General features: G+C 37.0%; 202 protein-coding genes and 2 tRNA genes (1 of these 204 only partly in view). 97 read left to right on the plus strand and 107 right to left on the minus strand.

Going from position 1 to position 230686, the window contains the following annotated elements; translation table 11 throughout:
* From ACFQO1_RS00820 to ACFQO1_RS00860, 9 genes are all read right to left on the minus strand, one after another.
* A protein-coding gene (locus tag ACFQO1_RS00820; RefSeq protein ID WP_380215738.1) for a prolyl oligopeptidase family serine peptidase crosses the window boundary here: on the minus strand, positions 1–161 show its beginning. It extends 2011 nt beyond the left edge of the window; the window shows 161 of its 2172 coding nt (coding positions 1–161); it begins with the start codon at positions 159–161; the stop codon falls past the left edge of the window.
* An 80-nt stretch (positions 162–241) separates the two neighbouring features.
* Positions 242–616 (minus strand): DoxX family membrane protein, encoded by a 375-nt coding sequence (locus tag ACFQO1_RS00825; RefSeq protein WP_380215740.1) that lies wholly within the window; start codon positions 614–616, stop codon positions 242–244.
* Positions 617–713: 97 nt separating this feature from the next.
* Positions 714–2360, minus strand: coding sequence for an FG-GAP-like repeat-containing protein (locus tag ACFQO1_RS00830; RefSeq protein WP_380215742.1), 1647 nt, complete (start codon positions 2358–2360; stop codon positions 714–716).
* A 12-nt stretch (positions 2361–2372) separates the two neighbouring features.
* Positions 2373–3755 (minus strand): Ig-like domain-containing protein, encoded by a 1383-nt coding sequence (locus ACFQO1_RS00835; protein WP_380215744.1) that lies wholly within the window; start codon positions 3753–3755, stop codon positions 2373–2375.
* Between the two features lie 57 nt (positions 3756–3812).
* Positions 3813–4217, minus strand: a complete 405-nt coding sequence (locus tag ACFQO1_RS00840) for a DoxX family membrane protein (protein WP_380215746.1) — start codon at positions 4215–4217, stop codon at positions 3813–3815.
* A gap of 68 nt (positions 4218–4285) precedes the next feature.
* Positions 4286–5275: an aspartate-semialdehyde dehydrogenase gene (locus ACFQO1_RS00845; protein WP_380215748.1), complete on the minus strand. Its 990-nt coding sequence runs from the start codon at positions 5273–5275 to the stop codon at positions 4286–4288.
* A 132-nt stretch (positions 5276–5407) separates the two neighbouring features.
* The gene (gene mscL, locus ACFQO1_RS00850; protein ID WP_380215750.1) at positions 5408–5818 is read right to left on the minus strand and encodes a large conductance mechanosensitive channel protein MscL; all 411 of its coding nucleotides are present in this window, start codon (positions 5816–5818) and stop codon (positions 5408–5410) included.
* A gap of 81 nt (positions 5819–5899) precedes the next feature.
* On the minus strand, positions 5900–7009 hold the full coding sequence (gene alr / locus ACFQO1_RS00855; protein ID WP_380215752.1) for an alanine racemase: 1110 nt from the start codon (positions 7007–7009) through the stop codon (positions 5900–5902).
* A complete protein-coding gene (locus ACFQO1_RS00860; protein WP_380215754.1) occupies positions 7009–7647 on the minus strand; it encodes a thymidine kinase in 639 nt (212 codons plus the stop codon). The genes alr and ACFQO1_RS00860 overlap by 1 nt, the downstream gene beginning before the upstream one ends.
* 100 nt (positions 7648–7747) lie before the next feature.
* On the opposite strand from ACFQO1_RS00860, the gene ACFQO1_RS00865 reads away from it, so the two are divergent.
* The 4 genes from ACFQO1_RS00865 (at position 7748) to ACFQO1_RS00880 (ending at position 10246) form a co-directional block, all read left to right on the plus strand.
* Positions 7748–8545, plus strand: a complete 798-nt coding sequence (locus tag ACFQO1_RS00865; RefSeq protein WP_380215756.1) for a hypothetical protein — start codon at positions 7748–7750, stop codon at positions 8543–8545.
* Entirely contained in the window at positions 8546–8905 is a 360-nt protein-coding gene (locus ACFQO1_RS00870) for a DoxX family protein (RefSeq protein ID WP_380215758.1), read from the plus strand. It begins immediately after the preceding gene.
* A 94-nt stretch (positions 8906–8999) separates the two neighbouring features.
* The gene (gene rsmI / locus ACFQO1_RS00875) at positions 9000–9671 is read left to right on the plus strand and encodes a 16S rRNA (cytidine(1402)-2'-O)-methyltransferase (RefSeq protein ID WP_380215760.1); all 672 of its coding nucleotides are present in this window, start codon (positions 9000–9002) and stop codon (positions 9669–9671) included.
* Complete coding sequence (locus tag ACFQO1_RS00880) at positions 9671–10246, plus strand: uracil-DNA glycosylase family protein (RefSeq protein WP_380215762.1); 576 nt, start codon at positions 9671–9673, stop codon at positions 10244–10246. The genes rsmI and ACFQO1_RS00880 overlap by 1 nt, the downstream gene beginning before the upstream one ends.
* Before the next feature lie 349 nt (positions 10247–10595).
* On the opposite strand, the gene ACFQO1_RS00885 is transcribed toward ACFQO1_RS00880, so the two are convergent.
* A complete protein-coding gene (locus ACFQO1_RS00885) occupies positions 10596–11186 on the minus strand; it encodes a carboxymuconolactone decarboxylase family protein (protein ID WP_380215764.1) in 591 nt (196 codons plus the stop codon).
* Between the two features lie 126 nt (positions 11187–11312).
* On the opposite strand from ACFQO1_RS00885, the gene recJ reads away from it, so the two are divergent.
* Positions 11313–13004, plus strand: coding sequence for a single-stranded-DNA-specific exonuclease RecJ (recJ, locus tag ACFQO1_RS00890; RefSeq protein ID WP_380215766.1), 1692 nt, complete (start codon positions 11313–11315; stop codon positions 13002–13004).
* On the opposite strand, the gene ACFQO1_RS00895 is transcribed toward recJ, so the two are convergent.
* The 4 genes from ACFQO1_RS00895 to ACFQO1_RS00910 form a co-directional block, all read right to left on the minus strand.
* Positions 12994–13752 carry a UDP-2,3-diacylglucosamine diphosphatase gene (locus ACFQO1_RS00895; RefSeq protein WP_380215768.1) on the minus strand — a complete coding sequence of 253 codons (759 nt, stop codon included), beginning with the start codon at positions 13750–13752 and terminating at the stop codon, positions 12994–12996. The two genes, recJ and ACFQO1_RS00895, sit on opposite strands and share 11 nt — an antisense overlap.
* A 76-nt stretch (positions 13753–13828) precedes the next feature.
* Positions 13829–14281 (minus strand): 6-pyruvoyl trahydropterin synthase family protein, encoded by a 453-nt coding sequence (locus ACFQO1_RS00900; RefSeq protein WP_380215770.1) that lies wholly within the window; start codon positions 14279–14281, stop codon positions 13829–13831.
* Between the two features lie 274 nt (positions 14282–14555).
* The gene (locus ACFQO1_RS00905; RefSeq protein WP_380215772.1) at positions 14556–15887 is read right to left on the minus strand and encodes an MATE family efflux transporter; all 1332 of its coding nucleotides are present in this window, start codon (positions 15885–15887) and stop codon (positions 14556–14558) included.
* 34 nt (positions 15888–15921) lie between these two features.
* Positions 15922–16431: a GNAT family N-acetyltransferase gene (locus ACFQO1_RS00910; protein WP_380215774.1), complete on the minus strand. Its 510-nt coding sequence runs from the start codon at positions 16429–16431 to the stop codon at positions 15922–15924.
* A 43-nt stretch (positions 16432–16474) separates the two neighbouring features.
* On the opposite strand from ACFQO1_RS00910, the gene ACFQO1_RS00915 reads away from it, so the two are divergent.
* On the plus strand, positions 16475–17269 hold the full coding sequence (locus ACFQO1_RS00915) for a universal stress protein (RefSeq protein WP_380215776.1): 795 nt from the start codon (positions 16475–16477) through the stop codon (positions 17267–17269).
* A gap of 38 nt (positions 17270–17307) precedes the next feature.
* On the opposite strand, the gene ACFQO1_RS00920 is transcribed toward ACFQO1_RS00915, so the two are convergent.
* The 6 genes from ACFQO1_RS00920 to ACFQO1_RS00945 form a co-directional block, all read right to left on the minus strand.
* A tRNA-Ala gene (locus tag ACFQO1_RS00920) sits at positions 17308–17381 on the minus strand.
* Between the two features lie 25 nt (positions 17382–17406).
* The gene (locus ACFQO1_RS00925; protein WP_380215778.1) at positions 17407–18249 is read right to left on the minus strand and encodes an alpha/beta hydrolase family protein; all 843 of its coding nucleotides are present in this window, start codon (positions 18247–18249) and stop codon (positions 17407–17409) included.
* A 2-nt stretch (positions 18250–18251) separates the two neighbouring features.
* Complete coding sequence (locus ACFQO1_RS00930) at positions 18252–20981, minus strand: PD-(D/E)XK nuclease family protein (RefSeq protein WP_380215780.1); 2730 nt, start codon at positions 20979–20981, stop codon at positions 18252–18254.
* Positions 20982–21044: 63 nt separating this feature from the next.
* Positions 21045–22451, minus strand: a complete 1407-nt coding sequence (locus tag ACFQO1_RS00935; protein WP_380215782.1) for an OmpA family protein — start codon at positions 22449–22451, stop codon at positions 21045–21047.
* A gap of 126 nt (positions 22452–22577) precedes the next feature.
* A complete protein-coding gene (kbl, locus tag ACFQO1_RS00940; protein ID WP_380215784.1) occupies positions 22578–23771 on the minus strand; it encodes a glycine C-acetyltransferase in 1194 nt (397 codons plus the stop codon).
* Between the two features lie 24 nt (positions 23772–23795).
* Positions 23796–26951 carry a UvrD-helicase domain-containing protein gene (locus ACFQO1_RS00945; protein WP_380215786.1) on the minus strand — a complete coding sequence of 1052 codons (3156 nt, stop codon included), beginning with the start codon at positions 26949–26951 and terminating at the stop codon, positions 23796–23798.
* A 167-nt stretch (positions 26952–27118) separates the two neighbouring features.
* Here ACFQO1_RS00945 and ACFQO1_RS00950 point away from each other — a divergent pair, with 167 nt between their 5' ends.
* Positions 27119–27724, plus strand: a complete 606-nt coding sequence (locus ACFQO1_RS00950) for a superoxide dismutase (RefSeq protein WP_380215788.1) — start codon at positions 27119–27121, stop codon at positions 27722–27724.
* A gap of 932 nt (positions 27725–28656) precedes the next feature.
* Here ACFQO1_RS00950 and ACFQO1_RS00955 read toward each other — a convergent pair.
* From ACFQO1_RS00955 to purN, 5 genes are all read right to left on the minus strand, one after another.
* Positions 28657–30555 carry an amidophosphoribosyltransferase gene (locus ACFQO1_RS00955; protein WP_380215790.1) on the minus strand — a complete coding sequence of 633 codons (1899 nt, stop codon included), beginning with the start codon at positions 30553–30555 and terminating at the stop codon, positions 28657–28659.
* 115 nt (positions 30556–30670) lie between these two features.
* Positions 30671–31594, minus strand: a complete 924-nt coding sequence (locus tag ACFQO1_RS00960) for a PfkB family carbohydrate kinase (RefSeq protein WP_380215792.1) — start codon at positions 31592–31594, stop codon at positions 30671–30673.
* A gap of 145 nt (positions 31595–31739) precedes the next feature.
* Positions 31740–32378 (minus strand): ribonuclease H1 domain-containing protein, encoded by a 639-nt coding sequence (locus ACFQO1_RS00965; RefSeq protein WP_380215794.1) that lies wholly within the window; start codon positions 32376–32378, stop codon positions 31740–31742.
* An 84-nt stretch (positions 32379–32462) separates the two neighbouring features.
* On the minus strand, positions 32463–32828 hold the full coding sequence (locus ACFQO1_RS00970; RefSeq protein ID WP_380215796.1) for a DUF2200 domain-containing protein: 366 nt from the start codon (positions 32826–32828) through the stop codon (positions 32463–32465).
* A gap of 14 nt (positions 32829–32842) precedes the next feature.
* Positions 32843–33430: a phosphoribosylglycinamide formyltransferase gene (gene purN, locus ACFQO1_RS00975; protein WP_380215798.1), complete on the minus strand. Its 588-nt coding sequence runs from the start codon at positions 33428–33430 to the stop codon at positions 32843–32845.
* Between the two features lie 184 nt (positions 33431–33614).
* Here purN and ACFQO1_RS00980 point away from each other — a divergent pair, with 184 nt between their 5' ends.
* From ACFQO1_RS00980 to pyk, 5 genes are all read left to right on the plus strand, one after another.
* Entirely contained in the window at positions 33615–33848 is a 234-nt protein-coding gene (locus ACFQO1_RS00980; RefSeq protein WP_068590783.1) for an acyl carrier protein, read from the plus strand.
* A gap of 12 nt (positions 33849–33860) precedes the next feature.
* Entirely contained in the window at positions 33861–35114 is a 1254-nt protein-coding gene (fabF, locus tag ACFQO1_RS00985) for a beta-ketoacyl-ACP synthase II (protein ID WP_380215800.1), read from the plus strand.
* Positions 35115–35128: 14 nt separating this feature from the next.
* The gene (gene rnc, locus ACFQO1_RS00990; protein WP_380215802.1) at positions 35129–35881 is read left to right on the plus strand and encodes a ribonuclease III; all 753 of its coding nucleotides are present in this window, start codon (positions 35129–35131) and stop codon (positions 35879–35881) included.
* An 86-nt stretch (positions 35882–35967) separates the two neighbouring features.
* Positions 35968–36459: an IPExxxVDY family protein gene (locus tag ACFQO1_RS00995; RefSeq protein WP_380215804.1), complete on the plus strand. Its 492-nt coding sequence runs from the start codon at positions 35968–35970 to the stop codon at positions 36457–36459.
* On the plus strand, positions 36460–37890 hold the full coding sequence (pyk, locus tag ACFQO1_RS01000; RefSeq protein WP_380215806.1) for a pyruvate kinase: 1431 nt from the start codon (positions 36460–36462) through the stop codon (positions 37888–37890). It begins immediately after the preceding gene.
* A gap of 61 nt (positions 37891–37951) precedes the next feature.
* Here pyk and ACFQO1_RS01005 read toward each other — a convergent pair whose 3' ends face one another.
* Positions 37952–38719: an SH3 domain-containing protein gene (locus ACFQO1_RS01005; protein ID WP_380215808.1), complete on the minus strand. Its 768-nt coding sequence runs from the start codon at positions 38717–38719 to the stop codon at positions 37952–37954.
* 50 nt (positions 38720–38769) lie between these two features.
* Positions 38770–39876: a DNA polymerase IV gene (gene dinB, locus ACFQO1_RS01010; RefSeq protein WP_380215810.1), complete on the minus strand. Its 1107-nt coding sequence runs from the start codon at positions 39874–39876 to the stop codon at positions 38770–38772.
* A 30-nt stretch (positions 39877–39906) separates the two neighbouring features.
* Here dinB and ACFQO1_RS01015 point away from each other — a divergent pair, with 30 nt between their 5' ends.
* The 3 genes from ACFQO1_RS01015 to ACFQO1_RS01025 all read left to right on the plus strand — a co-directional run bounded on the left by ACFQO1_RS01015 (position 39907) and on the right by ACFQO1_RS01025 (position 41605).
* Complete coding sequence (locus ACFQO1_RS01015) at positions 39907–40557, plus strand: NAD(P)H-binding protein (RefSeq protein WP_380215812.1); 651 nt, start codon at positions 39907–39909, stop codon at positions 40555–40557.
* Positions 40558–40586: 29 nt separating this feature from the next.
* Positions 40587–41054, plus strand: coding sequence for a CYTH domain-containing protein (locus ACFQO1_RS01020; protein WP_380215814.1), 468 nt, complete (start codon positions 40587–40589; stop codon positions 41052–41054).
* Between the two features lie 62 nt (positions 41055–41116).
* A complete protein-coding gene (locus ACFQO1_RS01025) occupies positions 41117–41605 on the plus strand; it encodes a YciI family protein (RefSeq protein WP_380215816.1) in 489 nt (162 codons plus the stop codon).
* A 4-nt stretch (positions 41606–41609) separates the two neighbouring features.
* Here ACFQO1_RS01025 and pbpC read toward each other — a convergent pair whose 3' ends face one another.
* Positions 41610–43982 (minus strand): penicillin-binding protein 1C, encoded by a 2373-nt coding sequence (gene pbpC / locus ACFQO1_RS01030; protein WP_380215818.1) that lies wholly within the window; start codon positions 43980–43982, stop codon positions 41610–41612.
* A gap of 10 nt (positions 43983–43992) precedes the next feature.
* Positions 43993–49605, minus strand: coding sequence for an alpha-2-macroglobulin family protein (locus tag ACFQO1_RS01035; RefSeq protein ID WP_380215820.1), 5613 nt, complete (start codon positions 49603–49605; stop codon positions 43993–43995).
* A gap of 326 nt (positions 49606–49931) precedes the next feature.
* On the opposite strand from ACFQO1_RS01035, the gene ACFQO1_RS01040 reads away from it, so the two are divergent.
* The 3 genes from ACFQO1_RS01040 to ACFQO1_RS01050 are packed head-to-tail and all read left to right on the plus strand — an operon-like array spanning position 49932 to position 52446.
* Positions 49932–50156 (plus strand): FeoA family protein, encoded by a 225-nt coding sequence (locus tag ACFQO1_RS01040; RefSeq protein WP_380215822.1) that lies wholly within the window; start codon positions 49932–49934, stop codon positions 50154–50156.
* A 21-nt stretch (positions 50157–50177) separates the two neighbouring features.
* Positions 50178–52277 carry a ferrous iron transport protein B gene (feoB, locus tag ACFQO1_RS01045; RefSeq protein ID WP_380215824.1) on the plus strand — a complete coding sequence of 700 codons (2100 nt, stop codon included), beginning with the start codon at positions 50178–50180 and terminating at the stop codon, positions 52275–52277.
* Positions 52278–52287: 10 nt separating this feature from the next.
* On the plus strand, positions 52288–52446 hold the full coding sequence (locus ACFQO1_RS01050) for a hypothetical protein (RefSeq protein ID WP_380215826.1): 159 nt from the start codon (positions 52288–52290) through the stop codon (positions 52444–52446).
* 54 nt (positions 52447–52500) lie between these two features.
* On the opposite strand, the gene ACFQO1_RS01055 is transcribed toward ACFQO1_RS01050, so the two are convergent.
* The 10 genes from ACFQO1_RS01055 to ACFQO1_RS01100 all read right to left on the minus strand — a co-directional run bounded on the left by ACFQO1_RS01055 (position 52501) and on the right by ACFQO1_RS01100 (position 62546).
* Positions 52501–54984 (minus strand): zinc-dependent metalloprotease, encoded by a 2484-nt coding sequence (locus tag ACFQO1_RS01055; RefSeq protein ID WP_380215828.1) that lies wholly within the window; start codon positions 54982–54984, stop codon positions 52501–52503.
* Positions 54985–55112: 128 nt separating this feature from the next.
* Entirely contained in the window at positions 55113–55538 is a 426-nt protein-coding gene (locus ACFQO1_RS01060; RefSeq protein WP_380215830.1) for a hypothetical protein, read from the minus strand.
* Positions 55539–55619: 81 nt separating this feature from the next.
* Entirely contained in the window at positions 55620–56780 is a 1161-nt protein-coding gene (locus ACFQO1_RS01065) for a metal ABC transporter permease (RefSeq protein WP_380215832.1), read from the minus strand.
* A complete protein-coding gene (locus tag ACFQO1_RS01070; RefSeq protein WP_380215834.1) occupies positions 56773–57897 on the minus strand; it encodes a metal ABC transporter permease in 1125 nt (374 codons plus the stop codon). Before ACFQO1_RS01070 ends, ACFQO1_RS01065 begins: the two co-directional genes overlap by 8 nt.
* The gene (locus ACFQO1_RS01075) at positions 57894–58631 is read right to left on the minus strand and encodes a metal ABC transporter ATP-binding protein (RefSeq protein ID WP_380215836.1); all 738 of its coding nucleotides are present in this window, start codon (positions 58629–58631) and stop codon (positions 57894–57896) included. The genes ACFQO1_RS01070 and ACFQO1_RS01075 overlap by 4 nt, the downstream gene beginning before the upstream one ends.
* 2 nt (positions 58632–58633) lie before the next feature.
* Entirely contained in the window at positions 58634–59539 is a 906-nt protein-coding gene (locus ACFQO1_RS01080) for a metal ABC transporter solute-binding protein, Zn/Mn family (protein WP_380215838.1), read from the minus strand.
* Positions 59540–59546: 7 nt separating this feature from the next.
* The gene (locus ACFQO1_RS01085; protein ID WP_380215840.1) at positions 59547–60332 is read right to left on the minus strand and encodes a transporter; all 786 of its coding nucleotides are present in this window, start codon (positions 60330–60332) and stop codon (positions 59547–59549) included.
* 1 nt (position 60333) lies between these two features.
* Positions 60334–60990, minus strand: a complete 657-nt coding sequence (locus tag ACFQO1_RS01090; RefSeq protein ID WP_380215842.1) for a metal-dependent transcriptional regulator — start codon at positions 60988–60990, stop codon at positions 60334–60336.
* A gap of 134 nt (positions 60991–61124) precedes the next feature.
* Positions 61125–61736: a hypothetical protein gene (locus tag ACFQO1_RS01095; RefSeq protein WP_380215844.1), complete on the minus strand. Its 612-nt coding sequence runs from the start codon at positions 61734–61736 to the stop codon at positions 61125–61127.
* 72 nt (positions 61737–61808) lie between these two features.
* Positions 61809–62546 (minus strand): TerB family tellurite resistance protein, encoded by a 738-nt coding sequence (locus ACFQO1_RS01100; protein WP_380215846.1) that lies wholly within the window; start codon positions 62544–62546, stop codon positions 61809–61811.
* 130 nt (positions 62547–62676) lie between these two features.
* Here ACFQO1_RS01100 and ACFQO1_RS01105 point away from each other — a divergent pair, with 130 nt between their 5' ends.
* The 3 genes from ACFQO1_RS01105 (at position 62677) to ACFQO1_RS01115 (ending at position 64563) form a co-directional block, all read left to right on the plus strand.
* Positions 62677–63087 (plus strand): BrxA/BrxB family bacilliredoxin, encoded by a 411-nt coding sequence (locus tag ACFQO1_RS01105; protein WP_380215848.1) that lies wholly within the window; start codon positions 62677–62679, stop codon positions 63085–63087.
* Between the two features lie 73 nt (positions 63088–63160).
* The gene (locus ACFQO1_RS01110; RefSeq protein ID WP_380215850.1) at positions 63161–63907 is read left to right on the plus strand and encodes a lysophospholipid acyltransferase family protein; all 747 of its coding nucleotides are present in this window, start codon (positions 63161–63163) and stop codon (positions 63905–63907) included.
* Positions 63904–64563 (plus strand): HD domain-containing protein, encoded by a 660-nt coding sequence (locus tag ACFQO1_RS01115; RefSeq protein ID WP_380215852.1) that lies wholly within the window; start codon positions 63904–63906, stop codon positions 64561–64563. Before ACFQO1_RS01110 ends, ACFQO1_RS01115 begins: the two co-directional genes overlap by 4 nt.
* On the opposite strand, the gene ACFQO1_RS01120 is transcribed toward ACFQO1_RS01115, so the two are convergent.
* The 9 genes from ACFQO1_RS01120 to ACFQO1_RS01160 form a co-directional block, all read right to left on the minus strand.
* Entirely contained in the window at positions 64564–65643 is a 1080-nt protein-coding gene (locus tag ACFQO1_RS01120; RefSeq protein ID WP_380215854.1) for a PA0069 family radical SAM protein, read from the minus strand.
* A gap of 76 nt (positions 65644–65719) precedes the next feature.
* Positions 65720–66502, minus strand: coding sequence for an enoyl-CoA hydratase/isomerase family protein (locus ACFQO1_RS01125; RefSeq protein WP_380215856.1), 783 nt, complete (start codon positions 66500–66502; stop codon positions 65720–65722).
* Between the two features lie 42 nt (positions 66503–66544).
* Positions 66545–67960, minus strand: a complete 1416-nt coding sequence (locus ACFQO1_RS01130) for a sensor histidine kinase (protein WP_380215858.1) — start codon at positions 67958–67960, stop codon at positions 66545–66547.
* 117 nt (positions 67961–68077) lie between these two features.
* Positions 68078–68614 carry a CopD family protein gene (locus tag ACFQO1_RS01135; RefSeq protein WP_380215860.1) on the minus strand — a complete coding sequence of 179 codons (537 nt, stop codon included), beginning with the start codon at positions 68612–68614 and terminating at the stop codon, positions 68078–68080.
* A 53-nt stretch (positions 68615–68667) separates the two neighbouring features.
* A complete protein-coding gene (locus ACFQO1_RS01140; RefSeq protein WP_380215862.1) occupies positions 68668–71787 on the minus strand; it encodes a VPS10 domain-containing protein in 3120 nt (1039 codons plus the stop codon).
* Positions 71788–71863: 76 nt separating this feature from the next.
* A complete protein-coding gene (locus tag ACFQO1_RS01145) occupies positions 71864–72937 on the minus strand; it encodes a T9SS type A sorting domain-containing protein (protein ID WP_380215864.1) in 1074 nt (357 codons plus the stop codon).
* Between the two features lie 20 nt (positions 72938–72957).
* The gene (locus tag ACFQO1_RS01150) at positions 72958–74331 is read right to left on the minus strand and encodes an MATE family efflux transporter (RefSeq protein ID WP_380215866.1); all 1374 of its coding nucleotides are present in this window, start codon (positions 74329–74331) and stop codon (positions 72958–72960) included.
* Between the two features lie 23 nt (positions 74332–74354).
* The gene (hemH, locus tag ACFQO1_RS01155; protein WP_380215868.1) at positions 74355–75401 is read right to left on the minus strand and encodes a ferrochelatase; all 1047 of its coding nucleotides are present in this window, start codon (positions 75399–75401) and stop codon (positions 74355–74357) included.
* A gap of 106 nt (positions 75402–75507) precedes the next feature.
* On the minus strand, positions 75508–76413 hold the full coding sequence (locus ACFQO1_RS01160; RefSeq protein ID WP_380215870.1) for an AraC family transcriptional regulator: 906 nt from the start codon (positions 76411–76413) through the stop codon (positions 75508–75510).
* 196 nt (positions 76414–76609) lie between these two features.
* Between ACFQO1_RS01160 and hemA the strand changes: the two genes are divergently transcribed.
* From hemA to hemB, 8 genes are all read left to right on the plus strand, one after another.
* On the plus strand, positions 76610–77884 hold the full coding sequence (hemA, locus tag ACFQO1_RS01165; protein ID WP_380215872.1) for a glutamyl-tRNA reductase: 1275 nt from the start codon (positions 76610–76612) through the stop codon (positions 77882–77884).
* A 4-nt stretch (positions 77885–77888) separates the two neighbouring features.
* On the plus strand, positions 77889–78800 hold the full coding sequence (gene hemC, locus ACFQO1_RS01170) for a hydroxymethylbilane synthase (RefSeq protein WP_380215874.1): 912 nt from the start codon (positions 77889–77891) through the stop codon (positions 78798–78800).
* Entirely contained in the window at positions 78797–79459 is a 663-nt protein-coding gene (locus tag ACFQO1_RS01175) for a uroporphyrinogen-III synthase (protein ID WP_380215876.1), read from the plus strand. The genes hemC and ACFQO1_RS01175 overlap by 4 nt, the downstream gene beginning before the upstream one ends.
* A gap of 83 nt (positions 79460–79542) precedes the next feature.
* Positions 79543–80574 (plus strand): uroporphyrinogen decarboxylase, encoded by a 1032-nt coding sequence (gene hemE, locus ACFQO1_RS01180; RefSeq protein WP_380216797.1) that lies wholly within the window; start codon positions 79543–79545, stop codon positions 80572–80574.
* Positions 80571–81059, plus strand: coding sequence for a DUF6973 domain-containing protein (locus tag ACFQO1_RS01185; RefSeq protein WP_380215878.1), 489 nt, complete (start codon positions 80571–80573; stop codon positions 81057–81059). The genes hemE and ACFQO1_RS01185 overlap by 4 nt, the downstream gene beginning before the upstream one ends.
* A gap of 2 nt (positions 81060–81061) precedes the next feature.
* Positions 81062–81829, plus strand: a complete 768-nt coding sequence (locus ACFQO1_RS01190) for an EI24 domain-containing protein (protein ID WP_380215880.1) — start codon at positions 81062–81064, stop codon at positions 81827–81829.
* Between the two features lie 59 nt (positions 81830–81888).
* Positions 81889–82791 (plus strand): oxygen-dependent coproporphyrinogen oxidase, encoded by a 903-nt coding sequence (hemF, locus tag ACFQO1_RS01195; protein ID WP_380215882.1) that lies wholly within the window; start codon positions 81889–81891, stop codon positions 82789–82791.
* A 79-nt stretch (positions 82792–82870) separates the two neighbouring features.
* A complete protein-coding gene (gene hemB / locus ACFQO1_RS01200; protein WP_380215884.1) occupies positions 82871–83854 on the plus strand; it encodes a porphobilinogen synthase in 984 nt (327 codons plus the stop codon).
* Here the strand turns inward: hemB and ACFQO1_RS01205 are convergent.
* A complete protein-coding gene (locus tag ACFQO1_RS01205; protein WP_380215886.1) occupies positions 83851–84513 on the minus strand; it encodes an SCO family protein in 663 nt (220 codons plus the stop codon). The two genes, hemB and ACFQO1_RS01205, sit on opposite strands and share 4 nt — an antisense overlap.
* Before the next feature lie 149 nt (positions 84514–84662).
* Here ACFQO1_RS01205 and rseP point away from each other — a divergent pair, with 149 nt between their 5' ends.
* The 4 genes from rseP to ACFQO1_RS01225 all read left to right on the plus strand — a co-directional run bounded on the left by rseP (position 84663) and on the right by ACFQO1_RS01225 (position 90786).
* On the plus strand, positions 84663–85979 hold the full coding sequence (gene rseP, locus ACFQO1_RS01210; RefSeq protein ID WP_380215887.1) for an RIP metalloprotease RseP: 1317 nt from the start codon (positions 84663–84665) through the stop codon (positions 85977–85979).
* 118 nt (positions 85980–86097) lie between these two features.
* Entirely contained in the window at positions 86098–87735 is a 1638-nt protein-coding gene (locus ACFQO1_RS01215) for a S8 family serine peptidase (protein WP_380215889.1), read from the plus strand.
* Positions 87736–87916: 181 nt separating this feature from the next.
* Positions 87917–87990: transfer RNA gene (locus ACFQO1_RS01220), tRNA-Asn, on the plus strand.
* A gap of 126 nt (positions 87991–88116) precedes the next feature.
* Positions 88117–90786, plus strand: a complete 2670-nt coding sequence (locus ACFQO1_RS01225; protein ID WP_380215891.1) for a zinc-dependent metalloprotease — start codon at positions 88117–88119, stop codon at positions 90784–90786.
* 79 nt (positions 90787–90865) lie between these two features.
* Here the strand turns inward: ACFQO1_RS01225 and ACFQO1_RS01230 are convergent, their stop codons facing one another.
* The gene (locus ACFQO1_RS01230) at positions 90866–91807 is read right to left on the minus strand and encodes an NAD-dependent epimerase/dehydratase family protein (RefSeq protein WP_380215893.1); all 942 of its coding nucleotides are present in this window, start codon (positions 91805–91807) and stop codon (positions 90866–90868) included.
* A 96-nt stretch (positions 91808–91903) separates the two neighbouring features.
* On the opposite strand from ACFQO1_RS01230, the gene ACFQO1_RS01235 reads away from it, so the two are divergent.
* Positions 91904–92482: a hypothetical protein gene (locus ACFQO1_RS01235; protein ID WP_380215895.1), complete on the plus strand. Its 579-nt coding sequence runs from the start codon at positions 91904–91906 to the stop codon at positions 92480–92482.
* Here the strand turns inward: ACFQO1_RS01235 and ACFQO1_RS01240 are convergent, their stop codons facing one another.
* Together ACFQO1_RS01240 and ACFQO1_RS01245 are read right to left on the minus strand one after the other, a co-directional pair.
* Positions 92483–93292: a Rossmann-fold NAD(P)-binding domain-containing protein gene (locus ACFQO1_RS01240; RefSeq protein ID WP_380215897.1), complete on the minus strand. Its 810-nt coding sequence runs from the start codon at positions 93290–93292 to the stop codon at positions 92483–92485.
* A gap of 26 nt (positions 93293–93318) precedes the next feature.
* Entirely contained in the window at positions 93319–95721 is a 2403-nt protein-coding gene (locus tag ACFQO1_RS01245; RefSeq protein ID WP_380215899.1) for a M20/M25/M40 family metallo-hydrolase, read from the minus strand.
* A gap of 114 nt (positions 95722–95835) precedes the next feature.
* Between ACFQO1_RS01245 and ACFQO1_RS01250 the strand changes: the two genes are divergently transcribed.
* Entirely contained in the window at positions 95836–96300 is a 465-nt protein-coding gene (locus ACFQO1_RS01250) for a CBS domain-containing protein (protein WP_380215901.1), read from the plus strand.
* Between the two features lie 65 nt (positions 96301–96365).
* Here ACFQO1_RS01250 and ACFQO1_RS01255 read toward each other — a convergent pair whose 3' ends face one another.
* Positions 96366–96731, minus strand: coding sequence for a hypothetical protein (locus ACFQO1_RS01255; protein WP_380215903.1), 366 nt, complete (start codon positions 96729–96731; stop codon positions 96366–96368).
* 18 nt (positions 96732–96749) lie between these two features.
* On the minus strand, positions 96750–97670 hold the full coding sequence (locus ACFQO1_RS01260) for a DUF6268 family outer membrane beta-barrel protein (RefSeq protein ID WP_380215905.1): 921 nt from the start codon (positions 97668–97670) through the stop codon (positions 96750–96752).
* A 158-nt stretch (positions 97671–97828) separates the two neighbouring features.
* Between ACFQO1_RS01260 and ileS the strand changes: the two genes are divergently transcribed.
* The 4 genes from ileS to ACFQO1_RS01280 all read left to right on the plus strand — a co-directional run bounded on the left by ileS (position 97829) and on the right by ACFQO1_RS01280 (position 103026).
* On the plus strand, positions 97829–101239 hold the full coding sequence (ileS, locus tag ACFQO1_RS01265; protein ID WP_380215907.1) for an isoleucine--tRNA ligase: 3411 nt from the start codon (positions 97829–97831) through the stop codon (positions 101237–101239).
* Between the two features lie 22 nt (positions 101240–101261).
* Entirely contained in the window at positions 101262–101642 is a 381-nt protein-coding gene (locus tag ACFQO1_RS01270; RefSeq protein ID WP_380215909.1) for a TraR/DksA family transcriptional regulator, read from the plus strand.
* Positions 101643–101699: 57 nt separating this feature from the next.
* Positions 101700–102332: a hypothetical protein gene (locus ACFQO1_RS01275; protein ID WP_380215911.1), complete on the plus strand. Its 633-nt coding sequence runs from the start codon at positions 101700–101702 to the stop codon at positions 102330–102332.
* 73 nt (positions 102333–102405) lie between these two features.
* Positions 102406–103026 (plus strand): lipoprotein signal peptidase, encoded by a 621-nt coding sequence (locus ACFQO1_RS01280; RefSeq protein ID WP_380215913.1) that lies wholly within the window; start codon positions 102406–102408, stop codon positions 103024–103026.
* Here the strand turns inward: ACFQO1_RS01280 and ACFQO1_RS01285 are convergent.
* The 11 genes from ACFQO1_RS01285 to ACFQO1_RS01335 form a co-directional block, all read right to left on the minus strand.
* Positions 103013–104149: a PAS domain-containing protein gene (locus ACFQO1_RS01285; protein WP_380215915.1), complete on the minus strand. Its 1137-nt coding sequence runs from the start codon at positions 104147–104149 to the stop codon at positions 103013–103015. The genes ACFQO1_RS01280 and ACFQO1_RS01285 overlap by 14 nt on opposite strands.
* Positions 104150–104218: 69 nt before the next feature.
* Positions 104219–104518, minus strand: a complete 300-nt coding sequence (locus tag ACFQO1_RS01290; protein ID WP_380215917.1) for a DUF2752 domain-containing protein — start codon at positions 104516–104518, stop codon at positions 104219–104221.
* A gap of 106 nt (positions 104519–104624) precedes the next feature.
* The gene (locus ACFQO1_RS01295; RefSeq protein WP_380215919.1) at positions 104625–104903 is read right to left on the minus strand and encodes a CD225/dispanin family protein; all 279 of its coding nucleotides are present in this window, start codon (positions 104901–104903) and stop codon (positions 104625–104627) included.
* Between the two features lie 71 nt (positions 104904–104974).
* A complete protein-coding gene (locus ACFQO1_RS01300) occupies positions 104975–105253 on the minus strand; it encodes a CD225/dispanin family protein (protein ID WP_380215921.1) in 279 nt (92 codons plus the stop codon).
* A gap of 45 nt (positions 105254–105298) precedes the next feature.
* Positions 105299–105859, minus strand: coding sequence for a 5-formyltetrahydrofolate cyclo-ligase (locus ACFQO1_RS01305; protein ID WP_380216798.1), 561 nt, complete (start codon positions 105857–105859; stop codon positions 105299–105301).
* On the minus strand, positions 105859–106851 hold the full coding sequence (locus ACFQO1_RS01310; RefSeq protein WP_380215923.1) for a succinylglutamate desuccinylase/aspartoacylase family protein: 993 nt from the start codon (positions 106849–106851) through the stop codon (positions 105859–105861). The genes ACFQO1_RS01305 and ACFQO1_RS01310 overlap by 1 nt, the downstream gene beginning before the upstream one ends.
* Positions 106851–107726, minus strand: coding sequence for a 30S ribosomal protein S6--L-glutamate ligase (gene rimK / locus ACFQO1_RS01315; RefSeq protein WP_380215925.1), 876 nt, complete (start codon positions 107724–107726; stop codon positions 106851–106853). Before rimK ends, ACFQO1_RS01310 begins: the two co-directional genes overlap by 1 nt.
* A complete protein-coding gene (locus ACFQO1_RS01320; protein WP_380215927.1) occupies positions 107723–108211 on the minus strand; it encodes an ATP-dependent zinc protease family protein in 489 nt (162 codons plus the stop codon). Before ACFQO1_RS01320 ends, rimK begins: the two co-directional genes overlap by 4 nt.
* An 83-nt stretch (positions 108212–108294) precedes the next feature.
* A complete protein-coding gene (locus ACFQO1_RS01325; protein ID WP_380215929.1) occupies positions 108295–109170 on the minus strand; it encodes a RimK family alpha-L-glutamate ligase in 876 nt (291 codons plus the stop codon).
* Positions 109171–109227: 57 nt separating this feature from the next.
* On the minus strand, positions 109228–111450 hold the full coding sequence (locus ACFQO1_RS01330; RefSeq protein WP_380215931.1) for a TonB-dependent receptor: 2223 nt from the start codon (positions 111448–111450) through the stop codon (positions 109228–109230).
* Between the two features lie 66 nt (positions 111451–111516).
* Positions 111517–111963: a hypothetical protein gene (locus tag ACFQO1_RS01335; RefSeq protein WP_380215933.1), complete on the minus strand. Its 447-nt coding sequence runs from the start codon at positions 111961–111963 to the stop codon at positions 111517–111519.
* A gap of 146 nt (positions 111964–112109) precedes the next feature.
* On the opposite strand from ACFQO1_RS01335, the gene uvrC reads away from it, so the two are divergent.
* From uvrC to ACFQO1_RS01385, 10 genes are all read left to right on the plus strand, one after another.
* Positions 112110–113900 carry an excinuclease ABC subunit UvrC gene (uvrC, locus tag ACFQO1_RS01340; protein ID WP_380215935.1) on the plus strand — a complete coding sequence of 597 codons (1791 nt, stop codon included), beginning with the start codon at positions 112110–112112 and terminating at the stop codon, positions 113898–113900.
* A gap of 26 nt (positions 113901–113926) precedes the next feature.
* Positions 113927–116164: a patatin-like phospholipase family protein gene (locus ACFQO1_RS01345; RefSeq protein ID WP_380215937.1), complete on the plus strand. Its 2238-nt coding sequence runs from the start codon at positions 113927–113929 to the stop codon at positions 116162–116164.
* A gap of 59 nt (positions 116165–116223) precedes the next feature.
* Complete coding sequence (locus ACFQO1_RS01350) at positions 116224–117393, plus strand: homogentisate 1,2-dioxygenase (RefSeq protein ID WP_380215939.1); 1170 nt, start codon at positions 116224–116226, stop codon at positions 117391–117393.
* Between the two features lie 3 nt (positions 117394–117396).
* Positions 117397–117900 carry a hypothetical protein gene (locus ACFQO1_RS01355; protein ID WP_380215941.1) on the plus strand — a complete coding sequence of 168 codons (504 nt, stop codon included), beginning with the start codon at positions 117397–117399 and terminating at the stop codon, positions 117898–117900.
* A gap of 140 nt (positions 117901–118040) precedes the next feature.
* Entirely contained in the window at positions 118041–119204 is a 1164-nt protein-coding gene (gene hppD, locus ACFQO1_RS01360) for a 4-hydroxyphenylpyruvate dioxygenase (RefSeq protein ID WP_380215943.1), read from the plus strand.
* Positions 119205–119313: 109 nt separating this feature from the next.
* Complete coding sequence (locus tag ACFQO1_RS01365; protein WP_380215945.1) at positions 119314–120087, plus strand: DUF3108 domain-containing protein; 774 nt, start codon at positions 119314–119316, stop codon at positions 120085–120087.
* A gap of 27 nt (positions 120088–120114) precedes the next feature.
* On the plus strand, positions 120115–121068 hold the full coding sequence (locus ACFQO1_RS01370) for a tryptophan 2,3-dioxygenase family protein (protein ID WP_380215947.1): 954 nt from the start codon (positions 120115–120117) through the stop codon (positions 121066–121068).
* A gap of 14 nt (positions 121069–121082) precedes the next feature.
* Positions 121083–122309 carry a peptidoglycan DD-metalloendopeptidase family protein gene (locus ACFQO1_RS01375; protein WP_380215949.1) on the plus strand — a complete coding sequence of 409 codons (1227 nt, stop codon included), beginning with the start codon at positions 121083–121085 and terminating at the stop codon, positions 122307–122309.
* Positions 122310–122496: 187 nt separating this feature from the next.
* Positions 122497–125730, plus strand: a complete 3234-nt coding sequence (locus ACFQO1_RS01380; RefSeq protein WP_380215951.1) for a TonB-dependent receptor — start codon at positions 122497–122499, stop codon at positions 125728–125730.
* Between the two features lie 93 nt (positions 125731–125823).
* The gene (locus tag ACFQO1_RS01385) at positions 125824–126267 is read left to right on the plus strand and encodes a hypothetical protein (RefSeq protein WP_380215953.1); all 444 of its coding nucleotides are present in this window, start codon (positions 125824–125826) and stop codon (positions 126265–126267) included.
* 64 nt (positions 126268–126331) lie between these two features.
* On the opposite strand, the gene ACFQO1_RS01390 is transcribed toward ACFQO1_RS01385, so the two are convergent.
* Positions 126332–127390 carry an endonuclease/exonuclease/phosphatase family protein gene (locus tag ACFQO1_RS01390; RefSeq protein ID WP_380215955.1) on the minus strand — a complete coding sequence of 353 codons (1059 nt, stop codon included), beginning with the start codon at positions 127388–127390 and terminating at the stop codon, positions 126332–126334.
* Between the two features lie 133 nt (positions 127391–127523).
* Between ACFQO1_RS01390 and ACFQO1_RS01395 the strand changes: the two genes are divergently transcribed.
* Entirely contained in the window at positions 127524–130322 is a 2799-nt protein-coding gene (locus ACFQO1_RS01395) for a carboxypeptidase-like regulatory domain-containing protein (RefSeq protein WP_380215957.1), read from the plus strand.
* A 29-nt stretch (positions 130323–130351) separates the two neighbouring features.
* On the plus strand, positions 130352–131782 hold the full coding sequence (locus ACFQO1_RS01400; protein ID WP_380215959.1) for a DUF5689 domain-containing protein: 1431 nt from the start codon (positions 130352–130354) through the stop codon (positions 131780–131782).
* A gap of 271 nt (positions 131783–132053) precedes the next feature.
* On the opposite strand, the gene ACFQO1_RS01405 is transcribed toward ACFQO1_RS01400, so the two are convergent.
* Genes ACFQO1_RS01405 through ACFQO1_RS01415 form a run of 3 tightly spaced genes read right to left on the minus strand, consistent with a single transcriptional unit; the run spans position 132054 to position 137368 of the window.
* Entirely contained in the window at positions 132054–133943 is a 1890-nt protein-coding gene (locus ACFQO1_RS01405; RefSeq protein WP_380215961.1) for an OmpA family protein, read from the minus strand.
* Between the two features lie 26 nt (positions 133944–133969).
* Positions 133970–134884 (minus strand): PorP/SprF family type IX secretion system membrane protein, encoded by a 915-nt coding sequence (locus ACFQO1_RS01410; protein ID WP_380215963.1) that lies wholly within the window; start codon positions 134882–134884, stop codon positions 133970–133972.
* A gap of 39 nt (positions 134885–134923) precedes the next feature.
* On the minus strand, positions 134924–137368 hold the full coding sequence (locus ACFQO1_RS01415; protein ID WP_380215965.1) for a gliding motility-associated C-terminal domain-containing protein: 2445 nt from the start codon (positions 137366–137368) through the stop codon (positions 134924–134926).
* A gap of 332 nt (positions 137369–137700) precedes the next feature.
* On the opposite strand from ACFQO1_RS01415, the gene hflX reads away from it, so the two are divergent.
* Positions 137701–138909, plus strand: coding sequence for a GTPase HflX (gene hflX / locus ACFQO1_RS01420; RefSeq protein WP_380215967.1), 1209 nt, complete (start codon positions 137701–137703; stop codon positions 138907–138909).
* Positions 138910–139048: 139 nt separating this feature from the next.
* Here hflX and ACFQO1_RS01425 read toward each other — a convergent pair whose 3' ends face one another.
* The 16 genes from ACFQO1_RS01425 to ACFQO1_RS01500 all read right to left on the minus strand — a co-directional run bounded on the left by ACFQO1_RS01425 (position 139049) and on the right by ACFQO1_RS01500 (position 154250).
* Positions 139049–139936: a DUF3078 domain-containing protein gene (locus ACFQO1_RS01425; protein ID WP_380215969.1), complete on the minus strand. Its 888-nt coding sequence runs from the start codon at positions 139934–139936 to the stop codon at positions 139049–139051.
* A gap of 107 nt (positions 139937–140043) precedes the next feature.
* Positions 140044–140556, minus strand: coding sequence for a DUF2480 family protein (locus ACFQO1_RS01430; protein ID WP_380215971.1), 513 nt, complete (start codon positions 140554–140556; stop codon positions 140044–140046).
* Positions 140557–140641: 85 nt separating this feature from the next.
* Positions 140642–140965, minus strand: coding sequence for an SUF system Fe-S cluster assembly protein (locus ACFQO1_RS01435; RefSeq protein WP_380215972.1), 324 nt, complete (start codon positions 140963–140965; stop codon positions 140642–140644).
* A 5-nt stretch (positions 140966–140970) separates the two neighbouring features.
* Positions 140971–141393 (minus strand): SufE family protein, encoded by a 423-nt coding sequence (locus ACFQO1_RS01440; protein ID WP_380215974.1) that lies wholly within the window; start codon positions 141391–141393, stop codon positions 140971–140973.
* A gap of 3 nt (positions 141394–141396) precedes the next feature.
* A complete protein-coding gene (locus ACFQO1_RS01445) occupies positions 141397–141843 on the minus strand; it encodes an META domain-containing protein (protein WP_380215976.1) in 447 nt (148 codons plus the stop codon).
* 11 nt (positions 141844–141854) lie between these two features.
* The gene (locus ACFQO1_RS01450; RefSeq protein ID WP_380215978.1) at positions 141855–143072 is read right to left on the minus strand and encodes an aminotransferase class V-fold PLP-dependent enzyme; all 1218 of its coding nucleotides are present in this window, start codon (positions 143070–143072) and stop codon (positions 141855–141857) included.
* Positions 143073–143090: 18 nt separating this feature from the next.
* Complete coding sequence (gene sufD, locus ACFQO1_RS01455) at positions 143091–144407, minus strand: Fe-S cluster assembly protein SufD (RefSeq protein WP_380215980.1); 1317 nt, start codon at positions 144405–144407, stop codon at positions 143091–143093.
* Positions 144408–144499: 92 nt separating this feature from the next.
* Complete coding sequence (sufC, locus tag ACFQO1_RS01460) at positions 144500–145252, minus strand: Fe-S cluster assembly ATPase SufC (protein ID WP_380215982.1); 753 nt, start codon at positions 145250–145252, stop codon at positions 144500–144502.
* Between the two features lie 3 nt (positions 145253–145255).
* Entirely contained in the window at positions 145256–145663 is a 408-nt protein-coding gene (locus ACFQO1_RS01465; RefSeq protein ID WP_380215984.1) for a component of SufBCD complex, read from the minus strand.
* 46 nt (positions 145664–145709) lie between these two features.
* Entirely contained in the window at positions 145710–147158 is a 1449-nt protein-coding gene (gene sufB / locus ACFQO1_RS01470; RefSeq protein WP_380215986.1) for a Fe-S cluster assembly protein SufB, read from the minus strand.
* A 19-nt stretch (positions 147159–147177) separates the two neighbouring features.
* On the minus strand, positions 147178–147507 hold the full coding sequence (locus tag ACFQO1_RS01475; RefSeq protein WP_380215988.1) for a HesB/IscA family protein: 330 nt from the start codon (positions 147505–147507) through the stop codon (positions 147178–147180).
* A 119-nt stretch (positions 147508–147626) separates the two neighbouring features.
* Positions 147627–148700: a cytochrome-c peroxidase gene (locus ACFQO1_RS01480; protein WP_380215990.1), complete on the minus strand. Its 1074-nt coding sequence runs from the start codon at positions 148698–148700 to the stop codon at positions 147627–147629.
* An 8-nt stretch (positions 148701–148708) separates the two neighbouring features.
* Positions 148709–149506 carry an MbnP family protein gene (locus ACFQO1_RS01485; RefSeq protein WP_380215992.1) on the minus strand — a complete coding sequence of 266 codons (798 nt, stop codon included), beginning with the start codon at positions 149504–149506 and terminating at the stop codon, positions 148709–148711.
* Between the two features lie 23 nt (positions 149507–149529).
* Positions 149530–150894 (minus strand): hypothetical protein, encoded by a 1365-nt coding sequence (locus ACFQO1_RS01490; RefSeq protein ID WP_380215994.1) that lies wholly within the window; start codon positions 150892–150894, stop codon positions 149530–149532.
* Positions 150895–151049: 155 nt separating this feature from the next.
* Positions 151050–152972, minus strand: coding sequence for a choice-of-anchor B family protein (locus ACFQO1_RS01495; RefSeq protein WP_380215996.1), 1923 nt, complete (start codon positions 152970–152972; stop codon positions 151050–151052).
* Positions 152973–153002: 30 nt separating this feature from the next.
* On the minus strand, positions 153003–154250 hold the full coding sequence (locus ACFQO1_RS01500) for a choice-of-anchor B family protein (protein WP_380215998.1): 1248 nt from the start codon (positions 154248–154250) through the stop codon (positions 153003–153005).
* A 175-nt stretch (positions 154251–154425) separates the two neighbouring features.
* Here ACFQO1_RS01500 and thiL point away from each other — a divergent pair, with 175 nt between their 5' ends.
* A complete protein-coding gene (thiL, locus tag ACFQO1_RS01505) occupies positions 154426–155484 on the plus strand; it encodes a thiamine-phosphate kinase (protein WP_380216000.1) in 1059 nt (352 codons plus the stop codon).
* Here thiL and ACFQO1_RS01510 read toward each other — a convergent pair.
* Genes ACFQO1_RS01510 through ACFQO1_RS01520 form a run of 3 tightly spaced genes read right to left on the minus strand, consistent with a single transcriptional unit; the run spans position 155476 to position 156772 of the window.
* A complete protein-coding gene (locus ACFQO1_RS01510) occupies positions 155476–155682 on the minus strand; it encodes a hypothetical protein (protein ID WP_380216002.1) in 207 nt (68 codons plus the stop codon). The genes thiL and ACFQO1_RS01510 overlap by 9 nt on opposite strands.
* Positions 155683–155692: 10 nt before the next feature.
* The gene (locus ACFQO1_RS01515; RefSeq protein WP_380216004.1) at positions 155693–155938 is read right to left on the minus strand and encodes a hypothetical protein; all 246 of its coding nucleotides are present in this window, start codon (positions 155936–155938) and stop codon (positions 155693–155695) included.
* Between the two features lie 60 nt (positions 155939–155998).
* Positions 155999–156772, minus strand: coding sequence for an alpha/beta fold hydrolase (locus tag ACFQO1_RS01520; RefSeq protein ID WP_380216006.1), 774 nt, complete (start codon positions 156770–156772; stop codon positions 155999–156001).
* A gap of 96 nt (positions 156773–156868) precedes the next feature.
* Between ACFQO1_RS01520 and brnQ the strand changes: the two genes are divergently transcribed.
* Positions 156869–158134 (plus strand): branched-chain amino acid transport system II carrier protein, encoded by a 1266-nt coding sequence (gene brnQ / locus ACFQO1_RS01525; RefSeq protein ID WP_380216008.1) that lies wholly within the window; start codon positions 156869–156871, stop codon positions 158132–158134.
* Positions 158135–158136: 2 nt separating this feature from the next.
* Here the strand turns inward: brnQ and ACFQO1_RS01530 are convergent, their stop codons facing one another.
* The gene (locus ACFQO1_RS01530) at positions 158137–159429 is read right to left on the minus strand and encodes an aminopeptidase P family protein (protein ID WP_380216010.1); all 1293 of its coding nucleotides are present in this window, start codon (positions 159427–159429) and stop codon (positions 158137–158139) included.
* A 166-nt stretch (positions 159430–159595) separates the two neighbouring features.
* On the opposite strand from ACFQO1_RS01530, the gene ACFQO1_RS01535 reads away from it, so the two are divergent.
* Positions 159596–162442, plus strand: coding sequence for a WD40/YVTN/BNR-like repeat-containing protein (locus tag ACFQO1_RS01535; protein WP_380216012.1), 2847 nt, complete (start codon positions 159596–159598; stop codon positions 162440–162442).
* Between the two features lie 69 nt (positions 162443–162511).
* Here ACFQO1_RS01535 and ACFQO1_RS01540 read toward each other — a convergent pair whose 3' ends face one another.
* A complete protein-coding gene (locus ACFQO1_RS01540) occupies positions 162512–163543 on the minus strand; it encodes a T9SS type A sorting domain-containing protein (protein ID WP_380216014.1) in 1032 nt (343 codons plus the stop codon).
* Positions 163544–163709: 166 nt separating this feature from the next.
* On the opposite strand from ACFQO1_RS01540, the gene ACFQO1_RS01545 reads away from it, so the two are divergent.
* The 7 genes from ACFQO1_RS01545 (at position 163710) to ACFQO1_RS01575 (ending at position 172050) form a co-directional block, all read left to right on the plus strand.
* The gene (locus ACFQO1_RS01545) at positions 163710–164375 is read left to right on the plus strand and encodes a succinate dehydrogenase cytochrome b subunit (RefSeq protein ID WP_380216016.1); all 666 of its coding nucleotides are present in this window, start codon (positions 163710–163712) and stop codon (positions 164373–164375) included.
* A 12-nt stretch (positions 164376–164387) separates the two neighbouring features.
* Complete coding sequence (locus ACFQO1_RS01550) at positions 164388–166403, plus strand: fumarate reductase/succinate dehydrogenase flavoprotein subunit (protein ID WP_380216018.1); 2016 nt, start codon at positions 164388–164390, stop codon at positions 166401–166403.
* A gap of 6 nt (positions 166404–166409) precedes the next feature.
* Positions 166410–167156: a succinate dehydrogenase/fumarate reductase iron-sulfur subunit gene (locus ACFQO1_RS01555; protein ID WP_380216020.1), complete on the plus strand. Its 747-nt coding sequence runs from the start codon at positions 166410–166412 to the stop codon at positions 167154–167156.
* A gap of 71 nt (positions 167157–167227) precedes the next feature.
* Positions 167228–168370: a methionine aminotransferase gene (locus ACFQO1_RS01560; protein WP_380216022.1), complete on the plus strand. Its 1143-nt coding sequence runs from the start codon at positions 167228–167230 to the stop codon at positions 168368–168370.
* A gap of 110 nt (positions 168371–168480) precedes the next feature.
* Positions 168481–170694, plus strand: coding sequence for a catalase/peroxidase HPI (katG, locus tag ACFQO1_RS01565; RefSeq protein WP_380216024.1), 2214 nt, complete (start codon positions 168481–168483; stop codon positions 170692–170694).
* Between the two features lie 103 nt (positions 170695–170797).
* A complete protein-coding gene (locus tag ACFQO1_RS01570; protein ID WP_380216025.1) occupies positions 170798–171274 on the plus strand; it encodes an ankyrin repeat domain-containing protein in 477 nt (158 codons plus the stop codon).
* Entirely contained in the window at positions 171271–172050 is a 780-nt protein-coding gene (locus tag ACFQO1_RS01575; protein WP_380216027.1) for an amidohydrolase, read from the plus strand. The genes ACFQO1_RS01570 and ACFQO1_RS01575 overlap by 4 nt, the downstream gene beginning before the upstream one ends.
* On the opposite strand, the gene ACFQO1_RS01580 is transcribed toward ACFQO1_RS01575, so the two are convergent.
* Positions 171992–173644 carry an Ig-like domain-containing protein gene (locus ACFQO1_RS01580; RefSeq protein WP_380216029.1) on the minus strand — a complete coding sequence of 551 codons (1653 nt, stop codon included), beginning with the start codon at positions 173642–173644 and terminating at the stop codon, positions 171992–171994. The genes ACFQO1_RS01575 and ACFQO1_RS01580 overlap by 59 nt on opposite strands.
* A 43-nt stretch (positions 173645–173687) precedes the next feature.
* Entirely contained in the window at positions 173688–174218 is a 531-nt protein-coding gene (locus ACFQO1_RS01585; RefSeq protein ID WP_380216030.1) for a ComF family protein, read from the minus strand.
* A gap of 221 nt (positions 174219–174439) precedes the next feature.
* Between ACFQO1_RS01585 and ACFQO1_RS01590 the strand changes: the two genes are divergently transcribed.
* Both ACFQO1_RS01590 and ACFQO1_RS01595 read left to right on the plus strand, forming a co-directional pair.
* Positions 174440–175321, plus strand: coding sequence for a hypothetical protein (locus ACFQO1_RS01590; protein WP_380216032.1), 882 nt, complete (start codon positions 174440–174442; stop codon positions 175319–175321).
* A 63-nt stretch (positions 175322–175384) separates the two neighbouring features.
* Complete coding sequence (locus ACFQO1_RS01595) at positions 175385–176908, plus strand: glycine--tRNA ligase (RefSeq protein WP_380216034.1); 1524 nt, start codon at positions 175385–175387, stop codon at positions 176906–176908.
* 13 nt (positions 176909–176921) lie between these two features.
* Here the strand turns inward: ACFQO1_RS01595 and ACFQO1_RS01600 are convergent, their stop codons facing one another.
* Complete coding sequence (locus ACFQO1_RS01600) at positions 176922–177281, minus strand: hypothetical protein (RefSeq protein WP_380216035.1); 360 nt, start codon at positions 177279–177281, stop codon at positions 176922–176924.
* A gap of 250 nt (positions 177282–177531) precedes the next feature.
* Here ACFQO1_RS01600 and ACFQO1_RS01605 point away from each other — a divergent pair, with 250 nt between their 5' ends.
* The gene (locus ACFQO1_RS01605; protein WP_380216037.1) at positions 177532–180447 is read left to right on the plus strand and encodes a proprotein convertase P-domain-containing protein; all 2916 of its coding nucleotides are present in this window, start codon (positions 177532–177534) and stop codon (positions 180445–180447) included.
* A gap of 56 nt (positions 180448–180503) precedes the next feature.
* Here ACFQO1_RS01605 and ACFQO1_RS01610 read toward each other — a convergent pair whose 3' ends face one another.
* The gene (locus ACFQO1_RS01610; RefSeq protein ID WP_380216039.1) at positions 180504–183920 is read right to left on the minus strand and encodes a hypothetical protein; all 3417 of its coding nucleotides are present in this window, start codon (positions 183918–183920) and stop codon (positions 180504–180506) included.
* Between the two features lie 128 nt (positions 183921–184048).
* On the opposite strand from ACFQO1_RS01610, the gene ACFQO1_RS01615 reads away from it, so the two are divergent.
* The 3 genes from ACFQO1_RS01615 to ACFQO1_RS01625 are packed head-to-tail and all read left to right on the plus strand — an operon-like array spanning position 184049 to position 186888.
* Positions 184049–184813, plus strand: a complete 765-nt coding sequence (locus tag ACFQO1_RS01615) for an exodeoxyribonuclease III (RefSeq protein ID WP_380216041.1) — start codon at positions 184049–184051, stop codon at positions 184811–184813.
* Positions 184814–184845: 32 nt separating this feature from the next.
* On the plus strand, positions 184846–185805 hold the full coding sequence (locus ACFQO1_RS01620; protein ID WP_380216043.1) for an OmpA/MotB family protein: 960 nt from the start codon (positions 184846–184848) through the stop codon (positions 185803–185805).
* A gap of 42 nt (positions 185806–185847) precedes the next feature.
* Positions 185848–186888 carry an NADP(H)-dependent aldo-keto reductase gene (locus ACFQO1_RS01625; protein WP_380216045.1) on the plus strand — a complete coding sequence of 347 codons (1041 nt, stop codon included), beginning with the start codon at positions 185848–185850 and terminating at the stop codon, positions 186886–186888.
* Here the strand turns inward: ACFQO1_RS01625 and ACFQO1_RS01630 are convergent.
* From ACFQO1_RS01630 to ACFQO1_RS01645, 4 genes are all read right to left on the minus strand, one after another.
* On the minus strand, positions 186885–188249 hold the full coding sequence (locus ACFQO1_RS01630; protein ID WP_380216047.1) for an acyl-CoA dehydrogenase family protein: 1365 nt from the start codon (positions 188247–188249) through the stop codon (positions 186885–186887). The genes ACFQO1_RS01625 and ACFQO1_RS01630 overlap by 4 nt on opposite strands.
* A gap of 81 nt (positions 188250–188330) precedes the next feature.
* Positions 188331–189467, minus strand: a complete 1137-nt coding sequence (locus ACFQO1_RS01635) for a peptidoglycan DD-metalloendopeptidase family protein (protein WP_380216049.1) — start codon at positions 189465–189467, stop codon at positions 188331–188333.
* Positions 189468–189477: 10 nt separating this feature from the next.
* Positions 189478–190842 carry a DNA repair protein RadA gene (gene radA / locus ACFQO1_RS01640; protein WP_380216051.1) on the minus strand — a complete coding sequence of 455 codons (1365 nt, stop codon included), beginning with the start codon at positions 190840–190842 and terminating at the stop codon, positions 189478–189480.
* Between the two features lie 73 nt (positions 190843–190915).
* A complete protein-coding gene (locus ACFQO1_RS01645) occupies positions 190916–192064 on the minus strand; it encodes an alpha/beta hydrolase (protein ID WP_380216053.1) in 1149 nt (382 codons plus the stop codon).
* 147 nt (positions 192065–192211) lie between these two features.
* Between ACFQO1_RS01645 and ACFQO1_RS01650 the strand changes: the two genes are divergently transcribed.
* From ACFQO1_RS01650 to ACFQO1_RS01660, 3 genes are all read left to right on the plus strand, one after another.
* Positions 192212–194176 carry a tetratricopeptide repeat-containing sensor histidine kinase gene (locus ACFQO1_RS01650; RefSeq protein WP_380216055.1) on the plus strand — a complete coding sequence of 655 codons (1965 nt, stop codon included), beginning with the start codon at positions 192212–192214 and terminating at the stop codon, positions 194174–194176.
* Positions 194173–194883 carry a LytR/AlgR family response regulator transcription factor gene (locus tag ACFQO1_RS01655; protein ID WP_380216057.1) on the plus strand — a complete coding sequence of 237 codons (711 nt, stop codon included), beginning with the start codon at positions 194173–194175 and terminating at the stop codon, positions 194881–194883. The genes ACFQO1_RS01650 and ACFQO1_RS01655 overlap by 4 nt, the downstream gene beginning before the upstream one ends.
* Positions 194884–194978: 95 nt before the next feature.
* Positions 194979–195632 carry a LuxR C-terminal-related transcriptional regulator gene (locus tag ACFQO1_RS01660; RefSeq protein WP_380216059.1) on the plus strand — a complete coding sequence of 218 codons (654 nt, stop codon included), beginning with the start codon at positions 194979–194981 and terminating at the stop codon, positions 195630–195632.
* 54 nt (positions 195633–195686) lie between these two features.
* On the opposite strand, the gene ACFQO1_RS01665 is transcribed toward ACFQO1_RS01660, so the two are convergent.
* Genes ACFQO1_RS01665 through panC form a run of 3 tightly spaced genes read right to left on the minus strand, consistent with a single transcriptional unit; the run spans position 195687 to position 197928 of the window.
* A complete protein-coding gene (locus ACFQO1_RS01665; protein ID WP_380216061.1) occupies positions 195687–196685 on the minus strand; it encodes a lysylphosphatidylglycerol synthase transmembrane domain-containing protein in 999 nt (332 codons plus the stop codon).
* A gap of 1 nt (position 196686) precedes the next feature.
* Entirely contained in the window at positions 196687–197034 is a 348-nt protein-coding gene (panD, locus tag ACFQO1_RS01670) for an aspartate 1-decarboxylase (protein ID WP_380216063.1), read from the minus strand.
* Between the two features lie 48 nt (positions 197035–197082).
* On the minus strand, positions 197083–197928 hold the full coding sequence (gene panC / locus ACFQO1_RS01675; protein ID WP_380216065.1) for a pantoate--beta-alanine ligase: 846 nt from the start codon (positions 197926–197928) through the stop codon (positions 197083–197085).
* A 91-nt stretch (positions 197929–198019) separates the two neighbouring features.
* Between panC and ACFQO1_RS01680 the strand changes: the two genes are divergently transcribed.
* The 9 genes from ACFQO1_RS01680 (at position 198020) to ACFQO1_RS01720 (ending at position 208706) form a co-directional block, all read left to right on the plus strand.
* The gene (locus tag ACFQO1_RS01680; protein WP_380216067.1) at positions 198020–198838 is read left to right on the plus strand and encodes a glycogen/starch synthase; all 819 of its coding nucleotides are present in this window, start codon (positions 198020–198022) and stop codon (positions 198836–198838) included.
* An 87-nt stretch (positions 198839–198925) separates the two neighbouring features.
* Positions 198926–200467, plus strand: coding sequence for a DUF4270 domain-containing protein (locus tag ACFQO1_RS01685; protein ID WP_380216069.1), 1542 nt, complete (start codon positions 198926–198928; stop codon positions 200465–200467).
* An 11-nt stretch (positions 200468–200478) separates the two neighbouring features.
* Positions 200479–202326 carry a glutamine--fructose-6-phosphate transaminase (isomerizing) gene (gene glmS / locus ACFQO1_RS01690; protein WP_380216071.1) on the plus strand — a complete coding sequence of 616 codons (1848 nt, stop codon included), beginning with the start codon at positions 200479–200481 and terminating at the stop codon, positions 202324–202326.
* Between the two features lie 47 nt (positions 202327–202373).
* Positions 202374–203096 carry a sulfotransferase-like domain-containing protein gene (locus tag ACFQO1_RS01695; RefSeq protein WP_380216073.1) on the plus strand — a complete coding sequence of 241 codons (723 nt, stop codon included), beginning with the start codon at positions 202374–202376 and terminating at the stop codon, positions 203094–203096.
* A complete protein-coding gene (locus ACFQO1_RS01700; protein WP_380216075.1) occupies positions 203097–203990 on the plus strand; it encodes an aminotransferase class IV in 894 nt (297 codons plus the stop codon).
* 16 nt (positions 203991–204006) lie between these two features.
* Positions 204007–205452 (plus strand): choice-of-anchor B family protein, encoded by a 1446-nt coding sequence (locus ACFQO1_RS01705; RefSeq protein ID WP_380216077.1) that lies wholly within the window; start codon positions 204007–204009, stop codon positions 205450–205452.
* 252 nt (positions 205453–205704) lie between these two features.
* A complete protein-coding gene (gene atpD, locus ACFQO1_RS01710; protein ID WP_380216079.1) occupies positions 205705–207210 on the plus strand; it encodes a F0F1 ATP synthase subunit beta in 1506 nt (501 codons plus the stop codon).
* Between the two features lie 72 nt (positions 207211–207282).
* Complete coding sequence (locus tag ACFQO1_RS01715) at positions 207283–207558, plus strand: F0F1 ATP synthase subunit delta/epsilon (protein ID WP_380216081.1); 276 nt, start codon at positions 207283–207285, stop codon at positions 207556–207558.
* Positions 207559–207677: 119 nt separating this feature from the next.
* Entirely contained in the window at positions 207678–208706 is a 1029-nt protein-coding gene (locus ACFQO1_RS01720; protein ID WP_380216083.1) for a hypothetical protein, read from the plus strand.
* An 8-nt stretch (positions 208707–208714) separates the two neighbouring features.
* Here the strand turns inward: ACFQO1_RS01720 and ACFQO1_RS01725 are convergent, their stop codons facing one another.
* Positions 208715–209305: a GNAT family N-acetyltransferase gene (locus ACFQO1_RS01725; RefSeq protein ID WP_380216085.1), complete on the minus strand. Its 591-nt coding sequence runs from the start codon at positions 209303–209305 to the stop codon at positions 208715–208717.
* A 74-nt stretch (positions 209306–209379) separates the two neighbouring features.
* Here ACFQO1_RS01725 and ACFQO1_RS01730 point away from each other — a divergent pair, with 74 nt between their 5' ends.
* The 8 genes from ACFQO1_RS01730 to ACFQO1_RS01765 all read left to right on the plus strand — a co-directional run bounded on the left by ACFQO1_RS01730 (position 209380) and on the right by ACFQO1_RS01765 (position 216510).
* Complete coding sequence (locus ACFQO1_RS01730; RefSeq protein ID WP_380216087.1) at positions 209380–210525, plus strand: aminotransferase class I/II-fold pyridoxal phosphate-dependent enzyme; 1146 nt, start codon at positions 209380–209382, stop codon at positions 210523–210525.
* 9 nt (positions 210526–210534) lie between these two features.
* Positions 210535–210951: a putative signal transducing protein gene (locus tag ACFQO1_RS01735; RefSeq protein ID WP_380216089.1), complete on the plus strand. Its 417-nt coding sequence runs from the start codon at positions 210535–210537 to the stop codon at positions 210949–210951.
* Positions 210948–211571 (plus strand): dethiobiotin synthase, encoded by a 624-nt coding sequence (gene bioD, locus ACFQO1_RS01740; RefSeq protein WP_380216091.1) that lies wholly within the window; start codon positions 210948–210950, stop codon positions 211569–211571. Before ACFQO1_RS01735 ends, bioD begins: the two co-directional genes overlap by 4 nt.
* Before the next feature lie 22 nt (positions 211572–211593).
* The gene (locus ACFQO1_RS01745; protein ID WP_380216093.1) at positions 211594–211878 is read left to right on the plus strand and encodes a GIY-YIG nuclease family protein; all 285 of its coding nucleotides are present in this window, start codon (positions 211594–211596) and stop codon (positions 211876–211878) included.
* Positions 211879–211946: 68 nt separating this feature from the next.
* Positions 211947–213212, plus strand: coding sequence for an adenosylmethionine--8-amino-7-oxononanoate transaminase (gene bioA, locus ACFQO1_RS01750; RefSeq protein ID WP_380216095.1), 1266 nt, complete (start codon positions 211947–211949; stop codon positions 213210–213212).
* Entirely contained in the window at positions 213187–214383 is a 1197-nt protein-coding gene (locus ACFQO1_RS01755) for a beta-ketoacyl synthase N-terminal-like domain-containing protein (RefSeq protein WP_380216097.1), read from the plus strand. Before bioA ends, ACFQO1_RS01755 begins: the two co-directional genes overlap by 26 nt.
* Before the next feature lie 130 nt (positions 214384–214513).
* Complete coding sequence (gene bioB, locus ACFQO1_RS01760) at positions 214514–215605, plus strand: biotin synthase BioB (protein WP_380216099.1); 1092 nt, start codon at positions 214514–214516, stop codon at positions 215603–215605.
* Positions 215606–215646: 41 nt separating this feature from the next.
* Complete coding sequence (locus tag ACFQO1_RS01765) at positions 215647–216510, plus strand: cupin-like domain-containing protein (protein ID WP_380216101.1); 864 nt, start codon at positions 215647–215649, stop codon at positions 216508–216510.
* 75 nt (positions 216511–216585) lie between these two features.
* Here ACFQO1_RS01765 and ACFQO1_RS01770 read toward each other — a convergent pair whose 3' ends face one another.
* The 3 genes from ACFQO1_RS01770 to ACFQO1_RS01780 form a co-directional block, all read right to left on the minus strand.
* Entirely contained in the window at positions 216586–217065 is a 480-nt protein-coding gene (locus tag ACFQO1_RS01770) for a regulatory protein RecX (protein WP_380216103.1), read from the minus strand.
* 353 nt (positions 217066–217418) lie between these two features.
* Positions 217419–218960: an Rne/Rng family ribonuclease gene (locus tag ACFQO1_RS01775; RefSeq protein ID WP_380216105.1), complete on the minus strand. Its 1542-nt coding sequence runs from the start codon at positions 218958–218960 to the stop codon at positions 217419–217421.
* A 353-nt stretch (positions 218961–219313) separates the two neighbouring features.
* A complete protein-coding gene (locus ACFQO1_RS01780; RefSeq protein ID WP_380216107.1) occupies positions 219314–219604 on the minus strand; it encodes an HU family DNA-binding protein in 291 nt (96 codons plus the stop codon).
* Between the two features lie 126 nt (positions 219605–219730).
* Between ACFQO1_RS01780 and mutY the strand changes: the two genes are divergently transcribed.
* The 6 genes from mutY to ACFQO1_RS01810 all read left to right on the plus strand — a co-directional run bounded on the left by mutY (position 219731) and on the right by ACFQO1_RS01810 (position 225356).
* Entirely contained in the window at positions 219731–220792 is a 1062-nt protein-coding gene (gene mutY, locus ACFQO1_RS01785; RefSeq protein WP_380216109.1) for an A/G-specific adenine glycosylase, read from the plus strand.
* 67 nt (positions 220793–220859) lie between these two features.
* Positions 220860–221306 (plus strand): single-stranded DNA-binding protein, encoded by a 447-nt coding sequence (locus ACFQO1_RS01790; protein WP_380216111.1) that lies wholly within the window; start codon positions 220860–220862, stop codon positions 221304–221306.
* Positions 221307–221326: 20 nt separating this feature from the next.
* Positions 221327–222634 carry a gliding motility-associated protein GldE gene (locus tag ACFQO1_RS01795; protein WP_380216113.1) on the plus strand — a complete coding sequence of 436 codons (1308 nt, stop codon included), beginning with the start codon at positions 221327–221329 and terminating at the stop codon, positions 222632–222634.
* Between the two features lies 1 nt (position 222635).
* Complete coding sequence (gldD, locus tag ACFQO1_RS01800; RefSeq protein WP_380216115.1) at positions 222636–223196, plus strand: gliding motility lipoprotein GldD; 561 nt, start codon at positions 222636–222638, stop codon at positions 223194–223196.
* A 1-nt stretch (position 223197) separates the two neighbouring features.
* Complete coding sequence (locus ACFQO1_RS01805) at positions 223198–224418, plus strand: carboxypeptidase-like regulatory domain-containing protein (protein ID WP_380216117.1); 1221 nt, start codon at positions 223198–223200, stop codon at positions 224416–224418.
* 44 nt (positions 224419–224462) lie between these two features.
* Positions 224463–225356, plus strand: a complete 894-nt coding sequence (locus ACFQO1_RS01810) for a DMT family transporter (protein WP_380216119.1) — start codon at positions 224463–224465, stop codon at positions 225354–225356.
* Between the two features lie 34 nt (positions 225357–225390).
* Here ACFQO1_RS01810 and ACFQO1_RS01815 read toward each other — a convergent pair whose 3' ends face one another.
* Together ACFQO1_RS01815 and ACFQO1_RS01820 are read right to left on the minus strand one after the other, a co-directional pair.
* Positions 225391–227454 (minus strand): M16 family metallopeptidase, encoded by a 2064-nt coding sequence (locus ACFQO1_RS01815; RefSeq protein WP_380216121.1) that lies wholly within the window; start codon positions 227452–227454, stop codon positions 225391–225393.
* Positions 227455–227474: 20 nt separating this feature from the next.
* A complete protein-coding gene (locus ACFQO1_RS01820) occupies positions 227475–228806 on the minus strand; it encodes a M16 family metallopeptidase (RefSeq protein WP_380216123.1) in 1332 nt (443 codons plus the stop codon).
* A gap of 210 nt (positions 228807–229016) precedes the next feature.
* Between ACFQO1_RS01820 and ACFQO1_RS01825 the strand changes: the two genes are divergently transcribed.
* The 3 genes from ACFQO1_RS01825 to rpmA all read left to right on the plus strand — a co-directional run bounded on the left by ACFQO1_RS01825 (position 229017) and on the right by rpmA (position 230648).
* Positions 229017–229472, plus strand: a complete 456-nt coding sequence (locus ACFQO1_RS01825; protein ID WP_380216125.1) for a DUF4199 domain-containing protein — start codon at positions 229017–229019, stop codon at positions 229470–229472.
* A gap of 106 nt (positions 229473–229578) precedes the next feature.
* Complete coding sequence (gene rplU / locus ACFQO1_RS01830) at positions 229579–230325, plus strand: 50S ribosomal protein L21 (protein ID WP_380216127.1); 747 nt, start codon at positions 229579–229581, stop codon at positions 230323–230325.
* Between the two features lie 59 nt (positions 230326–230384).
* Entirely contained in the window at positions 230385–230648 is a 264-nt protein-coding gene (gene rpmA / locus ACFQO1_RS01835; RefSeq protein ID WP_380216129.1) for a 50S ribosomal protein L27, read from the plus strand.
* Positions 230649–230686 lie beyond the last annotated feature (38 nt).

Raw genomic sequence — 230686 nt, forward strand, 5'->3', positions numbered from 1 at the left:
TATGGATCTTTAATTTCTTCTCCAAAATACGTATCAACTGTATCTACTTTTTTCGTTTGAGGGTATTCCACTGTGATAACTTCTCTATTTGTTTCTTTTGTTTCTTCTTTACAGGCTATAATTGTGAGAAGCCCAAGAACAGGTAGGATTAATTTTTTCATTTTATTTCTGAATTGATAATGGTAAAAATACTAAATCCTTTGGCATGCAACCGAATAAAATGGTAGAAATGCAGATGATATTAGTGGAAGAGCTGTCTGTACGATTGCCAGTACTTATAAATAAGAATGGCATTTAGTGCTACAATAACGATGGCTACCCAAATGCTGGACACATCTAAAAATAAATGAAATAATAGGATATTTATTGAGATGGGAGCTAATACTAATAACGCAAAAGGCACCCATTTTCTGAAAAGGAGTAAAAGTCCTATGCATATTTCTAACACAGCCACAACGTATAATACATATCCAGTAGATTGAAGCGACTCCATAAAATTAGCAGCAGCGGGTGGCATACTAAAAATAGGTAAAAAGGGGTATATTTTATTGGCTCCGAAGACCAGTAGTAATAATGCCAATATCATGCGAAGCAGTTTTGTAAAAGTAGAATTCATAGTGAGGATGGTTAAAGTTTATACTTTTAAAGATAGTAAAAAATAAAAAAGCCAGCTTAAAAAAAGCTGGCTTTCAATTAAATAAAAAAAGGTTATTTTATTTTTTTATAAATTTTTGAGTCATTATGTTTCGTCCATCTACAATCCTTAGAATATAATTCCCAGCTGTTATTGGAGATACATCTACTGTTGTAGTGTTTAATTTTCCATTAAGAACTCTTTTTCCACTTACATCAAACACAGTATAAATAGGGTTTTCTAAATTCAAAGTTGTACTAAGGTTTAAAATTTCTGTAGTGGGATTTGGATACACAATTAAATTAGAAACAAGCGTGTCTTCTAAGCCCAGTGTTTGTCCTTCAACAACACTAAGAGTACTGTTAATCGTAGGATTTTCAATGATGTCTATATTTCCTGAAGGCCAGTATATAGTAATGCTTTCTATTGCATCATCTGTGCCTAAGCCAAAATGAGTATTCAAACTACTCATATATCTAAATCCTTCTCCGCTTCGAACATCTCTAATTTGATTTCTAGATTCTGTCACTATTTCAATTCTAGCACCAATTCCATTTATATTACTATCAGTACCTATCGTATTTATTTTTATCCAATTGTTGTCATTACCATTATTACGATAAATACGACCTATGTTTCCGCTTCCGTTATCTTCTACTGCAAAGGCATCAATGTCACCATCATTATCTAAATCGCCAAAACCACCATTATTAAATGATAGTACATTTAAATCGATAGTTGTAAAGGTATTGTCTCCATTACCATATAAAATATTTCCATTTGAAGCAATGTCTAAATTTCCATCGTTATTGAAATCTATAGGTGTATTTTCTATCCCTGTTTGTGCAAGTGCACTAACTCCAGAGTCTAAAGTAATATCTAAAAATGTTCCATCTCCATTGTTCTCCATCATTTTGTGTGATCCAGAGCTAGCTCCTACAAACACGTCCATATCCCCATCATTATCAAAATCACCCCATGCACTAGACCAAGTCTGAATTTCATCTCTTAAGCCAATAAGTTCACCAACTTCTGTAAAATTACCATCTGCATCTCTTCGATGCATAACATTAGCAGGTCTATCGCCAGAACCTCCACATTTTGCGATAAACATATCTACATCTCGATCATTATCATAATCAATCCATACAGATCCATAATGACCACCAGAAGGGAAGTCTCCTAAATTAAAATTAGAGCCGTTTACCTGATTAAATTGTAGATTCCCGCTTCCATCGTTGATATAATAAACATTAGGTGCAACATCATGACAAACAAAGGCATCTAAATTTCCATCGTTATCAATATCTATAAAGTTAGAACGTTGTGAAAAAACATCTTCAGGACCAGATACTTCAATAAAGCCATTTCCCGTTCCATTTGACCTCATAAAAGTTACTCCATTTCCATCTCCGTATAATAAATCAGTAAAACCATCTCTGTTATAGTCTGCTGCAGCCATACTCCAGAATGGGAAAAAATCTGCAGCTGTGGTTGCTATGTTTGCTTCTGTAAAAGAGCCATCATTATTTTGATAAAAAATATTGACATTGGTAGTTGATATACTAACTACATCATCAAGAAAATCTCCATTCATGTCTACGACACCTCTAAAGGTTCCCGATTCGTCAATGGTTGTAGCATCTTGTGTAAAGATTACTGTTTGAGCTTCAAATACTCCAGTAAAAGCAAGGAGAGGTAATAAAAGTAAAGTAATTTTTTTCATAATAGATTGGGTTTAATCACAATTATTTGACAGCGATTCTATCCACTGTTCTACAAGTTCTAAGTGTTCTTCATGCTGTAAGGTTCTACCTAACAGCGGCATTCTGTACTGAGGCAGTGTTGTTTGTAGGCGGAAATATACTAAAGAATTATCAATATTCCCAGGTTCTACTAACTTTGTATAAGGAGGGATGGCAGTATCTGGATCAACACACACTCCCATATTCACATCATCTTCTGTTAAATCAAACTGAAAACGAAGGGGTCTATAGTTACAATACCTTTCAGCACTATGACAATGAGCACAATTAATATCTACATAAGATCGCATTCTTATATCTAAAGGCTCTGAAGTATCTTCCCAGTCGACAACAGTGGTAATATTTGAAGGCAATGTATTTTCTAAATAGCCATTTCGAACAAATTCTTCCAGCTGATTCTGCGTACCACTCTCATAAGGGTAATTACTATTAATATTCTGCGGCTTTAGTCCTATTGGAATTGGAACATCTGCCGTATTATGGCATGTAAAGCAAGAAGATTCTGCCGGAATTCGGTAAGATACATTTCTAGTTTGACCATTTAAATTCCAGGTAATTTCTTTCGTTTCGCCACTAAGGTCAAAAAATGCTTCAGACTGTTCGTCATTCCAAATATAGGTAGCGAAAATCCATCCCGTTTCTTTTCTAATCATCAAACGGGTTTCTATATTTCGCCTTTCATTTTGAGGCAAAACGTCGTTGTAATAAAATGCTTTTATCAAAATAGATCCCACAGGAAAACCAAGCGGCTCATGATCTCCTTCATAGGTAGCAATTACATTATTTGGCATCCACACAAAACGTTTCTTTTCTGCATAATCTGAAAATAATGAACTAATAGGCTTATAGGGAATCACCCCAAAATTGGGGCTTTGATCTGCCAGATCTCCCTCAAAAAAATTATAGTCAGATAGCTTTGGGTAAGGCATTTCAGATAGATTGAAGGCTACGGTAGAAGAACTGGAAACACTAATTAGCACATTTGCTGTTCCGCAATCGGTACCCTCCTCATTGCAAATAGTGTATGTAAATGAATCTTCCCCAGTATAATTTGGATTTGCTTCGTAGCGTATAAGGTCATCACTAGGGTTTCCTGGAGTATTATTAGGGTCTATTACCATAGCAACACCTTGGGAGGCTTCAGAAGTTGTTAGTATGCCTTCCGAAGGAATATTTAAATCATTTACAAAAACATTGATATCTACAAACCTATTTTGAGATAGCTGTGCAAAATCTTCAGCAACTATGATATTTAAAGAGATGTAGGCATCATCATCTTCTTTACAGGAATAAAGAAAAAGAAAGAGTACTAAATAAAGGACAAGGTATTTTATTTGGGACACCTGTAACTGCATATTCTTTGTTTGCAGAGCAAATGTAATTAAATATATAATATACTGGTTGTTAAAATTTTATCTAAAAAGTGTCTTGTAAGCATCCCAATTTTGGTAAATTAAGCAGGCATTAACTATTGCAACAACCAAAGCTGGTCCTATGTTTGGAAAATTTACCATTAGGTGAAAAGCTACAATATTTATTGAAATAGGGACCAGCATTACCAAGGCAAAAGGCACCCATTTTTTTAAAACGAGAAGTAACCCCACAATTACTTCGGTGGCTCCAACCATATTCATAATGTATCCATATCCTGCACCAACATCTCCATGTCCAGAAAATCGTAATGCTTTAAAGAGATGGTCTGCTTCGGGATACCCTGTAAAATCGAAATCTGGCATGAACCAGAAAAATTTATTTAAACCAAACGCCAAAAGCAATAGTCCTAGTCCAATTCGTAGGACAAGATGAAAAATTTTCATGAGTAGTGTTTTTTAGTTGATACCATCAATAAGACGCACCCAATATAAAACACTTACAAAATAGTACCCTAAATCAATTTGTTTTCAACCAGATACTCTGCAATTTGTATCGCATTGGTTGCAGCACCTTTTCGTAAATTATCGCTCACAATCCACATATTTAATGTGTTGGGCTGTGTTTCGTCTCTTCGAAGTCTACCTACAAAAACATCATCCTTACCATTGGCATACATTGGCATTGGATAGGTATTGGTATCTGGGTTGTCCTGTAGCGTAATTCCGGGAGTGTCATTAAGCATTTTTCTCACTTCGGTCAGCTCAAAATCAGCATGAAACTCAACATTAACCGATTCGCTATGTCCTCCAGCTGTGGGGATACGAACCGCTGTAGCAGAAACTGAAAAAGTTCGATCATTCAAAATTTTTTGTGGCTCTCTCGCAAGTTTCATTTCTTCCTTTGTATAGCCGTTAGCCTCAAAAACATCACAGTGGGGGATCGCATTTTTATGAATCGGATACGGATATGCCATTTCTCCTTTAGTGCCTGTAATTTCATTTTCTAATTGCTGCACTGCTTTTACCCCAGTTCCAGAAACAGACTGATAGGTAGATACAATCACACGACGCATCTTATATTTTCTATGTAGTGGCGCTAATGCCATTACCATTTGTATAGTTGAACAATTGGGATTGGCAATTATTTTATCTAAAGCTGTTAATTCTTTTGCATTGATTTCTGGCACTACTAACTTTTTATCCTGATCCATTCTCCAGGCCGATGAATTGTCAACGACGGTGATTCCAGCGGCAGCAAATTTAGGAGCCCATTCTTTTGAAGTGTCACCCCCTGCAGAAAAAATAGCAATCGCTGGTTTTGCATCTATGGCATCCTGCATGCCTACAATTTTCACTGGCTTTTCTTTAAATAGGATTTCTTTTCCAACAGACTTTTCAGACGCTACTGGAAGCAGTTCTGTTACAGGAAAATTTCGTTCCTCTAAAACTTTTAACAACACGGTGCCCACCATTCCTGTCGCACCTACAACAGCTATTTTCATGGTCAATAAATTTTAGTCAAAAGTACTATTTAAGATTTAAATCTTTCCGAATTAAAAAAACAAAAAAAAGACCCTCCATAGCCTTGGCTATAGAGGGTTTAATTATACAAAAGTAATGTAGCGGTGCGCTATTTATTTTTTAAGAGCATCACGTATCTCTTTTAATAAATCAATTTCGGTTGGGCCAGGAGGTGGTGCTGGAGCTTCAGCTTCTTTCTTTTTACGAACCTTAGCGTATGCTTTTACAATCATAAACAGTACAAAGCCTACAATAATTAAGTTAATAATGGCATTTACCCATTTTCCATACATGACTGCATTTTCTGGTTTTTCAACAGTTCCGTCTGCTGCAACTACCGCTTCAGAAAGTACATATTTCATATCGGCAAAATCGATACCGCCAGCGAAATGACCTACTACTGGCATCATAATATCGCTCACAAAACCATTTACTACAAGGCCTACAGCCCCTGCAAGAATAACGGCTACCGCAAGGTCGATCACGTTGCCCGTCATAATAAAATCCCTGAATTCTTTTAACATGTTTTAGTTGATTAAGAGTTAATAGATTTCTAAAATACTAAAAACGTAAATACTTTTGTACAATCGTAAGAGGATTGGAGCCTATTTTCGACAAACAACACGTTTTACTCGTTGAGAAATAGCTGTGAGTAGTTCGTAGGGGATAGAATGAATCACTTCGGAAAGTGCTTCGGCTGTAGGAGCATTTCCAAAAACAATCACCTCATCGCCTTCTTTACATTCTATTTTCGAAATATCGACCATGATCATATCCATACAAACATTACCTACAATAGGTGCTTTTTGACCATGAATAGAAACCCATCCCTTTCCATTTCCATACCCTCTGCTTATGCCATCTGCATGTCCAATAGGCAAGGTGGCGGTTTGCATAGCTTGAGGAGCGATAAAGGCTCTGTTATATCCTACAGACTCTCCAGCAGCAATAGTATGAATTTGAGAAATCACCGTTTTTAAGGTAGCTACAGGTTTTAAATTGGCAGTTTCCTGTACGTCATTTCCAAAACCATACAATCCAATTCCAGTGCGTACCATATCGTATTGTGCTTCAGGAAAATTAATAATTCCTGAAGTATTTAAAGTGTGTTTAAGAAATGGATAAGGTAGTATTTCTGAAAGAGCTTCGGAAAGTACCGCAAATTCTTTTAATTGTTGTTTTGTAAACGCAGCCTCTGAAGCATCTTCACTCGCTGCTAAATGTGAAAATACAGAACGTACCTTAATACTTTCGGTACTAGCAAGTATGTGAGTAATATCTGAAACAGCTTTAGAAGCAAAACCCAACCTGTTGAGTCCTGTGTTAAATTTTAAATGTATAGGGTAGTTGGTTTGATTTTTATGTTCAGCAAAGGAAATAAATTCATTGAGCATCTTTTCAGAATAGATACTTGGCTCGAGACACCTGTTTACAATCACATCAAAATTTTCAGGAAGCGGGTGTAATACTAAAATAGGTGTTTCAATTCCAGCATTTCTTAAGGCCTCTCCTTCGCTGGCATAGGCTACTGCAAAATAAGAAACGTTTAATTTGATCAATTCTTTCGCAACTTCTACAGCTTCGCTTCCATATCCAAATGCTTTTACTACAGCTAAAACTTTCGTTTTGGGATTCAGCTTCGAGGTAATGTAATTATAATTGTGAGCAAGGGCGTTGAGGTCGATCTCAAGAATGGTTTCGGTAGCTTTTGCCATTACGCCTGCTTTTTGGTAGGAATTTCCTGAGGGTCCTGCACATTCATTTTCTTCACTTTTTCACGAAGCATCGCCTTATAAAAAGCGGCACGACTTAGGGGTTCGTATTCTTCAGTCTCTCCCAGTAACACCAAATCGTCACTTTGTGCTTTTCTATAACTGTAATTAGCTAGGTTTCCTGTGCGTGTGCAAACGGCATGTACTTTGGTAACATATTCGGCTGTGGCCATCAAAGCTGGCATAGGCCCAAACGGATTCCCTTTAAAATCCATATCAAGTCCGGCGACAATCACCCGAACACCTCTGTTTGCAAGATCGTTACAGACCTTTACGATCTCATCGTCAAAAAATTGAGCTTCGTCAATTCCTACTACGTCGCAGTTATCTGCCAAGATGGGGATATTGGCTGCCGCAGGAACAGGTGTTGAACGTATTTCATTACTATCGTGCGAAACGACCATGTCTTCATCATAGCGCACGTCGACATTGGGTTTAAAAATTTCAACTCGCTGTCGCGCAAATTTTGCTCGTTTTAAACGACGAATTAGTTCTTCCGTTTTACCCGAAAACATAGAGCCGCAGATCACTTCGATCCAGCCAAATTGCTCTTTCTGATTTACGGTATTTTCGAGAAACATAGTAGTGGTGTTAGAATAAAACTAAAATCTTTGACGTTTATTGAAAGGATGCGTAAATTTATAAAAACAAAAACACAAAAGCGCGGTAATTTTAAAAGTTATGAAGAAAGAAATTCAAGAGAAGATAAAAGCACTGGCAACACAGTTACTTGCAGAAAGTACGACCGAAACAACTTCGAATCTAAAAAATCGAGTGGCTGCATTGTATGAAAATTTAAGCGTGTTAGCATATCTAGAATCTCAAATTGAACCTTCTGAAACATTTTCTGAACAAACAATATCAAAGGATTCAAAAAGTTATCGAGAAGCGAATTGGTTTGTGGAGCCAGAGCCTGTGCCTCGCCCAGAGCACAAAGAGGAATTGGTAGAACCACTTATGGAAAAGATCAAAGATCTGGTCGCTCAAATGCCAGAAGAATCACAGCAAATGGATGCATTGCTAGAAGAAATTCTCCCTAAAAAGAAATATATAAAAAATGACCTAGAAGAATTCGCAGCCAATTATCAGCAAACACCCACCTTTGAAAGAAAAGCAAGTCCGTCATCACCTCCGATATTGTCAGAAAGAGAGCCGGCAAAAAGTAAGGATATGCCAAAAAAATCTGATGATCTGGTAGGAGAAACAATATCACAGCCAGACAGACCAAGATCCATCAATGATTCGGTGCAGAAAGGGTTAAAAATTGGTTTAAATGATCGATTGGCTTTTGTAAAACACTTATTTGACGGGAAGACAGAGGACTATACTCGCGTACTTTCACAAATAGATACGATGAACTCCTGGGAAGAAGCTGCCACTTTTATAAAAGGAAAAGTAAAACCAGACTATAATTACTGGATGGGCAAAGAAGAATACAGTGAACGTTTTATGAATCTTGTCGAAAAAAGTTTTTCGTAAATGAGAACCCAAAAGAGTATCTACTGGATTGCAACAGCAGCACTTTGCCTGCTTTTTTTGTATTCTGCAGGGATGTATTTTATAAACACGGAGATGGTCAAAGGCTTTTTTAAATCATTTAACTATCCTTCTTATCTCGTCATTCCGTTAGCGATTGCTAAAGTAGTAGCAGTAGGTATGATCGTATGGCGTAAAAGCAAATGGTTGACCGAATGGGCCTATGCAGGGTTATTTTTTGACTTAATTTTGGCTTTTTTAGCACACTATAAGGCAGCCGATGGCGGAACGATTTTACCACTTGTAGGTATGATTGTACTGCTGCTTAGTTATTTATTCGGAAAGGACGTGAGGTATAACTAATGTAGAAAATAGAAATTGAGGAGCGCTCGTTCGCTTTGCTCACTGAATAAATAAATTTTTATTTAAATTATTTCCAACAACCAACAATTAACCTGTGTCAAAACTTTACCTTGTACCTACTCCCATCGGAAACTTAAAAGACATGACCTTTCGTGCTGTTGAAGTACTACAGGAGGTAGATCTTATTCTTGCTGAAGACACCCGCACCAGTGGAAAACTCCTTAAACATTTTGAAATCACCACCCATATGCAGTCACACCACATGCATAATGAACACAAAACTACTGAAGGAATTGTAAAAAGAATTCAGGCAGGTGAAACGGTGGCATTAATCAGCGATGCAGGAACCCCTGCAATAAGCGACCCTGGATTTTTGTTAACCAGAGCGTGCGTAGAGGCTGGAATAGAAGTTGATTGTTTACCTGGCGCCACAGCTTTTGTGCCAGCGCTTGTCAACAGCGGATTACCAAATGATAAATTTGTATTTGAAGGATTTCTTCCCGTTAAAAAAGGGCGTCAGACTCGATTAGTAGCACTCGCCGAAGAAACTCGAACCCTAATTTTTTATGAATCTCCTCACAAACTGGTAAAGACCCTTACTCACTTTTCCGAATATTTTGGGGAAGACCGAAAAGTTTCGGTTTCGCGTGAACTATCAAAACTGCACGAAGAAACGATACGAGGCACACTTTCTGAAGTAATCGAATATTTTACAAATAAACCACCCAAGGGAGAATTGGTTATAGTGGCAGAGGGGAAGCGATAGTGAAACAGTTACTTTCAGAAATAAGAAACTGTACTGTTTGCAAAGTTCATTTACCTTTGGGACCCAGACCTATTATTGAAGCAGCCTCTAATTCAAAAATCATTTTAATAAGTCAGGCGCCCGGTCGTATTGTTCATGAAAGCGGGATAGCGTGGGCAGATCAAAGTGGTAAAAAATTGAGAGAGTGGTTGGGAGTTGACGAAGCTACTTTTTATAATACTACTAATTTTGCGATCCTCCCTATGGGTTTTTGCTATCCTGGCAAGGCAAAAACTGGCGATGCGCCACCAAGAAAAGAATGTGCTCCTCTGTGGCATGACGATGTGCTTTCAGAATTAAATAATGTAAAACTTACGTTGTTGATTGGTTCGTATGCTACAGCCTATTATTTGCCAGGAGAAAAGAATAACCTTACCCATAAGGCCAATCATTATCAGGAATATTTACCTACCTATTGGCCTTTGCCACATCCTTCGCCTGTGAATAGATTTTGGCGTGCTAAAAACCCTTGGTTTGAGAAAAATATCGTACCTGAGCTTCAGAAAAAGATTAAAGAGATATTGGCTAGAAGCTAGAAGCTAGAAGCTAGAAGCTAGAGATAACTATTTTCAATAAATGTAAAAGGAAAAGCTCTCACTTTTTTAAAATAACTACCATTATCAATGGGCTCTCAATGGTTATTATAATAACATTATTTTCATACTCGTCGCTCAAACATCAAAATTCTATACATGTTTTCCTTTTTCCCACCCATGCTTACCAAGGTATTGTTCGCCACTTTCAACAGCGCCTTCCTAATTACTATAAACGGAAAGTTCTTGAAAATTAAAACAGGAAAAAGTTCTTAATTTTCAAGAACAACCACCATTATCAATGGATTTTATTTTTTCCAACGTAACAAACTAAATCCATCAATTAACTATTTTATTGATGTTTTCCTTTTTCCCAGCCGTGTTTACCTAAATACTGTTCACCACTTTCTACAGCACCTTCTTCTATAGAAGTGCCCATTGAATCATTCCAACGGTTGAGGTAGCCAAATAAAGAAATTACGCCCAGCATTTCGACAATTTCGCCTTCGTCCCAATGTTTATAAAGGCGTTCTTTTATTTCTTCGTCAACAGCATTCGGCACTTGAGAAGCAGCTAGCGAAAAATCCAGCGCAGCTCTTTCAGCTTCTGAAAAAGAAGGGTGGGTGCGGTACTCCCAAATATTATCCAATTGCTCCTGTTCTGCTCCGTAGCGCTCTGCAGCGCGTATGGCGTGTGCCTGGCAATATCGACAGCCCGTAGCATTACTGCTCACCCAAGCGATCATACGCTTTAAAGCCGAAGTGACCTTTCCTTCGTTTGCCATGACTGCCTTATTGAGGTTGATAAACGCCTTACTTATCGCAGGACGACGCTGCATGGTAAGTACACTGTTTGGACAGAAGCCTAGTGTTTCATTAAAAAATTCGGCTAAAAACTGTGTTTCTGTATCGTGATCTGGATCTAAAGGAGTAACTAAAGGCATGGGTTTGTTTTTTTGTTTCGGTTTCCGAAATTACGCAATTCAAATTTGAGAAAGAAGAAACATCTTTATAATTTCTATGGATCATTTTGTACATTTACTTTCTGCTCCCCATAATTCATACCATACATGCGCTGGACGCTACAACCTAAACAAGACCCCAAGCTTATACAAGAATTAAGTACATCTCTGGGAGTTGACCCTTTGATCTCACAGCTTTTAATTCAGCGTGGAATTACGACATTTCAAGAAGCCAAACAGTTTTTTAGACCGAGCCTTGATGAGTTGCACGACCCATTTCTAATGAAAGATATGGAGCTTGCCGTAAAACGGATCGAAAATGCTATCGCAAATGAGGAAAACATTTTAATTTATGGGGATTATGATGTAGACGGTACAACGAGTGTTGCCTTGGTGTCTTCTTACCTTAAATCCTATTACCCCAATGTGGCAACTTATATTCCGGATCGGTATGATGAAGGCTACGGAATATCGTATAAAGGAATTGATTTTGCTTCAGACAATGACTTTAGTCTTATCATTGCATTGGACTGCGGCATTAAAGCCGTTGATAAAGTGGCCTATGCTTCAGAAAAAGGAATTGATTTTATTATTTGCGATCACCATCGTCCTGGAACAGAAATACCTAAAGCTACCGCAGTTTTAGATCCTAAGCGGGAGGATTGTGACTATCCGTACAAGGAATTATGTGGCTGTGGGGTCGGATTCAAATTAATTCAGGCACTTTCAGTAAAAAGAAATCTAAAGACTGAAGATCTATTACTATATCTTGATCTTGTTGCCACTGCCATAGGAGCCGATATTGTTCCCATTACTGGTGAAAATAGAGTGCTTGCCTATTATGGTTTAAAGGTAATAAACAGTCATCCGCGTACAGGTTTTAAAGCGATCTTACAACAGATCAAAAAAGATACCCTTACCATTACAGATGTGGTTTTTATCATTGCTCCTCGCATCAATGCGGCGGGCCGTATGAAACATGGAAACCATGCTGTTACGTTATTGGTCGAAACTGATATGAATGCTGCTGCCGTATGGGCTCAAGAAATAGAAGAATTTAATACAGACCGACGTGAGGCAGATAAACGAATTACTGAAGAAGCGCTTCGGAAAATAAAGAACAATGGAGAAACAGAGCGTATTACAACAGTAGTATATGATGAAGCGTGGCACAAAGGAGTCATAGGGATTGTGGCTTCTCGGTTAACCGAAACATATTACCGCCCGACATTGGTTTTTACTAAAAGTGGTGAGAAGTTAGCCGCCTCGGCTCGCTCTGTTTCTGGATTTGATGTCTATAATGCACTGGAAGGCTGTGCTGAATATATTGAGCAATTTGGCGGCCATAAGTACGCAGCTGGGCTGACTTTATTTGAGAAAGACTATGAAAATTTTAAAGCAGCTTTTGAGAAAGTAGTACAGGAAACCATAGATCCTAAACTTTTAAAGCCAGAACTGAAGATTGATGCTGAAATCAATTTAAAGGATATTACACCAAAATTCTATAGGATTTTAAAGCAGTTTGCACCTTTTGGTCCGGGTAATATGACTCCAGTCTTTATGAGTCAGAACTTAGTAGATGTTGGCTTCGGAAAATGTGTAGGAGACGATAAAAGTCATCTGCGTGTTGTTGTAAAGCAGGAAAATTCTAATCAGTTTACGGGTATCGGTTTTGGCATGGGAGACAAACATGATATTGCATGTACAGGAAAACCTTTTAAAGCTGCGTATGTAATTGATGAGAATGAATGGAACGGAACGGTAAGTTTACAATTGCGATTAAAAGATATTAAGGCGTAAATTCTTTCAATTCAAAATTTGAACCATCAAAAACACCGTAGGTGTAATGTGTGATCCAGTCTCCTAAATTATAATAGGTTGAATTCTCACCTACTTTTATTTCCATGGAAAGGTGTCGGTGTCCAAAGACAAAATAGTCATAATGTTTTGTCTCTAATTTTCGTTTTGCGTATAATGCGAGCCACTCATTTTCTTCACCTAAAAATTTTTTATCCTCTTCGCCAGAAATAATCTTATTTTTTACGGACAGATATTGTGCCAATCGCATCCCTAACTCAGGATGAAACCAACGAAATAACCATCTAAATATAGGGTTTGTGAACACTTTTTTCATGCGCTTATACCCTTTGTCTCCAGGACCTTTTCCGTCACCATGACCTATAAAGAAAACTTTATCATTAAATGTAAATTCTTTAGGCTCTCTATAGGTTGGGATATTTAATTCCTTTTCAAAATAGTCACGCATCCATAGATCATGATTTCCTACAAAAAAATAAATTGGAATTCCGCTGTCGCTTATTTCGGCAAGTTTTCCTAACACACGTACAAAACCTCTGGGTACGACGGTTTTATACTCAAACCAGAAATCAAAAAGATCCCCTAATAAAAAAATAGCAGCAGCATCTTCTTTTACTTCGTCCAGCCATTGTACAAATTTCTTTTCACGTGGAAGGCTCTCAGCAGCAGTAGGAGCTCCTAAATGGTTGTCGCTAGAGAAGTATATTTTTTTTCCGGGTGGAATTTGCATCTTGTAAAGATAGGGATTTCAGGAAATAGTTTTAAGTAGTCAGTTATACAGTCATCGACCAACTTCAATCGGACTACTACAGATTGTCACTCGCAAACCATTCGGCATAACTGGTTGCAGTTTCCTGCAATCGTAAGGAATGTAAGGTAATATTTTTAGGCAATCGAATTTTTATTTTTTCAGCAAAATCAATGACCATCATTTCGCTAGTAGGCTGGTAATCGACTAATAGAACGCTATGACCACGGTCACTTAGCTCTTTTGCAAGTTCCACATGAGGTGTGTTTTTATTAAATACAGTGGCATGATCAAAAACATCCACAATATCTTCTTTCACGATTTTTTTTAAGTCACTAAAGTCAATGACCATCCCATATTTAACGTTAGATGTATCTGAAATAGGGGTTCCAATAACGGTTACTGAAAGTCGGTAGCTATGTCCGTGCACATTACGACATTTGCCATCATAACCATACAAGGCGTGTCCGGTTTCAAAAGAAAATTGTTTGGTAATTCTTATATTGCTCATTTCCGTTTCTTTTTTGTTGGGGCTTTAAAATCTCTCCAATCTTTATATTTCTTGTACAGTACTAAAATGACTACGATTAGAGCCAGAATAACAAATCCGCCTTTTCCAAAGATATAATCAATTGTTTCCATATAATATAACTACTATCTTCTCTTTTTAAAACGGCTGTAAATTACAACGACGATCACTAATATCGCTAAAATTAGGAACAGACCTGGACCACCAACAAACTCTAGTATCTCTTTCATGAATTTAATTTTTTTCAAAAATAATGCTAATTCACTAATGGGATATATTTTCTTTTAAATTTTATAATGAGTGCTACAGCTCGATATGCCACCCAAACAATGAGCGCAAGCCATATTCCAGTTAACCCCCAACCCATATATTTAGAAAAATATAAAACAGGTATAAAGCCAAAAATCGTTCCGCCTAATAAAACATTTCGCAAATACCCCATTTCACCTAGTCCTTTAAAAATTGAATCCAACGTAAACGCCATGGCGTTAAAAGGTAAACAAATTAATACCATAAAGAACATTCCGTAGAAAATGGTGAGTACTTGTGGATCTTTATTAAAAAGTACACCAAGCGGATAATACAATAGGAGCCCCACAATGACTAAAATTGTGGCAACCCCCAGGTTGTATAAGTTTACCTTTTTAGTGAGTTTCCATAACGTGTTGAAGTTTCGCTCTCCCAATAATTTTCCTCCCAAAATATTCCCTGCAGCACCATAGCCGTCTAAAAAGAAAGCAGTAAAGATCCAAATATTAAAAGCAATCGTGTGCGCAGCAACATATTCGTTTCCTAAGGCTGCAGCTTCTCGTGTTGCAAGAATTAAGGCTGCATTTAAAGCCACCGACCGTAAAAAAAGATTAAAACTCATGCTCACAAGCCGTTTTACTTCATAGTGCAATGGAAATTTTAATCTCAGTGAAACTTTTGTTTTTTTCAGCACAAAGAAAAGTGCCAGCAGCGCCATAATAATTTGTGAAATAAGGCTTGCCCAGGCAGCACCCACCACGCCCATTTCGGAGATATACCCTTCGATACCATAGACGAGTGCAAAGTCTAACCCAATATTAATTCCTGCGCCAATCGCTGCAATAATCATAGGCCAGAATGTGTTTTGCAGGCCTCTAAAAATTCCGAAGACAGCAAAAGTGAAGAGGGTTAAAGGAAATCCCCATACCCTTATGTTATAATAATCAATGCTGTATTGAAGTACTAAACCTTCCGCATTTAATAGCGAAAAAATCTCTTCCACAAAAAAGTAGGTTGAGAGCAAAAGAATAATACTTAGTCCAATATTAAAATAAACTGCCTGCGCAGGAAAGTTAGCCAATTGAGTAATGTTACCAGCTCCCAGATTTTGGGAAATAATTGCCGAAATAGCACTCCTTGTTTGCCCTAAGATCCAGATAAGGGCCGATAAAAATGTACCTACAATCCCAACCGCCGCTAGTGCTTCGGTGCCAAACTCTGGAATATTACCTACGACCGCTGCATCTGTACTCGACAATACAGGTTCTGCAATACCAGCAATAATAGCGGGTATCGCCAATTGCTGAATTCTTTTAAATGAAATATCTGTAACGCCCATCTGAAGGGCAAAATTAGGTATTTAATAAGTAATTTTAGGGGGATTCCAGCACCAACTCATAACAATGAAATGGATATTCGGTTTGTCTTGGAAAATAGACATCTCCTAATTTTTGATAGCCACGTGCTTCATAAAATTCCTGATTTCTTATGTTTTTACTGAAGGTGTCGAGTCTAACAGAAACTGCATTAGCTGTTTTTGCAAACGCTTCGGCAAAATCCATTAATTGTTTCGCATTGCCTTGATGCTGAAAGTCGGGATGTACTGCAAGTCGATGAATGTAGTATTGTTTTGCATCTTTGGTTAACCAATCAATATCGTTGTATTCTTTGTCCTTTTCCGAAGAAATAGTAATACAACCTATCACTTTACCTTCAGAAAGTAATACAAACAATTCCCCTCGTTTTAGGTCTCTGCTGAAAGCTTTTTTTGAAGGATACGCTTCATTCCACTGATAAATATTTTCAGAAACCATTTTAGCTGCACAAGCTTTTGTGATTGTTATAATTTTGTCAATTTCTGAAGGTTTCGCTTTCCGAATCATATTTTAAAAGTAATTTTGCAGTGAATTAAAGATACATTTTCTTATGAAAAATATACTGGTTCCTGTAGGCTCTTCAATTAATGCGGTGAGTAATTTGCAATATGCAATTGATCTGGCCGATGAAATGGATGCATTTGTATATGTGATTTCAGTTTTCAAAGAATTTTCAAAAGTGGGTGGACTTACTAAGGTCAATGAAATTATAAAGGAAGATTCGACCAATAGATTGGATGAAGTTTTAGCCCAAGTAGATAAAAAAGGTGTTACCGTCATTGCGCATACCTTAAAAGGAAATATGATAGAGGGTGTGGAGCGTTTTAATAAACACATTCCTGTGGATTTGATGGTGCTTTCTCCAAGAAGTAACTCAATACGAGAAGAAGTTTACTTAGGGAACACCTCGGGGAAACTATTAAAAGGAACCAATATTCCTATTCTTGTGGTGCCAGAAGGTGCTACTTTTTCACCTCCTAAAAGCATTTTGATGGCTTTTAAAAATGGTACTTTCAGTCAAAAGAAAATGCTGCAGCCATTGCGACAATTTGTAAAGCATTTTGATACGGAAATTAACCTGTTACATGTTGAAACTCCCGACTCTACAAAAGAGATGAAACATGTAAGTGGGAAGCTTAAAGAATTAAAGAATAAGTATACAAAGACTGAAAATGCAACTACTTTTCAGGCAGTATTAGAACATTTTCAAAGTAATAATCCGGATATGTTATGTGTGGTGCGTCGCAAAAGAGGGTTCTTTAAAAAACTTTGGGAAAAGAACGTTGTGCTTAAAAAAGAGTTTCACACGAGTAAACCATTACTTGTCCTACGGGTTCAAGATTAAAAAAATCCCACACTTAGGTGTGGGATTTTTGCTTTATGTGGAGAATATCGGAGTCGAACCGATGACCTTTTGGCTGCCAGCCAAACGCTCTAGCCAGCTGAGCTAATCCCCCGAAACTGGATTACGAATGTACTATATTATTTCAAAAAATCGCTACTAAGTTGAACTACTTTTTTTAGATGTTTTGGAAGGGTTTTTTTCCCCCAAGGATGTTTAGCACCAAATACATGATCTGCCTCTTTGATAATCTCCAGAGTGCTTTTTGGGTTCCAACGATGCAACGCTTTACCTTCAGAAACATTAACGCTTGTGTCTGAATCTCCATGAATAATAAGCCATGGTTTGTCGAGATTAGTAGCTGCTCTTTGAATCGTTAATCGTTCTTCATTTGCAATAAAATCCTCATAAAATTGCCAATCATGCGGCATTTGCTGTTTGGTTCGTCCATTTTCTACAAACATTCTACCGGTTTCTTTAAACTTTTTAAAAGCTTCAGTTCCTTCTTTAAAACGTACTTTATAATCACTTACACCTGCCCATGTGATCACTCTTTTTACGGCATTATTTTCTTCTGCTTTGATAAGTACAATTCCGCCTCCACGACTATGCCCAATGAGTGATATATTTGTGACATCTGCATCATCCGCATATTTTTGGGCAGTTTGTACATGCTTAATTATACGTTCTAGGTTCTCTAGCTCTTTGCTATAATTGTTTTGCGCAAAGGCTTCCAGATCTGGAAAATCTATAGGTTGGTCTACAGTGCCCCCGTTGTGTGAAAAATTGAATTTTAAAAAGAAAAATTCTTTTTTAGCAAATTCCTCTGCCACCAAATTCCAGGCTCCCCAGTCTTTGAATCCTTTGTATCCATGACAAAAAATAACAATAGGTTTGGGCGTATGGCCCCCATTGTGATATACATCATATACAATAGGTTTTTTACCTTCAGTTTCTAGGACGAGATTCGTTTCTATATGCATTGTTAGGTTATTTCTTTTTCGGTAAAGGGAATGTTAAGATCACAGATTTCTATGATTAATTCTACGAGGTGATTTTTAAATATGTCAATAGTTTCCGAAGTAATTTTTTGATTTTTAGTTTGTGCTCGTGGTGCTTCCTTAGTTCCAAATTTCAAAAATCCGCTACTTAAATTTTTAAATGAGATCACGCCTGCTTCACAATAGGAATCTTTAAAAGTATGCTCCATCATCGTTGCATACGCAAGTACTTGAAATGCTTTGCTATACTTGTAGTCTGCTGTCAAATCTTGCCAATCGACCAGCTCAAGCTCGCCTTGATTGACAAGTCCCGTTTTGTAGTCAATGATGCGAAGAACACCGTTACATTCGTCTACGCGGTCTACGTTTCCTCCTAAATTAACCTGAAAGCCTACTGACGGAATGTCAATTGGAACCACCATCTCTTTTTCTAACTGAAGAATTTTGATTTGATCTCCATTTTGTACGCAATGTATTTCAAAGCGTAAAAAATTATACACATATCGCTTAGCTACTTCAAATATGAGTAGATTTTTACCCTTTATCGCCCCGTTGCTATTGAAATGTTTTCTGTATTGCTCGAGAACAATGGTGTCGATTTGCGCCATTCGTTCTTTAAGTTCTTTTTCAAATATAAATTTCCCCAGAAACGGAGTATATAGTGTCTCTAAACTTTCGTGTACTATAGTACCTAGCGTATTGGCAGCAACTGTTTCTTCTACCAAATCTGCTTCTTGAACTCCTAAAATCTTTTGAAAGTAGAAGTCCATAGGGTTTCGAATATAGCTTGTAAGTGCAGAAGGAGAGAATTTTTTACTGGCAATCTCCTGTAGTCTTTTGCCAACAGCTTCGGTTTTAGCAATTGTTTTTAAAGTAGTAGGAGCAATGGATATTTTTGGGGTTATTATTGTCTTTTGCAAGCTATGATTTGGATGTTTTTCAAGGTCAAGTTGCAGTAAAAATCTACTTTTCTCTCCCGTGTGCAATCCTTCAGAATGACTATTATATACTAGTGCAATCTCTTTCGTTCGATGGAGCAATCTGTAAAAATGATAGGTATAAATGGCGTCCTTTTCTGTATATAAAGGCAGTTTAAAAGTTTGTTTTAAGTCATAGGTAATGAATGAAGCGTTTGATTTTCCCGTGGGCAATACACCTTCATTTACAGAGGTCATAATAATGTTCTTAAAGTCTAAGACCCGGGTTTCTAAAATCCCCATAATTTGAAGCCCTTCATATGCATCTCCTTTAAAATCTAAAGTTGCTGAGGCAATCAACTCTGAAAAAAGGCCTTGAATAGTTTTAATCGATTTTAAGTGAGAATAGGTTTTGTTCAATGCAGAAATTCTTTCAAAAATTTCTAATAATTGATATAGGGCTGCTTTTTCTACTGTAGTAATAGTGAGACTTTCTTTCAGAAGTTCAATTATATGTAGGCACTTTTCTAGTGCGATCTCACTCCTATCTTTCCAATCTCCAAACAAGAGGCGAATAATCTCTAGATCATCAATATTTGTGATTTCGTACATATGCGCTTCTGAAAGATGTGTAGAATTTGTTTTATTAATTTCTGAAATTATTTTTTTACGATCAGAAACCAATAAAGAAGCCGTAGGGTGGTAAAGCAAAGCGAATATATCTTTATAATAAATTAGATCGTTACTTCTTGTGTGCTGTGTGAGCAATAATTCGAAGAATGTTGTGATGGGAAATGTTTTTAAAGAGACACCCATCGTGATATTTACCGATGTTACATTAGGAGGTAGCGAATGTAAAATTGGCATGAGTAACTTCTCATCTGCTAATACGACGGCTGTATTTGCTAATTTCTCTGCATCATATTCTGAAAGAATTTCTCCTACGTATTTTGCTTGTCCTATATTCTTTTGAACCTCTATAACTTTAAAGCTCTTTTCCTGACTATAATTTGATGCGATAAACTGAGGCTTGTTCTTCTGAAAATACGTCCATTCCTTGAGATAGCGTCTTAAAAAAAGAGAAGCGCTATGCTTAGTGTCTTCATGAAAGTGAGAATCAGCATCCCAAAAAATTGAAGAAATGTGATCTTCCAATATTTTTTGAATGATATGCTGTTCGGCATTGTTAAGCGCATTAAATCCTATAAACACATGTGGTGTTCCTTGCTGCTGCTTGATATAGGTTTCTATTTTTTCTGAAGCCTTTCTGTAAACAAGCCCTTGATGCCCTATTTCTTCTTTTTCTAGAGCTTTAATTAAAGTGTTATAAAAGTCAAGTAAGCTGTCCCAAAAAGATAAATAATTTTTGATAAGCTCGGTTTGTTCACCTTTTACATTCCATTTTTCGAGTGTTTTAATACTTCCCAAATAGCTAAAAAATTGTTTAGGGTCCAGGAGGTACCTGTCCACTTCATTAAAATCATTTAGTAAAGTACTTGCCCAAGACGTGTAGGATTCGAAGTCTTCTTTTTCTGAAAAACTAGTAGTTTGTAAATAGGCTTCATAGCTTTTAAATATAAGCTCTGTCGAATCGATGATAGCGAGTTGAGAAATCTCTTGAATAAACTCCTCAATACTCAAAATGGTGGGAACGAAAGTAGTAATCTTCGATTCTTTTCTAAGGTAATTTTTTAAAAATCCACCAGCTCGTTTACTAGGAACAATAATTTTAAGTGAAGAAATATCTTCATATTGATAGGTAAGCTTTTGAATAGTCTCTTCAAGAAATGTTAGCATACCTTAAAAATAAGAAACGCCTCCTAAAAGGAGGCGTTTCAAACTATTTATTTAGTGTGTTTTTTATTTCTTTAAAGAAATTTCTACACGTCTGTTCTCTTGTCTTCCTGCAGCTGTATTGTTAGTAGCTACTGGACGGCTTTCACCATATCCTTCAGAAGTTAATCTTCCAGCTGGGATACCTTTTGTTGTAAGGTATGTCATTACCGATGCAGCTCTTCTCTTAGAAAGATCTAAGTTATATGAGTCACTACCTCTACTATCTGTGTGTCCTTCAACGTGGAAGTTAGCAGATGGGTATTCTTTCATGATATCTGCGATGCTCTGTAATGCAGAGTATGATTCTTGACGAATAGTCGCTTTATCATAATCGAATAAGATAGTCTTAGAGTACTGGTTTAATTGTTGCATGATTTCAACAGTAACCTCTGGGCAACCATTGTTTGCAACTGTACCAGGAACATCTGGACACTCATCATCTTTATCTAATACACCGTCACCGTCTCTATCTTCGTAAGGACAACCATTGTTAGCCTTAGGACCAGCTTCATTAGGACACTCATCTTCAGCATCAGTGATACCATCACCATCTGCATCTGGACATCCGTTCATAGAAGCTAAACCAGCAACTGTAGGACATGCATCTTGAGGATCTGGGATTCCGTCACCATCAGTATCAGGACATCCGTTAAATTCTGCTAAACCTGGAGTTTCTGGACATGCATCTTTTCTATCTTCGATTCCGTCACCATCAGTATCAGGACATCCGTTAAATTCAGGTAAACCTGGAGTTTCTGGACATTCGTCATCTTTATCGTAAATTCCGTCACCGTCAGTATCTTTTCCTCCAAATTTCATAACTACACCACCAGAGTGCTGGAAGTGCTGAATTCCGTAAGAATCTTCAAATGCATATTTATAAGTTGATTGTAGGCTAAATGCAAAGTTTTCAGTAAACCAGAATTTAATACCAGCGATACCGTTTGCAGTACCAAATCCAATTTCATCAACCCAAGTGTAACCACCACCAACACCAATTGTTGGATCAAACCATCCACCAGGACCATTAATCAAATCTCTAAAGCTATATTCAATCTCACCATCTAAAGCGTAATAAGTAAGATCTTCAGATCTTGCATCACCAAGCTTATCAATTTCGTTTAAAGTACCTGCAGCAGTAAAAACAAATCCACTACCAATGTATCTGCTTACTGCAACTTTTGATACAGAAGGAAGTATATTCCAGTGATCGTTAATGTTAAAATATTCATCAAAGATTTCTCCTTTAATCCTATCACCGTTTGCGGATACTGAAGGAAGTCTTCCTTTGTCGTCAATTCCTACAGGGTAAACGTCTACTGCGTTTACACCTATTTCAAAAGCCCAAGGGTTATTCGCGTCTTGAGCGTTTGCTACGCCTACACCAATTACTAAGAGGGCAGCAACTAAAATACTGTTAAGATGTTTCATATTTGATTGTTTAATTTTTAAGTGTTAATGAGACAAAAGTAAGTTCTTAATTGTTATTAACAAAAGCAAATCTATTAAATTTTTCATAAATAACAATGGGAGCAGCAGCATTTATGGTCGCTACAACTACAATACGTTTAATTGTCTTCCTACTTTTATAAAGGCTTCTATTGCTTTATCGAGATGTTCTTTAGTGTGCGCTGCTGATAATTGTACACGGATTCTAGCTTTTCCTTTTGGGACGACAGGGAAAAAGAACCCTATGACATAAATTCCTTCTTCCAGCAGCATGTCTGCCATAGTTTGTGAAAGCTTTGCGTCATACAACATAACAGGAACTATGGCAGAGTCTCCATCAATTATATCAAAACCTGCTTCTTTCATTCCTTTTTTAAAATAGGCGGTGTTCTTTTCTAGCGTATCTCTTAGTGTCGTATCCGAACTCAGCATTTCAAATACCTTAATAGAGGCACCTACAATAGCAGGCGCTAAAGAATTTGAAAATAAATACGGGCGAGAACGTTGGCGAAGCATTTCAATAATTTCTTTTTTACCCGTAGTATAACCTCCCATAGCACCCCCTAGCGCCTTACCAAGGGTTCCCGTAATGATATCAATTCGACCCATTACATTTTTTTCCTCCAAAGTCCCACGTCCAGTTTCTCCAATAAATCCAGTAGCATGGCATTCGTCTATCATTACTAAAGAGTCGTAGGTCTCTGCCAGATCGCAAATTTTATCAAGCGGAGCAACGAGACCATCCATAGAGAAGACACCATCGGTCACAATAATTTTAAACCTTGCACCTTTTTCATTAGCTGCGATCAGTTGCTTTTCGAGATCCTCCATATTACTGTTTTCATATCGGTATCTAGCAGCCTTACATAAACGAACGCCATCAATAATAGAAGCATGATTTAAAGAATCTGAAATTATCGCATCTTCTGGTCCAAGTAAAGGTTCAAATACACCACCATTCGCATCAAAGGCTGCAGCGTATAAAATAGTGTCTTCCGTTTGGTAATAGTCGGCAATTTTCTTTTCCAATGTTTTATGGATATCTTGAGTGCCACAAATAAAACGCACCGAAGACATTCCGAAACCATGCGTATCCATAACATCTTTTGCTGCTTGGATCACCTCCTTATTTGACGATAATCCCAAGTAATTATTTGCGCAAAAATTTATGACTTCTTCGCCAGTCGAAATTTTTATCACCGCATCCTGTGGTGAGGTTATAATTCGCTCCTTTTTAAAAAGTCCGTTATCTTTTATTTCCTGTAGTTCCTGTTCAAGGTGTTGTTTTATCTTTCCGTACATATAATACTATTTAATATGACAAATTTATACTTTATTTATTACTAACTCGCGGGAATGGGCATAGACTATTACTTTTTTAGCCACTTTAAATCCCATCGCTTCCAAAGCTATTGCATACCTATTAATTTGATCTGCATGTCGTATGTTGAGATCTCCGGTTTTATAATCAAGAATGGTCACTGTATTGTCATCATGAATATTTAATCTGTCTGGTCGTAACAACATTCCGTCTTCAGTAATAATATCTCGCTCATTGATTATTTTTTCTGAAGTTTCAAACAATGCGCGCAGTTCTGGGTGAGAAATAATTGCATGGATCGTCTCTTCCAGTTTTTCAAAACTAACTTGAGAAACTATACTTCTTTCTTTTAATGCCGAAAGTACAGTCGTAGCATCTTCTTTTGTGTAAATCATTGCCATAGTATCATGCAATAAATTTCCCTGTTCAATTGCTATTGAAGCTTCAGTATCCCATAGCGATGCTTCAGCAGTTACTATGGAGATAGTATGTTCTTCCAAGGCCGAAGATAACATTGTTGGAGTGTTTTTTTCTAGTATTTCGGAAGCGGTAACAGACTGCTTTTCGTGTTGCTTTCCGAAGGAATAAACGAGAGAATCTTCAGAATAATGACTCACCGACTGAAGATACGAAACAAACAAATCGGTAAAATTTTTAGGTGATTCTGCCGAAACTTTTGAAGGTTTTTCAGCAATAATATACAACTGTTCAACAGGACGCGTTAAGGTCACATACAGCAAATTAAATGCGTCAAGTTCTAATGTGTTTTGGCGCGCAGTAAACATAGCCTCGCCTACAGGACCATATTCGGCTACCTCTTTGTTATAATGGATGCGGGCTTCCTCAAATGCAAATGTACTTTCATCAAGAGGAAACCAGGTTCGGGCTTCAATTTCTTTATAGATATTTACATTGGCATAAGGAAAAATCACCACTGGGAATTCCAGACCCTTGGCTTTATGAATGGTCATCAATTGCACAGCATTTAACTGTTCGCTGGCTGCAATAGAAGCAGAATCTTTCTTGGCTTCCCAATGCTCTAAAAATAAAAGTTTATTTGTTTGTGGCTGCAGTTCAAAATCATACACAAAATCTAAGAAACCAAACAGAAAGGCATCTGGATTCTCGTTTAACTTACACTGCCGAATGACGTATTCACAAGCTTCATATATAGAAACAGCTGTTATTTCTTTAAAATCGAGGAGAATATTATAACCTGTAAGAAATTCTGAAAAATCTGATGCTTTTAAACCTGCATCTAAAAAGGGATGCTTTTCAACTGAAAACGTTCCGAAGTCGTATAAAAAATCAAGTACTTTAATTTTAATTTCATCATTTTCGGGGAAACAACTTAAAGTAATCATATTCATTAAAAAGCATACGGTGGCAGAAGATTGCAGTAACAAGGTTTCTTGTGAAATGACTGGGATGTTATTTTCTAATAAATACTGCCCTAAAACAACGCCGTCTTTTTTGCTACGTGTAAGAATGCAGATGTCACGATACTCAAATTTGTTTGCCCTGGCTTCCAAAACACATTGGTGTACTTTCTGGGTATATAAGTCGTCTTTATTTGCCCTGTTTTCGGTTTCCACAAACTCAATCTGAACATAGCCTGTTTCTTTTTTATTGAGGTGTTGGTTATTGCCCACCTGATATAATTCCTGATGTTCTGCGTTTCCAAAATAGGTGGCAATATGGCTAAAGAAGGTGTTGTTAAATTGAACAATTTCAGAAAAACTCCGATAGTTGGTGGGCAGGTTTTCTATACTGGGAATGGTTGCTGTAAACGGACCATTTTCATGATACAAATCAATAAATTGTTCAGGCAAACCGCCACGCCAGCGATAAATAGATTGCTTGGCATCACCTACCAAAAGGAGTGATCCCGTCTCGCCCTCCTGAGTTTGTTGTGAAAGCGCGTTGTCTATCAACGGAATTAAATTTTCCCATTGCATCTGTGAGGTATCTTGAAACTCGTCAATAAAAAAATGGCGATAGCGTTCCCCCAATCGTTCATAGATAAAAGGAGCTGGCTGATTTTTAATTTCTTTATTAATAAGGGCATTAAACTCGGCAATAGGAAGTACATTCTTTTCTTCTTTAATAACTTCTACTTCTTTTTGAACCATATTTAAGACCGAAAGCGGCACGAGATTTCGCAGTGCGTTTGTAAATAGTTTTTTTTGAAGTAAAGCTTCTTTTGTTTCCTTAACTTTCAGAATAAAATTAGGAGTTAGTGTGTCGATTATGGATGCAATCTCTGGTGTACTTTTCTGTACTTTTCCAGAATAGAGTGGTTTTTCATGAATAGAGGTAATCCATTTTGTTTTAAAGTTGATATCAGTTCTACCTTCCTTCAGTTTTATAAAATGGTCAAAAAAGTAGCCACTACTAAAATGTAATCGTTCTAACCCCTCAAATTCTATTGTAGATAAAACATCTTTTGCTTTTTCTGAAATTTCAGCATCCAATGCCTTTATTTTTTTCCGAAGGGCATTTGAAAAGGCTTTAAAGTCGGCTAATGATTTACCTTTTAATTTTTCGACATGAGGTGCTTCATTTTCATTAAACAGTATTTCTGAGGCTTTTACAATATCGCGGGCGATATCCCAGGAGCGTTCGTCGTCTGTTTTCTCCAATACAAAATCCAGAAGGACTTTAGTAATTTCAGGACTTTCACCGGCTTTGCTCAGTAATGAATCGACAGCTTCTGTTAGCAATTGTTGTGTGTCTAGTGTAACCTCAAAGTTAGTTGGCAGCTTTAGGTCCCTTGCGAAGGTACGGATGAGCTGGTGGTTAAATCGGTCAATGGTATCCACACTAAAACTTGCATAATGATGCAGTAAGTGTTTTAGGACGCGAATGGATTTCTCGTGAATCTGTGGAATATCCTGGTTGGTTTCTTCGGCAAGAGCCATTAGCATTTGTGAAGGCTCATGTAATGATTTTGTTTCTGAAAATGAAACGAGATTAGAAATGATACGTTGTTTCATTTCGGCTACAGCTTTATTAGTAAAGGTAATAGCAAGTAAGTTTTTATAGGCTCCTTCTGAAGCTGGAGTTAGTATCAGTTTTAAGTATTCTTTGACCAGTGTATAGGTCTTACCACTTCCCGCAGAGGCGTTATAAATAGTAAAAGGAACTTGAGTGTTAAGCAAAACAATTGTTTTTACTAAAATAATTAAAAATCAACGGTCTTAGTAGGAATATCAAAATTATCTATACAACTATCAAAATCTTATAAATTCTATAACACATTTTGGGAATGTTAATGATTATTTTTGAGCTACTTAAAACTGAATAAATAACTTAAAAAATAAAAATTATGTCATTTAAACTGCCACAATTACCGTATGATTATGATGCATTAGCACCACATATAGATGAGAAAACCATGAAGATTCATCATGGGAAACACCATCAAGGATATACAGACAAGCTTAACAATGCAATTGAAGGAACTGACCTGGAAGGTAAAACCATTGAAAATATTCTGATTAATCTGGATATGGAAAATAAAGCGGTTAGAAACAACGGAGGTGGGTTTTACAACCATAGTTTATTTTGGGAAATTATGTCGCCAAATGGAGGAGGAGAGCCTAGTGGAGATTTAGCCAAAGCGATCAATAGCTCATTTAACTCATTTGCAGATTTTAAAGAAAAGTTTTCTGAAACCGCAAAGGGTCAATTTGGTTCTGGATGGGCATTTTTATGCGTCAAAGAAGATGGCTCTTTAGATATTTGTGGATGTCCTAATCAAGACAATCCTTTAATGCCTGGTGTAGGTTGTGGAGGAACTCCTATTTTAGGACTTGATGTTTGGGAGCACGCATATTATCTTAATTATCAAAACAAGCGTCCAGATTATGTTGAAGCATTTTTTAATGTAATTAACTGGGAAGAAGTAGGGGCTCGCTATTCAAAAAAATAAGTAGCAAACTACATATAAAATAAAAAAGATTTTACTGCACAGTAAGGTCTTTTTTATTTTGTGATTATACGATAGTTTTAAAGTGTCTGAAGAAAAATAAAAGAATTTGAAAACGGCTTTCCTATTAGCTTTGTTGGTATCAATTAAAAAGAACGCATTCGTTACGCTACAAATTCGCCACGCCTAGATGTAATTCATAAAAAGGTTAACAAGTACAATGAATGAATAATCGTCTTGTTGCTGTTGCCACTTCGTATCGTATAAAAAGGCAAAAAGCACTTCATGAGATAAAACTGTTCGCTACGCTCACCACCCCAGACTTTGATGTAAAAGGTTAACAAGTGCAATGAATAAATAATCGTCTAGTTACGATTGCCACTTCGTATCGTTTAAAAAGGCAAAAAGCACTTAATGAGATAAAACGGTTCGCTACGCTCACCACCCCAGACTTTGGCGCATAAAAAAAGGCAGGTTAGCACCTACCTTTTTTTGCCCCAAATCTTACCATGAACTTAACCTACTTATGCTATGGTATATATCAAATATAGAAGATAAATTAATTGCTACACAAACTTTTAGACTAACGACCTGTTTATTCGTTAAAAAGTTCCTTTTGGATAGTTTTAGTCTATTTAATTAGTAGAGATTTGGACCAAAACACTATATTTTTGAATAAAACTAAATGAAATGAGTCTTACAATTCTTTAATTCTCAGCATCTTTTCGATTTAAAACAAATAAAAAAGGTAAACAAGTCGTTTACCTTTTTTGCCCCAAATCTTACCATGAACTTAACCTACTTATGCTTATGGTATGTATCAAATATAGGATATAATTCAGTATGAAATTCCGATTTTTCCTACTTTTGGATAAAGTGGTTTTTATCTTCGATTAAAGACATCTTTTCCTTAAAATAATTGGAAATTTAACATTTTAGTAGGCTCTTTCAGGGTTGCCCTCATAGAAATTGATATACGCTTGATTCACAACTCTGTTGCCTCCAGGAGTAGGATAATTACCTGTAAAATACCAATCACCAAGATTTTTAGGGCATGCCTTGTGAAGGTCATCTACAGACTGGAATATGAGTTTTACATTCGCTTTAATAGTTTCTTCAGAAATGATCTCGGCAATTTTATCTGAAATTTCTTCATCTGTAAAAGGTTCATATAATTCTTTTACATGATTAATGATCTCTGTATCTGCCGTTCCTATTTGTGCCTTGGATTTTTGATAGATCTCTTCGATAATTGAAGCCGTACCTCTGTCTTTATGTAATTCTAATGCTGCATTAAAGGCAACAAGATGTTCCAGTCGAGCCATATCAATCCCATAACAATCTGGATACCTAATTTGTGGTGCAGATGAAACAACAACGATCTGTTTCGGGTTCAATCTGTCCAGCATTTTTAAAATACTTTTCTTTAACGTTGTTCCCCGAACAATACTATCGTCAATAATTACAAGATTGTCACTTGGTTTGACAACTCCATAAGTAACGTCGTATACATGGGCAACCAAATCGTCCCGACTACTATCATCTGTGATAAAGGTGCGTAATTTTACATCTTTAATGGCTATTTTTTCGGTTCGAACTTTATGTGATTGTATTTGAAGCAATCGCTCTTCAGTCAAGTTTCCTGCTTCTTTTAAAATAGCCTCATTTTTTTGTTTATTCAATTCATTTTGAGCTGCGTCTAGCATTCCGTAGAAAGAAGTTTCAGCAGTATTTGGAATAAAAGAAAATACAGTGTTTTCGGTATCGTGATTAATCGCTTTAAGTACTTTAGGCATAATGAGGCGTCCTAATTCTTTTCGCTCTTGGTAAATTTCAGCATCACTTCCGCGAGAGAAATAAATGCGCTCAAAAGAGCACGATTTTTTTTCCAAAGGCGTTAGAATTTCTGAAATATTCATGGTGCCATCCTTACGCATTAATAAGGCATTACCTGGAGGAAGCTCTGTTACATTTTCGAAAGGAACATTAAATACAGTTTGTATTACAGGCCTTTCCGAAGCAACTACAATCACCTCATCATCTTTGTAGTAAAATGCTGGTCTAATTCCAGCAGGGTCCCGTAGAACAAAGGCGTCACCATGTCCTAACAATCCTGCCATCGCATAGCCGCCGTCCCAGTTTTTAGCCGACTTCTTTAAAATTTTTGAAAGATTCAAATTTTCTATGATATAAGGAGAAGCTTCAATTTTGCTGAGTCCTTTTTTCTTTGCCTGTTTGTATAATTTACGCACGGCATCATCAAGAAAATGTCCAATTTTTTCCATCACCGTAATCGTATCGGCTTTTTCTTTTGGGTGCATACCAAGTTTGATCAAGTTATCAAATAACTCGGTTGTATTGGTCATGTTAAAATTGCCGGCAATGATTAAATTACGATGCATCCAGTTATTGGTTCGTAAAAATGGGTGAACGGTTTCGACACTATTTCCGCCAAAGGTTCCGTAGCGAACATGCCCAAGAAACAATTCGCCTATGTAGGGGATTAATTTTTTTTGAAGTGCTACGTCATCTTTTAAACCAGGATGCGCTGTAAACTCAGCATTGATACGTTCATTAATTTGAGCAAAAATATCCTGTATGGGCTGAGATTGATTGGAACGAATTCGACTTATATATCGATCTCCTGGAGTTACATCGAGTTTAATGCTGGCAAACCCGGCACCATCTTGACCGCGGTTATGCTGTTTCTCCATCATGAGATACATTTTATTAACTCCATAAAATGCAGTTCCATACTTTTCTTTATAGAATTCTAAAGGCTTTAGCAATCGTACTAAAGCAATTCCACATTCGTGTTTTAAAGCGTCACTCATTGTACATACCCGAAGAGTCGGGAACTTTTTAACTGTTTAGATCTAGATCTATTTTAATTCTACCCAAAGGTAGCTAAGTTCAACAAAAAACGCCCCGAAAATTCAGGGCGCTGTGTTATGTTAATTCGATATCGTATTGTGTCAAGCTTTTAAATTCGTGTAAGCGCTTATTGACTTCCTCTTTCTTCAAATGTTGCATGCGTTCTGTTCCAAATTTCTCAACACAAAAAGAGGCTAAGCAGGAACCATAAATTATTGCTCTTTTCATATTTTCAAAACTATAAGTTCCGGTTTTAGCTAAATATCCAGTAAAACCACCAGCAAAAGTGTCGCCGGCCCCTGTGGGATCAAAAACCTCGGCAAGAGGTAATGCTGGTGCAAAAAACATCTTGTTTTCATGAAATAACAGAGCACCGTGCTCTCCTTTTTTTATGACTACATATGCAGGTCCCATAGTCATTATTTTCTTTGCAGCGTTTACTAAAGAATATTCTCCAGATAGCTGACGTGCCTCTTCATCATTGATTGTAATAACATCCACTTTTGAGATTACCTTTTTGAGGTCTTCTAAAGCTACATCCATCCAGAAGTTCATAGTATCCAGAACCACCATTTTCGGATTCTTCATTTGGTTGATGACACCCATCTGAACCATAGGGTGTAAATTTCCTAACATCACAACTTCGGCATTTCTATATTCAGCAGGAACTTTAGGATCAAAATTTTCTAGTACATTGAGTTCAGTTATTAGAGTGTCCCTAGAGTTCATATCATTATGATATTTACCACTCCAGAAAAAAGTTTTTCCATCTTTAATGATTTCAAGACCTTCCATATTAATCCCCTTATTTTGAAGCATTGCAATGTCTGCTTCAGGGAAATCTCCTCCAACGACAGAGACTATAGCGCTGTCTGTATTAAACTGACTTGCAGACAATCCTATATAAGTGGCTGCGCCACCTAGAATTTTATCGGTTTTCCCAAACGGAGTTTCAATGGCATCAAAGGCTACGGTTCCAACAATTACAAGTTTACTCATATATTCTGAAAATTTTGAAATGCAAATTTACAATTTTATAATCATTCAAAATATGTTTGTATTTAGGAAAGACTTTTAAAATATCATAGCTAATATGTGAGCTATGTCTTACTGTCGTGCTCACAGAATTATTACGAAGTAGGAATTATTTCCTTCCAAAATCGGCAGGAATTTCTCCCCAAGCTTTGGTTTCCCATTTAACCACTACGGTTTTGTAGGGATTATTTTTTAGCCAATGCTCGGCCCTTGCTATGAGTTCAAAAAGGGGTTTATTTTTTGCCGTTTGCTTTAACTTCGTATTGCATTTTTTCTTTTTTACCCAACCCATCGCAATGCGACTGTCGCTATAAATAATTCGGTCACTTCCTTTTTTTTTCAAAAAGGCGATACCATGTACAAGTGCCAGAAATTCTCCAACATTATTAGTCCCCTGCAAAAATGGTCCTTGGTGAAAAAGCTGTTTTTTAGTTTGTGTATCAACCCCACGGTATTCCATTTTGCCAGGATTACCACTGGAGGCTGCATCTACAGAAATACTATATAAATTAGGCTCCCCAAATTTGGCTTTTTCTAAAGGTGTTAAAGTCCGCTTCTTTTTTGAAGATCCTTTACCCTTATAGTCTCTATATTCTCTATCATAGGCAGCTTTAGCTTCCTTTAGGGTTTCAAAACTCATATACTGGGCGCCAGAAACACCTGCAATCGCCTTTTTGCATTTATTCCAGCTGTCATAGATTCCAGCTGGGTTTCCATACCAAACAACATAATATTTTTGTTTTGCCATCCGTCTTACTCTCATTTTTGCCTCATTCTACTGAGACAAATTTTGATACAGACATCTTATCCCGCATTGAATACCACTCTGTTATCAATTGTTTCTCAATATCTTCTCCATCTTCCTTCCTTTTGCTAGTTCATCTACTACTTTATCGAGATATCGTACTTGCCTTGTTATTTCGTTATCAAGTTCTTCAATGCGATATCCACAAATCACTCCTTTTATCTGCTGTGCATTAGGATGCAAAGTAGCCTTCTCAAAAAATTCTTTAAATGTTACGTTCTCTTCTATAAGTTGTTCTAATTTTTTTTCATCAAAACCTGTCAGCCATTCTATTACTTGGAGTAACTCTTCAATTGTTCTCCCTTTTTTCTCAACTTTTGTGACATAATGTGGGTACACAGAGGCAAAAGTAAGCTTTGCTACTCGCTCATGATGTTCTGGAGTTGCTTTCATAGGACTATTTTATATTATAATTTTGTAATAATGGTGCCTTCTAACACTTTTTCTATTATTTTAGGTAACCACTCATATTCTAAGGAATGCACTTTTTTAGCGACAGTACTGGGTGTTTCAGTAGTATTTAAAGCTACTTTTTTCTGAAAGATAATTGCACCCTCATCGTATTTTTCATTTACAAAGTGAATGGTTATTCCAGTTTCAGCTTCATTATTATCAACAACTGCTTTATGTACATGATGTCCGTACATGCCTTTTCCTCCATATTTTGGAAGGAGTGCAGGATGTATATTAATGACTTTATCTGGAAATTGTTTCAGAATCGATTCTGGAAATTTTAATAAAAAACCGGCGAGTACTATAAGGTCAGGTTGTGCTGCTTTTAGTAATTTAAGCACCGTGTTTTCAGAAAACAGTTGTTCTTTGGTAAACCACAATGCCTTTGTGTTAAGAGATTTTGCTCGTTCTAGTACTTTGGCATCCTTCTTGTTTGTGAGGACGAGAACAACCTCAGCAGTTTTTGATTGCTGAAAGTATTGAATCACGTTTTGAGTATTGGTACCGCTACCCGAAGCAAATATCACAATGCGCTTCTTCATATTAATCACATTTCTTTGGGAGTTTCACAGAAGTCAACTTAATTAATAATAAACAAAAGTAAGGCAAAGGGTTTTGACTTCGGCTAAAAATGTTTAAATTGGTTTCACATTTTGTGTTTAAAATGGTTTATTCAATTAAAATATTTTATTTTTGCCACTTAATTAAAATTTAAAACAAAAGATTATGTCAGACATTGCATCAAGAGTAAAAGCTATTATCGTAGATAAATTAGGTGTAGACGAAAACGAAGTTGTAAACGAAGCGAGCTTCACAAACGACTTAGGAGCAGACTCACTGGATACGGTAGAGCTTATTATGGAATTTGAAAAAGAATTTGATATTCAAATCCCAGACGATCAAGCTGAAAATATAGCTACTGTAGGTCAAGCGGTTTCATACATAGAAGAAGCAAAATAAAACTACTTCTTTATGGAATTAAAGCGAGTTGTAGTAACAGGTTTAGGAGCCCTAACCCCCATCGGTAATAACATCCAAGAATACTGGGATGGACTTAAAAATGGAAGGAGCGGTTGTGCCCCTATTACTTATTTTGATACCGAAAAGTTCAAAACTAAATTCGCTTGTGAGATCAAGAACTTTGATCCATTACAACATTTTGATCGTAAAGAAGCCCGAAAATTAGACAGGTTTGCTCAATACGCCATGGTTTCCAGTACAGAAGCCATTGATGATGCTGGTATCGACCTCGATTCAGTAGATAAATTTCGAGTTGGTGTTATCTGGGGAGCAGGTATTGGAGGTATTGAGACGTTTCAAGATGAGGTAATAAACTTTCAAGAAGGGGATGGAACACCACGTTTCAACCCCTTCTTTATCCCTAAAATGATAGCAGATATTGCACCAGGTAATATTTCTATCAAGCATGGTTTTATGGGGCCTAACTATACAACAGTTTCTGCTTGTGCTTCGTCTGCCAATGCTATGATTGATGCTTTAAATTATATACGTCTAGGAACTTGTGATATTATTGTGACTGGAGGAAGTGAAGCCGCAGTAACCAAAGCTGGTGTAGGAGGATTTAATGCAATGCATGCACTTTCGACACTTAATGAAAGTCCCGAAACAGCTTCAAGACCTTTTGATGCTACTCGTGATGGGTTTGTCTTAGGAGAAGGTGCAGGCGCATTAATACTCGAAGAATACGAACATGCAAAAGCGCGTGGCGCTAAGATATATTGTGAAGTTATTGGAGGCGGAATGTCAAGTGATGCTTATCATATGACGGCTCCCCATCCTGACGGAATTGGAGTAGAACGTGTGATGCTTAATTGTTTAAAAGATGCCGGAATTGACGCCAGCGAAGTAGATGCTATAAATACACATGGCACCTCAACACCTCTGGGCGATGTAGCAGAATTAAAAGCAATTAGTGCAATTTTTGGCAAACACGCCAACACAATTAACATCAACTCTACCAAGTCTATGACAGGCCACTTACTGGGAGCAGCAGGAGCCATTGAAGCAATTGCTTCCATTCTGGCTATGCAAAACAGTATGGTGCCCCCAACAATTAATCATACTACAGTAGATGAAAACATCGATCCGTCGTTGAACCTTACCCTAAACAAAGCGCAAGAGCGAGAAGTTAACGTTGCCATGAGTAATACATTTGGATTTGGCGGTCACAACGCTTGCGTACTATTCAAAAAAATAGATGCCTAACACTCATGTAGTATATGGCTTCAATTAAGAACATATTTAATTCCCGCCCTGCACAGGACGGGGATTTTTTTTTAGCAGTTAAAAAGATCTTAGGCTTTAAGCCTAAGGATATCTCTATCTATGTTGAGGCTTTTACCCATCGCTCTACTAATGAAAAAGACAGAGAAGGAAACTCTCAGAACTACGAACGCTTAGAATTTTTGGGAGATGCAATGCTAGGTGCTGTGATCGCTTCACATTTATTTAAAGAAGTTCCTGGAGGTAATGAAGGATACCTTACTAAGATGCGTTCTAAAGTGGTGAGCAGAGAACATCTAAATGAACTAGGAAGAGATTTAAACCTAATAAAATTGGTGAAAACATCCATACCTACAAAGCAGTTTGGAAGTAATATCCACGGGAATGTATTTGAAGCATTGGTAGGAGCTATCTACTTGGACAGAGGTTTTCCTTTTTGTGAAAAGTTTATTCATAAAAGAGTGATCAAACCCTATGTGGATATTGAAAAACTAGAAGGTAAAATAATAAGTTATAAAAGTCTTGTGATAGAGTGGTGTCAAAAGCATAAAATTAGATTTAAATTTTCTATTTACGAAGATACGGGCAATGACTCTCTAAAACATTTTGCTGTAAAGTTGCTTTTTGAAGATAAGGTTATTGCTAAGGCAAGGGCTACTTCAAAAAAGAAAGCAGAAGAACGGGCTGCGAAAAGAGCTTATTTTAAGCTACAACCAACAATCAATAAGGATATCAAGCAAGCAGAATAGAGGAGGTTATTTTCCTAAAAATTTATATTGATTTTACATTCCTTCACGTAACAATGCCTATTTTTATTGCCAGTTAAAGTTTATAAATGGCAAACCACAAGCTGATATTAGATGATGATTTGGGAGAAGAATTTTCGCTCATAGCCATCCATTGTAGTGAGGAAGCTTATAAAATGGCATACTTGCTTAATAAACAACTATCTTTACAATTGCATCGACGTAATGTGGATTTAGACTTTTCAGAAAATGGATTAGACATATCGTTTCCGCTTTTTGAATTTGAAAACCACACGAATTACACAACCTATTTTCTGGTTGCCAATAAGCACAAATCTGCGATGGCTCATACTTCTAGTAGCGGAAGTCTTTTTGGAAATGAAATTCAAGAGGAAGTTGTCACGACCTATCTGCTTCCAGAATACAAGAAAGTTGATTTTTTTCTGAAAATTATATCTGAAAGAGGAGTTGTTTCAGAAAAGAAGATTGTTGCCCAATTAAATGACATTCAGCAGATAATATCTGCATATTCTATACATAAAGAGGCTATCAAAAGTAGCCACAATTTAATTTTTGATTAAATGCCCATACAAAAGAAAACAAAAATAGTAGCCACTTTAGGCCCAGCAACCGACGATAAAAAAATTCTGAAGCAAATGATCCTCGAAGGAGTCAACGTGTTTCGGATAAACTTTTCTCATGCCGATTATGAAGGGGTGAAAAAAAAGGTTTCCATGATCCGAAAGTTAGGAGATGAATTGGGAACCTCAGTTGCAATTCTGGCAGATTTACAGGGACCCAAACTTCGCGTTGGAATCATGAAAGACGAGGTCGTGGTAAGCCCTGGAGATAAAATTTCATTTTGCACTGGAGCAGAATTTGAAGGCACCGCCAAAAAAGTGTATATGAATTATGACAATTTTCCAAAAGATGTCAAAGCTGGAGAAAGGGTTTTATTAGACGATGGAAAGCTAATGTTTGAAGTGCTTTCTACAGATGGAAAAAAAGAAGTAAAAACAAAAGTTATTCAAGGAGGACCTTTACGATCACGTAAAGGAGTAAACCTTCCCAACACCAATATTTCTTTGCCTGCCCTTACTGAAAAAGATAAGGAAGACGCCATATTTGCTGTTTCTCTTGAGGTTGATTGGATCGCACTATCCTTTGTGCGCCATGCTGAAGATTTAAAAGAATTACAAGCACTTATCGAAGCACATAGCGAATATAAAATACCCATTATTGCAAAAATTGAAAAGCCTGAAGCAGTTGCTAACATCGAAAAAATTGTAGCTTATTGCGACGGATTGATGGTCGCGCGCGGTGATCTGGGCGTAGAGGTGCCTGCTGCAGAAGTTCCGTTGATTCAAAAAGAATTGGTATTAACTGCAAAACGTGCCAGAATACCTGTAATTATTGCAACACAGATGATGGAGACGATGATCACTTCATTAACGCCCACCAGAGCCGAAGTAAATGATGTAGCAAACTCTGTTATGGATGGGGCAGATGCTGTGATGCTTTCTGGCGAAACTTCGGTAGGGAAATATCCTGTGGAGGTAATTAAAGTAATGGCAGATATTTGTAAAAATGTAGAGAATAGTGATCTAATTCACGTGCCACAGGAACCGCCACATGTGAGAACCAATAGATATATTACAAAATCTATTTGTTATCATGCAGCATTGATGGCAAACGAAATTAAAGCCACGGCAATTTGTACGTTAACGAATAGTGGGTACACGGCTTTCCAGATCTCTGCATGGCGTCCAGACGCACATATTTTAGTGTATACAAGCAATAAGAGGATATTGTCTCGTCTCAATTTATTGTGGGGCGTAAAGTCCTTTTACTATGACAAATTTGTGAGTACAGACGAAACAGTAGATGATGTAAATCGTATTGCTCACGAACAGGGATTTGTAGAAAAAGGGGATTATTTAATTAATCTTGCCGCCATGCCTATTGTAGATAAAGGGATGGTGAATACGTTACGAGTAAGCCAAGTAAATTAAAAAATCCTCTCTATGTCTAGATCAGAGAGGATTAAAATTTGGATTTATTTGATAAAATAACTTATTCAATTACATAGCTATATACAATTTTCAAAGTATTATCTTGCTTGGTAAGTGTCACGCTGCTTCCATACCCTGTTCCTGCTTGAACATATGCAATTTTATCAAGATTGTTGTCAATTCGTTCAATTTGTAAATCACTTAAAAATATAGCTTCAGGTTTATTGCTGTTTTGAATCGTCTGAGCATCGCGTCCTTTTGGATTGGGAAATGAAAATGATGAAGGAATATCGTATAGCTTTTGTGCTATGTAAAAGGCTTCATGCCAGTTTTGTGTTGGTAAAATAACAGTTTCAGAATTGGTAGGCTTACTAGCCGTTCCACCAGTACTTTCAGTATAGGATGCCTCCGGAAACTTTTTCTGAAGATCTGCTACATACATCTTCGCTTTCATATCTCTTTCTGGTGGAAAGAATTTGGAGAGAAATCCGTTAAAGGCAAAACCTGTTTTATGATTATATTCCACCTTATTCATTCCGCCGTCAATCCCGCCAACATTCATAGTGTTTTCTGTTTCAGACACAATCACTTTTAGCTTTGTGCCATAAGGCATAACGGCTAGTTTCTCACTATTTAGATTATTGTGTTCTCTCAGGGTCAATCCGCTGGGAGCCGTCACATAGAGATAGGTTTCGGTTGTTTCAACAGGGCTGTCGTTTACGGCAAGTTCTTTGGTTTCTTCTGTTGGAGTTTCGGTTTGTTCATTTTTGCAAGCCGTGAATAGGGTTAGGATTGCAAGAGCTACGATTGAAAAGGCTACTTTTTTCATAATGGAAAGGGTTTTAAGATGAATAAAAAAGTAGTTTCAAATCATAGGAATTAAAAATCAAGTTTTAGTTGTACGTCAATGCTTTTTTCCTTCGGAAACTCTTTCTTTTTAGGAGCTTCATTGTTGAGGTTTGACATGCTTATACCCAATAAACGTACCGACTCGGACATTTCGTCTTGGAATAACAAATCTTTAACATGCTCCATAATTAATTCTTTACTTGCGATATACAACGGAAGCGTTTTACTACGAGTTTGTAATGTAAAATCACGGTATTTAATTTTTAGGGTGATAGTTCGGCCAGCGACTTTGCTTTTTTTTAATCGGCGCTCTACTTCTGCAGCGATTTCCTCAAGGCGTTCCAGCATAAAAATCTCGCTGGAGATATTTTCAGAAAAAGTACGTTCGGCAGCCAGCGATTTTCGGGTACGCTCAGGCTTAACTTTACTAGTGTGGATACCACGAACAATATGATAATAATACGCGCCGCTCTTTCCGAAGTGCTCTTGAAGATACTCCATCGATTTTCCTTTTAAATCTTTCCCAGTGTAAATACCATGGCGGTACATTTTTTCTTTCATCACCTTTCCCACCCCGTAGAATTTTTTAACGTCTAGTTGTTCCAAAAAATCTAACACCTCTTCTGGCGGTATGGTTTTTTGTCCGTTGGGCTTATTGATATCACTTGCTACTTTTGCAATAAACTTATTGATACTAATTCCTGCCGAAGCATTCAAACCCGTTTTTTCTTTTATTTTATTCCGAATTTCTAATGCAATCAAACTGGCGCTCGGATTTCCTTTTTTGTTTTCGGTCACATCCAGATAGGCTTCATCCAGTGAAAGGGGCTCAACCAGATCTGTATATTCAAAAAAGATCTTTCTAATTGTATCTGAAAACTCTTTGTATCGTTCAAAATCGGTTCGTACAAAAATTAAATGTGGGCATAATTTTTTAGCCAATACACCACTCATAGCCGAGCGCACTCCAAATTTACGAGCTTCATAACTTGCCGCACTTACCACACCACGCGAACCTCCACCGCCTACCGCAATCGCCTTACCACGTAGCGTAGGGTCATCCAATTGTGCTACAGACGCATAAAAGGCATCCATGTCTACATGAATAATTTTACGAATAGGAAGCTCGTTTTCCATCCTTTAAAAATAGTATCTTTATTCTCAATTATGAATAAAACAGCCATACTATTAGGAGCAACAGGATTGACAGGAGGTATTTTGTTAGATTATCTTCTTCAGGATGAGGACTTCGGAAAAATTATCATTTTTGGAAGAAGCTCCTGTGAAAAAGAACATCCAAAAATTGAAGAACACCTGGGCGATATGTTCGAGTTAGAAGCATTTTCTGAAGCGTTTAAAGGCGATGTTGTGTTTTGCTGTATTGGAACCACAAAGGCAAAGACACCTAATAAAGAAACCTACAAAAAAATTGATTACGGGATTCCTGTAACAGCAGCAAAGATTGCCAAACAAAACGAAATTGAAATCTTTGAAGTGATCTCGGCTATGGGAGCGAATATTAACAGCAGTACTTTTTACAATAAAGTAAAAGGCGAAATGGAACGTGATGTGCTCGCTCAAGGAATTAAAAACACGTATATTTTTCAGCCTTCCTTAATCGGTGGCGATAGAGATGAAAAACGACTAGGGGAGCGGTTGGCACAAATTGCGATGGGCACTTTTGGCTTTTTAATACCGAAACAGTACAAGATGATTGAACCCGATACAATTGCCAGAGCAATGTTGCGAGTAAGTAAAGATGGTTTTTCTGAAAAGAGAATAGCTTCAGATAAAATAAAGGATTTAGGTAATAAGTAAAATGACCCATGCCTGTGCAAGGGATAAATATGATTGAAATCGAACGTAAATTTCTGGTGATTTCTGAAGCTTTTAAAATGGAAGCATTTTCAGAAAAAAGAATCGTGCAGGGGTTTTTAAATACGCATCCAGACAGAACCGTTCGGATAAGAATTAAAGGAGAGGAGGGGTTTATAACCGTAAAAGGCAGATCAAATACCGAAGGTACCACTCGTTTTGAGTGGGAACGCAAAATTTCGGTTCAAGAAGCGGAAGCCTTATTAGCAGTATGCGAAGAAGGTGTAATTGATAAGATACGGTATGAAGTAAAATCAGGAAGTCACGTGTTTGAAATTGATGTGTTTTTAGAAAAAAATAAAGGGTTGGTGATTGCAGAAATTGAACTTAGCAATGAAAATGAAAGCTTTATTAAACCATTCTGGCTTGGTGAAGAAGTAACGGGAAACATCAAATATTATAACTCACAATTGAGCAAAAAACCATTTACCGAATGGTAAATTTAGTGCACTGTGTATCTTTAAAAAAACAGTCTATTTCTAAGCAACAAAAATGACATGATATGAAGTATTTAGTAATTAGTTTGACAATTTTAGCTTTTGGATGTAAACCCGAAATTCAACGCGAATACATGATGGAACCCTGTCCTGAAGATGAAAAAATTTCTGCAGCCCAGCAAATCAAGGAGCTAAAAGATGAGGGGTATGAAATCTTTGATATGGTTAATCCCGATAACGGAGATACATTAATCATGCAACAATATTTTATGGTGTTTTTAAAAAGCGGACCTAACCGTAATCAGTCCCCCGAAGAAGCCCAACAATTACAAGCCGCTCATATGGAGCATTTAACCCGAATGTATCAAGAAGGGTATGCAGATATTTCAGGCCCTTTTGGAGATGAAGGGGATTTGCGTGGCATTACAATTTATAATGTTCCAACCTTAAAAATAGCCGATAGCCTTGCGAATCTAGATCCAATGGTGAAAGCAGGCAGGCTAGCTGTTGAAGTTAAATCATGGTGGGCCGGAAAAGGATATCCGTTACGATAAAATTTTAATGGGAAGCCATCGAAATTTCTACTTTTTGTTTGATAGTGTTTCCATTCTGGTCCGTAGCGGTTACTATATAGTTTCCGGGTTTTGGAGCAAGTGCTAGTTCGTGAAATGATTGGGTGCTGCCAATAAATGTATTATCAAGGTACCAATAGACTGTTGTTTCAGGAGTACGATGTGCTAATTTGAAAATTACTTCATTGGTGGTTTCGTCAAAGTTTTTTGACAATAAAATGGTTTCATTTTTCTTTGGAAAGATAAAATCAAGTGTCTTTTCCCCTTCCTGTATACAATCAAATTTAAAAGGTGGCAATGGTGTATATTCGGGATGCTTTTGAGCATAGTAATATTCTAATACAGGCGGTAACGAAAACCAGGATTGTTGTTTCATCTCTGCTAAAGGGTAACAGGAAGCATTAACGCGATAGGCTTCAGAAGCATCCAAAAATACTTGTTGGTGGTAAGGACAGGTTTCTGTTCTACTTCCGTTTTTTGGGATAAATTCCAAAGCAATTTGATCACAAAATACACCGGCCAAATGTCCAGTTTTCGAACAGATTTCAGTTTCAATAAGTTCATCATAGGGCGTTGCAAACCATTCAGACTTAGGTAAGACATCCAATACATCAAAGAGAATAGGAGCCGCAGCTTGCAGACCTGTTAAGCCAGGACGTCCCTCACCATCGGCATTTCCAGCCCAGATTCCAATAACATATTTAGGGGTTACTCCAACAGCCCAAGCATCTTTAAACCCAAAACTCGTTCCTGTTTTCCAAGCAATGGGTTGCGAATGGCTAAAGAAATCCCAGTTCTCTTCCCCTTGCGGTCTGTTTACCTTTTGCATCGCTGTAAAGGTCTTATAAATAGCACCTGCATCGAAAAGTTGCGGATTCGCTTGGATCTTTCCGAAGTCATTTTCCTTTTCTTCCGAAACATACACAGGCGAAACATATTCATTCGATCGATACTCGCTGGACGATTGATTGAAAAAATTTAATGTGGAAGCCATCCCAGCATAGGCTGAAGTTATATCCCACAAGGAACTTTCAGCTCCTCCCAAGATTAAGGAAAGTCCATAATAATCGGCTGGTTTGTCTATTGATTTTTGATTTAATGTTGAAAGCGTATTGTAAAAACGTTGCAAGCCGTACTCCCTAAGCATCCGTACCGCAGGTATATTCAAAGAACGCGATAAAGCTTCACTTGCAGGAACGGCACCATTAAATTCCTGATCAAAATTTTCAGGACTATACCCATTAATCACAGTTGGAATATCAGCTACTATAGTGTTTGGTAAAATTTCACCAGCATCCAGCAACGAAGCATATAAGAATGGCTTTAAAATACTGCCTGTGCTTCTGGGCTTGTCGATGATATCTACATAATTTGCATTGGCAACCGACGTTGGTGCATTTCCTACATACGCTAAGACTTCTCTGGTTTCAACATCCATTATTAACACGGAAAGGTTGTGAATTTCATTTTGAGAAAGCATATAGTGATGCTCTTTAGTAATCCGATTTATTTTTTGCTGAAGGCTAAAATCAATGGTTGTTTTTATTCGTTTTCCTCTATGTTCACTTCGAACTTTTTCGGTGAGATGTTGTGCGATTTCAGGAAGCGGAAATGGTTTTCCTGGGAGTTTTTCCAATAACGCAAGTTCGTAGGTGGTTTGATCGATAATTTCTTTCTGAAAGAGTTTCAGTAATAACCGATCTCTCTTTCTCTTTAAAACAACTTCATTCTTTCCTGGAAATATCAAAGAAGGAGCATTTGGTAATACCGCTAAAGCTGAAGCCTGTCCCCAGCTCAGTTCATTGGACGGAATTCCGAAATAACGCCATGAAGCAGTTTCCAGACCGACCACGTTTCCTCCAAAAGGGGCATAGGAAGCATAGAAATTCAGGATTTCTTGTTTAGAATATCCTGCTTCCAACCGTGTCGCCTGTACAACCTCAATTCCTTTTTCCAGATAATTTCGTTGTTTATTTTTACGAGCCAATCTAATAACTTGCTGAGTGAGTGTACTTCCACCGCGACGCTTGTCTGTCGTCAAATTTCCCCAGATCGCCTTCGACATAGATACGGGATTAAATCCCGGATGATTATAAAAATATTCGTCTTCAAAATGCAAAATGCTTTGTTCAAAACGATAGGGAACACTATCCAATTGCGGGAATCGCCACTGTCCATCCTCTGCAATTCGAGCACCCAACATATATCCCTCTCTGCTTTCAGCTACTGTAGCTGTTGGCACATCAAATAAGTTGGATGGAAGACAGAATAGCCAGAATAAAAAAACGATAAGAAAAGCCGATAGCTTAAACTTGTGTTTTTTTAGGGTTGCGATAATATGGTGTTCTTGGTTTTTCAAATTAAAAAATTTACAGCTTCACCTCAATCCACATTCCCGAATTTCTTGCGTAATAGGTATTGTCATACATTGCCTCTACCTGAGTGCCTGGCAAATAATAGGTTCCTAAATAGGAAGCATTTAATTTTACTATGAATGTTTTCGATTTTTTTGCTCCCAAATCAAAATAGAAATTCACTCTATCGTCTCTAATGTCTGTGTAGCGAGCGTTCCCTTCTGCTCCGCCACCTAATTCGGTAAAACTTGTGTTTACAATTTCCCAGCCACCAGGGAAGATTTTTGTGAGCGCTATATTCCCTACAAAATCATTGGAACTATTGGTTACCGTTACTTTTGCCAAGATTTCGGTTCCTTGCCTTAGATTTTTAACATCCAACGTTTTTCCTTCACCATCCAAATATTGGGATTGTAAAACGATATTTTTACGCTCTGCTAGTTCTTTTCCTAAAGGCAATTTCCCTTTCTGAATGAGCGTGACATACACTACATTTCCTTTGTTATTTTTTACAGAAACAGAATTAGCTCCCATTGAAATATCCAGCTCTCTTTGAGCAACTGCTTTTTCAGTCTTAACCGTAGTCGTATTTCCGTTTTTACTGAAAGTGAGTTCTAATGATTTGCCGCCATTCTTTTCTATCATTTTAGCCATCGCAAGTAAACCATAAGCAGTTTCCTGGGTGCTGTACCATCTTTCTGAAGACAATTCTTTTGCGACAGAAACCGCCATGTCACGTTGCTTCGAATCTTCAATTATAACCATCGTCTCCAACGCCATTGCCTTATTTCTGAATGGCGATCCGTACGTATAATAATCAGAATTCTGAGGGGCAAAATTGATATTGGCCGTTTGTACAATCTGTTGGGCTACATTTTTTTTACCAGCCAATCCATAGGCTGCCGCCAATCGCCATTTGGCATCATTGCTCATATTTTTACTTTCCCGTAAACGGTTCATAGCGGCCAGTTCTGGCTGCCCGGCCAAAGCTAATGTGTAAAGACGATAAGCTTGTGTTAAACTCTGATTGTATCGTGTATCGCTATTGCGCCATTGTCGCGCTTCATTTTTTTGATAGCGTAACCAGTTACTCATAAACGTCAGTGGCAATGCATATCCTTTTGACTTTGCTTCGAGCATAAAATGCCCAGCATAGGTTGTTCCCCAGACATCTGCTTCCCGTTCACCAGGCCAGTAACTGAGTCCGCCATTTGCTGTCTGAAAATTTCCAAGCCTGTTAATAGCCGCTTTGATATTTTCTTGAATCTCTTGCTTTTTCTCAAACGTAATATCAAAAACGTCTGCTAAATATAACTGCGGAAAAGCACCCGAAGTCGTCTGTTCAATACACCCATGCGGATATTGTATCAAATATTCCATTCGCCTTGCAAAATCTATTGGAGGTACGGTTGAAAATTCTAAGGTAGCACCATTGGTTCCAACAACTCCAAACGTATTGAAGTTGATGGTTTGCTCCCCATTTTCGGTTAAGGTGTATGGTGTTGTTTTTTGAGAAATCGGATTCGGATTTTCCACATCAATCTCTACTTTGTAGCTTGCTTTTTCACCACTCCCCGAAGCTGAAACTTCAATAGTTTGAAAGTTTGTCGTTGGTAACACTTCAAACTCAAAGGTTACAATTTGCTCCCCAACTTCAGAAAAAGTTACTGATTTTGATGTGCCTTTGAGAGGCTTCAGCGCATCGCCAACCTTAATTGATACTGTTGCATTTTTCACTTTTGATTCCATAGCAAAGACTGTAACAGGTAAAGTCACAGTTTCGCCAGGAGAAAGTTTCCGAGGTAAAGAGGCCAATACCATTAAAGGTTTCCGAACTGGAGTTGCTTTCTCTGTTTTTCCGTAGGCAGCTTTAGAATTATCTCCGGCAATGACCATCGTACGAACAGAACCCACATAATTAGGCATGGTTATTTTATGAGAGGCTTTTTCGCCGGCTTTTAACTCAAATGGTCCTAAAAATTTTACAACAGGCTTAAATCGGTCTGCTTTTCGGTTTTTGGCTCCTGCCGCAGCATCACCCCCACCAATCGCATAGATATTATCCACACTGCCAGAATAGGCTCCTATCACATAATCATACACATCAAATGTTTTTACTCCCAAGGCTTCGCGAGCGTAAAAAGCATCGTGAATTTCTGGCGTTTTAAAACGAGTGAGATCCAGTAAGCCTTCGTCTACCATCGCTACTGTATAGGTCATCGGATTGTTGTTTCTTTCTGAAACTTTTACCGTAAAAGTTTCTTCAGGCTTTAAGACATCGGGCATTTCGAGTTGAGGTTGCAAAATGGTATTGGGATCTTCTACGAGAATTGGAACGACACCATATAACCGAATAGGTAAATCATTCTTCGTTTGCGCATGGGGTTGTAACAACGATATGTTGACATAGATATTAGGAGCCATTTCCTTGGTTAGTTGGATGCTGGTGGTAGTTTCGCCTTTTTTGGTTTCTACCCATTTGGTGTCCAAAACCTCTGTTCCATTTTCTATGCTTATCAAGGCTCTACCTTCACTACCAGAGGGGAATGTGATTGTTGCTTCTTCTCCTACTTTGTATTTTTCTTTATCTGCTGAAAAAACCAGCATTTTAGCACTTTCGGAATCCATAGGAGCCTGCCACCAGTTACGGTAGAAATAGGTGATACGACCTGTCGCATGACCACTTTTTGTATCGATCACTCGAATGAGATACCGACCGCCTTCTCTTTCAGGAATGTTTACAGTAAAGTTTGATTTTCCGTTTCTATTGGTTGTGATTGTAAATTCTTTAACAGGTCTGTGAACCGAAGCATTTTCATATCTCGATAAATTATCTCGGCCACGATTCCACCACCATCTCCATTCTATTTTAAAAACTTTTACTTCCAATTCGCGTCCGCTCTGCGGATTTCCCTGTGCATCGACACTTGCGACATCAAACACCGTGTTTTCATCTGTAAAATAAGAACCATAGCGATGCGCTTCGGGAGACTGCAATCCTACAAAGTGAGAAAAGGGTGCTAGATCTTTGCTAAACACATCGATAGAAAAATCGCCACCCCCTTCAAAAATCTTGGTAAGAAATGTTGCTTTTAGCATGCCCGGAGCATTTTTGTTTACTTCAAATTTTTCAGAAAAAGAAACTGTCCCATCTGCAGCCAGTGTTTTTTTCAACACAGGAATTTCAAGTTCATCAAATTGTCTTACAGGATCTGTAAAACTATAGCTTGGAAATTTCGTAAAACTTGTGGCACTTACTCTTAAAGTGGCATCCATTTCTACTTTTAAATTTCTGGCAGGCGCGCCGTGCAGCCAGCTTCCTGTGATCTTTCCGTCGACAGATTTACTAGCGTCGAGAATTTCATCTTCAAAATCGAGCTTAATTTTAAGTCGGTTGGGCTTTACCGTTGCCACTTTTAAAGTTTTAGAAAAAGAAACACCTCCAACAGTAATAGTAGCATTCCAATTACCCGTAGGAGCCCCAGCATCTGTAATGATAGGGAAGTAGTAAAAGCCGTTAGCCATAGCTCCAGACGCTCTCTTTTGATTCCCTTCAAAGGGTGAATTTGTTCCGTTTAAAACCGTATGCTGAACTACCTTTCCGCGGGCATCGGTAACATCAAGTGTGACAGGATGGTTTTTAGGCAACGGATTGGTTTTATCATTTAATACAAATGTGAGATGAATGCTATCGCCAGGACGGTGTACGCCTCTTTCGGTGTAGATAAATCCTTTTAAAGCTTTTTCTAGTTGCTTCCCAGAAATATCGAAGTTGCTCATCGACAGGGAATTCCCATCCAGTAAGCGGGCGTACGCAAAATTATCTCCCTTTTGTGCAACGGCAAAGGCTACTGTTTTTTTGCTGTCGTACAATCCTATTCCATCACTTTCCGTAGTAATTGTGTGGATAAGTTGTTGCTGATAATTATATAATTTAATTTTTGTTCCTCCTTCAGGTTCAGTCGTTAACAGGTTGTTTACTGCAAATTGATACGAATTATTGTTTCCTTTTTTAACAATGAGACCAATGTCACTTCCTAAAATATTGGTAGTACTAACTTTGTCCTGATTGTAGTAGGCAATATGGCAGGGATTGTTTTCCTGTTGCCAGTTATATACATTTTGTCTCCAATTGTAGATTTCTCCATCCCAGTATTTTTCTTCCAGTTCGTTTTCCTGTGCTTCGGAATATTCTGTCATATCATTTCCGTAGGTGTCTTCATAATATTCGTCTTCGTATTCTTCTTCACTATTAGTTTCTTCGGAAGCAACCGCGTCACAATCATAGCTGCTGTACGATTTTTTATAGCTAATTTCTACACGATACATGGAACCAGGATCTGCTTTAAAGATTTCTGAAAGATTGATTGCGTATGCTTTCCAGAGTCCGTTGGAGCCAATAGCATTTTCATCCAGCTGAATGGTTTTTTTTGCAATGCGGCGACCTACACGTCGAATTTCATAACTATTATTGTCGTTGATGTTTGAAGTCTGTAAAAACTGAAGCATATTCTTTTCATAAACTTTAATAACCCGAACATCGACAGCGGTAAGATTAACTGCTTCAAAATAGAGGGGAGTAGATGCAGCATTTGGCAGAATTACTCCTTTTGAAAGCATACGAACAGCTGGTTTTAACTGTTCAAACGAAATAAGTTCACTAAATTCTGTTTTAAGTGAAAAGCCCTCTGTGTTTTTAATTCCGTTGTAGACGGTTACTCTTACATCACCAACGACACGATTTCCAGGATAGACATGTAACACATTTCCATTTACTTCGTAACGTATATCTTCAATATTCTCAATAGTTACTAAGCCCGCAAAATCCTGATCTTCTTGCAATGGATCTGAGAAGTTAATAGAAAGTAATGCCTGCGGTGCCATGGTGCTTTTAATATCTACAATCGAGAAATTATTCTGTCCAGGGATTTTGAATGTGTCTTCTCCTTTGTTGTCCGATTTGATAGGCTTTCCATTCCAGCTAATCTCAATCTGGTCGTCTTCAATTTTCCGCTGAATGCTATCTATCGTAAAATTGAAAAACTTGGCATAGCCCTCGTCGCTTGGCCATTGTAGCTTTAGATTTTTCCCTCCTTGTGTTGCTTCTACTAATTTCTGAGCGTTTTCAGCAGAAATTACATCGCTGGTTTCTACCGTGCCAGTCACATATTGCCACTTTTTGCTGTAGGACTGGAGGTTGTTGAGGTTTACTTTAAAGCCCGGAGTAATTGTTTTAAAGCTAAAGGTATAGTTCTTATATTCAGAAGAAATGCCTTTGTATAATTCGCTCAACTTTACAGTGACGGCATATTCGGTGTCTGGTTTTAAATTTTCGGTAGGCTGAAAAACCAGAGTTCTGCCATTTTCTATAAGCAGTTTACCTTCAGTTTTAGGAGAAATTTTCAGGTAATCACTTGGGATTTCTTGTGTAATTTCAAATTGTTCTAGCGGCTGTGCTAATTCAATTCGAATAGGGTCTGCTATCGATTTGTTTCCGTAGGTATTATAAGAAATATAATCCTTGAATTTAAAGAGATTATCGGTTTCTGCAGTAGCAGATTTTTTGTCTTTACAAGAAAAAGTAATAAGTACAACAGAAAGTGCAAGAAACAGACGGAGCGTTTTCATAAAATGTGATGGTTTAAAAGGTTCTTAAAATTAAAGTAAATAGTATTGAGATGCAATGGCTAAGCCAGGCAAAATTTGCTCAAAATGAGTATGATAAACTTACTTTTTGTTCCTTGGATGAGGGAACCTTTAGGAGGGTGTTATAGTTTGAACGCAGAGAAGTTTTAGTTTCGTATTTGATAGATTGTTTTTAGCATGAGTTTAACAGAAATAGATCCTTAATCGAACGCCTAAAAATCAAAGTATTATTTCGAACTGTAAAATCTTGCACAGCACTATACAAACTAGTATTTTTGCGTTGTTTAAATTCAATCTAAATAAAAGTAATGGTGACAATAGCTCATTTAAAAAAGGGTCAGCGTGGGATTATTAAAGAATTCTCTGTGGATACAGTTCCTTTAAAGTTACTTGAAATGGGCTGTCTTCCAGGAAACATGGTGGCATTGGTTCAAATGGCCCCTTTTCAAGATCCTTTGTATTTGGATATTAACGGGAGTCACCTTGCCATACGTAAAGAAACAGCCTTGCAGATTGAAATAGAATTGATATAGTAAATAATTAGACTTACTCATTTGGCTAAACAAATTAACGTTGCACTTATAGGTAATCCCAATACGGGAAAGACTTCGGTTTTTAACCGCTTGACAGGTCTTAATCAGAAGGTTGGAAATTATCCTGGGATCACTGTTGAGAAAAAACAAGGAATTTGCAAGTTACCCAGAGGTGTCAAAGCACACATTTTAGACTTACCAGGAACCTATAGCTTGAACGCTTCTTCGCTGGACGAAAATGTGGTCATTGAGTTATTGCTTAATAAAAATGATAAGGATTTTCCAGACGTTGCCATAGTTGTAACAGACATTGAAAACCTAAAGCGAAATCTTCTATTATTTACTCAGATCAAGGATTTGGGCATCCCTACCATTCTTGCCGTAAATATGGCAGACCGGATGAAGCGGAAGGCTATTTCTATTGACATAGAACAATTAGAAGACCGTTTAGAAACCAAAATAGCACTAATAAGTTCCAGAAAAAATGAGGGATTTGATACTTTAAAGGAGCTAATCACAAACCACAATCAGATCTCTACAAAGCCCTGTTTAAATGCTTCGGTCATTGCGCCCGATTATTTTGACCGACTTCGGAAAGCTTTTCCGAAACAGGACCTGTACAAATTATGGTTGGTCATTACCCAAGATGTCAACTTCGGAAAATTAGATAGAAAAGAACTGAAGGGTGTTGCCAGCTTTCAAACCGAGAGTAAAAGTAATCTGAAGCGTCTTCAGCAAAAAGAAACCATTGCCCGGTACCAGTTTATCAATGGTGTTTTAAAAGAAACGCTTCATGTCGATACAGCCAACGCAAAGGATTTACGAAGCAGACTGGACCGTATTTTAATGCATAAGTTTTGGGGATATGTTATTTTCTTCGGAATATTATTATTGATCTTTCAAGCGATTTTTGACTGGAGTAGCTACCCAATGGATTTTATCGATTCAACCTTTGCTTCATTAAGTGAATGGTTAAAAAATACGCTTCCGCCAGGAAGTGCGTCTAATTTATTATCTGAAGGTATTGTACCAGGATTGGGCGGTATCGTTATATTTATTCCGCAGATCGCCTTTCTGTTCTTGTTCATTTCTATACTTGAAGAAAGTGGTTATATGAGTCGGGTGGTGTTTTTAATGGACAGAGTGATGCGACGGTTTGGATTGAGTGGAAAAAGTGTAGTGCCCTTAGTGTCTGGAACTGCATGTGCGATACCGGCGATCATGGCAACTCGGAATATCGAAAACTGGAAAGAACGATTAATTACTATTCTGGTAACTCCATTTACAACTTGTTCGGCACGACTTCCGGTATACCTCATCATTATAGCATTAGTGATTCCTGAACAGCGTGTTCTGGGCATTTTTACGTTACAGGGGTTAACACTCATGTTTATGTACCTGCTCGGATTTGGAGCAGCGATATTTTCAGCTTGGCTTTTAAATAAGGTGTTGAAAATTAGAAGTAAGACATTCTTTGTTATTGAAATGCCTAATTACAAACTCCCGCTTTTTAAGAATGTTGTCATTACTGTGGTTGAAAAAACGAAATCATTCGTGCTGGGAGCAGGAAAGATTATACTCGCGATTTCTATTGTGCTTTGGGTATTAGCTTCCTATGGTCCAGGCGACTTTAATAATGCTGAGGCTATTGTTGCAGAACAGACCTCAGGACAAGCTTTAACTGAAGATGAAATTGAAACCAGAATTGCTTCGTATAAATTAGAACATTCTTATATTGGGATAACTGGAAAATTTATTGAACCTGCAGTACGACCCCTAGGCTATGATTGGAAGATAGGGATTGCTATTGTAAGTAGTTTTGCGGCACGTGAGGTCTTCGTTGGAACCTTGGCCACTATTTACAGTGTAGGAAGTGAAGAAGAAGAAACCATTAAAAATAGAATGGCTGCCGAGGTGAATCCTGTATTAGGTACACCTTTGTTTAATTTTGCAAGTGGTGTATCCTTGTTATTGTTTTATGCTTTTGCCATGCAATGTATGAGTACGCTTGCCATCGTTAAAAGAGAAACCAATACTTGGAAATGGCCTATGTGGCAGTTGTTTGCAATGAGCGCCATTGCTTATGTGGTAGCTTTAGTAGCGTACCAATTTTTAAAATAAAAAATTATATATGCAAGATATACTAGTCATTATCACATTTGCCGCAGCTGCGGGATACTTACTTAAGAAATTTGTCTGGACTCCTTTATTCGAAGGGAAACAATCTGTCTCATCGACAGCAGATGGTGCTAAAACCAAATGTGGTAAAAATGATTGTGGATGTCATTAAAAAAAAATGCAGCTTATAAAGCTGCATTTTTTAATTGTACTATTTTCTAATTTGTCAGTCTTCACCATCCAGTAGATCATCAATCCTCGCAATAGCATCTGCATAATGATACTTGGTCACTGTATTTACGCTTCGGTTTCTAGCTGAATTTAAACTTCGTTTTAAGGTTTCCAGTTCCCCACGTACCAAAGGTCTAACATCACTGGTCGTGACATTATAGTTTATGGTACCTTCAAATCCTGAGCGACTAAAACGGTTTTGAGGACCATCGTTTGTCATAAGATATGCCATTCTATCTAAATAAGTGCGTTGTAAATTTCTACGGTAGATATCAACATTTTTAGTTCCAGAAGTTTCAGACCAAATGCCAGTGCGTAAATCTCTCAACATCTCAAAAGCACTATAATAATTGGTAGAAGAAGTTTCAGCATCAATTAATCTACCTAATGTGTCGAAACTCAACAAATCATTAATCACCCTTGCTTGTCGGTTACGCACTTCTTCAAAGTAACCCGCATGATCTATATTCTGTAATATCTTAGTATCTATAAGCCAATCTGGCGTGTCAAATACATTGCTTTGTAACCATTGCATAGAGTTTTGCTGAGTCGACTTGTCTACTGGAGTGTAAACAACACCTCCTTGTTGAGGTGTTTTTATAGTTTCATAGACACCACCTATATTAGTAGTTACGTGGCCCACATACCTGCTGTAGACCCCCAACAGTTCTCCATACAATTCTTCAAGATCATTATAGTCATTTGTTTGATCACTCGTCCAGCTCGCCAGATTTTTTGCTACATATTTAAGGTTTTTAAGTCCGTAGTCACTTGCTTTCAGCATGTCATTTCCAATGCCTTCGGTTTGTGATTGTGGATCAAATCTGCTGGATTGTCTTCCAAATCTATAACGTGGGTCGTCTGCTTTTTCAAGAATCCATTTGTTAAGGGTAGTTTGCTCACTTTCGGTAGTCGCTCCAGGGATGTATCGGTACCCCCAATTAGTGGCATAATGGTCATAAGGACCCATCTGACGAACAAATCGAATGTTCTCGTCTCCAGGCTGTGCAATATAATTGTAACGGGCATAATCCATTAAACTGGCTGCAATACCATTTTTTTGAGTAAAATCGCCATCACGATAATCTTCAACATCATACGCAAAACTAGCTGCCATATTATGCGGGAACCCTAAGGCGTGCCCAACTTCGTGAGCAATTACCTGGCGCATCATTTCGCCTATTTCTTCTTCTGGTGTGTCTAATGTTCTGGCCGAAGGATTCGCTGCTCCTGTTTCCAGTAAATAACGGTTTCGGTAGCTTCGTAAATGGTTGTGATACCAGATAATGTCACTTTCTATAATCTCACCACTACGTGGGTCGCTTACACTGGGTCCTACAGCATTTCGCGTGGTACTTGCCACATAACGAACTACAGAATACCGAATATCTTCTGGGCTAAAATCTGGATCTTCTTCTTTCGTTGGAGCATCTTTGGCAATAATCGCATTTTTAAAGCCAGCTGTTTCAAAGGGTTTTTGCCAGTCTTCAATTCCTTGTTTTATATATTTCTGAAGATTCTCTGGTGTTCCCGGATCTAAATAATACACGATGGGCTTTACAGGTTCTACTAACTCTCCTCTTGCGTACGCTTCAGGATCTTTAGGCTCCAGTCTCCAACGACGAATATAGGTTTTCTCATCTGCTTTTAATTTTTCGCTTCCGTAGTCAACCTGACTTACCGTAAAAAAGCCTACTCTGGGATCGTATAAACGAGGTTGCATAGGTTCTGCAGGCAAAAGAATCATCGATTGGTTCATTTGCAAACTAATGGACTCGGTATCAGAATTTGAAGGCGGCTCAGATGCGTTATACGTCATATCTTGTTTTACTTCAATATTTTCAGGAAAGCTTTTCATCGAATTGATGAAGCTTCGGGAATTGTCCAAGTTTCTAACTTTATAACTACTTCTTAATCGGGAGGAAAGTCCGCTAATCGCTTTTACATCTTCACTAAAAAACTTAGTGACATCAATCACGGTTGCCGTTGAGTCCTTACTGAAGGCTTCAATGTCGAATGCATATAGCGTAGGCTCATAATTGTTTACATATACCGAATTGCTTATGGCTTTCGTACTGTCTGCGACACTTGCATAAGATTTCACTTTTAATAAAATTTTATCTTGAAAGCGCTTCCAATGCACTACCTGTTCATTTGTTTTGGTTCCCGCATTAAAATAACCACCTCCCAGACCTGTTGGAATCTGAGCGATACGACTTACCCAAAGCATGTCTTTTTCAAGTTTGTTATTCGGGATTTCGTAATAGTATTTGTCCTTTATTTTATGCACTTTAAAAAGTCCTTCGTCTGTAATAGCTTCTTTGGTAATAACCTTATCGTAGTCTTTAATAGCATCTTTATCTTTACTTTTTGAAGCTGAAGAATCTGTTGGAGGTGTTTTTTTGGAGTCTTTTTTTTGAAGCGTTGCACAGGATGTTGAAAGGACAACTGCAAGGGAAAGGAGAATGAGTTTTTTCATCGAATTAAATTTTGCTTCCGAAAATACACATATACCCTTTTAATGGCAGAAGGTTTAATTTAATCTTAACAGAAAATTAAGAACTTGCTTGTTTGTAGGTACTTTAGATTTATATAGAAGTACTATTACTATTCATTTGGTAAAATTTTCTTTAATAAAAGCGCATATGGTAATGATTTCTTATTCTCATTGTATTGTGGATAGGGAGTTACATTCAGCACTTCAAATTGTAAGGTAGGATTGATAGTAATAATTGAATTGTTTTGTTCGTCTCCCTTAACCTGACCAATGATAATTTCTTGAAACGTTTCGGCACCTTTGTTATTTAAATAAGAGATTTTTATATGGACGCGTCCTGCCCACACACAGTTGACACCTTCAGGACATCGCGAATCTTCTATAACCTCGATAAATGTTATTTTATACCCTTCGACTATCGCCGTTTCTCCAAATGGAATTTTAATCGCAATTTGAGGTGTTTCCGCAACTTTTTCAGTTTGAGCAAATAAAGTAATGCTGGTAAAAAGCGCAAGTAAAAGAACAAAGTTTTTCATTTCTATATTATTTCAGTTTTAAAGATATAAGAAAAAATGATGCCACTAAAACTGTCTATATGTAAAATTAAAATACTAGCCTTACCCTCTAAAAAGAAAAAAATCATCTTTCATGGCTTCAATTTTTTCGTCTTTATTGGTAATAATATATTCTAAGGCCAGTTGTGTAAACTCCAATCCCTTTTCGGTAAGGGAGACTACCTTGTTTTCAATAGTAATCATGTTATTTTTCTTCGCCAGGGTAAGTACGGTTTTACTACGTACTTTTTGCCAGTTGATATGTTCTTGCAAATGATTGATATGGCGTTCTTTTTCTTCGGAATGGTTGTTTAAATGTAGCAGAAAGGTAATGAGAGAAACTTCGGTTCGTTGTTGTTTTTGACGATACAATACTGATATAAGTCCTTTTCTAGGAGCAAACAAATAGGCACATAAAAAAACAATTCCGAGCATGGTGGTCATAGACCCCGAAATTGAGGCGTCGAGAATATTTGCCAACCAATAGCCGCTTATGGCAGAGAACACTCCAAAAATTACAGATAGCAGAAGCATCTTTTTAAGATCTGAAGTGAGTAAATAGGAGGTTGCTGCTGGAGCGATCATTAAGGCTACGACCAGTATGGCTCCAACCGCATCAAAAGCTCCTACGACAGTAACAGAAGAAACCGACATGAGTCCGTAATGCATTACAATAGGAGAGATACCTAATGCTGAAGATAAACCTGCGTCAAATGTGCTTACCTTCAATTCTTTGAAAAAAAGCAGCACTAGTGAAATTGTGATCACTAAAATTGTTCCCATGATCCAAAGTGCCTTTGGACCAACATCTGCTCCAAAAAGTTCCATTCGGTTAAACGGGGCAAATGCTAATTCTCCTAGTAAAACAGCATCGACATCAAGATGCACATCATTTGCGTTTTTTGCGATAAGAATAACACCAATGCTAAATAACGCAGGAAAAACCAACCCAATAGCAGTATCTTCTTTCACAAGACCTGTTTTTTGAATGGCCTCAACCAATACAACTGTTATGACTCCTGTAATTGCTGCAAAAATAATGAGTAATGGGGAGTTGAGATCTTGTGTGATAAAAAACGCCACGACAATTCCTGGTAAGATGCTATGGCTTATGGCATCACTTATGAGTGCCATTTTTCGCAATACCAGAAACACCCCAGGGATGGCACATGCGATTGCAACTACTGCAGCGATAAGTTGTATTTCAAGTTGAGGACTAGTCATTCTCTTCTTTTTGAGTATACAAATTTTCGGCTTTATCAAAACCTTTTGTTGTCATGGACCATTGCTTATTTTCAATATGGATCCATTCTTTTTCTTCTAACTTTTTTAAAGTCCCTATTGTAAATCCCTGAAAGTTATTTAAAATCTTAATAGCATGTGGATGGCCAATATTGTCATGAGTTTTTGCAATGCCATACATAAACTGCAATGTTTTCTGAAGCTCCAAATCTCGTCTGTTTTTTCTGAAACGTAACTCTCTAAATAATAATCCACGACTTGGCGAGAAAATAAAGGAAAACAACACAAAAACTGCCGCCACTAATACGATTACTGGTCCTGTTGAAAGATTGTTTTGACTCGCACTAATTGCGGTGCCAAATACACCAGAGAATATTCCGAAGATGGCTGCTAGAAAGATCATCATACCCAGACTATTGGTCCATTGCCTTGCCGCTGCAGCAGGGGCCAGTAACATGGCACTCATTAAGACAACTCCTACCGTTTGAAGCCCTAGCACAATCGCAAGAACAATAAAGAATGTAATAAGAATATCAATAAACTTGGTATTGAATCCAAGTGTTTTGGTGTAATCTGCATCAAACAAAAGGATCTTAAATTCTTTCCAAAAAAGGATTAAAATAAAGAGGCATATACTAGTTACGATGATCATTAAATTCACATCCTTTTCGACCAAGGTAGCTGCTTGCCCAAATAGATATTTATCCAGTCCTGCCTGATTTGCATTAGGTTGTTTTTGAATAAATGTGAGAAGAAGCATCCCGAAACCAAAAAAAAGAGACAATACTAAACCTAGAGCTGTATCACTTTTAAGATGTGTTTTTTTAGTCATTCCACGAATCCAGAAAGTTCCTACAAGTCCACTAACTAAAGCTCCTAACATTAAAATGTTAGAATCCTTAGCACCAGTAATTAAAAAGGCCAATGCGATACCTGGTAATGCGGCATGAGAGATGGCATCTCCTAGCAAACTTTGCTTTCGCAATACGGCAAAACTACCTAACATCCCACAAATGGCGCCGAGAACAGCGGTTCCTAGGGTAATGGTTCTTAACGTATAGTCTGACCAAAGGAGATGAAAATATTCTGTTATTGTCATTTGTTGACCGCTACTTTATAATTGATTCCGTAGGTTTTTGTTAAATTATCATCATTAAATATGTCTTTAACAGGTCCTGTAGCAATTTTCTTTACATTTAAAAAAGTAACCCAATCAAAATATTCTGGAACGGTTTGTAAATCATGGTGAACGACAACAAGTGTTTTCCCTGCTTTGCGTAACTCTTTTAAAATATTGATAATTGCAATTTCGGTAGTTGCGTCGACCCCTTGGAAAGGTTCATCCATAAAATAGATCTCTGCATTTTGAACCAAAGCACGAGCTAAGAAAACCCGTTGCTGCTGTCCGCCACTTAGTTGGCTTATTTGACGGTTTTTAAAAGGAAGCATTCCTACTTTTTCAAGTGCTTCTAACGCTGCTTTTTTTTCTTTTTGCCCTGGTCTCTTAATCCATCCTAATTGTCCATAAGTTCCCATCATGACCACATCCAAAGCTGTGGTTGGGAAATCCCAGTCTACACTTCCTTTTTGAGGTACATATGCTACTAATTTTCTTTGTTTTTCGTATGGCTTCTCATAAATTGAAATACTGCCAGCAATTGGGTCAATAATGCCTAAAATAGATTTTATAAGAGTAGATTTTCCCGCGCCATTTGGCCCTACAATTGCCATTAAAACACCTTCAGGCACTTCCATATCTATATCCCATAACACTGGTTTGTAGTTATAGGCTACGGTAAGATCATCTACTTTTATGGCTATCTTTTTACTCATCGTTATTGTAATGCGTTTACAATTGTATCTACGTTGTACCTAAACATCCCTAAGTACGTACCTTCCTCTGTTCCCTTGTTTCCTAAGGCATCGCTATAAAGTGAGCCACCAATGGTAACTTCATGATCTTTGGACAAAACCGCCTCTTGAAGTGCTTCAATTGTTCGTCTTGGAACAGAACTTTCTACGAAAATTGCTTTTACTTTATTTTCAATTATAAATGAAGAAAGCTTTTGTACATCCTGTACACCTGCTTCGGTAGCAGTAGATAGTCCCTGGAGCCCTACGACTTCAAAATCGTATGCTTTTCCGAAGTAATTAAACGCATCGTGTGCAGTAACTAAAATTCTTTTTTCCTTCGGAAGTGTTTCAATTTTGGCTTTAATGTCTATTTCTAAAGCATCCAATTTGTTTTGATATGTAGTATTGTTTTCTCTATAAGCTTTCGCATTTATAGGATCTTTTTCAGCCAAGGTGTTGGTTACAATATTTGAAAACTGTTTAAAATATTGGATATTGAACCATACATGCGGATCGTAACTTGAGGCAAAATAATCGGAACCAATCAGCTCATCTTTCGGTAATAGATCACCTAAACCCACCGTGGTTTTAGAATCTTCCATTCGCTCGAAGATCTCTACAAGTTTACCTTCAAGGTGAAGTCCTCCGTAGAAAATAATATCGGCATTATACAGTTTTGAAACATCACCTTCACTCGCTTTGTATAAGTGTGGATCTACACCAGCACCCATAAGACCATTCACGATAATATGATCGCCTCCAATGTTCTCCACAAGGTCTGTAAGCATCGTCGTAGTCGTTACAACATTGAGTGTATCACTTTTTTTTGATTCGTTTTTACAACTTATAAAACTTATAACTAAAAGGATATATACTATTTTTTTCATTATGTTTTTATTTTGGTATTCTAATAGTTGCACCTAGACTTAGCAAGATATCTTGGCCTTTTGTAAAACTTCTGCCTACAGTAGCGTCGAGTTGAAAATTTGGTTTTATTAAGTAAGTAAACCCTGTATTCCATAGATGATTCGAACGACTGTCCTCAGGTAGGTCTCCATATACTTCGGCATACAGTCCTAACTTTTCTGAAACACTGTATCCGTAAACTAATGTATAAACATAGGCAGCTTCTGGAGAATCACCCAGCCACTGTGCTCCTAAATTATAAGCAAGCGATGAAGTTGAAGAAAGAGTGTGCGAGAAAGAGAATCTAAAATCAACTCCTGTAGTTTCGGGCCTATAATCTGAAGCTGCTAAAAGAGGGAGATACAAATGCCCCAGCAATCCTATTTGTGGCAACCACCCGTTTTCATCGGCGATTTCTACCTTCATTCCAGCAAGCAAAGGAGAAAACCCGCTTAGGATATTATTTGTCTCGTTGCCATTAAATGAAAAGCGAGTTTCTTCAAAATTCCACCCTAATCGAAGTTCTAGATTATCAAGCACTCCATAGCGAAGCAAGGTTGTGTTATACCCATAAACTTCAGTTTTAAAGCTATTCTCTTCAAAAGATTCATAAAAACCTCCAGCTTCAATTTGTAGAAAGCCTTTAGGTACGGTTAATGGTGATTCGGTGGCGTCTGGTCTGTCTGTAACCATGGCTGGCACATTGCTTTCTTCTTGGGCGACGGCCAAAATTGACATTAAAAAAAGCGCTACTAAAATGAAGTGTTTTTTCATACTAATTCGTTTGTACATATAAATTTTCAGCTATAATTTTTGAGATAAAAAATTGATCTTTTCCTACCTGAATGACCATAGAACCATCAAAAAATTCTTTTCCTAATACGATAATTTTTGTGCCGATGCTAATATTTTTTTTATCCAGATACTGAAGGTATTCTGGACTTGATTCCTTAACACCTACACAAACCCCTTGTTGTCTTTTTTGTAATTCTGAAAGTAATTTCTTTTCTGTTTTTTTGATGTTTCCATCTTTGTCTGGAATGGGATCGCCATGAGGATCAAAATCTGGATTGCCTAAAAATTTATTAAGCCGTTCTATAAGTTCTTCAGACTGAATATGCTCTAATTGTTCTGCAATTTCATGAACTTCGTCCCAATGAAATTTCAGCTTTTCAACCAAGAAAACTTCCCAAAGCCGATGTTTTCTTATCACATTAGCAGCCACTTTTTTCCCGTGAGGAGTTAGTTGTGTGCCTTTGTATTTTTTATAAGACAGCACCTTTTTTTCGGCTAATTTTTGAACCATATCGGTGACAGAAGATGGTTTTGTCTCCATAACTTCTGCAATTGCATTGGTACTAACTTCCTTATTTTGCGTTCCTTCCAAATGGAAAATCGCTTTTAAATAGTTTTCTTCGGCTAATGTAAACATGCGGTAAAGGTAAATATATATTTTACAAATATAAAATTATTATTTAGTCTTAGCTAAAATAAGATATAAAATAAAATCCCCAATACTTGAAAGTACCAGGGATTTGTAACAAACAAAAACCTATTATGATGGTTTTACTGCCTGTTAGCAGTACCGTCTTGATCGTTAAATAACCTGCCCTCTCCATTAGCTATAAGTGTCCCATTAGGGTCTCCTTTATCATCCAGCATCAATAATGCAAACTGTGCCGAAGTGATTCCTTCTTCTGAAATGGTTCCGGTAATAGCGTATAATAATATGGGTTCGGCTCCCGCTACAGCAACAGATGTTCTAACATATGCCGTAAATCTATTTCCTACACCCGAGTAAAAAGTGGCTTGTGTCTGTCCTTGTGTCGTGCCATTTTCAATTACTGAAAAGGTAAACGTTCGTTGTTCTGGATTCAAATTTGAAAACATAAATGTAGCATCATTAAATTGTGTGCCCACAGCCGCGTCACCCTGAATATTTGAGGCGCCTAAAATGGTATTTGAAAAAAGAAATGCGCCAGAGATATCTGGAGAGTCTTGTCCGTCATTAAAGTTAAACCCTAAATCTCTTAGTGATTGTAAAAGATCTGGTGTGACAAAGTTCTCAACCAGTTGTTGGATATCCTCGTCATCCATATCATCTGAATTGTCATCTTTGCTACAGCTTATAAGTACGGTTAGTGCTAAAAGTAAAATTGAAAATTTGAAACGTTTCATGCTAAATTCGGTTTTAATGGTTTGAGTACCATCGAACCCTTTTTAGTATGTCATCAAATTTTTTAGAATTAATTAAAATCTACGTTCTTTTTGAAGCTGTTCATACGCTTCTTGAACTTTCATAAATTTTTCCTGAGCTCCTTTTTGATAAGCCTCATCCATATGTTGAAGTTTGTCTGGATGGTATTTTTTTGCCATATCACGATAGGCCTTTTTAATTTCTGAAACGGAAGCCGTTTTATCAATCTCTAGAATCTTATAGGCACTATCTGGATTTTTAAAGAACATTGCTTTTATACTTTCAAAATCAAGACTCTGTACGCCTAAAAATCTGGCGATGTTGTTTATTTCCCGTACTTCAGGATCTGTGACATGTCCGTCTGCATTGGCAATACTAAACAAAAAGTGCAATATCTGTAAACGCGACTCATAACGGGTGCGTTGTCGAAGAATAGTGCAGATATTCTGAGCAGAAATCTGTCTGTTCTTTATCAAATTATTAAAAGTAGTAAAGGTGGCGTTGGCTCTTTCTTTTCCGTAGGCTTGTACAAAATACTGGCGCACATAATCCAATTCTTTTTGATTGATTACACCATCTGCTTTTATAATAAGCGAAGCAAGAGATAATAAATTAAGCTCAAAATCTGCAGGTGTGACTTGATCTTTTCGCGTGGCATTAAAAACCTGCTGAAAACTTCCTTTACTTTTTCCGGTCATATTATCTATAATACTCCCAATCACAAAACCAATAAGTGCACCTGGAAATCGATACAACATATACCCAACAAAGGCTCCTAGCCAACGAATCATATTCTTACTTTTAAGCGAAGTGCAAATATACGCAAAGGACACTTTAAATAGAGAAGAGATATTTATAAGCATATGAGGGACATTTTCATTACCTTTGTACTTAGAATTTAATGACTTAAAATACAAGATTATGTATCCAGCAGAATTAGTAAAACCAATGCGAGAAGATTTAACAAGCATCGGATTTTCAGAATTATATACAGAGCAAGATGTTTCAGAAGCACTAGCAAAAGAAGGCACAACACTTGTAGTTGTAAATTCAGTTTGTGGGTGTGCTGCTGCCAATGCTAGACCCGGAGCAAGAATGTCGCTCCAAAATGTAAAAAAACCAGATCACTTAGTGACGGTTTTTGCAGGAGTGGATCGTGAAGCTGTGGATGCAGCTAGAGCACAAATGGTTCCTTTTCCTCCAAGTTCTCCCTCGATGGCATTATTTAAAAATGGTACGTTGGTGCACATGCTTGAGCGGCATCATATTGAAGGGCGTCCGGCAGACATGATTGCTGAAAATTTAAAAGGGGCTTACGACGAGCATTGCTAGATTGGTAGTACCGCTAAAAAACTGAATCCATTTTCAATAATATGAAAATGGATTTTTTTATTTTTGATTTCTAATGAAAACTCTCCTTCACATCTTAAGTTATCCCTTTTCGGTGCTATTTTATCTTTTTTTTGGAGTAGGGTTGCTCTTTTTTGATGTTTTACAGCGCATTTCCTTAACTATTTTTGGATATCAACTACATAAAATAAGTGTTGATTTTTTTAATTTATATATTGTAAGAAGCCTGCATGTGCTTGGCACTCGATATACAGTCGAACTGCCTAAAGCGCTGCCTATAAATAAACCTGTAATCATTGTTTCAAATCATCAAAGTATGTGGGATATTCCACCGCTGATCTGGTTTTTACGAAAATTACATGTAAAGTTTATCGCAAAAAAAGAATTAGGAAAAGGAATTCCGTCTGTGTCGTATAATCTTCGGAAAGGAGGGTCGGTTTTAATAGACCGAAAAGATGCTCTTCAATCCACCACAGCTATAATTAATGGAGCTAACTACATTTCTAAATTTAATAGAAGCCTTGTTATTTTTCCTGAAGGAACTCGTAGCCGAGATGGTTCAGGAAAGCCCTTTAAAAAAAGAGGATTACAAACTTTATTTGAAAATGCTCCCGACGCTTATGTGCTTCCGGTAAGTATTTCAAATTCCTGGAAATTGCAACGAAATGGTATGTTTCCAATGCCACTAGGGGTACATTTAAAAATCAAGGTTCATCCAGCTTTGAAGGTTTCAAAATACGAGCCACATACACTGATTACAAAGCTTGAACATCAAATAACGGAAGCTGTCTCACACACATGAAAAAATTAGATCAGGCGCTTATTGAGAACACCATTCATTTTGTAAAAAAGGAACTTAAAGATGCCGAAGGCGGACACGATTGGTTCCATATAGAGCGGGTTTATAAGAACGCCAAGCTTATTGCAGCTTCAGAAAAAGTGAATTCTACAATTGTTGCGTTAGGAGCATTGTTGCATGATATAGCCGATAGTAAATTTTATGATGGAGATGAAACTGTTGGTCCTAGAAAGGCCCGCGTTTTTTTAGCTTCGGAAGGTGTTTCCGAAGAAATAATAACACATGTCATGAAGATTATTAAACATATTTCTTTTAAAGGCGGAAATAATCCTCAAAAATTCCAGTCAAAAGAATTGGATGTAGTTCAAGATGCAGATCGTTTGGATGCGCTGGGAGCGATAGGTATTGCGAGGACTTTTAATTATGGCGGATTTAAAAACCGAAAAATCTATGACCCCGCGATTGAGCCAAAATTGGACATGACAGTTTCAGAATACAAAAATTCTACAGCACCCACCATCAATCATTTTTATGAAAAGTTATTGTTGTTAAAAGACAGGATGAATACAGAAACCGGCAAAAAATTGGCAATAGAACGTCATGATTTTATGGAAGCATTTCTTACACAATTCTATGCAGAATGGGAAGGTACGGCCTAACTAAAACAACCGGGTCTGAGGATTTTTTATTTCTAAATAATGCGAATTATCAAGGGGAGGGATGTTCTTGTTTTTTAGAAATTTATTTTTAGCAAGTTGCATAGTATCTTGAATTTGAGTAGCGATTGCTCCTTCGCCTCGCATTCTGCGTCCCCATCTACTATCGTTTAACGTTCCGCCGTGGCATTCGGCTATTTGGTTAAGTATCCTGTCTGCTTTATTGGGAATGGTTTTGCGAGCCCAATCTTCAAAAATTTTAGCTATTTGTCCGTTAAGCCGAACTACTGTGTAGGCAACATCCACCGCTCCTAGTTCTGAAACCTTTTTAACCAACGGTAAGATTTCATGACTGTTTAAAGATGGGATAATAGGTGCCATCATAACTCGTACTGGGATGTTATTTTCTGAAAGTATTTCTACGGTTTTAAGCCTTTGTTTGATGCTTGCAGTTCGTGGTTCTAACAATCTTCTAGTAGCTTCAGAAAGGGAAGTAATTGAAATATTTACAGAAATAATATTGAGTAAAGCCATCTCTTTCAGAATATCCAGATCACGTAGCAGGAGACTATTCTTTGTGATAATTCCTGTAGGATTTTTCCATTTTAGCATGATCTCCAGACACTTTCGGGTTATTTGCATGTTGCGTTCAATTGGCTGATAACAATCTGTATTTCCACTAAAAACTATGGTGTCCCCTTGCCAGGATTTGCTTTTTAATTTGTTTTCAAGTAATTCTGGAGCATTTTTTTTGATAAGGATATTTCGTTCAAAATCTAATCCCGCTCCATACCCCCAATATTCGTGACTGTTTCTCGCATAGCAGTATACACATCCATGCTCGCAACCTTGGTAGGGATTAGCAGAAAAACCCATCCCAACATCTGGGCTATTTACTTTATTGACGAAACTTTTGGGGAAGACGTCGATATATTTGGTTCGATTTTTATCGGCTTCTTCGCCTTCAGCCTCACAATAATTTAAAAAATCGTCACGCTGTTCATGACTTAATTCAAAAAAACGATTGTGAACATGTTGTTGTGCACCACGGCCTTTAATAGGTTTATTTTTTGAAGATTCCATACATTCTTTTGAAAGTGATTCAAAAATAAAGAATATATGGAAATAATCCTATATAATATGGAAATAATCCAAATTACTATCTTCCTGGAAAGTCTGCTTTTCTTTTTTCTAAAAATGCAGTAGTACCTTCCTTAAAATCTTCGGTATCAAAACACTCTCCAAATTGAGCGATTTCAACTTCAAACCCGTCTTCTCCATCTTGATAGCCTGCATTAATTGCCGTAATAGCAGCAGCAATGGCAACCGAGGAATTTCGCATTATTTTACCAGCTATTTTCTCACAAAAAGGAAGTAATTCTTCGGCTTCAGTCACATGATTGACAAGCCCATATTGTAGCGCCTGATTAGCATCAATCATTCCTGCTGTCATGATCATTTCCATGGCACGCCCTTTTCCTACTAATTGAGGCAAACGTTGCGTCCCTCCATAGCCTGGAATCACCCCTAATGAAACTTCTGGCAATCCCATTTTTGCAGTATCGCTAGCAACTCTAAAATGTGCTGCCATGGCTAGTTCCAGTCCGCCACCTAATGCAAATCCATTGACAGCAGCTATCACAGGGGTAGAAAGATTCGCGACAAAATCAAATAGTTTGGCTTGTCCTTTAGCTGCTAGATCTGATCCTTCTGAAACTGAAAAATCTGCAAATTCACTGATATCTGCACCTGCCACAAATGCTTTTTCACCGCTCCCTGTAATAAGTATCACTTTTGTTAACGGGTCTTCATCTGCTTCAGAAAAGGCATTGTGCAACTCATCAATGGTCTCGATATTGAGCGCATTTAATTTTTTTGGACGATTGATAGTGATGGTACAAATTCCATTTTGGGTTTCTGAAAGAATGTTGGTATACGACATAGGTTCGTGCTTAAAATTATACTGTAAAAGTATACAAAAAGACTACAATTGTTGTGGAAATTCTACGGTGAAAATTGTTTGGACGCCTTCTTCCGAAGTAAACGAAATAGTTCCATTGTAGGTTTCTACGATATTTTTTACCATGGCAAGTCCTAAGCCCATTCCGCTGTTTTTTGTCGTAAATTTTGGCTCAAATATTTTATCCATATTAGTTGAAGCAACGCCAATTCCATTATCCATAACAGTGATTTGTACCCTTTTATTTTGAGTAGTGACACGAACTTCAATCCTTGGGTTTTCTGGCTCATTCTGTTCAATGGCCTGAATACTGTTTTTGACCAGATTTGTAATCACCCGGATTAACTGTGTGCGATCGAACTTTGCAATCACCTCTTCTTTTTCAGAAAAGAAATAAATATACCCCTCATTAAAAATATCCAATGCTAATTTTGTAATACTTACCACATCCAACATTTCATCTTGCTGAGCGGGCATTTTTGCATAGTTTGAAAATGCCGAAGCAATCGAACTCATCGTATCAATTTGTTGGATCAAGGTATTGCTATATTCGGTAAGCTTGCTTTCAATATCTGGGTCCTGTGGATCAAATTTTCGCTGAAAACTTTGGATGGTTAAACGCATAGGCGTCAACGGATTCTTAATTTCGTGCGCTACCTGTTTTGCCATTTCGCGCCAGGCGGCTTCCCGCTCACTGGCGGCCAATTGTGCTGCACTATTTTCCAACTCGTCAATCATTCCATTATAGGCAGTTACCAGTGTAATGATCTCTTCTGGAGCATTAGAAACATTAATTTTTTTATTGCGTTTGTCAAGTCGCGTTTCGGTAATTTTTTCACTAACCGTATTAAGTGATTTAGTAATATACTTTGATAAGAAATACGCTAAAGCAACAGCAATAAAAAGCATAAATATATAAGCAATACCAAGACGTGTAAGGCTTTCTTTCAACTCTTTATTTATAAAATCGTCATCTTCAATATAAGGAAGATTTAAAATGGCAAGCGGCTTAAAATAACTGTCGGTGATATAGGAATAGGAGGATTGATACTTCTGTCCGTCTTCTTCAAATTCTTCAACATAATGTTTATCGGCCGAACTCTCCAGCGCCTCCATCACATACGCTGGAATTTTTTGTTTTGTAGTATCTTTTATAAAAGAAGCTTTAGATGACTTTAAAAGATTTCCCTCCAAATCATAGAAGTACAATTCAAGATTGTGAATCGCTTTTATTTCGTAGATCTTTTCTTTAAATATATACGGGATATTCTTTGTTTCCTTCGCAAAAGAATTTTCCTCAATGACGAAATTAATGTTCTCTCTAATATTCGCTTCTTTACGCTGTAGTCGATCCCTGTGATAATCTTCGGCTTCTTCACGATACTGAAAAATAGTGACGATCGCTATTAAAATTGAAGCTAACAGGATGAGTAAAATCATCGAGAAGAAAATCCTGTTTCGTAAAGAGCTTTTAAGTAGAAATGCCAACGTTTATATTTTAGGGTAAGATATCAAATATTACACCACTTTCAAATTACAATACTAAAATGAGACTTTTCAATTTTTTTCTCTAATTCGCTTGTACAATTTGAAGCCAAGCATGATAAGAATTGAAAATACTAGAATGCCAAGAGTGCCGTAAATCCAGTTGACCGCGTTTTTTAAAATCACTAGAAACACAATGGCAAACAAAATAATGGTCGCTCCTTCATTAAAAATACGCATAAAATTGGAAGTATATTGTACGTTGTCTTTCTGAAGATTCTTAAAAATCATGTGACACTTTATATGATAAATGATTAATGCTACTACAAAACCAAGTTTTACCTGCATCCAGGCATCGGTGATATAAAAAGGGCGTAATGCCAGTAGCCAAACCGCAAATAAAATTGCTAAAATCATCGATGGCCAGGTAATGATATACCATAGTCTTTTAGCCATAATTTTAAACTGAGCACCCAGTATTTCTTTATCCGGAGATGGTTTCTGAAAGGCCTCAATCTGATATACAAACAGTCTAACAATGTAAAACAACCCGGCAAACCAGGTAATCACAAAGATGAGATGTAATGATTTTATATAGTTGTATTCCACAGCGTAAAGATACTTCTGTAGGCTCAGTATAACAACATCTCTTTCAGAAAAAACTATTCGTCTGTCTCCTCTTCAATAAAAAGATAGTTCAATTTTAAAGCATTAAACTCAGAATTAAAAGCAGCAATCTCCTCTGAAACTAAGGTGTCAAACTTTGCTAACTGATTATTGATCCTTGCTTTCAATTCGTTTTTAACCAGCACATCTTGTGTGGTGGGTGGAAAATCATCCATACTTACCAGACTGTTGAGGTGCGCTAATTTGTTAGTCAATCTTATGGGGAAATTTAAAGGATCCTGTCCACTCTTGTTTTTTGTTTGGTACAATTCCTTTTCGATTTCCGAAAATTGTTTGCTTAGGGTATCTGCTTTTTCAACTAGTAATTTTACTTCATCGTTGTCTTTGTATTGTGCTTTAAATGCTTTAAGCTGACTATTAATATTCCTGATTTTTTTAATCGATTTATGTGCTTTATCAACCGTTTCATTTACATCGGTAATAAAATCAAATTGTTTTTTCATGCCTGCGACATCTGTTTCAGCATTCTTGTCGGCTAGAATAGTGAATTTCTTAGACAAAGGTGATTCGCCTTCCACTTCCAATACCACTTTATAATTTCCAGGCACGGCTTGTGGCGCCTCAGTACTTGCCCACCAAAGGATCATCCCTTTAAGACGTTCTGCATCTTTTCCACGCATATCCCAAGTATGATAATTGGCTCCTTTTTCAACTTCAAGTTTATTCTCTTTCTTGTTTTTTGTACTGAAAGTCTTGATGGTATCATTCTGCATGGTCACATAACTCAACTTCACTTCCTTGTCTTTATAATCGTCTTGCAGATTAAAATAGGTCATCACTCCACTGGGATGGTTGGTGCCGCTTGTTAAGGAACCACTTCGGGAACCACCGCCCATTCGGTACGTATCCTTAGGTGCAAAGAGATGGTTTTCATTTTTTTTCACGTCGGAAAGTTGGTGAATTACCGTCAAGTCATCAATAATCCATAAACTTCTTCCTTGTGTTGCCACAATTAAATTGTTGTCTTTTACCGCCAAATCTGTAATAGGAACAATAGGCAGATTTAGCTGAAACGGTTTCCAGTTGTTTCCGTCATCAAACGAGATATACATGCCAGTTTCGGTTCCAGCATACAATAACCCTTTTCTCTTAGGATCCTCTCGTACAACTCTGGTAAAATGTTCTGGTGCAATTCCGTTAGTGATTTTTTTCCAAGACTTTCCGTAGTCGGTCGTTTTATATAAATACGGAGCAAAATCACCCGTTTTATATTTCGTTCCTGCGATATAACACGTTCCTGCGTCAAACACGGATGGCTCCACACTATTAATCATCATCCATTCGGGCATTCCTTTTGGTGTTACATTTTCCCAGTTCTTACCACCGTTTTGAGAAACATGAACGAGTCCGTCGTCACTTCCTGTCCAAAGTACACCTTCTTTTACAGGACTTTCGGCCGCGGCAAAAATGGTACAATAATATTCTACCGAGGTATTGTCTTGTGTGATGGGACCTCCAGAAGATTTCTGTTTTTCAGCAACATCACGAGTTAAATCTGGACTGAGTAACTCCCAGCTTTCACCTTCGTTGGTCGTTGCGTGTAAGTGATTGGAAGCGGTATATAGTTTTTTGGGGTTATGAGGAGAAAAGAAAATAGGGAAATTCCACTGGAAGCGGTACTTCATTTCCTCGGCACCATGCCCCATTGGATTGTCGGGCCATACACTAATACTGCGAACGGTGTTTTTATCATGATTGTATCTGGTTAAAAAGCCGTCGTAACTTCCGCCATATACAATATCTGGATTGGTAGGATCTACAGCAATATGAGCGCTTTCACCTCCTGCAGTACTTTCCCAGTCATCTTCGGTAATACTTCTGCCTTCGGTTCTATGCGGAATACGAACTGTAGAATTGTCCTGTTGTGCGGCATAAATTTTATACGGGAAACTATTGTCTGTTGTGACACGGTAGAATTGTGAGGTCGGCTGATTGTGATAGGTGCTCCACGTTTCACCACCATCGTAGGTAACCTGTGCGCCACCGTCATCTCCAATGATCATGCGGCTAGGATCTTCTGGAGCAATCCATAAATCGTGATGATCACCGTGAGGTGCATTATAGGTTTCATAGGTTTTACCGCCATCTGTTGATTTGTGATAACGTACATTGAGCACATACATCACATCTTCATCCTTAGTATCTGCATAAATACGGGTGTAATACCAGGCACGTTGGCGTAATTTACGTTCGTCGTTTATTTTGGTCCAGGTTTCGCCTGCATCATCACTGCGATAGACACCACCTTCATCCTGATTTTCAACAATCGCCCATACACGGTCACTATTGGCAGGAGAAACGGTTACTCCAATGATTCCAAGCGTACCTTCGGCAAAACCCTTGTTGGTTGAAATTTCCTTCCAGGTTTCTCCACTGTCGGTACTTTTCCATAGAGCAGAACCATCGCCACCGCTACTTAAACTATACGGAGTTCTACGAACATTCCATGTAGAAGCATATAAAATTCTCGGATTGTTAGGATCCATAATAAGGTCTACAGCTCCGGCATTTTCATTAGCAAATAATGTTTGTCTCCAGGTCTTTCCACCATCGGTACTTTTATAGACGCCGCGTTCCTGAGTAGGTTTATAGATGTTTCCCATCACGGCCGCGAAAACTGTGTTATAGTCGGTTGGATGTACTGAAATTCGAGGTACGTGTCTGCTATTTTCGAGTCCAGCTCTTTCCCATGTTTTCCCGGCATTTTCAGATTTCCAGATACCGTAGCCTGAAGAAACATTACCCCGCACCGTTTTTTCTCCGCCTCCTACGTAAATTACATTTGGATCGCTTTTTGCCACTTCGATTGCACCAATAGAACCTCCAAAAAATCCGTCACTGATGTTTTTCCAGGTGCGTCCGCCATCCTTTGTTTCCCAAATCCCACCACCTGTAGCACCAAAGTAATACAGGTTTGGTTTTCCAGGTACGCCGGTTACAGCCGCGCTTCGGCCACCACGAAAGGGACCAATTAAACGATACTCGAGCGCTTCGTACGAAGCTTCGTCGTAAGTTTGAGCATGGGTTGTTTCGGGAAATATTCCGAAGAAAATAAAAGAAATAAATAGCGTAGGGAGGAGTGAAAATTGTTTCATAAAATAGAATTTGTATAACCGACTTTAAAGATAGGCTTTCAATTTCTTTTTAAAAAATACAGACTTCGGAATACTACTATTTTTTCACAAATTTTTTGATTCCTTTTTTTCCTTCAGAAGAAATCTCGAGGAAATACATTCCTGCTTTTAAAGCTGAAACATCTATAGTTTCACTTTCAAATTTACTTTGATGAATTACTCTTCCTGAAACATCCAAAATAGCATATGAATTTATTGGTGAAGAACTGTTTTGAATCGTGATTGTTGCCGAAGCTGGGTTAGGGAAGATTGAAATTTTTAATAAAGCATTTTCTGTAGTTGATAAAAGGACATTTCTATAACGTGCAATAAACCCTGGGAAAGGTTCTAATGTGAACCTGTCGGCGGAAACATCCATATGTATAGGACTCATAGTCTGAAAACTCGAAAAAGAGGGCTCATTTCCAGGGAGGCAGTTGTCAATATTGCTCAAATAATTTTGAGGAATTAAAATAAATTCCCGCGGGAAAAATGCAAGAGGTCTTGAAATAAAGTTTCCAGTAACGACTTCACATTCATGGATTGCAGTGTAGGTCATATCTTCATGAATTGTTATCCTGGGAGGATTTGAAGATGTAACAGGATTTGGACCTCCACCCAGTTCACCTTCTGTTTCATAGAGAAACCAAGTTTGAAAAAGGAAAGGGTTAGGAGCTACAGAAATTGAGTGAAAATAAGCTTTGTGATTTCTTGAATCTGTTAACAATAACGTTTTCTCTCCTGTATTAAATTGCTGATAACTGTAAATAAAATTATTAGGATCAAAATTTACTGTTGTTAGAAAGCTATAAAAATATAAGTCTTCAAAATCACAATTTTGTTGTTCACAATCTAACATTGTAGCTAATAATCCATCGTGAGAAAATGATTCTCCAGAAAAATTAATTTCCCCAGTCATAACATTTTCCTCTCCAACAATTTGTATTGAAAAAACGCTATTATCATTAACAAAATTTAATGTAAAATCGGTTCCAAGTGGAGCAAAAATGTATTCATCTTCTTCAATTTCAATATAATCTAAAAACCAGACCTCTTCTAGCATACCAGATGGCTGAGCTATTGTAAATGTCGATGACAATAGAATAACAAAATAGAGTAGTCTTTTTTTCATATCATCTAAAAATACGAAAATTATTCCTTTAATGTGTTTCGAACTTCTCTATTTAAATAGTAGCCAGTCACGATGGTAGAAAGCACATCTGCAATAGGGAAAGCGATCCAAACCCCCCAAACCCCATAGAATTTTGGGAGAATTAAAATCAGCGGAATTAAAAAGAATCCCTGTTTTGTAAGACTTAATAATAACGCTGGCCATGCTTTTCCAATGGCTTGAAAATAGGAAGAGCCAATTAACTGTATTGCAATTACGGGTGTTGCGGCAAATACCCATCGAAGTGCAGCCGGTGTTCTTTTTAACAATTCGGCATTGTTCGCCATCGTTTCTGAATCTTGTCCTGCTTTATTACTAATAAATATTTCAACCAGATTGGGTGCAAAGATCATAATGATGGCAAAAATAAGCAGTGCCAATCCGCCAGAATATAAAATAGATTTGTTGATGGATTCTCGTACCCGCTGAAATTGATCTGCTCCATAATTATAGCCGGCAATAGGCAGAAATCCTTGATTTACCCCAATAACAGGGAACAATGCAAACATGAGGGACCGACTTATAATTCCGTAGGAAGCCACATCGATGGCATCACCTGTGCTAATGAGTACATTGTTCACCAGCACAGTAAACACACTAATAACCCCTTGCCTGGCGAGTGTCACAGAGCTTAATGCACTGATTTCTGAGACTATTTTTTTCTGAAGTTTTAGGCATTCAACCGTAATTCTTAATTCACTTTTAACAAAAAAGAACCAGACAATAAAGGCGAAACAGATAAAATAACTAATAAAGGTGGCCCAGGCAGCACCATGCATTCCGAAGTCAAACACATTGATCAATAGATAATCCATGAATATGTTTCCTATGGCAGGAAGCATCATAGCATACATGGCAAATTTGGGTTTTCCTTCGGCACGAATCACGTTATTTCCCATCATACACATCGCGAGCATGACGATACCGTACATCACAATACGATAATAGATAAGCGCGAGGTCTTTAAAACTCTCGTCGGCTCCAAATAATTCGATTAAATAATCCTGAAAGACAAGCCCTAAAACAGCAAGGAGACCTGAGGTTAAAAAGGTAAGCGTGACCTGATTTCCGAAAACCTTTAATGCCTTGTCATGATTGCCAGATCCTAAGGCACGGGATAAGACGGAGCTTCCGCCAATTCCTACTGCCAATCCAATGGCACCAATAAAAAATGTTACGGGAATCACTACAGTAATCGCAGAAATCGCCAACGGACCAATCCATCTACCTACAAAAATGGTGTCCACAATCATGTTTAGCGACATGACGAGAATCCCAATGGAGGCAGGAACTGCCTGCTTTACGAGCAAGCTGCTGATTGAGGCGGTTCCTAAAGTGTTGGATTTTTTATTCATATGGCTGTTGGTAAGTTAAGTACCTATGCCAATGCAGGTTCGGTCGTAACAATTCGCCAGCTATCGATCCAACCCGCTATTATTTTGGCGAAATCGTCACGGTCGTTTAAACATGGAATGACGGTAAATTCTTTTCCGCCTACTTCGTGAAAAATTTCTTCTCCTTCCATGGCAATTTCTTCAAGTGTTTCGAGACAATCACTCACAAAAGCAGGGGTGACGATCACCATTTTTTTAATTCCGGCTTTGCCCATGCGCTCAATCGTTCTGTCAGTATACGGTTGTAGCCACGGATCAAAACCAAGTCTGGACTGAAAAGTGGTAGAGTAAGTTCCGTTTTTGAGTCCGAGATTTTTAGCAACGTTCACGGTAGTGATTTCGCATTGGTGACGATAGCAAAATTCATGTTGTGGTGAGCCCATTTTAAAGCAACACTTGCCGTTCATTTTGCAATTTCCGTTGGTGATATCACTTTTACGGATGTGTCTTTCGGGCACGCCGTGGTAACTAAATAGAATATGTTCGTAATCAAGACCTTTTAGTTTTTCACCAATACTTTTTGAAAGCACTTCGATATATTCGGGCTTATGATAAAAAGCAGGTGTTCGTGTGATGGTTAACTGCGGAAAGAATTCGGTAACCAGTTCATCTACTTTTACATCGATAGTCTCGGTCGTTGCCATTGCAAATTGCGGGTACAATGGAATGGTTTTTACTTCGGTCACACCCTGATCTACCAATTCCTGAAGCCCTTTTTTAAGGGTCATACTGCCGTAACGCATTGCTAAAGCTACAGGTACCTGTACTTTTTGCTGCACTTTTTCTTTTAACCTTTCAGAAAGAACTATCAATGGAGATCCTTCATCCCACCAGATCTTTGCATACGCTTTAGCCGATTGTTTGGGACGAGTATTTAAAATAATACCACGTACCAATAAAATGCGCGCCCACCGAGGTACGTCAATAACCCGTGGGTCCATTAAAAACTCGTCAAGATATTTTTTAACATCTTTAGGGTCGGTGCTGTCTGGCGAACCAAGATTTACAAGAAGTACTCCTTTTTTGCTCAATTTTATAACTTAGAATAGTGAAGCACAAAAATACCGCTAAATTCTGGAGTGCAAAAAGGAGTCGTATAGATTAACGTAATAATAAGATAAGAAAGATTTTGTCTAGTTAAGAATTTAGCCCCATGACAAATTTCTTAGGAGTTGTGCCAAATTTCTTTTTAAATGCCGCGATAAAATGACTGGAAGTACTGTACCCTACCTTTAATCCAACTTCATTGACATTATGAGCTCCTGTAGCAAGGAGTTGGCGCGCGACCTCCATTTTATAATCAAAAAGAAAGCTAAAAACCGAATCGCCATAGATTTGCTTGAAACCCTCCTTTAATTTATTAAGCGGAAGCTGAATTTCGTCTGCTAGCTCTTGTAATGTAGGTGGTTCGACCATTCGATGTATGATAATTTCCTTTGCTTTTTTTATTTTAAATACATTGCTCTCATCTACCAGAAAAGGACACTGGGTCACATCCACATCTTCTTCCCGATTAAAATAAAGACTTAATAATTCGTAGGCCTTCCCTTTAAAATAAAGGTTTTTAATGGTAGGATGCAGATTATAATTTATGAGTTGATTGAGCACAATGGCCATGGAGGGAGAAATGTGTGCATCTTTATAATACTTTCGGTCCTTATTTTCATCACTTAAGAAGGTGATATAGTTGGCTTCGGAAGAGAATAGGGTATGAAATTTTTTAATAGGTAATAATACCGAAAGCACCCATGAATGAGGCTGTACTGAAACTTCTATAGGCAGATCTCGCTGCGGATTGTACAACAAAAGCGAGGTGTCTTCTAGAATAGGTAATCTGTAATTTCCATTATTAAAACTGAAAGACCCTCCTCCCTTGATACAAAAATGAAATTGAATATAATCTGAAGAAACCTCTCTTTTAAACAGCTGATTTTCATTAGTTTCATTCTGAAATTTCAGAATATAAAAACCATCTTCAAGAGTGGTTTCATTATAAATACCTTGAGCGATACTTTTTGAATTATTATTTTTAGAGGTATTCATTATTTATTTAGAATGATTACAAATAAGCCGTGTAATTTTGCTTTGTAAAGGTACAATTTTAAAGACAAACTTGTGTAATTTGTTTAATTTCGAAATATAACATCATGTGCCGACATAAATCATACGGCTAGCGTTATTTTTTAATATATGGTTCTTATACTTTTGCAGCAAAAGATACCGAACGGTTCGGTGATGTATGAAAAGTAACGGTAAAAGTATTTCTATTTCTAGTCAAGATATAATTTCGGAGGCTCATTTTTATGCGATCGGTCTTAATTATAAAAAGGCAGATGCAACGATTCGTGGTCATTTTAGTATTACGGAAGAGACTCAGCTTTCAATATTAAAAGCTGCCAAAGAAGATGGAATTGACTCCTTAACCGTTATTTCTACCTGTAACAGAACCGAGTTATATGGTTTTGCAGCCAGCTCTAAAGATTTGATCAAGATTCTTTGTGAACACACTCACGGAACGATGGAGGAGTTTGAAAAAGTAGCCTACATTCATAAAAATGAAGCTGCTATTTCTCATTTATTTAAAGTGGGAACTGGTCTCGACAGTCAGATATTAGGAGATTTTGAGATTATTAGTCAGTTGCGAATCGGATTTAAACGTTCCAAAAAATTAGGGATGTTAAATGCCTACATGGAGCGAATTGGAAATGCAGTGATTCAGGCAAGCAAACGTATTAAAAATGAAACCGAGATTTCTACTGGAGCCACTTCGGTCAGTTTTGCAGCTGTTCAATACATCATGGCCAGAGTTCCTTATGTTTCAGAAAAGAATATTTTACTCTTCGGAATCGGTAAAATTGGACGAAATACGTGCGAAAATCTAATAAAACATACCAAAAACGAGCATATTACACTCATAAACCGAACAAAGGTTAAAGCGGAAGAAATTGCCGGTAAGTTTAATTTAATCGTAAAAGAATACTCGGACATTCAAAGTGAAATTGCACAAAGTGATATTTTAATTGTCGCCACAGGTGCACAAAAACCTACTATTTCTAAAGAATTGTTGTATCTCAAAAAGCCTCTTTTGATACTCGATTTATCCATTCCTAAAAATGTTTCAGAAAGCGTTAAAGACAATGAATTAGTCACTTTAATACATCTTGATGAACTCTCTAAAGTGACTGATGCTACGCTCGCACATCGACAGTCTCAAATTCCGTTGGCTGAAAATATCATTGCTGAAATTCAAGCCGACTTTCAGACCTGGGTAAAAAACCGAAATTTTGCTCCTACTATTAAGGCATTAAAAACGAAACTTTCAGAAATAAAGATGGGGGAAATTGACAACCAACGTAGAAAGCTTTCAGACTTTAACGAAGAGCAGGCAGAAATCATTAGCAACAGAATCATTCAGAAAATCACAACCCAATTTGCCAACCATTTAAAGAATGAAGATGTTTCTACCGAAGAAAGCGTAGATCTCATTCGGCAGGTATTTCAACTTTCAAAATAATACGGTGAGTAAGGTTATAAAAATAGGTACTCGGGACAGCAAATTGGCGCTATGGCAGGCAAACACTGTCAAAACTAAGCTTGAAGCACTTGGGTATAAAACCGAATTGGTTCCTGTAAAATCTACGGGTGATCTCGTATTAGATAAGCCGCTATATGAAATGGGAATTACCGGAATTTTTACAAAAACTCTAGATGTGGCGATGTTAAATGAGACGGTGGATATTGCCGTACATAGCATGAAAGATGTTCCTACCGCGCTTCCCATTGGAATTGTTCAAACAGCTGTTTTAGAACGTGCTTCAAGCGAAGACATTCTACTTACCAAAATTGACTTTGACCTTACCAAACCTGCGACCATTGCAACCGGAAGTTTACGTAGAAAAGCACAATGGCTTCATCGGTATCCAAATCATACGGTGGTAGATTTAAGAGGGAATGTAAACCTTCGATTACAGAAATTACAGAATAACGAGTGGGAAGGAGCCATATTTGCGAAAGCAGGTCTAGAGAGGATTCATCTGTTACCAGACACCCATGAAACCTTGGATTGGATGTTACCTGCACCAGCCCAGGGCGCCATGGTCGTTGTTGCATTGGAAAATGATGAGTTTTGTAAAGAAGCGACATCAAAGCTAAACCATACTAATTCTGATATCTGCACAAAAATAGAGCGCGATTTTTTAAGAACGTTAGAAGGTGGGTGTACCGCACCTATTGGTGCGTTAGCTGAAGTTGTAGAAGATAGTATTCAATTTAAAGGGTGCTTATTTTCACTGGACGGAAAAGAAAAGCTTGAAATTGCTAAATCTGTTGCGATAGCTAACTATAAAGACTTCGGAAGCAAGTGTGGAGAAGAACTATTGAAAAATGGAGGCGCTCAATTGATGCGGCAAATTAAAAAGGAAATGGAATGATAGTGCTTTCCACAAAAAAATTACTTCTTAATCAGAAGGAATTATTGTTGAATGCAGGTGTGACGTTTGTTGAGTATGATTCCATTAAAATTGATTTTGTAGATTTTGAATTACCTCAAAAAGTACAGCTTGCCATCTTTACGAGTCAGAATGGGGTTATAAGTTTTTTAAATTCCCAGTCTGGGAGTAATAGAAATTGGAGTATTGAAAAGATTTTTTGCGTAGGAGATAAAACAAAGAAACTTTTAGAGGAAAATGGGCTAAAAGTGGTTAAAACAGCTCAAAATTCGTCAGAATTAGGGAGTTTTATAGCAAAAAGGTATAAAAATGAACAGTTTTATTATTTCTGCGGAAGCAAACGAAGAAATGAGCTTCCTGAAATAATTAATGCTTCAGAAAATGAACTTTTTGAAGTAAAAACATACAAAACGACACTAAATAGTAAGAAATTTGACCAAAATTGGGATGGAATCCTGTTTTTTAGCCCTAGTGGCGTAGCAAGTTTTACTATGAATAATAAAATGAATAATTCGGTGGCTTTTTGTATTGGAAACACTACAGCTTCTGAAGCAAAAAAACATACAGATAAGATTGTTTTAGCAAACACAACCACTGTGGAAAGTGTTATTGCAAAAGCGGTAAAGACGTTGAGAAAATAAACTGTCAGTCTGAGTTTGTCGAAGACCTAGAAAAAAGACCCTTCGACAGGCTCAGGGTAACAAATGAAAACAAAAGAATGAATATAATAAAAAACGATTTATTTTTAAGAGCCCTAAAGGGTGAAACAGTAGACAGGCCTCCAGTTTGGATGATGCGTCAAGCAGGAAGATACCTTCCAGAATTTATGGAAATTAAGGCTAAGTACGATTTTTTTACCCGTTGCCAAACTCCAGAATTAGCGAGTGAAATTACCGTGCAGCCTATTCGACGATATGGTATGGATGCTGCAATTTTATTTTGTGATATTCTCGTCATTCCGCAGGCAATGAACATTCATGTAGAGATGAAGCCTGGCGTTGGTCCCTGGTTGCCAGACCCAATCCGTTCTCAGAAGGATTTGGATAGGGTAATTGTTCCAGATATTCATGATACTTTAGGGTATGTGATGGAGGCGATTAAAATGACTAAGGAAAAACTTAACGATGACATTCCGTTGATTGGTTTTGCTGGGAGTCCGTGGACCATTTTATGTTATTGTGTGCAAGGGCAAGGGAGTAAAAACTTTGATAAAGCGAAAGAATTTTGTTTCACTCAACCTTTAGCTGCGCATGAGCTGCTTCAGAAAATTACAGATACGACAATTGCGTATTTAAAAGAGAAGGTGAAAGCCGGAGTGAATGCAGTACAGGTTTTCGATAGTTGGGGAGGCATGTTATCACCCAAAGATTATCAGGAATTTTCATGGCAATACATCCAGCAGATTATTGATGCATTAAAAGACGAAGCTCCTGTCATTGCTTTTGGTAAAGGATGTTGGTTTGCATTGGATACAATGGCAAAAAGTGGCGCATCTGCATTAGGTGTGGATTGGACCTGTTCTCCAAAAAATGCTCGATATCTTACAGGTGGAAACATTACCTTACAAGGTAATTTTGATCCAACACGTTTATTTAGTCCGCCAGCTGAAATCAAGAAAATGGTAAAACAGATGATTGATGACTTCGGAAAGGATAAGTATATAGTAAATCTAGGTCACGGAATTTTGCCAAACATTCCTTTAGAGAATGCAGGTGCTTTTATAGAAGCAGTAAAAGAATACAAAATCGAATCATGAACATCTGGAAACGGATTGGGCAATTAAGCATTGGACAACTTATAAAATTGTCGGTCCTTTTCTTGAAGCATCCACTCCTCATTATTCCAACTTTGAGAGCGACAAAGAGAACCTTTCAAATATGTGATAAATTGTATGGAACGTCACATCATAAACGAAATAGGGCAAATGCATTTAGACACGCGTTTTGGAATGCGTTACTTTGTAAATATTCGATGAAAATGACCAAAAACAAGCAAAAAAGTGTGTTTTGGGCTCAAAAAGTAACCGATTTATATGAAAAAGTGACACAAAATGATAAGCTTGATGAAGCAATGGATGTGCATAATAATGCTATAGGTAGAATTTGTTTTTTGAATACATTAGAAGAAAATGAAGCTGAAATTGTAGAAAAATTAAATAAAATGGCTAAAAATGCTCAAAAAATAGCCAAAATTGAAGAAATAAAAGAAAATTACTCGGTATTGGTTTATATAGAAGAGTAGGTATGATCAAAAATATTCTTAGAGGCATAAAAGCCTATGCAGGTACTGTTAAACTCATAAGCAAACTTAATTTATGGAAATATTTTGGGGTGCCTATGGCAATTAGTTTTTTAACCGCCTCTTTAATTGGTGTAGCTGCTTGGGGTTTTAGTGATAATATTGGTGGATTACTAGCTAAAATATGGTTTTGGGAATGGGGAGCAGAGACCTTTAGAAGTATAAGTGATGTACTGGGAGCAATCTTTATTATTGCCATAGGATTGGTATTGTACAAGCATATTATCATGGCACTGAGCGCTCCTTTTATGAGTCCCGTTTCAGAAAAAATTGAAAAACATTTACTAGGAGATCAGCACCAACATCGAGACACCACTAATGCTGCTCAATTGTGGCGTGGGGTGCGGATAAACGTACGAAACCTGGGAATGGAATTAATGTTTACTATTCCGTTGCTGTTACTAAGCCTAATTCCTGTGCTGAATGTTGTAACTTCGGTATTGATTTTTATCATCCAAGCATACTATGCTGGCTTTGGTAATATGGATTATACTTTGGAACGTCATTTTAAGTATAATGAAAGTGTAAAATTTGTGCGCTCACATAGTGGGATAGCTATAGGAAACGGAACTATTTTTATGGCGATGCTTTTAATACCAGTTATTGGGATTATTTTGGTACTACCGCTTTCTGTAACGGCCTCTACTACGGAAACAGTTCGGATTTTAAAAGAAGAAAACAGATTGGTGTTAAGAAATAAAGTTCCAGTTTAAATATACAGGGGGAGTTTCTCTAATTAAATAAATCTTTTTTAAAAATAGAATCTATAAAAATGAAAGAACAATTTGTAGCATACATTCGTCATTTACAAGATTCTATTACTTCAAAATTGGAAGCTATTGACGGAAAAGCAAGATTTGCTGAAGATATCTGGGAACGTCCGGAAGGAGGTGGCGGTCGAACACGTGTGATAGAGAATGGAGCCGTTTTTGAAAAAGGAGGTGTAAATATTAGTGAGGTTCATGGAAAATTGCCGGAAAGTATGCAGCAGTATTTTGGAGTTCAGGATGCCGATTTCTTTGCCTGCGGATTGAGCTTGGTGTTACATCCTGTAAATCCTATGGTGCCTACCGTTCATGCAAACTGGCGCTATTTTGAATTGTACAATGCAGAAGGTGATATTGTTGATCAGTGGTTTGGCGGCGGACAAGATCTTACCCCGTATTATCTGTTTGAGGAAGATGCGAAACATTTTCATCAAGTATGCAAAGACGCCTGTGACAAACATAATCCAGAATTTTATAGAACCTATAAGGCGAGATGTGATGAATACTTTTATAATGAACATCGCAATGAAGCCCGTGGTGTTGGCGGATTATTTTTTGATTATTGTAAAGTTTCAGAAGAAATGACCATGGAGAATTGGTATGATTTTGTAACCGAAGTCGGGAATAGTTTTCTAAATTCGTATGTGCCCATTGTAGCTAAAAGAAAAGACTCAGCCTTCACAAAGGCTCAGAAAGACTGGCAGGAAATTCGACGTGGTCGGTACGTAGAATTCAATTTAGTACATGATAAAGGAACGCTTTTCGGTTTAAAAACAAACGGAAGAATTGAAAGTATTTTAATGAGTTTGCCGCCTACAGTACAATGGAAATACGACCATCATCCGGAAGCTGGAAGTGAAGAGGAGAAGTTAGTAGAGGTATTAAAAACCCCGAAAGAGTGGGTGTAGAGATTTACGACTGAAGATATTAGAGGTACGATTTATTAAATTTATGGTAGCTAAACACTGCTACTGAAAACTAAATATTATGCTTATACGAAACCGAAGAGTAAGACAAAACGAAGCCATAAGAAGTCTGGTAAGAGAAACAATTGTATCTCCTAATGATTTTTTGGTGCCTCTTTTTGTGGTAGAAGGAAAAGGAGTAAAAGAAGAAATTACATCAATGCCCAATTATTACAGGTATAGTTTGGATTTGCTTGCTGCGGAAGTCAAAGAATTGTGGACTTTGGGTTTAAAAGCAGTTTTATTATTTGTAAAAGTACCTGATAATTTAAAAGATAATAGTGGAGCTGAAGCATTAAATCCCGATGGCTTGATGCAGCGCGCTATTAAAACTGTAAAAGATGCTTGTCCTCAAATGTTGGTGATGACCGATGTTGCGATGGATCCGTATTCAAAATTTGGACACGATGGTATTGTAGGAGATGGCGAGATCATTAACGATGATACCAACTCTGTTTTAGCCGAAATGTCTCTAAGTCATGCCAAAGCAGGTGCCGATTTTGTCGCGCCAAGCGACATGATGGACGGACGAATTTTTGAAATACGAAGTTTGTTAGAAGACGAAGGATTTCATAACACAGGTATTATGAGTTATAGTGCTAAATACGCTTCGGCTTTTTATGGTCCGTTTCGGGATGCTTTGGATAGTGCTCCAGTAGACTTAAAAAATATTCCGAAGGACAAAAAAACCTATCAGATGGATCCTGCAAACAGAGCAGAAGCGATTAAGGAAACTCTTCAGGATATAGAAGAGGGCGCCGACATTGTGATGGTAAAACCAGGATTGTGTTATTTGGATATTGTTCGTGATATCAAAGAAGCAGTAAATATTCCTGTTGCAGTGTACCAGGTAAGTGGTGAGTATGCGATGCTTAAGGCTGCTTCAGAAAAAGGATGGTTGGATCATGATAGTGTGATGATGGAACAGATTATTTCTATAAAAAGAGCAGGAGCTACCATGATTGCCAGTTATTTTGCAAAAGATGTCGTGAGAATAATTTCTTAATCTTCGGCCTTTAAGATTTTAATGTCTTTGAGTAGCGCTTCAATAGCTTCAGGATCGGTTCCGTCATAAAATCCGCGAATACGTTTTTTAGTATCTACCAATACAAAATTTTCAGTATGAACCAGGTCGTATGGGTTTTCGGTTTCTTTGGCTGCTAAATAGGATTTTCGGGCAAGATTGTAAATTTGTTTCTTGTCTCCAGTAACCAAATTCCATTTGGAGTCATCGACTCCTTTTTCTATCGCATATTTTTTCAGTTGTGCTACGGAATCTATCTCAGGCATTACCGTATGACTCAATAATAAAATATCATTGTCGTTTTTTAATTTTTTTTGAATTTCTACCATATGATCTGTCATAATAGGGCAAATGGTCTGGCAGGTGGTAAAAAAGAAATCAGCTACATAAATTTTCCCTTCGTATTCCTTAGGAGTAATTGTTTTTCCATTTTGGTTGGTCAACTCAAAATCCCCAATGGTGTGGTATTTTTTTACATATTGAATAGTACTGTCCACAAGTTCGGCATTTACAGCATTTGGCTGATAAACGGGGAGTACTTCCTTTGGTTTTAAAATAGAATAGATAACCAAAATTATGATTACTGAAAGTACCAGAAGCACTATGGCAAAGATTTTGTATTTAGCGAAGAACGAACGCATACCTTCCTTTAATTTAATGCAAAAATACAGTTCAAAAAGAGAAAATGCCTTCAGAAAAAGAAATAATTTTTAGTCCAGCACTATCCCTTCTTATATTTTTATAACACGTTAGAATAGGTTACTTTTGTGCGTTAATTTGAAGAAAAACTATGAGTCCATTTGCAGTTAAAGCCATTCAGCTTTTATTAAGCTTATCTATATTGATCGTACTTCACGAATTGGGACATTTTATCCCTGCAAAAATCTTTAAAACCAGAGTAGAAAAATTCTTTCTTTTCTTTGATGTCAAGTTTGCATTATTCAAAAAACAAATTGGTGAAACTGTCTACGGAATTGGTTGGTTGCCTTTAGGCGGGTATGTGAAAATTAGCGGCATGATCGATGAAAGTATGGACAAGGAGCAGATGGCACAACCACCACAACCGTGGGAGTTTAGAAGTAAACCAGCATGGCAGCGATTGATCATCATGCTGGGTGGAGTTACTGTAAATATTATTGTTGGGTTTTTGATTTATGCGATGATTTTGTTTTTCTACGGAAGGAATATTACAACCAATGATGATCTCCCCGAAGGCTTCGCTGTAGCCGAATCGTTCAAAGCGTATGGTTTTGAGGATGGAGACCAGATATTGCAAGTGAATGGGTCCGCTTTTGAAGATGTTACAGACATCAATAAATTTTTGTTTATGCGTGACGTGAATACAGTTACTGTAAAACATGCGTCTGGCACTACGGAAACTATTTCCCTTCCTAAAGACATTGGTGATATCATGTTCGACACAGAAGTACATCGGCCTTTTACCGAAAGAAGAATGCCTGTAATTGATACGGTTATTGCAGATTTTCCTGCAGAAAAAGCCGGATTTGAAAAAGGAGATATTATTACCTCTGTAAATGGCAAAACAGTAACGTATTGGCATGATTTTCAACAAGGAATTGTTGATAATGCAGGTAAAGAAAGTACAATTGTTGTTTCACGTAATGGAGAATTAAAAACACTTATGGTGACACCAACCGAGGAGACAAATCAGATAGGAGTAAATATAGCCCCTAACACTACGAACATATCGTATACATTTGGTGAAAGCTTAACAGGAGGAATTGGATACGGAATAGAAGTCCTGAAAGACTACGTGACACAATTCAAGTACGTTTTCACTAGTAAAGGAATTACACAGGTAGGTGGATTTGGTGCCATTGGAGGCTTATTTCCAGATGCTTGGCACTGGCCAAGTTTCTGGCAAACGACTGCATTAATATCTATTATTTTAGCATTTATGAATATTCTCCCAATTCCGGCACTGGACGGAGGCCATGTGATGTTTTTGTTGTATGAGATGGTAACGGGACGTAAACCAAACGATAAATTTATGGAATACGCTCAGATGTTTGGATTCTTCCTGTTGATTGCTTTGGTATTGTTCGCGAATGGAAATGATATTTATCGCTGGCTTTTCGGTTCATAATATCTTTTATAAAATAATTTAAGAACCTCGGCTTTTTGCTGAGGTTTTTTTTTGATGACATTTTAAATGGGTTACGATGAAATGCCAACTGATGTATAATTTTAAACAACACCATATTATGAAATCAAAACTATTTTTATTATTTCTTTTGCTTCCGGCATTGTTATTAGCTCAAGAGGAAACAAATCTTTCTAAATCAAGCTTTTTTTTAAAATTAAAAGCTGAGTATAACGATACAAACCGTTCAATTTCAGAAAAATTTGAGATTCAAGCTTTACAACAAGTTCGCTCGCAATTTCCTATTAAAGAAATTAAACTTTCAGGGAATAGAAAACTTCAAAATACCTATGTAATCTATCTCCAAAATGAGGAGGCTATTGAACAGGTAATAGCGCAGTACAAACAAACGGGATTGTTTGAGTATGTAGAAAAAAATCAAAGTGGAATTGCAGGCGGACAGAAATTTGAGGTATTAAATACAACGCCCAATGATGCTTTGTTTACAAGACAATGGGGAATGAAAAACGATGGAAGTTTTAGCTTATCACCTGCCGAAGCTGGAGCAGATATAAAAATGGAACAAGCTTGGGATATTGAAACAGGAGATCCTAATATTCTTATTGCAGTTTTAGATTCTGGAGCTCGAATCAACCATCCAGAACTTTCAGGCAGATTATGGACAAACACTGCAGAGGTGTTAGATGGAACAGATACAGATGGAAATGGGTATGTAGATGATGTGAATGGTTGGAATTTTGCTTATAGTAACAACGATCCAACAGATGATGTAGGTCATGGAACCAATATTATTGGAATTCTTGCAAGTAATTCTAATAATGGAACCGCATATACTGGAATAAATTGGAGTAGTAAAGTTATGAATATTAAGATGTTGAATGATCAAAATGCCTATACCGATGGAGCATGGGCAGTAGATGCCATTTATTATGCCGTCGATAATGGTGCCGATATTATAAATATGTCATGGGGAGGTGGCGCATTTACCCCACTTCAGGATGCTATTGAATATGCGGCGAGTCAAGGGGTTATTTTGGTAGCTGCCATGCTAAACTTTGACAATGATGTACCTCTTTACCCAGCTGCCTATCCAGAAACAATTGCAGTAGGATCTATTGATCCAGATGGCGACAGATCTTCACCTTTCTATTGGAATCCTAATAGTGGTAGTAATTATGGGCCTCATATTGATGTAATTGCTCCAGGGAATTATACGTATAACATTACACATACCTCGGATACAAATTATAACATTTATTGGGGAGGCACCTCTCAAGCTGCTCCTCATGTAGCTGGAGTTGTATCACTTTTGATGTCTAAAGATCCATTATTAACACCTGCCCAAATCCGAACAATCATAAGAGATACTGCAGACGATCAAACAGGAGATCCTGCCGAAGACACCCCAGGTTTTGATAATTTTTATGGATATGGTCGTCTTAATGCTTTTGCAGCACTTGGGAACGCATTAGGGATTCAAGAAAATGATTTTAACACGACAGTTTCTATTTTTCCAAATCCAATCATTCGAGGAACAAACCTTACGGTGCTTTCAACATCTTCTGAAATTTTAAAAATTGAACTTTACGATGTCTTAGGAAAAAGAATTTTCACTACGGAAGTTTTTGCTCTTTCGAAAGAAATCGATATTTCATCTATTTCTTCAGGAGTATATATGATGCAAATTTTCAGTAAAGAAATAAAATCTCCAGTCGTTAAGAAGCTGGTGATTAACTAGAAAAGTTAGGTTTCTTAATTTTAAAACTTCCCCATTTATCTTTTTGATAATGGGGATTTCTCTTTAAAAGTAGGGTCGTGTATTATTAATTAAAATAAAGATTAATTTTTTTTGAGAAATTCAAAATTTAGGTATATTTGCATCCGCTAAAGGCTATAGTCTTTAAATTTCTATATGAAATTCCTCTTTAGCTCAGTTGGTTAGAGCATCTGACTGTTAATCAGAGGGTCCTTGGTTCGAGCCCAAGAAGAGGAGCGAGTAAAGCCCAATCTATTTAGATTGGGCTTTTTTAATTTTATATATTCATAATGCTTTAGTAATTTGTATATTAGCTAAGCTATTAAAACGAACTTTAATTGTTTAACTAAACCAAATTAAATCATGAAAAAGCCTATTTATATCTTGTTGTTTTTTGCAACAATATTCCAAACACATGCACAATTAGTTTCAGCAGATGGCGAAAAGTTTCTACATAAAGAAGTTTCTACAGAAGAGGCTCAAGAAATGGTAAAAGCTACAGTTTTGTCAATGATAACTCCCTATTTTGATGCATCGATTAAAAGAATAATTGAATCAAGACAAAACAATATTAATAATTTAAATGATAGTCCGGCAACCTGTTTTGCGCCAGATACTGATCCTGCGATAATAGAGGAATTTTATCGTAATAGAAATACTAATCAGAATAGTTTAGCACTTCCCTTAGATGAACAGAACTCTAGATTTAATTTACTTAATCGCTGGAATGCGACAGCTACAAATGGTGGAGGACTTGGACAAGGGGATCCAACAACACTGACATGGAGTTATGTCCCAGATGGAACATCTATAGGAAATAATGGTTGTCAAGTTCCAGATCAAGGAACTTTTTCTAGTGATTTTATTGCTTTTTTTAATGGTATTTATGGCCCTCCAACTATTCCTGGAGATTTAACAACAGCGCCATGGCATCTTATATTTGTTGATATGTTCAATTCATGGTCTGATGCGAGTGGCCTTTCTTTTATCTATGAGCCAAATGATGATGGAGTTACAGTTGCACTATCGTCAAATCCTGGAATTTCAGGAGTAAGGGGTGATATGCGTATTTCAGGACACAGAATTGATGGGAATAGCGGTGTTTTAGCATGTAACTATTTTCCTCAAAATGGAGATATGATTATTGATACAGCAGATAATTTTTTCAGCAATAACCCAGGGGTTGGGACTATCAATGTATTGACACACGAAATAGGCCATGGAGTAGGAATATTGCATGTATGTCCTGTAAATAACACTAAATTAATGGAGCCTTTTGTTACTTTAGCATTTCAAGGTCCACAAGAAGATGATATATTAGCTGTAAATCGGAATTATGGTGATACAGATGAAACAAACGATATCCCAGGTACTGCAACGTTATTAGGGTCAAACACACTACCTACATCCTATTCAAGAACACAACGTAGTATTGATGATAACGGAGATGAAGATTATTTTTCGTTTATAATCAGCCAGCCAGCAACACTTTCAGGAACACTTACCCCAACAGGTACAACTTATCTAAGTGGAGTACAAAATTCTAATGGCTCTTGTAGCCCTGGAACTCCTTTTAATGCACTAACGGTAGCAGATGTAATGTTTGAAATCTTAGCGACAGATGGGATTACTGTTTTAGCTTCAGGAAATGCAAATGGTGCAGGGGCTACTGAAAGCGTTTCGGGAGTTTCACTACCCACCGCAGGGATATATTATGTAAAAGTTAGCCAGCAAGGAGCTTTAGTAGATAATGTTCAAATGTACGATCTTGGTATAAGTCTAACTGCGGCTGGTGGTGGAGATACTCCACCTAATGCAGTTTGTACAAACTTTACAGCCCAATTAGATGCAACAGGAAATGTTACAATTTTAGCTTCGAATGTTGATGGAGGCTCTAATGATGCAGAAGGTCCAGTAACTTTGTCTGTAAGTCCCAATAGTTTTACATGTGCAGATTTGGGAGATAATACCGTAACCCTAACGGTCACCGATACTGCTAATCAAACAGACACTTGTACAGCGACAGTCACGGTGGAAGATAGTGTTCCTCCGGTTGCGATTTGTCAAAATATAACAGCGCAACTTGATGCTAGTGGCAATGCAACTATTACAGGAGCAGACGTTGATAATGGTTCGACAGATAATTGTTCGATCGCCTCTCTTTCCGTTTCTCCAAATACGTTTACTTGCAGTGATGTGGGAGCTAATACAGTTACACTAACCGTTACCGATATAGATGGGAACACTGCTACTTGTACTTCAGTAGTAATAGTAGAGGATAGTTTAGATCCTAATGCAAACTGTCAAAATATTACAATACAATTAGATGCTAGTGGAAATGCATCAATTTCTGCCTCAGATATTGATGATGGTTCAAGTGATAATTGCGGGGTTGCATCTATTTCAGCTTCCCAAACTACATTTAGTTGTGCAGACGTGGGAGTCAATACAGTTATCTTGACAGTAACTGATGTAAATGGAAATACAGACACCTGCACTTCAGTAGTTACAGTTGAAGACGCTATAAATCCAACTGCTGTTTGTCAGGACATTACAATACAAGTCGATTCTAGTTGTAGTGTTACTATTACAGGAGCCGATGTCGACAATGGTTCTAGTGATAATTGTTCTATAGCATCTCTTGCTGTTTCTCCTAGTTCATTTACTTGTGCAGATGAAGGTCCTAACGCGGTAACACTTACCGTAACCGATGTCAATGGAAATATTTCTACTTGTACGTCAATTGTAACTGTAGAAAGAATCCTTTCAGTAGAGGATATCACAAATCAATTATCCACGATACACCTCTTTCCTAATCCTGCAAATGATGTCATAACAATCAGTAATCCTAATTCGATACCTCTTAAAGAACTGATTATATATGACATGGCTGGGCGAATAGTTGTGAGTCGTAATTTGAGTGATATAGTCACTGAATTAAACATTAATATCTCATCATTACAAAGCGCGAACTATTTTGTAACAATAAGAGGAGTAGATGGACAGGTTAATAAGAAGCTTACTAAAAAATAATTAATTGTTAAAGCTATAAAAAGCCCACTCAATTTGAGTGGGCTTTTATATTGTTTACATTTTAAATTGACTTAATCAATTAGCTTTTCAAATTCTCTAACATGATCTCAGTCATCTCATCAAGCTCTACAGTGTGTTTCCAACCCCAGTCTTCTCGCGCAGCATCGTCATCAATGGTTTGTGGCCAGCTATCGGCAATAGCTTGCCTAAAATCAGGTTCATAACTTATAGTAAATTCAGGGATTCTCTTGCGAATGCTTGCGGCAACCTCTTCAGGATTAAAACTCATCGCTGCTAAATTGTAAGAACTTCTTATTTTTACATCCTCTTTCTTAGCATCCATAATACCTACCGTAGCTTTGATGGCATCATCCATATACATCATAGGTAGCGTTGTTTCAGCATTTAAAAAACAGATGTACTTTTTATGTTTTAATGCCTTATAATAAATATCTACGGCATAATCTGTTGTTCCCCCACCTGGTAGTGTTGTATAACTTATTAATCCGGGATAGCGTATGCTTCTTACATCCACGTCATAGCGCTTATGGTAATATTCACACCAGCGTTCACCTGTTTGTTTGCTAATTCCATAAACAGTCGAAGGTTCCATGATGGTGCGTTGCGGAGTATTTGTTTTTGGGGTAGTACTTCCAAATACAGCAATACTGGAAGGCCAGAAAATAGTATCAATTTTTTTTTCTTTGGCCAGATTAAGGACATTAAATAGAGAGTTCATATTTAAGTCCCAAGCACGCATTGGAAATTTTTCTGCAGTAGCCGAAAGCATTGCAGCCATAAGATACACATCTGTTATTTCATATTTTATAACGACATTTTGTACGGCTTCGTAATCCATGGCATCAAGGACTTCAAAAGGTCCTGCACTCATTAAGGCTTGATCTCCTTCTTTTATATCACTAGCGATTACTTTATGAGGTGCATACTTTTTACGAAGATGTGCAGTAAGTTCGGTGCCAATTTGACCACAGGCACCAATAATAAGAATTCGTTTTTTCATAGGCTAAAGATAGGCAATAATCATACTTTTTCTTTAAAAAATGACGTTCTCTTCTTACCAAGGTTTTATCTTTGCTTTTGTATGAAAATGAATTGTTTGTATTTTATTAGTCTACTTACATTAGGTTTTTTAGTAGTTTCCTGCGGAAATAGTTCTGAAGAAACTCAAATACAATTACCTACTATAGACACTGCTGTACGTTACGGAAATAAAAATTTTACGCTACCGGCTTTGTCTCCTAATGCACGTGAGGAAGCTATAAAATGGTCTGTTTATGAAGATTTTGAGAATGAAATTACACAAATAAACGGAAGCAATATCGAGGCATTACTTAGCAGTACAGAGCGGTTAGTTCAATTTTCAGACTCTTTGATTAAAACAGTTCCTCCAACATTAAACGAACAGGCGATTTCATCCCGTTTATTGGTAACTAAAACACGGGCTAATCTATTACATCAAGAAATTAGATTGTCCAGATTAGACTCCTTAGCGATTGAAACAAAAATTGAGCAATTGAACCAAGCAACTAAAAATCTTATAGTGCGTATCAATGAAAAATTTACCAAGCAATCAATTGATCTTGAGCGTAAAGATGACGAAGAAGCTGAATTAAAAAAGCAAAAAAAGTTTCAGGATTCGGTGTTTCAAGTAGAACTTCGAGATCGAGATAACTAACTATAATGTAGGATAGACAAATTCATAATTCAAGATGGTTCTAAGATGGACCGAGTCTACTTGCTTGAATACTTCGTTGGGTTTACCTTCAGCATACCTTGGAGGCTCCAGCCCTAAGGCGACTGCTTTTTTATTATAGTACTCTTTCTTAATGGGATGATAAGGCGCTACGGCATTGAAGATCTTTCCGAATACATCTTGCGTAAGAATCTTACTTAAAATTAAAATACAATCTTTTCTGTGAATTAAATTTACAGGCGCATTGCCGCCACGCAACTCTTTACGTCCTGACAAATATCGAACAGGCTGTCGGGTCTCATTAAATAAACCACCAAAACGTACGATAGAAGTAGTTATAAAGGGTGCGTTAAAAAATAATTGTTCTACTTGAAAGAGTTGTTTTCCTGCTTGAGAGGTTGGGTCGGGTAAGATTTTTTCAGTCACACTGCCCTGTGAATCATCATACACAGCAGTGCTGCTTACAAGTAGGACCTTTTGTATCTTAGATTGTTCAATTTTAGAAAGAAAATGAGACATTTTTAATACATAATCAGCTCCAGTTTCTCTTCGTAAACCGGGCGGAATCATGATTGCCAACACATCCACATTTTTTAAAAAACCATCTGTGGAGCCAGTTACACCCCCCTCAGAGATTTCTAAAACATAGGCATCAAAGCCATTTTTTTGTAACTGAGTAGCTTTTTTTAAACTCGTTACAGATCCTTTTACTGAATATCCCAGTGTCATAAGGTGCTGAGCAAAAGATTTCCCCAACCATCCCATTCCGGCAATTGCAATCGTTTTTGACATATGTTTTCCTTACAAGGAGGATAATTTTATTGAATTGAATCTGTTACCATTGCTTTCTTTGCAGGCGATAAATCCAGAAGGTTAAAAGTTCGTTTCACCACTATGGCATCTGTAATCACAAAGGGTTTGGGCATCATATCTTTTGGCCTGGCATTAATGCTAAATTGTGGATGTGATAATAAATCATACGAATATTCTAAAACTGAAAACTCTGCGGGTGCCTCTATAGAATCGATTATAAATTCGACGGTTACGGGCTCATTGTCCGAAACCATATACCGAAGCAAATTATTATATACTCTTTGATTGTTGTAATTGGTAGTTCCCTCTGGGATTGTTTCAAGTTTCCCATTAAACCAAATACTATCAAAAGTGGTTTTTTTGTCAGTGTATAAGTACAATCGCTGTATATCACGCTTTGGTGAAATTGTAAATGAAATTTTCTTTTTACCGTTAATCAAAGTATCCTTATTACGTTGTAGCTCAAGCGGCTCAATATTTTTTTGAGGAGCTACTGCCGCAAATCGATAGCCAGTATTGTATTTGCTTCCTGAAGAATTCGTCACATATTTTGAAGCATCTTCAGGATTTTCGCCAAGATATTCTTTGGTCCAATCATCCAGTATTTCGTCATAAGTAACCCAATACGAAGTGTTAGAATCTTGATCTTGGTAATAGACTAAGCTATTAGGTTTTTGTCTTTTTTCTGAAAAATCACTCTTTATATGAGCAGCTATAAAAAAACCAATAGCCAACAGGAAACAACTAACAGAAAGGATATTTTTCCACTTCCAAAATCCAAAAACAGGAAGTAATAAACCAAAAGTAAGAGCAGTAAACACAGTGCTTGCTACTAGCATTTTTAAGCCCAGCCCTACTGGAAAAAATTGAATCAACGGACTAAAAAAGAAAAGAGCAGGAGTTGCTAAAATAACGAGCAATAGTAAATTGGGTTTTTCTTGTTTGATAAGAAGCCAGAATGATAATAATCCAAAAAATACAGGTATAATAAAGTAAGCAGCTCCTTTTAAAAACACAAATATGGCGGCATTGATAAGAATCCAGAAAAATAACGGAGCGACGTATAATCCAGCCACGGCATCTTTCTTGCTAAAGCGTTTGTACACCTTGAAAAGAATAGCAAGTGATAATAGGACAAAAAAAGCAATGTACAGATGTCCGTTATATGTAAAACCATGTTGAATTTCGGTGTATTGAGGGTAGATGATTTTTAATAATGGCCATCCAAAATACCCTACAACTCCACAAATAACAAGGGCTAAGAGAAATGATTCAAATCCTCTTCCTATAGTTCTGGCTTTTAATTTTCCGCGTGCTATTCCGTAGAAAAGCAATATAATAAAACCTGCTATAGCAAAAAGAAGCATCCATAGAGTCCATGAAAAAGGATAACTGATCATTTTTAATAAAGGGGCATTGACATAAACAAAGTCTTCTTCAGCTTTTAATTGAGAAAGATCTGCATCTGCAAAATAATGCAACAGCGGAAGTAAATAGCTTCCCTGATGCTGGAGGGTTTCTCTGTCTAGATTTTCGTAAGTGTCGTTTGCCGTATGGTAATCAAAGTGATCGTCTATGAAGGCAAAAAAGAAACTATCAATATCACCTTCTTCTCTAAAAACCGTAGAGTCGGTATCATTGGGTAGCATCTTGTAAATACTATACATTAACGAAGAAGCCACAGGATAGTCTGGCTTTGCGGCAATAAAGTTCTTTATTAGATCGGCATTCCCTTGATTGGTTTCCAGAATCATATTGCTGGGACCTCCACTTCCGCGGGCTTCAAAATTAAGGACTAATCCAACATTTTCTGCCCAGCGATGTTCGTTCACAAACAAGGAGGCTCCATCAAGACCTAATTCCTCCGCATCTGTGAATAAAACGATGATGTCATTTTTGGGTTGTTTCCCTTCAGCGAGGTAGGCGCGTAGACTTTCTAAAATTGTTACTACTCCGCTACCTGCATCACTAGCACCAAATGAAGGCACCATAGCACTATCATAATGTGAAAGCAAGACCAACGATTTGCCGCTTGAAGTTCCTTTAATACGCCCCACAATATTTTTGGGTTTAATAAGGTAAAACCCTGCGGGGTGAGTAACCATAGTATCATTTTCTGCTACTTCAGTAAGGAGCGACTCACCAACAAATCCTTCCTGAATTTCTGTTTCTGCACCCAGTTTTGTAAGCTCACCTACTAAATAATCACGTACTTCTTTATGTGCTTTTGAACCGTAATAATGTGGCTCTTTAGTAATTTCTTTCAATTGAACTAAAGCTCTTTCAGTAGAAAATTCATTTAAGGGAGCGCTGGCAGGAGTTCCATTTCTAGGCATTAAGCTAAAAAAGCTGTAATAGATAAGCCCTAAAATAAGTAGCAATGATACAATTGCGGAGAGATTTCTCATGGTTTGGTTTTGGTTTTCTAAAAATACAATATCTTTTAGAATGTTAGGTCTTCTTTAAAATACCAACTTATACTAAATAAATTACTATATTTAAATTACTAAAAATCAAACACTATGGGAATTAAAAGCTTTATGGGAAGACGCGCAAAACCAACAAAAGGTTCTTCTGAAAATATTACCGTTTCAGATTATATGAGCACCAACCTTATTACTTTTAAGGAGAATCAATCTGTATTAGAAGTGATGGATACACTCATTAAAAAGAAAATCTCTGGAGCTCCCGTTGTAAATGATAAATATGAATTGGTGGGAATCATTTCTGAAGGTGATTGTATGAAACAAATTAGTGAAAGTCGATATCACAACCATCCTATGGAAAATCTTTCGGTACAAAACCATATGATAAAAAACGTAGATACTATCGATGGCAATATGAATGTATTTGATGCCGCCAATAAGTTTTTGGAATCAAAACATCGAAGATTCCCTATAGTTAAAGATGGAAAACTGGTCGGACTTATAAGTCAGAAAGACGTATTAAAAGCTGCGCTCGATCTAAAAGGGCAGACCTGGAAGTAAAATAGTGAGAAGTAAACCGTGAACCGTGAATAGTAAGAAGAATACTTTTAGGACTTTTACTTTTTTTAAACTCGAAGTTCTGTTTTTACTAATAAAAACCAATCGTTTTCCAGAGGTAAGTAGCCTTGGTCATACACATAATTATAAATTGCGCCTGCCTTAGTAATATATTGGCTGGTATAAAACTGAAAGTTAAATCCTTCCCGTTCCAGTCTGTCTTTTGAAACTTTCGTTTTATCCTTAGTATTGAGATCTTCTAGAATTCGATAATTTTTCCGAAGGCGATTATTCACATTTCGCACCAGATTTTTAGAATCTTTGTTGAGAGAATTGTTATAATTATTGCGACAACCATCACTACAGAATTTTTTATCTGCGCGACCTCGTATGTTTCTGCCGCATTCGGGACATGATCGATCCTGCTCTTCCATAGTCTAAAGATAGTAAAACTATTTTTTTGCTTCGGAAGCACTTTCCGAAGAGAGATTAAACCGATAAATTGCTTCTACTCTTGCAAAAAAACCACCGCTTATATCAGGATTGAGTTGTGTGCGATCATCTCCAAATGTAAATGCTGCTACCCCAAGATCAATATTATCTCCATCTGCATATACCTCGTAATTGGTACTTGAATATCCAAATTTTGCTCTAATTAGCACACTTTTTTGCAGTGCATTAAACTGAACATAACTTGAAAATTCCAGTGAACTCATATCTACATAAGAACTTGATTCTTCTTGATCGCCATACAATCTAAAACTACGTCCAATTCCGTAGTAATCTATGCCGTAGGTAAATGCCCCGTGGGTATAATTGATATCTGAAGAGATTGGTAAAGACATGTCCATTTCAAATTTTTGGTTCGGACTTAAATAATACCACCCAATAATAGGAACTGTAAAAAACCCAAAGGCTTCCATAGAGCCATAAATACCGAAACGATATTTAAGGTGTTCCGTTTTTTGGTATTTCAGCAAACCAAAGCCACCAAAATAAAAATCCTCTCCTGTGATATTTTTATAATCTGAAGCTATTTTTGGTAAGAAAATAATTGTGCTGCTCCATTTTTCATTATACGTAGAAGCTAGACCTAATTTCAGGATCGTACTGTAGAGACTGGTGTTTTCGGCATTAGGTGCTAATTGTAGATTGTTTTTGCTGAAGCTTACTCCTGTTACAAATGCATGGTTTTCGTTAATCACGACAGGAACTGTTACATCAACGTCAAATGAAGAAACCGAAGTACTTTCTGAAGTATCAACAAAATCATTGGTAAATGTTTCTCCGTAGCCAATTTTTAAAAGATCTACATATTCTTGAGCATCTACTGCAAAAGGGATAAGGCAAAATAAAAACAAGAATTTTTTCAAGGCGGGTCAGATTAAAGTGGTTGCTAAAGATATAAAATTCAATGTATAAATTAAGGGTGTGTAAAATGTGTCTTTGCGAACTATTTTCATTTGATGATAGTGGTTCTTTTTTATTCAAAATTCCTTAAATTCGCAGCCTGATTGAAAGACAATACTTTATGAGCACAAAATTTAAGGAATACAAAGGCTTAGACCTTCCTAAAGTAGGCGAAGAAATACTCGATTTTTGGAAACGTGAGAACATTTTCGAAGAGAGTATTGCCATTCGTGAGGGAGCCACGCCTTTTGTGTTTTTTGAAGGACCCCCCTCTGCAAATGGATTACCAGGGATTCACCATGTCATGGCGCGTGCAATAAAAGATATTTTTTGTAGGTATAAGACCCAGAAAGGCTTTAAAGTTGACCGTAAAGCTGGTTGGGATACGCATGGATTACCTATCGAATTAGGGGTCGAAAAAGAATTAGGAATTACCAAAGAAGACATTGGTAAAAAAATCTCTGTTGAAGCATATAATGCTGCGTGTAGAAAAGCAGTGATGCGCTATACAGATGTCTGGAATAAAGTAACCGAACAATATGGGTACTGGGTAGATATGGATGATCCGTATGTAACCTATAAGCCTAAATATATGGAAACAGTTTGGTGGTTGCTCAAACAAATTTATAACAAAGATTTACTATACAAGGGCTATACTATTCAGCCCTATTCACCCAAAGCAGGTACTGGGTTAAGTTCACATGAATTAAATCAGCCAGGAACCTATCAGGATGTAACCGACACAACCGTAGTTGCACAGTTTAAAGCGATGGCAGAAACCTTACCTGATTTTCTTGGAGAGGTAAGCAATAATATTTGGTTTCTAGCATGGACCACAACTCCGTGGACTTTACCGAGTAATACGGCATTGACGGTAGGAAATAAGATTGATTATGTACTAGTAAAAACGTATAATCAATATACGTTCCAGCCCATAAATGTGATTCTGGCTAAGAATTTAGTCGGAAAGCAATTTGGAGGAAAGTATGTTGCGACCGAAAATGAGGATGTAGTTGACGCATACACACAGGGAGATAAAAAAATACCCTATCTAATTCTGAAAGAGTGTAAAGGAAGTGAACTGGTTGGGATTCGATATGAGCAGTTGCTAGATTATGCAAAACCTTACGACCATCCAGAAAATGCTTTTAGAGTGATTGCAGGAGATTTTGTTACAACCGAAGACGGTACCGGTATCGTTCATACTGCACCTACCTTTGGAGCAGATGATGCCTTAGTAGCAAAACAAGCAGTACCTGAAATTCCGGCGCTTTTGGTAAAAGACGAAAATGGTAATTTAGTTCCGTTGGTAGATTTACAAGGAAAGTTTAGAGCAGATCTTGGTGATATAGGTGGGAAGTATGTTAAGAACGAATATTATGAGGATGGTGAAGCGCCAGAAAAGAGTGTGGATGTAGAGCTGGCAATTAAATTAAAAACCGACAATAAAGCATTTCACGTAGAAAAATATGTGCACAGTTATCCTAACTGCTGGCGAACCGACAAGCCAATTTTATACTATCCGTTAGATTCCTGGTTTATTAAAGTGACCAACTTTAGAGACCGAATGCACTCATTAAACGAAACCATTAACTGGAAACCTAAATCGACTGGAGAAGGTCGTTTTGGCAACTGGCTGGCGAATGCAAATGACTGGAATCTCTCACGTTCTAGATACTGGGGTATCCCATTGCCTTTATGGCGTACCGAAGATGGAAAAGAAGAGATCATTATAGGTTCTATAGAAGAATTGAAAGCTGAAATGGAGAAATCTGTGGCGGCCGGATTTATGGCTGAAGATATCTTTGAAGATTTTGAAGTGGACAATTTTTCCGAAGAAAACTACGACAAAGTAGATCTTCATAAAAATATAGTCGATGGGATTGTATTAGTTTCAGAAAACGGAAAACCCATGAGACGCGAGGCAGATCTTATTGATGTTTGGTTTGATAGTGGTTCGATGCCCTATGCGCAATGGCACTATCCTTTTGAAAATAAAGGGAAAGTAGAAAATACCTGGCGAAAAGCCGATTTTATTGCAGAAGGAGTTGATCAAACAAGAGGTTGGTTCTATACCTTACACGCCATAGCGACCATGATCTTTGATGATGTGGCCTATAAAAATGTGGTAAGTAATGGATTGGTGCTCGATAAGAATGGACAAAAAATGTCCAAGCGCCTTGGGAATGCTGCAGACCCGTTTGAAACGCTGGCAACTTATGGTCCGGATGCAACCCGCTGGTATATGATTAGTAATGCTAATCCGTGGGATAATTTAAAGTTTGATTTGGAAGGAATAGCTGAGGTGCGTAATAAGTTCTTCGGAACGTTATATAACACCTACAGTTTCTTCAGTTTGTATGCTAATCTTGACAATTTTGACTATACTGAAGCGAATATACCTTCAGAAAAAAGACCCGAAATTGATCGATGGATTCTTTCAGAATTAAATACTTTAATTAAGACGGTAGACGATGCTTATCATAATTATGAACCTACCCAAGCAGCTAGAGCAATTTCTAAATTTGTTCAGGAAAATTTAAGTAACTGGTTTGTACGTTTAAGTAGAAGACGTTTCTGGAAAGGAAGTTATGGAGAGGATAAAATTTCTGCCTATCAGACCTTATACACCTGTCTTTTATCTGTGGCAAAGCTAGGAGCCCCAATCGCACCATTTTTTATGGATAGATTGTACAAAGATTTAACTACGGCAACTACTACGGGAGGTAAAAAGAGTGTACATTTAAGCGATTTTCCTGTAGCAGATCCATCCATGATTGATACAGAGTTAGAGCGAAAGATGCAAAAGGCACAAACAATATCGTCTTTGGTATTATCGTTACGACAAAGAGAAAAACTAAAAGTACGTCAGCCACTTCAAAAGATTATGATTCCTGTGTTGGATGAAGCATCAAAAAAAGAAATTGAAGCAGTTGCAGACCTTATAAAGAGTGAGGTAAATGTCAAGGAAATTGAATTGATCGATGAAGGTTCAGGAATATTGGTGAAGCAGATAAAACCTGATTTTAAGAAACTTGGGCCTCGTTTTGGAAAAGATATGAAAGCGGTAGCAGCTGCTATTCAGCAGTTTGATCAAGATGCTATTGCAATTCTTGAAAAAGATGGTGAATTTCCACTCACAATCAACGAAAAAATTGTTACCTTGATGCAGGATGATGTGCTAATTAGTTCTCAGGATATTGAGGGATGGTTGGTTGCCAATGCAGATGGAATAACCGTTGCGTTAGATATCACGTTAACCCCTTCGTTAAGAAATGAAGGTATCGCCAGAGAACTGGTGAACAGAATTCAAAATTTAAGAAAAGACTCAGGATTTGAAGTAACCGATAGAGTAGAAGTAACATTACAAGATGATGCGCAACTAAAATCTGCAGTTACAGCGAATTTAGAATATATTAAACAAGAAACCCTAACCGAGGTATTAGCATTTGAAGAAAATATCAATAACGGAACAGAAATTGCTTTTGATGATATTACCACAAAACTAAAACTAAAAAAACACCAGATGTAATACCCATTAAACAGAACAGATTATGGCAGAAGATATTAAAACCAGATACAGTGATAAGGAACTTAACGAATTTAAAGTTCTCATTTTGGATAAAATTGAAAAAGCACAAGCTCAACTTGAATTGATCGAAAGTGCTTATAAAAACGATAGTAATAACGGAACAGATGACACCTCACCTACGTTTAAAGCCTTTGATGAAGGAAGTGAAGTAATGAGTAAAGAAACTTCATCACAACTGGCTATTCGTCAGGAGAAGTTTATTCGTGACCTTAAAAACGCACTGATTCGTATTGAAAATAAAACCTACGGAATTTGCCGTGTGACCAAAAAATTAATCAATCCTGAACGATTAAAGCTAGTGCCGCATGCTACCTTAAGTATTGAGGCAAAGAATATGCAATAATTGGTTTTGCAGACAGAAACTTTACACATGCCCTAAAAATACTTTAGGGCTTTTTTTATGCTGAAAACACTCGTCCTTCTATTTTTTGTTTTTATTATTTCTGAATCTGCTGCGCAGAAAATTCTTCAGAAAGAAATAGATGCTCAACAAATTACACAGCTCTCTATTGATGGTACGAGTATTTTTAAAATCGAAATATTTTCCGAAGAAAGAAATACAATCGAAATTATTTCAAACATTGAAGGTGAATATTCAGAAAGCATGATGATTGCTACAAAAATTATAAAGAACGCACTCTCCATAAGCAGTGCGTTTTCGCCTTATTTTAAAAAAGATAATGATAAGCTAGCAGCCCATAAAATAGAGTCGGTAAGTTTGGTTATAAAGGTGCCTCACCAAATGGTGGTAGGAGTTATTTCAGATATTGCAAATCTAACTATTGATGGCTTGTATAACTTTGTAGATGTTTCCCTAGAAAACGGAAAGTGTACCCTGACAAATTTTATAGGAAATGCAACTTTGGTAACTAACGAAGGAGACATATTGGTAAAGGCAAGTGCCGTTGATGTCTCTGGAACTCTGTTTTCAAAACTTGGAACTGAAATCAATGAATTACCAGACGGGAATAGATTTTTGATAGAGGCGTATAGTCTAAGAGGAGATATCGTATTACAACAAACCGAAAAATAGTGTTATTTTTGCCAGTATTCTCATAAAATAATTTGAGAATCCCATTGTTATAATAGTTTACCTTTTACAACCTATGTCTCTTAAAAAAGCCGCTTTATTGATCATACTTATTCTTTTAATTGATCAAATTTCTAAAATTTACATTAAAACACATTTCGCTTTAGGAGAGGAAATTCGTGTGTTTGATTGGTTTCGCATTCACTTTGTAGAAAATGAGGGAATGGCCTGGGGAGCTAAAATTCCAGGCACCTACGGAAAACTTATTTTAACCTTGTTTAGATTGGTTGCTATAGTCGGGATTGGATATTGGTTATGGGATTCTGTTCGGAAAAATGCTTCCAGAATTCTTACAGTTTGTATTGCTCTAATCTTTGCAGGTGCCTTTGGGAATATTATTGATTCGGTTTTTTACGGACTTATTTTCGACGGAAGCAATGCTCAGGTTGCCCACATCTTTCCTGAAGCAGGAGGGTATGCCCCCGTGTTTTATGGAAAAGTAGTAGATATGCTATACTTTCCATTGTGGAGCGGCGTACTGCCAGAGTGGATTCCATTTTGGGGAGGAGAATACTTTACCTTTTTCGAACCCGTATTTAATATCGCAGACGCTTCAATTAGTATTGGTGTTATTTTGCTTATTATTTTTAATAAGCGAGCTTTTCCTAAAAAAGAAGAAGAAGTTAAAACTGAATAGTAAACATCAAATTTTCCTGATTTCCGCAGCTAACGTTGATTTTTCCGTTAAGGGACTCAATTTGATTTTTAAGAATAAATAAGTTTAGCTTGGTCGAATTCTCGAGGTTTTCTGGATTGCTATGAACTGTAAATAGGTCTTCTGGGTTTTCATTGATTTCAAGAATACCTCTGGTATCTTTAAAGACAAGATGTTTTTTACCATTTTCTTTATAAGTATACACATCTATAACCAGCACTTTTCCATCTCGTTTATTGCTTAATAAATAAGAAAGAATAGACGTAAAAATGTTCTCTAAAAATACAGGATTAAAATTCACTTTGGGTACTTCAGAAAACTCTGAGAAAATCTCTGTTTCTGAAATTTCATCATGTAACTTCCGTTTCGCCTTGATTAAATAATCTTTTAAATCTAACCGTTCTAAAGGTTGCGTAGATTTAGACTGAATATCTACAATCTCATTAAGACTTTCAATTGTGTTATTTAAGCTTTCTGAAATATGTTCCAGATTTGCAATAAGCTCTTTTTCTTCAGATTTTGATTCTGCTGCTTTTAAAAGCTCTAAAGTTAGCTGAAGATTGCTGCCTTGAGATCGTATATTGTGTGTAACCAAATTAGCAAAATTAAGCAGGCGCTTATTTTGCGAAGCAATTGTTTTTAGAGAACGATTAAGATCTTTTTTCTTGCGAAACTCTTTATCAATATCTCTAAAAACCCCTCTCATACCAATGATTTCTCCCTGAGAATTAAACACAGGCTTTCCAGTAGTATGTGCCCAAAAAGTGGTCCCTGAATAAGTTCTCATTTTAATTTCAGTATTAAAAGGAACTCCCTTGCTACAAGCTAGTGAAATTTCAATAGCATTTTCTCTATGGTGACCTTCTGCGTAAAAAAGAAAGAGTTTTTTAGGGGTTGGTTGGAACTCTTCGGGGATTAGTAAGAGTTTTCTAGCTTGAGGATCTAAAAATGTAGTTTTTTTTAAAAAATCAATGCTCCATCCTCCAGAACCTGTAAGACGGGCTGTTTCTTTATAGTAAAAATTTGAAGAAGCTAAGCTATTGCTTATGTGAGGTTGCTCTTCTTTAGCAAGGAATTTACTCCTTTTCTGTAATAAGAAGTTCATTTACATAAGTTTTATGGTCGAAATATACTATAAATAATACAATTTGTAAGTAAAATCTTTCAATATTTTTTATTCGGTAGGTGCCAAAAGGTAAAATGGATAGTAAGGAAGGTTGCGTAAGACCCAATATATAACTGCTATACCAAAGTATCCATAGATAAACCATGAATTGTAAAAAAACCAAACTCGGTATTGGGTTTCGTTCACGTAATTATATACCCGAAGCCCTAATGCATAAAGAATAATTGGTAATGAAAGTACCATAAAAGGGTTTAGCCTAAAAGCACTTAAAAATTTAAGATGAAATAATTGATGCAAAGCACGTTGAGAGCCGCAACCTGGACAGTGAAAACCAGTTATGGTGCGCATTGGGCAGGAAAGAAAGAAGGAGGAATCTGAGGACGGATTATAGAAATAATAGAGTAAAAAAAAGCCGATGAGACCTAGCCCTGAACCTGTAATAACGAGTATTTTCTTAGGAGTTAGCAGCAATTTGAATGATAAAAGCAAATAAAATTACTATGAGATATAAAAATAATAGGATACCAATGCTGGCAGCACTCCATATCGAAAATTTCTTAGCATCATCTGCGGCTTTCTGTGCTTCTTCATAGCGTCCCTGATACCATAATTGTTCAACTTTAGCAGCTTTTATAATAGCAACTATGCCAAGTGGCATGCAGCATAAAACAGTCGTTAAGATAGCCCAGACTAAATGATTTTCTGGCGGAGGTCCGTGGGGATTTACATTCATTACACAAATATAGGACAAAAAAAACACCCTTTCCTAATCGAGGCAAGGGTGCTGTAAATTTCTATTTTAGATTAAAATCCTCCTCCGGCAACACCGATTACTACGAAGAATAAAATATAAAGTACCCAAACAATTGCTGCTGCTCCCGCAGCCCACATTGAATATTTTTTTGCATCATCAGCAGCTTTTTGTGCTCCTGCGTGATCACCTGCCATCCAAAGTTCTTTTACTTTAGTTGACTTAATAATAGCTACGATACCTAATGGTAAGCAGCATAAAACTGTTGCTAAAATTGCCCATACCAAATTATTATCTGGCGGAGCACCAGCTGGATTGTTTTGTGTTTCCATGTTACTTAGTTGATTAATATTAAGATTTAAATATACTAGCTTTTTTTAAAACATAAATATTTTTTCGGGCGTAATGCAATAATTTAGAGGAATATCTATGTTTTCATGGAGTATTTTTTCTTCAGGCGGAAAGAATGAAAGCCCCACAAATTGAGTTGTAGTTTCACATTCTGCCAAAAAACGATCGTAAAAGCCTTTGCCATATCCTACTCTGTTTCCGAAGGTATCATAAGCGAGCAACGGTACAAAAACGACCTCAATTTGTGAAGGGGAAACCTCAAATCCATCTTTTGGTTCTGTTATTCCGTAAGCGGAAGTTTCCAGCACTGTATTTTCTTGTAATAAAAAATGAGTCATTTTCATAGTTTCAAAATTTGCTTTTGAAATGACAACACTTTTATCTTTTCCCTGAAGAATATGAAGCAAATATTCTGTATTGACTTCTTTTTTTTCAGAAATAGGTAAATATATATGGTAATTAGTTTTCCCCCAGATCGGGAGCTCTAACGACTTATTTGCTATCTCCAGGCTCATTTCTTCAATAGCAGAATTGGATACCTGTTTGCGTAGTGCGAAATATTTTTTTCGTAAGGTTTTTTTATCCATCATTCACCACTTTCCAAAACTCCTTTAGGATCCGTTTTTTCAGTAGAGATATGAAAAATAGCATCTCCTTGATTAACTATTGGAGCATGATTTACATTTATAATATACCCCGCGTTTGGTGCAGTAACCTTAAAGCGCATGGTCCCATAAGGATCTGTAATAGTAGCTAGAAACTCATCTTTTTCTACGTATTTATTACAATCAATTTTTACATGTAACAAACCACTTCTTTGTGCACGTATCCACCTGCTTTTTTCAATAAGAACAGGAGGTTTTTTGGCTTCTACTATTTTATGCTCTTCTCCTAACATTTTTAGATGGTTTAAAAAACGTACAACGCCATCAAAACCCTCTTTCACTATATATTTATTACTTTCTAGAGACTTTCCTCCTTCAAATAATAAAATGGGGATTCCCATTCCATTACAGGTGTTTCTATAGGTTTTATTCAAATTTGAAGAGAAAACTGTAAAGGGAGCATTAAAGATATTAGATAATTCTAGTAGTTGCTCATTATCCGGACTAATCCGTACCTGTGGTGCATTAAACCGCTGGGCACCTCCAGTGTGAAAATCAAGACAATAATCAGCATGAGGTAATATTTCTTTCGTAAAATGATAGGCAACCCTACTCGCCAGAGAACCAGTTTTAGTGCCAGGGAAAGATCTGTTCAAGTCACGTCCATCGGGAAAAGCTCTATCTGCATTTAAAAATCCGAAGATATTTAAAATTGGAATGCAAATAATAGTTCCAATACGAGGCTTATTAATTTTTTTTGCAATTACCTGCCGTACAATTTCTACTCCATTGATCTCATCCCCATGAATTCCGCCCGTTAGTAAGACTGTAGGCCCTGCTTTTTTGGACCGTTCAATAATGACGGGAATTTCAACTTTTGTGGAGGTATATAATTTTGCAAAGCTAAAGTTGATGGTTTTACTTTGGCCAGGTTTAATAGTCTCCCCCAGAATGATGAGATTATTATTTTTCATTAGTCTACGTTTCGCTCAGCATATTTTATGATCATGCTTGCAATGTCCTTTCCGGTAGCATTTTCAATGCCTTCTAATCCTGGCGAAGAATTTACTTCGAGAATTAAGGGTCCTCTGGCAGATTGTAACATATCGACACCAGCAACACCCAGCCCCATTGCTTTAGCAGCTTTTAAAGCAGCACGCTCTTCTTCATCGCTAAGTTCAATGACTTCTGCGGTACCACCACGATGTAGATTGCTTCTAAACTCTCCTTCTTTACCTTGTCGTTTCATAGCGCCAACTACTTGACCATCTATAACAAACGCTCGAATATCTGCCCCGCCGGCTTCCTTAATAAACTCCTGAACAATCACCCTTGCTTGTAAGTTATTAAAAGCTTCAATAACCGACTCTGCCGCTTTTTTCGTTTCAGCAAGAATAACACCAATGCCTTGTGTTCCTTCCAATAATTTAATGATAACAGGTGCTCCACCTGCTTGCTCTACAATTTCCTTTACATTTTTAGAGTAGTTTGTAAATATGGTTTTAGGCAACCCAAGACCGGCACGCGACAATATTTGTAAGCTTCTTAACTTATCACGGGAACGAACCAACGCTTGAGACTCTGTAGTGGTAAAACAACGCATCATTTCAAATTGACGCACAACCGCTGTTCCATAAAAAGTCACAGAAGCACCTATTCGAGGAATTACAGCATCAACATGTTCTAGTTGCTTTCCTCTGTAAAGGACCACTGGGTTTTTTTTCTCCATGACTATGTCACATTTGGTATGATTGATCACTTCAATCGAGTGTCCTCTTTTCTTACCTGCTTCAATAAGTCGTTTTGTAGAATACAGATTAGGATTTGCAGATAATATTTTTAAATTCATTTTGTCGTTTTTTTCTTCTTAATAACTGTTTTTTTAGGACTGGAATTTTTGGGCAAGTTAAGTTCTTTTTGCTTTAGCTTGTAAGATAAATTTGTTTGTGTAATATCGACCACAAATTTCTTTAGTAAAAATTTTCTACCTATTAAAACTGGATACTTCATTTCTTCTCGATCACTTAAAGTTAAATAAATAGGAAATGTTTTTCCGAAGAGCTCAATTTCTGTTAAAATACGGTACCGTGCTTGTGTTTGTCCGTTGCTGCTTTTGACCACCTTTACATCATACTCATCAAAAATGAATACTTTTTTGTGATATGCCGGATGATCCTTGTCTAAGAATTTACATTTTAGATAATTATCTTCAACTACCACATTTTTACAATGAATACTCGAAGTATACGCTCCAGTATCAATTTTAATATCAATGTCGCTAAGTTGCAGAGCAGGAAAATCTGCTTTATCTATCCTTCCAATTTTTCGTCTCAAATAGTAAAAATTTTAAATCGCAAGATACAAATTTGCGATGCCAACGGCGCGTTTCAAGGCGTTCTTCTGAAAGTTTTATGATTCTATCGGGTTTTATTGCGTTCTAAATACCCAATAATACTTTTTGAAATATTTTTCCCTGTGGTTTTCTCAATCCCTTCAAGTCCAGGAGTAGAATTTACTTCTAATACTAACGGACCTCTACTTGACTGAAGGATATCTACCCCACAAACCCCTAGCTGTAAAGCTTTAGCAGATTTTATTGCAATATGTTCTTCTGCAGTGGTGAGTTGTATTACTTCTGAAGAACCTCCTCTGTGCAAATTGGACCTGAAATCACCTTCTTTGCACTGTCGTTTCATGGAAGCCACCACCACTCCGTCCACAACAATAGCTCTTAGGTCTGCTCCTTTAGATTCTGCAATATATTCTTGTATTACAAACTTTACATTACTGGTTTGTAGTGTTTCAATAGTTGCCAATGCATTTTTAGGACTTTCTGAAAGAATAACCCCATTGCCATGAGTGCCTTCAAGAATTTTGATAATTACAGGGTAATCTCCAAAAGTTTTTAAAAGATCCTCATTATAAAAAGGATGCCCCAAAGCAGTTCTTGGAACAGGAATACCAGCCTTTGTTAAGATCTGAAATGACATCCACTTATCTCTCGAATGTATAATCGAATTGGCAGATACTGCACTAAAAATCCCAGCGGCTTCAAATTGTCGAACCAAAGAAGCACCATAAAATGTATTGGAAGCTCCAATTCTAGGGATAATAGCATGTAGATCATCTACAATTTCATTATGATAATAGATGATTGCTTTGCTGTCTTCAGTAACAATTGTAAAATAAGAAGGATCCAGCACTTCCATTTCATGGTTGCGCTTTTCACCAGCTTTTACAAGACTTTGCGTAGAGTATAATTTCTCTCCCCGGGAAAGGATGGCAATATTCATAATTGTTATTTCGCAGTCGCTAAAGTAACAAAAAGAATATTGCCTAATTCTATATCCTTAAAAGTTTACAGTAACTTTTGCTCTTGCAAAGAAAGGAGTTCCAGGTGTAAAATGAATTTCCTCTACTGGTTCAGCTTCGTTAAAAAGTCTACTTTCTGTTGCAAATTGAGTTTCATTCCATTCGGTATCAAAAAGATTTTCTACAATAATTCCAAATACAAAATTCTTATAGGTGTAATTAATGTTAAAATCAGTCACCAAATAGCCTTCTGCTATGATACTGTTATCTTCATTTGCAGGACGATCTTTAATGAATCTGTAATTCAATCCGCCAGAAAAATCACCAATATTGGAAAATGTTACACCGCCTGTTGACGTAAGGTCTGGAGCTAGCGGAATAAAATCCTGACCTTCGGGCTCTTCTGTGCTGCGGGCATAGGTATAATTGATATCTCCAAAAAAGTATAACCAATCCAAAGCTTCGTAGCGGATTCCTGCATCAACACCTAGCCTTCTTGATTTTCCGCTGGGTTCTACGATACCTGCATCGCCAACATACACGAATTCCTGATCCAGAAATAGTGTCCAGAGTGCCGAGGTAAAGATTAACTTATCGGTAATTTTATAAATTCCTCCAAGGTCTGCACCATATGCAGCTGGCAGAATGTCCTCGCCACTATTAGCTACCACAACACGACTGTCGTTAGAATGAAATCCTATTCCTGTTTTTAAAAAGAGCTGTAGCTTTTGATTCGCAGCATAGGTGAAATTAAGCTTCGGACTTGCAAAAACCTTGCTTTCACTTTTGTTGTCATACGTTTCAGAAAGAAAGTTTTCATAGTCAAACTTAAAATAATCCAATCGAAGGGCAGGATTTACGGTAAAGTCACCAAAATCAAATTCAGTATTTAAAAATCCGAAAGAATTTAGCTGATCCACATTTCCAAAAGCCAGACGTTCAAGAATCTCACTTCGGTTTGCGGTTCTTGAAAGTTCTACATCATTAACATCATCATATCGAACACCCACACCCGCAGTATATTCAAAATCAAAATCACTAAAATTCATTTTTTCTGAATATGCTGTTTGAAATCCAAATATGTTTCGGTCCTCACGTTGCGCGATTTGATCACCATTGACGGGATCTTCTAAAAAGAAAGTAAAATTTGAAAAAAGCTCAAAATCATAATGGGAGTAGAAAGCAGTGGTTTTTAATTGACGGTTTTCTGAAAGTGTTTTCTTATGATTGACTAAAAGATTTGTTCTACTGGTATTTCCACCTTCGGTATCATCGATAGCACCAAAGCGATCTATCAAACCCGAGTCTACTGCTCTCTGCGGAATTTGTCCTGAAGCATCCCACTTACTTTGAAAATGAGAAGCTGTTAGGGAAACTTCCTGGTTCCCTGGCAGGTTAAAATTATACTTTCCCAATAAATTGAAGCGGTTAAAATTTTGAGGAGACTCAAAAGGACCATCAAACGTATATAACGATGTTGCCACATACGCATTGCTGTTTTTGGTGTCTAAGACATTAAAAAGGCCTACGGTTCTAAAAGAATTAAAATCTCCATATTCTACAGAAACAGAACTATTTTGTATGCGTTTTTTTGTTTTAAAATCTACATAGCCCGCAGTGGTAAAATCACCGTGATCTGCATAATAAGGACCTTTTCCAAACTCGATATTATCTACTGTTTCAGGAATTAAAAAATGCAGGTCGCTGTATCCTTGTCCGTGCGCATGAGACACCATATTTACAGGCAGACCATCCACATTAAGACTTATATCGGTTCCATGATCAATGTCAAAACCTCGCAAAAATATTTGTTCTGCTTTTCCCCCTCCGGCATGTTGCCCGATAAAAAGTCCGGGAACCTTACGAAGTACTTCCTGAGTATTCTTTACAGGATTATTTTTGAGGTCCACACTTACAATTTGATTGAGAGGGTTTACTTCGGGCGATATAATGATTTGACGTAAAGAGATTGACGCTTCCGCAAGTGTAATAGTGAATTGTTTTGAAAAATCTTCTTGCGTAATAGAATAGATAAAGGGTTCATATCCCAGATATGAAATATATAATTGATCATTCACCGACACATCGTCCAGGCTAAATATTCCCAGCGCATTGGTATGTGAATGTTGATTTTTGGTTTGATTGTATACAGCTACATCCTGTAGCGGTGTATTGGTTTGGGTAACTACTTTCCCCGTGAGATTTTGCGAATGCAAAGATGCACAAAGAAGTAGCATACCCAGAAATGAGATGCTTTTCATGTAAAATTTGTTTAAAGTAAATAAAAATTCCCCATTCGTTTTAGTAAGAACGGGTATAGAAATAAATTATGAAAAGCGTAGTTCGGGAGGGGGTGTCGTATGCTCTAAAATAGTTGAAATATGTGCTTCGGAATACGTAAATATATGTTTGATGTCTATTGCAAAAGGTACGTCTGAAGCATATTCCTGCAGCGTAAGATGCTTATCAAAAGATAAAATCTTAGTTACTTTGTTTGTTTCTGAAGAGTTTGTTTCAGAAGTATGTGCAACTTGTTGATTTGAAAAAATAGAGGTTACAAATGCAATTGTTTTATGTTCATGTGGGTGTTCTTCCCCGTGAGCGTGATGCGTTTTGTGTTCGTGCTCATGGTCTGAAGCTGTTTGAGAAATAAAGTGTTCAATTTTATGAAATCCTTTCAGAATCGATGTGTGAAGCGGAGTAACGAGATAGAGCATTGACAATGCGACCAACATTGTTTTTTTAAATTTTTCTTTTCGTAAAAATTGGGTCATAGGTTCTCGACTTTTGCTCGTCTTTGTTAAAATTACGCATTCGAGCGTACTTTAGATTTTAAGCACCCTAAGGTTTAACCCTATTTTAACACCTATTGAATTTAAATTACCCCCGGGTTTTCAAAATACCAAGTATCTTTGATGTTATGTCGCAAGCATCTGTCCCCTTACAAGTTTCTACACTTCCCGCTTCTCCGGGAGTGTATCAATACTACGATAAGGACAACAAACTTTTGTATGTAGGGAAAGCAAAAAACCTGAAGAAACGGGTTACTTCTTATTTTACAAAAACACATGATAATGCGCGAACTCGAATGCTGGTAAAACGCATTCAGGATATAAAACATATTGTAGTTGCGACCGAAACGGACGCACTTTTACTTGAGAATAATCTCATAAAAAAATACCAGCCAAAATACAATGTCATGTGGAAGGATGATAAATCCTATCCGTGGATCTGTATTAAAAACGAGCGTTTTCCCAGAGTGTTTCCAACACGCCGTATGATTAAGGATGGCTCTGAATATTATGGTCCCTACACCAGTATGAAAACAGTGCATACCTTGTTAGATCTCATTAAAGGACTGTACCCTTTGCGAACTTGTAATTATGATTTGGCTGAAGAGAAGATCAAAGCCGAAAAGTATAAGGTCTGTTTAGAATATCATCTGGGGAATTGTGCCGGGCCTTGTGAGGCAAAGTATTCTGAAGCGTTGTACAATGAAAACATAGAGGCGATTAGAAACATTGTAAAAGGTAATTTTAAAGAATCGCTGTCACGCTTTAAAAAACAGATGAAACACTATGCTGCTAATCTGCAGTTTGAGGATGCACAACGAGTCAAAGAAAAAATAGACATATTGCAAGGCTATCAGTCCAAATCTACGGTGGTAAATCCTAAAATTAACAATGTCGACGTATTTAGTATTGTTAGTGATGAAAGTTACGGGTATGTTAACTTTTTGCAATTGTCTTATGGAGCAATTATTAGGTCTCACACCTTAGAAATTAAAAAGAAACTGGATGAAAAGGACTCGGAGTTGCTTCAGTTAGCAGTGATTGAGATCAGACAGCGGTTCAATTCCCAATCAAAAGAAGTGTATCTGCCATTTAAAATTGATCTGGGAGAAGAGATCAAGATTCACATTCCGAAGGCAGGCGACAAGAAAAAGATTTTAGACCTTTCCGTAAGAAATGCAAAGTATTACCGAATGGAGCGTTTTAAACAAGCAAAAATTGTAGATCCCGATCGCCATGAAAAGCGAATTATGGCGCAAATGAAAAAGGACCTGCGCTTGTCTGAAGAGCCCCGCCATATTGAATGTTTTGACAATAGTAATATTCAGGGAACCAATCCAGTGGCAGCCTGTGTCGTTTTTAAAAATGGAAAACCAAGCAAGAAAGACTATCGTAAATTCAATATAAAAACGGTGGAGGGACCCGATGATTTTGCTTCGATGGAAGAAGTGGTCTATCGACGCTATAAACGATTAAAGGAAGAAGGACAATCGTTGCCGCAATTGATTATTATTGATGGCGGAAAAGGACAATTATCATCCTCATTAAAAGCATTAGAGCAACTGGAATTAAGAGGAAAAATTGCCATTATCGGAATTGCGAAACGACTGGAAGAATTATTTTATCCAGATGACCCCATTCCTTTGTATCTTGATAAAAAATCTGAAACGTTGAAAATCATTCAACAGTTACGTAATGAGGCGCACCGTTTTGGAATCACCTTTCATCGTGATAAGCGAAGTAAAGAAGCGTTGAATACAGAGCTTACAACTATTTCAGGAATTGGAGAAAAAACAGTAGTAGAATTGTTGCGCCATTTTAAAAGCACCAAACGAATTAAAGCGGCATCGTTTGAAGAATTGGCAAATGTGGTGGGAGCCAGTAAAGCGAAAAAAATAGTAGTACATTTTCAGAAATAAATAATAAAATATAGGACAATCAACTTTTGAAATATTTACTATACATAGTCATTTTTATACTAGCGGCAACAAGCTTCGCTCAAAACCCTGAACCTAAAAAAGATGTAAAAGTAGGGTTGGTACTTAGTGGTGGTGGTGCAAAAGGACTAGCGCATATTGGCGTACTTAAAAAAATTGAAGAGGCTGGTGTACGTATTGATTATATTGGCGGAACGAGTATGGGAGCTATTATTGGAGGTTTGTATGCGGCGGGCTATTCGGCAAAACAATTGGATTCTATTTTTACTGAAATTGAATTTAACGGATTGATCCAGGATGAAATTCCTAGAAGTGCAAAAACGTTTTACGAGAAAAAAGAAAGTGAGAAATATGCCATAAAACTTCCATTCGATAATTTTGATATTGGTTTTCCCTCGGGGCTTTCAAAAGGACAGAATGTTTACAATCTTCTTTCCAAATTAACTGCACATGTCGACTCTATTAACGAGTTTGATAAACTTCCGATTCCTTTTTTCTGTGTGGCAACAGATGTAGAACGGGGAAATCAGATTATTTTGGACAAAGGATATTTACCCAGAGCAATACTTGCCAGCGGCGCAATACCATCTATTTTTTCGCCAGTTTCAGTAAATGATACTTTAATGATAGATGGCGGAGTCATTAATAATTACCCTATTGATGAGGTAAAGGCTAAGGGTATGGACATAATTATTGGGGTAGATGTTCAAGATTCGCTTCGTGGAAGAAAGAATTTAACCAGTGCTTTTGAGGTGCTAATTCAGGTAAATAATTACCGGACCATTAGAGACATGGAGGTTAAAAGCAAAAAAACAGATGTCTATATTAATCCCGATATTAAGGATTTCTCAGTTTTATCATTTGACAGAGGAAGGGAAATAATCAAATCTGGTGAAAAACAGGCAGCTATTGTTTATAATGATCTTCTAAATATCGCTGCGCAACAGCGATCTATTGAAAGACCAAAAATAGCGTTTCTAAACAGAAATTCACTTTATATTGATACTGTTGAAATTAATGGAATTGAAGCATACACGAGGTCATATGTGTTGGGAAAGCTCAAATTGCAAATTCCTAGCGAAATTAGCTACGACCGATTTAACGAGGGAATTAATAATTTGTCAGCTACTGGAAATTTTCAGGATATCGATTACAGATTAGAACCTTTGGGGAATGATTCTTATAAGATTGTATTTAACTTGAGGGAAGATCCTTCAAAAATGCAATTGCGACTTGGGGTGCATTATGACGAATTGTATCAGACTTCGGCTTTGATTAATGTTACCAGAAAACGACTGTTCACAAACAATGATATTGCTTCTTTTGATTTTATTGTGGGCGACAACGTGCGGTATAATTTCAATTATTATATCGATAAAGGATTTTACTGGAGCATTGGACTTAACTCCAAATTTGATTTTTTTGAAAAGGATGTCAGTGCTGCTTTTATTGCTGAAGAAAACGAAATCAATGAAGATATTCTGGTCAATAAAATAGATCTTCAGTATGGAGACCTTACCAATCAGCTATATTTTGAAACGCTTTTTAGAAGAAGTTTTCTCTTAGGGCTTGGAGTAGAGCACAAATGGCTGAGATATCTTTCAGAAACTATAGGAATAGATGAAAATGACAACCCAAGAACAATTTTTGAAAACACAAATTACTTTAGTACCTATGGGTATTTAAAGTATGATACGTTTGACAATAGTTTTTTTCCAAATAGTGGGTTGTATTTTAGGGGGGATTTTCATCTATATCTTTTTGCTGAAGGAAGGAATACCGATTTTGACCAGTTTTCCATTGCAAAAGCGAAGGCAGGATATGCTTTTTCAATTCTTGACAAGTTTTCTACTTTAATCACTACAGAAGGAGGCTTTAAAATAGGAAATGAAGCTACTCAGAGTCTGGATTTCTTTTTAGGAGGCTATGGCTATAAACCCATAAATAACATTATTCCTTTTTATGGATTGGACGCTTTAACCGCAAGAGGAGATACCTATTTAAAATCAAATATTACATTTGATTACGAACTGTTTCCTAAAAATCACATCAGTGTATTTGCAGATATTTCAAATATTGGAGACAATCTTTTTGAAACTGGTGAGTGGATCGACGGAATCGACTATAGTAGTTTTGGGCTGGGATATGGGATTCAAACTTTTTTGGGCCCAATTGAAGTAAAATATGCCTATAGTCCCGAAATTGAAGATGGATTCTGGCATATTGCTGCTGGCTTCAGGTTTTAATAATTTCTTATCATTGAAGCGCTTAAATTTTTACGATATTTGTAAGAAATCATATTATTATGCCTTTCTATCATTCATTGGGAAAAATTCCTCCTAAACGACATACTCAATTCCGAAAGCCAGACGGCGAGCTTTACAGCGAACAACTTTTTGGAACTATCGGCTTTGACGGCATGTATAGCAACTCATATCATGTGCATCGTCCCACTCAGGTAAAGGAAATTAAAAAGCAATATAGTGTTGCTCCTAAAATTGCGAAAGCAAATAATATACAATCTTACCGATTTAGAGGATTTCAAGTATCACCAGAAAACGATTATTTAGAAAGTAGAAAAGCAGTTCTTACCAATAGTGATTGTACCATCATTCTAGCAGCTCCTAAAAAATCTCAAGAGGATTATTTTTATAAAAATACAGATGCTGATGAGTTGATATTTATCCATAGGGGTACGGGAACTTTGCGAACCCATTTGGGAAATATTGATTTTAAGTACGGGGACTATTTATTAGTTCCTAGAGGGATTATCTATAAAATGCAATTTAATGATGAAGACAATCGATTGTTCATTGTAGAGTCCAGAAGACCTATTTATACTCCTAAGCGATACCGAAATTGGTTCGGACAATTGTTAGAACATTCCCCATTTTGTGAGCGTGATCTTAGAAAACCTGAAACAATTGAAACCCATGATGAAAAGGGTGATTTTTTGATTAAAGTAAAAAAACAGGATGAAATCATCGAAATGGTGTATGCTACTCACCCTTTTGATGTGGTAGGATACGATGGGTATAACTATCCGTATGCATTTTCGATCCATGATTTTGAACCTATTACAGGTCGTATTCATCAGCCACCACCAGTACATCAAACCTTCGAAACTGATGCTTTTGTCGTGTGTAGTTTTGTGCCTAGAAAGTATGATTATCACCCCTTAAGTATTCCGGCGCCTTACAATCACAGTAATATAGATAGTGATGAGGTGTTGTATTATGTGGATGGAGATTTTATGAGCCGAAACGATATCGATGCGGGTCATATTTCGTTACATCCAGCGGGTATCCCACATGGACCACATCCCGGAGCGACCGAGAGAAGTATTGGCAAAACTGATACTGACGAACTTGCCGTCATGGTCGATACATTCAAGCCGTTACAAGTAACCGAAGAAGCCATGAAAATAGCAGATGAATCCTACTATCAGTCCTGGTTGGAAGATAATAATCACTAAAAGATGAATCAGCAAAATCTCCCGGGAGAGTCTACCATTACCACACTTTGGATCATTGCTCTTGTGTGTGTATTATTGGGCTGTTGTTGCGGAATTGTAAGTGCTTTGCCAGCCTTGATCGTGAGTATTATTTCGCTGGTGATGGCAAATAAAAACATAAAACTCTTTCAAGCAAATCCAGGTGAGTTCTTGGCACATAGTTATTCTTCAGTAAAAACCGGAAAAATTATGAGCATCATCAATATCGTATTGAGTTCTATTATTTTTTTAGGGTACATGCTTTATTTTTTAATTTATGGAGCGTTTATCTGGACCGCCTTGGCAACAGGCCTTACCAATGGAGCATTTAACGAGTTTAGTGATGATTTTAATTCTGAAACCTATGAGGAAAACTCAAATACTTGGGAAGAAGATGTGTATAGAGGATGGGAAGAAGAAGTTGATTCTATAGCCAACGACACATTGCTTATAAATACATTTGAAACAGACACCCTTAATCAAAGGTAATTTTTGTAAATTTAGAATAGTGCAGAAGCTTAAAATACATAGAATAGATATTACACCACATCTTAGAGCCATGTGGTAAGTAGTTATGGTTGTTTCAGAAAAAAGAAAAACGATAACGTTAGAATTAAATAAACAAGAAGATGGCAAGAGAAATAAAAAATTTAAAAGATTTACAAAATACAGAATACGGACTAAAAAAACTCTTTGATGATGCCGAAGATTTTTTACCGTTGCTAGGAACAGATTATGTAGAATTGTATGTGGGGAATGCCAAGCAGGCAGCTCATTATTATAAAACAGCATTCGGTTTTCAATCCTTCGCGTATGCAGGTCTGGAAACAGGATTAAAAGATAGGGTTTCGTATGTGCTCAAACAAGATAAGATACGATTGGTATTGACTTCTCCACTAAATAAAGGAGGCGAAATTAACAGACACCTTGAAGAACATGGTGATGCTGCAAAGGTTATCGCGCTTTGGGTAGATGATGCGACCAAAGCGTTTGAAGAAACCACTAAGCGCGGAGCAAAACCTTATTTTGAACCTAAACGAGAAGAAGACGAATTTGGTCATGTGGTCAAATCTGGAATTTATACCTATGGGGAAACGGTTCATATTTTTGTAGAAAGAAAAAATTATGAGGGTATTTTTCTACCAGGATTTGTTAAATGGGAATCTGAATTTAATCCAGAGCCAGTAGGCCTTAAATTTATTGATCATATTGTAGGAAATGTAGGCTGGAATGAAATGAATACATGGTGTAAATTTTATGCTGAAGTCATGGGGTTTGCCCAAATTATTTCGTTTGCAGACGATGATATTTCTACGGAATACACCGCGCTTATGAGTAAAGTGATGAGCAACGGGAATGGTCGAATAAAATTTCCGATCAACGAACCTGCCGAAGCTGAAAAGAAATCACAAATCGAAGAATACCTCGATTTTTATAATGGTCCAGGAGTTCAGCACCTAGCGTTAGCTACAGATGATATTGTAGCGACTGTATCTGCAATGCGAGAACGAGGCGTGGAATTTTTATATGTACCAGATACTTATTATGATGATGTGCTTGAACGTGTTGGAGAAATAGATGAAGACATCGAAGTGCTGAAAAAGCATGGAATTTTGATAGATCGTGACGAAGAAGGGTATTTACTTCAATTATTTACAAATAATGTATTAGATAGACCTACTATGTTTATAGAGATCATTCAGCGTAAAGGAGCTCAATCCTTTGGTGTTGGAAATTTTAAAGCGTTGTTTGAAGCTATTGAAAGACAACAAGCCAGAAGAGGAACTTTATAAGAACAATGAAAGTAACAAAAGATAAACTCCATCGTTTTCATGTAAATAGATGGAGTTTTTTTAATTTGGAACAGTAGTTGTAAATACTCTTACGGAAGAATATATTGACATGAATAAATTACTAACATTTTTATTTTTAATGACTGTTATAGCTACTGGTTTTGCCCAAAGGCCTGCCTATGGTGATGGCGAATACTTCAAGTTTAGAGTGCATTATGGATTTGTCACGGCTGGGTATGCAACTATCGAAGTAAATCAAAAAACTCTTAACGGAGCTCCCGTTTACCATATCAAAGGCTACGGAAAGACCACTGGTCTCTCTCGTGCTTTTTTTAAAGTAGATGATGATTATCAATCGTATGTGGCGATTAACAAAAATGTTCCGTTACGTTTCATCAGAAAAATTGACGAAGGCGGACACACTAAAGATATTCAGATAGACTTTGATCATAAGTCACAAAAAGCCACGATCAAAAACAAAAAGCATAATAAAACAGATGTGGTTTCTTTTCCCAAAGATGCGCAAGACATGGTTTCTGCTTTTTATTATTTACGAAATTACATTGACGCCTCTAAAGTAAAAGAAGGAGATGTGGTAGATTTAAATATGTTTTTTGACAAGGAAAATTATAAGTTCCGATTAAAATTTCTAGGAAGAGAAACATTAAAAACTGAATTTGGAAAAGTACCTGCATTAAAATTTAGGCCCTATGTAGAAGCAGGACGGGTCTTTAAAGAAAAAGAAAGTCTTACGGTATGGGTAACCGACGATGAAAATAAAATGCCACTTTTAATAAAGGCAGACCTTGCTGTAGGATCTTTAAAGGCAACTTTGACAGAATTTAAAGGATTGAAACATCAATTTAAAATTCAGGTTGATTAACTTTGTACCTATAACAAAACAACCCACATGGAACTTGATGACAAGACAACCGACCAAATTGCAAAACTTTCAGAAAAATTTAAAAATTCGGGTCAGGATCTAAATGCTTATCTCGATGGATTATTATACGACAGGTATCTAACCTATTGGGATTATATCCATTTAGATACGCTTTTAAGTCTTCAGAATCCTAAAACTCATTTTCCTGATGAGTTGATTTTTATTGGATACCATCAGAGTACTGAAATTTATTTCAAATTGATATTACATGAGTTAAAACAGATCATTGATGATAGGCTTCAGACAGCCGAATTTTTTAGAAAAAAAGTAGAACGTGTCAATCGATATTTCCGAATCTTAATTGATAGTTTTGACGTGATGATTATGGGAATGGAACGGGATCAGTTCTTAAAATTCAGAATGTCCTTATTACCGGCCAGTGGTTTTCAATCGGCTCAATTTAGAATGATTGAATTTCATTGTACGCCCTTAGAAAATTTGATTCATCCTGACCGCCGTTCTAAGTATTCTTCAGAAAACAGTGTAGAAGAAATGTTTGAAAATTTATATTGGAAAAGTGGAGGAATTGATATGGATACCAAAGAAAAAACGCTCACTCTAAAGCAATTTGAATATCGATATACGCCTCGCTTTATAAGAACTGCCAAGGAGTTGCTAAATAATACATTGTTTCATAAATATGAACAATTGGATGCTTCAGAAAAAAATAACGAGTTGTTAATAAAAGAACTTAAGAAGTTAGACGTTAATGTTAATGTAAACTGGTTACTCATGCATATGGGAGCCGCTCACAGGTACTTAAGACAGGAAGGAAAAGCAGTTAAGGCAACAGGTGGGACAAATTGGAAACAATTTTTACCGCCAAGCTTTCAAAAAGTCCATTTTTTTCCTAACCTTTGGAGCCAAACTGAAAAAGAAAACTGGGGAAAAGAATGGGTTACCCACACATTCAACACCTAAAAGAACGAATAAGATTGAAGAAACTACTATTTGCTTGCCTCTCGACCCTACTTTTGTTGGCATGCGACACAAACAAAGACGATTTTGCTGAAGAAGAAATTATTCCTGAAGAGATAGTACTTTTAAAGGAATATGGGTATACACTTAATGATTATTTGGTAGTTCGAGATACTATTCAAAATGGAGACACTTTTGGAGCTATTCTGGATCAAAATGGTGTTTCAAATCAGAAGATTATAGAGGTGGCCACCAAGTTTAGAGATAGTTTTGATGTTCGAAGAATCGTTGTTGGAAAGCCTTACGTGCTACTCAAGTCAAAGGACTCCTTAGAAAAAGCACAGGTATTTATCTATGAAAAAAACAAAGTGGATTTTGCAGTCGTGGATTTACGGGATTCACTATCAGTTTTTAATAGTAGTAAGAATGTTAGCTATATTGAAAAAGAGGCTTCGGGAATTATTTCAAGTTCTCTTTCTGAAACTATGGCCGAAAATAATTTGAGTCCTTATATGACAGACAGGTTGGCAAATATTTACGCATGGACCGTCAATTTCTTTCATTTACAGGCAGGAGATAGATTTAAAGTAGTGTATACTGAAAAGTACATCAATGACACCATCCCTGCCGGGCTTAAGGATATCAAGGCAGCTTATTTTGAGCATCGAGGGAAACCTATTTATGCATTTGGTTATGAAAGTGATTCCATAAATCGAGTTATCGATTTTTATGATGATGAAGCAAATAATTTACGAAGAGCCTTTTTAAAAGCTCCGGTAAAATTTAGTAGAATTTCTTCAAGATACAATTTGAAACGTCGTATCAAATACTACGGGTATAAACTACGCCCGCATAAAGGGACCGATTTTGCAGCACCTATTGGCACTCCTATTTTAGCAACTGCAGATGGCGTGGTTTCAAAATCTGAACGTCGAGGAGGCAATGGGAATTATGTAAAAATAAGACACAACGCAACCTACGAAACACAATACCTGCATATGAGAAGCCGAAACGTAAAGGTTGGTGATTATGTAGCCCAAGGAGATGTTATTGGGTGGATAGGAATGACTGGAAACACAGGAGGACCTCACGTATGTTACCGTTTTTGGAAAAATGGCGAACAAGTAGACCCTTTTCAACAGGATCTTCCGCTTTCTACTCCATTACCTGAGGAGTATCATGACAAATATTTTGCACACATGATCCCCTTAAAAGATAAATTAGACTGCATCATTTATAAATAACCTCATATCTTTCCGTAGTGTTAATAAGTCTGTTATTAATTAGCAATTGAAAATCAAATACTTACTACCTTTTGCGTGTATTTTTAGTCTATTAAAAATATACTAACAATTTCTTAACCTGAGAGCTTGTAGATATGCTTTAAACAGAAGTATTTTTGCAGCAAATTATAAACCTAAATAACAGACAATGAAAAAACTTTTACTTTTATTTTTATTCATGATTGTTGCCACCACCGCATCCATTGCGCAGGGGGTTACAACGTCCTCTATCAATGGAAAGGCGATAGACAATCTTGGAGAACCTTTAACAGGTGCCAATGTAGTGGCTGTGCATACTCCATCTGGAACAAAGTATGGTGCTATTACAGATTTTGATGGTTTCTACCGTATCGTAAACATGCGGGTGGGTGGACCTTACACCATTACCTATACCTATGTAGGTTTTGAAGATATTGTGAAAAATAACATTTACCTTCAGTTAGGAGATTCTGAAAATATTGATGTCACAATGACTGAAGCAGCAAATGCTTTAGAAGAGGTTGTAATCACTGGAACTGGCCGTGGCGGAGTTTTTGATTCTGGAAATACTGGAACTGAAACAAACGTTTCTACGCGTGAAATAAATGCATTACCGTCTGTGACAAGAGGTATTGGAGATTTTGTTAGAAAAACTCCTCAGGCATTAGTAACTGAAGGAGGATCTATTTCACTTGCAGGTCAAAACAATCGTTACAACTCTATCTACCTTGATGGTACTGTAAATAATGATGTATTTGGACTTGCAGGTTCTGGAACCAATGGAGGACAAACCGGTGTAAATCCATTATCGATTGATGCCATTGAATCTTTTCAAGTAAACCTTTCTCCTTTTGATGTACGTCAGTCTGGATTTTCTGGAGGTGCAATAAACGCTATTACTCGTTCTGGGACAAACCGAACTGAGGGGTCTGCGTACTATTTTTACAGAAATCAGGATCTTGCAGGAAAAACCCCAGGTGCAATTGAAGCTGAAACAAGAGAGAAGCTTGCGGATTTTTCAGCAAAATTATATGGTGCAAGGCTAGGTGGTGCTATTATTAAGGATAAACTTTTCTATTTTATTAATTACGAGAGACAAGATGAAGAAACGCCCCAACCTTTTAATGTGGGTGAGTATGATGGGGATTCAACAATCCAAGAAATTAATGACCTGCGTCAAGGACTAATTGATACATATGGATACGACCCTGGAAGTTTTGCCGATAATACCTCTGCGCTTACAAGTGATAAGTTGACGGTTCGATTAGACTATAACATTAATGATAAGAATAGCATTACGGCAAAGCATAACTATGTAAAAGCTGAAAATGTTTCCCCTAATTCAAGTAATTCAAGAACTATTAATTTCTTTAACAGAGGTGTGTTTTTCCCTTCTACAACGAATTCAACTTCGGTAGAATGGAATACAACCAACGGAAGTAATTTATCAAATAACTTAATTTTGGGATATACAACTGTTCTTGATGATAGAGATCCGTTAGGAAATCCTTTTCCAGCAGTTCGTGTAAGAGACGGATCTGCATCAATCTTTTTTGGATCAGAGCCTTTTTCAACGGCTAATTTATTAGATCAAAAAGTATTTACGGTGGCAAATAACTTCAATATTTTCTCTGGAGTACATAATATTACTCTAGGAGGTAATTTTGAATATACAGATGTTAGGAATGTATTCGTTGCTCAGAATTTCGGTGATTATACATTTCAAAGCTTGGATGATTTCAACACCTATTTAGATGGCATAGCAGGGAATGAAGTTCCTTCTGATGACTTCTTTTATAATTACTCTTTAGGAGGTGGTATTGGAGATGACAGTCAAGGAGCAGGAGAATTTGAATATACACAAGTTGGGTTTTATGCTCAAGATGAAGTTGATTTTACAGATGATTTAAAAATTACGGTAGGGTTACGTGCAGATGTTCCATTCTTTTCAGAAGGAACTGTAAACGATGATTTTAATAATAGAACCATTCCTTTACTAGAAGCAAACGGCAAAAATTTGCAGGGTGCAAAAGTGGGACAAGCTATTAAAAGTAAATTACACCTCTCACCTCGTATCGGTTTTAACTGGGATGTAAATGGAGAAAGAAATACTCAGGTACGCGGTGGTATTGGAGTTTTTACTTCAAGAATTCCTTTGGTTTGGCCTGGAGGAACCTATAGTAACAACGGCGTTGCTCAAGGGTTTTCTGCTAACTTCTTATTGCCAAATGACCAGTTATTCAATCCAGACATCAATGATCAAACACAAACTGTAGCACCAGGTTCTGGAGCAGTAGGTGGAAACGTTGATTTATTTGCGCCAGACTTTAAGTTACCTCAAACCATGAAGTATAATATTGCTATAGACCAAAAATTACCATTTGGTGGTTTGGTGTTAGGAGCAGACTTCTTATACAATGATGTTATTACAAATGTGCGTTATGAAAACTTAAATGTAAAAGGGCCTGTGGGTCAATTAAATGGAGCGGATGATCGTTTTTACTACGATAGACGTGATGAGGTTGATGATACCTACGGAAGAATTATCTTAGGGTCTAATACAGGTCTTGGGTACTCTTATAACGCTACAGTAACCTTAACCAAACCTTTTAGAGATGGTTTTTCTGGACAAGTTGCTTATACGTATGGGGATGGTGAATTCTTGTTTGAAGGAACCTCTTCTCAAAACAGTTCTCAGTGGAGAAACCGTAATACTGTAAATGGTAAAAACAGAGATAATTTTGCAACCAATTCAGATTTTGCTACAGGACACAGGATAACATCAAATGCGCTGTATGAACTTGAGTGGAATGATAATTTTAAAACAACCTTTGGTTTATTCTATACAGGACAAGAGGGGAGTCGTTATAGTTATGTCTATAATGAAGGACGTGATTTGCTAAATGACGATTCTCGTGATAATGCATTGATCTATATTCCTCGTGATGCTAGTGAAATTACTTTGGTTCCATTAGAACTTGGTGATGGTACAATTGTTTCACCTGAAGCACAGTGGGCAGCTTTAAATCAGTTTATTGAAAATGATGACTACCTAAGTGGAAGAAGAGGGCAATATGCAGAAAATAATGGCTCAAGAGGTCCTTGGAGTCATATTATTGATTTGAAGTTCTTACAGGATTTTGCTCTTAACTTTGGTGAGAACAGACATGCATTTCAGTTATCATTGGATATCTTTAATTTTACGAACTTATTAAATAAAGACTGGGGAGTTCGTGAGTTTGTCCCAAGTAATTTAGGGATTCTTACCACTGAATCAGATGGTCCAGATCCAGAATTTACATTTAATCCCTCGTTTTTAGACGGAATCGAAGAAATTGATGATAGCGGAACACAATCATCTAGATGGCAGATGCAGGTAGGCTTACGTTATTTGTTTAACTAAAATTAAGCTCCAAAATATAAAAACCACTACAGAATTTCTGTGGTGGTTTTTTTATGTAAAAAAACTACCTTTGGTTTTCTAAAACAAACTATTATGTATACAACTATTCAATTTATTCACTCGTATTGGGCGTATCTCGTTTTATTTGTACTTGTTATAGCTACTATTAATGCTATTGCAGGATACACTATGAATAAAGAATACGGTCCTAAGGATTTTAGATTAGCGCTGTTTGGACTTATTGTGACTCATATTCAATTATTGATCGGACTTGTACTATGGTTTGTTTCTCCTCTAGGGCTTCAGAATATTACAAATAATGGAATGGGAGAAGTGATGGGGAATAGTACCTTTAGACTATTTGCAGTTGAACACCCTTTAATGATGATACTTACAGTCGTCTTTGTTACGATAGGATATTCAAAACATAAAAAGAAATTGGTATCAAAACCTAAATTTAAAATGCTAATGATATTTTACCTTATAGGATTGCTGTTATTGTTAAGTAGAATTCCATGGTCTGCCTGGTTTAGTTAATATAAAAAGCCGCTCTTAGAGCGGCTTTTTATATTATATATTTTCCGAAGAGAAAAGGATTTTATTATTCTGCGTCGATTTCTTTAATTAAGTATAAATACACCGGGAAGTGGTCACTGTATCCACCAGTAAATCCTCCATCTGCAAAGCTTCGGTAGGGATACCCTTTATACCGTCCTCTGGGATTTGCTAAGTAGGTCTTATTGTAAATTCCGGGTTTGTAAAAACGGTAGCTTGTAAAGTCTTTTTTAAGTAATTCAGCAGAAACAATCATTTGATCAAATAAATTCCAACCGTCACGATATGCTAACGTTCCTTGGCCTTTATTAAACATCTCTTCCATTGGGTTGTATAATTCTTTGATCTTTACATCTTCTCTATTTTCTTTAGCCTTTAGATGCTCTTTTACACTTTCGTTGGTAGGATCGTCATTAAGGTCACCCATAGTGATGATTTTTGCATATGGGTCTTCACTAAAGATTGAGTCAATGATACTTCTGTTTAATTTGGCAGCCTTTATTCTTTTTGAACGGCTTCGAGCTTCACCTCCACTTCTAGAAGGCCAGTGATTTACGATAACAGTAATCTTTTCACCATCTAACATACCGCTAACAACTAATTGATCTCTGGTGTACACACGTTTAGTTGGATCATTATCATCATAAATATAGAGGGGAACAGCCTTTGTCGTTGTAGGGGTAAATAATTTTTTTTGATAGAGTAATGCCACATCAATTCCGCGTCTGTCTGGAGAATCAAATTGAACAATACCGTAATCTTTAGCTACTAGTGGTTCTTGGTTAACTAGGTCTTCTAGAACCCTGCGGTTTTCAGTTTCACAAACTCCAACAAGAGCGGGAGTAGTTCCTGTTATGTCACTACCTATTTCAGAAATAACTTTTGCCATATTCTGTAGCTTGGCCTCATAAATTTCTTTTGTCCAACGGTCTTTTCCGTCTGGAGTTCTGTCATCATCAAAAGTGATGGGATCATCTTCATAATCAAATAAATTTTCAACATTGTAAAATGCTATAGTATTTACTTTATAGGATTTTTTTCCCTGTGCTGAAAGTGTGAAAGTTGTAGTTAATAAAATTGCTAAAACGCAGTAAATTGACTTCATTTTTTATGGTATATTATGTTTTTGTAAAGTTCTATACAATTGTCGCGCCAAAAGTAGGTATTTCATTTAAAAAATGTAGCTTTGCAGCCCATTTATAACAATTTATTAATCTTTTAAAACTATAATTTTCAGAATGAAAAGATTCATTTTTACTTTTTGCTTAGCAGTTTTTGGAACACTATCGGTTGTTGCTCAGGATGCTATAGTAAAAGGAAAGGTGGTGGACGCCAGTTCTACAGAACCTATTCCGGATGTGGAAATTAGTATTCAAGAGAGTATTTACTCTACGATGACAGATGCCACAGGAATGTTTGAAATTACCGGCGACGATCTACCCCAAGGAGAACAAGTATTAATTATACGCAAGTCTGGTTTTATCATGCAGCGTATTCCAATTACTATTCAAAACGGAGAAACCGTAAATCTTGACTCAATTCTATTAGAAATTGACCTAACAGAAGTAGAGTCGCAGATAGGTATTATTAGTCTTTCAGACAACGAATTGGATCAAGATGATGGAACCTCATTTAATGTGTCAGGGTTGCTTTCTGCATCTAGAGATGTTTTCTTAAATGCTGCTGCCTTTGATTTTAGTGCCACATTTTTTCGTCCAAGAGGGTATGATAATGCCAACGGGAAAGTATTAATTAATGGTATAGAAATGAATAAGCAGGATACAGGTCGCCCACAATGGGGGAACTGGGGAGGCTTAAATGATGCACAACGTAATCGTGACTTTTCTATGGGTCTTGCTCCTAATGATTATGCGTTTGGAGATATTGCCGGGACTACCAATATTATCATGCGTGCTTCTCAGTACCGTGAAGGTGGGCAGGTATCTTACGCAACAGCCAACCGAAGCTACCAAGGTCGTGTGATGGGATCTTACCATAGCGGTCTTAGTAAAGGAGGATGGGCGTATTCTGTTTTAGCTTCTAGACGTTTTGGTGAAGAAGGCTATATCGACGGAACATTTTACGATGCCAATTCATTTTTTGCAGCTGTTGAAAAGAAAATCAACGATGAACATAGTATTAACTTAGCGGCATTTTATACTCCCAATCGAAGAGGACGTTCTACAGCCATCACCGAAGAAGTTCGTGATTTAAAAGGGATTCGCTATAACCCTAACTGGGGTTTCCAAAATGGAGAAATTCGCAGTGCCCGTGTTCGTGAAATCGAAGAGCCTGTAGTACTTTTAAGTCACTATTGGAATATTAGCGATAAAACCAGATTAAATACAAATATTGGGTATCAATTTGGAAAAATTGGAGATACCCGATTAGATTCAGGAGGAAATAGAAATCCAGCTGGAAACTATTACCAAAGACTTCCTAGTTTTTTCTTACAAGATCAAAATCCAACACCTATTGATTACCAGAATGCATTTCTTGCACAACAGGAATTTGTTAATGATGGGCAATTAAACTGGAATGATTACTATGAAGCAAATTTAATAACAGGTATCTCTACGTATGCAATTCAGGAAGATAGAACAGATGATAAACAACTTACTATCAATTCAATTTTAAATAGTCAGCTTTCAGAAAATATTTCTATTACTGCAAACTTAAATTACCGAACGCTGGAAAGTGAAAATTTTGCAGAGCTAAAAGATCTTTTGGGGGGTACAGGATATCTAGATATCGACAACTTTGGTAATGGAGGTCCAGAACAAAATAGTGACTTGCAAAACCCGAATAGAATTGTTCAGGAAGGGGAGCGTTATAGATATAACTATATTATTAATGCTGATGTGATTTCTGGATTTGCTCAGGCTCAATTCAAGTATAATGTTGTAGACTTTTATGCAGCAGTACAAGCCTCTAATACCTCTTACCAGAGAACTGGTTTGTACCAAAACGGATACTTTGCTTCTGAAGGTCGTTCTTTAGGAGAGAGCGAAGAACAAAGTTCAACTAACTTTGGTTTTAAGGGTGGTTTAACTTACAAACTAAGTGGACGCCATTTAATTGATGTGAATGCAGGTTATATTACTAAGGCTCCAAGTCTTAGAAATACATTTGCAAATGCAAGACAGAACAATGATATAGTCGTTGGATTGGAAGATGAAAATATTACTTCTGCAGACCTTAGTTATATTTACAGATCTCCTATCGTAAAAGCGAGATTGACTGGTTTTTATACTGGATTTGCAGAACAAACAGACTTTGGATTCTTCTTTACTCAAAATGCATTAGGAAATGATGAAAACAACGCCTTTGTTCAAGAAATTGTTACAGGGATTGAGAAAAGAAACGTAGGAGTTGAAATGGGTATTGAAGCTCAGGTAACGCCTACAGTAAAATTAAAAGCAGCCGCTTCAGTTGGACAATATATTTATACCAACAACCCATTGTTATATTTATCTGGGGATGATTTTGATGATCCTAACACTCCAAATGTTCGAGAAGGAAATGACCTTTTCAGCCAAGGGAAAAGAGAGGTGGCACTAGAAAATGTTCATGTTTCTGGTGGTCCAGAAAGAGCATACCAGTTAGGATTCGAATATCGTGATCCAGATTTCTGGTGGGTAGGAGTATCTACTAACTATTTTTCAAATGCATACGTAGACGTAAGTAACCTTAGGAGAACTTCAGATTTTTATACAGATGTTGACGGGCAGCCTTTTGTAGAGTATGATCCAGAAATAGCACGAGACATATTACAACAAGAACAATTAGATGATTACGTTCTTGTTAATGTAGTTGGTGGAAAATCTTGGAAAATTGATGATTACTTTGTAGGATTTTTTGCAACAATAAACAACGTACTGGATCAGGATTTTAGAACAGGTGGTTTTGAAGATTCAAGAAGACCTAGTTACAGGCAACAGGTAGAAGAGCAAGCTCGTGATACTCCAATTTTTGGGAATAGATATTTCTACGGAAATGGAACAACATACTACCTAAACGTATACTTTAGATTTTAATACATTAAAAAAATAAACACACATATATTATGAAAGCGATTAATTTTTATAAATTTTTTACCCTAATACTAGCCGTAGTAGTGGTTTCGTCTTGTGTTCAGGACGATGAATTTGATATTCCGGAGATTGAGATACAATCTGTGGACATCCCTCAGGATAGAATAGTAACGATAGGTTCTTTGAGAACTCAACTAGAACAGGAGATGATGACAAATGGAAACGATATCCTTACGTTTGAAACAGATAATGACTCAAGTAATGATTTGTTTGTAGTAGGATACGTTATTTCTAATGATGCTGCAGGAAACTTCTTTGAAGAACTGATTTTACAGGATTCGCCTTCAAGTCCTTCAGCTGGAGTTAAAGTACTTGTTGACGTGAATCCTTTGTTTAATACGTATCAATTTGGACGTAAAGTATTCATCCGTTTAGATGGTCTTTCAGTAGCATTGGATAGTGGAGTTTTAAGTCTTGGGATACGTTCTGGAAACGAACTTGAAAAAATTTCAGAAGCAGCTCAAACAGATTTTTTATTACGTGATGATGAGCTAGAAGATATTATTCCTTTAGATATTACGATTCCTGAATTTACAGTTGAAAAAACAAATCTGTACATTCGTTTAAACAATGTTCAGTTTAATAGAAATCAGGCATTAGGAGACAACAGACTTACATTTGCTGCTGAAGCCGATGATCAGTTTGATGGTGAACGTACGTTAGAGAGTTGTTCAAGTAGTGCAACCACAATTTTTAGTACAAGTACGTTTGCAGATTTTAAAGGACAGTTACTGCCACAGGGGAGTGGAAGTATCGACGGAATACTTACACTTAACTTTTTTGGTGAAGACTTTAATGTAGTTGTGAATGACCTAAGCACGATCAACCTAGACGGAGAACGTTGTGATCCTGAAGGAATCGATTGTGAAGGTGGCGCTGTAACAGGAACTGCCTTTTTTGACGATAACTTTGAAAGTTATAACAGTACTATTGATGTTGTTGCTGCCGGATGGGTAATCGAAAATGTAAGTGGAGGGAATGTTGAATTTGAACTGGATGAGTTTAGCAATAATAACTATATGCTAGTGAGCGCTTTTAACTCTAATGAGGAAGATATTGAATCATGGTTGATAACTCCAGAATTTTCATTGGATAATACAAACATGGATGCTCTAAATGTTGATATACAAACGAATTTTAATAATGGGTTGGTATTAACACTAATGCTTTCTACAGATTTTACGGGTAGTATTGAAGACGCAACTTGGGTAGAATTAACAGATGCTACTGTTCCTCCAGGATCTGCATCAGGTTTTGGTAGCTTTACTCCTGCAGGACCTATTAACTTATCTTGTGTTGATGGATCAAATGTTCGTATCGGATTTAAGTACACTGGTAGTGATGTTTCTGGCGGTGGAACTACAAGATATCATATAGATAATGTAAGAATTAATGGTAACTAAGCAGTAGCCATATAGTAAAATTGAAAGACCTCCTTTACCGGGAGGTCTTTTTTTGTGTTACCTTTTAAAAGTTGTCGTTAATTAAGATTATTTCATAACGAAATTTTTGTTTTTCAATAAGTAGCTGCGGAAAACTATATATTTCAATTTTATATAGAAAGATATAGTGTTATCATGTGTTGAATAATTACAGTTACCTAGAAGCCAAAAAAAAACCTCTTATGTTTCCATAAAAGGTGTTTTAATAAATGGTTAGCGTGACGCTTTCCGTTTACCGTTCTACAATGATAAACTCTGAGCGTCTGTTTTTTTGATGTTGTGCTTCTGTACAAGGATTACAATCCACTGCTAGGAAATTTTCTCCTTTTCCTTCACCAGAAATCCTGCTACGATCAATCCCTTTAGAAATTACATATTGGACAGTAGACTGTGCCCTGCGATTACTTAACTCAAGATTATAGGCATCACTAGCACGTTCGTCTGTGTGGCTTTCTACTTTAATCTTCAAATTAGGGTACTTTTTCATAGCAGCAACTAATTTATCTAATTCAAAAGCAGCCTGTGGCTTTATGTTGTGTTTATCCAGATCAAAGTAAATAGGATTTAAAACCACTCTATCGTCTTGTAAAATTGCTTCAATTGGACGTAGTGATAGGTTTGTTGTAACTTCGGTATCATTTGCTGCAGCAACTTCTTCGGCATTAGACTCGTAGTCTGTTGCAGTTCCTTGAACTATATGAGCAACATCACAAGCTGCAAGTAAAACTGCCATTCCATTAGCATCTGTTACACCGCTGGTCAATTTATTCTCATTAGTGTCATACAATGCAACCGCTGCACCAGAAATTGGATTATTTGTATATTCATCGATCACTTTTACATTGATAGTTACTTGACAAGGTCTTTCTACTTCGGTAATAGCGTAAATATCATCACTTCCTTTTCCACCAGTACGATTTGAAGAAACAAAGCCTGTTTTCGTTTCAGGATCATAGCGAATGGCAAAATCATCATCTGCACTATTCACACCTTTCCCCATATTTTTGACTTCCCCAAATGAATTTCCGTTTGCTTCAGCATAGAAAACATCTAAAAGTCCCATTCCCATATGGCCATCGCTGCTAAAATATAATGTTCCGCTGGAATCCATATATGGAAACACCTCTTTTCCTTCCGTATTGATTGTATCATCGAGACGCTCTGGAGTTCCTAGCACTCCTTCTGGACTTATCGAAACTTTATAAATATCACTTAATCCCTTTCCGCCAGGCATATCACTCACAAAATATAGAGTGCTTCCGTCCGGACTCAATGCAGGGTGTCCTGTGGAGTATTCATTACTATTAAATGCTACCGACTGGATGTCTTTCCATTCGTTATTTACTAATTCTGCATAGTATAAGTTGATTTGGTTGATCCCGTTGGCACTTTTATCATAATCTCCTTTGTAGTAATCATTGCGGTCAAAATACATGCGTTTCCCGTCTGGGCTAATGGCCACATTTCCTTCGTGATATTTTGTATTCACTTCGCCATCAAGTAAAGTGACATTTTTGAGAGTACCGCCGACATCCTGAGCTTTATAAATATCAAGAAACGGCTGCTCATCCCAACCATAGGTTTTACGTGTAATATTTCTGGCTGAAGAAAAATAAAAATCTTTACCCACCATGGTTCCGCCAAATTCGCTATATGGAGAATTAACTAAGTCTAGACCTTTTGCAGTAAAGGCTGGATCTCCATCTACAATTTGAGGAACATAATTAGGGTTTTTCAAAAACTCTTTTGCTCTAGAATCATTTGGTGAGGCATCTGCAAATTGTTGCATGGCATCATTGTATTCACTAAACTTTCCGTTGGCTTTTAAAGATTGTGCGTAATTATAAAGTATTTCAGGAGCTACATTTCTGCCCTTCGCTACTCTCTTGTAGTAGGTTTCAGCTTTCTTAGTGTCGTTAATGTAGTAGTAGCTATTAGCTAATCTTTCAAAAACATATCTATTGCCTTTTCCCTTTTTAAGTAGCTTTTCGTAAGCATCGATAGCATCTGTATATTGAAGTCTTTCATATAACTGATCGGCTTTTTTTGTATCACTATTTTGAGCGAAACTGCTAGGAGCAATAAACGCTATAAGTATGAGGAATATATATAAATGTTTCATTTGTAATGAAATTTAATGAGTTAGGATTAAAAGTATCTAGGTGAACGAAGTGCTTTTTTCTTGAAAAACAAATCAAAAGTTAGGATTACTTCGTGCGAAGAATCTGCAACCGTTTTGATATCTGAAGTCACTCTGTCGTAAGCATAGCCTATTCGAATGGCATCTGTTACCTGAAAGCCAACGAGTCCGCTAAAGGAATCATCAAGACGATAGGAAACTCCCAGTTCAAATCTGTCATAAAATAGAGCATTTAAGTTTCCGTCGAAAGAGACAGGGGCGTCAAAAGCAGACTTTACTAAAACCGAAGGCTTTAATTTAAAGTTTTCTGAAACATCGAACACGTATCCCGCTGTGGCGAAATAATGGTTGACTTCGTTTCCGTATTTCAATCCGTTTTCATCCAGATGAACCGAATTTAGCAGATTAGGAACCGACAATCCAACATAGAAGTTATCTGAATATAAAAAGGCTCCTGCTCCTACATTGGGGTAGGTATTGTCTATATTTTCTGAAAAGAACGGATCATTAGGATCTTGTAATTCTAAATCTGTCAACCCTACATTGTGAAAGGTAGCTCCTGCTTTTAAACCGAAAGCTAAATCAAGACTTTTGCCAACGGGTATTGTATAAGAAAAATCTACAAAGACATTCGTCTCTTCCACAGGTCCCAATTCGTCTTTTATTGCTGAAAGTCCTAATCCTATTCTGTCACTTACAGGGGAATGAGCAGAAAACGTGATAGTTTCTGGCCCTCCATCTAGTCCAGAGTATTGCTGGCGATATAGTGCTGTAAAAGACAGGACTTCCTTATTACCAGCATAGGCAGGGTTCACGACATTCATGTTGTACATGTATTGAGTGTACTGAGGATCTTGCTGTGCCGTTAGATCTTGTGCGAAAAATGCGCCAAGAAAAAAGATTGCTATATATATATGTTTCATTGTTGTTCTGTTGAATGTTGAAAATTGTTTCATTTCAAATTATTTTGCTTCTTGATTAAGATAAATCCATCCGGTTGCTTGTCTTCCGTAGAGAGGATCATCACCCGCAAAGTCAATTACATAGTAGTAAGTTCCGCTTGGAAGGTCATTTCCGTCATCACTTTGACCTCTCCATTCATTTATGTAATTACTCTGCTGAAAGACCAGTCTTCCTAGCCTATTAAAGATCTGAACCTGTGAGATACCAGTTCTGTCTGCTAAAAACTCTAAATCTAAAGAGTCATTGAATCCAGGAGATCCGTTTGGAGATAATCCTTCAGAAATAATACAATTTGCGATATCATACAAACTAACATCTACAGCATCTGAGCCTGTACATAATCCTGCAGTAATTTCAACACTGTAAGTTTGAGTTCCATTGGTGCCGGCTGGGACCATAAACTCTAAAGTACTTGACGTTTCACCAGGTATTGGATCTCCATTTAAAAACCATTGAAAGGTGGCTCCTTGAACATCTGTGGTTGCGGTCAAGGTGTTCAATTCACCAGGACAGGTCCTAAAATCTTCATTAAGCTGGACACTTAAAGCAGTGGTTGCTTCCACTTCAATCGTAAAAGTTTCAGTAGAACATGGAGGTACTGTAACGGTAACCATTAGTGTACCTATATCTGTTGGAGAATACATAGCTTCGGTAGATAGAATGTCTCCATTTGCATTTGTCCACTCATACGTTACAGTAGTTAAATCAACACCTGGATTGGTTGGCGTGGCATCGAGGGGCTCAAAATCTGTACAGACATCAAGGTTACTAGGAAGAGCTGTCATGATATCCACTCCTTGAAAAACGATAGTGACCGTATCTTCGACAGGCATATCACAATCGACGCCGTCTGCGATTACTTTATAACCTCCACTTTCAGAAACTGTAATAGAACTGTTTGTTTCACCATCGATCAAGACGTCGTTAAAAAACCATTGAAAAGTTTCTACAGGACCATTAGTCGATGTTGTTAGGGTAAGGTCGTCTACTCCGCACACTGTTTGATCGCCACCGTTTATAGTAATAGCACATTCAAAAACGATATCACAATCTGTAGTTCCTGTGCCAGGATCACCAAAATTAGTTTGTTGTAAGCTTATAAATCCAGGGTCCTGACTAAAATTTGTAATAAGTAAAATATAAACATCCCCTGCCATCGCATTTGGGATATCAAAATTTTCTACTGGAGCAGGAGAAAAGCTACAGTCTATGGAAGTGCTTGGGTTTAAGTTTCCACAACCACTTGCACGATCTGGGAATGGTCCCCAAGCAATAAAGTCAACGTCCAATTCTTGACCGTTAGGATTTCCTTGACTATCAAATGAAGTATTTTGAATGATTTCAAAAGATAAGTCTCCAGATTCTTCGATTTGAAGAAAGAACCAGCTTGGGTCTGGTTGTGACCCTAAACATTCGTAATCGATATTGGGTGGAGCGACCGCGTCACCTGATTCGTTTTCAAAAATAAGACCATCCATAGAACAGAAAGGATCTGCATCCAGACATTCCTGAGGAGGAAGATTGGGTCGTATGCATAAATCGAAAGTAGTATTTTCGAGAGGATTAGATCCATTAGACCAAACTCTTATTTTATATGTGTTTCCAATAGTAAATCCACTTTGAGCAATAATAAATTCATCACCAGCTTCACTACATGCAACTAGGGATAAAGCATTACAGTCTGTACCTTCAAACACCGAAAGGTTCAAGTTTGTTGTACTTCCAGTAATATTCAGAAGTTCTATAATTGCACTCTCAGAAATAGAAGTATATTCAAACCAAACATCATCATCTGCAGTTCCAATACACGTATTTGGTTGTGTTGAAAGGGTGGCTCCTGCTATCGTTCCAGAAGTTATATTTGTACATTCATTTCCACTATTAGGAGTTACAACGATTGCTGTGTCACATTCATCATTTGCAGGCGGGTCTGGAGGGGTGTCGCAGGCAATAGTTAGTTCGTAGGCTCCCGTAGCTGAACCAAAACCAAATACATAGACCAAATAGTTAGTCCCAGTTTGAGAAATAAATGTTACTTCAGATTGTAAACCACAAGAATCATCATTTCCAGCAACACATTGTAATGTGTTGCAATCACCATTATACACTCTAAGCTTAGTGTCATAATCTGAATTACAGAGTCCTAAACTTACGATATCACCCGTACCTGCAAAACTATACCAAACACCAGGTGCTCCATCACTAGTCCCGCAACCGTCCATGGGATCGCCTGTATTGGTAGCTTGAGACGTATTTCCAGTAAGTGTGTCGCCACAATTTATGGCAATAGCATCGGCACATAAATCATTAGCGGGCGCCTGGGCAAACAGACCTCCCGAAAATAGAAATGCAATTGCAATTAGTAGTGTTTTTTTACTTTTTGATAAGTTACACAAGCTTCGATGAAATTGATGAAGCATGGTGTAGTGTAGAAGTTTCTTCATGAGGATGGTTTTTGTTTATTGAACTAAAGTATAGAAATTTTCTTTCATGCAAAAAATTAAGAAATATTTTAGACATACTGCAGGAAAAATACGACAAAGAAACGTTTATAGAGTATATTAAACTTTAATCGATAGAAATAACGATTCTATGATGTGACTTTTCCAAAATAAAATCGTGAAAGAATTTTTTTTCCTCTTTCATATGTAATAGGTTTTTTTCTAGTATATATTCCCATCCTTGGGATAAGAAACTATAGATTGGATGTTAAATGCGTGTAAATTGCAAAAATGTAAACCAATGTGTTTTGTACATTTACGTATTAAATTTTATTATGCTCGAAAAAACAGATTTAGATTACGAAAAAACAGTACTTATAGGTTTAATTACTCAAAATCAGGATGAAGAAAAGTCTGAAGAGTATCTTGACGAACTCGAATTTTTAGCTTATACAGCTGGTGGTGAAGTTTTAAAGCGTTTTACTCAGAAGCTTCAAATGCCAAATCCGAAGACATTTATAGGGACTGGAAAAATGGAAGAGGTTCGTGAGTTTGTAGCAGCAAATGATGTAGGTATTGCTATTTTTGATGATGAGTTATCTCCAGCGCAGCAAAAGAATATCGAAAAAATCTTACAGTGTAAGATCATTGATAGAACAAACCTAATCCTGGATATTTTTGCACAAAGAGCTCAGACCAGTTATGCCAGAACACAAGTCGAACTCGCACAATACGAATATCTACTTCCCCGTCTAGCAGGAATGTGGACTCACCTTGAAAGACAGCGTGGTGGAATTGGGATGAGAGGACCTGGAGAAACAGAAATTGAAACGGATAGACGTATTGTAAGAGATCGTATTTCTTTATTAAAAAAGAAAATCAGTAAGATCGATAAGCAGATGGAAATTCAACGAGGCAATCGGGGGGCGCTTGTAAGAGTAGCTCTTATTGGATATACCAATGTGGGAAAATCGACTCTTATGAACGTCATTAGCAAGAGTGAGGTCTTTGCAGAAAATAAGTTATTTGCAACGCTCGACACAACTGTTAGAAAAGTGGTTATTGGAAATCTCCCTTTTTTACTAAGTGATACTGTTGGGTTTATTCGAAAATTACCTACTCAATTAGTAGAGTCGTTTAAGAGTACACTTGATGAAGTTCGCGAAGCCGACTTATTACTGCACGTTGTTGATATTTCACATCCTTCTTTTGAAGATCATATTGCTTCCGTAAATAAAATTCTTGATGAAATAGATAGTGCAGATAAGCCCACTATCATGGTTTTTAATAAGATTGATGCGTATGAGCCTGAAATTATTGAGGAAGATGATTTGGTTACTGAAAAGACAAAGGCACATAATACGCTTCAGGAATGGAAAAAAACCTGGATGCACACGACCAATGGAGATGCCATTTTTATCTCTGCGTTAGAAAAAGAAAATTTTGAAGAATTTAGAAAGCTGGTCTATGATAAAGTCAGAGACATTCATGTAACACGCTTTCCGTATAACAACTTTTTATATCCCGAAGAATATGTAGAATAAAAAAAACCCTCAAGAAATTGAGGGTTTTTTTATGAGAAAGGTGCCAGTTAAGAGGATATTAAAGACTAACTAACCAAATTAACTTTAAAACATCAATATGTCTCTAAGTCGGCACCAACTCTTAATATTTTTAAACTATTTAAAACCCATAGGTTACACCTACACCAAGGGCTTCTCTAATTTGAAATCCTTTTACTGCATTGTCATCATAGATAGCTTGTAATGTAAAGTTTGCAGTAATGTACTTATTTACAGACATTAAAAGATTGAGTGTGTAATCTATATCTACGTTTTGTGGATCTTCTAAATAGTTAGCATATAAATTTAAAATATTTTCTACGGAAACGTTCTTCATTAACTCAAATTTAGCATACGCATTTACCGAAGCACCTACTTCAAAACGAACACTCTCTCCTTGATCAAGGCCAAAGTAATCTCCATCAACATATCCTGGAACAGAAGTGAAAGCATTGTCAACAATAATGAATCGCGCAGTAGCTGGCGAAAAATTTACTTTCAGATTATCACTTTTTTTCCAAAGAAAACCAGGTCCCGTCTGAATGTATCCTGGAGACATAAATTTAGTAGTTTCTATACGTTGCTCCTCACCATCCATATCTTCAAAATACGTATATCCAGAACTAAACTGAGTTTTAAAATTTAAAAAATAAGAATAATACCAGTTCGTTTCTTTAATCTGTTTTCCCAAAATCGAATTCAGTTCTAATCGATCGTTTGTTTTTCGGGCAAATTTTTGTTCTTTCGTTTTGGTAATGCCATACTCTGCCATGATTCTATTATCCCAGGTAAGAGCTCCTTTTCTGTAATTAAAATCGTATGTGCCATTTAAATTTGCCGCATAGTTTGAGGTTCCACCACCTGTCCATTCTTCATTGAATGCTGACTGGCTAAACAGTAATGAAATGGTTCCAGTTTTTGTCCAGCCATCTTTTGGTTCCTCTTTTTCTTCTTGAGCGTAAAATATACTAACGCTTAAAAGGGAACATATAAGTACTATTTTTTTCATTGAATTTGTCACTTAAATTTTAAGTGTATAAAACTACAACGTTTTTAATAGTTTTATAAATTTTAAAGAGTAAAATTTATGTTTTTTGAGAATTGAAAGTCTTTAGACTATACGTTGCTTTTTTTGTAGAGAGGTACAGAAGAACATGCTTCGCCATACATTATGGACTTTGCTATGGGCTGAAGTTTAGTCGCTAAAAGCACAAATGCATTTTGCGGAATAGGTTTGTGAGCGCACCCTTTAATAATGATAGACTTATCCTTAAAACTATCCAGATCTATTGTTTCAATAATTTCTGAAAATAAAACCGTTTCCAGTTCTTCCAAGGTTCCCACGGTTACTTTTTTGGCAAATGGAGCTAAATACATGGTTAAAAGCATATAGGCCCAGCCAGGTACAATCGCATCGGTACTGCAATACAAGGAAACGTATGTATCTTGATAAGAACTCCAATCATGATTTTTAGCTGTTTTTCTGAAGTCTTGCTCCTTTAAAACAATTCCCTCCAACAACCAAGGTGAAATGTCAAAGGAAATACGTTTTCCTTCAGGATACAATTCTTCCAAATCAAATGTAACAAGCTTGCTATTCGCAACTCTGTTTAAAATTTCTTCTGCCATCTACTTTCTGTTTTTACTTCAATATTCAAAGTCGTTGCATAAACTGGAAACTACGACCAAGTTTCCTAAAGTGCTGCATTTTGATTTATAACATCCCCAATTCTAATTTGGCTTCTTCACTCATTAGCTCTTGTGTCCATGGCGGATCGAAAGTGATTTCAACTTCTGCATCTTTCACTAGTTTTATAGATTTTACCTTATCTTCTACTTCTAGGGGTAATGTTTCGGCTACGGGACAGTTGGGAGTCGTTAATGTCATTAGGATTTTAACTTCACGGTCTTCATTCACAAACACATCGTATATTAATCCTAGCTCATATATATCTACAGGAATTTCAGGATCATATATAGTTTTAATGACCTTGACAATCTTCTCTCCTAATTCTGTTATATCAATTTCTGCTTCCATCTGTATTATTTTAGTTGTGCTTGATATGCTACTGCATATAACTTCATTTGTTTCACCATTGACACTAGTCCGTTTGCTCGTGTAGGAGATAAATGTTCTTTTAAGCCAATTTCGTCAATAAATCCTAAATCGGAATTTACAATAGCTTCAGGTTTTTCATTTGAAAAAACTGAAATTAAAATAGCGACAATTCCTTTTGTGATAATCGCATCGCTATCGGCTGTAAAAATAACTTTGTCGTCTTTTAATTCAGAATGTAACCAAACTTTCGACTGACATCCTTTTATAAGCTTTTCGTCTGTTTTTAATTCAGGATCTATCAAAGGGAGTGACTTGCCAAGATCGATCATATATTCATATTTTTCCATCCAGTCGTCAAACAATGCAAATTCTTCAATGAGTGCTTCCTGTTTTTCTTCTATCGTCATAAATTATTCCTGTACTTCTTTTTTTGCTGTTAAAAGAACACTTCTATCTGTTTTAGAAAAAAGGGTAAGTATATTGTTTTGTAGTTCATACGAACCAGTATTTCCCAAGGCCATCATAAAAGCACTCTCTTTTGCCATCACAGGTTCAGAACAAGCTCTTTCGGTGGCGCCAATATCGCTAAATGATAAGGCATACAGATCAATTGTATACGTTCCGAAGTAAGTATTACAACCTGTATTTCCTCTAATCGATCTATCCAAAGCCGCAAAATTAATGGTAAGTGGATCTCCTTCTTTGCTTATCTTATCTGGTGCTCCTGTGATATCTGTCACCATATAATTTCCAGAAAGCTGAACACTCCCCGCGACACCTATTACTTTTTTTGTTTCTTCGCAACTGCTCATACTTCCTAGAAGTACAACAGCTATTATTAATACTAGATTTTTCATAATGTTGAGTTTTATTGAAGCATCAATTTCGCTCTTTTTACGGCAGCAACCAAACTATTAACTTCTTCTTTAGAATTATAAAAAGCAAACGATGCTCTCACAGTTCCTGGAATTTTAAAGAAGTCCATCACAGGTTGCGCACAATGATGCCCTGTACGCACTGCGATTCCTAATTTATCAACAATCGTCCCAATGTCGTACGGATGAATACCCTCAATATTGAAAGAAATCACCGAAGTTTTTTCAGCTCCGGTACCGTAAATTTTTAATCCTTCAATTTTTAAGAGTTCTTTGGTCGCATACTGAAGCAACCTTTCTTCTTGTTTTTTTATCGCATTAAAACCTATGCTATTAAGATACTTAATTGCTGCGCCAAAGGCAATGCCTCCGCAAATATTAGGTGTTCCAGCTTCAAATTTATGAGGTAATCCAGCATAGGTAGTTTTTTCAAAAGACACTTCCTTGATCATTTCGCCACCTCCTTGATAAGGCGGAAGCTTATTGAGCCAAATTTCCTTTCCGTAGAGCATACCAACTCCTGTAGGGCCACACATTTTATGTGCTGAAGTCACGTAAAAGTCGGCATCAAGTGCTTGCACATCTACTTTTATGTGCGAAGTAGCTTGTGCACCGTCGATTAAAACCGCGGCATCTACGTCGTGCGCAAGTTCAATGATTTCTTTTACAGGATTAATTGTTCCTAATGCGTTTGAAATATGATTGACAAAAACCAGTTTTGTTTTTTCTGAAAGTATTTCTTTATAAGCTGAAAGTTGTAATACTCCAGTTTCATCCATTGGAATCACTTTCAGCAGAGCTCCAGTACGTTCACAGAGCATTTGCCAAGGAACAATATTTGAATGGTGTTCTAATGCTGAAACGATGATCTCGTCCCCTTCCGTAAGCAATGAAGAAAATCCGTTGGCGACCAAATTAATTCCGTGGGTGGTTCCAGAGGTAAAGATGATTTCACGTGAAAATTCGGCATTAAAATGTGTCTGAATTGTAGTTCTCGCTTCTTCATATTTATCGGTTGCTTCCTGAGATAAGGTATGCACACCACGATGAATATTTGCATTGTAGTTGCTGTAATAATCCACGATACAATCGATAACAACTTGTGGCTTTTGAGACGTAGCAGCATTATCAAGATAAACCAAAGGATGCCCATTTACCTCGCGAGAGAGTATAGGAAAATCTTTGCGAATATGATCTACATTAAAGGCCATAAATTTCAGGATACTTTTTTACACGTCAAATCCTAAATTAACGCCAATCTTCTTGGCGATTAATTTATTAATACGTGCTTTTAATTCTGGGATTTTTACACTTTCCAGTACTGTATTGGCGAATGCATACATTAATAATGCACGTGCTTCTTTTTTGGCAATTCCGCGGGAACGCATATAAAATAAAGCTTCTTCGTTTAACTGTCCAATTGTACAACCATGCGAACATTTTACATCGTCTGCAAAAATTTCAAGTTGGGGCTTGGCATTGATAGTTGCTTTATCATCTATTAAGATATTGTTGTTTTGCTGAAAGGCATCGATCTTTTGCGCTTCTCTCTCTACGTAGACCTTTCCGTTAAAGACTCCTGTAGCAGAATCGGCAAAAATACCTTTGTAATCCTGGTGACTTTCACAATTCGCAGCTGCATGATGCACTAAGGTATTATGATCTACATGTTGTTTGTCTTCGATGATGGTAATTCCGTTAAGTGTGGAGTTACAATTTTCGCCGTTTTGTTTAAAATTGAGGTTATTTCGGGTTAATTTTCCGCCGAAAGAAAAGGTATGAACACGGCAATTACTATCACGTTCTTGAGAAACAAAAGTGTGATCGATCAATGAGGCATTTTCATTGTCATTCTGTATCTTATAATAATCTACATACGCTCTTTTTTCAGCAAAGATCTCAGTCACACTATTGGTCAACACAGCATTACTAGATAAACTTTGGTGACGCTCGATAATTTGTACATGCGCATTCTCACCTACAACAATCAAATTACGAGGTTGTAATAGAACAGCCGCTTCATTTCCTGTTGAAAAATTGATAATCTCAATAGGCTTATCTACTTCCTTGTGTTTTGGAATATGAATGTATGCACCCTCTTTTACAAAAGCCGTGTTTAAGGACGTTAAGCTGTCATCTTTTGCAATTTTATTAAAATACGCTTCAATAACTGCTTTATATTTTGATTTTGTTAGTGCCGAAGATAGCAAGCAAATATCGAGTGAGTCGTGTGTAGTTTCAGAAAGATAGGAGCTATAGACTCCATCGACAAATATCAATTTATAGGTATCAATATCATGTAAAAAATACTTCTTTACATTTTTAAATTCGATCGTTCCCTCTATTTGCTTCGGAAAAATACTATAGTCATTTTTTAGCAATGCATTTAGCGAAGTATATTTCCAAGCCTCATCTTTTTTTGTAGGAAACCCTACAGTTTCAAATTGCTTGATGGCTTCATTGCGTACATCATGTAAAGGCGAGTCATCTTCAAGATGATCGTCAAAAGCGATATAAGAGGAAACTAATTTATCTTTTAAACTCATTTTGTTCAGTTTTCAGTTTTGAGTCTCAATACTTAATATTTTGAATGATTGATACTAAACTGGTTACTTTTTAATTTTCAGCATTTAGCTTTTTAAGCTTCAATTTCTTCTTTAATCCAGTCATACCCTTTTTCTTCAAGTTGGTATGCTAACTCTTTGGTTCCAGATTTAACAATTTTACCGTCCATTAATACATGCACATAATCTGGCACGATATAATCTAGCAAACGCTGGTAGTGTGTAATGACAACAACAGCATTGTCTTTGCTTTTTAATTTATTTACACCGTTGGCTACAACTTTAAGAGCGTCGATATCCAGTCCGGAGTCTGTTTCATCAAGAATAGCAAGTTTAGGCTCCAGCATTGCCATCTGGAACACTTCATTGCGTTTTTTTTCACCACCCGAAAAACCTTCATTTAAAGAACGTGATAAGAATTTGCGATCTATTTCTAACAGATCTGCTTTTTCTTTAATGAGTTTTAGCATTTCACCAGCAGGCATATCTTCTAAGCCTTTCGATTTTCTTGTTTCGTTGATGGCCGTTTTAATGAAGTTAGTAACACTTACTCCAGGAATCTCAACGGGATATTGAAACGACAGAAAAACTCCTTTATGAGCTCTTTCCTCAGGATCTAGCTCTATCATATCTTCTCCTTCAAAAGTGATATTTCCTTTTGTAACCTCAAATTCTTCTTTACCTGCAATGACCGAAGCTAATGTACTTTTTCCAGAACCGTTTGGTCCCATGATCGCGTGTACTTCTCCAGCTTTTACTTCGAGGCTAATGCCTTTGAGAATATCTTTGTCTTCAACACTTGCGTGTACGTTTTTTATCTGTAACATGTATTAAGATTTCTTTTCTTCAATTTTTATATCTGCTTTTGCAGGAGCAGTTCCTACTTCTACTATTTCGGTAATGGTAAGCATTTGCTCCCAGCCTTCTCCAGTTTCTTCAAATAGTGGATTAGGGCCTAAAGTGCCTTTAACTTTTACAGGAACCATGTCAAAATCTTCTGTCTTAACAGGTGCAACTTTTGCTGCCAGTTCCTCTGCCATGGCATCCAATTTGACTGCAAAAATCACATTAGGAGTTTTTAATACTGCTCCATCTGCGATGTAGATAAACTCCCCACTAAAGATGTTTTTTTCTGAAATTTCCTCCAGCACATCCTGAGTTTCTTCGGTTTTCACCTCATTGTTTTTACAGGCAAAAAGTCCTGCAGATACCAATAAAATAATTACTAACTTTTTCATTTTTTACAAACTGTTTATTAAAACTGAAGGTGTTTCCGTAGAAATTTTATCCTACCGAACCTTCTAAACTAATTTCTAATAATTTTTGAGCCTCTACAGCAAACTCCATAGGCAGCTTATTTAAAACTTCTTTACTAAAACCGTTTACAATTAGTGCAATAGCTTTTTCGGTGTCAATACCTCGCTGATTACAGTAAAAGATCTGGTCTTCTCCAATTTTACTTGTGGTTGCTTCGTGTTCTATCTGTGCCGTTTTATTTTGAGCTTCAATGTATGGGAAGGTATGTGCTCCACAATTATTCCCCATTAACAATGAGTCACATTGTGAAAAGTTACGTGCATTTTCTGCCCGCGGACTTATCTTCACCAAACCTCTATAGCTGTTTTGAGACTGACCCGCGCTTATCCCTTTGGAGATGATGGTGCTTTTAGTGTTTTTACCTAAATGGATCATTTTCGTTCCCGTATCTGCTTGCTGAAAGTTATTCGTTACAGCAATTGAGTAAAACTCACCAATAGAATTATCTCCTTTAAGGATGCAACTTGGATACTTCCAGGTTACGGCACTACCAGTTTCCACTTGTGTCCATGAGATTTTTGCATTTTTCTCGCAGATTCCTCGTTTAGTTACGAAATTATACACTCCGCCTTTTCCTTCTTTATTTCCAGGAAACCAGTTTTGAACAGTAGAGTATTTGATTTCGGCATCGTCTAAAGCGATTAATTCTACAACTGCGGCATGCAATTGATTTTCATCCCTACTTGGCGCTGTACAGCCTTCGAGATAGCTTACGTAACTTCCTTTATCTGCAACAACTAATGTTCTTTCAAATTGCCCAGTACCGGCTTGGTTAATTCTAAAATAAGTAGAAAGTTCCATTGGGCATCGAACTCCTTTTGGAATGTAGCAAAAAGACCCATCACTAAAGACAGCACTGTTAAGAGCTGCATAAAAATTGTCTTTTTGGGGTACTACAGAACCAATATATTTTTTTACGAGCTCAGGATGCTCTTTAATAGCTTCAGAAATAGAACAGAATATAATGCCCTTTTTAGCTAAAGTATCTTTAAATGTAGTAGCAACAGACACTGAGTCCATCACGATATCTACGGCAACTCCGGCAAGCTTTTTTTGTTCATCTAACGAAATTCCTAGTTTATTGAAAGTTTCCAACAACTCAGGATCTACTTCATCGATGCTATTGTATTTAGGCTTTTTATTGGGAGCAGAGTAGTAGGATATATTCTGAAAGTTTGGTTTCGTATAATGAACATTCGCCCATTCTGGTTCTACCATTTCCTTCCAATATTTAAATGACTCTAAACGCCACTCCGTCATCCATTCTGGCTCCTCCTTCTTCATTGAGATCGCTCGAACGATATCTTCGTTAAGACCCACAGGAAATGTTTCAGATTCGATATCTGTGTAAAATCCGTACTCGTATTCTTTTGTCTCGAGCTCTTTCTTTAAATCGTCTTCGGTATACTTACTCATGTTGTTATTTCAGAAATTATTAAAGAGAGAAACTTTCTCCGCATCCACAGGTTCTGTTAGCGTTAGGATTATTAAAAACAAATCCTTTTCCATTAAGACCCCCGCTATATTCTAGCGTTGTGCCTACCAGATAGAGAAAGCTTTTTTTATCTACCGCAATCTTAACGTTATGATCTTCAAAAACTTTGTCATTCTCTCCAGATACATTGTCGAACTTAAGTTCATATGACAGCCCAGAACATCCTCCACTTTTAACTCCAACGCGCACAAAATCCTTGTCAATGGTATAGCCTTCTTCGGCCATCAATTGAGCAATTTTAGATTTTGCATTTTCACTAACTGTTATCATAAAATAGATTTATTCTAAATTAGACTGCAAATATACGGCAAATGGTACGTTTTACAATGGTTGAAGTCAAATATAAACTTATCGAAACATAAGTTTTATTAATAGCCCGAAGATGCGATTTATTGTTGAAAATCAGGATTAGCAATAAATTCTGGATCAGACAGTGTAAGAAGAAAAGCTTTGAGGTCTGCTTTGTCACTCTCTGTCATGTGGGCTCCTCCCGTATTGATGTTTTTCATTAGTGGATCAACAGTTTCAGAAAAAACCAATCCTTCACTATAATGATTGATAACCTCTTCAAGGGTTGCAAAGCGGCCATCGTGCATGAAAGGGGCTGTATAGGCTAAATTTCGAAGGGATGGGGTTTTAAAAAGTCCAAAATCTCTAGGATCACCAGTTACTTCTCCTAGGCCTAAATCGGTAAAATTTTCATCCAGTGCATTATTGTGAAATGCATTGTCGGTCCAAAGGGGTGTATTGGGTAGCCCATGACAGTGAAAACAGTCTCCACGACCTTCGTCCAGATATATAGCCAACCCATTTTCTTCTTGGGGTGTTAGGGTAGCTGTACCATTCAAGGATTTGTCAAATTTTGAGTCAGCAGAAATGAGCGTTCTTACAAATTGTGACATGGCTTTTGTTACTAAGGTAGAATCTATAGTTGAAGTTCCAAAGGCTTCACGGAACATTTCGGGATAGATATCACTATTCTGAAGTGTATTTTCAACATTAGACCAGGTATTATCCATTTCGACCGGATTTCTCACGGGTTCAAACATTTGTTGCTCTAAGGTAGTAGCGCTTCCGTCCCAATTAAATTTTTCACTAAAATTAAAAGCAAGGTTTTGTAATGGCATTGAGTTTCTAAATCCAATATCTCCTGTGATACCAATACTAAATTGTCTTCGGTCTGAAAATCCGTTTTGCGGTTTGTGGCAGTCTACACAAGCCTGGGTGTTATTTCTGGAAAGAATAGGATCAAAAAACAACCTTTTTCCTAAGGCAATTCCCTCTACGGTTTGAGGATTGTCTGAAGGAATCACAGGGGGTAGAATACTCGTCTGAAAAAAAGGAGGAACTTCCAGAGGTAAAGGAGTTGCAGTATATTCTTCAGCATCTGGACTTTTGCCTTTTGAACACGACAAGAGTAGAAATCCTAAAAAAAATATACTGCAAATTTTACCTACATTCATTAGTTGTACTATTGAGTTACTTCGCCTAAGCTAAAAACTGTAGCGCCATTTTCATTCATGTCTAATTGTGCCTGAAAGTTGGGCATTAAAACCATAAAACGAGTATTTAAATCCCAAGTAATTGGATTTTTAAACCATTCAGCAATATTAGCTTTTACTTCTATGGTAGTGTTATTTTGGATAGATACTCCTCCTAAATTCACAACAAAGGAAGTATCTCTTAGCTCTTCTAAAGTTCCAGGACCAGGCGGAAGTGAACTGTGTCTATTCGCTCTCACTGTATGAAATTGAAAGCTCGTAGTTTCACTTAAACTATTTACGTATGTTCCTTCTATGCGCTGAAAGTGGTATCCTGCTCCTAAGGGCGCGGGTACGCTCCAAAATCCATCTACCGAATTTAGGTCTGCATAGCCACCAACTTTATCATTGTCTTCATCATCAAATCCAAAAGTAAAAGAAACAGTATACTCTCCTTCTGGAATTTCTATGTTAGGTGTGAATTCAACATTTTGAGAATTTCTAGCTAAAATTAAATTATAGTCTTCTGCTGCATACACAGTACCATCTATAGTTGAAGTAAAAGTAATATCTGAAATCAAATAATTTACTTTAGAAAGCGTCATGCTTTCTCCATTTGCATTGACATATGTGGTGTTCTCGTAGTCTGAATTTTCAATATTTTCTCCATCCCAGTTTTGGGTAAATCTGAAGGTTACATTGGTATCTTCAGAAGTGTTGTTACTATCATCTGTATCACAACTTATAGCAACAATAAAAATGGATAGGGCAAAAATTATTTTTTTCATGTTTTAAAAAAACTAGTTATTACTTATTGAGTTAATTTAACAAGGAAAATATCCTTGATTCCTTTATTTATTTCAATATCGCCGTCGGTACTTTCGGTATTTCCAACCAACAATATTTTATTATCACTGGTGTGTACGGCACTGTTTCCGAAGTCTAAATTAGTACCTCCAAACGCTTCGTTATACAGCAAGTCTCCTTCTTGGTCTATAATGATAATCCAAGCATCATTAAGGCCATTGCCTTCAGCAATATCACCATCATTACTTCTGGTAGTACCTGCAATGACATAGTTGCCGTTCTGCATTTGTGAGATACTTCGTGCGGTATCAAACTCAGTACCACCAAGAGATTTTTGCCAGATAAGATCACCTGTAGGACTTATTTTTATGACCCAGCTGTCTGCATTTCCTTTTGCTTCGGAAACATCCTGATCACTACTTCTTGTATCTCCTACAATAAGATAATTATTATCTGTCGTTTCAATAATATCGTAAGCTACATCAATTTCTGACCCACCGTAGTTATTCTCCCAAATGATATCTCCGGAAGCATTTATTTTTACAATCCAGAAATCATAGGCACCTTTATTATTTGTAATATCAACGTCTGTACTGTCACTAAAACCAATAATAACAATATCTCCAGTTGAGGTTTCGATCGCTTTATGGGCAGTATCTGTAAAAGATCCTCCAAAGTATCGACTCCATACAAAATCACCAGCAGCATTTAATTTGATAGCCCAATAATCTCCTCCTGCATGAGCAGCATTTGGTCGACCTGCATTTCCTTGCCCGCCACTTGCACTAACATCTAGAACTCCTGTGGCTATAAAACCGCCATCTTGTGTGGAAGTAACATCAAACGCTTGATCACTTCCTACGAACCCAAAATTTTGTTCCCAGACGAGGGTTCCTTCTCCATCTATTTTTACAATCCAGTAGTCGAAAAAGCCTTCATTTCCCGATACATCCCCGTCATTACTTCTGCTTTTTCCTGCAATAACATAGCCTCCATCGTTTGTTTTTGTAATCCCTGAAGCTTCATCGTTTGCAGTGCCTCCATAAGTGTGTTGCCAGATAATGTCTCCTGTTCGGCTTAATTTTAGGATCCAGTAATCTGCATCATCTGCAGTTTTCCCCATGACATCTCCGTCCAAACTTTCGGTCGTTCCTAAAATGATATAAGCTCCATCATTAGATTCTAGAATGGCAACTGCGTTATCTATGTTAGAACCTCCAAAAGTTTTTGTAAAGTCTAATACGAAGGTGTTGTTAATAGCATCGTCATCATCATTGTAGAGCGTCACTTCATCATCATTACAGGATGAAAAACCAATTAAAAAAATAAAAAGCGATAAAATCTTGAATTGTATAGAAGTATTAAACATCGAATATGTTGATTTTGAGTAGTAACGTAAAAAACAATTATGAATTGTCTGTCAATTGCAAACTCGTTTAAATACAGCAATTTTTAAGCCAAGTTGCTTAAAAATTGCTAATTATTTACGATAGGTCGTAAAAAGTATGTTTTATTAAAAGGGTCCTATTTTTTGATGATCTTTTTTGAAGCTTTCTTGTTTATGTTCAGAAAATATAACCCTTTAGAATAGGTTATAATGTCAATTGTCTTTTCAAATACATCTAGATTGTTTTCAGAAAATAAAATCTTTCCTGTCACATCACTAATGGTAATATTTGATATTGCTTCTGAAGCCGATTTAATAGTAACAACCTCTGAAGATGGATTAGGGTATATACTTAATCCATTTTCAAAGGTAACATCGTCTGTTCCAAGAATGGGTCTTACTCTAAGGGTAAAACTACAATTTGATGTGTTTCCTGAACCATCTGTTGCTGAAAATTGTACGGTGTAATCACCTTCTGTTAGCTGGGAGTTTACAGTAGGTGTTTGTGAAACATCTATTGATAAACAATTATCTGTTATGGTTACAACTCCATCATTTTCATAGCTAGGAACTGTGTAAAAGTTTTGACCATTGTCATAAGCTGCGTTTACAAATGACGGGCAATCTAATACAGGATCCAGATTGTCAACAATTGTTAAGGTAGAAGTGCATATATCTCTATTGCCAAAAGCATCATATACTTCCAAATCTACAGTTCTTGAGCCTATATCATTACAATTAAACGTAGTTTCACAAAGTATGAAGTTTACACTTCCACTATCGTCTGTTGAATTATTATCTATATCATTTGGAGTAATAGTAGCAGTACCATCAATACCAAGTTCTACGGTAAAATCATTACAATTTGCCATTGGAGCAGTAGTATCGCCATTAGAAGCCTTCACAATAAAAAGCCCTCTATTGATGTCACTAATCACAATGTTACCACTTTCAAAATAAGGATATACATTCCAAGCACCGCTAAAACTTGCATTATTGTTTTCTGGATAGGTGTCGAAAAACCCTTCTTCAGACATATTTGAATTAGCAATGTCACTTACATCAATCACCCGTAAGCCTGCTCTGTAGTTGGCCATATAATATTTAGTACCTTTTACATATCCATTGTGATCAATAGCAGAAGTGGGGCCAGTATAGTTAAAGGAAAACTGTGGATTATCCAAGTCTTCAAAATCAAATATTACAGTTCTTGTATTAAATCCAAAATCTTGTTCATCTAATTCGTCTCCTAGGATAAAGAAACGTTGGTCTTCTGTAAACCACCCTTGATGTGTATAGCCAACATTAGAATAGCTAATACTTGATATTGATTGGGGGTTGCTTTTGTCTGTAATATCTGCTATGACAATTTCGTCTTCATTACTTCCAATTAAAATTTCTCTTCCAACATAATCTAAATCGGGGCCACAATACGTTACTATTTGAGCATCATGACTATAAGAATCCATTCCGTATCCACCTTCACTTACAGGATTTAAGGGGTCTTGAATGTTAATAAAGATAGGACCTCCAAAAGGGAATACACTTCGGTTAGCTCCAACAGGATATGCATATCCTGTATCTTCGTTGATAACAATATTGTGTGCACTTCCGAAGCCGTTAAAATGGGCATCTTCGGTAAATGTTTGAGGTGGGCTGGTCACATTTCTTAATCTTGTAAGATCGAAAACCTGCATGCCATGACCACTAGCTTCACTCACCACAAACGCATGATTGTTATAAACTTTAACGTCTCTCCAGCTACTATTGGAAGTGTGTGTAGGTAGTTTCCCTAAGTAAATTGGATTTATTGGGTCAGTAATGTCAATAAAAGCTGTACCGTTATTAAGAGCCATTAGTGCATATTCATTTCCATTATCTGGATCTGTCCATCCCCATGAGTCATTTCCGCCTCCTGCATTCATGTCGTTTAAGGTTACTCTGGATTGAAGATCGTACCCATTACATGGAAAAGTTCCTGCCGAACCTCCATTACATGGGGTTTGAGCTAAAGTTACAGTAATAGTAATTAGTAAGAAGGGGAGTATTAATTTTTTCATTTTCATTTTTTTTATTTAAAGTTGGAAAGCTTATCTCTTTTTCACAATATATAAACCTGTATTTATATCGCTAATAAGAATTTTTCCACTTTCAAAATATGGGTAAACATTCCATGCGCCATCAAAACCAGCATTGTTGTTTGCAGGGAAAGTATCAAAATATCCAATTTCATTTAAAGTCCCACTTGCAGCATTGGTTGCATCTAAAACACGTAATCCGGCTGTGTAATTTGCCATAAAGTAAGAGTTTCCTTTTACGTAACCATTATGATCTATCGCTGGAGTTGGACCTGAATATTCCCCAATAAGTGAAGGATTGTCAAGATCTGAAAAATCAAACATAAGTGTTCTAGTATTAAATCCAAAATTTTGCTCATCGATTTCGTCGCCTAAAATAAATATAGTTTGATCTTCTGTAAACCAGCCTTGATGTGTATACCCAACTTGCCCATAAGAAATTGTAGATAATCCAATAGGGTTCGCTTTATCTGTAATGTCTACAATTGAAATTTGATCTTCGTTACTGCCAATTAAAATTTCTTTCCCAGCATGTTCTGTATCCGGACCATTATACGTTACAACTTGTGCGTCATGGCTATAGGCGTCCATAGCAAATCCACCTGCGGCAACTGGGTTTAGAGGATCTTGAATATCAATAAAATGAGGACCCCCATTAAAAGTTTGTGTCCCAACGGCATAAGCATAAGCCGAACTTTCATTAATAACAATATTATGCGCGTTTCCAAAACCTGTATATGTAGCATCAGCACTAAAATTTGAAGGTGGGTTAGAAACATTTCTTAACCGAGTTAGATCAAAAACTTGCATTCCATGACCACTAGCTTCACTTACTATAAAGGCAAAATTATTGTACACTTTTACATCTCTCCATGCACTAGAGAAAGTAGCTGTGGGAAGCTTCCCCAAGTAAATAGGTGGGTCTGCAGTAATATCTACAAAAGCCACACCGTTATTGACACACATAAGAGCATATTCTTTTCCGGTAGAACTATCTGTCCAACCCCAAGAATCATTTCCTGCTGTGGCTCCAAATGTGACTAAATCAAAACGGTATACTAGATCATAATCATTACATTGAAATGGTCCAGCAAAACCGTTTTCGCAAGGTGCAGTTCTAGGAATTTCTGCAGGATCCATGTCATCATTCATTCCCGTTCCATCATCGGTTACATCATCTGTTGTGTCTGAAGGTGAATCGTCTGATCCACACGAAATAATTGCAAAACTAATTACAATTAATAACAATATCTTTTTCATAATTTTTTTTAGGATTTCAAAAATAAGTTTTTTTTGAATTAACTCAATGCTCTCTTGTGTTAATACGTAAAACATAATAGGATATTATCCAGTTTTTTAGGAAATTTATGAAAGAGAGGCTATAAAAGTGCGATCTCTTAAATTTTGAACCTGTATTTTTGCATAAAGTTTTAGCATGTTAGAAAATAAAAATAACGAAAAGACACGTATTTCTGAATTAGGAGAGTTTGGTTTAATCGATCATTTAACCAAACAATTTTCAATTAAAAATACATCTACTATTAAAGGCATAGGAGATGATGCTGCAGTGATAGTTTCAGAAAAAAACAATCAAATCGTTATTACTACAGATCTGCTGGTTGAAGGAGTTCATTTTGATCTGAGTTATATGCCTTTAAAACATCTTGGGTATAAAGCTGTGATTGTAAACTTAAGTGATGTATTTGCCATGAATGCTAAGGCGACTCAAATTACAGTTTCAGTGGCTGTTTCAAATAGGTTCCCTGTTGAAGCCTTGGAAGAATTATATGCTGGAATTGCTACTGCCGCTAAAATATACGAAATAGATGTCGTTGGAGGAGATACCACCTCCTCTACTACAGGCCTTCTGTTAAGTATTACAGCCATTGGCCAGGCTCCAAAAGAAGCTATCGTATATCGTGAAGGGGCAAAAGAAAATGATCTTTTGGTGGTGACTGGAGATCTGGGAGCTGCATACATGGGATTACAAGTTCTAGAACGTGAAAAAGAAGTGTTTAAAGTAAATCCGCAATCACAACCAGATCTCGATGCTTACACCTATTTGATTGAACGCCAGTTAAAGCCTGAGGCTCGTAAAGATATTCCAAAATTATTAAAAGAATTGAAGGTAACTCCAACATCTATGATAGATATAAGTGATGGGCTTTCTTCTGAAATTCTTCACCTTTGTAAAAATAGTGAGGTAGGGTGTAATGTGTATGAAGATAAAATCCCTCTAGATCCTCAGGTGATTTCAGCTTGTGAGGAATTTAACCTTGACAGTACGATGGTAGCCTTAAGTGGAGGCGAGGATTATGAATTATTATTTACAGTAGGCACCGAAGATTTTCCAAAAATAAAAGGGAATCCACATCTTACAATCATTGGGCATATAACTCATAAGAATGAAGGAACACACCTTATCACTAGAGCCAACACAAAAATACCGCTAGTTGCAAGAGGGTGGAACTCGATGGAAGAATCCTCAGATTAAGGTAGCTTTTTCTTTAAAATAATTCTGAAAAAGCTGGTTATTTTCTGCCCAGAAGCTGCTTAGCTTCACAATGCGACCATACCCATCTGTTGTAAAGTGCTGTTTGCAATGCTTGCACTCAAATTCTTTAATTTGAACGTCTTCAGTTACAATTGTAATTAAATGATGTCCTTTAAATTTACATTTAATGGGTCTCATAAGGTGTAATTTAGGCAGAGATTCGGTTTACTTTTTTCTGAAAAAATGCAGCTAATGTTGTATTAATCTCCTTGGTTTTATACGTTAGAAGTTCGATGTTTCCAAGCTGATTGGTTGTTACTTCACGATTGCAGTTACAACATTTATATTCCATGATGTGATTTGTAACTTTACGCGAAAGGGAATAATTATGACCTAGAGGCCCACAGATTAAAGTAGATATGACAACTGAAGGTTTTTTTGTTAGTTTCTTCATGGCGAAAAATTTAGGTGCCTCTAAGATAAAAAAATATTTTAAATAATCGATAAAATGCAATTATTTATCGATAAAACGCAACAAGGTTGTTAATTTTTTCCCATTTTCAAGCCAACTCATATGACCTTCTTCAAGCTTGTAAAGTGTAGTATTCGTTTTTTGTGAAAGGCTTTCAGCTTGTTGAATAGGCATAATAGGGTCTTCTATGCCACTAATCATATATTTTGGTTTCTGAAAATTTTTCAGCACTTCAACTCTGTCTTTCCGAATGCCCATTCCTATGATACTGGCTTTCAGATTTTCTAAAGAAATAGTAAGGGCTTGTTTTTTAAGCGCTCGGATTTCTAAATCATACTTTTTTCTGGATCTTTCAGTAAAGAGGTTAGAGATTGCCATCTGCACAAAAGCCTCTTTATTTTTTTCTACAATTTTGAGGGTGCGTTCTCTATGTACCTTTCTGTCCTCAGAATCTTCAGAAGGAATAGAATTTATAAGCACCACTTTATCAACTATTTCAGAATGCTTTTCAATACATGCTAGACATACATACCCTCCCATAGAATGTCCAATAAAAGTTGCGTTGGTAATTCCCAAATGTTCTAAAATATCCAACACAATCTTTGCCATAAGCTCCATGGTATGTATATCAGAAACAAATCCGCTATTTCCATGACCAGGCAAATCGATAGTGATTATCATGTGGCTATTAGAAAAATCTTTAATAATTGTGTCCCATATTTTAGCGTTTTCTAAAAATCCATGTAACAATACCCATACAGGCCCTTTCCCATTTATAGTATAAAATATAGGTGTGTCGTTGTATTGATAAATCATTTTTCTATCTTCGAAACGTTATTTTGGACAGCTAGTCTAATTAGTAAAGCAATTTAGTAATTACTAAAAGAGTTACCCACCTTGGTGGACATTAATATGAATCGTACCAAACAAACATATATTACAGCCTTTGCATTGTTCTCCTTGTTTTTTGGTGCTGGAAATTTAATACTACCTCCATTTTTAGGATATAATGCAGGTGATGGTTGGATATGGGTGTTGATCGGATTTTTGATCTCTGCTGTAATTATTCCAATTATGGCAATTTATGGTCATGCAAGATTACAGGGCACATTGCTGGATTTTGCAAAGAAAGTACATCCAGTATTTGCCTTAGTATTTGCGGTATTAATATATGCAATCTCAGTTGCATTGCCTTCACCAAGAACGGCCTCTGTTACTTACGAAATGGCGATACAGCCATATTTCGAGATTTCTTCCCTTTGGAGCAGCATTCTATATTTTGCATTGGTATTGGTTTTTGTTTTAAACCGAACGAAGATCTTAAGTCTCATTGGGAAGTTTCTCACTCCATTGATTGTTTTAATTCTTCTCTGTATTATAGGGATAGGTCTTTTTATGGAGGTGGAACCAATTCGGGCTTCCATTTTTGAAAATTCATTTACCAGCGGAATCTTAGAGGGGTATCAGACTTTTGATGCGATTGGGGGTGTGGTAGTAGGGGCTGTGATTGTTGTGTCTTTTACCTTGCAAGGAAAATATAATTATGTAGAAAAGCGCCGTATGATTGCTCGTTCTGGCTTACTAGCAGGGCTCGGACTCTTAATTATTTACGGAGGATTAATCGCCTTAGGAGCTTTTAATAGCGGAACTCTAGAGATAGAAAACCGAACCGAATTATTGACTCTTTTAAGTACTCAGACATTAGGAACTATTGGAACTGCTTTTTTGGGAGTTTTGGTTGCCTTAGCGTGTTTTACCACTGCGGTGGGGATAATAACAGGAACTGCAGACTTTGTAAAAAAACTGGCTGGAAACTCACAACTGGCCTATATTATAACAGGAATTATTGGTTGCGTGATTGGGGTAGCAGTAGGACAATTTGACGTACGATATATAATAGACATTGCCTTGCCGGCATTGATGTTTATTTATCCGGTGACAATCGTTTTAATTTTGCTGAATGTACTTCCTAAAAAATTTGCTTCCGGGCTTGTTTTTAAAGTAGTAGTGCTTGTGACATTACTTTTTAGTATTCCAGACTTTTTGCAATTTTTTGTTGCTGAAGGTTCGCTCGACCCTATTAAAAAGTATATCCCATTAGCGAATGAAAGCATGGGCTGGGTATTGCCTGCATTAGCTGTTTTTGTGATAGCAACTATTTTTCAGAGGAAAAAATAAAGTTATTTATTCATCAATTCCTCAATCTCTTCAGCTTCAATAGGAATATTTCGCATTAAATTAAATGGCTCACCAGTTTTCTGAATCACTACATCATCTTCCAGTCGTATTCCGAAGCCTTCCGCAGGGATATAAATTCCGGGTTCTACAGTAAATACCTGGTTGGCTTCCATAGGTTCCCACAAAATTCCGTAGTCATGAGTGTCAAGACCAATATGGTGAGACGTACCGTGCATAAAATATTTTTTGTAGGCAGGCCAATCTGGATTTTCGTTTTGAACATCTGCTTTGTCAAGCAAACCAAGACCAATCAATTCTGAGGTCATTAATTTCCCTACTTCAACATGGTATTCTTTCCAGAAAGTTCCAGGAACGAGCATTTTAGTAGCATCATTTTTCACTCTGTTAACTGCATTGTACACTTCACGTTGGCGCTTAGTAAATTTTCCGTTTACAGGAATAGTACGGGACATATCGCTGCTGTAATTCGCATATTCTGCACCCACATCCATTAAAATAAGGTCGCCGTCTTTACATTGCTGATTATTTTCTATGTAGTGTAATACATTGGCATTGTTTCCGCTGGCAATAATAGGGGTATAAGCAAATTTCTTTGATCTGTTATACATAAATTCATGCAGGAATTCGGCTTCTATTTCAAACTCCCAAACATCAGGTTTAACAAAATCTAACACACGACGAAACCCTTTTTCAGTAATATCACAAGCCTTTTGTAATAAGTCAATTTCTATGGGATCTTTTACAGATCGTAAACGTTGTAAAATAGGATTACTCTTTGCCCAACTATGTGCAGGAAATTTTTGCTTCGTCGCTTTAATAAAGCGTGTTTCTCGTGTTTCGGTTTCTATATTAGCACGATAATGCTCATTAGTATTAAAATAAATGGTATCTGCTTGAGTCATGATTTCGTAGAACACTTTATCAAACTCTTTTAACCAGTATACGGTAGAAATTCCGCTGACCTCAAGGGCACGCTCTTTGGTTAATTTTTCACCTTCCCAAATTGCTATATGCTCGTTGGTTTCTTTTAAAAAAAGGATTTCGCGATGTTTCTCGTCAGGAGCATCTGGAAATAAAACAAGTATACTCTCTTCTTGATCTACACCACTCAAATATAGGATATCCCTGGCTTGCTCAAAAGGCATGGTGCTGTCTGCACTAATAGGATAAATATCATTACTGTTAAAAACAGCAAGGCTAGATGGCTTCATTTTTGCCATAAAGTTGTTCCTGTTTTTTATATATAAGTTTCGGTCTATCTGATGGTATTTCATGAAATGGCGTTACTTCCCCTCGGAAAAATTAAACAATTTATTTGCTTCAAAAATAATGAAATTAATACGGAAGACCTTAGCAGTCCTTGAAACTTGTTGCCACATTTTATAATATGTTGACAATAGCTTATAATTTGTCTATTTTGTACCGTCTAAAATAATCAACATGAAAAACACAATACTTTCAATAGCTTCCTTTTTATTGGTTGCTTTCTCATTTGCTCAACAACCTGCAACGCCTGCTATGGAGGTTGAAAAATCGCTTCAGCAGAGAGAACAATTAACAGAAAATTCACTTGTAAAAAATCTTCCATTTACAAACATTGGTCCTACTATTATGAGTGGTCGTGTAGTTGATTTTGCCGTAAACCCCGCTAATCCCACCGAATTTTACGTTGGCTACGCAAGTGGAGGAGTTTGGCACACTAAAAACAACGGGACTACATTTACCCCAATACTTGATAATAGTCCTACTCAGAACGTAGGGAGCTTAGCGGTAGACTGGAAAACTGGAACCATTTGGGTGGGAACAGGCGAGGTTAATGCTTCTCGTTCTAGTTATGCAGGGATCGGATTGTTACAGTCGAAAGACAATGGAAAAAGCTGGAAAAATATGGGATTGCAGGACAGTCATCATATTTCAAAAATTATTATAAACCCGAACAATAATGACGAAGTAGTTGTGGCAGCTGTTGGACATTTATATTCTACAAATAGTGAGCGAGGAGTTTATAAAACTATGGACGGTGGAAAAACTTGGAATAAAACCCTATTTGTCAATGATCAAAGCGGAATTATCGAAATGGATGCAGACCCTAATAACTTCAATTTGATGTTCGCTTCCTCTTGGGATAAAGATCGGAAGGCGTGGAACTTTAGAGGTAGCGGAGAAGGAAGTGCTATCTATAAAAGTACAGATGGCGGTAGTAATTGGATCAAGGTTTCAGGAGCTGGGAGTGGCTTTCCTTCGGGAGAAGGCGTAGGGAGAATAGGTCTTGCTGTATTTGATGAAAATACGGTCTATGCAGTGCATGATAATCAATTCCGTAGAGAAGAAAGCGCTGTCGAAAATAAGGAGGATGATTTGTCTAAAGAACAATTTAAAACCATGACCTCTTCTCAGTTTCTGGCATTGGATGATAAAAAACTAAATGCGTATTTAAAAAATAATGGGTTTCAGGAAAAATACAGAGCAGATAATGTAAAATCTATGGTGCGAGGTGGCACTGTGAAACCAGCAGATCTCGCAACCTATCTTGAAGATGCCAATGCCATGTTGTTTGATACACCCGTAATTGGAGCAGAAGTGTATAAAAGTACAGACGGCGGAACGACTTGGAAGAAAACACACGACGGATTTCTGGAAGGGCTTTATTATAGTTATGGGTATTACTTCGGAAAGATCCACGTAGACCCCAATGATGTCAATGGAATTTATATCTACGGAGTCCCTATTATAAAATCAAAAGATGGTGGGAAAACATTTAGCTCTATTTCTGCTTCAAATGTACATGCAGATCACCATGCGCTTTGGATCAATCCGAACAAGCCAGGGCATTTAATTGATGGAAATGATGGAGGCGTAAATATTAGTTATGATGATGGAGAAAACTGGATTAAAAATAATGCACCTTCTGTAGGACAGTTTTATGCTATACAAGTAGACAATGAAAAACCTTATAATGTGTATGGAGGATTACAGGATAACGGAGTTTGGGTGGGCGCCAACACCTATGAAGCAAGTCCTGGTTGGAGACAAGACGGGGAATATCCCTATAAATTTATCATGGGGGGCGACGGAATGCAGATTGAAGTAGATTCACGAAATAGTGATATTGTTTATACAGGCTTTCAGTTTGGAAACTATTTTAGGTTAGACAGATCTACCAATAGTCAAGAATACATTCAACCTAAACATGAATTAGGTGAAAGTCCGTATCGGTTTAACTGGCAGACGCCTATTTTATTAAGCAGTCACAATCAAGATATCCTTTATCTTGGGGGGAACAAGCTAATGCGGTCTATGAATCAGGGACAAGATTGGACAGCAATTTCAGATGATTTGACCAATGGCGGAAAGCAAGGGAATGTAGCTTATGGCACATTAACGAGTATTTCTGAAAGTCCGTTTGCCTTCGGGTTGTTGTACACAGGAAGTGATGATGGGTTGGTGTATGTGAGTAAGAATGCAGGAGGAAACTGGATAAAAATTTCTGAAACTTTTCAGAAAGATTTATGGGTAAGCAGAGTGATTGCTTCAGAGCACAAAAAAGAACGAGTCTATGTGACTCTAAATGGATATCGTTGGGATGATTTTACGCCTTATGTTTATATGAGTGATGATTATGGAGCCACATGGACGTCTATTGCGAGTAATTTACCAATGTCGCCTGTAAATGTCATTCGCGAAGATTCAGAAAATGAGAATATCCTTTATTTAGGAACAGACAATGGAGCGTATGTTTCGTTTAACGAAGGAGAATCTTGGGAAGTATTTGCCAGCGGATTACCTAATGTGGCAGTTCATGATCTTAGAATTCAGGCTAGAGAAAAAGAACTATTGGTTGGAACTCATGGACGCTCCATTTACAAAGCAGACATATCGTTACTACAGGGATTTTCAGAATCAAAACAGAATGATATTTTGATTTCAGAAATACCTTCTGTAAGGGCTTCAGGTAGATGGGGAAGTAAAGGGTTTAATCAATATGGGGACTACTATGAGCCTACTCACAAAATTCAAGTTTACAGTCCGGTGCGTGGAACAGCAAAACTTTCAGTAGCAACCGAGGACGGAAAGACATTAAAGAACTGGGAAGTAGAAGTTGACAAAGGAATCAGTGTAGTAGATTACAATATGACACTTTCAGAAAAAGGCGTAAAAGTTCTTGAAAAAAAGGATAGAAAAGTGAAGAAGGCTGATAATGGAAGTACTTATTTGCCTGTTGGAAAGTATAATTTTTCAGTTACAGTAAATGGGAAAGCCGAAGTTGTAGCCTTTGAAATAAAATAACTAGAATTCACTAATAAAAAAGAGCGAGATACTATCTCGCTCTTTTGGCTTTCAAACTATATTTAGAAATTAATTCTTAACAAGTTTTTTGGTTATTGTACCTCTTTCAGAAGTAATTTGCACCATGTAAACACCAGCTGTAAGAGCACTAACATTTATCTCACTTACTTCGCTAATATCTGTAGTTTGCACCAATCTTCCCTGCACATTATAAATACTGATTGTTTCTAATTGAGTCGTAGAACGATTATCGATGGTTAATAGATCTTTTACTGGATTAGGGAAAAAAGAAATATTGTCTGCTGAAAAATCATCAACCCCAGCTGTAGGAAGTCCGTAAAGCTCGAAAGGTGCATCTAAATGATACATAACAGATCCGTCTCCTCCATCATCAATAAAACCCGTATATACACCCGCATTTCCTTGCAAAGCATTTCCTCCTCCTGGTTCAGTTCCAAGAGCTTCTGCTACTGGTGGTTGCCACGGTCCGGAAAAGCCAGAATCTCCTATAAAATTCCAGTCTAACCAATAAGTTCCAGCATCTAAAGTAAGATCTGTGAAAGTTGCTGTTACTCTTTGAATAGCTCTATTATCTCCAGGATTTGCCTCGGATTCTCTAAAAGTATCACTAAAAATAGCAGAATCCATTACATTAGTAGTGGCATCGCCATAAATCACGTTATTGCTAGCATCAGATGGATCTCCATCCCATATTTGAATGGTTACACCAATAATTGAAGCAGGAGTAGTTGGGGCGCCAGTTTGGTATCCGTATACATCAATTTGTGTAATACTTGATGCTTCGTCAAGAGTGAAATTGTCGGCAATCCTAAAATCGCCACTAACACCACCTCCTAAGGTATTTGATCCAAATGTGTCATTTTGTAAAATACTACGATTTGGGGGTCCTGCTTGATTAAACAATGGCCCGTTTTCCCAAAGTAAAGGATCTGGTCTTAATTGTTGACCAGTTAACACTCCATTGAAAGAAGGTGCAACTGCATCTGAATTGTCTCCTACGTTTTCAGCACGTTGTGCTTGTGTGTTTACACTAAAAACTACACAAAGCGCAGTAGCTATAATAGTTGTAATTTTTTTCATAATAATATAAATATTTAAAGATTAGATAACTATAAATGTAAGGTTTTTTTTAATAAGTTGTTAAAAAGATATAAAAAATTTATCTGCAGAAAAGAATACATATTGTTTGGCAAAAAACTTGTGGAGCCGTATTTTTGTATTTCAATTTTTTGAAAACACAACCATAATGGGAATTATATCCTCTTCTATTGCCCGTAAAGTTGCCATGGCGCTTTCAGGCTTGTTCTTAGTTTTCTTTTTAGGACAACATTTTACCATCAACCTATCCTCTGTAATTGACAAAGACACCTTTAATAACTGGTCTCATTTTATGGGAACCAATGGTTTGGTACAATTTGTATTACAACCCATATTAATTTTTGGTGTTATTTTTCACTTTGTGATGGGCTTTATTCTGGAAATTCGAAACCGAAATGCTAGAGCAGTATCTTACAAATCCTATAAAGGAAACACAAATTCTACCTGGGTGTCTAGAAATATGATTTACTCAGGAATTGTTATCCTAGCATTTTTAGGATTGCACTTTTATGATTTCTGGGTGCCAGAGATCATTTATAAATATATAGATGTTTCTGAAGCGGTAGAAAATCGGTACTGGATAGAACTCGTTCATAAATTTGAAAGTCCCGTACGCACAGGATTGTATTGTCTTTCATTTGTGTTTTTGGCACTTCACTTATGGCACGGATTTGCATCCTCATTTCAGAGTGTTGGATTTAACAACAAATACTCGGTAGCACTTACAAAGTTTGCAAAATTCTATGCAATTGCCATTCCTGCCGGATTTATATTTATCGCGCTATATCACCATTTTAATCAAATTCCACATTAAAAAAATTCTGCTATGTCAATATTAGATGCTAAAATACCTGAAGGACCCTTAGCCGAAAAGTGGACCAATCATAAAAACAATATTAATCTTGTAAATCCAGCCAACAAACGAAACATTGATGTGATCGTTATTGGAACTGGACTTGCTGGAGGGAGTGCTGCTGCAACACTAGCAGAACTAGGCTACAACGTAAAAACTTTTTGTTATCAGGATTCGCCACGCCGCGCACACTCGATTGCGGCACAAGGAGGGATCAATGCCTCAAAAAATTATCAAGGAGACGGAGATAGTAACTATCGCCTTTTCTATGACACTGTAAAAGGAGGTGATTATCGTTCTCGTGAAGCGAATGTATATCGACTTGCTGAAGTATCAGCAAATATCATTGACCAGTGTGTGGCTCAGGGAGTTCCTTTTGCACGTGAATACGGCGGATTGTTAGACAACCGTTCTTTTGGAGGGGTGCTGGTATCACGAACGTTTTACGCAAAAGGTCAGACAGGTCAGCAATTATTATTAGGAGCTTATTCGGCAATGAATCGCCAAATCAACCGCGGTAAAATCCAACCTTTTAACCGTCACGAGATGCTCGACATCGTTAAAGTAGATGGTAAAGCCCGTGGGATTATTGCACGCGACTTAGTGACAGGAAAAATTGAACGGCACTCTGCTCATGCGGTGGTATTAGCTTCAGGTGGCTACGGAAACGTTTTCTTTTTGTCTACAAACGCAATGGGAAGTAATGTAACAGCTGCTTGGAAAGCGCACCGTAGAGGTGCTTTTATGGCAAATCCATGTTATACCCAGATTCACCCAACTTGTATTCCTGTTTCTGGAGATCACCAAAGTAAATTGACATTGATGTCTGAAAGTTTACGAAACGATGGAAGAATATGGGTGCCTAAAAAGAAAGAAGATGCTGAAGCCATTAGAGCAGGAAAAAAGAAACCAACCGAACTTTCAGAAGACGAAAGAGATTATTACCTAGAGCGTCGCTATCCAGCTTTTGGAAACTTAGTGCCACGCGATGTAGCTTCTAGAGCTGCAAAAGAACGGTGTGATGCTGGTTTTGGTGTTAATAAAACAGGAGAAGCGGTCTATTTAGATTTTGCTTCAGCGATTAATCGCTACGGAAAAGAACAAGCAAACATTTTAGATATTAATAATCCTTCCGAAGAAAAAATATACGAATTAGGCGCTGCGGTTATTGAAAATAAATACGGAAACCTTTTTCAGATGTATGAAAAGATCGTAGATCAAAATCCGTATAAAACTCCGATGATGATCTATCCTGCTGTACATTATACTATGGGCGGTATTTGGGTTGATTATAATTTAATGACTACTGTCGAAGGCCTGTATGCAACTGGAGAAGCTAATTTTAGCGATCATGGGGCAAACAGACTAGGAGCTTCTGCCTTAATGCAAGGCTTAGCAGATGGTTATTTTGTATTGCCTTACACGATTGGGGATTACTTGGCAAAGGATATTAGAACTGGGAAAATACCCACAGACACACCAGAATTTGATCAGGTAGAAAAAGATGTAAAAGAAAGAATTAACAAGTTGATGAGTGCTTCGGGGCAACATTCGGTTGATTATTACCACAAAAAATTAGGGAAGATCATGTGGGATAAATGCGGAATGTCTAGAAATGCTAAAGGATTAACCGAAGCGATTGAAGAAATTGCAGCATTGCGAAAAGATTTCTGGGCCAATGTAAAAGTACCTGGAACAGCAGATGGTCTAAACCAGGAACTAGAAAAAGCGGGTCGAGTAGCAGACTTCCTTGAATTAGGAGAATTATTTGCAAAAGATGCACTTAACAGAAACGAAAGTGCTGGAGGGCATTACAGAGAAGAAAGTGTGGAGCAGAGTGGCGAACAAAAAGGGGAAGCGCTTCGAGATGATGAAAACTTTAAATATGTGGCAGCCTGGGAGTACAAAGGAGAACCTAAAGATGCTGTATTACACAAGGAGGATCTTGTATTTGAGAATATTGAATTAAAGACACGTAGCTATAAATAAGAAATTATGAAACTCACATTAAAAATATGGCGACAAGCCAATGCAAAAGCAAAAGGGAGTATGATTACGTACCCTATTGACGGGGTAGAGGGCGATATGTCTTTTCTTGAAATGCTGGATGTATTAAATGAAGATTTAATTAATAAAGGAGATGAGCCTGTAGTGTTTGATCATGACTGCCGAGAAGGAATCTGCGGAAGCTGCTCTTTGCAAATCAACGGAGAACCTCACGGCCCGGATCGTCTGGTAACTACCTGTCAATTGCATATGCGTATGTTTAACGATGGAGATACCATTGTTATTGAACCGTTTAGAGCAAAAGCGTTTCCTGTCATTAAGGATCTTATGGTCGATCGTAGCTCTTTTGACCGTATTCAGCAGGCGGGGGGGTATATTTCTGTAAATACTTCTGGAAACACCATTGATGCAAACGCTATTCCTGTAGAAAAGGAAAATGCAGATGAATCATTTTATGCCGCAACCTGTATCGGGTGTGGAGCTTGTGTAGCTGCCTGTAAAAATGCTAGTGCGATGTTATTTACATCGGCTAAGGTTTCTCAATATGCCTTATTGCCTCAAGGAGAGGTGGAAGCTTCAACGCGTGTATTAAATATGGTGGAGCAAATGGATAAAGAAGGCTTCGGAAACTGCACCAATACCGGTGCATGTGAGGTAGAATGTCCAAAAGGAATTTCATTAGAGAACATTGCGCGTATGAATCGCGAATACCTGAAGGCTTCGCTGAAAGGATAAATCTTACATTTAAACTATAAAGTATTATTAAATCCTAAGCCCCTTGCTTAGGATTTTTTTATTTTTAGAATATGAAAATCTCTTCAAAACTTCCCAACGTTCCTACTTCTATTTTTACTGTGATGAGCAAAATGGCTGCGGAATATAACGCTATTAATTTATCACAGGGATTTCCTAATTTTGAAAGTGATCCAAAATTGATTTCACTCGTTTCAGAAGCCATGCAGGAAGGTCATAATCAATATGCACCAATGCCTGGAGATTTGCGATTGCGAGAAGTGATTTCAAATAAAATTAGAGAACTACATCATCATGCCTACGATCCAAATACCGAAATAACCATTACTGCAGGCGCGACTCAGGCAATATTCACTGCGATTGCAGCAACGATTTCCAGAGGGGATGAGGTCATTGTTTTTACACCTGCGTACGATTGTTATGAGCCAACCGTCCAGCTTTTTGGAGGAAAAACGATTGCAGTTCAACTAGAGGCACCAAGCTATTCGCCCGATTGGAAAAAAGTGAAAGCCGCTGTTTCAAACAGAACCAAGATGATTATCATTAATTCGCCTCACAACCCAAGTGGCATGCTCTTTTCTGAAAGTGATATGCTGGAATTAGAAAAAATAGCTTTAGAAAATGACATTCTGGTAATAAGCGATGAGGTGTATGAACATATTATTTTTGACGGTCAAGTTCATCAGAGTGCAGCTCGTTTTGAGAAGCTGGCTAAAAGAACCTTTATAACAGCCTCTTTTGGGAAAACCTTTCATAATACAGGCTGGAAGATAGGTTATTGTGTAGCGCCTGAAGCATTAATGAAAGAGTTTCAGAAAGTGCACCAATTCAATGTGTTTTGTGTCAATCATCCTATCCAAAAAGCCCTGGCAATCTATATGGAAAATTCTGAAACGTATTTGGGACTTTCAGCATTTTACCAAAAAAAGAGAGATTATTTTTTATCACTACTCAAGGATTCACGCTTTAAAATTATCCCATCAAAAAGCACTTATTTTCAGTTACTAGATTTTTCAGAAATAAGTAATGAAACCGATATTACTTTTACCGAAAGAATTACAAAAGAAGAAGGTCTTGCAATGATTCCAACTTCAGTTTTTAATAAAAATAAAGAAGATTTTAAACAGATACGAGTTTGCTTTGCCAAAACAGATAAAACTTTAGAGGCGGCTGCGAAAGTTTTAAGCGCACTATAACTATCAGCTTAATCAATAGTATGATTGTATCTTCATATTGATTTCTGATAGCCAAACCATATAAAAAGGTTATTTTAGAAACTTATTACAAACGACAAAAATTAAATTAAATGGATACTAAGAAAGGAAACGCGTGGGAGATTAATGATGGGGATGCTAGTAAATGCCCATATTTTGGTGGCGTTCAAAACAAAACAGCTGGCGGTGGTACCACCAATGAAGAGTGGTGGCCCAACAGATTAAACTTGAATATTTTGCGTCAGCATGATACGAAATCAGACCCAATGGGAAAGGATTTTGACTATGCTGCTGCATTTAAAAGTTTAGATTTTAACGCTTTAAAACAAGATGTTTTGGATCTTATGACTGATTCACAGGAGTGGTGGCCAGCAGATTATGGAAATTATGGAGGATTTTTTATTCGTATGGCTTGGCACAGTGCAGGTACGTATCGTGTAACCGACGGCCGTGGTGGGGGAAATACTGGAAATCAGCGTTTCGCTCCTTTAAATAGCTGGCCCGACAATGGAAATCTTGATAAGGCACGTCTGTTATTATGGCCTATCAAACAGAAATATGGAAAAAAAATCTCTTGGGCAGATCTTATGATTTTGGCAGGAAATTGTGCATTAGAATCAATGGGCTTTAAAACTTTTGGTTTTGCCGGTGGACGTGAAGATGTTTGGGAGCCAGAGCAGGATATTTACTGGGGATCTGAAGATGAATGGATGGGCTATGAAGAACGATACAAAAATGGAGAACTAGAAAAACCATTAGCAGCCGCGCACATGGGATTGATTTATGTAAACCCTGAAGGACCTAAAGGAGAGCCAGATCCACTAGGCTCTGGTCATGATATTAGAGAAACATTTGGCCGTATGGCGATGGACGATTATGAGACAGTCGCTTTGGTAGCCGGAGGACACACTTTTGGAAAGGCTCACGGAGCAGGAGATGCAGAAAAATTTGTAGGAGTAGAACCTGAAGGTGAAAAAATAGAAGCCCAAAGCCAGGGATGGCTAAATACGATGGGAACTGGTCGTGGAGATGATACGATTACAAGTGGCTTGGAAGGTGCCTGGACACCAAATCCTGTACGATGGGATCATGATTATTTTAAAGTATTATTTGAAAACGAATGGGAGCTCACAAAAAGCCCAGCAGGGGCACATCAATGGAGGCCTACAGATGCATCAAACGCACCTAAAGCTCCTATGGCCCACGATGCTTCAAAAACACAAGATTTGATGATGTCCACGGCAGATATGGCACTTAAGTTTGACCCAATCTATGAGAAGATCTCAAGACACTTTATGGAAAACCCAGAAGAGTTTGAAGATGCTTTTGCACGTGCTTGGTATAAATTAACACATCGTGATATGGGCCCTGTTTCAAGATATTTAGGACCCGAAGTTCCCCAAGAAGAATTACTATGGCAGGATCCTGTGCCAGCTGGAACAGACACTTTAAGTGAGACTGCTATTGCAGACTTGAAAAAAACCATTTTGAATTCGGGCATATCAATTTCACAACTGGTAACAACTGCTTGGGCTTCGGCTTCGACCTATCGTCATTCAGACATGCGTGGTGGAGCAAACGGCGCAAGAATTAGACTGGAACCACAAAGAAACTGGGAAGTGAATAACCCTTCAGAATTAACTAAAGTGCTGGATACGTATGAAAAAATTCAGACTGACTTTAATGGGAATATCTCAATGGCAGATTTGATCGTTCTAGGGGGGAATGCAGCAATTGAGAAAGCAGCAAAGGATGCTGGTCAAAATGTTACAGTTCCTTTTTCAGGAGGCCGTGGAGATGCCACTCAAGAACAAACAGACGTAGATTCTTTTAAACATTTGGAGCCGGTAGCAGATGGTTTCAGAAACTATATTAAGAGTAATCAAAAAGCAAAAGCTGAACAGCTATTGGTTGACAAAGCACAGTTGCTAACGCTTACGGTACCTGAAATGACGGTGCTCATTGGTGGAATGCGAGTGCTCGAAACAAACTATGATAGTTCATCTCATGGAGTGTTTACAGACAAGCCTGGAGCTTTAACCAACGATTTCTTTGTAAATCTTTTGGATATTAGAACTACTTGGAAAGCGCTTTCAGATGATGAACGAGTTTTTGAGGGTACAGATCGAATGAGCGGAAAACATAAGTGGACTGGGACCAGAGCCGATCTTATTTTTGGTTCAAATTCAGAATTAAGAGCGATAGCAGAAGTATATGGTTGTGAAGATGCAAAAGAGCAATTTGTTCATGATTTTGTCGCTGCTTGGACTAAAGTTATGAATTTAGATCGTTTTGATTTAAAATAATTTTGTACTATTTATTAGTAATTCTAAGAGGTGGTTCTTTTAAGACCACCTCTTTTTATACAACTAATTCTTTGCTATATTTAGCATATAAATTCTGAAAATTTTGAAAAACGAACTATTTACTGCCATACGAGAGGATGATACGCAAAAAGTGAAGGCTATCCTTGCTGAAAATCCCTCGCTTGTTTCAGAAAAAGACCAGCGAGGTTCTACACCATTACTGTTGGCTACCTATTATGGATTTCAGAATACAACTGAAGCAATTTTACAGCATCCCCAAGATATAGATGCACAGGACGCGAGTGGCAATACTGCTCTAATGGGGGTTTGCTTTAAGGGTTTTAAAAACCTTGCGTCCCTTTTAATTGAAAAAGGTGCCAATATCGATAAAACAAATTTTAACGGTGCGACTGCACTTATTTTTGCAGCCACTTTTGCACATTCTAAGATTGTATCCCTGTTAGTAGAACACGGAGCCGATGTGTCTATTAAAGACGACAGAGGAAATACAGCACTCTTACATGCTAAGATGCAGGGGGCAAAAACAATTATTGAACTTTTAGAGAATGCTTCAGCATGAAAACGCAATTAAAGGTTAGTATCATTCAATCTCACTTGCACTGGGAAAATCCTGTAGCAAATAGAACTCAATTTTCTGAAAAAATAGCGGCTATATCTGAAGATACCGACCTTATCATTTTACCCGAAATGTTTACCACAGGCTTCACTATGAATGCAGCGTCATTGGCAGAAGAAACCAACGGAGTCACGCTCTTTTGGATGCAATCTGAAGCGAAAAAGAAAAACGCAGCCCTTACAGGAAGCATTATTATTAAAGATGATGGATTGTTTTACAACAGACTGTTCTTTGTTTTTCCAGATGGTACTTTCCACCAGTATGATAAAAAACATACTTTTGCTTTAGCAGGAGAACATAAGACCTATCAAGCAGGACAAAATAAACTTATTGTAACTTATAAAGGCTGGAAAATTTGCCCGTTGGTGTGTTATGATCTTCGGTTTCCAGTCTGGGCGCGAAATAAAGAAGATTATGACCTCTTGGTATATGTTGCCAATTGGCCAGATAAACGTGTCAATGCCTGGGACGCACTCCTAAAAGCACGCGCCATAGAAAATATGGCATATTGTATAGGTGTGAATAGAGTAGGATTGGACGGTAATGGTCACCAATATACAGGACATAGTGCCGGATACGATGTGTTAGGGGAACTACTAACAACCTCTGATTATGAAAAAGAATTTACAGAGACTATAACGTTAGAAAAAGAGCACGTAGTTACTCTTCGGGATCGTCTTCAGTTTCTACAGGATCGGGATTATTTTGAGATAAAATAAATGTCTCATTTAAACTCCAGTTTGACTTAACCTCGAGAATTGTTGGATAATAGACTATTCTTTCTGGCGCTTGTCGTGACAGAAAATTTCCAGGATCCCATGTGCTGTTTTTGTTAGTGTCAAAAACTACCCGTAATAAATATTTTGCAGGATTGATAAAGTCGAAATACACCTGAGAATTTTCAGAAGTTAGAACAGACTCTTTAACGACCGCAAACTTTTCAGAAACAAGCTGTACAATGACAGGAAAGGTATCAACATTTTCCAATTGTAGAGAAAGAGTACCGTAATCTGAAGTCGCTTTAGTTCTAATTCTATACGATAATGTATCATTAGTTCCTTCAAAGAAGTCGGTTATAAATCCGGGGAAGGCTTTTATTTCATAGGTTTGTTCTTCCTCTTTTGGAAATATAATAGCAACGGTATTATTTTTAAGGTTAATACCTGCTGAAGCTTTAACTGTAACTGAATCTTTATCTATAATTTTTAATCTTTCAGTATTAATCGCTGTCATCGGAATGTTAGCTCTTAATTTTAAAGTGTCGGGTAATGTTAGTCCAGTTTGATTTATCGCTTGTATAACCAAAGAATCACGATACAGATCGCGCATTTTAACAACTAAAGAATCGCTGGCCTCTTTGTTTTTGGCAAGAAATATTAGAGAGTCATTTTCTATAGCAGGTTTAAACCAATAATGTAAGGTGTCTTTATCGACATCTTTATACAAAGTTGATCTGTAGTCACTAGGCACTTTGGAAAGTAATTCTAGCTCGAGGCTATCTGTATTTCCTTGATATCCAAAAATTAGTTCATTTTTAGATGTCTGCTTAGGGGTATTTATTTGATACCCAGTCTTTTCTTTAGATAAAGTAAGCGTGTAAGAAGTGTCTGTAGGAATGGTCACAACATCAGAAAGAAATCCAATACGCTCATTTGTAGGCTGAAAGATATAATCGTTATTAATGTCCTTCAAAGCAACAAGCTGATAGGTTCCTTCCTTTAAATTACTGAATTCAAACGAATTTGACCCCGCTGGAGTGGTGGTGATGTAAGTAGGCTTTTCTTGTAATACCAGTGAGTCATTAAACGTTTCATTTGCTTCATAGAGGGCTACTGTAGTAACACCATCTGGTTGGTTAAATTCTGCATCACGAATGGTTCCGGAGAGTTTTAAGCTGTCAATATAACTTCCGGTAGAAAATATATATTTATAATATTCGAACTCGTTGGCTTCATTGTTATCCACAATGCTTTTCCCAAAATTAAAGGAGTAGGTCGTATTCTCTTTAAGCGTATCAAGTATCTTAACCCTTAAAACCTTGGAAGTACTTAATGGTGTAATAACAGGAGTATATTTTAAAGGAGGGGAAATGATGAGATTTTTTTGAAGCTCATTCAGTTTTATATACTCATCGAAGTAGATCTTAAATTCAGTTTCAGAAAAATTTGTAGAATAATTTTCGGGAACACTTCGTACAATAACGGGAGGGATAGTATCTCTTGCACCTCCAGAAGGAGTTCCTTTTTTTGCACAGTCTGTAAAGAAAAGTGAAAAAAGCAGGATAAAAGAAAGGTACAGAAGCTTAGGTTTCATTGTGGCAAAAATAGGAAGAATTTTCTAGTAATTGTATGTAGTCCTAAGCAATTGCGATAGTCACAAAACTTATTTTTGCATTCGATTTTTCCAGAATTACTTTAGCACAATTTTCCAGTGTTGCGCCAGTGGTTACAATATCGTCTACAATAAGAATATGTTTATTTTGAATTTCTTCATTTTTTTGTATTGTAAAAATGTGATCACTCCCAAAACGAGTGAGGCGTTCTTTAAAAACCTGAGACCCTGTCTGGCTAACTCTTAACAACACATCCTCTTTAAAAGGCACTTGCAATGCATTTGCTATTTCCTTCCCAAATGTGCTCACTTGATTGTACCCTCTTTCCCGTAATCTTCTTTTATGTAATGGGACTGGAATTACCATATCAACCGTGGTGTAAGGATTAATATCTTTTAGCTCTTCTCCTAACCATTTCCCAAAAAAAGTACCTATTCGTTGCTGTCCTCGGTACTTTAAATTGTGTAAAAGCTCTTGGGTAATTCCTTTTTTCTGAAACTGGATTAACGCCGAAGCTGCTTCGAGAGGTACTCTTCCGTAAAAAAGTGATTTCATAGCGTTATTTCCTGTAAGATGGTAACGGGTTAAAGGCAAAGTATGTCGGCATTTAAGGCAAAGGACCCGTTCTGAAGCTCTTAATGTAGTCTTGCAAGCACTGCAAAGCTTTGGAAATATGAGATTTAACATATTTTTTAATAATTTACCATTTCTTAAACGTTCGGTATTGTACAAGACACCTAGCTTTGTAGGCTAAAATATTTTTTAAATACTTAATTATGACTACGGAAACAAATAGTAATAAATTTAAAATCCTTATTGGAGTGCTATCAGCACTACTTATCGCATTAGCGGTATATACCTTTACGTTGTACAACGATAGTAAAGATACTGTTTCTACGCTTGAAACTGAAAAGCAATCTATTGAAGCCGAACTAGAAGATCTTATTGCAAATTATGATGAAATTATTCAGGAGAATGAATTAAAAGACAAGGACTTGTTGGCAGCAAGAGAACGTATTGAGGTTTTATTAGACTCTGTTAAAGATGCAGAAGCAAATGTTGACCTTATAAGACGCTATAAAATTGAAGTTGGTAAATTAAAGACTGAACGTAAAATGCTATTTGCCAGAGCAGATAGTCTAATTACAGCAAACAGAAGACTGGCAATGCAACGTGACAGTACAAATACAGTATTAAACAATACTATTAAAGTTGTAGACTCTGTTAACTTACAGAATGAAGAAATGTCACAAACCTTAAAAGAAGCTGCTGTTGTTGGTGTTGTTGACTTAAGAGGCGAAGCGGTGATAGTTCGTAGTAGCGGTAAAGTTGTAGACACAAGAAGATCTAGCAGAGCAGATAAAATAAGAGCTTGCTTCACATTAACACCTAATAAAGTGGCAAAAGTAGGTGACCGAACTCTTTTTGCACAGATTACAAATCCTAAAGGTAAAATTGTGGGTAAAGGTGAGACTTTTAATTATGATGGTGGTTCATTAACCTACAGTCAAGGATCGGTTGTATTTTATGAGAAAGAAGAATTGGACGTTTGTATACTTTCGGATGTTAATGAAGCAGATTTAATTGAAGGAAATTATTCTATTAGTATTTTTGATGGACCGACTCTGGTTGCAACTACAACAATGGAACTAAAATAAAATTCAATCAAAATAATTGAAACCGCTATGAACTAATCGTAGCGGTTTTTTTATTTTTGCGCCATGGCAAACGAAGATCAATTTAAAAAAGTAGTATCCCATGCCAAAGAGTATGGGTATATCTTTCCCTCTAGCGAAATATATGACGGACTAAGCGCAGTCTATGATTATGCTCAAAACGGAGTGGAACTAAAAAAGAATATCCGTGAATATTGGTGGAGAAGCATGGTGTATATGCATCAGAATATTGTTGGAATTGATGCAGCGATTTTAATGCATCCTACGACTTGGAAAGCTTCAGGGCACGTGGATGCTTTTAACGATCCTCTTATTGACAATAAAGATTCAAAAAAAAGGTACCGTGCAGATGTTTTGATTGAAGATTATGCCGAAAAGCTATACCAGAAAGCTCAAAAAGAAATTGCGAAAGCTCAAAAACGTTTTGGTGATGCCTTTGATGAAGCAGAATTTGTAGCGACAAACCCAAGAGTTGTACGCTATTTAGCAGAACAAAAAGAAGTGCTTGCCCGTATGGCAAAGTCTTTAGGAAATGAAGATTTGACAGATGTGAAAGCGTTAATTGAAGAACTTGGAATCTCAGATCCTGATACAGGAAGTAAGAACTGGACCGATGTAAAGCAGTTCAATTTAATGTTTGGAACCAAGTTGGGAGCTTCAGCAGAGAGTGCCACAGACTTATACCTTCGTCCGGAAACAGCACAAGGAATATTTGTCAATTTTCTAAATGTTCAGAAAACCGGAAGAATGAAAATTCCCTTTGGGATTGCTCAAACAGGAAAGGCTTTCAGAAATGAAATAGTAGCCCGCCAGTTTATTTTCAGAATGCGGGAGTTTGAACAGATGGAAATGCAATTTTTTGTACGTCCCGGCGAAGAGATGAAATATTATGAATACTGGAAAGAAACTCGCCTTAAATGGCACCTTGCTCTAGGAATGGGAGAAGAAAATTATCGTTTCCACGATCATGAAAAGTTAGCACATTATGCTAATGCCGCTGCTGATATAGAGTTTAATTTCCCGTTTGGGTTTAAGGAATTGGAAGGAATCCATTCTAGAACCGATTTTGATTTAAAAGCCCATGAAGAACACTCTGGAAAGAAGCTTCAATATTTTGATCATGAAATTAATAAAAGTTATACACCTTATGTGGTTGAAACCTCAATAGGCCTTGACCGTATGTTTTTAGCTGTGTTAAGTCATTCGCTTCAAGAAGAAACCCTAGAGGATGGAAGTTCCCGAACGGTTCTTAAAATTCCTGCGATTTTAGCGCCAACAAAAGCAGCAGTACTTCCTTTAATAAAAAGAGATGGATTGCCAGAAATTGCTCAAAGTATTATTGATGATCTAAGTTGGGATTTTAATGTATTGTATGATGAGAAAGATGCTGTGGGACGACGTTACCGAAGAGCTGATGCAGCTGGGACACCTTATTGTATTACAGTGGATCACCAAACCAAGGAAGATCAAACGGTCACTTTAAGAGACAGAGATACCATGGAACAAACACGTGTTTCTATCAAGGATCTTTCAGAAAAATTACGACACACTATTACCTTTAAACTATAAAAAAAGAGCAGATTTATTCTGCTCTTTTTAATATTTCGATAAGCTCAATTGGATTTGCTTTTTCACAACGACTCATTTGTCTAAGTCCCCTAAATTTTATCCAAACCTTTTGTCCGTCTTTTTTTAAAGTATTTTCTAAAATAATTGGATCAAGGAAATAGGTAGAGTTTCCTTCCATCTTAATAGTGTATTCACAATCATTTTCTTCGCCCGAATATACAATCGTTCCTTTTTTATACCCTGCTTCTTCCATTTTGTTGGTTTCTTCAATTGTATTTTCTGACTTTTGATCTTTTATTTCACTACTTTTTGATGCATTACAGGAGCTATATAATATGCTACATAATAAAAAAACTACTCTTAAATAAATCATTAAAAAACTTTTTAGGAATTAGATTATGAAATTTACAAAGAAACATATTTTCTATTTCTTTTTTTTCATTTTGTTTTATGCGCTGATACAATTATTAAACAGTACTCTAGTAATTATATAGGTTAATTAATTTTAAAACATTATAAAACAGTTAGTTGCGTTAAAATAATTTAATTAAATTAAATTGTGAAATCCTTGAAAGGATATTATTTTTAGAAATCTTATATAAATATGTAAAATCGTAACTATTATGAAATTAAAAGTACTAGTATTGCTATTGATTGCATCCTTCTCATTTTCAGTAATGGCACAGGAGCAGAATTCTGAACCTGCAACTTATGTAGGCACTGTTGGATCGATGACAGTCGTCCCTTCCATTGCTTCAAGGACACAACTAGAAAGACCAGTTCCTCTAACAGAAGAACCACAAGATGGTCGATCTTCACGACTTAAAATTTTGATTGGAAAAGACCAGCAAACAGAAGATGATTATTTTGTAAGAAATAGGCACAGGTTGGAGGGTGCTATAGCAGCTAGGCCTCCATCGCTAGTATTTGATGTGAATAATAATGTAAGCTCGCCTTCAGACCCTTCATTAGCTGTGGGGCCAGATCACGTATTTATAGTATATAATACAGGGTTTATAATTTATGACAAAGAAGGTAATGATCTCACAGGTCCTCTTAATACGAGTACAATATTTCCTTCAGGTGGATGCTGTGACTTGACCGTGAGTTATGATAATGCAGCCGATAGATGGGTAGTAACATTTTTAGGAGGTGGTGCCCAGGTTGTTGTTTCGGATGGACCTGACCCTATAGCTTCGAATTGGTTTGCGTATAATATTCCTCAAATTAGCGATTACCAGAAACTTTCGGTGTGGTGGGATGGTTACTATATGACAGATAATACAGGTGGTACTAATAAAGTCTGGGCTATGGATAGAACAGCTATGTTAGCTGGAGACCCAAATGCAAGCATTCAGGGCTTTAATCTTCCTGGAATTGTTACAGACGGATTTTTTAGTCCACAGGCTTTGAATATATCAAATGATAACTTTCCAACCAGTGGTGGGGCTACAATTGTATACCAGCAAGACGATGCGTACAGTGGAGTTTCAGAAGACCACCTTAAACTCTGGACAATTGATGTAGATTTCGATACGCCTTCAAACTCTACTGTTTCCAGTCCTGTAGAAATTCCTACAACACCATTTATAGGAGTCTTTGATGGGGGAAGTTTCTCCAATCTTTCGCAACCTGGAGGAGGTCAAGATATTGATGCACTCCAAGCAACAGTTATGAATCAGGCACAGTACAGAAAATTTAGTACTCACAATTCAGCTGTATTCAACTTTGTGGTCGATACAGATGCTGGTGGAGGAGAATTAGCCGGGGTACGATGGTTCGAATTACGTCAGGATGGAGACGGGATGCCGTGGACAATTTACCAGGAAGGAACTTATACTGCTCCGGACGGAAGACATGCCTGGCATGCTAGTTTAATTATGGATGTCTTCGGAAACATTGGAATGGGATATAGCTCAATGTCTGGTCCTACATCGACTGAAACAGTAAGAGTAAGTTCTTATTATACAGGTAGATTTGCAAGTGACGATTTAAATATAATGACTGTTACTGAAGAATTAATTGATAATGGAACTCAGAATATTGGAGGATTTAGATATGGCGATTATAGTAAAATTGACGTTGATCCTAACGATGATAAAACATTTTGGTTTATTAATGAGTATAGAAAAACTGGAGGTGAAAATGTGGTAGGACGTTTTAAAATCGCACCAGATTTTAATAATGATATGGGTGTTGTAAGTATTGATGAGCCACTAGACGGAATTTTAACAGCTTCAGAAAATGTAACCGTTACTATCTTTAATTTTGGAGAAGACTCACAATCAGGAGTGCCCGTAGAACTTACCGTAGATGGAACTGTTGTTGCAAACGAAACATTTACAGGACCTCTGGAAGGCCAGACTTCAACTCAATATACATTTACAACACCAGTAGACTTTAGTGAAGAAGGGAGAACTTTTGAGGTTTCTGCACGAACCATTTTAGCGAGTGATGAAGATACAACTAACGATTCGACATCCAGAAATATCACGCATGTTTTTGCAAATGATATAGGGGTAATTGAAATTACTGCCCCAGATAGTGGCGAGGGATTAGGATCCGAAACCATTACAGTAATCATTGAGAACTTTGGTGCAGAAGACCAATCTAATTTCCCTGTATCTTATACAATCGATGGCGGTACTCCAATAAGTGAAACTGTGCCAGGACCATTAACTGCAGGAACCTCTACTTCCTATACATTTGCAACCCCAGGCGATTTTTCAGCAATACAGTCTTATACAGTTGTTGCAAGCACAGATTTGATATCAGACTCTGATGAATCGAATGACTCAACGACTAAAGTAATAAGAAATCTTTCTTGTGATACAAATACAAATGACACAGTGATGTCTGTTGGTCCAGGTGCTGGAACAGTTACAGAGTCTGTTATAACAGTTACAGAAGATTTCATTATTACCAATGCAAATGTCGAACTCACAATTGAACATAGTTGGGTAGATGACTTAGATATTTTCTTGATTGCTCCAGATGGAACTTCAGTAGAATTGTCAACAGATAACGGAGGTGATGGAGATGATTATATACAAACCATGTTTTCAGACGACGCTCCTTCTTCGATAACTACTGCTAATGCTCCTTTTACAGGGATGTTTCAACCGGAAGGTAGCCTTGATGATCTTGACGGACTATCTTCATTAGGCGATTGGACATTACGAATTACAGATGATACTAATAGTGATGGAGGTCAATTGGTAGAATGGAGCCTACAACTTTGTGATGATCTTTCATTAGGTTTTGAAGATACCCTAGTGTCAGATGCAGAACTTATTATAGTAGATAAAGGAAATGATCAATTTAGTATACAATTGCCAACGACTGCTATTACCGAAAGGCTAAACCTAACCGTAACAAATATGTTGGGTCAAACCTTATTAGGATATCGCGTAGATAATGATGGTTCTGGGTATAATTATGACCTAGATATGTCATACGCTGCTTCGGGAGTTTATATAGTGACTTTAGGAACTATAGATGGTTCTTCTGGCCAGACAAAGAGATTGATTGTAAGGTAACCAACCAAAACAATTTGTCTTAAGGAGAGCTCATGTAAATGAGCTCTTTTTTTTGCTTAAAAGAAAGCTTTAAGCTGAACATTCCCAGTATGTATCGCATTAGAAGTTTCACTTTTTCTTCCAAAGTACGACAAATTTACATCCAGATATTTCGTTATTCTTTTCTGAAACAACACCCTCCACGTAAAGTTAGTCCCTGGTTGGAGCCCTTCTAATAATTGATAGGCAACCGGTGAAAAAGCACTGCCTGTAAAGTCATTGTTAATATATTTAAACTCTCCATTCATGCTAATCTTTTCTGAATTACTGTATGAAAAAGAAAATCCTAACTCCTGCTGATTTAAGGTTTCCATTTCACCAATCACATTATCCTTATTGGCGAATTCATAAAACACATCAAATCGGGTTTGCGGATTAAAAAGATATGAGATTTTAGGCGTAAAGTCGTAGGTATCTAACTCGTAATTGCGGTTAGAAAAATTTTGTGAAATACTTTCATTGGTGCCTAGGCCGCCCTGTAAATCCAATAGCCACAATTCCCAAAACTTATGTGTAAATGAAACCTGATGTCGTTTCAGTTTATTTTCCTGTAATCCTAATGATATCAGGTTAGTTGTAGAGGTAGAAATGTAGGTATAATTGGTCGTATAGCGTTGCTTTCCGCGGTTAAAAAACAAAGCATTCCTAAAATTTAACGATAGGCCTAATTGATTGTCCCCGCCGTCGACAAAAGGATTGATAGAGAAGCCATCATTTTCTCTGCGTACTTTTCGGTCGATACTGTAGGACGTCTGATTGTAAAACTTAGAAAGCACTTTTTGAAAACCTTCTTTTTGTGACCAGGATTGAGGATTTAATGTTAAGGTCTGACTAAATTTATTCTCCCGAATTCTCAAAAATATCTGATTTGGTAATAAAACCCGAACATATTCGGCCTCATCTTGAAATTGTGCTACTTCAAACTCTTCCAATTCCTGCACCCCATTATTGTTGTAATCATTCCAGGTAAAAACTCCCTGCCCGGGCTCCACTTGTACAAACGTAAACTCTTGCTGTGGTAATACACCATTATTCGATTCTAGCACCGTATTTAAACGTACCGCATTGTTAAAAAGTGATTGATTATACAATACCCGAGCATTAAACGACTTTTCATCCTCAATAAGTGGATCTTCACTTTTTAAAAACCGATAGTTCGCAAAAACCGAAAGTTGTGTATTCTTTGAGCTAACAGGACGTGATTTAAGATAATAGGTGTTTGAAGTATTTACACGCTTCAAGGCATTGCCACGCAAACTATCATTAACACGATATTGATACCCAATTTCTGCGAAAACCTTCGTACTATCACCCACACCTGTAAAAACCTCGTATTCCTTAAATGCCTGACTCACTTTCCTCAGACTATCAATTAATACCCCTTTTACCCAGTTATCTTCTATTCCCAATTTACCTCCTGCCCACGCTTTTTTAAAGGAATATGCGGTTCTGTTTCTAAGTCTAAAAAATTTAGAATCCAGAGAATCACCTTTGCTTTTTAAATAGCTGCTATAGGTTTCTATGTTTAGTTTTTTTAGCTGAATATTAGAAGATACTACATGACGGGTACCACTAAAATTTTCAGAAAAATCTAAATTCTGAAACTCATACCGTCCTACACCATAGGTTGGAGAAGCGACATTAATGCCCGAAATTACGTAGCGTCGATTCCCTTTCGGATTAATTAAATTCCAATCCCTGTTAAACTCAACGTTGTAAAGTCGTTCTATAGTTGTGAAATTCTCATTGATAAAATCCAAAGCACCAAAACCATCAACAACCAGAGTGTCTGCAGTAGTTAAAAGGCGTTGTCTTCCTGTTAGATGTGCTGCAAATCCATCGTTGTTGCCATCATCTGCATTGGAAAATAAGTTGAGGTCGTTTTTACTGCCTGCTACTTCAAAGTCTACCTGTGTTTTTTCTGAAGGATGGTAACTTCCGTTTACGCCGCCAATCTGTAATTTTGTAGGAGCGTTCAACTGAATAATAGGCTCATAATTTCCTTGTGGAACACCATCGATAGGAGCTACATATTCAAAGACCCGATTAATGGCATTGTTGGGGCTAATAATATAATTTCCCATGTTGGGACCTACGAGTGTAAATCGCACATTAAAAAGCTCGTCTTCCGGATTGGTAGAATAGACAAATACTTGAACACCATTTATAGTTTCAATTCGGTAGAGGGTTTTATTTTCTGAAAATTCATCGGGCACTGCTGAAGGTGCTGTCATAGCATCCATATCATCTCCTGCTGCTTGAAGGATAGCGACTTGTTCTTCAGATAAGTTTTGCTGCAATGGCTGGTTTTTCGCGTCACTTTCGGAATATACATAGGTTCCAAGATCGAGTTTTTCACTGCTATAGTTTCCGCCGCCATAGCCAATAAAACGGGTATAATTGCGCTCTGTAAATTGATATTCAACGCGTATTCGCATATTGGAAGTGATAGGATATGTAGGGTTAAACTTGATCTCTCCAGCATTGTAATCAATCACATAATCATTATTTTCACCTCGTTCCAATAACAATCCGTTGACATACACCCGTTCACTTCCACTTACAATTAACACAAATAACTCCCCGTTGGGTCCCACCAATTTATAGGGTCCTTGATTTCCTTCTTGTCCTATAAAATTACTTTGGCTAAAAACACCACGCACCAGTGCACCAGCCGCAAAAGCACTCAAGGTCGAACCATCTTCATTGTTGATCTTACCTGCCAGCGAAATTCCCTGTACTTTTTTAGTAAACTGTCCAAAGTAGCTATTGCTATTCTGGAGGTCTACATCTCCTGCTCGAATATTCCAGTTGTCACTAAACAATTCTATAAAGATCTGGTCAAATTCATCAATACTTTGTGAATAGCCACCTTCCTGGGTGGGAATATTTGTATCCTGAATAGACGCACGTATTGCAACTTTATCGTTAAGTTGTCCGGTAATTTGTAAATCTAGTTCACTGTTCACTACGGCGTTCTGGTTATTTCCCACGGTGATGCCGCGAGTAATACTTCCGGCGGTATTGAGACCGTCAAAAGGTGTAAAATTTTTGTTAGAATTATCTTCCCGTAATGAAATCAATTTCTGGGTGACGCCGGTTCCTTCAACGATGACGTTTCGGTCGAGCGAAAAATATTCTTTGGTTAAAAAGTCTGGAAACCTTAGGTATTCAATTGTAATAGAATCATATCGCTGTCTGGCCCTTTCAGAAAGAAAAAGCAGACCGCGTTTAAAATCTGTAGAATATAATGTACTGTCTAAGGCAACACCTGTTTTATCTTTTAGGGTAAATCGCGTTGGATTAATGGATAGGGTGTCGATGACAATGGTGTCTTTGACCACTACTTTTTTCACTTTATAGTTGGAGATACTGTCCTGGGTATACCCAAAAACCGAAATCAGTAAAAAAAGGAGTAGTAGTCTTGATCGCATTAGTTATAGAACTTGCCTTTACATGATTTATTTTGTTGATTTCTTATGGAAAACCTTTCAGTCACGAAGCGGTTCAAAAATACAATGTTCGTTACTTTTACCAACAACCTAAAAATACACTAAAAAGTATGAAGATTATCTCCTACAATGTTAACGGAATTAGAGCCGCTATTCGCAAAGGATTTTTAGATTGGTTACAGCAGGCAAACCCCGATGTTATCTGTATTCAGGAAATAAAAGCAAATATAGATCAGGTAGAAGTTGCCGAAATTGAAGCAGCTGGTTATCCCTATCATTATTGGTTTAGCGCACAAAAGAAAGGCTATAGTGGTGTGGCGATCTTCAGCAAAATTAAACCCAATCACGTGGAGTATGGCACCGGAATCGAATCCATGGATTTTGAAGGACGCACCCTTCGGTTAGACTTTGACGAGCTTTCAGTAATGAGCTTGTACTTACCTAGTGGAACTAACATAGCCCGTCTGGAACATAAATTTGAGTTTATGGCGCTTTTTCAGCAGTATGTAAACAAGCTGAAAAAAGAAATTCCAAATTTGGTGATTTGTGGTGATTATAATATTTGTCATAAAGCGATTGATATCCACGATCCAGTACGCAATAAAAATGTGTCCGGATTTCTACCCGTAGAACGCGAGTGGATTGGAGATTTTATTGACAGCGGATTTATAGACAGTTTTCGTCATTTTAATAAAGAGCCCCACAATTATACCTGGTGGAGTTACCGCGCCAATGCCAGAGCTAACAACAAAGGCTGGCGTATCGATTACAATATGGTAGCAAAACCTTTACAAGAAAATTTGAAACGCGCCGTTATATTACCCAACGCAATGCACAGTGATCATTGTCCGTTGCTTGTAGAATTAGAATTTTAGTAAAAACTGTGATTTCAAATTAGTCTTACCCTATGAAAAAGATATTTTATTATTTCTTCGGAATTTCCCTCGTCTTACTTACTTCAGGATGTGTCACTTCAAAAGTGTACGACGATTTGAAAAGTCAATATGAGGTCTTAAAGGCCGAAAATTCTTCATTGCGATCACAACTGGACGCCCAAGGAACTGGTGGTGAAAAATACACCGTAGAAAATTTAAGAAAGGAAATTGAAAAATTAACTTCGGAAAAAACCCAACTAGCGATGGACTTAGCGGCAGTACAAAACAACTACGATCGCTTAAAAACATCGTACGATGCATTGGAAGAAAATAGCTCTGGAGCATTGACTGAAAATCTGGCGCGCAACCGAAAGCTCCTTGAACAATTGGAAGAAAAAGAAAGAGCGCTGGCTGAAGAAGAAGCGAGATTGGCAACACTACAACGCCAACTTACAGATCGCTCGCAACGTGTGGAAGAACTAGAAGGAATTATTGCATCCAAAGATGCTAAAATGCGTGCCTTGAAAGATGCGATTTCTGCGGCCTTAACTAATTTTGAAGGAAATGGATTGACGGTTGAACAACGCGATGGTAAGGTATATGTCTCTATGGAAAACAAACTTCTTTTTGAAAGTGGAAGTTGGGCCGTAAACAGTCGTGGAAGAGAAGCGGTGATTCAGTTAGGAAGTGTGCTGGCTCAAAATCCTGAAATAGCAGTACTCATAGAAGGCCATACAGACGATGTTCCATACGGTGGCAATGGAAATATAAAAGATAACTGGGACCTGTCCACCAAAAGAGCCACGGCAATTGTCAATATCCTTACTGAAAACAACAATATTCCTAAAGACAATTTAACAGCAGCAGGTCGGGGGGAATATGCACCGGTAGCTTCCAATAATACAGCAGAAGGGAAAGCAAAAAACCGACGAATAGAAGTAGTACTTACTCCAAAACTGGACGAGATCAACCGCTTGTTGAATGAGATGTAGTATTTTTGCTGAAAAGAATTCCTGTACTTTCAGGAAGTTACTATGAAATACACAACACTACCTAACACCGACCTTAACGTAAGTAAAATTTGTCTAGGAACGATGACCTATGGCAATCAGAACACTGAAAGCGAGGCACATCAACAACTGGATTTTGCACTCGAAAAAGGAGTCAATTTTGTCGATACTGCAGAGATGTATGCAATTCCGGCATCGCCAGACACACAAGGTCTTACCGAAACATACATTGGAAGCTGGCTAAAAGCATCCCAAAAGAGAAAAGAGATTGTCTTAGCTTCAAAAATTACGGGGCCTGCCCGCGGATTTGAACATATTAGGAAGGAATTAGATTTCAGTAAAAAGTCACTCGAAGACGCACTGCATAAAAGTTTACAACGCCTACAAACCGATTATCTGGATCTGTATCAGTTGCATTGGCCCGAACGAAGTGTAAATATTTTTGGAGTGAGAGAGTATGATCACACCCAAAACACCCAATGGCAGGATAATTTTAATGACGTATTGGACAGATTGGAGCGTTTTGTCAAAGAAGGAAAAGTGCGACATATTGGATTGAGTAATGAAACTCCGTATGGTGTGATGAAGTATATGGAGGCACATCGTACAAATAAGAAACGTAAAATGATTTCTGTTCAAAATGCCTATTGCTTGTTACAACGCAGGGATGAGATTGCCTTGTCTGAAGTGCTACAAATGGAAAATGTTGGTTATCTGGCGTATTCTCCTTTAGGCTTCGGAATGTTATCTGGGAAGTATTTAAACGGGAAGAAACCAGAAAATGCAAGAGTAACTTTGTATCCGCGCTACTCGCGTTATTCCAGCGAAAGTAGTTTTAGAGCAACTGAAGCGTATAATAATATTGCAAAAAAACACGGATTAACTTTAGCTCAATTATCCTTGGCTTTTGTAAATCAGCAGTCGTTTGTGACCTCAACGATTATTGGAGCGACGACCCTTCAGCAGTTAGAGGAAAACATTGCCAGTATCAACGTGCAGCTTTCCGAAGAAATTTTAAAAGAGATACAGTCAGTTCATGAAAAAATTCCAAACCCTGCAGCTTAACTCACAAACGCACTATATCCAGTAATCGCACGCCCTACAATGAGAGAGTTAATTTCCTTGGTACCTTCGTAGCTATAAATCGCTTCGGCATCTGCGACAAATCGGGCCACATCGTATTCGAGTAGAATTCCATTGCCACCCATAACTTCACGGGCACGACTTACCACATCACGAGTACGCATACTACAAAATACTTTGGCTAAGGAAGCGTGTTCGTCGGTCATAATGTCCAGATCCTGCATTTCACTTAGTCTAAAACACATGGTTTGCATGGCCGTGAGATTGGCAACCATTTCTACCAAATGATTCTGAATGAGTTGAAAACGTGCAATAGGACGCCCAAACTGTTCTCGTTTTTTAGTGTATTTTAAAGCACTTTCATATGCACCTCTTGCACAACCCACAGCTTGCCAAGCCACAGCAGCTCTGGTCATTTTTAATACCTTGGCGGTATCTTTAAAACTGTCACATTTTTGAAGTCGGTCTGATTCGGGCACTCTACAATTTGTCAAGGTAATTAAGGCATTCTGTACTGTTCGTAAGGCCATTTTATTTGGCATCTTTTCGGCTTTGTAACCAGGATTTCCTTTTCGTACAATAAAACCTTTTACGGCATGTGTCTCTTTTTCACGTGCCCAGATAATGGTGAGATCACTAAAGGTTGCATTACCAATCCATTTTTTTGCACCATTAATCACCCATTCATCTCCTTCTTTATAACAAGTGGTTTCCATTCCTCCAGCGACGGCAGAACCTACATTTGGTTCGGTAAGACCGAAAGCTCCAATTTGTTCCATGCGCTGCATCTTAGGAAGCCATTCCTGTTTTTGTTCCTCGCTTCCGCAGAGATAGATGGAACCCATGGCGAGTCCGCTATGGACTCCAAAAAAAGTAGAAATAGACACATCGATACGTGCCAGTTCCATGGCCATGATCCCTTCCATTAAAAATGATTCGTCGGGGCAGCCATAGCCTTTATATGCCATTCCGCAGATATTTAACTCAGCCATTTTAGGAATGATATGATGTGGAAATTCGGCTCTGTTCCAGAAATCGTTTGCAATGGGCTTGATCTCCTTTTCCATAAACTGCCGTACTTTCAACTGGATTTCACGTTGTTCTGGCGTTAGTTTTAAGCTGAGGTCGTAAAAATCTCCATCGATTGGAGGCAATTTGTGTTGTCCTTTTCGAGCTTTCGTCTTTAGCATTCGCATTAACCCGGCCAATTGTCTGTCATCCAATTCTCCTACGGTTTTCATCACTTCGCCTAAGTCAACTTTTTCTGACAGTTTTGCGATGGCTTTGATATCTACCGATTTTAAAACGGAAAATGTTTCTTTGATTTTTGAGAATACAGACATAGATAATAGTTTAGAATTTTTAGACCAGAGTTTAGTCATCTAAAGATACAATCTTAAGTTTCTATTGCTGTGAACAAACTGTTAATTCGGTGAAAATGGAATAAGTAGTGATTCTGACAAAAACCCGTGAAGAGAATCCTGAATCTGAATATGATAGGAGTCATTGGTTTTTCCGAAGATAGTAACTGTGTCATTTATTTGAAGATCAATCCTTTTTTCAGATTTTGTAGCAGGTCCTGTTCTTAAAGTTGCTGTTGTCGAATTTACTTTACCTTTTCTGAAATTGAAACCTTCAGTACTATCTGGAATCTTTTGCATTTTAATAAATGGCAAGGGATCTATAGCACCACGATTTGTATAAATACCAAAATGTAAATGAGGCGCTGTCGTTCTGGCATTGCCTGTATTTCCTACCAGACCTAAAGTGTCACCAACTTGAACACGCTGCCCAGTTGTGGCTATAATGCTATCTAGGTGCGCATAATATAACGAGCGACCGCCCAACAAACCATCACGTAGCCACACCTGTTTCCCTCCCAACCCACGATTGCCTGTGGAAGAAATTCGACCTTCTGTGACAGCAAGCACAGGCGTACCTCTTGGCGCAAAAATATCATTTCCTTGATGACTTCTCCTTCCGCCATCTCTGTTGGCGCCCCAGAAACTCTGAATGTTTTTATTGGTCGCTTCCGCTACCGGGAAAACATAAATAGGCTGTGTATATATTTTTAACTGAAACTGTGCATCGGTTTTAATTTCTGGCTGAATAATAACTTTGTAAACTCCGTTTTCAGTAATGTTTTGCTGAAGACTTTTAGTTCCTGGCTGATTGCTTTGAATAGACGTAAACTTTTGAAGGCTATCGGTGTCTCTTCTGAAAAGCTCCATAAATAGTTGTGTAGAATCGATGGATGCAAAGGTCTCCAAAAAAAGTTGTTCTCCTTCTTTTGCTTCAAACTGAAAGCCATACACCGAAGGACTTTCCGAAGAAAACAGACCGCTTTCGACAAAAGGAAGTGTAATTTCTAGCGAATCGTTCAAGGCTTTTTCTGAAAGTTGTTTCCACCGGATAAAAACAGCATCGGTTTCAGAAAATTGACGTTCATATACGATTCTAGCCGATGGTTTTGTGACGATATCTAATGCTTTCGGATAAAAATAATAGAGGAGAACGCCTATGAGCGCAAGAAGAAGTATAAAAATCCAGAACTTTTTCACATTGAAATTTTTATCCAAAAAGATGTTTTACCACATCATGCACTTTGGCAACTTTAATAATGTCGATTCCATATTGTTGCTTAGGCAGTTTGCAATATTTAGAAATAACGATGGAAGAAAATCCGAGTTTTTCGGCTTCCAAAATACGCTGATCCACACGAGTTACAGGACGAACTTCGCCTGCCAAACCAACTTCGGCAGCAAAACACATTCGTTTGTCTATGGCAATATCGATGTTTGATGATAATACAGCAGCGACAACAGCAAGATCAATCGCAGGGTCGTCCACGGTAATTCCGCCAGTGATATTGAGAAACACATCTTTGGCACCCAATTTAAAGCCCGCTCTTTTTTCGAGCACGGCAAGAATCATATTCAATCTTTTGGCATTATACCCTGTGGCACTACGTTGCGGCGTTCCATAAACAGCACTGCTTACCAGTGCCTGAATTTCGATCATCAAAGGACGCATACCTTCAAGTGTGGCAGAAATTGCGGTACCGCTAAGGTCTTCTTCATTTTTTGAAATTAAAATTTCTGAAGGGTTAGAAACTTCTCTCAATCCGCTGCCTTGCATTTCATAAATACCAAGTTCGTTGGTGCTTCCAAAACGGTTTTTATTAGCACGTAGGATTCTGTAAATATGATTACGATCGCCTTCAAACTGAAGCACGGTATCGACCATATGCTCCAGAATTTTTGGACCAGCAATGTTTCCATCTTTGGTAATATGACCAATTAAAATTACTGGAGTGGCTGTTTCTTTGGCAAATTTGATCAATTCTGTAGTCGTTTCCCGAATTTGAGAAATACTTCCTGGACTGCTTTCAATAGAATCTGTATGTAAAGTCTGAATCGAATCGATAACGACAATATCTGGATTTGTTTCTGTAATGCTTCGGAAGATATTCTGAGTTTTGGTTTCGGTTAGAATAAAACAGCTTTCGGCATTGGGATGGATTCGTTCGGCACGCATTTTAATTTGTTGTGCACTTTCTTCTCCAGAAACATATAAGGTTTTATAGGGTAATTGCAATGCAATCTGAAGCATCAACGTACTTTTTCCAATCCCTGGCTCTCCGCCTAAGAGCGTCAAACTTCCAGGAACTAATCCGCCTCCAAGAACACGATTGAGTTCGTTGTTTTTTGTATTGAGTCGTGCTTCAGCGGTGGTAGAGATTTCGGAAACTTTTTGAGGCTTGGCGACTCTCTTTGTCGAAGTACTTTCTGACGGTTGCCAGGATGTTTTTTCAGCTTTTTGAATGACTTCTTCAGCAATGGTATTCCATTCTTTACAGGAAGTGCATTGGCCTTGCCATTTTGAAAATTGGGCGCCGCAATTCTGACAGAAAAAAGTAGTTTTTGTTTTAGCCATACAAGGTCGCTAAACGAATTTTTAAATGAATAGTATAGATTTTTGAGATGCTTAAAACTTTCCGAAGAAAAACTTAGTATCCAAAATCGGCTTTAATTTTCTCGGCTCTGTCTAACATAAGATCAATAGTAATAAAATCAACCTCTTCCTTGTCGTAAGCGCCTTGAAAAGTTCGCATGGCCTTTTTAGTTTCGCCAATTTCCTCATAATAGCGACCCATATAATAATCTCCTAAAACGGTATCTGGATATTGCTTTTTGGCAAGGGTGGCAATTTCCCGAAGCGATTCCCATTTTTTTCGTTTTTCGGCCGCCGCCGCCGTAGCAAGAAAATCGTTTTCACGAATTGGGTTGGTAAGTCCGAAGAGGTCTTCAATTGTTTTATACTTATCAATCAGGTATTGATGAATAGGAATATCGGTTTTCATAAGAACATCGGCGAATTCTTGTTTGCTTATGGGTCTGTACACCGAGAATATTTTTTCCATGGCATTTGGGATTCCCCGTCCTACAAGCGAATAATGGGTGGCGCCTTCAAAATTATCGTAATAGTAGTTGAAGTTCTTATTATCAATTGCTTGTAAGGATGTATTTAACCCCTCTGAAATTTCCATCAAGTCTTTAATATCATCGGTTCCTGTTGCCAGATAATAAAATATTTTATTTTGAATCACGGCGAGTCGTTCTGGCAATCTTGCGTCTAACATAGGGGCAAGGTCTGGGCTTAAACTTATATAGCCATTAAATAGTGGAGGATCTTTAAAAAGATAATAATTAATAAAATTAGCTGTAAAATCGTGACCTACAGCGATTACAAACTTTGCGGTACGATACTGCTTATCGATGTAAGGGATCAATTCTAAACCCAGAAATTCAAAAAAAGCGGCTCCTGTTTCGGCTGGAAAAAAATTGGTATCATCATAATTTCCATCATCATAACGTTTATTGCCTTGCATTACTCCCACTACAATTGACTCTGGCATATCTTCCCAATAGCTAAAATAATCAACGTTTCCAGCTACGGGCTCGAATAAGTAATCGGCATCTAGAACAAGTACGATAGGATAAACTTTATCGGTATTTGTGTCGTAATTTCTAGGAAGTTGAATTTTTAAACGTCTGCTTTCGCCCAGTTTAGCAGAAGTAAACTCTTCATATTTAATCTGTGAAAATGTTGGAAACGCAAGAAGGGTTGTTATAATGAGGAGGATATATTTTTTCATACACTTAATTATTTACTAATGTCGAAAGATAACAATTTTGAAAAATTCGCACCGATTTTTTTAATAATTGAATTCATATTTCACTAAAAAAGAGCATTATTTCACACATTTTAGTTGGCAATTCAAAATGGTTTAAATTTGTTTCCAATGAAATCAATTGTCGCGTTTATAGTTCTGGGAATTTTATTCTTTTCTGTTACAGCCGTTTCTCAGAATGCTGAGAATGTTTCGTTATTCAATCCCATAGAAACTCCTTCACAGTTCCTTAAAACAAAACAAAAACTTCTTACTCTTACAGCGAAACGTGTTGACTATAGCGATCAAGCTGTATTTAAGGATTATCTTCCGTTTGCAAATGCACTTACTCGCTGGTCCAAACAAAATGGTTCTGATGAGGATATTGTCTATGCAAATTATTGTTTGTTTCAGGTATTGTACCATGCTCAAAAAGATTTAGAAGCCATTTCAATAGGAGAACGTATTTTTCCTAAAAAAGAAATGTTGTTAGAAATGCATCAATATTGGTTATTAGATGCACTACTTGCTTTATATAGTAAGATTGAAGCCTATGATGATGTGCTTCGTCTGCTTCCGTATAAGCAAGAAGAATTCTTTAAAAAGTATAACGTTAAAGGAAGGGGAAATACGTATAAAGAGGACCTTGCTATGACCCTTTATAAGATTGGAGACTATGCAAAAGCAGTTAGGTATTTTAAAGAACAGGCCCCTGAGTATAAAAGTGTAGGGAATCAATTAATGACCTCTAGCATGTACAACAATGCAGGGCTATCTTTTTTTAAGATGAAAGAATACGATAGTGCTTTGGTTTATTATGAAAAATCCATAGTAGAAATCTCGCTGCCTGGGAGTAGTAAAATAGAGGGAAGGGATGAAGAGTATAAGAAGAAGTTTAAAAATATCATCCTTGGAAATATAGCTGAAATTGAATTTGAAAAAGGAAATATAGATAAAGCATTAAAGACTTTTTTGGTAGAATTAAACGACAATACCAGAGAATATCAAATTGTTACTGCAGCCTATTACAATGTAGCGAGAGCTTATTATAAAAAGGGAGAAATAGCATTGGCAACAAAATATATTGATAGTGCTTTAACCTCAGTTACCTCTTATAATGAGATCAATTCTATTGTCAAACTCTATGACTTAAAAGGGAAATTATTGTTATATGATAATAATATCAAGGAGGCTGAGAATTATTTTAATAAAAAGGAGGTACTTCAGGATTCCATAAGAAATATTCAGATTAAAAGAAAAAGCAATCTTGCTGCGGCAAAGTTTAATGTAGATTTTAAGGAGCGTGAATTAATAACAACGAAACAGGAAGTAGCTTCAAAAACTAGAGCTTTACGAAATCAACTAATAGCGTTATTTATAACATTATTGTTATTGGGCTTACTTACATACTTTTACGTAAGATCTGTACAGGATAAACGAACTATTAGTCAACAGACAGCCTCACTAGAAACCTCACTTCATGAAAAAGAAGTATTACTAAAGGAAGTACATCATAGGGTTAAAAATAATTTGCAGGTGATATCAAGTCTCTTGCAGTTGCAATCTAAGAAAGCAACAGACGATACTATGAAAAAAGCTCTCAATGACTCTCAGAGGCACATCCATAGTATGGCGTTGGTACATCAAATGTTGTATCAGCAAGATCAATATACAAAAATTCCTATGCAGAGCTATCTCAAAAAGCTAGTGGACCAACTGTTGTATAGCTTATCAGGAACACATATTAATTCTTTGATTGAGGTTGAAAATATAGAGCTTTCAATTGATAAAGCAATACCACTTGGGTTAATGCTAAGTGAATTAATTACAAACACCAATAAGTACGCCTTTGATGATGAGACCGGAATGATTCATGTTGAATTAAAAGGGCTTTCAGAAAGTGAAAAAATAAAAACATATCATTTTTCGTATTCAGATAATGGCAAAGGATTAGCCCCAGACTATAAAGATCACATTTCAAAAACAATGGGGTTCCGACTCATTTTCATGCTTGCTGAAGAAATGGATGGAGCTATTGAAGTGCAGGGAGATAAAGGGTTAAAAGTTAAAGTTGTATTTAAGGAAATTAGAATATGAGCCAAAAAGTGTATATCGTCGAGGATATGGCAATCTCTAGGGCAGCCTTAATTGAAATGTTACAGGACAGCGGGCATGAAGTTAGTGGAAGTGCTGCACATGCAGACAAGGCATGGATTGATATTAAAGAAAAGAAAATAGATGTAGTTTTACTAGATATTCATCTTGCGGGAGCCTACGACGGAATATGGCTTGCTCATAAAATAAGAGCAGAACGAAACCTACCCATCATATTTTTAACTGCCTATGGAGATGATGAAACTCTTAAGGAATTGGCTAAAACGAAACCCAATGGATATCTTATGAAGCCTTATAATGCTCCTACGCTATTGACAACAATAGGTATCGCAATACGTTCTTTTAAACAATTTGAGGTTTCAGAAAAAATGAAAAAAATAGATGAGCCAGCTTATTTTGTTAAACATCAAGGGAAACAAATAAAAATTCAGCTTTCTAAAATCATGTATTTCAGATCTGAGGGGAACTATGTTGACATTTATGTAAAATCAAAAGCCTACAGTGTTCGATCAAAACTTACAGATATTCTTTCAGAGTTGGCGAGTGAAGATTTTATACAGGTACATCGAAGGTTTGCAGTGAATAAAAATTACATAACCCAATATAGTCCTACAAGTTTAGTTGTAGGAAAAATGGACATTCCATTGTCAAAAACCTACCGAAAAAAAGTGCTTACACTTTTAACCTGACCCTTACTTAACAAAAAAAGGTCGGTACTTCACATAAGTTACATTAGATTTTTATTATGTAAGATATTTATATGAGCTAGCTTAAATATGCTGATATGAAACTACCATCACTCATTATTTGTCATTCTCAAGAAGCGTATCTAAAAGGGCTTGTCCATGGAATAGAAGATTTAGAAGTTTCTATTTTAAACAGTACGACTAATGGCGTTAGAGCACTGCGTTGGATATTGAGAGAAAAACCTGATTTTGTGATAATCGAAGCTCAGTTTGAAGAACTTTCGGCCTATGAGATCATTAAGGAAGTAACGCTAAAAAAACTTAAAACCAAGTTTATTCTCATTTTTCCCAACGCCAATTACAGAGATGTAATCTTGGCAAGATCACTTAAAATTGCGGGCTGTTTTTATGCAGGAGAATCGTTAGATGCTATTCAGAATTGTGTTACCACTGTTTTAGAGGGTAAAGTCTGTTTTAGCCGTTCGATAAGTAAAGTTCAAATTGCAGATAAGGCTTTACACAATTTAGATTTATTGTCTGATGCCGAAATAAATGTACTCATGTTAATTAATGTTTATAAGTCTTCAGCAAAAATTGCAGAGAAACTCTCTTCATCTGTGCGAACCATAGATAAGCACAGGAGTAACATTATCAACAAACTAGGGATCCAAAAAGAAACACATTCGTTGATGCACTGGGCATTACAACATAATGAGATTATAAAAACGTTGGCATTTCAAAAAATATCGTAATGGGAATGCCTCGTAAATATTTATTTTTTCTCGCGTTCGCTCTAGGGCTTTTACTTATTGTTGCGATTTGCTATCAGCTGCTAACTTTTTAGTAGTATGATTGTTGTAAAAGGGGAGAATTAAAAAAGAAAGTCCTCCCATAAGCAAGATGGAGGCAATATTTGAAGTCCAGACAATCCATCCAAACGCAGTCCCAACAGTTTCAGCAATTCCAAATACAGCCAGAATTCCGGCAACAAAAAAGGGATAGCTTCCGAAGCCACTATTGGTAAATGCAAAAGCAAAACTACCTACTACAAAAGTTATAATTAAAGTGCCATTTGAAATTCCAGAAGTCTCATCAAGAGCCAGTGTTGACGTGTAAAATGATAACAAATACAACCCCCAAATAATAAAGGTATGCAGAATAAAAGCTCCTTTTTTATTCATTTTTAAGATGCTCAATACCCCATCTTTAAGACCGTCAAAGAATTTTTTTACTTTTTGCTGAAGTTTGGATCTTGAATATTTTAAAAAGAGTAAAAATAAAATACCCATACATATAAGACCTGCAATGCCGATTAAAATTTTTGTCGGGTTGATAATCTGAGATAAATACACATACAGTTCATCAAACTGCAGGAATAAAGCTAAGGCGGTAAAAGCCATTAAAAAAATAAGATCAACTACACGTTCAGAAATGATAGTTCCAAATCCTTTTTCAAAGGGAACCCCTTCATATTTATCGAGTACAATACCTCGGGTAACCTCTCCGCTTTTTGGAATAAAAATATTCATAAGGTAAGCGATGGCAATAGCCATAAAGTTGTTGGCAAGTTTTGGTTTGTATCCTAAGGGTTCGAGCATGAAATTCCAACGATACGCTCTGGATACATGACTAAGAATACTAAAAGTCACAGCCAGTATTACAAAACCATAGTCAGCTTTTCTAAAATAGAATTTAATCTCTTCCAGTTGTTCAGCAGAGAATTGTGAATAGCTATACCAAATTAAAAATATCCCTAAGCCTAAAGGGATTCCAATTTTTAAAAATTTTGAAAGAGAAGTGTTCAACTTATTTGAGTAAATTGTCCTTATTAGGAAATACAAGCGCTGGCTTAAATTTTTTAGCCTCTTCTTGCGACATAATTGCGTAAGTGATTAAGATAAGGATGTCACCAGGAGCCACTTTTCGAGCTGCAGCTCCATTTAGTGTAATTTCTCCACTTCCTCTGGGCCCAGGAATGGCATAAGTTTCTAATCGCTCACCATTATTATTATTCACAATTTGAACTTTTTCTCCCTCGGTAATATTTGCAGCATCGAGCAAATCTTCATCTATGGTGATACTACCAATGTAATTAAGGTCTGCTCCTGTAACTTTTACTCTGTGGATCTTCGATTTTACTACATGTATTTGCATTTTGCAAAGGTACTTAGAATTCTTAACTATAAAATCTTAAAAAATGGTTTACTTAAGCGCCATATTATCAATAAGCCTAACTTCTCCTGCAAAAGCTGCAATAAAAGCACGGTAAGAGCTATTCTTTCTTTTCCGAAACGCAGTTTTAAGCGTTTTGGTGTTTGCAATTTCAAAATATTCCAATTTTAGATGAGGATTTGACGCAAAAGCTTCTTTTACAAATGTATTTAACTCATGAATGGATTTCTTTCTGAAATCTTTTTGAACGGCTTTAAGCGTTTTAGAAATAAGAGCAGCTTCTTCTTTTTGTGTTGCTGAAAGTCTTTTGTTGCGAGAACTCATCGCCAAGCCGCTGTCTTCTCGCACAATCTCACACCCAATTATATCAACCGAAAGTTTTTCAATTTCGACCAGTTTTTTTACGATTTGTAACTGCTGAAAGTCTTTTTCACCAAAATAGGCCCTTGTGGGCAGTATTGCTCGAAATAGTAAATTAACAACCGTTCCAACACCGTCAAAATGACCTTTCCTATGTTTTCCTTCCATCTCGTTTTCCAAGCTTCCGAAGTTATATTTTTTGGATACTACCGTTCCTTGATAAAGCTCTACTGCTTCAGGAACAAAAATTAAGATTGTGCCTTTTAGAGTTTTCAGTAAAGCGATGTCTGCATCGAGAGTCCGCGGATATTTCTTTAGATCCCCAGCATTGTCAAACTGGGTAGGATTCACAAATATGCTCACTACAACCAAATCGTTTTCTTCGAGACCGCGCTCTACCAGAGATAAATGACCTTCATGTAATGCTCCCATAGTAGGTATAAGACCTATTTTTTTAGTGCCTCTAAGTGGATCGATAAATTCGTTTAATTTTCCTGCAGCGGTAAAGACTTTCATAAATTGTAGCTTACGTGCCGTAAAAGTAAGTTATTGAAAGCAATCTGCATAAATTTTTGTACTTTTGCAAACTTAAACAAAGCAGTACTTTATGAAAGATAAAAGAGTCTTATATGTGTCTTCGGAAGTGGTTCCTTACTTACCTGAGACCGAGATTTCTTCAATGTCGTTTGAAGCAGCCAGAATGGTAAACAATAAAAACGGGCAAATTAGAATTTTTATGCCTCGTTATGGAAATATTAATGAACGTCGTCATCAACTACACGAAGTAATTCGATTAAGCGGATTAAACCTTGTGATTAATGATCTGGATATGCCGCTTATTATCAAAGTAGCCTCTATTCCAAAGGAGCGTATGCAGGTTTATTTTATTGATAATGAAGATTACTTTAAGCGGAAAGCGACCTATGCAGATGAAGAAGGGAATCTTTTTAAAGATAATGACGAACGTGCTATATTTTTTGCAAAAGGAGTCATTGAAACAGTTAAGAAATTAAATTGGGCGCCAGATATTATTCATGTGCATGGTTGGTTAGCTTCATTTTTACCACTATATCTCAGAAACTATTACGGGAATGAACCTCTCTTTGAAAACAGTAAAATTGTAACTTCGGTTTACAGTAATGGATTTGAAGGCCAATTAAACGAAGCTGTTGTAGATAAAATCATGTTTGATGCTATTGACGAGGAGGTACTTGAAAGCTTAAAGAATCCAAATTATGTGAATGTAATGAAGACTGCAATTGAGAATAGTGATGCGGCAATCGTTGCTTCAGATTCGATTCCAGATGATTTGCAGACTTATTTGGATGGTCTTGACAAACCTGTATTGTCTTATACACCAAAAGAAGAAGCCGAAGAAGCATATCTTAATTTTTACACTACCAAAGTTCTTGAAGAAGAATCATAATGCTGAAATTATTTTAAACCTCTCTCGTCTTTACAAATAATACTAAAGCATTGTAACAACCGTTACAGCATAAACGAAATAGAATACATGAAAATTAAGTATATCATCCCCAAAGTCACCCTCCTTTTAGTAGCTATTATTCTATTGGCTTCCTGCGAAGAAGATTTCGCAACTTTAGGAGCAGATATTGTAGGAGATCCAAATATTGAAAATGAATTTACTGATGCAAATACAGTAGTTTCCTATAGCAGAAAACTAACCTCTGTGGAGTCAAATAATCTTCCAACGTATCAATTAGGTACTTATACAGATGCTGTCTATGGCAAGTCAACGATTAACCTTCTGTCACAAATTACACTTGATAGAATTGCTCCTGATTTTGGCGAAAACACTGTAGTAGATAGTGTTATTATGTATATTCCTTTTTTTAGCCAAGCAACTCAAACCACAGGTGGCGTAACATATACATTAGATTCGATTTTTGGCCAGGACCCTATAGATATTAGTTTGGTGAGATCAAATTTTTTATTGAGAGATTTTGACCCTACTTCAGGTTTTGAAGAGCCTCAAAAATACTATTCTGATCAAGCACCATTATTCGAAAGCTTTTTAGGAGAAACAATTTTTACAATCGAAGATTTTGTACCAAGAGCCGAAGGATTTATCGAAAATGAAGGAGAGGATGATGAAGAACTTATTCCACCTGGAATACGTGTTGAATTACCAAAAGAATTTTGGGAGGAACTTATTATAGATCAAGAAGGACAGTCAGTATTGCTAAGTAATAATAACTTTAAAAATTATTTTAGGGGAATATATTTCAATGTAGACGGCTCAGGAGCAAATACTAATTTAATTCTTTTTAACCTTGATGATGCTTCAATAACAATTCATTATACCGAAGACAATGCCACAGTCACAGATCAGAGAGATGAAAAAACCTTTGAAATGAGTTTTGACGGTGTTAATGTGAATGTATTTAAAAATGATCTTACGCCATCTGTTGAACAAGAACTAAGTTCACAGGATTTTACAAATGGAGAAGAAACTTTGTATGCCAGAGGAGGTAGTGGTATTGCTACAATTGTAGAGTTATTTGGTCCAGATGAAGATAATAATGGAATTGCAGATGAACTTGAAATTTTACGTGAGAGAGAATGGCTTATTAATGAAGCTAACTTAATTTTTTATGTAGATCAAAATAGAATTCAAGGGGGAGAAACAGAGCCAGAACGTATAATAATTTATGATACAAAAAATGGACAATTGCTGGTTGATTATGATTTTGATCCTTCTGTCTCACTTGTAGCTGTAGACTCAAAAATTGTCCACTTAGAAAGACTGGAGAGAGGAAGTGACGAAATTGGAGATTTCTATAAAATTAGAATTACAAGACATATCAGTAATTTAATCAATCGGGATTCTACCAATGTTCCGTTAGCTGTCATGGTGACACAGAATGTGTTAAACCGAAACTTTCAAGACTTACGCAACGTTCAGTCTCCTTTCTTATCTTCTGTACCCACAGGAGGAGTTATTTCGCCAGAAGGAACTGTGTTTCATGGAAACCTTTCTCCAGATGTTGATAAGCGATTAAAACTTCAGATATTTTATACAGAACCTAATTAATACTATTTTATATGTGCGGAATTGTAGGCTACATTGGTAAAAGAGAAGCATATCCTATTATTTTAAATGGATTAAAGCGTCTTGAATACAGAGGCTACGATAGCGCAGGAATAGCAATTTACGATGGGCAAGACATTGCACTTTGTAAAACTAAAGGGAAAGTCGCAGACCTTGAAAAAAAATTTTCAGATGGAACGAATACCAAAGGTTCTCTAGGAATTGGCCATACAAGATGGGCTACACACGGTGTTCCTAATGATGTTAACTCCCACCCACATTATTCTAATAGTGGCAATCTTGTGATTATTCATAACGGGATTATTGAAAACTATGCTTCTATTAAAAAAGAGCTACTTAATAGAGGATATACCTTCAAAAGTGATACCGATACAGAAGTGCTGGTTAACCTTGTAGAAGAAGTCCAAAAGAAAGAAGGTGTTAAGTTAGGAAAGGCAGTGCAAATTGCTTTAAATCAGGTGGTAGGAGCCTATGCTATTGCTCTATTTGATCGCAATAAGCCAGATGAAATTGTAGTGGCAAAATTGGGAAGTCCTTTGGCAATCGGAATTGGTGATGACGAATTTTTTGTGGCGAGTGATGCTTCTCCTTTTATAGAATTTACAAATAATGCCATTTATTTGGAAGATGAAGAAATGGCGATCATACGTCGCGGACGTGAAGTGCGTGTACGTAAAATTAAAGATGATAAGATTGTGGCACCCAATATTCATGAGCTTCAGTTAAACCTTGAGCAAATTGAAAAAGGAGGCTATGATCATTTTATGCTGAAAGAAATCTATGAGCAGCCTTCCGTAATAAAAGATACCTATAGAGGCCGATTGTTGCCCGATGAAGGGATTGTAAAACTAGGCGGGCTTGAAGATTATATCGAAAAGTTTACCAATGCAGACCGTATTATTATTGTAGCCTGCGGGACCTCTTGGCATGCTGGTCTTGTGGCCGAATATATTTTTGAAGATTTAGTTCGTATTCCTGTTGAGGTTGAATATGCTTCAGAATTCAGATATAGAAATCCAATTATAACCGAAAAAGATGTAGTGATAGCCATTTCTCAAAGTGGTGAAACTGCAGATACGCTCGCAGCAATTAAGTTGGCTAAAGAAAAAGGAGCTTTTGTCTATGGTGTTTGTAATGTGGTAGGTTCTACGATTTCGAGAGAAACCCATAGTGGTACTTATACACACGCCGGCCCAGAAATTGGAGTTGCTTCTACTAAAGCATTTACCACTCAGATTACGGTACTAATATTAATGGCATTACGCTTGGCCAAGGTTCGTGGTACTATTTCCAAAGGGGACTATATGTTATACCTGCGCGAGTTGGATACCATCCCAGCAAAAGTGGAAGAAGCCTTGCAAAGTGATGATAAAATCAAAGAAATTGCTTCAAAGTTTAAAGATGCTGCTAATTTTCTATACCTCGGAAGGGGCTATAACTTCCCTGTAGCTCTAGAAGGTGCTTTAAAGTTAAAAGAAATCTCCTACATTCATGCCGAAGGCTATCCGGCTGCTGAAATGAAACATGGTCCCATCGCTTTAATCGATGAGCAAATGCCAGTGGTGGTCATTGCCGTAAACAGTAATCATTACGAAAAAGTGGTAAGTAATATTGAAGAGATCAAAGCCCGAAAAGGCAAGATCATTGCTGTGGTAACCGAAGGAGATACCCAGGTAAAAGAGCTGGCAGATTACATTATGGAAGTTCCTAAAACTCCTGAAACCTTAAGTCCGTTAGTGACCACTATTCCGCTACAATTACTATCGTATCACATAGCGGTGATGTTAAACCGAAATGTGGATCAGCCACGTAATTTAGCAAAGTCGGTTACGGTAGAATAACTTTCAGCTTACTTTCTACTTATCAAAATATCTTCTACTTTTAGAAGGTGAAAATCATCAACCTTATTTCTGGGCCGCGTAATTTATCAACGGCATTGATGTATAGCTTTGCGCAACGCAAAGACTGTAGGGTTTTGGACGAACCGTATTATGGATTTTATCTGAAACATGGTCGTGTCGAAGTTGCCCATCCTTCCAAAGCAGAAATTATACGTACGATGGAGCTTTCAGATAAAAAAGTGACAGAAAATATCAAATTACTTGCTGAAACTTCTCACGTCTTTATAAAAGGAATGGCACATCATTACCTTTCTGAAACGCCAACCCATATTTTAAACTGGGGAAACGTAATATTAATTCGCCACCCTAAAAAATTACTAGCCTCTTTTTCAAAAGTGATTGAGAATCCTACGATAAGTGATATAGGAATTAAAAAAGCATCTGAGTTATTTTTGTTTCTGAAAGAACATCATAAAACTCCAATTGTTATGGACAGTGATGAATTGCTGAAAAATCCTGAACAATACCTTCGGAAACTTTGTGAACTATTAAAAATTCCTTTTTATGAAAGAATGCTGCATTGGAAAAAAGGCGGAATCCCAGAAGATGGAATCTGGGCAAAGCATTGGTATCAAAATGTTCATAATTCTGAAGGGTTTTCGGTTCAAAAAACAAGCGATCAACATATACCAGAAAGACTACAACTAGTTCTGGATGAAGCTTTGATCTATTACAATATTTTAAAAATACACCTTTTAAAAAACGATTAAATGTTACAAAAACGAAATCCAAAAAATGATGATATACATGTCTTTGTAAAAGACAAGTTGTACCACAGAAATGAAGCAAAAGTTTCGGTATTTGATAGTTCAGTACAAGGCGGGGATGCTGTATGGGAAGGCTTACGAGTCTACCCAGAAGGAATTGTATGTCTGGACAAACATTTGACCAGATTACAGGAAAGTGCAAAAACAGTAGCGTTTACAGATATTCCTTCCAAAGCAGAAATTAAAAAAGCAATCAAAATGACATTAGATGCTAATGGAATGACCGATGAAACCCATATCCGATTGACACTTACGCGGGGAGAAAAAATTACCAGTGGGATGGATCCTAGGCTAAATCAAGATGGATCGTGTTTAATTGTCTTAGCCGAATGGAAACCTTTGGTCTATGATAATACCAGCGGAATAAAAGTGATAAGTACCAGCCAGCGGAGAAATTCACCTCAGTTTTTGGATAGTAAGATCCATCATAACAATTTACTAAACAATATCATTGCCAAGATACAAGCCAATGTCGCTGGAAAGGATGCTGGATTGATGTTGGATGACCGGGGCTTTGTGGCCGAGCTAAACGGAAGCAATCTTTTTATGATAAAGGATGAGGTTGTTTACACTCCCTATGCACACGCATGTCTTCCTGGCATTACAAGAGCTACGGTTATTGAATTATGCCAAAAAAATAATATTGAGATTAAAGAAGCAGACCTTACTTTATCCCAATTATATAATGCAGACGGTGTTTTTGCAACAGGAACGATGGGAGAATTGACTCCTGTTGTTGAGATTGATGGAAGGGATATTAATATTAATGACCAAGTAACAGAAAAGATATTGCAGCTTTTTAAAAATAGTGTTCGTACATTGTGTGAAAAATTATAATTCTTTAAAATCTATTATGAAAAAATTGCTACTATTTACATTTATATTTTCTTCCATTAGCTATTCACAGACTCCGTGTGATACTGTAACGAATAGAGCTGGAATCTATCCGTGTGATGATTACGCATTGCTCTCTAATATTCCGCTAACGACGTTTGAGGCAAATTCTTCTAGCGACTCATGGGGATGGACTGACTCAACTACTGGAAAGGAATATGCCATCATCGCATTAAGAAATGGTTCTGGGTATGTGGATGTTTCAGACCCAGTAAATCCGATATATCTAGGAAAATTAATTTCACCAGTTTTAAATGAATTTCAAGGGAACTGGCACGATGTAAAAGTATATAATAACTATGCTTTTATTGTTAGTGAGATAAGTGGTCATGGAATGCAAATATTCGATCTTACAAAGTTAAGAAATGTAACAAATCCGCCTGTTGTCTTTGAAGATGATGGTGTTTACACAGGGTTTGGCTCTGCACATAATATTGCTATCAATGAAGATAGTGGATTTGCGTATGGAATTGGAACAAATACCTTTTCGGGAGGACCTCATTTTGTCAATATTCAAGATCCACCGAATCCTATTGCAGCTGGAGGTTTTGCTGGAGAAGGGTACACGCATGATGCACAAATAGTCATGTATAATGGTCCGGATTCAGATTATCAGGGGATCGAGTTATTTGTGGGAAGTAATGAGGACAGAGTTGTCTTTGTAGATGTTTCAGACAAAGGAAATCCGCAGACACTATCAGAGATATCCTATAGTGATGTAGAGTATACGCATCAGGGCTGGTTTACCGAAGATCAAAAATATTTTGTAGTCACAGACGAACTGGATGAAGTTTTTAATGGAAATATGTTGCGATTGATCATAATGGATATGACAGATTTAGACAATCCTGTAGAGCATATGCAATATATAGGAGAAACTCCTGCGGTAGATCATAATGTGTATGTAAAAGGAGATAAAATTTATCTGTCTGCGTATAGTGGAGGAATGCGGGTATTGGATATTAGTGATATAGATAATCGCAATATTGAGGAAGTTGGTTATTTTGATACTTGGCCTGCAGATGATAGAACAAGTGCTTCTATTGGTGACCCTGGAGCATGGAATGTCTATCCGTTTTTTGAAAGTGGCAATTTGATTATTACCAATTTTTCAGATAATGGCGGATTGTTTGTGGTTACAAAAAATGATAATATTCTCTCCAATCCAGAGAGTAAGAATGATTCATTTTCTGTATTTCCCAATCCAACAACAGAGCGTGTAACGATTACTTCTGAAGGCACTCCTATTACTCATATTGAAATCTATGATATGTTAGGAAAACGATTGCGTGTTATAGAAGCTTTAGATGAAATGTCTAAAGAGCTAAATATGGCTGCTTTTGAAAGTGGAATCTATCTTGTAAACTTAAATAAATCAACAACGTTAAAGATAGTGAAAAGATAAAACCACTATTCTTCTTTATATCCGGTTGAATAAGCAAAGGGAATTCTGTGAGACAGCGATTGAAGCAACTTACCATGTAATGCGAAAAGCGCGGTGCTACGTAGCAATAGCGAAGTAGGAGTCTCCCAAAAACACTCTAAAAAAATATCCAAAAATCCGTTGTAATATTAAAACAGAAAAAACTATCTTTGCACCGTTGAAAAAAAGGGTGAAAAGTACTCCCTTAGATAACTTAAAAAGAAACAGTTAATAATGTCACAAGTTACAGGAAAAGTTGCACAGATTATTGGCCCGGTAGTAGACGTTGAGTTTGCTAATGGAGCTGAACTTCCAAAGATTTACGATAGTCTTGAAGTAAATAATAACGGAAACAAATTAATTCTTGAAGTACAGTCTCACGTGGGTGAAAATACTGTAAGAACCATTTCGATGGATTCTACAGATGGTTTAAGCCGTGGAGTAGATGCTGTTGCGACAGGTTCGCCTATACAAATGCCCATTGGTGATGATGTATACGGACGTTTGTTTAATGTAATTGGTGATGCAATTGATGGAATTGGTGACTTGCCAAAAGATGGAGACAACGGACTTCCAATTCACCGTGAAGCTCCAAAATTTGAAGATCTTTCAACTTCTACCGAAGTTTTATTTACAGGAATCAAAGTAATTGACCTTATTGAGCCGTATGCAAAAGGAGGTAAAATTGGTTTATTTGGAGGTGCTGGTGTAGGTAAAACAGTATTGATCCAGGAGTTGATTAACAATATTGCAAAAGGTCACGGTGGACTTTCGGTATTCGCAGGAGTAGGGGAAAGAACACGTGAAGGAAATGACCTTTTGAGAGAAATGCTTGAGTCGGGTATTATTAAATACGGAGAGGACTTTATGCACTCTATGGAAGCAGGGGGATGGGACCTTTCTAAAGTGGATAAAAAAGCCATGAAAGAAAGTAAAGCTACCTTCGTATTTGGACAAATGAATGAGCCACCTGGAGCACGTGCGCGTGTGGCCTTATCTGGTTTGACCATTGCTGAATATTTTAGAGATGGTGCAGGTGACGGACAAGGAAAAGATGTACTGTTCTTCGTTGATAATATCTTTAGATTTACGCAAGCAGGTTCTGAAGTATCGGCACTATTAGGTCGTATGCCTTCTGCGGTAGGATACCAACCAACATTAGCAACAGAGATGGGTGCGATGCAGGAGCGTATTACCTCTACCAAAAAAGGATCTATTACATCTGTACAGGCGGTTTATGTACCTGCAGATGACCTTACCGATCCAGCACCGGCAACAACGTTTGCACACTTGGATGCAACAACAGTATTATCACGTAAAATTGCCGAGCTTGGAATTTACCCAGCGGTAGATCCCTTGGATTCTACGTCAAGAATTTTGACCGAATCGATCTTAGGAAAAGAACATTATGCCTGTGCACAACGTGTAAAAGAGTTGTTACAGCGTTATAAAGAATTACAAGATATTATTGCTATTTTGGGTATGGAAGAATTATCTGAAGACGATAAGATGGCAGTAAACCGCGCACGTCGTGTACAACGTTTCTTATCACAGCCATTCCACGTGGCAGAACAGTTTACAGGTATTCCAGGAGTATTGGTAGATATTAAAGAAACAATCAAAGGATTTAACATGATCATGGATGGTGAATTAGATCACCTTCCAGAAGCAGCTTTTAACTTGAAAGGTTCTATCGAAGAAGCAATCGAGGCTGGAGAGAAAATGTTGGCGGAAGCATAAAAATAGTATCTAGTACTCAGTAGCAGTTTACAGTAACTGCATACTGTGTCTGTTTACTGAAAACTAATAACGATGTATTTAGAAATAGTAACCCCAGAAGCTTCATTGGTAAGCGGAGAAGTAGAAAGTGTGACCGTTCCAGGTATGGAAGGAGAATTTCAAATGCTGAACAACCACGCAGCCATTGTATCGCTACTGGTTGAAGGGGAAGTTCGTTTTAAAGGTAATCCAACCATCGCTGAAGGATTTAAAAATAAATTCACTCAGAAAGATGGGAAATGGGTACTTCACATCAATGGAGGAACTGTAGAAATGAATAATAATAAAGTAATGGTGTTGGCAGATTAAAATCTGTATCATCAAAGATGATAAATCCCAAATTTCAGTAATGAAGTTTGGGATTTTTTTATAACGACTACTAATGCCTTTGTTAAAACCAATCCAAGCTTTATTTTGTATACTTGTTTATGCTTACTAATGATGAAATAACAATTGTAAATAGTAAAAAAGCCTGGTATAAAATATTAATTGCTATAGTATGTTATTCTATCGCAGGTTTTGTTTTATGGGAAGGGTTTGACACCTTAAATACCCATACTGATGTTTCTGTATATGAAATTGTTATAGGGCGTACTTTAATGGCTTTAATTTTCATAGTTCCTGGAACTGTGTTTGGGATGGTTAGGGAGTATCATTTTGATTTTAAAAACAGGAAATATAAAACAGTAAAAAGGATTGGGGTAATTGGCTTCGGAAAATGGCGGAGTTTTAGAAAACTGGAATATGTTTCAGTACATGAAAATGTTGAAGGCAATTTTGAAGTCAACTTATGGTATGATTCTAACAAACACTTTTTTATCAATTCTTTTCTGAATTGCGATACAGCAATACAATATTCGATGCAAATCGCGAAGCAACTCAAAATTGAATTTCATAACGGAAATACAAATCAGCAATTTGAAATTGTTGATGATATAGTAAGACCTATTTTAAAAGAGGACAGGAAAATTGACGCATACTTTTCACAAGGAAATAGGCCCTTTTGGCAAACTATTGTTTCAGGGTTTTGTTTTACACTTTCAATTGTAATTGCTTATTTAATGTTTGTAGGTGTTAACTTTCACGATATATGGATAAGCCTGCCAATAGAAACCATTGGAATTTTGACTATTTTGATTTCAATAGGGATAAAATTTTCAATAATCAATGATTATGTTTTCGATCTTCAAAATAATCAATTTAAAATAATATACAATATAGGTCCTATAAAGTGGGGTTCGTGGAAAAATTTAGATACCCTAGATTATATCTCTGTGTTTCAAAAAAGAGAAAGCTTCTATCTTATAAACCTATGGTATAATTCAAATAAACATATAGTAATTTCTGGATGTGGTAATTATAAAGATGCTTTAGTTATTGGTAAAAAAATAGCAACAAAATTAGAAATTGATTTATTAGATGCATCAGATCCCTATGATAAAAAATGGATTGATTAAAGAACAAATTAAGTTAAATATATTATCTCCCAATCCTGTCCGCCAGACTGGTAACTTCTCATTTTCTGAAAGCCTATCCCAAAATGTGCTTGCAATGAGCGTTTGTTTTTAGTATCCACTTCGGTAATGATACACGAAAAAGGTGGGATCACTTCAGCTTTCATCTTTTCGTATAATTTTCTGAAAATTCCTTGACCTCTATAGGCTTTTGCGATACACACCTGGCCCATTACTAAATAATTTTTAATGTCATGCTGAACCTGCCTGTCGTGCCTTGGCAGGCAGGCTTGTTTCAGCATCTCATTTTGATTAGAGAAATGCTTGTATATTTCAGCAAACATAGGTTTTAAAATGTCTATCTCATCTCCAAATTTAGGGTGCATACAGAGCGCATATCCAACCACTTGATTACCATCTTTTGCTAGCATATGTGGGCAAGTTTTATTCATTTCTTTCAGTAATTCAAAAGTGTGATGTACGGTTACAAATCCGTCAGTCTTTTTTTGATCCTTAGAAACTGAAGCAGGTAGATTTTGATGCTGTAATTTTAAAATTTGTCGCAATTCGTCATCTGTAGTGCAGGAATGGTACGTAATCATATAATTTTTATTGATACTCTAAAATAGAAAATTTCATTTTAAGTATTCAGAGAAATGCTATGTATCTTTGAAGCATGTTACCTAAGAAGCTTCAGAAAAAAATAGAAGAACGTACCCAAAATAATTCGCTTCGGAAACTTGGTGGGTCTGCCGATTTAATTGATTTTTCTTCAAACGATTATTTAGGGTTTAGTAAAAATGAAACCATTTATATTCGTGCTCTAGAAATTCTTGAAGAATACAATCTCAAACAAAATGGTGCTGCAGGCTCTCGATTACTTTCAGGAAATCATACACTATATTCCTTAACTGAAACTCAAATTACAAACTTTCATAATGCAGAAGCCGCCCTTGTTTTTAACAGTGGCTATGATGCGAACCTTGGTTTTTTCAGTAGTGTGCCACAACGGGGAGATGTTATTTTTTATGATGAATTATGTCATGCCTCTATCCGTGATGGGATACGTATGAGTCATGCGACTTCGGTAAAGTTTATTCATAATGATTTGGAAGATTTAAAACGGAAGTGTCAGGCTGAGCACAGTCGAAGCCTCAATGATACTACAGAAGTTTACCTGGTTACCGAATCTGTATTTTCTATGGATGGTGATTCGCCAGACCTTTTAGCTTTTTCAGATTTTTGTGCAGAAAACAACATTCATTTGATCATCGATGAAGCGCATGCGGTAGGAGTTCTTGGAAAACATGGAGTCGGACTTGTTCAAGAACTTGGAATTGAAAATGATGTGTTTGCACGAATTGTTACCTTCGGAAAAGCCTTAGGATGTCACGGAGCTGCAATTTTAGGAGCTTCAGTATTGAAACAATACCTTGTTAATTTCTCTCGAAGCTTAATTTATACCACAGCACTCCCGCCCCATACCTTGGCAACCATTACTGCGGCATATGAAATGCTCTCTAAAACATTACAAATTGAAAAGCTATATCAAATCATTAGCTTAGTTCAATCACAAATAGCAGCATTACAACTTTCCGCATCTTTCATTAGCAGCAATACTGCCATTCAAAGTTGTATTGTTCCAGGAAACAATCATGTTAAAAACCTTTCAGAAACATTGAAAAAAGAAGGTTTTGATATAAAACCAATTCTGTCACCTACAGTTCCTGAAGGACAGGAACGTTTGCGTATTTGTATTCATAGTTTTAATACGGAAGATCAAATTAAAAAGATGGTATCTTTACTCAAAGAGCATTTATAATTTTTTAAAATGGATTCTACTTTTATAACTGTTGCAACTTTTACATATTCTTCTGAAGCAAAAATTATTAGAGGTCTTTTAGAATCTGAAGGTATTAGAACATATTTAAGTGATGAACACACCATAGATACAGATCCTTTGGTTAGCAATGCCATTGGAGGCGTAAAATTGAATGTTGCAAGAAAAGACATAGACAACGCTACACACATTTTAAATTCTATAAGTGAGTATTCGATTACCGATGAGGGAGAAAAAATAAGTTGTCCAAATTGTATGAGTTCAAAAATTCATTTAATTTCACATATTCAAGATTTCAAATCTTTAGTGGCTTTTCTTTTTAGTGGTCTTTTATTTGGGCTTCTGCCTTTTTATACTAGGTATGACTATCGTTGTGATGAATGTAAAATAAAATTTAATACACTATGAATTCTACCTACTTTATCACAGGCATTTCTACCGAAGTTGGTAAAACGATTGTCTCTGCAATTATAACGGAAGCTTTACAGACCGATTATTGGAAACCCATTCAGGCAGGTGAGTTAGACAATAGCGATACACACAAAGTCGAAAAGCTTGTCTCAAATAAAAAAACTGTTTTTCATAAAAGTGCATATACTTTAAATGCGCCTATGAGTCCGCACGCTGCGGCGGCAATCGATCAAGTTTCTATTTCTGTAAAAAACATAAAACGCCCAGATACTCAAAATGATTTAGTAATCGAAGGTGCGGGCGGATTATTAGTGCCACTAAATGATTCGGAAACAATTATAGACCTAATTCAGCCTTCCGATAAAGTGATCGTCGTTTCACGTCATTATCTGGGAAGTATCAATCATACGTTATTAACTATCGAAGCGCTAAAGGCTAGAAATTTAAATGTCTTCGGAATTATATTCAGCGGAAATGAACATCCTTCTACTGAATCTATCATAAAAAAAATGAGCGGTGTTCCTGTATTAGGACGTATTGAGGAAGAACCGTATTTTGATCAAAATGTGGTGAAGGAGTATGCTGAAAAGTTTAGAACAATCCTAACGTCACCCTGAACTTGTTTCAGGGTCACATCAAATGAAAACAAGTTATATTTACATACTCACAAATACATATAGAACCACCTTTTATATTGGAGTTACTTCAAATCTTCAGAGAAGAATAATTGAGCATAATGATGGAATAAGTTCTGTTTTTACAAAAAAATATAACCTGAAGGATTTGATTTATTTTGAAGCGTTTAGTAACATTGAACAGGCTATTGCTAGAGAAAAGCAATTAAAAAATTGGCATAAAGAGTGGAAGCTAAATTTAATTAAAGAGGTAAACCCAATATTAAAAACCCTAGATTTATTTCGATAAATGAGATGCTGAAACAAGCCTGCCTGCCAAGGCACGACAGGCAGGTTCAGCATGACATAATAAGCAACATGAACCTTTCAAAACGAGACAGCAAACATATCTGGCATCCTCTTACACAGCATAAGACGGCTGCACCACCTATTGGTATTGTAAAAGCCAAAGGGGCGCTCTTTTGGGATGAAGATGGAAAGGAATATATCGACGCAATTGCATCCTGGTATACCTGTATGTATGGACATGGTCATCCCGAAATTATAAAAGCTGTACAGCAGCAGATGGAACAATTGGATTTTGTCATGTTTAGCGGATTCACTCACAAGCCTGCCGTACAGCTTTCAGAAAAATTAATGGAGATTCTACCAGCCAATCAGCAGAAGATTTTCTTTAACGACAATGGTTCTACCGCTGTGGAAGCAGCTATAAAAATGTCCTTGCAATACCATCACAACAAAGCTGATAAAAGAGATACGTTAATTGCGTTCGAAGATGGATTTCACGGCGATACCTTTGGAGCGATGAGCGCTTCAGGGATATCGTCGTACAACGGTCCCTTTGAAGATTTTTTACTGAATGTAAAACGAATTCCAACCCCTCAAGAAGACACGATTGATGAAGTATTAGAACAGCTAGAAGCCATTCTTTCAGAAAACAAATGTGCAGCTTTTATTTTTGAACCTTTAGTACAAGGTGCTGCGGGAATGAAATTTCATTCGGCTAAAGGGTTGGATAGGCTCATTAAAAAATGCCAAGAAAACGATGTGTTGTGTATTGCCGATGAGATCATGACCGGATTTGGAAAAACGGGGCGCAACTTTGCTTCAGATTTTCTTGAATGTAAGCCCGATATTATGTGCTTAAGTAAGGCGCTCACCGCAGGGATGTTTCCGCTGAGTATCACATCGTGTACTCAAAGGATCTTTGATGGATTTTTAAGTGAAGAGCCTTCCAAAGGGTTTTTTCACGCACATACCTATAGTGCACATCCGTTAGGTTGTGCTGCTGCCATTGCCGGAATTGATTTGTTGGGTTCTTTAGCAATGCAACAACATAAAAAGCGAATTGAACTGGCTCACGAAGAGTTTGCGGATCGTCTGAAGGAAAATTCGAAAGTAAAAAATATACGTACTAAAGGACTCATTCTCGCATTTGAATTAACCAAAGAAATGGAACGTTACGGAACGTCGCGTTCGGCTTTATATGACCATTTTATGAAACAAGGTGTGTGTCTTCGTCCCTTAGGAAATACCATTTATGTGCTTCCTCCTTTTGTGATTACAGACGATCAATTGCAGAAAATCTACAATTCTATTGAACATACTTTGGCGAAGCTGTAAATTTGCAGCAAAACTTCAGCCGTTGCAACACCCTATTTCTATAACACACATTTCTTCAGTATCTCCATTGGGATCTAAAACTGAAGATGTTTGGCAATCCTATCGTTCCGGAACCTCTTTTTTTTCTGAAAAACACGGCGTAAAAGTAGCTGCGCTTTCCAAAGATTTAGAAGTTGCAATAGCATCACTTCGGAAAGAGAATCATGCCTATAAAAATCTGGACAGAGCTGTTTTGTTAGCATTACTAGCAGTTAAACATCCACAAATAAAAGAAATACTTCCTACTGAAAGAGTTGGCGTCAATATTGGCTCCTCCCGTGGTGCAACCAGCTTATTTGAATCCTATCACAAACAATTTATAACCGAGAATAAAGTCTCTCCATTCACATCACCAACCACTACCACAGGAAACATTTCTTCGTGGGTGGGACAGGAATTAGGATTAGATGGTATTTCCATAGATCAGTCTGTTACTTGCTCTACGGCAATGCATGCCCTTTTAAACGGGATTGCATGGTTACAGGCAGATATGGCAGATGCTTTTATTGTTGGAGGAACAGAGGCGGCTTTAACGCCTTTTACAAGTGCTCAGATGCAAGCGATGAAGTTATACTCAAAATCTCCAAACAAGTTGGCTTGTGAAAGCATGCGCTTTCAGAAGAAAAAGAATACCATGATCTTAGGCGAAGGAGCTGCGATTGCTGTTTTGGAAAGAGGCGTTTCAGAGAAAACTAAAGCAGTAGTTGTTGGCTACGGATTTGCTTCAGAAGCATTAGAGCATAACAGTTCTATTTCAGAAAATGCCGATTGTTTTCAGAAATCGATGCAAAGAGCGTTGACGCTCGCAGAATTAGAAACGATAGATGCAATAGTAATGCATGCCCCTGGAACTGTAAAAGGAGATAAGGCCGAAAAAAATGCTATTGACATCGTTTTTAAAAATAGACTTCCGTTACTCACCTCCAATAAATGGTTAGTGGGTCATACCTTTGCAGCTTCCGGAATATTGAGCATTGAGATGGCAATTTTGATGCTGCAGCATAACAAATTTATTGAAAATCCATTTTTTGCAAATGCACGGCACCTTCCGAAGCAGTTGAAAACAATTATGATTAATGCTGTAGGCTTTGGTGGTAATGCTGTTAGTATAATTCTACAAAAACCGTCTTAAACTAGCGTCAATTTTCCTATTTTTGAACGATTGTCATTTTAAAAACCTGCAAGATGTTGCTGCGGGCCTGCTTGTAGGTCTAAAATGCCTTGCTTAAATTAAAAGTTACCCGCCTTCGCGGAAGATAGGTATGAGCGAAATAAAACACAACTGGACCAAAGAAGAAATAGTAGCAATCTATAATAAACCCATGATGGAGTTGCTCTATGATGCCGCTACGGTACATCGAGAGTCACATAATCCTAATCAGGTACAGGTTTCAACTTTGCTCTCTATTAAAACAGGTGGTTGTCCAGAAGACTGCGGGTATTGTCCACAGGCAGCAAGATACCATACTGATATTGAAGGGAATGATTTGATGACGGTTTCTCATGTAAAAGCACAGGCACTTCGTGCGAAAGCTAGCGGAAGCTCCCGTGTATGTATGGGTGCTGCTTGGAGAAATGTTAAAGACGGAAAAGAGTTTGATCAGGTGTTAGAAATGGTTCGAACTATTAACAAGCTGGATATGGAGGTGTGTTGTACACTTGGGATGATCACCGAAAATCAGGCACATCGTCTCGCTGAAGCAGGACTCTACGCCTATAATCATAACTTAGACACCTCTGAAGATTACTATAAGGATGTAATTTCTACACGTGCGTATCAGGATCGATTGGATACCATTGGGAATGTTCGTAAAACAAATGTGACTGTGTGTAGTGGCGGAATTATTGGAATGGGAGAAGCTTTGGAAGATCGCGCCGGAATGTTGGTCGCGCTTGCGAGTTTAAGTCCGCAGCCCGAAAGTGTTCCAATCAACGCATTAGTGGCGGTAGAAGGAACGCCTATGGAAGAGATAGAGCCTATTTCGATTTGGGATATGATCCGAATGGTCGCTACTACCCGAATCGTAATGCCTAATACACAAGTACGATTATCTGCTGGAAGAACTCAAATGTCTCGGGAAGGACAAGCCATGTGCTTTTTTGCAGGTGCCAATTCTATTTTTGCGGGAGATAAATTGTTGACCACGCCAAATCCTGATGTGAATGAGGATATGGAAATGTTCAAGTTGTTAGGATTAGAACCTATGAAACCTTTTGTTAAAAAAGCGCAGCCAGAATCTGTAGAGGCACAGTATTCCAAATATAAAGCACAAGGGGAAAAACCAAAATGGACACGTCCAGGCCACACCATTGAGCGTAATGAAGAGGCAAAAGCAAAAGCCTCAGTGAAGTAAATCACTACAATTTTAATACTTTTACGTTCTTCAATAATAATATGCAGTTACAGGAAATAGATCGGGTAAAAACGATCTCTAAAAAAGATTTTATAAAAAACTACTTTAAACCTCAAAAGCCGGTGGTAATTGAGCGTTTTATTGAAGATTGGCCTGCGTATACAAAATGGAATCTGGATTATATGGCAGCAGTTGCTGGTGATAAGGAAGTTCCTTTGTACGATGATCGGCCAGTGACGCATGAAGATGGTTTTAATGAACCACACGCCAAAATGAAGATGAAGGAATATGTCGACTTATTAAAACGAGAGCCTACAAAATTCAGAATTTTTCTATGGAATATTTTAAAAGAAGTTCCTATTCTTCAAAAGGATTATAGTTATCCTGATTTTGGAATAAAATTAATGAAGGGACTGCCCATGTTATTCTTTGGAGGAACGAATAGCCATACGTTTATGCATTATGACATAGACCTGGCAAATATCTTTCATTTTCATTTCCACGGAAAGAAAGAATGTATTCTTTTTGACCAGAAGCAAAATGATTATCTCTATAAAATCCCGCATTCTCTGATCAATCGGGAAGACATTGACATGTCGAATCCAGACTATGAGAAATGGCCTGCTTTAAAAAAAGCGAAAGGGTATAAGACCCATTTGGAACATGGGGAAGTACTGTATATGCCCGAAGGTTACTGGCATTATATGAAATATATCACACCAGGATTTTCAATGAGTTTACGTGCCATTGCCCGAAATCCTAAAAATTTGGCAAAGGCGATTTACAATATTTTTTGGATGCGTCATTACGATAATTTTATGCGAAGACGAAAAGGGCAAGCCTGGATCGATGCTAAAAACCGAAAGGCCATCGACAGAACACATAAAAAACTGGGAATAGAGTAGCTTACTCGCGTTATTTCGACAGAGCGAAGTGACGAGAAATCTCACAAATAAGACATTATTGTTTGGTGCTTATTTCTAATTGATAAGTTCCCGAACTTTTTCCCAAACCAAATGACTTTCCCAGCCACGATACAATAAGTAATCTGCTAATTTTTTTCTTTTTTTCTGAAGGTTGGTTTCTCCCTCTAGTTGTTTTATTCTTTTTTCTGAAAGGGCATCGAAGGTTTCAAAATAATCCTTATCTGAAATTTCTTTTAAAGCGAGGGTTATGTTGAATTGTGAAATCTCCCGAAACTTTAGCTCCCGAACGATGCGTTGTTTGCCCCATTTTTTGGTTCGAAATTTCCCTCTGGCGAAGGCTTGTGCAAAACGGGTTTCATTTAAAAAGTTGTGTTGAAGCAAGTGATGAATGATTTGGTCAATGGCTTGGGGAATCATCCCCATATTCTTTAGCTTTTGATGTACTTCTTTATGACAGCGCTCCTGGTATGCACAGTACGCTTCCAGTTTTTGGGTAGCTTCATCTACGGTGTATGTTTTGTTAGTATTTCGCATTTTGTTAAATGTAATACTATTTATTAAAAACACCCCTAAAGTCTCCTCTAGGGGACATTTTTTTAAGATGTTAATTTCTTAATTAGACAGTCATGTTAAAGTGCATTAATATATTCAAAATAAAAAAAATTGAATTTTTAGGATTGTCCCCTAGAGGAGACTTTAGGGGTGTTCGCGTTAGGGATTGAGGCTCTGTTGGAGCTCTTTTGTTTTGTCATGCTGAGCCTGTCGAAGCACAAAACAAAAAGCGACTGCCGAAAGCCCGACCTGTAGCGATAGAAATGAGCGTAAGGTAACGCCCAAAAAAAAAGCATAAAAAAAACCCTTCCGAAATACATCGAAAGGGTTGGTTGCTATTTTATCTCTTCTCCGTTTTTATCGTTGAAGTGATACTCTAGATACGTGTAAGCATCTCTTGGTTGAATTTTCACCCATTTTTTGTGCTCCATAAACCATTTGGTTCGCACAGATGGAAAGCCTTTTGTTAAGAAGGCCGCTATAAAAGGATGCGTATGTAATGTGATCTTTTTATAGTCTTTTTTAAATAATCTTTTTAAATCTTCGGTGATTCGTTGCACTACAATAATAGGTGCTTCAATTTCGCCGTCGTCACCCGTTGGGGCTTCTTCTCTTGTTTTAATATTCATCTCTGGTCTTACCCGTTGACGAGTGATTTGGATCAATCCGAATTTTGTAGGAGGCAAAATTTTATGTTTTGCTCTGTCATCCTTCATTTCGTCTCGCATATGATTATAGAGTTTTTTTCGATTTGCCGCACTGGACATATCTATAAAATCAATCACTATAATCCCACCCATATCACGTAACCTTAGTTGCCTTGCTACTTCTGTAGCTGCAATCATGTTTACTTCAAGGGCAGTGTCTTCTTGGTTTTTAGATTTGTTACTTCGGTTTCCACTATTCACGTCAATGACATGCATGGCCTCGGTATGTTCTACCACCAAATAAACACCTTTGCTTCCTGAAACTGATTTTCCAAAAGAAGTTTTAATTTGACGCTCAATACCAAATTTTTCAAAAATGGGTACTTTGCTGTCGTAATATTTAACGATATTTTCTTTACCAGGTGCAATTTCCTGCACATAATCTTTTATTTGTAAGTATAAGGTCTCGTCATCAATACAGATATTGGTAAACGATTCGTTAAATACATCACGTATAAGTGATGTTCCCCTTTCTAACTCACTCAGCACCTTGCTTGGGTGGTGCGCTCCTTGTAGCTTTTTACACATCGCTGTCCAGCGATCCATGAGATTTTGTAAATCTCTATCCAGTTCTGCTACTTTTTTGCCCTCTGCTACTGTACGTATAATAACACCAAAACCTTTGGGTCTTATACTTGTTATCAAGCGCTTTAACCTTTCTTTTTCTTCCTTGGATTCTATTTTTTGTGAAATAGAAATACGGTCTGAAAAAGGAACCAAAACAATATAACGTCCGGCTATAGATAGCTCAGAACTTATACGAGGTCCTTTAGTGGAAATAGGCTCTTTTACAATTTGTACCAGAGTAGATTGATTTGACTTTAGGGCAGTATTAATGCCTCCGTTTTTATCAATCTCTTTTTCAAATGGGAATTCTTTTAAAGAATAATCTTTAAGTTTGCCTGTGCTTACACGTTTTACGAACTTCAATAAAGAAAGAACTTTTGGTCCTAGATCGTGATAGTGTAAAAAACCATCTTTCTCATATCCTACATTAACAAATGCAGCATTAAGACCAGGCACAGTTTTTCTGATTTTGGCGATATAAATATCACCAACAGAAAATTTGTTAGCCTCTTCTTCCTTGTGAAGCTCTAATAGTTTTCCATCTTTTAAAAGGGCAAAATCAACTTCTTGTGAACTGGATCGAATAAATAGTTCGTAGCTCACTTGCTTTTTGATTTTTATCCCAACCTTTTTAATTAAAGGGTCGGAATGGATTAAACAATATTTTATCACAGGTTTTTGTTATTCTGAAAGGCATACCTTTCAGAAAAACCCGTCGAAACTACAATACAGTTATAAGGTGGTAACTTTTTTGCAATTCCATTTTCAAAGAACTTTTGTAATAATAAATAAAAAAAAGTAGTGAAATCACTACTTCTTTTTGTGGCGATTAGCGCGTCTTCTTTTCTTACGCTTGTGCGTCGCTACCTTATGTCTTTTTCTTTTTTTACCACTTGGCATATTTAGATTTTTTTAAAATATCCCGACACCTCAATGAAGGTCGGGATTGTTAGTATTTACTTAACTTCTACGTTTGTTTTTACACCTTCTACAAATACTTTTGCAGGCTTAAATGCAGGGATGTTATGTGCGGGGATCTTAATCGTTGTGTTTTTAGAAATATTTCTTCCAGTTTTTTCAGCTCTTTTCTTAATAATGAAACTTCCAAAACCTCTAAGATATACATTATCTCCACCTTCAAGAGAGTTTTTTACTTCACTCATAAAAGTTTCGATGACAGCTTGTACATCTCCTTTTTCCATTCCTTCTTTTTCTGAAATCTTTGCTACGATATCTGCTTTCGTCATTTTTTTAATTTTAAATTTACTAATTAGCGTTTATTTTTTTAAGAGGGCAAATATAAGGATTTTAATATCAAATAATCAAATGGTTAACATATTATAAAATAAATAGAGAAGTGCTACATTTGTCTTATGCCAAAATTTGCCCCTTTTTTTGCTAATAAACTCACTTCTTGGTATTTAATTCATAAAAGAGATTTGCCTTGGCGGGGGAGTGACAATCCCTATTACATCTGGTTATCTGAAATTATTTTACAACAAACCCGTGTTGCTCAGGGATTGCCCTATTATTTAAAGTTCGTAGAGGCATTCCCTACGGTTGAAGCACTTGCAAATGCATCTGAAACAGATGTTTTAAAACTCTGGCAAGGACTTGGATATTACTCAAGAGCCCGAAACCTTCATTTTACGGCCAACTATATTGTAAATACATGTAACGGGGTGTTTCCTAAAGATTATCAAGGACTTGTAACCTTAAAAGGTGTTGGGGACTATACGGCAAGTGCCATTGCTTCTATTTGTTATAACGAACCTACAGCTGTAGTCGATGGTAATGTCTATAGGGTTTTGTCCCGCGTGTTTGGAGTGCATACCCCTATCAATTCAACTCAGGGAAAAAAAGAATTTAAGTCTCTTGCGCAGCAATTATTGGACGAGTCACAACCAGGAACCTATAATCAGGCGCTTATGGAGTTTGGGGCACGTTATTGTGTGCCTCAAAACCCTGAATGTTCGAATTGTATTTTTAACGATCGCTGTGAAGCCTATAAAACCAATGCAGTAGGACAATTGCCTGTGAAGCTCAAAAAACGGAACGTAAAAAAGCGGTACTTTAATTATATCGTTATCCTTTCTGAAAATGATAAAACACTCCTACAAAAACGTACGGGTAAAGGAATTTGGCAGGGATTGTATGAGTTTCCGTTACTTGAAAGTACTTCAGAAATAAATGAATTTCAGTTAAAGGAGATGAACGCTTTTCAGGAATTAGCAAAAAAACACCAACTTTCAGAAATCACTTTGTACAATGAGACTTCAGTAATTCATAAATTGTCACACCAGCATTTGTATACCCGCTTCTGGATTGGCTCAGCTTCAGAAAAAATTACAAACAGTATTTCTATTAAGAACGTAAAAGAATATGCTGTTCCAGTGTTACTTCAGAATTTTATAACTGAATTTTTCAGCAGTTAAAAACCCAAAATTTTACTTATATTTAAAACTCAAAACCTACCTTTGTAACAATAAATTTTAAAGAAAAATGAGCGGGACATTAAATAAGGTAATGCTAATTGGGCATACGGGAGACGACGTTAAAATGCACTATTTTGAAGGGGGTGGGAGTATAGGGAGATTTCCTTTAGCAACCAATGAGTCCTATACAAACAGGACGACGGGTGAGCGTGTTGTAAATACAGAATGGCACACGATAGTTGTGCGAAATAAAGGAGCCGAAATCTGTGAAAAATACCTAAAAAAAGGAGATAAAGTATATATTGAAGGACGTATTAAAAACCGAAAATGGCAGGATGACCAGGGGAATGATCGCTACAGCACAGAAATACAGTGTACAGACTTTACATTTTTAACACCAAAAAATGAAGGAGGAGATATGCAGTCTTCTTCAGAAACGCAATCCCTTCAAAAACCTGCTCAGCAACAGCATGTGCAACAGCCAACTGAAGAGAATGATGATTTACCATTCTAGTAGTAATTAATAGCAACCCATTGGATATAGAACCTCCTAGTTCCCTTTTTATTTCGCTTATCACTACTGCAGACATCACCAGTATAGTGATTACAGTTATTTTACTGGGCTGTTCTGCTTTAATTTCTGGAGCAGAAAACGCGTTCTTTTCTTTGTCTGCAACAGATATTGAAGATCCTGAAAACGAAGCAAATCGTAAGCTGGACGTAGTAAAAAAACTACTTAAGAAACCTAAAAAGCTGCTTGCAACCATTTTGGTTGCGAATAATCTTATCAACATTGCCATTGTGTTGCTTTTTGCATCTCTCAGCAATTTATTTTTTGATGGTATAACCAATTCACAAATACGCTTCGTCATAGAAGTAGTGGTGGTAACCTTTTTTATCTTGCTTTTTGGTGAAATTTTACCAAAAATTTATGCTAGTAGAAACAACATGTCATTTGCGTTTTTTATGGCTTACCCACTTAATGTGCTCAATACATTGTTTAGTCCGTTAAGCAATCCTATGCGTTCTATAACACTGTACATGGAGCGAAAATTCGGGAAGCAAAAATCAAATTTAAGTGTAGATCAACTATCACAAGCGCTGGAGCTTACAGACGAACAGGAAACTACCTTAGAAGAACAAAAAATTTTACAGGGAATAGTAACATTTGGTAATACAGATACCAAACAGGTAATGAAGCCTCGAATGGATATTTTTGCTTTAAATGAAGATGCTGCTTATCGGGATATCATTCCTGAAATAGTAAAAAATGGCTATTCAAGAATACCTGTATTTAAAGATAATATGGATAACATCACAGGGATTCTATATGTGAAAGATTTGATGCCTTACATAGACAGGAAAAACCTGGAGTGGCAGAGCTTAAAACGAGAGCCTTATTTTGTTCCCGAAAATAAGAAACTGGATGATCTTCTCAACGAATTTAAAGATATGAAGATGCACCTTGCGATTGTGGTTGATGAATATGGCGGGACGAGTGGACTAATTTCCTTGGAAGATATTATCGAAGAAATTGTTGGTGAAATCAGTGACGAATTTGATGATGAAGATTTAATTTTTTCTAAATTAGATGATCATAATTATGTGTTTGAAGGGAAAACAGCTTTAAAAGATTTTTATAAAGTGATTAAACTTGAAAACACTCAAGTTTTTGAAGATGCTAAAGGTGAAGCCGAAACTTTGGCAGGGTTTCTTTTAGAGATTTCAAAAGGATTTCCAAAAAAGGACGAAATACTAAAGTTTGAACACTATACGTTTACCATAGAGGCGTTTGAGAACAAACGAATTAAACAAATTAAACTTTCTATCGTTCCTTCTTAATATGCGATATTTATTTTTTCTTATAGTTAGTGTGCTGTTAGTTTCTTGTAGAAATGATGTAACTGTAAAGCCTAGTGCAAAACTACGACTTGACTATCCGCAACCTACCTATAGTAGACTCCAAACCAATTGCCCGTATTCATTTTTAAAAAATGACAATACAGAGAAAAAAACAGATTCAAACTGTAATATGCGTATTGATTACCCAATGATGGATGCCACTATATTTTTGACCTACCAGCAAGTAACCGACAGCGCAAATCTCAACGATCTATTATATGATGCTCAAAAACTTGCGTACGGTCATAATATCAAAGCCCAAAGCATCCCGGAGCAGCCTTTTGTAAACCCAGATAACGATGCCTACGGAATGTTTTACTTTATAAACGGAGATGCGGCATCACAATCACAATTTTATCTTACAGACAGCCTTACCCACTTTGTAACAGGCTCACTTTATTTTGATGCAAAGCCTAATTTTGATTCTATTTTTCCTGCGGTACAATACATTCGTAATGACATGCGAACGTTGATGGAAACGATGGAGTGGAAGAAACCCTAATATGCGATTTCTTACAACGGTATTTTTTGTTTTTTTCTTCGGAAACATTTTTGGACAAATTACTATTTCGGGAAAAGTAGTTTCTGAAAAGGAAGAACCTCTCGAAAGTGCTTCTGTTTATTTCAATAACACCTCTGTAGGCGTTGTTACAAATGAAAAAGGAGAATTCTCCATTACCCAACCTGAAGGGGCACAACAATTAATTGTGTCTTATATAGGGTATGAAACAATTGCTTATTCACTTAATGAGAGCGATCGTAAGAAGTTACTCATTTTTAAACTTTTTCCTCAAAGTAATATGCTAGATGAAGTTGTTATAAAAAAACAACACTATGACGAAGATTGGTATTATAATCTCAACCGCTTTAAATATGCATTCATAGGACAAAGTGAATTGTCTCAGGATTGTGAAATCCTGAACCCAAAAGACATACTTTTTAGTTTTGATTTTGAAAATAATATTCTCACTGCAGACACACGCAAGCCCCTTAAAATTGAAAATAAGGCTCTAGGATATCTTATTACATACGATCTGATTGCATTTTCTCTTTCAACTGAAAAAGTATTTTTCAAAGGATATACAAAATTTGAAGAGCTCAAAAAAGGAAAATCTAAAACGAAAAAATGGAACAAAGCCCGTCAAAAAGCTTATAATGGCTCCATGATTCATTTTTTTAAGGCATTACAAGACCAAACTCTACAAGAGGAGGGTTTTATAGTCAACCAGTTTAGACGGGTACTTAATCCTGCAAGGCCTTCAGAAGCAGAAATTAAACAAGCAAGAGCCTATATTAAAGAACACAGTGACCTAATCGATTTCACAAAGGATGTGTCATACCCTATTACAAAAGCGGATTCTGCAGTCCTAGTTACACGTAAGATTCGCCTGCCGAAATTTCTTGATATGATGTATGCGACTAACGTATCCTACGATACCATACTCACAACGATAAATGGAATGGCTGTTCTTACATTTGAAGACTATTTAAGTATAGTATATCTAAATGAAAAAGAAGAAGCTCGTTACCTAAATTCTGGGTATAATAAAGAACTACGAACTGCTGGTCCTCAGACCTCATCAATAACCTTATTAAATGACAAAGCAATTCTTGATTCTTCTGGAGCATTATTAGACCCCTTATCCGTATTTTGTGAAGGATACTGGGCTTTTGAAAAGCTAGCCGAAACGCTTCCTCTTAATTATAGCTTGCCTACAGAGTAATTTTTTTATTCCAACTATTTATTTCTCACCTTTGCGCCTTCATTATGAAGGCTATTACTAAAAAATGGATCTATCTTGCTATTCTGTCATTGGTATGGGGCAGTAGCTTTATTCTTATAAAAAAGGCATTGATAGGGCTTACGCCACTCCAGTTGGGAGCTCTTCGCACCTTATTCGCTGCTGCATTTTTATTGCTTATTGGATTTAATTCTCTTAAAAAAATTAAGCGAAACGAGTGGAAATGGATTGTGATCTCCGCTTTTTTAGGAACTTTTTTTCCAGCATTTTTGTTTGCTTTTGCTGAAACTGAAATTGATAGTGCAGTTGCTTCAGTCCTAAACTCTACGACACCAATAGTAACCTTGTTACTTGGTGCGCTTGTCTTTAGTATTGGTTTTTCCAGACGTCAGTTAGTAGGAGTTTTAGTAGGTCTTCTTGGAAGTTTTTTGTTGATTTGGGTGGGAGCAGAAGTCAATCCAGATCAGAATTATTTGTACAGCGGATTTGTACTTATTGCTTCCGTATGCTACGCCTGTAATGTCAATATTATTAAACGATACCTTCAAAATATTCCAGCAATAGCGATCGCAGTTGGAAATTTTGTAGTTCTTATTATACCTGCACTCATTGTATTGTTCTTTTCTGAATTCTTTCAGCAACCCTTTACAACAGATCCCTTGATCTTAGAATCCTTAGGATACCTTGCAATATTGGCAGTTGTGGGAACAGGGATTGCCAAAATTCTATTCAATAAATTGGTTCAGATAAGTACGCCTGTATTTTCAACTTCTGTGACCTATACTATTCCTATTGTAGCTTTGATGTGGGGCGTGTTAGATGGTGAAACATTTACAGTATTTCAGGTGTTGGCTGCTTCACTTATTGTATTTGGAGTCTACCTTTCGAACAAACGTAAAAAGAAAAATGCCACTCATTAGAGCGGCATTTTCAGTTTAAAACGTTCCGAAGCGATTATTCAAAATCAGCATCTGAAACTCCTTCATTAACAACCACTTTAGAGACTGTAAAGTCTAAAGCTTGGGGTCCTAAGTAACGTGTTACTGTATATGGAATTTTAACTCCGGCTACTTCTTGGTAGTTACTATAGTCTGTGATTGACGTGCTTGATTGCCCCATCATAGTGACATCTACAGCTTCTCTTATTTTTAGACCAGTTGTGGTGTCGTAAAATGCTTTTACACCTTCGCCAAAATTAATTCGGTAAGCATCTGTTCCGTTTATAGTTTCGATGGCTTCCAATGCCCCTGTAGCATCTAGTTCCATAAAAGGCTTTGTGGTCATCATGTTTTGCTTGTTCATGGTATCGTCATTATCCATTCTTTGACCTTGTACGACCATGTAACCTGTACCATTATTAAACAATATAGTCTGCATTGGATTTCCGCCAAGTGAAACAACAACTTTACTTTGTCCTTTGTTGGTTACTTTTGAGTTCATGTTTAGTTGCATACCCTGCATTGAAGCAGCAGCTTCCATCATGATAGAATTAACATTTTTAGCTGCTTCCTCACCACCAATTGCTTTGATATAGTCTGCTAATACAGTTTCTGCTGTTACCCCAACTGGAATTGGCTTACTGAATTCAGGCTCTTTCGTTGGATTTCCGTATTTGTCAAAGTACTTTACCGGAATCACTTTTCCTGAAGGGTCTTTTACAGTTTTTAAGGGCTCTAGCACCTCTGCTCCTTTGCCAACGACTACAACACGTAGATTGTCTGCTTTAAAATATTTCTTTGCGACTCGTTGGATGTCTGCAGGGGTTACCGCATTGATTTTCTTTAGATAGTTTTTATAAAAGTCTTCGTCAAGATCTTCTGTTTCAATATTCAGCGCGTAATTTGCAATAGTCTGGGGACTCTCTAACGCCAAAATAAAACGTCCATTGTATTTTGCTTTTGCGTTCTCAAGTCTCTTAGCATCTACTGGTTTTGTGCTCATCATTTTGATCTCTTTGATCATTTCAACCACACTACTATCTGTAACTTCATTACGTACACTTGCTGTAGCAGAAAAACGAGATACATCTTTGCCAGCTCCAATTCCAGAATATGAACCATAGGTCCAGCCTTTGTCTTCTCGAAGATTTAAGAATAAATTTCCTTCACCTCCGCCACCTAAGATGTCGTTAGCCAAAAGTACCGCATGATAGTCTGGATCACTCATTTTAAGATTTACTACATTTTGAGCAATAATTTCAGACTGAACCGCATTAGGCATATTGATGAAATTGATCTCTGTAACGGTTACATCTGTAACAGGTGCAATAGTTTGTTTTGGAGCTAATTTTGTATTCCAATTAGCAAAATAGTTATTTACTACTTTTTTTGCGTCTTTAGTCTTTACATCACCCACAATTACTAAGTATGCATTTTCTGGAGAGAAATAAGAATTGTAAAATTCTTTTACATCTGCAAGTGTTAAAGCGCTAATACTTTCGGTAGTCATAAATTCACCTTTAGGGTGATTTTTACCATATAATAAAGCACTTCCCATTTGACTAGCAATTGCTGAAACATCCTTTTCTTGATTTTTGAGATTTTCTAACATTCTTGTTTTAGATTTCTCAAACTCTTCTTGTGTTAGTAATGGGTTTTTAACTGCATCTGCCATTAATTCCATTATTCTTGGAAAATACTTTGAAAGTGAACTAGCAAAAGCGCTTTCAGATCCAAAGAACAGCGTAGCTCCTAAAAAGTCAACCTCTTCATTGAACGCATCTTTTGAAATAGTGGTAGTTCCATTTCCCATCATATCTGAGAAAATTGCTTCTACACCTGCTTTTTTTCCTGAAGCATGCAGAGGATTATCTAAAACTAATTGGACACGAACACGTGGCAATTTATCATTTTCTACCACCATCACTTTCATGCCGTTTTTAGCTTCAAATGTGTTGGGGGAAGTTAAATTTATGGTGGGAGCAGGTCCAGCTTTAGGCTGAATGCTTCGATCGACTTGTGCGATTACTGAAGTAGCACAAAAAATAAATGCTACTGCTAAACTTATATATTTTTTCATTGTAAGAGTTTTCAAAATTATTATTTAGTGCTTTCAGGAAGATAATTTAATAAAACGCGTTGGTTAGGGTTAAGGTATTTCTTAACTGCATCGCGAATTTCTTCTCGTGTAATAGATCTGTAGATGTCAATTTCTTTGTTAATTAGATCTACATCTTCATATAACATATAGTAAGTAGCTAATGAGCTGGCAATGCCCTGCATCCCTGAGTTAGAGTTTACAAAGTTGTTTTCAAACGTATTTTGAAGTTTCTGAAAATCTCTTTCTGAAATTAATTCTGTTTGCATTTTTTTGATCTCTTCATCAATTTCTGTGATCAATGTTTCTGTAGTTGTATCGCCTAACGGAATACCAAAAAGCGCATAGGTTCCGTAATCTCTCTGACTTAAATTTACTGCCTGTACCGCCAATGCTTGTTGTTGATTGTCGACTAATTTCTTGTATAATACAGAACTTTTACCGCCACTTAGATAGGTTGAAACCATATCTAGTACGTAGGCATCGCGTTCTCCATGTCCTGGAGTTCTATAGGCTGCAATTACAGCTGGAATTTGAATATTTGGATCATAGAATGTAGCATTGATTTGCTCGGTAATAGGATCTTCCTGCATAAAATTTCTAGTAGGCTTTTCACCTTTTGGAATTCCAGAGAAATACTTTTCAACGAGATCCTTTGTTTTAGACTCATCGATATCTCCTGTAATAACTAGTACTGCATTGTTTGGTATATACCATTTGTCAAAATAAGCGTTGAACTCGTCTAGTGTAGCAGCATCAAGATCTTCCATTTCCCCTACATTTTTGTATTTGTAAGGGTGTTTTTCAAAAAGGTTTTCACTTACTGCAAAGAGTAATTGTCCGTATGGCTGATTGTCATAACGAAGGCGTTTTTCTTCTTTTACAACCTCATTTTGGGTATCCACTCCTTTTTGGTCGATAACTGGATGTAGCATTCTTTCAGATTCCATCCATAATGCCAGTTCAAGGTTATTTGAAGGGAAAACTTCATAATAATAGGTTCTGTCTAAAGAAGTATTCGCATTATTGGCTCCGCCGTTAGAACTAACTAGTTCAAACCAGCTACCTCTTTCAATATTTTTAGTACCTTCAAATAGTAAGTGTTCAAAAAAGTGAGCAAATCCAGTGCGATTTCCATCTTCCTGATTTCCTCCTAGGTCTTTTCCGCCAACATCATACATAACTCCTACAGTTACAAGAGGAGCAGAATTATCTTGATGCATAATTACGTGAAGACCATTGTCAAGGTCAAATTCTTTAAATTCTACTTTCTGGGCATGCATCCCAGCAGTTAACAGGCATCCAAGTGCGATGCTTACAATTATTTTTTTCATGGAGTGTTATTTGATTTTCGTGTTAGTATGTCAATACCATAAATTGTTACATATGTAAGCTCATTATAAAGAAAAAATTTATGATATTTAAATAAAAGGAGCAGTTTAATATAGCTATAACGTTTGGCACGTCTAAAAGTTAACAAACTATTTGGACGGGATTATACGTTTATTTTGTAATTTTCTACTTCAACCAAAACTATCATAATCATGTCTAAAGTTTATATACGCTACGGAATTGTTATTACTGTAGTCCTTATCGCTTATTTTTTACTATCTAAACTTGTTGGATTACATCATTACCCTGTTTTTAGTGCGCTAAACGGAGTTATTTTTGGGGCAGGAATATTAATGGCTATGAAAAAATATAAAGATCATCACCGTAAGTTCAAATATCAAAAGGGATTTCAGGTAGGTTTGTTTACGGGGGGTATCGCTACAATTTTATTTACTGTTTTTATGGCTGTTTATATGTATCAGATTGATTCTGAATTTTCACAAAGTATTATTGATTCGTGGAAATTAAATTATGAGAGTGGAACGGCTATGATATTAGCATCATTGGTATTAATGGGGTTCTCTACAACCTTAGTACTTACCTTGGCGTTTATGCAATTATTAAAAGAATCTTGGAATACTCCTGAAGGTAAAAAACACGAACTATAAATTAATATACGAATGCTTTGTTAATAAGATATTTAAAATTATATTTGCACCCGCTTTAAAATGAAGCGGGTTTTATAATATAACTAATTTAATTAAACGTTACGCTATGTACGCAATTGTAGAGATAGCAGGGCAGCAATTTAAAGTTGCAAAAGACCAGAGGGTTTTTGTCAATCGTTTAGCTTCAGAAGAAGGTGATAAAGTCGAATTCGACAGCGTTCTTTTAGTAGGTGACGGAGACAATATTACCATTGGCGCCCCGGCTATAGACGGCGCTCTTATTGGAGCAAAAGTCCTAAGACACCTTAAAGGTGACAAAGTTATTGTTTTCAAAAAGAAAAGAAGAAAAGGGTACCAGAAGAAAAATGGTCACAGACAAGCTCTTTCTGAAATCGTAATTGAAAGCATTGCATCTTCTGGAGCTAAAAAAGCTAAGAAAGAGGAGCCTAAGAAAAAAGCAGCTCCTGCAAAAAAGGAAGCTCCTAAAGCTGAAGCAAAAGCACCAGCCAAAGCAGCAAAGCCTGCAAAAAAGGCAGCTACAAAAGCTGAAGCAAAAACACCAGCTAAAGCAAAGCCAGCAGCTAAAAAAGCATCTGGTAAAGCAGACGATCTAAAAAAGATTGAAGGGGTTGGACCAAAAGCTATGGAAGCAATGGTTGCAGCAGGATTAGATACTTTTGCAAAAGTAGCAAAAGCAAAACCAGCAGATATCGAAAAGATATTAGCTGATGCAAGTTCAAGACTAGCACATTTAGTAGCTAACACTTGGCCAGAGCAAGCTAAATTAGCTGCAGATGGAAAGTGGGATGAGCTTCAAGAATTACAAGATAAACTAGACGGCGGAAGAAAATAAATTCCGTTATTGTATAACTTATATCCCAAATTAGTAAGGGACTTTAAAATCGAAACAAGATGGCTCATAAAAAAGGAGTTGGTAGTTCTAAAAACGGTAGAGAATCAGAATCGAAACGCCTTGGTGTTAAGATTTTTGGTGGACAAGCTGCTACCGCAGGAAATATCATTGTAAGACAAAGAGGATATACACACAATCCAGGTGAAAATGTATATGGTGGTAAAGACCATACACTTCACGCTAAAGTAGATGGTGTTGTTAAATTCACAAAAAAGAGAGATAATAAATCATATGTAAGCATTGTGCCAAACGCAGAAGCTTAATAGATTTATACCACCTAACAAAAAAATCCTTATTCTTA

It is taken from the genome of Jejudonia soesokkakensis, from assembly GCF_042664795.1.
Taxonomy (GTDB): domain Bacteria; phylum Bacteroidota; class Bacteroidia; order Flavobacteriales; family Flavobacteriaceae; genus Jejudonia; species Jejudonia soesokkakensis.

Bases quoted from the DNA above. Each gene is read 5' to 3' on its own strand.
- ACFQO1_RS01035 (WP_380215820.1), bottom strand. From the start codon at position 49,605: ATGAAAACGCTCCGTCTGTTTCTTGCACTTTCTGTTGTACTTATTACT.
- ACFQO1_RS01055 (WP_380215828.1), bottom strand. From the start codon at position 54,984: ATGAAAAAACTCATTCTCCTTTCCCTTGCAGTTGTCCTTTCAACATCC.
- ACFQO1_RS01540 (WP_380216014.1), bottom strand. From the start codon at position 163,543: ATGAAAAAAATTACAACTATTATAGCTACTGCGCTTTGTGTAGTTTTT.
- ACFQO1_RS01745 (WP_380216093.1), top strand. From the start codon at position 211,594: ATGAAAACAAGTTATATTTACATACTCACAAATACATATAGAACCACC.
- ACFQO1_RS01390 (WP_380215955.1), bottom strand. From the start codon at position 127,390: ATGAAGTCAATTTACTGCGTTTTAGCAATTTTATTAACTACAACTTTC.
- hppD (WP_380215943.1), top strand. From the start codon at position 118,041: ATGGCAAGAGAAATAAAAAATTTAAAAGATTTACAAAATACAGAATAC.
- ACFQO1_RS01480 (WP_380215990.1), bottom strand. From the start codon at position 148,700: ATGAATGTAGGTAAAATTTGCAGTATATTTTTTTTAGGATTTCTACTC.
- ACFQO1_RS00995 (WP_380215804.1), top strand. From the start codon at position 35,968: ATGGCAAACCACAAGCTGATATTAGATGATGATTTGGGAGAAGAATTT.
- ACFQO1_RS01100 (WP_380215846.1), bottom strand. From the start codon at position 62,546: ATGATTCGTTGGCTAGGAGCCTTTGTTGGGTATATGTTGTATCGATTT.
- ACFQO1_RS01450 (WP_380215978.1), bottom strand. From the start codon at position 143,072: ATGGCCTTTAATGTAGATCATATTCGCAAAGATTTTCCTATACTCTCT.
- hemA (WP_380215872.1), top strand. From the start codon at position 76,610: ATGAAAAGTAACGGTAAAAGTATTTCTATTTCTAGTCAAGATATAATT.
- ACFQO1_RS01730 (WP_380216087.1), top strand. From the start codon at position 209,380: ATGTTACCTAAGAAGCTTCAGAAAAAAATAGAAGAACGTACCCAAAAT.
- ACFQO1_RS01040 (WP_380215822.1), top strand. From the start codon at position 49,932: ATGGTGACAATAGCTCATTTAAAAAAGGGTCAGCGTGGGATTATTAAA.
- ACFQO1_RS01415 (WP_380215965.1), bottom strand. From the start codon at position 137,368: ATGAAGAAACTTCTACACTACACCATGCTTCATCAATTTCATCGAAGC.
- ACFQO1_RS01705 (WP_380216077.1), top strand. From the start codon at position 204,007: ATGAAAAAATTGCTACTATTTACATTTATATTTTCTTCCATTAGCTAT.
- ACFQO1_RS00860 (WP_380215754.1), bottom strand. From the start codon at position 7,647: ATGTTTCTCGAAAATACCGTAAATCAGAAAGAGCAATTTGGCTGGATC.
- ACFQO1_RS01325 (WP_380215929.1), bottom strand. From the start codon at position 109,170: ATGAATATTGCCATCCTTTCCCGGGGAGAGAAATTATACTCTACGCAA.
- ACFQO1_RS01725 (WP_380216085.1), bottom strand. From the start codon at position 209,305: ATGATTACGTACCATTCCTGCACTACAGATGACGAATTGCGACAAATT.
- ACFQO1_RS01140 (WP_380215862.1), bottom strand. From the start codon at position 71,787: ATGAAACAATTTTCACTCCTCCCTACGCTATTTATTTCTTTTATTTTC.
- ACFQO1_RS00885 (WP_380215764.1), bottom strand. From the start codon at position 11,186: ATGCCTTTAGTTACTCCTTTAGATCCAGATCACGATACAGAAACACAG.
- ACFQO1_RS01270 (WP_380215909.1), top strand. From the start codon at position 101,262: ATGGCAGAAGATATTAAAACCAGATACAGTGATAAGGAACTTAACGAA.
- ACFQO1_RS01185 (WP_380215878.1), top strand. From the start codon at position 80,571: ATGAACATCTGGAAACGGATTGGGCAATTAAGCATTGGACAACTTATA.
- brnQ (WP_380216008.1), top strand. From the start codon at position 156,869: ATGAATCGTACCAAACAAACATATATTACAGCCTTTGCATTGTTCTCC.
- ACFQO1_RS01630 (WP_380216047.1), bottom strand. From the start codon at position 188,249: ATGTCTGTATTCTCAAAAATCAAAGAAACATTTTCCGTTTTAAAATCG.
- ACFQO1_RS01575 (WP_380216027.1), top strand. From the start codon at position 171,271: ATGAAAACGCAATTAAAGGTTAGTATCATTCAATCTCACTTGCACTGG.
- ACFQO1_RS00915 (WP_380215776.1), top strand. From the start codon at position 16,475: ATGAAAAATATACTGGTTCCTGTAGGCTCTTCAATTAATGCGGTGAGT.
- sufD (WP_380215980.1), bottom strand. From the start codon at position 144,407: ATGAGTTTAAAAGATAAATTAGTTTCCTCTTATATCGCTTTTGACGAT.
- ACFQO1_RS01805 (WP_380216117.1), top strand. From the start codon at position 223,198: ATGCGATTTCTTACAACGGTATTTTTTGTTTTTTTCTTCGGAAACATT.
- ACFQO1_RS01395 (WP_380215957.1), top strand. From the start codon at position 127,524: ATGAAAAGATTCATTTTTACTTTTTGCTTAGCAGTTTTTGGAACACTA.
- ACFQO1_RS01250 (WP_380215901.1), top strand. From the start codon at position 95,836: ATGGGAATTAAAAGCTTTATGGGAAGACGCGCAAAACCAACAAAAGGT.
- ACFQO1_RS01440 (WP_380215974.1), bottom strand. From the start codon at position 141,393: ATGACGATAGAAGAAAAACAGGAAGCACTCATTGAAGAATTTGCATTG.
- ACFQO1_RS01515 (WP_380216004.1), bottom strand. From the start codon at position 155,938: ATGAAGAAACTAACAAAAAAACCTTCAGTTGTCATATCTACTTTAATC.
- ACFQO1_RS01595 (WP_380216034.1), top strand. From the start codon at position 175,385: ATGGCAAACGAAGATCAATTTAAAAAAGTAGTATCCCATGCCAAAGAG.
- ACFQO1_RS01095 (WP_380215844.1), bottom strand. From the start codon at position 61,736: ATGAAACGTTTCAAATTTTCAATTTTACTTTTAGCACTAACCGTACTT.
- ACFQO1_RS01475 (WP_380215988.1), bottom strand. From the start codon at position 147,507: ATGATAACAGTTAGTGAAAATGCAAAATCTAAAATTGCTCAATTGATG.
- ACFQO1_RS01070 (WP_380215834.1), bottom strand. From the start codon at position 57,897: ATGACAATAACAGAATATTTTCATCTCCTTTGGTCAGACTATACGTTA.
- ACFQO1_RS01025 (WP_380215816.1), top strand. From the start codon at position 41,117: ATGAAGTATTTAGTAATTAGTTTGACAATTTTAGCTTTTGGATGTAAA.
- ACFQO1_RS01285 (WP_380215915.1), bottom strand. From the start codon at position 104,149: ATGAACTTCTTATTACAGAAAAGGAGTAAATTCCTTGCTAAAGAAGAG.
- ACFQO1_RS01550 (WP_380216018.1), top strand. From the start codon at position 164,388: ATGTCAATATTAGATGCTAAAATACCTGAAGGACCCTTAGCCGAAAAG.
- ACFQO1_RS01605 (WP_380216037.1), top strand. From the start codon at position 177,532: ATGAAATTAAAAGTACTAGTATTGCTATTGATTGCATCCTTCTCATTT.
- ACFQO1_RS01380 (WP_380215951.1), top strand. From the start codon at position 122,497: ATGAAAAAACTTTTACTTTTATTTTTATTCATGATTGTTGCCACCACC.
- ACFQO1_RS01120 (WP_380215854.1), bottom strand. From the start codon at position 65,643: ATGGAATCTTCAAAAAATAAACCTATTAAAGGCCGTGGTGCACAACAA.
- pyk (WP_380215806.1), top strand. From the start codon at position 36,460: ATGCCCATACAAAAGAAAACAAAAATAGTAGCCACTTTAGGCCCAGCA.
- ACFQO1_RS01405 (WP_380215961.1), bottom strand. From the start codon at position 133,943: ATGAAACATTTATATATATTCCTCATACTTATAGCGTTTATTGCTCCT.
- ACFQO1_RS00905 (WP_380215772.1), bottom strand. From the start codon at position 15,887: ATGGGCGTTACAGATATTTCATTTAAAAGAATTCAGCAATTGGCGATA.
- sufC (WP_380215982.1), bottom strand. From the start codon at position 145,252: ATGTTACAGATAAAAAACGTACACGCAAGTGTTGAAGACAAAGATATT.
- ACFQO1_RS01650 (WP_380216055.1), top strand. From the start codon at position 192,212: ATGAAATCAATTGTCGCGTTTATAGTTCTGGGAATTTTATTCTTTTCT.
- ACFQO1_RS00925 (WP_380215778.1), bottom strand. From the start codon at position 18,249: ATGCATATAGAAACGAATCTCGTCCTAGAAACTGAAGGTAAAAAACCT.
- ACFQO1_RS00865 (WP_380215756.1), top strand. From the start codon at position 7,748: ATGAAGAAAGAAATTCAAGAGAAGATAAAAGCACTGGCAACACAGTTA.
- recJ (WP_380215766.1), top strand. From the start codon at position 11,313: ATGCGCTGGACGCTACAACCTAAACAAGACCCCAAGCTTATACAAGAA.
- rplU (WP_380216127.1), top strand. From the start codon at position 229,579: ATGTACGCAATTGTAGAGATAGCAGGGCAGCAATTTAAAGTTGCAAAA.
- ACFQO1_RS01130 (WP_380215858.1), bottom strand. From the start codon at position 67,960: ATGATTTTACTCATCCTGTTAGCTTCAATTTTAATAGCGATCGTCACT.
- ACFQO1_RS01585 (WP_380216030.1), bottom strand. From the start codon at position 174,218: ATGAAATCACTTTTTTACGGAAGAGTACCTCTCGAAGCAGCTTCGGCG.
- ACFQO1_RS00895 (WP_380215768.1), bottom strand. From the start codon at position 13,752: ATGCAAATTCCACCCGGAAAAAAAATATACTTCTCTAGCGACAACCAT.
- gldD (WP_380216115.1), top strand. From the start codon at position 222,636: ATGCGATATTTATTTTTTCTTATAGTTAGTGTGCTGTTAGTTTCTTGT.
- kbl (WP_380215784.1), bottom strand. From the start codon at position 23,771: ATGTACGGAAAGATAAAACAACACCTTGAACAGGAACTACAGGAAATA.
- ACFQO1_RS01445 (WP_380215976.1), bottom strand. From the start codon at position 141,843: ATGAAAAATCTAGTATTAATAATAGCTGTTGTACTTCTAGGAAGTATG.
- ACFQO1_RS01555 (WP_380216020.1), top strand. From the start codon at position 166,410: ATGAAACTCACATTAAAAATATGGCGACAAGCCAATGCAAAAGCAAAA.
- ACFQO1_RS01255 (WP_380215903.1), bottom strand. From the start codon at position 96,731: ATGGAAGAGCAGGATCGATCATGTCCCGAATGCGGCAGAAACATACGA.
- ACFQO1_RS00960 (WP_380215792.1), bottom strand. From the start codon at position 31,594: ATGAGTAAACTTGTAATTGTTGGAACCGTAGCCTTTGATGCCATTGAA.
- ACFQO1_RS01105 (WP_380215848.1), top strand. From the start codon at position 62,677: ATGTATCCAGCAGAATTAGTAAAACCAATGCGAGAAGATTTAACAAGC.
- ACFQO1_RS01530 (WP_380216010.1), bottom strand. From the start codon at position 159,429: ATGAAATACCATCAGATAGACCGAAACTTATATATAAAAAACAGGAAC.
- rseP (WP_380215887.1), top strand. From the start codon at position 84,663: ATGAGTCCATTTGCAGTTAAAGCCATTCAGCTTTTATTAAGCTTATCT.
- ACFQO1_RS01005 (WP_380215808.1), bottom strand. From the start codon at position 38,719: ATGAAAAAAGTAGCCTTTTCAATCGTAGCTCTTGCAATCCTAACCCTA.
- ACFQO1_RS01275 (WP_380215911.1), top strand. From the start codon at position 101,700: ATGCTGAAAACACTCGTCCTTCTATTTTTTGTTTTTATTATTTCTGAA.
- ACFQO1_RS01495 (WP_380215996.1), bottom strand. From the start codon at position 152,972: ATGAAAAAATTAATACTCCCCTTCTTACTAATTACTATTACTGTAACT.
- ACFQO1_RS01215 (WP_380215889.1), top strand. From the start codon at position 86,098: ATGAAATCAAAACTATTTTTATTATTTCTTTTGCTTCCGGCATTGTTA.
- ACFQO1_RS01090 (WP_380215842.1), bottom strand. From the start codon at position 60,990: ATGTTTACATTAGCCGAAGAAAACTATTTAAAAGCGATTTTCCATTTG.
- ACFQO1_RS00935 (WP_380215782.1), bottom strand. From the start codon at position 22,451: ATGAAACATCTTAACAGTATTTTAGTTGCTGCCCTCTTAGTAATTGGT.
- ACFQO1_RS01430 (WP_380215971.1), bottom strand. From the start codon at position 140,556: ATGGCAGAAGAAATTTTAAACAGAGTTGCGAATAGCAAGCTTGTTACA.
- ACFQO1_RS01280 (WP_380215913.1), top strand. From the start codon at position 102,406: ATGTCTCTTAAAAAAGCCGCTTTATTGATCATACTTATTCTTTTAATT.
- ACFQO1_RS01295 (WP_380215919.1), bottom strand. From the start codon at position 104,903: ATGAATGTAAATCCCCACGGACCTCCGCCAGAAAATCATTTAGTCTGG.
- ACFQO1_RS01465 (WP_380215984.1), bottom strand. From the start codon at position 145,663: ATGAAAAAGTTAGTAATTATTTTATTGGTATCTGCAGGACTTTTTGCC.
- ACFQO1_RS01810 (WP_380216119.1), top strand. From the start codon at position 224,463: ATGAAGGCTATTACTAAAAAATGGATCTATCTTGCTATTCTGTCATTG.
- ACFQO1_RS01160 (WP_380215870.1), bottom strand. From the start codon at position 76,413: ATGAATACCTCTAAAAATAATAATTCAAAAAGTATCGCTCAAGGTATT.
- ACFQO1_RS00955 (WP_380215790.1), bottom strand. From the start codon at position 30,555: ATGAGTGACGCTTTAAAACACGAATGTGGAATTGCTTTAGTACGATTG.
- ACFQO1_RS01815 (WP_380216121.1), bottom strand. From the start codon at position 227,454: ATGAAAAAATATATAAGTTTAGCAGTAGCATTTATTTTTTGTGCTACT.
- mutY (WP_380216109.1), top strand. From the start codon at position 219,731: ATGCCAAAATTTGCCCCTTTTTTTGCTAATAAACTCACTTCTTGGTAT.
- ACFQO1_RS01230 (WP_380215893.1), bottom strand. From the start codon at position 91,807: ATGAAAAAACGAATTCTTATTATTGGTGCCTGTGGTCAAATTGGCACC.
- ACFQO1_RS01115 (WP_380215852.1), top strand. From the start codon at position 63,904: ATGAAAAAATTAGATCAGGCGCTTATTGAGAACACCATTCATTTTGTA.
- ACFQO1_RS01425 (WP_380215969.1), bottom strand. From the start codon at position 139,936: ATGAAAAAAATAGTACTTATATGTTCCCTTTTAAGCGTTAGTATATTT.
- ACFQO1_RS00845 (WP_380215748.1), bottom strand. From the start codon at position 5,275: ATGAAAATAGCTGTTGTAGGTGCGACAGGAATGGTGGGCACCGTGTTG.
- ACFQO1_RS01335 (WP_380215933.1), bottom strand. From the start codon at position 111,963: ATGACCCAATTTTTACGAAAAGAAAAATTTAAAAAAACAATGTTGGTC.
- rimK (WP_380215925.1), bottom strand. From the start codon at position 107,726: ATGAATTTAAAAATATTATCTGCAAATCCTAATCTGTATTCTACAAAA.
- ACFQO1_RS01645 (WP_380216053.1), bottom strand. From the start codon at position 192,064: ATGAAAAAATATATCCTCCTCATTATAACAACCCTTCTTGCGTTTCCA.
- ACFQO1_RS00910 (WP_380215774.1), bottom strand. From the start codon at position 16,431: ATGATTCGGAAAGCGAAACCTTCAGAAATTGACAAAATTATAACAATC.
- ACFQO1_RS01485 (WP_380215992.1), bottom strand. From the start codon at position 149,506: ATGAAAAAAATAATTTTTGCCCTATCCATTTTTATTGTTGCTATAAGT.
- rpmA (WP_380216129.1), top strand. From the start codon at position 230,385: ATGGCTCATAAAAAAGGAGTTGGTAGTTCTAAAAACGGTAGAGAATCA.
- katG (WP_380216024.1), top strand. From the start codon at position 168,481: ATGGATACTAAGAAAGGAAACGCGTGGGAGATTAATGATGGGGATGCT.
- uvrC (WP_380215935.1), top strand. From the start codon at position 112,110: ATGTCGCAAGCATCTGTCCCCTTACAAGTTTCTACACTTCCCGCTTCT.
- hflX (WP_380215967.1), top strand. From the start codon at position 137,701: ATGCTCGAAAAAACAGATTTAGATTACGAAAAAACAGTACTTATAGGT.
- panC (WP_380216065.1), bottom strand. From the start codon at position 197,928: ATGAAAGTCTTTACCGCTGCAGGAAAATTAAACGAATTTATCGATCCA.
- ACFQO1_RS01520 (WP_380216006.1), bottom strand. From the start codon at position 156,772: ATGATTTATCAATACAACGACACACCTATATTTTATACTATAAATGGG.
- ACFQO1_RS01240 (WP_380215897.1), bottom strand. From the start codon at position 93,292: ATGTCAAAAACGATTGCAATTGCCGGAATGGGATGGTTGGGGAAATCT.
- ACFQO1_RS01500 (WP_380215998.1), bottom strand. From the start codon at position 154,250: ATGAAAAAGATATTGTTATTAATTGTAATTAGTTTTGCAATTATTTCG.
- ACFQO1_RS01580 (WP_380216029.1), bottom strand. From the start codon at position 173,644: ATGAAACCTAAGCTTCTGTACCTTTCTTTTATCCTGCTTTTTTCACTT.
- rnc (WP_380215802.1), top strand. From the start codon at position 35,129: ATGGCTTCAATTAAGAACATATTTAATTCCCGCCCTGCACAGGACGGG.
- ACFQO1_RS01560 (WP_380216022.1), top strand. From the start codon at position 167,228: ATGAAAATCTCTTCAAAACTTCCCAACGTTCCTACTTCTATTTTTACT.
- ACFQO1_RS01365 (WP_380215945.1), top strand. From the start codon at position 119,314: ATGAATAAATTACTAACATTTTTATTTTTAATGACTGTTATAGCTACT.
- ACFQO1_RS01300 (WP_380215921.1), bottom strand. From the start codon at position 105,253: ATGGAAACACAAAACAATCCAGCTGGTGCTCCGCCAGATAATAATTTG.
- radA (WP_380216051.1), bottom strand. From the start codon at position 190,842: ATGGCTAAAACAAAAACTACTTTTTTCTGTCAGAATTGCGGCGCCCAA.
- ACFQO1_RS01175 (WP_380215876.1), top strand. From the start codon at position 78,797: ATGATAGTGCTTTCCACAAAAAAATTACTTCTTAATCAGAAGGAATTA.
- ACFQO1_RS01510 (WP_380216002.1), bottom strand. From the start codon at position 155,682: ATGAGACCCATTAAATGTAAATTTAAAGGACATCATTTAATTACAATT.
- ACFQO1_RS01310 (WP_380215923.1), bottom strand. From the start codon at position 106,851: ATGAAAAATAATAATCTCATCATTCTGGGGGAGACTATTAAACCTGGC.
- ACFQO1_RS01615 (WP_380216041.1), top strand. From the start codon at position 184,049: ATGAAGATTATCTCCTACAATGTTAACGGAATTAGAGCCGCTATTCGC.
- hemF (WP_380215882.1), top strand. From the start codon at position 81,889: ATGAAAGAACAATTTGTAGCATACATTCGTCATTTACAAGATTCTATT.
- ACFQO1_RS01790 (WP_380216111.1), top strand. From the start codon at position 220,860: ATGAGCGGGACATTAAATAAGGTAATGCTAATTGGGCATACGGGAGAC.
- ACFQO1_RS01150 (WP_380215866.1), bottom strand. From the start codon at position 74,331: ATGAATAAAAAATCCAACACTTTAGGAACCGCCTCAATCAGCAGCTTG.
- ACFQO1_RS00900 (WP_380215770.1), bottom strand. From the start codon at position 14,281: ATGAGCAATATAAGAATTACCAAACAATTTTCTTTTGAAACCGGACAC.
- ACFQO1_RS01700 (WP_380216075.1), top strand. From the start codon at position 203,097: ATGTTACAAAAACGAAATCCAAAAAATGATGATATACATGTCTTTGTA.
- dinB (WP_380215810.1), bottom strand. From the start codon at position 39,876: ATGGAAAACGAGCTTCCTATTCGTAAAATTATTCATGTAGACATGGAT.
- ACFQO1_RS01385 (WP_380215953.1), top strand. From the start codon at position 125,824: ATGTATACAACTATTCAATTTATTCACTCGTATTGGGCGTATCTCGTT.
- ACFQO1_RS01655 (WP_380216057.1), top strand. From the start codon at position 194,173: ATGAGCCAAAAAGTGTATATCGTCGAGGATATGGCAATCTCTAGGGCA.
- ACFQO1_RS00830 (WP_380215742.1), bottom strand. From the start codon at position 2,360: ATGAAAAAAATTACTTTACTTTTATTACCTCTCCTTGCTTTTACTGGA.
- ACFQO1_RS00970 (WP_380215796.1), bottom strand. From the start codon at position 32,828: ATGAAAGCAACTCCAGAACATCATGAGCGAGTAGCAAAGCTTACTTTT.
- ACFQO1_RS01145 (WP_380215864.1), bottom strand. From the start codon at position 72,937: ATGAAAAAAAGACTACTCTATTTTGTTATTCTATTGTCATCGACATTT.
- ACFQO1_RS01685 (WP_380216069.1), top strand. From the start codon at position 198,926: ATGAAAATTAAGTATATCATCCCCAAAGTCACCCTCCTTTTAGTAGCT.
- ACFQO1_RS01400 (WP_380215959.1), top strand. From the start codon at position 130,352: ATGAAAGCGATTAATTTTTATAAATTTTTTACCCTAATACTAGCCGTA.
- ACFQO1_RS01020 (WP_380215814.1), top strand. From the start codon at position 40,587: ATGATTGAAATCGAACGTAAATTTCTGGTGATTTCTGAAGCTTTTAAA.
- ACFQO1_RS01590 (WP_380216032.1), top strand. From the start codon at position 174,440: ATGACTACGGAAACAAATAGTAATAAATTTAAAATCCTTATTGGAGTG.
- ACFQO1_RS00950 (WP_380215788.1), top strand. From the start codon at position 27,119: ATGTCATTTAAACTGCCACAATTACCGTATGATTATGATGCATTAGCA.
- ACFQO1_RS01435 (WP_380215972.1), bottom strand. From the start codon at position 140,965: ATGGAAGCAGAAATTGATATAACAGAATTAGGAGAGAAGATTGTCAAG.
- alr (WP_380215752.1), bottom strand. From the start codon at position 7,009: ATGGCAAAAGCTACCGAAACCATTCTTGAGATCGACCTCAACGCCCTT.
- ileS (WP_380215907.1), top strand. From the start codon at position 97,829: ATGAGCACAAAATTTAAGGAATACAAAGGCTTAGACCTTCCTAAAGTA.
- ACFQO1_RS01610 (WP_380216039.1), bottom strand. From the start codon at position 183,920: ATGCGATCAAGACTACTACTCCTTTTTTTACTGATTTCGGTTTTTGGG.
- ACFQO1_RS01770 (WP_380216103.1), bottom strand. From the start codon at position 217,065: ATGCGAAATACTAACAAAACATACACCGTAGATGAAGCTACCCAAAAA.
- ACFQO1_RS01370 (WP_380215947.1), top strand. From the start codon at position 120,115: ATGGAACTTGATGACAAGACAACCGACCAAATTGCAAAACTTTCAGAA.
- atpD (WP_380216079.1), top strand. From the start codon at position 205,705: ATGTCACAAGTTACAGGAAAAGTTGCACAGATTATTGGCCCGGTAGTA.
- ACFQO1_RS01410 (WP_380215963.1), bottom strand. From the start codon at position 134,884: ATGAAACATATATATATAGCAATCTTTTTTCTTGGCGCATTTTTCGCA.
- ACFQO1_RS01735 (WP_380216089.1), top strand. From the start codon at position 210,535: ATGGATTCTACTTTTATAACTGTTGCAACTTTTACATATTCTTCTGAA.
- bioA (WP_380216095.1), top strand. From the start codon at position 211,947: ATGAACCTTTCAAAACGAGACAGCAAACATATCTGGCATCCTCTTACA.
- ACFQO1_RS00870 (WP_380215758.1), top strand. From the start codon at position 8,546: ATGAGAACCCAAAAGAGTATCTACTGGATTGCAACAGCAGCACTTTGC.
- ACFQO1_RS01545 (WP_380216016.1), top strand. From the start codon at position 163,710: ATGGGAATTATATCCTCTTCTATTGCCCGTAAAGTTGCCATGGCGCTT.
- ACFQO1_RS01245 (WP_380215899.1), bottom strand. From the start codon at position 95,721: ATGAGAAATCTCTCCGCAATTGTATCATTGCTACTTATTTTAGGGCTT.
- ACFQO1_RS01205 (WP_380215886.1), bottom strand. From the start codon at position 84,513: ATGCGTTCGTTCTTCGCTAAATACAAAATCTTTGCCATAGTGCTTCTG.
- ACFQO1_RS01085 (WP_380215840.1), bottom strand. From the start codon at position 60,332: ATGAAAAAACACTTCATTTTAGTAGCGCTTTTTTTAATGTCAATTTTG.
- sufB (WP_380215986.1), bottom strand. From the start codon at position 147,158: ATGAGTAAGTATACCGAAGACGATTTAAAGAAAGAGCTCGAGACAAAA.
- hemB (WP_380215884.1), top strand. From the start codon at position 82,871: ATGCTTATACGAAACCGAAGAGTAAGACAAAACGAAGCCATAAGAAGT.
- ACFQO1_RS01050 (WP_380215826.1), top strand. From the start codon at position 52,288: ATGCAAGATATACTAGTCATTATCACATTTGCCGCAGCTGCGGGATAC.
- mscL (WP_380215750.1), bottom strand. From the start codon at position 5,818: ATGTTAAAAGAATTCAGGGATTTTATTATGACGGGCAACGTGATCGAC.
- ACFQO1_RS01490 (WP_380215994.1), bottom strand. From the start codon at position 150,894: ATGTTTAATACTTCTATACAATTCAAGATTTTATCGCTTTTTATTTTT.
- ACFQO1_RS00825 (WP_380215740.1), bottom strand. From the start codon at position 616: ATGAATTCTACTTTTACAAAACTGCTTCGCATGATATTGGCATTATTA.
- ACFQO1_RS01625 (WP_380216045.1), top strand. From the start codon at position 185,848: ATGAAATACACAACACTACCTAACACCGACCTTAACGTAAGTAAAATT.
- ACFQO1_RS01080 (WP_380215838.1), bottom strand. From the start codon at position 59,539: ATGAAAAAAATAGTATATATCCTTTTAGTTATAAGTTTTATAAGTTGT.
- ACFQO1_RS00840 (WP_380215746.1), bottom strand. From the start codon at position 4,217: ATGAAAATTTTTCATCTTGTCCTACGAATTGGACTAGGACTATTGCTT.
- ACFQO1_RS00930 (WP_380215780.1), bottom strand. From the start codon at position 20,981: ATGCTAACATTTCTTGAAGAGACTATTCAAAAGCTTACCTATCAATAT.
- ACFQO1_RS01535 (WP_380216012.1), top strand. From the start codon at position 159,596: ATGAAAAACACAATACTTTCAATAGCTTCCTTTTTATTGGTTGCTTTC.
- ACFQO1_RS01305 (WP_380216798.1), bottom strand. From the start codon at position 105,859: ATGGATAAAAAAACCTTACGAAAAAAATATTTCGCACTACGCAAACAG.
- ACFQO1_RS01350 (WP_380215939.1), top strand. From the start codon at position 116,224: ATGCCTTTCTATCATTCATTGGGAAAAATTCCTCCTAAACGACATACT.
- bioD (WP_380216091.1), top strand. From the start codon at position 210,948: ATGAATTCTACCTACTTTATCACAGGCATTTCTACCGAAGTTGGTAAA.
- ACFQO1_RS01680 (WP_380216067.1), top strand. From the start codon at position 198,020: ATGAAAGATAAAAGAGTCTTATATGTGTCTTCGGAAGTGGTTCCTTAC.
- ACFQO1_RS01190 (WP_380215880.1), top strand. From the start codon at position 81,062: ATGATCAAAAATATTCTTAGAGGCATAAAAGCCTATGCAGGTACTGTT.
- ACFQO1_RS01075 (WP_380215836.1), bottom strand. From the start codon at position 58,631: ATGAGTAAAAAGATAGCCATAAAAGTAGATGATCTTACCGTAGCCTAT.
- ACFQO1_RS00835 (WP_380215744.1), bottom strand. From the start codon at position 3,755: ATGCAGTTACAGGTGTCCCAAATAAAATACCTTGTCCTTTATTTAGTA.
- ACFQO1_RS01600 (WP_380216035.1), bottom strand. From the start codon at position 177,281: ATGATTTATTTAAGAGTAGTTTTTTTATTATGTAGCATATTATATAGC.
- ACFQO1_RS00965 (WP_380215794.1), bottom strand. From the start codon at position 32,378: ATGGCAAAACAAAAATATTATGTTGTTTGGTATGGAAACCCAGCTGGA.
- ACFQO1_RS01065 (WP_380215832.1), bottom strand. From the start codon at position 56,780: ATGACTAGTCCTCAACTTGAAATACAACTTATCGCTGCAGTAGTTGCA.
- ACFQO1_RS01825 (WP_380216125.1), top strand. From the start codon at position 229,017: ATGTCTAAAGTTTATATACGCTACGGAATTGTTATTACTGTAGTCCTT.
- ACFQO1_RS01720 (WP_380216083.1), top strand. From the start codon at position 207,678: ATGCTTACTAATGATGAAATAACAATTGTAAATAGTAAAAAAGCCTGG.
- ACFQO1_RS01715 (WP_380216081.1), top strand. From the start codon at position 207,283: ATGTATTTAGAAATAGTAACCCCAGAAGCTTCATTGGTAAGCGGAGAA.
- ACFQO1_RS01780 (WP_380216107.1), bottom strand. From the start codon at position 219,604: ATGACGAAAGCAGATATCGTAGCAAAGATTTCAGAAAAAGAAGGAATG.
- ACFQO1_RS01620 (WP_380216043.1), top strand. From the start codon at position 184,846: ATGAAAAAGATATTTTATTATTTCTTCGGAATTTCCCTCGTCTTACTT.
- ACFQO1_RS01660 (WP_380216059.1), top strand. From the start codon at position 194,979: ATGAAACTACCATCACTCATTATTTGTCATTCTCAAGAAGCGTATCTA.
- purN (WP_380215798.1), bottom strand. From the start codon at position 33,430: ATGAAGAAGCGCATTGTGATATTTGCTTCGGGTAGCGGTACCAATACT.
- ACFQO1_RS01225 (WP_380215891.1), top strand. From the start codon at position 88,117: ATGAAAAAGCCTATTTATATCTTGTTGTTTTTTGCAACAATATTCCAA.
- ACFQO1_RS01110 (WP_380215850.1), top strand. From the start codon at position 63,161: ATGAAAACTCTCCTTCACATCTTAAGTTATCCCTTTTCGGTGCTATTT.
- ACFQO1_RS01290 (WP_380215917.1), bottom strand. From the start codon at position 104,518: ATGCGCACCATAACTGGTTTTCACTGTCCAGGTTGCGGCTCTCAACGT.
- bioB (WP_380216099.1), top strand. From the start codon at position 214,514: ATGAGCGAAATAAAACACAACTGGACCAAAGAAGAAATAGTAGCAATC.
- fabF (WP_380215800.1), top strand. From the start codon at position 33,861: ATGGAATTAAAGCGAGTTGTAGTAACAGGTTTAGGAGCCCTAACCCCC.
- thiL (WP_380216000.1), top strand. From the start codon at position 154,426: ATGTTAGAAAATAAAAATAACGAAAAGACACGTATTTCTGAATTAGGA.
- ACFQO1_RS01355 (WP_380215941.1), top strand. From the start codon at position 117,397: ATGAATCAGCAAAATCTCCCGGGAGAGTCTACCATTACCACACTTTGG.
- ACFQO1_RS01765 (WP_380216101.1), top strand. From the start codon at position 215,647: ATGCAGTTACAGGAAATAGATCGGGTAAAAACGATCTCTAAAAAAGAT.
- ACFQO1_RS01060 (WP_380215830.1), bottom strand. From the start codon at position 55,538: ATGAAAAACTTTGTTCTTTTACTTGCGCTTTTTACCAGCATTACTTTA.
- ACFQO1_RS01015 (WP_380215812.1), top strand. From the start codon at position 39,907: ATGAATAAAACAGCCATACTATTAGGAGCAACAGGATTGACAGGAGGT.
- ACFQO1_RS00980 (WP_068590783.1), top strand. From the start codon at position 33,615: ATGTCAGACATTGCATCAAGAGTAAAAGCTATTATCGTAGATAAATTA.
- glmS (WP_380216071.1), top strand. From the start codon at position 200,479: ATGTGCGGAATTGTAGGCTACATTGGTAAAAGAGAAGCATATCCTATT.
- ACFQO1_RS01125 (WP_380215856.1), bottom strand. From the start codon at position 66,502: ATGTCGTATACCAACATTCTTTCAGAAACCCAAAATGGAATTTGTACC.
- ACFQO1_RS01330 (WP_380215931.1), bottom strand. From the start codon at position 111,450: ATGAAAAGCATCTCATTTCTGGGTATGCTACTTCTTTGTGCATCTTTG.
- ACFQO1_RS01820 (WP_380216123.1), bottom strand. From the start codon at position 228,806: ATGAAAAAAATAATTGTAAGCATCGCACTTGGATGCCTGTTAACTGCT.
- panD (WP_380216063.1), bottom strand. From the start codon at position 197,034: ATGCAAATACATGTAGTAAAATCGAAGATCCACAGAGTAAAAGTTACA.